This window comes from Actinoallomurus sp. NPDC050550 (assembly GCF_040655075.1).
Lineage (GTDB): Bacteria > Actinomycetota > Actinomycetes > Streptosporangiales > Streptosporangiaceae > Actinoallomurus.
Genome location: NZ_JBFAJC010000001.1, coordinates 56,965 through 283,842, shown reverse-complemented (window position 1 = coordinate 283,842; position 226,878 = coordinate 56,965). Strand labels below are relative to the sequence as shown.

The 226,878-nt window shown below is 70.9% G+C and carries 211 protein-coding genes, 3 pseudogenes and 2 riboswitches (2 of these 216 cut by a window edge); of the genes and pseudogenes, 108 read left to right on the top strand and 106 right to left on the bottom strand.

All coding sequences use genetic code 11. The features are described from left to right. Both AB0I04_RS01340 and AB0I04_RS01335 read left to right on the top strand, forming a co-directional pair. A protein-coding gene (locus tag AB0I04_RS01340) for a hypothetical protein (protein WP_360877081.1) crosses the window boundary here: on the top strand, positions 1-1,683 show its 3' portion. The gene continues 1,191 nt to the left of window position 1, outside the view; 1,683 of the gene's 2,874 nt are visible here — the last part of the coding sequence; the start codon falls outside the window, past its left edge; it ends in the stop codon at positions 1,681-1,683. Next, positions 1,680-2,204: a hypothetical protein gene (locus tag AB0I04_RS01335; RefSeq protein ID WP_360877078.1), complete on the top strand. Its 525-nt coding sequence runs from the start codon at positions 1,680-1,682 to the stop codon at positions 2,202-2,204. The genes AB0I04_RS01340 and AB0I04_RS01335 overlap by 4 nt, the downstream gene beginning before the upstream one ends. A gap of 78 nt (positions 2,205-2,282) precedes the next feature. Here AB0I04_RS01335 and AB0I04_RS01330 read toward each other — a convergent pair whose 3' ends face one another. The 3 genes from AB0I04_RS01330 to AB0I04_RS01320 form a co-directional block, all read right to left on the bottom strand. After that, a complete protein-coding gene (locus tag AB0I04_RS01330; RefSeq protein ID WP_360877075.1) occupies positions 2,283-2,924 on the bottom strand; it encodes a pentapeptide repeat-containing protein in 642 nt (213 codons plus the stop codon). A 189-nt stretch (positions 2,925-3,113) separates the two neighbouring features. Next, the gene (locus tag AB0I04_RS01325; RefSeq protein WP_360877073.1) at positions 3,114-5,090 is read right to left on the bottom strand and encodes a sigma-70 family RNA polymerase sigma factor; all 1,977 of its coding nucleotides are present in this window, start codon (positions 5,088-5,090) and stop codon (positions 3,114-3,116) included. Positions 5,091-5,246: 156 nt separating this feature from the next. After that, complete coding sequence (locus AB0I04_RS01320) at positions 5,247-5,690, bottom strand: helix-turn-helix domain-containing protein (protein WP_360877070.1); 444 nt, start codon at positions 5,688-5,690, stop codon at positions 5,247-5,249. A gap of 148 nt (positions 5,691-5,838) precedes the next feature. Here AB0I04_RS01320 and AB0I04_RS01315 point away from each other — a divergent pair, with 148 nt between their 5' ends. Next, complete coding sequence (locus AB0I04_RS01315; RefSeq protein ID WP_360877067.1) at positions 5,839-6,693, top strand: SDR family oxidoreductase; 855 nt, start codon at positions 5,839-5,841, stop codon at positions 6,691-6,693. Positions 6,694-6,907: 214 nt separating this feature from the next. Here the strand turns inward: AB0I04_RS01315 and AB0I04_RS01310 are convergent, their stop codons facing one another. Next, on the bottom strand, positions 6,908-7,036 hold the full coding sequence (locus tag AB0I04_RS01310) for a hypothetical protein (RefSeq protein ID WP_360877064.1): 129 nt from the start codon (positions 7,034-7,036) through the stop codon (positions 6,908-6,910). Positions 7,037-7,449: 413 nt separating this feature from the next. Between AB0I04_RS01310 and AB0I04_RS01305 the strand changes: the two genes are divergently transcribed. The 5 genes from AB0I04_RS01305 to AB0I04_RS01285 all read left to right on the top strand — a co-directional run bounded on the left by AB0I04_RS01305 (position 7,450) and on the right by AB0I04_RS01285 (position 14,749). Beyond that, positions 7,450-10,281, top strand: coding sequence for a sugar-binding domain-containing protein (locus AB0I04_RS01305; protein WP_360877061.1), 2,832 nt, complete (start codon positions 7,450-7,452; stop codon positions 10,279-10,281). A gap of 342 nt (positions 10,282-10,623) precedes the next feature. Continuing rightward, complete coding sequence (locus AB0I04_RS01300) at positions 10,624-11,835, top strand: M23 family metallopeptidase (RefSeq protein WP_360877058.1); 1,212 nt, start codon at positions 10,624-10,626, stop codon at positions 11,833-11,835. Further along, the gene (locus AB0I04_RS01295) at positions 11,822-12,733 is read left to right on the top strand and encodes a hypothetical protein (RefSeq protein WP_360877056.1); all 912 of its coding nucleotides are present in this window, start codon (positions 11,822-11,824) and stop codon (positions 12,731-12,733) included. The genes AB0I04_RS01300 and AB0I04_RS01295 overlap by 14 nt, the downstream gene beginning before the upstream one ends. Continuing rightward, entirely contained in the window at positions 12,730-14,205 is a 1,476-nt protein-coding gene (locus AB0I04_RS01290) for an NADH-ubiquinone oxidoreductase-F iron-sulfur binding region domain-containing protein (protein ID WP_360877053.1), read from the top strand. Before AB0I04_RS01295 ends, AB0I04_RS01290 begins: the two co-directional genes overlap by 4 nt. A 79-nt stretch (positions 14,206-14,284) precedes the next feature. Beyond that, positions 14,285-14,749, top strand: a complete 465-nt coding sequence (locus AB0I04_RS01285) for a helix-turn-helix transcriptional regulator (RefSeq protein WP_360877050.1) — start codon at positions 14,285-14,287, stop codon at positions 14,747-14,749. Positions 14,750-14,839: 90 nt separating this feature from the next. Here the strand turns inward: AB0I04_RS01285 and AB0I04_RS01280 are convergent, their stop codons facing one another. Beyond that, complete coding sequence (locus AB0I04_RS01280) at positions 14,840-15,313, bottom strand: MarR family transcriptional regulator (RefSeq protein ID WP_360877047.1); 474 nt, start codon at positions 15,311-15,313, stop codon at positions 14,840-14,842. 90 nt (positions 15,314-15,403) lie between these two features. Here AB0I04_RS01280 and AB0I04_RS01275 point away from each other — a divergent pair, with 90 nt between their 5' ends. Beyond that, the gene (locus AB0I04_RS01275; RefSeq protein WP_360877044.1) at positions 15,404-15,841 is read left to right on the top strand and encodes a DoxX family protein; all 438 of its coding nucleotides are present in this window, start codon (positions 15,404-15,406) and stop codon (positions 15,839-15,841) included. Between the two features lie 48 nt (positions 15,842-15,889). On the opposite strand, the gene AB0I04_RS01270 is transcribed toward AB0I04_RS01275, so the two are convergent. The 3 genes from AB0I04_RS01270 to AB0I04_RS01260 all read right to left on the bottom strand — a co-directional run bounded on the left by AB0I04_RS01270 (position 15,890) and on the right by AB0I04_RS01260 (position 20,984). After that, positions 15,890-16,906, bottom strand: coding sequence for an ROK family protein (locus AB0I04_RS01270; RefSeq protein WP_360877041.1), 1,017 nt, complete (start codon positions 16,904-16,906; stop codon positions 15,890-15,892). A gap of 106 nt (positions 16,907-17,012) precedes the next feature. After that, entirely contained in the window at positions 17,013-17,900 is an 888-nt protein-coding gene (locus AB0I04_RS01265) for an SAM-dependent methyltransferase (RefSeq protein WP_360877038.1), read from the bottom strand. 102 nt (positions 17,901-18,002) lie between these two features. Further along, on the bottom strand, positions 18,003-20,984 hold the full coding sequence (locus AB0I04_RS01260) for an FHA domain-containing protein (protein WP_360877036.1): 2,982 nt from the start codon (positions 20,982-20,984) through the stop codon (positions 18,003-18,005). A gap of 278 nt (positions 20,985-21,262) precedes the next feature. On the opposite strand from AB0I04_RS01260, the gene AB0I04_RS01255 reads away from it, so the two are divergent. The 4 genes from AB0I04_RS01255 (at position 21,263) to AB0I04_RS01240 (ending at position 25,275) form a co-directional block, all read left to right on the top strand. Next, positions 21,263-22,876 carry an MFS transporter gene (locus AB0I04_RS01255; protein ID WP_360877033.1) on the top strand — a complete coding sequence of 538 codons (1,614 nt, stop codon included), beginning with the start codon at positions 21,263-21,265 and terminating at the stop codon, positions 22,874-22,876. A gap of 111 nt (positions 22,877-22,987) precedes the next feature. Beyond that, complete coding sequence (locus AB0I04_RS01250; protein WP_360877030.1) at positions 22,988-23,605, top strand: DUF402 domain-containing protein; 618 nt, start codon at positions 22,988-22,990, stop codon at positions 23,603-23,605. 107 nt (positions 23,606-23,712) lie between these two features. Next, positions 23,713-24,207: a hypothetical protein gene (locus AB0I04_RS01245; RefSeq protein WP_360877027.1), complete on the top strand. Its 495-nt coding sequence runs from the start codon at positions 23,713-23,715 to the stop codon at positions 24,205-24,207. A gap of 57 nt (positions 24,208-24,264) precedes the next feature. Continuing rightward, entirely contained in the window at positions 24,265-25,275 is a 1,011-nt protein-coding gene (locus AB0I04_RS01240; RefSeq protein ID WP_360877025.1) for a hypothetical protein, read from the top strand. 162 nt (positions 25,276-25,437) lie between these two features. Here the strand turns inward: AB0I04_RS01240 and AB0I04_RS01235 are convergent, their stop codons facing one another. Genes AB0I04_RS01235 through AB0I04_RS01225 form a run of 3 tightly spaced genes read right to left on the bottom strand, consistent with a single transcriptional unit; the run spans position 25,438 to position 28,237 of the window. After that, the gene (locus tag AB0I04_RS01235; protein WP_360877022.1) at positions 25,438-26,571 is read right to left on the bottom strand and encodes an alpha/beta hydrolase-fold protein; all 1,134 of its coding nucleotides are present in this window, start codon (positions 26,569-26,571) and stop codon (positions 25,438-25,440) included. A gap of 5 nt (positions 26,572-26,576) precedes the next feature. Then, positions 26,577-27,653, bottom strand: a complete 1,077-nt coding sequence (locus AB0I04_RS01230; protein ID WP_360877019.1) for an alpha/beta hydrolase-fold protein — start codon at positions 27,651-27,653, stop codon at positions 26,577-26,579. Next, entirely contained in the window at positions 27,653-28,237 is a 585-nt protein-coding gene (locus AB0I04_RS01225; RefSeq protein WP_360877017.1) for a hypothetical protein, read from the bottom strand. Before AB0I04_RS01225 ends, AB0I04_RS01230 begins: the two co-directional genes overlap by 1 nt. A gap of 208 nt (positions 28,238-28,445) precedes the next feature. Here AB0I04_RS01225 and AB0I04_RS01220 point away from each other — a divergent pair, with 208 nt between their 5' ends. Both AB0I04_RS01220 and AB0I04_RS01215 read left to right on the top strand, forming a co-directional pair. Further along, positions 28,446-29,969, top strand: coding sequence for a hypothetical protein (locus AB0I04_RS01220; RefSeq protein ID WP_360877014.1), 1,524 nt, complete (start codon positions 28,446-28,448; stop codon positions 29,967-29,969). A gap of 212 nt (positions 29,970-30,181) precedes the next feature. Next, positions 30,182-31,294 carry a lysylphosphatidylglycerol synthase domain-containing protein gene (locus AB0I04_RS01215; RefSeq protein WP_360877011.1) on the top strand — a complete coding sequence of 371 codons (1,113 nt, stop codon included), beginning with the start codon at positions 30,182-30,184 and terminating at the stop codon, positions 31,292-31,294. Positions 31,295-31,299: 5 nt separating this feature from the next. On the opposite strand, the gene AB0I04_RS01210 is transcribed toward AB0I04_RS01215, so the two are convergent. Then, positions 31,300-31,938, bottom strand: coding sequence for a response regulator transcription factor (locus tag AB0I04_RS01210; RefSeq protein ID WP_360877008.1), 639 nt, complete (start codon positions 31,936-31,938; stop codon positions 31,300-31,302). A 118-nt stretch (positions 31,939-32,056) separates the two neighbouring features. Beyond that, positions 32,057-33,256 carry a histidine kinase gene (locus AB0I04_RS01205; RefSeq protein WP_360877005.1) on the bottom strand — a complete coding sequence of 400 codons (1,200 nt, stop codon included), beginning with the start codon at positions 33,254-33,256 and terminating at the stop codon, positions 32,057-32,059. Positions 33,257-33,387: 131 nt separating this feature from the next. Between AB0I04_RS01205 and AB0I04_RS01200 the strand changes: the two genes are divergently transcribed. Together AB0I04_RS01200 and AB0I04_RS01195 are read left to right on the top strand one after the other, a co-directional pair. Continuing rightward, a complete protein-coding gene (locus AB0I04_RS01200) occupies positions 33,388-33,768 on the top strand; it encodes a hypothetical protein (protein WP_360877003.1) in 381 nt (126 codons plus the stop codon). Positions 33,769-33,843: 75 nt separating this feature from the next. After that, positions 33,844-34,083: pseudogene (locus AB0I04_RS01195) on the top strand (hypothetical protein); the annotation flags it as partial. Here AB0I04_RS01195 and AB0I04_RS01190 read toward each other — a convergent pair. Further along, positions 33,980-34,807: a helix-turn-helix transcriptional regulator gene (locus AB0I04_RS01190; protein ID WP_360877000.1), complete on the bottom strand. Its 828-nt coding sequence runs from the start codon at positions 34,805-34,807 to the stop codon at positions 33,980-33,982. The pseudogene AB0I04_RS01195 and the gene AB0I04_RS01190 sit on opposite strands and share 104 nt — an antisense overlap. 166 nt (positions 34,808-34,973) lie before the next feature. On the opposite strand from AB0I04_RS01190, the gene AB0I04_RS01185 reads away from it, so the two are divergent. Then, positions 34,974-35,720, top strand: coding sequence for an NAD(P)-binding domain-containing protein (locus AB0I04_RS01185; RefSeq protein WP_360876997.1), 747 nt, complete (start codon positions 34,974-34,976; stop codon positions 35,718-35,720). A 68-nt stretch (positions 35,721-35,788) separates the two neighbouring features. Here AB0I04_RS01185 and AB0I04_RS01180 read toward each other — a convergent pair whose 3' ends face one another. From AB0I04_RS01180 to AB0I04_RS01145, 8 genes are all read right to left on the bottom strand, one after another. Continuing rightward, positions 35,789-36,220 (bottom strand): hypothetical protein, encoded by a 432-nt coding sequence (locus AB0I04_RS01180; RefSeq protein ID WP_360876994.1) that lies wholly within the window; start codon positions 36,218-36,220, stop codon positions 35,789-35,791. Then, entirely contained in the window at positions 36,213-36,572 is a 360-nt protein-coding gene (locus tag AB0I04_RS01175; RefSeq protein ID WP_360876991.1) for a hypothetical protein, read from the bottom strand. The genes AB0I04_RS01180 and AB0I04_RS01175 overlap by 8 nt, the downstream gene beginning before the upstream one ends. Positions 36,573-36,698: 126 nt before the next feature. Further along, positions 36,699-37,508, bottom strand: coding sequence for a YceI family protein (locus tag AB0I04_RS01170; RefSeq protein ID WP_360876989.1), 810 nt, complete (start codon positions 37,506-37,508; stop codon positions 36,699-36,701). A 13-nt stretch (positions 37,509-37,521) separates the two neighbouring features. Next, positions 37,522-38,298, bottom strand: coding sequence for a carboxypeptidase regulatory-like domain-containing protein (locus tag AB0I04_RS01165; RefSeq protein ID WP_360876986.1), 777 nt, complete (start codon positions 38,296-38,298; stop codon positions 37,522-37,524). After that, positions 38,291-38,857, bottom strand: a complete 567-nt coding sequence (locus AB0I04_RS01160; RefSeq protein ID WP_360876983.1) for a MarR family transcriptional regulator — start codon at positions 38,855-38,857, stop codon at positions 38,291-38,293. Before AB0I04_RS01160 ends, AB0I04_RS01165 begins: the two co-directional genes overlap by 8 nt. 2 nt (positions 38,858-38,859) lie before the next feature. After that, entirely contained in the window at positions 38,860-41,211 is a 2,352-nt protein-coding gene (locus tag AB0I04_RS01155; RefSeq protein ID WP_360876981.1) for an MFS transporter, read from the bottom strand. Between the two features lie 131 nt (positions 41,212-41,342). Next, complete coding sequence (locus AB0I04_RS01150) at positions 41,343-42,242, bottom strand: SDR family oxidoreductase (RefSeq protein WP_360876978.1); 900 nt, start codon at positions 42,240-42,242, stop codon at positions 41,343-41,345. A 54-nt stretch (positions 42,243-42,296) separates the two neighbouring features. Next, the gene (locus AB0I04_RS01145; RefSeq protein ID WP_360876975.1) at positions 42,297-43,055 is read right to left on the bottom strand and encodes an SDR family oxidoreductase; all 759 of its coding nucleotides are present in this window, start codon (positions 43,053-43,055) and stop codon (positions 42,297-42,299) included. 61 nt (positions 43,056-43,116) lie between these two features. Here AB0I04_RS01145 and AB0I04_RS01140 point away from each other — a divergent pair, with 61 nt between their 5' ends. From AB0I04_RS01140 to AB0I04_RS01115, 6 genes are all read left to right on the top strand, one after another. Continuing rightward, on the top strand, positions 43,117-43,881 hold the full coding sequence (locus AB0I04_RS01140) for an enoyl-CoA hydratase family protein (protein ID WP_360876972.1): 765 nt from the start codon (positions 43,117-43,119) through the stop codon (positions 43,879-43,881). Between the two features lie 5 nt (positions 43,882-43,886). Further along, entirely contained in the window at positions 43,887-44,738 is an 852-nt protein-coding gene (locus tag AB0I04_RS01135) for a CoA-transferase (RefSeq protein WP_360876970.1), read from the top strand. Positions 44,739-44,880: 142 nt separating this feature from the next. After that, positions 44,881-45,621, top strand: a complete 741-nt coding sequence (locus tag AB0I04_RS01130) for a CoA-transferase (protein ID WP_360876968.1) — start codon at positions 44,881-44,883, stop codon at positions 45,619-45,621. 25 nt (positions 45,622-45,646) lie between these two features. Next, a complete protein-coding gene (locus tag AB0I04_RS01125; protein ID WP_360876965.1) occupies positions 45,647-46,696 on the top strand; it encodes a nitronate monooxygenase in 1,050 nt (349 codons plus the stop codon). 316 nt (positions 46,697-47,012) lie between these two features. Then, complete coding sequence (locus AB0I04_RS01120) at positions 47,013-47,543, top strand: DUF5565 family protein (RefSeq protein ID WP_360876962.1); 531 nt, start codon at positions 47,013-47,015, stop codon at positions 47,541-47,543. A gap of 96 nt (positions 47,544-47,639) precedes the next feature. Beyond that, the gene (locus tag AB0I04_RS01115; protein ID WP_360876959.1) at positions 47,640-47,861 is read left to right on the top strand and encodes a hypothetical protein; all 222 of its coding nucleotides are present in this window, start codon (positions 47,640-47,642) and stop codon (positions 47,859-47,861) included. 28 nt (positions 47,862-47,889) lie between these two features. Here the strand turns inward: AB0I04_RS01115 and AB0I04_RS01110 are convergent, their stop codons facing one another. Both AB0I04_RS01110 and AB0I04_RS01105 read right to left on the bottom strand, forming a co-directional pair. Beyond that, positions 47,890-48,222, bottom strand: a complete 333-nt coding sequence (locus AB0I04_RS01110) for a hypothetical protein (protein WP_360876956.1) — start codon at positions 48,220-48,222, stop codon at positions 47,890-47,892. Then, entirely contained in the window at positions 48,219-48,617 is a 399-nt protein-coding gene (locus AB0I04_RS01105; protein ID WP_360876953.1) for an ACT domain-containing protein, read from the bottom strand. Before AB0I04_RS01105 ends, AB0I04_RS01110 begins: the two co-directional genes overlap by 4 nt. 274 nt (positions 48,618-48,891) lie before the next feature. Between AB0I04_RS01105 and AB0I04_RS01100 the strand changes: the two genes are divergently transcribed. Then, positions 48,892-50,148 carry an MFS transporter gene (locus tag AB0I04_RS01100; RefSeq protein ID WP_360876950.1) on the top strand — a complete coding sequence of 419 codons (1,257 nt, stop codon included), beginning with the start codon at positions 48,892-48,894 and terminating at the stop codon, positions 50,146-50,148. Between the two features lie 93 nt (positions 50,149-50,241). Here AB0I04_RS01100 and AB0I04_RS01095 read toward each other — a convergent pair whose 3' ends face one another. Next, a complete protein-coding gene (locus tag AB0I04_RS01095; RefSeq protein WP_360876947.1) occupies positions 50,242-51,219 on the bottom strand; it encodes an acyl-CoA dehydrogenase family protein in 978 nt (325 codons plus the stop codon). A 28-nt stretch (positions 51,220-51,247) separates the two neighbouring features. Beyond that, on the bottom strand, positions 51,248-52,378 hold the full coding sequence (locus tag AB0I04_RS01090) for an acyl-CoA dehydrogenase family protein (protein ID WP_360876944.1): 1,131 nt from the start codon (positions 52,376-52,378) through the stop codon (positions 51,248-51,250). A 49-nt stretch (positions 52,379-52,427) separates the two neighbouring features. Between AB0I04_RS01090 and AB0I04_RS01085 the strand changes: the two genes are divergently transcribed. The 4 genes from AB0I04_RS01085 to AB0I04_RS01070 all read left to right on the top strand — a co-directional run bounded on the left by AB0I04_RS01085 (position 52,428) and on the right by AB0I04_RS01070 (position 56,333). Next, positions 52,428-53,240 (top strand): SDR family oxidoreductase, encoded by an 813-nt coding sequence (locus AB0I04_RS01085; protein WP_360876941.1) that lies wholly within the window; start codon positions 52,428-52,430, stop codon positions 53,238-53,240. Positions 53,241-53,255: 15 nt separating this feature from the next. After that, complete coding sequence (locus AB0I04_RS01080; protein WP_360876938.1) at positions 53,256-53,873, top strand: TetR/AcrR family transcriptional regulator; 618 nt, start codon at positions 53,256-53,258, stop codon at positions 53,871-53,873. Between the two features lie 10 nt (positions 53,874-53,883). Further along, on the top strand, positions 53,884-55,035 hold the full coding sequence (locus tag AB0I04_RS01075) for an acetyl-CoA C-acetyltransferase (RefSeq protein ID WP_360876935.1): 1,152 nt from the start codon (positions 53,884-53,886) through the stop codon (positions 55,033-55,035). A gap of 452 nt (positions 55,036-55,487) precedes the next feature. After that, complete coding sequence (locus tag AB0I04_RS01070) at positions 55,488-56,333, top strand: fused MFS/spermidine synthase (protein ID WP_360876932.1); 846 nt, start codon at positions 55,488-55,490, stop codon at positions 56,331-56,333. 18 nt (positions 56,334-56,351) lie between these two features. Here AB0I04_RS01070 and AB0I04_RS01065 read toward each other — a convergent pair whose 3' ends face one another. The 11 genes from AB0I04_RS01065 to AB0I04_RS01015 form a co-directional block, all read right to left on the bottom strand. Then, positions 56,352-56,990, bottom strand: coding sequence for a LysE family translocator (locus tag AB0I04_RS01065; protein ID WP_360876929.1), 639 nt, complete (start codon positions 56,988-56,990; stop codon positions 56,352-56,354). Between the two features lie 48 nt (positions 56,991-57,038). Then, positions 57,039-58,202 (bottom strand): 4-hydroxybenzoate 3-monooxygenase, encoded by a 1,164-nt coding sequence (locus tag AB0I04_RS01060; RefSeq protein WP_360876926.1) that lies wholly within the window; start codon positions 58,200-58,202, stop codon positions 57,039-57,041. 53 nt (positions 58,203-58,255) lie between these two features. Then, the gene (locus tag AB0I04_RS01055) at positions 58,256-59,038 is read right to left on the bottom strand and encodes an IclR family transcriptional regulator (RefSeq protein WP_360876923.1); all 783 of its coding nucleotides are present in this window, start codon (positions 59,036-59,038) and stop codon (positions 58,256-58,258) included. An 84-nt stretch (positions 59,039-59,122) separates the two neighbouring features. Beyond that, complete coding sequence (locus AB0I04_RS01050; protein ID WP_360876920.1) at positions 59,123-59,569, bottom strand: hypothetical protein; 447 nt, start codon at positions 59,567-59,569, stop codon at positions 59,123-59,125. Positions 59,570-59,684: 115 nt separating this feature from the next. Beyond that, the gene (pcaC, locus tag AB0I04_RS01045; RefSeq protein WP_360876917.1) at positions 59,685-60,062 is read right to left on the bottom strand and encodes a 4-carboxymuconolactone decarboxylase; all 378 of its coding nucleotides are present in this window, start codon (positions 60,060-60,062) and stop codon (positions 59,685-59,687) included. Between the two features lie 68 nt (positions 60,063-60,130). Continuing rightward, positions 60,131-60,877, bottom strand: a complete 747-nt coding sequence (pcaD, locus tag AB0I04_RS01040) for a 3-oxoadipate enol-lactonase (protein ID WP_360876915.1) — start codon at positions 60,875-60,877, stop codon at positions 60,131-60,133. Beyond that, positions 60,871-62,169 carry a 3-carboxy-cis,cis-muconate cycloisomerase gene (gene pcaB / locus AB0I04_RS01035; protein WP_360876912.1) on the bottom strand — a complete coding sequence of 433 codons (1,299 nt, stop codon included), beginning with the start codon at positions 62,167-62,169 and terminating at the stop codon, positions 60,871-60,873. The genes pcaD and pcaB overlap by 7 nt, the downstream gene beginning before the upstream one ends. A 199-nt stretch (positions 62,170-62,368) precedes the next feature. After that, positions 62,369-62,908, bottom strand: a complete 540-nt coding sequence (gene pcaG / locus AB0I04_RS01030) for a protocatechuate 3,4-dioxygenase subunit alpha (protein ID WP_360876909.1) — start codon at positions 62,906-62,908, stop codon at positions 62,369-62,371. Next, a complete protein-coding gene (pcaH, locus tag AB0I04_RS01025; protein ID WP_360876906.1) occupies positions 62,908-63,579 on the bottom strand; it encodes a protocatechuate 3,4-dioxygenase subunit beta in 672 nt (223 codons plus the stop codon). Before pcaH ends, pcaG begins: the two co-directional genes overlap by 1 nt. Continuing rightward, positions 63,576-64,211, bottom strand: coding sequence for a CoA transferase subunit B (locus AB0I04_RS01020; RefSeq protein WP_360876903.1), 636 nt, complete (start codon positions 64,209-64,211; stop codon positions 63,576-63,578). The genes pcaH and AB0I04_RS01020 overlap by 4 nt, the downstream gene beginning before the upstream one ends. Next, entirely contained in the window at positions 64,208-64,984 is a 777-nt protein-coding gene (locus AB0I04_RS01015; protein ID WP_360876901.1) for a CoA transferase subunit A, read from the bottom strand. The genes AB0I04_RS01020 and AB0I04_RS01015 overlap by 4 nt, the downstream gene beginning before the upstream one ends. A 209-nt stretch (positions 64,985-65,193) precedes the next feature. Here AB0I04_RS01015 and AB0I04_RS01010 point away from each other — a divergent pair, with 209 nt between their 5' ends. The 3 genes from AB0I04_RS01010 to hrpA all read left to right on the top strand — a co-directional run bounded on the left by AB0I04_RS01010 (position 65,194) and on the right by hrpA (position 71,264). Then, positions 65,194-66,225, top strand: coding sequence for an NAD-dependent epimerase/dehydratase family protein (locus AB0I04_RS01010; RefSeq protein ID WP_360876898.1), 1,032 nt, complete (start codon positions 65,194-65,196; stop codon positions 66,223-66,225). Between the two features lie 251 nt (positions 66,226-66,476). Further along, positions 66,477-67,187, top strand: a complete 711-nt coding sequence (gene pgeF, locus AB0I04_RS01005) for a peptidoglycan editing factor PgeF (protein ID WP_360876895.1) — start codon at positions 66,477-66,479, stop codon at positions 67,185-67,187. A gap of 210 nt (positions 67,188-67,397) precedes the next feature. Further along, positions 67,398-71,264 (top strand): ATP-dependent RNA helicase HrpA, encoded by a 3,867-nt coding sequence (gene hrpA, locus AB0I04_RS01000; protein WP_360876892.1) that lies wholly within the window; start codon positions 67,398-67,400, stop codon positions 71,262-71,264. A gap of 126 nt (positions 71,265-71,390) precedes the next feature. Here the strand turns inward: hrpA and AB0I04_RS00995 are convergent, their stop codons facing one another. Then, positions 71,391-72,566, bottom strand: a complete 1,176-nt coding sequence (locus tag AB0I04_RS00995; RefSeq protein WP_360876889.1) for a winged helix DNA-binding domain-containing protein — start codon at positions 72,564-72,566, stop codon at positions 71,391-71,393. 181 nt (positions 72,567-72,747) lie between these two features. On the opposite strand from AB0I04_RS00995, the gene AB0I04_RS00990 reads away from it, so the two are divergent. The 5 genes from AB0I04_RS00990 to AB0I04_RS00970 all read left to right on the top strand — a co-directional run bounded on the left by AB0I04_RS00990 (position 72,748) and on the right by AB0I04_RS00970 (position 77,376). Next, positions 72,748-74,103: a cytochrome ubiquinol oxidase subunit I gene (locus AB0I04_RS00990; RefSeq protein WP_360876886.1), complete on the top strand. Its 1,356-nt coding sequence runs from the start codon at positions 72,748-72,750 to the stop codon at positions 74,101-74,103. Beyond that, a complete protein-coding gene (locus tag AB0I04_RS00985; RefSeq protein WP_360876883.1) occupies positions 74,100-75,107 on the top strand; it encodes a cytochrome d ubiquinol oxidase subunit II in 1,008 nt (335 codons plus the stop codon). The genes AB0I04_RS00990 and AB0I04_RS00985 overlap by 4 nt, the downstream gene beginning before the upstream one ends. Before the next feature lie 305 nt (positions 75,108-75,412). Then, entirely contained in the window at positions 75,413-75,697 is a 285-nt protein-coding gene (locus tag AB0I04_RS00980; RefSeq protein ID WP_360876880.1) for a hypothetical protein, read from the top strand. A gap of 188 nt (positions 75,698-75,885) precedes the next feature. Next, entirely contained in the window at positions 75,886-76,473 is a 588-nt protein-coding gene (locus tag AB0I04_RS00975) for an RNA methyltransferase (protein WP_360877600.1), read from the top strand. 48 nt (positions 76,474-76,521) lie between these two features. Continuing rightward, positions 76,522-77,376 carry a nuclear transport factor 2 family protein gene (locus tag AB0I04_RS00970; protein WP_360877597.1) on the top strand — a complete coding sequence of 285 codons (855 nt, stop codon included), beginning with the start codon at positions 76,522-76,524 and terminating at the stop codon, positions 77,374-77,376. Positions 77,377-78,017: 641 nt separating this feature from the next. Here the strand turns inward: AB0I04_RS00970 and AB0I04_RS00965 are convergent. Beyond that, a complete protein-coding gene (locus tag AB0I04_RS00965; RefSeq protein WP_360876877.1) occupies positions 78,018-78,617 on the bottom strand; it encodes a dihydrofolate reductase family protein in 600 nt (199 codons plus the stop codon). Between the two features lie 75 nt (positions 78,618-78,692). Continuing rightward, positions 78,693-78,992 carry a hypothetical protein gene (locus AB0I04_RS00960; RefSeq protein WP_360876875.1) on the bottom strand — a complete coding sequence of 100 codons (300 nt, stop codon included), beginning with the start codon at positions 78,990-78,992 and terminating at the stop codon, positions 78,693-78,695. Positions 78,993-79,179: 187 nt separating this feature from the next. Between AB0I04_RS00960 and AB0I04_RS00955 the strand changes: the two genes are divergently transcribed. Further along, complete coding sequence (locus tag AB0I04_RS00955) at positions 79,180-80,250, top strand: sigma-70 family RNA polymerase sigma factor (protein ID WP_360876872.1); 1,071 nt, start codon at positions 79,180-79,182, stop codon at positions 80,248-80,250. A 359-nt stretch (positions 80,251-80,609) separates the two neighbouring features. Here the strand turns inward: AB0I04_RS00955 and AB0I04_RS00950 are convergent, their stop codons facing one another. After that, entirely contained in the window at positions 80,610-80,846 is a 237-nt protein-coding gene (locus AB0I04_RS00950) for a sigma factor (protein ID WP_360876869.1), read from the bottom strand. 318 nt (positions 80,847-81,164) lie between these two features. Between AB0I04_RS00950 and AB0I04_RS00945 the strand changes: the two genes are divergently transcribed. From AB0I04_RS00945 to AB0I04_RS00935, 3 genes are all read left to right on the top strand, one after another. Further along, positions 81,165-81,713: a dihydrofolate reductase family protein gene (locus AB0I04_RS00945; protein ID WP_360876866.1), complete on the top strand. Its 549-nt coding sequence runs from the start codon at positions 81,165-81,167 to the stop codon at positions 81,711-81,713. Between the two features lie 111 nt (positions 81,714-81,824). Continuing rightward, the gene (locus tag AB0I04_RS00940; RefSeq protein ID WP_360876863.1) at positions 81,825-82,592 is read left to right on the top strand and encodes an alpha/beta fold hydrolase; all 768 of its coding nucleotides are present in this window, start codon (positions 81,825-81,827) and stop codon (positions 82,590-82,592) included. 683 nt (positions 82,593-83,275) lie between these two features. Continuing rightward, complete coding sequence (locus AB0I04_RS00935) at positions 83,276-83,536, top strand: hypothetical protein (protein ID WP_360876860.1); 261 nt, start codon at positions 83,276-83,278, stop codon at positions 83,534-83,536. A 22-nt stretch (positions 83,537-83,558) separates the two neighbouring features. On the opposite strand, the gene AB0I04_RS00930 is transcribed toward AB0I04_RS00935, so the two are convergent. Next, positions 83,559-83,816 carry a DUF3761 domain-containing protein gene (locus AB0I04_RS00930; RefSeq protein WP_360876857.1) on the bottom strand — a complete coding sequence of 86 codons (258 nt, stop codon included), beginning with the start codon at positions 83,814-83,816 and terminating at the stop codon, positions 83,559-83,561. 212 nt (positions 83,817-84,028) lie between these two features. Between AB0I04_RS00930 and AB0I04_RS00925 the strand changes: the two genes are divergently transcribed. Further along, positions 84,029-84,613, top strand: coding sequence for a hypothetical protein (locus AB0I04_RS00925; RefSeq protein WP_360876854.1), 585 nt, complete (start codon positions 84,029-84,031; stop codon positions 84,611-84,613). Positions 84,614-84,634: 21 nt separating this feature from the next. Here the strand turns inward: AB0I04_RS00925 and AB0I04_RS00920 are convergent, their stop codons facing one another. Next, positions 84,635-86,644, bottom strand: coding sequence for an ABC transporter ATP-binding protein (locus tag AB0I04_RS00920; RefSeq protein WP_360876851.1), 2,010 nt, complete (start codon positions 86,642-86,644; stop codon positions 84,635-84,637). A gap of 112 nt (positions 86,645-86,756) precedes the next feature. On the opposite strand from AB0I04_RS00920, the gene AB0I04_RS00915 reads away from it, so the two are divergent. Next, the gene (locus AB0I04_RS00915) at positions 86,757-87,188 is read left to right on the top strand and encodes a nuclear transport factor 2 family protein (protein ID WP_360876848.1); all 432 of its coding nucleotides are present in this window, start codon (positions 86,757-86,759) and stop codon (positions 87,186-87,188) included. Between the two features lie 21 nt (positions 87,189-87,209). Here the strand turns inward: AB0I04_RS00915 and AB0I04_RS00910 are convergent. Continuing rightward, positions 87,210-87,647: pseudogene (locus tag AB0I04_RS00910) on the bottom strand (Uma2 family endonuclease); the annotation flags it as partial. A 219-nt stretch (positions 87,648-87,866) separates the two neighbouring features. After that, complete coding sequence (locus tag AB0I04_RS00905) at positions 87,867-88,484, bottom strand: TetR/AcrR family transcriptional regulator (RefSeq protein ID WP_360876845.1); 618 nt, start codon at positions 88,482-88,484, stop codon at positions 87,867-87,869. Between the two features lie 91 nt (positions 88,485-88,575). Between AB0I04_RS00905 and AB0I04_RS00900 the strand changes: the two genes are divergently transcribed. Continuing rightward, positions 88,576-90,027 carry an NAD(P)/FAD-dependent oxidoreductase gene (locus AB0I04_RS00900; protein WP_360876842.1) on the top strand — a complete coding sequence of 484 codons (1,452 nt, stop codon included), beginning with the start codon at positions 88,576-88,578 and terminating at the stop codon, positions 90,025-90,027. Between the two features lie 80 nt (positions 90,028-90,107). Here the strand turns inward: AB0I04_RS00900 and AB0I04_RS00895 are convergent, their stop codons facing one another. Beyond that, complete coding sequence (locus AB0I04_RS00895; protein ID WP_360876839.1) at positions 90,108-91,394, bottom strand: alkaline phosphatase family protein; 1,287 nt, start codon at positions 91,392-91,394, stop codon at positions 90,108-90,110. Between the two features lie 322 nt (positions 91,395-91,716). Here AB0I04_RS00895 and AB0I04_RS00890 point away from each other — a divergent pair, with 322 nt between their 5' ends. The 9 genes from AB0I04_RS00890 to AB0I04_RS00850 all read left to right on the top strand — a co-directional run bounded on the left by AB0I04_RS00890 (position 91,717) and on the right by AB0I04_RS00850 (position 102,595). Next, the gene (locus AB0I04_RS00890; RefSeq protein WP_360876836.1) at positions 91,717-93,408 is read left to right on the top strand and encodes a cholesterol oxidase substrate-binding domain-containing protein; all 1,692 of its coding nucleotides are present in this window, start codon (positions 91,717-91,719) and stop codon (positions 93,406-93,408) included. A gap of 250 nt (positions 93,409-93,658) precedes the next feature. Further along, the gene (locus AB0I04_RS00885; protein ID WP_360876833.1) at positions 93,659-94,540 is read left to right on the top strand and encodes an NAD(P)-dependent oxidoreductase; all 882 of its coding nucleotides are present in this window, start codon (positions 93,659-93,661) and stop codon (positions 94,538-94,540) included. Positions 94,541-94,569: 29 nt separating this feature from the next. Then, on the top strand, positions 94,570-97,566 hold the full coding sequence (locus tag AB0I04_RS00880) for a TIR domain-containing protein (RefSeq protein ID WP_360876830.1): 2,997 nt from the start codon (positions 94,570-94,572) through the stop codon (positions 97,564-97,566). Next, positions 97,563-98,414, top strand: a complete 852-nt coding sequence (locus tag AB0I04_RS00875) for a hypothetical protein (protein WP_360876827.1) — start codon at positions 97,563-97,565, stop codon at positions 98,412-98,414. The genes AB0I04_RS00880 and AB0I04_RS00875 overlap by 4 nt, the downstream gene beginning before the upstream one ends. 61 nt (positions 98,415-98,475) lie before the next feature. Then, positions 98,476-99,459: a hypothetical protein gene (locus AB0I04_RS00870; RefSeq protein ID WP_360876824.1), complete on the top strand. Its 984-nt coding sequence runs from the start codon at positions 98,476-98,478 to the stop codon at positions 99,457-99,459. Further along, positions 99,437-100,105 carry a hypothetical protein gene (locus AB0I04_RS00865; RefSeq protein WP_360876822.1) on the top strand — a complete coding sequence of 223 codons (669 nt, stop codon included), beginning with the start codon at positions 99,437-99,439 and terminating at the stop codon, positions 100,103-100,105. The genes AB0I04_RS00870 and AB0I04_RS00865 overlap by 23 nt, the downstream gene beginning before the upstream one ends. A 14-nt stretch (positions 100,106-100,119) precedes the next feature. Then, complete coding sequence (locus AB0I04_RS00860) at positions 100,120-101,001, top strand: inositol monophosphatase (protein WP_360876819.1); 882 nt, start codon at positions 100,120-100,122, stop codon at positions 100,999-101,001. Between the two features lie 5 nt (positions 101,002-101,006). Continuing rightward, the gene (locus tag AB0I04_RS00855; RefSeq protein WP_360876816.1) at positions 101,007-101,828 is read left to right on the top strand and encodes a sugar phosphate isomerase/epimerase family protein; all 822 of its coding nucleotides are present in this window, start codon (positions 101,007-101,009) and stop codon (positions 101,826-101,828) included. Continuing rightward, a complete protein-coding gene (locus tag AB0I04_RS00850; protein ID WP_360876813.1) occupies positions 101,825-102,595 on the top strand; it encodes an isocitrate lyase/PEP mutase family protein in 771 nt (256 codons plus the stop codon). The genes AB0I04_RS00855 and AB0I04_RS00850 overlap by 4 nt, the downstream gene beginning before the upstream one ends. Before the next feature lie 23 nt (positions 102,596-102,618). Here the strand turns inward: AB0I04_RS00850 and AB0I04_RS00845 are convergent, their stop codons facing one another. The 3 genes from AB0I04_RS00845 to AB0I04_RS00835 form a co-directional block, all read right to left on the bottom strand. Continuing rightward, positions 102,619-103,707, bottom strand: a complete 1,089-nt coding sequence (locus AB0I04_RS00845; protein WP_360876810.1) for a hypothetical protein — start codon at positions 103,705-103,707, stop codon at positions 102,619-102,621. A 251-nt stretch (positions 103,708-103,958) separates the two neighbouring features. Further along, positions 103,959-104,372, bottom strand: a complete 414-nt coding sequence (locus AB0I04_RS00840) for a hypothetical protein (protein WP_360876807.1) — start codon at positions 104,370-104,372, stop codon at positions 103,959-103,961. Between the two features lie 67 nt (positions 104,373-104,439). Next, positions 104,440-105,351, bottom strand: coding sequence for a GNAT family N-acetyltransferase (locus tag AB0I04_RS00835; protein ID WP_360876804.1), 912 nt, complete (start codon positions 105,349-105,351; stop codon positions 104,440-104,442). Between the two features lie 214 nt (positions 105,352-105,565). Between AB0I04_RS00835 and AB0I04_RS00830 the strand changes: the two genes are divergently transcribed. Both AB0I04_RS00830 and AB0I04_RS00825 read left to right on the top strand, forming a co-directional pair. After that, positions 105,566-106,435 carry a MoxR family ATPase gene (locus AB0I04_RS00830; protein WP_360876801.1) on the top strand — a complete coding sequence of 290 codons (870 nt, stop codon included), beginning with the start codon at positions 105,566-105,568 and terminating at the stop codon, positions 106,433-106,435. Next, the gene (locus AB0I04_RS00825; RefSeq protein ID WP_360876798.1) at positions 106,419-107,816 is read left to right on the top strand and encodes a VWA domain-containing protein; all 1,398 of its coding nucleotides are present in this window, start codon (positions 106,419-106,421) and stop codon (positions 107,814-107,816) included. Before AB0I04_RS00830 ends, AB0I04_RS00825 begins: the two co-directional genes overlap by 17 nt. Before the next feature lie 102 nt (positions 107,817-107,918). Here the strand turns inward: AB0I04_RS00825 and AB0I04_RS00820 are convergent, their stop codons facing one another. After that, the gene (locus tag AB0I04_RS00820; RefSeq protein ID WP_360876795.1) at positions 107,919-108,839 is read right to left on the bottom strand and encodes a LysR family transcriptional regulator; all 921 of its coding nucleotides are present in this window, start codon (positions 108,837-108,839) and stop codon (positions 107,919-107,921) included. 206 nt (positions 108,840-109,045) lie between these two features. On the opposite strand from AB0I04_RS00820, the gene AB0I04_RS00815 reads away from it, so the two are divergent. The 3 genes from AB0I04_RS00815 (at position 109,046) to AB0I04_RS00805 (ending at position 111,595) form a co-directional block, all read left to right on the top strand. Further along, entirely contained in the window at positions 109,046-109,906 is an 861-nt protein-coding gene (locus tag AB0I04_RS00815; RefSeq protein WP_360876792.1) for an aldo/keto reductase, read from the top strand. A gap of 76 nt (positions 109,907-109,982) precedes the next feature. Beyond that, positions 109,983-110,987, top strand: a complete 1,005-nt coding sequence (locus AB0I04_RS00810; protein ID WP_360876789.1) for an aldo/keto reductase — start codon at positions 109,983-109,985, stop codon at positions 110,985-110,987. 86 nt (positions 110,988-111,073) lie between these two features. Continuing rightward, positions 111,074-111,595 carry a GNAT family protein gene (locus tag AB0I04_RS00805; protein ID WP_360876786.1) on the top strand — a complete coding sequence of 174 codons (522 nt, stop codon included), beginning with the start codon at positions 111,074-111,076 and terminating at the stop codon, positions 111,593-111,595. A 111-nt stretch (positions 111,596-111,706) separates the two neighbouring features. Here the strand turns inward: AB0I04_RS00805 and AB0I04_RS00800 are convergent, their stop codons facing one another. The 7 genes from AB0I04_RS00800 to AB0I04_RS00770 form a co-directional block, all read right to left on the bottom strand. Beyond that, complete coding sequence (locus AB0I04_RS00800; protein WP_360876783.1) at positions 111,707-113,137, bottom strand: gamma-aminobutyraldehyde dehydrogenase; 1,431 nt, start codon at positions 113,135-113,137, stop codon at positions 111,707-111,709. A 105-nt stretch (positions 113,138-113,242) separates the two neighbouring features. After that, on the bottom strand, positions 113,243-114,049 hold the full coding sequence (locus AB0I04_RS00795) for an ABC transporter permease (RefSeq protein WP_360876780.1): 807 nt from the start codon (positions 114,047-114,049) through the stop codon (positions 113,243-113,245). Positions 114,050-114,125: 76 nt separating this feature from the next. Continuing rightward, positions 114,126-115,016 carry an ABC transporter permease gene (locus tag AB0I04_RS00790; RefSeq protein ID WP_360876777.1) on the bottom strand — a complete coding sequence of 297 codons (891 nt, stop codon included), beginning with the start codon at positions 115,014-115,016 and terminating at the stop codon, positions 114,126-114,128. Then, complete coding sequence (locus tag AB0I04_RS00785) at positions 115,016-116,224, bottom strand: ABC transporter substrate-binding protein (RefSeq protein ID WP_360876774.1); 1,209 nt, start codon at positions 116,222-116,224, stop codon at positions 115,016-115,018. The genes AB0I04_RS00790 and AB0I04_RS00785 overlap by 1 nt, the downstream gene beginning before the upstream one ends. A gap of 89 nt (positions 116,225-116,313) precedes the next feature. Then, positions 116,314-117,369 (bottom strand): ABC transporter ATP-binding protein, encoded by a 1,056-nt coding sequence (locus AB0I04_RS00780; protein ID WP_360876771.1) that lies wholly within the window; start codon positions 117,367-117,369, stop codon positions 116,314-116,316. Between the two features lie 26 nt (positions 117,370-117,395). Then, entirely contained in the window at positions 117,396-118,589 is a 1,194-nt protein-coding gene (locus tag AB0I04_RS00775; RefSeq protein WP_360876768.1) for an extracellular solute-binding protein, read from the bottom strand. A 61-nt stretch (positions 118,590-118,650) separates the two neighbouring features. Beyond that, a complete protein-coding gene (locus AB0I04_RS00770) occupies positions 118,651-119,463 on the bottom strand; it encodes a hypothetical protein (RefSeq protein ID WP_360876765.1) in 813 nt (270 codons plus the stop codon). 394 nt (positions 119,464-119,857) lie between these two features. Between AB0I04_RS00770 and AB0I04_RS00765 the strand changes: the two genes are divergently transcribed. The 4 genes from AB0I04_RS00765 (at position 119,858) to AB0I04_RS00750 (ending at position 124,132) form a co-directional block, all read left to right on the top strand. Continuing rightward, a complete protein-coding gene (locus AB0I04_RS00765; protein ID WP_360876762.1) occupies positions 119,858-122,683 on the top strand; it encodes a nitrate- and nitrite sensing domain-containing protein in 2,826 nt (941 codons plus the stop codon). Continuing rightward, entirely contained in the window at positions 122,683-123,087 is a 405-nt protein-coding gene (locus tag AB0I04_RS00760) for a roadblock/LC7 domain-containing protein (RefSeq protein ID WP_360876759.1), read from the top strand. The genes AB0I04_RS00765 and AB0I04_RS00760 overlap by 1 nt, the downstream gene beginning before the upstream one ends. A gap of 84 nt (positions 123,088-123,171) precedes the next feature. Then, positions 123,172-123,534: a DUF742 domain-containing protein gene (locus tag AB0I04_RS00755; protein WP_360876756.1), complete on the top strand. Its 363-nt coding sequence runs from the start codon at positions 123,172-123,174 to the stop codon at positions 123,532-123,534. Beyond that, a complete protein-coding gene (locus AB0I04_RS00750) occupies positions 123,515-124,132 on the top strand; it encodes an ATP/GTP-binding protein (protein ID WP_360876753.1) in 618 nt (205 codons plus the stop codon). Before AB0I04_RS00755 ends, AB0I04_RS00750 begins: the two co-directional genes overlap by 20 nt. 80 nt (positions 124,133-124,212) lie before the next feature. On the opposite strand, the gene AB0I04_RS00745 is transcribed toward AB0I04_RS00750, so the two are convergent. Next, a complete protein-coding gene (locus AB0I04_RS00745) occupies positions 124,213-125,643 on the bottom strand; it encodes a wax ester/triacylglycerol synthase family O-acyltransferase (RefSeq protein ID WP_360876750.1) in 1,431 nt (476 codons plus the stop codon). Between the two features lie 334 nt (positions 125,644-125,977). On the opposite strand from AB0I04_RS00745, the gene grpE reads away from it, so the two are divergent. The 10 genes from grpE (at position 125,978) to AB0I04_RS00695 (ending at position 139,986) form a co-directional block, all read left to right on the top strand. Next, entirely contained in the window at positions 125,978-126,574 is a 597-nt protein-coding gene (gene grpE / locus AB0I04_RS00740; RefSeq protein ID WP_360876747.1) for a nucleotide exchange factor GrpE, read from the top strand. 1 nt (position 126,575) lies between these two features. Next, on the top strand, positions 126,576-128,162 hold the full coding sequence (locus tag AB0I04_RS00735; protein ID WP_360876744.1) for an Hsp70 family protein: 1,587 nt from the start codon (positions 126,576-126,578) through the stop codon (positions 128,160-128,162). Between the two features lie 16 nt (positions 128,163-128,178). After that, positions 128,179-130,701 (top strand): hypothetical protein, encoded by a 2,523-nt coding sequence (locus tag AB0I04_RS00730; RefSeq protein WP_360876741.1) that lies wholly within the window; start codon positions 128,179-128,181, stop codon positions 130,699-130,701. Between the two features lie 195 nt (positions 130,702-130,896). Beyond that, entirely contained in the window at positions 130,897-132,051 is a 1,155-nt protein-coding gene (locus tag AB0I04_RS00725) for a GTPase (RefSeq protein WP_360876738.1), read from the top strand. Between the two features lie 64 nt (positions 132,052-132,115). Next, positions 132,116-134,572 (top strand): hypothetical protein, encoded by a 2,457-nt coding sequence (locus AB0I04_RS00720; RefSeq protein WP_360876735.1) that lies wholly within the window; start codon positions 132,116-132,118, stop codon positions 134,570-134,572. 4 nt (positions 134,573-134,576) lie between these two features. Beyond that, positions 134,577-136,541, top strand: a complete 1,965-nt coding sequence (locus tag AB0I04_RS00715; RefSeq protein ID WP_360876732.1) for a hypothetical protein — start codon at positions 134,577-134,579, stop codon at positions 136,539-136,541. Between the two features lie 109 nt (positions 136,542-136,650). Beyond that, positions 136,651-137,220: an RNA polymerase sigma factor gene (locus AB0I04_RS00710; RefSeq protein WP_360876730.1), complete on the top strand. Its 570-nt coding sequence runs from the start codon at positions 136,651-136,653 to the stop codon at positions 137,218-137,220. Further along, a complete protein-coding gene (locus AB0I04_RS00705; RefSeq protein WP_360876727.1) occupies positions 137,217-138,317 on the top strand; it encodes a CU044_5270 family protein in 1,101 nt (366 codons plus the stop codon). The genes AB0I04_RS00710 and AB0I04_RS00705 overlap by 4 nt, the downstream gene beginning before the upstream one ends. A gap of 39 nt (positions 138,318-138,356) precedes the next feature. Next, positions 138,357-139,283: an NADP-dependent oxidoreductase gene (locus tag AB0I04_RS00700; protein ID WP_360876724.1), complete on the top strand. Its 927-nt coding sequence runs from the start codon at positions 138,357-138,359 to the stop codon at positions 139,281-139,283. 49 nt (positions 139,284-139,332) lie between these two features. Further along, positions 139,333-139,986: an NAD(P)H-binding protein gene (locus tag AB0I04_RS00695; RefSeq protein WP_360876721.1), complete on the top strand. Its 654-nt coding sequence runs from the start codon at positions 139,333-139,335 to the stop codon at positions 139,984-139,986. A gap of 7 nt (positions 139,987-139,993) precedes the next feature. Here AB0I04_RS00695 and AB0I04_RS00690 read toward each other — a convergent pair whose 3' ends face one another. The 6 genes from AB0I04_RS00690 to AB0I04_RS00665 form a co-directional block, all read right to left on the bottom strand. Continuing rightward, a complete protein-coding gene (locus AB0I04_RS00690) occupies positions 139,994-141,031 on the bottom strand; it encodes a sugar kinase (RefSeq protein WP_360876718.1) in 1,038 nt (345 codons plus the stop codon). A gap of 229 nt (positions 141,032-141,260) precedes the next feature. After that, positions 141,261-141,917, bottom strand: a complete 657-nt coding sequence (locus AB0I04_RS00685; RefSeq protein WP_360876715.1) for a bifunctional 4-hydroxy-2-oxoglutarate aldolase/2-dehydro-3-deoxy-phosphogluconate aldolase — start codon at positions 141,915-141,917, stop codon at positions 141,261-141,263. A gap of 273 nt (positions 141,918-142,190) precedes the next feature. Continuing rightward, positions 142,191-143,336: a galactonate dehydratase gene (gene dgoD, locus AB0I04_RS00680; RefSeq protein ID WP_360876711.1), complete on the bottom strand. Its 1,146-nt coding sequence runs from the start codon at positions 143,334-143,336 to the stop codon at positions 142,191-142,193. Next, complete coding sequence (locus AB0I04_RS00675; RefSeq protein ID WP_360876708.1) at positions 143,333-144,100, bottom strand: FCD domain-containing protein; 768 nt, start codon at positions 144,098-144,100, stop codon at positions 143,333-143,335. The genes dgoD and AB0I04_RS00675 overlap by 4 nt, the downstream gene beginning before the upstream one ends. Positions 144,101-144,304: 204 nt before the next feature. Next, the gene (locus AB0I04_RS00670) at positions 144,305-145,069 is read right to left on the bottom strand and encodes an SDR family NAD(P)-dependent oxidoreductase (protein ID WP_360876705.1); all 765 of its coding nucleotides are present in this window, start codon (positions 145,067-145,069) and stop codon (positions 144,305-144,307) included. Positions 145,070-145,428: 359 nt separating this feature from the next. Next, entirely contained in the window at positions 145,429-146,619 is a 1,191-nt protein-coding gene (locus AB0I04_RS00665) for a glycoside hydrolase family 64 protein (protein ID WP_360876702.1), read from the bottom strand. Positions 146,620-146,907: 288 nt separating this feature from the next. Here AB0I04_RS00665 and AB0I04_RS00660 point away from each other — a divergent pair, with 288 nt between their 5' ends. From AB0I04_RS00660 to AB0I04_RS00650, 3 genes are all read left to right on the top strand, one after another. Continuing rightward, on the top strand, positions 146,908-148,284 hold the full coding sequence (locus tag AB0I04_RS00660) for a hypothetical protein (RefSeq protein ID WP_360876700.1): 1,377 nt from the start codon (positions 146,908-146,910) through the stop codon (positions 148,282-148,284). Between the two features lie 274 nt (positions 148,285-148,558). Continuing rightward, positions 148,559-148,708: riboswitch (cyclic di-AMP (ydaO/yuaA leader) on the top strand. Further along, entirely contained in the window at positions 148,707-149,693 is a 987-nt protein-coding gene (locus AB0I04_RS00655; protein ID WP_360876697.1) for a CHAP domain-containing protein, read from the top strand. It overlaps the preceding riboswitch by 2 nt. A 230-nt stretch (positions 149,694-149,923) precedes the next feature. Further along, positions 149,924-150,089, top strand: a riboswitch (cyclic di-AMP (ydaO/yuaA leader). A gap of 4 nt (positions 150,090-150,093) precedes the next feature. Continuing rightward, positions 150,094-151,221: an NlpC/P60 family protein gene (locus AB0I04_RS00650; protein ID WP_360876694.1), complete on the top strand. Its 1,128-nt coding sequence runs from the start codon at positions 150,094-150,096 to the stop codon at positions 151,219-151,221. 271 nt (positions 151,222-151,492) lie between these two features. Here the strand turns inward: AB0I04_RS00650 and AB0I04_RS00645 are convergent, their stop codons facing one another. Then, on the bottom strand, positions 151,493-152,833 hold the full coding sequence (locus AB0I04_RS00645; RefSeq protein ID WP_360876691.1) for a class II 3-deoxy-7-phosphoheptulonate synthase: 1,341 nt from the start codon (positions 152,831-152,833) through the stop codon (positions 151,493-151,495). A 176-nt stretch (positions 152,834-153,009) separates the two neighbouring features. Between AB0I04_RS00645 and AB0I04_RS00640 the strand changes: the two genes are divergently transcribed. Then, the gene (locus AB0I04_RS00640; protein ID WP_360876688.1) at positions 153,010-154,338 is read left to right on the top strand and encodes a hypothetical protein; all 1,329 of its coding nucleotides are present in this window, start codon (positions 153,010-153,012) and stop codon (positions 154,336-154,338) included. A gap of 139 nt (positions 154,339-154,477) precedes the next feature. Here AB0I04_RS00640 and tnpA read toward each other — a convergent pair. Both tnpA and AB0I04_RS00630 read right to left on the bottom strand, forming a co-directional pair. Then, a pseudogene (gene tnpA / locus AB0I04_RS00635) lies at positions 154,478-154,715 on the bottom strand (IS200/IS605 family transposase); the annotation flags it as partial. Positions 154,716-155,236: 521 nt separating this feature from the next. Next, positions 155,237-156,361: a DegT/DnrJ/EryC1/StrS family aminotransferase gene (locus AB0I04_RS00630; protein WP_360876685.1), complete on the bottom strand. Its 1,125-nt coding sequence runs from the start codon at positions 156,359-156,361 to the stop codon at positions 155,237-155,239. Positions 156,362-156,488: 127 nt separating this feature from the next. On the opposite strand from AB0I04_RS00630, the gene AB0I04_RS00625 reads away from it, so the two are divergent. Beyond that, a complete protein-coding gene (locus AB0I04_RS00625; RefSeq protein ID WP_360876682.1) occupies positions 156,489-157,226 on the top strand; it encodes a M50 family metallopeptidase in 738 nt (245 codons plus the stop codon). Positions 157,227-157,229: 3 nt separating this feature from the next. On the opposite strand, the gene AB0I04_RS00620 is transcribed toward AB0I04_RS00625, so the two are convergent. Together AB0I04_RS00620 and AB0I04_RS00615 are read right to left on the bottom strand one after the other, a co-directional pair. Beyond that, positions 157,230-157,901, bottom strand: a complete 672-nt coding sequence (locus AB0I04_RS00620; RefSeq protein WP_360876679.1) for a hypothetical protein — start codon at positions 157,899-157,901, stop codon at positions 157,230-157,232. Positions 157,902-158,186: 285 nt separating this feature from the next. Continuing rightward, positions 158,187-159,116 carry a hypothetical protein gene (locus AB0I04_RS00615; RefSeq protein WP_360876676.1) on the bottom strand — a complete coding sequence of 310 codons (930 nt, stop codon included), beginning with the start codon at positions 159,114-159,116 and terminating at the stop codon, positions 158,187-158,189. Positions 159,117-159,343: 227 nt separating this feature from the next. Between AB0I04_RS00615 and AB0I04_RS00610 the strand changes: the two genes are divergently transcribed. The 4 genes from AB0I04_RS00610 (at position 159,344) to AB0I04_RS00595 (ending at position 164,807) form a co-directional block, all read left to right on the top strand. Next, positions 159,344-161,047 (top strand): ABC transporter substrate-binding protein, encoded by a 1,704-nt coding sequence (locus AB0I04_RS00610; protein ID WP_360876673.1) that lies wholly within the window; start codon positions 159,344-159,346, stop codon positions 161,045-161,047. A gap of 67 nt (positions 161,048-161,114) precedes the next feature. After that, positions 161,115-162,074 (top strand): ABC transporter permease, encoded by a 960-nt coding sequence (locus tag AB0I04_RS00605; RefSeq protein ID WP_360876670.1) that lies wholly within the window; start codon positions 161,115-161,117, stop codon positions 162,072-162,074. Next, entirely contained in the window at positions 162,071-163,060 is a 990-nt protein-coding gene (locus tag AB0I04_RS00600) for an ABC transporter permease (protein ID WP_360876667.1), read from the top strand. Before AB0I04_RS00605 ends, AB0I04_RS00600 begins: the two co-directional genes overlap by 4 nt. Positions 163,061-163,181: 121 nt before the next feature. Next, complete coding sequence (locus AB0I04_RS00595; RefSeq protein ID WP_360876664.1) at positions 163,182-164,807, top strand: ABC transporter ATP-binding protein; 1,626 nt, start codon at positions 163,182-163,184, stop codon at positions 164,805-164,807. Positions 164,808-165,003: 196 nt separating this feature from the next. On the opposite strand, the gene AB0I04_RS00590 is transcribed toward AB0I04_RS00595, so the two are convergent. Then, entirely contained in the window at positions 165,004-165,372 is a 369-nt protein-coding gene (locus AB0I04_RS00590; protein WP_360876661.1) for a hypothetical protein, read from the bottom strand. A 286-nt stretch (positions 165,373-165,658) separates the two neighbouring features. Next, positions 165,659-166,840, bottom strand: a complete 1,182-nt coding sequence (locus tag AB0I04_RS00585) for a homogentisate 1,2-dioxygenase domain-containing protein (protein ID WP_360876658.1) — start codon at positions 166,838-166,840, stop codon at positions 165,659-165,661. A gap of 208 nt (positions 166,841-167,048) precedes the next feature. Between AB0I04_RS00585 and AB0I04_RS00580 the strand changes: the two genes are divergently transcribed. Both AB0I04_RS00580 and AB0I04_RS00575 read left to right on the top strand, forming a co-directional pair. Further along, complete coding sequence (locus AB0I04_RS00580; RefSeq protein ID WP_360876656.1) at positions 167,049-167,462, top strand: hypothetical protein; 414 nt, start codon at positions 167,049-167,051, stop codon at positions 167,460-167,462. 44 nt (positions 167,463-167,506) lie between these two features. Further along, positions 167,507-168,202, top strand: coding sequence for a maleylpyruvate isomerase family mycothiol-dependent enzyme (locus AB0I04_RS00575; protein ID WP_360876653.1), 696 nt, complete (start codon positions 167,507-167,509; stop codon positions 168,200-168,202). Between the two features lie 224 nt (positions 168,203-168,426). Here the strand turns inward: AB0I04_RS00575 and AB0I04_RS00570 are convergent, their stop codons facing one another. Continuing rightward, the gene (locus AB0I04_RS00570) at positions 168,427-171,054 is read right to left on the bottom strand and encodes a fibronectin type III domain-containing protein (protein WP_360876651.1); all 2,628 of its coding nucleotides are present in this window, start codon (positions 171,052-171,054) and stop codon (positions 168,427-168,429) included. 117 nt (positions 171,055-171,171) lie between these two features. Then, positions 171,172-173,475 carry a hypothetical protein gene (locus AB0I04_RS00565; protein ID WP_360876648.1) on the bottom strand — a complete coding sequence of 768 codons (2,304 nt, stop codon included), beginning with the start codon at positions 173,473-173,475 and terminating at the stop codon, positions 171,172-171,174. Between the two features lie 170 nt (positions 173,476-173,645). Here AB0I04_RS00565 and AB0I04_RS00560 point away from each other — a divergent pair, with 170 nt between their 5' ends. From AB0I04_RS00560 to AB0I04_RS00545, 4 genes are all read left to right on the top strand, one after another. Then, positions 173,646-174,341 (top strand): response regulator transcription factor, encoded by a 696-nt coding sequence (locus tag AB0I04_RS00560; protein ID WP_360876645.1) that lies wholly within the window; start codon positions 173,646-173,648, stop codon positions 174,339-174,341. Beyond that, on the top strand, positions 174,338-175,816 hold the full coding sequence (locus AB0I04_RS00555) for a HAMP domain-containing sensor histidine kinase (RefSeq protein WP_360876642.1): 1,479 nt from the start codon (positions 174,338-174,340) through the stop codon (positions 175,814-175,816). Before AB0I04_RS00560 ends, AB0I04_RS00555 begins: the two co-directional genes overlap by 4 nt. A 34-nt stretch (positions 175,817-175,850) precedes the next feature. Then, positions 175,851-176,585 (top strand): SDR family NAD(P)-dependent oxidoreductase, encoded by a 735-nt coding sequence (locus AB0I04_RS00550; RefSeq protein WP_360876640.1) that lies wholly within the window; start codon positions 175,851-175,853, stop codon positions 176,583-176,585. 223 nt (positions 176,586-176,808) lie between these two features. Further along, the gene (locus tag AB0I04_RS00545) at positions 176,809-177,582 is read left to right on the top strand and encodes a serine protease (RefSeq protein WP_360876637.1); all 774 of its coding nucleotides are present in this window, start codon (positions 176,809-176,811) and stop codon (positions 177,580-177,582) included. A 10-nt stretch (positions 177,583-177,592) separates the two neighbouring features. Here AB0I04_RS00545 and AB0I04_RS00540 read toward each other — a convergent pair whose 3' ends face one another. From AB0I04_RS00540 to AB0I04_RS00520, 5 genes are all read right to left on the bottom strand, one after another. Then, on the bottom strand, positions 177,593-177,913 hold the full coding sequence (locus AB0I04_RS00540) for a co-chaperone GroES (protein ID WP_360876634.1): 321 nt from the start codon (positions 177,911-177,913) through the stop codon (positions 177,593-177,595). Positions 177,914-178,115: 202 nt separating this feature from the next. Next, positions 178,116-178,925 carry a hypothetical protein gene (locus AB0I04_RS00535; RefSeq protein ID WP_360876631.1) on the bottom strand — a complete coding sequence of 270 codons (810 nt, stop codon included), beginning with the start codon at positions 178,923-178,925 and terminating at the stop codon, positions 178,116-178,118. 222 nt (positions 178,926-179,147) lie between these two features. Further along, entirely contained in the window at positions 179,148-179,381 is a 234-nt protein-coding gene (locus AB0I04_RS00530; RefSeq protein WP_360876629.1) for a hypothetical protein, read from the bottom strand. 235 nt (positions 179,382-179,616) lie between these two features. Further along, on the bottom strand, positions 179,617-180,675 hold the full coding sequence (pdhA, locus tag AB0I04_RS00525) for a pyruvate dehydrogenase (acetyl-transferring) E1 component subunit alpha (protein ID WP_360876626.1): 1,059 nt from the start codon (positions 180,673-180,675) through the stop codon (positions 179,617-179,619). Positions 180,676-180,751: 76 nt separating this feature from the next. Next, on the bottom strand, positions 180,752-181,774 hold the full coding sequence (locus AB0I04_RS00520) for a CHAP domain-containing protein (protein WP_360876623.1): 1,023 nt from the start codon (positions 181,772-181,774) through the stop codon (positions 180,752-180,754). Between the two features lie 167 nt (positions 181,775-181,941). Here AB0I04_RS00520 and AB0I04_RS00515 point away from each other — a divergent pair, with 167 nt between their 5' ends. Both AB0I04_RS00515 and AB0I04_RS00510 read left to right on the top strand, forming a co-directional pair. Further along, positions 181,942-183,339, top strand: a complete 1,398-nt coding sequence (locus tag AB0I04_RS00515; protein WP_360876620.1) for a selenium-binding family protein — start codon at positions 181,942-181,944, stop codon at positions 183,337-183,339. A 2-nt stretch (positions 183,340-183,341) separates the two neighbouring features. Continuing rightward, a complete protein-coding gene (locus tag AB0I04_RS00510) occupies positions 183,342-183,980 on the top strand; it encodes a hypothetical protein (RefSeq protein WP_360877595.1) in 639 nt (212 codons plus the stop codon). Positions 183,981-183,984: 4 nt separating this feature from the next. On the opposite strand, the gene mgrA is transcribed toward AB0I04_RS00510, so the two are convergent. Continuing rightward, positions 183,985-185,010, bottom strand: coding sequence for an L-glyceraldehyde 3-phosphate reductase (gene mgrA, locus AB0I04_RS00505; RefSeq protein WP_360876617.1), 1,026 nt, complete (start codon positions 185,008-185,010; stop codon positions 183,985-183,987). 68 nt (positions 185,011-185,078) lie between these two features. On the opposite strand from mgrA, the gene AB0I04_RS00500 reads away from it, so the two are divergent. Continuing rightward, a complete protein-coding gene (locus AB0I04_RS00500) occupies positions 185,079-185,705 on the top strand; it encodes a Uma2 family endonuclease (protein ID WP_360876614.1) in 627 nt (208 codons plus the stop codon). Here the strand turns inward: AB0I04_RS00500 and AB0I04_RS00495 are convergent. Continuing rightward, on the bottom strand, positions 185,635-186,135 hold the full coding sequence (locus AB0I04_RS00495) for an Lrp/AsnC family transcriptional regulator (RefSeq protein ID WP_360876611.1): 501 nt from the start codon (positions 186,133-186,135) through the stop codon (positions 185,635-185,637). The genes AB0I04_RS00500 and AB0I04_RS00495 overlap by 71 nt on opposite strands. 78 nt (positions 186,136-186,213) lie before the next feature. Between AB0I04_RS00495 and AB0I04_RS00490 the strand changes: the two genes are divergently transcribed. After that, positions 186,214-186,759, top strand: coding sequence for an alpha/beta fold hydrolase (locus AB0I04_RS00490; RefSeq protein WP_360876608.1), 546 nt, complete (start codon positions 186,214-186,216; stop codon positions 186,757-186,759). A gap of 230 nt (positions 186,760-186,989) precedes the next feature. Here AB0I04_RS00490 and AB0I04_RS00485 read toward each other — a convergent pair whose 3' ends face one another. Both AB0I04_RS00485 and AB0I04_RS00480 read right to left on the bottom strand, forming a co-directional pair. Then, a complete protein-coding gene (locus AB0I04_RS00485; RefSeq protein WP_360876605.1) occupies positions 186,990-187,196 on the bottom strand; it encodes a hypothetical protein in 207 nt (68 codons plus the stop codon). Positions 187,197-187,213: 17 nt separating this feature from the next. Further along, positions 187,214-188,179 carry a LacI family DNA-binding transcriptional regulator gene (locus AB0I04_RS00480; protein ID WP_360876602.1) on the bottom strand — a complete coding sequence of 322 codons (966 nt, stop codon included), beginning with the start codon at positions 188,177-188,179 and terminating at the stop codon, positions 187,214-187,216. A 77-nt stretch (positions 188,180-188,256) separates the two neighbouring features. Here AB0I04_RS00480 and AB0I04_RS00475 point away from each other — a divergent pair, with 77 nt between their 5' ends. The 6 genes from AB0I04_RS00475 (at position 188,257) to AB0I04_RS00450 (ending at position 192,993) form a co-directional block, all read left to right on the top strand. After that, positions 188,257-188,730 (top strand): MFS transporter, encoded by a 474-nt coding sequence (locus tag AB0I04_RS00475; RefSeq protein WP_360876599.1) that lies wholly within the window; start codon positions 188,257-188,259, stop codon positions 188,728-188,730. Next, the gene (locus AB0I04_RS00470) at positions 188,727-189,470 is read left to right on the top strand and encodes an MFS transporter (RefSeq protein WP_360876596.1); all 744 of its coding nucleotides are present in this window, start codon (positions 188,727-188,729) and stop codon (positions 189,468-189,470) included. The genes AB0I04_RS00475 and AB0I04_RS00470 overlap by 4 nt, the downstream gene beginning before the upstream one ends. A 139-nt stretch (positions 189,471-189,609) precedes the next feature. After that, positions 189,610-191,031, top strand: a complete 1,422-nt coding sequence (locus AB0I04_RS00465; RefSeq protein WP_360876593.1) for a glycoside hydrolase family 47 protein — start codon at positions 189,610-189,612, stop codon at positions 191,029-191,031. Positions 191,032-191,043: 12 nt separating this feature from the next. Continuing rightward, positions 191,044-191,574, top strand: a complete 531-nt coding sequence (locus tag AB0I04_RS00460; RefSeq protein ID WP_360876591.1) for a GNAT family N-acetyltransferase — start codon at positions 191,044-191,046, stop codon at positions 191,572-191,574. Between the two features lie 126 nt (positions 191,575-191,700). Next, positions 191,701-191,913 (top strand): hypothetical protein, encoded by a 213-nt coding sequence (locus AB0I04_RS00455; protein ID WP_360876588.1) that lies wholly within the window; start codon positions 191,701-191,703, stop codon positions 191,911-191,913. Positions 191,914-192,021: 108 nt separating this feature from the next. Further along, a complete protein-coding gene (locus AB0I04_RS00450; RefSeq protein ID WP_360876585.1) occupies positions 192,022-192,993 on the top strand; it encodes a zinc-binding dehydrogenase in 972 nt (323 codons plus the stop codon). 214 nt (positions 192,994-193,207) lie between these two features. Here AB0I04_RS00450 and AB0I04_RS00445 read toward each other — a convergent pair whose 3' ends face one another. The 5 genes from AB0I04_RS00445 to AB0I04_RS00425 all read right to left on the bottom strand — a co-directional run bounded on the left by AB0I04_RS00445 (position 193,208) and on the right by AB0I04_RS00425 (position 198,363). After that, complete coding sequence (locus AB0I04_RS00445) at positions 193,208-194,482, bottom strand: hypothetical protein (protein ID WP_360876582.1); 1,275 nt, start codon at positions 194,480-194,482, stop codon at positions 193,208-193,210. Between the two features lie 38 nt (positions 194,483-194,520). Beyond that, positions 194,521-195,789: a HAMP domain-containing sensor histidine kinase gene (locus tag AB0I04_RS00440; protein ID WP_360876579.1), complete on the bottom strand. Its 1,269-nt coding sequence runs from the start codon at positions 195,787-195,789 to the stop codon at positions 194,521-194,523. Then, a complete protein-coding gene (locus AB0I04_RS00435; RefSeq protein ID WP_360876576.1) occupies positions 195,780-196,433 on the bottom strand; it encodes a response regulator transcription factor in 654 nt (217 codons plus the stop codon). Before AB0I04_RS00435 ends, AB0I04_RS00440 begins: the two co-directional genes overlap by 10 nt. A 273-nt stretch (positions 196,434-196,706) precedes the next feature. Then, positions 196,707-197,624: a DUF1963 domain-containing protein gene (locus AB0I04_RS00430; protein WP_360876573.1), complete on the bottom strand. Its 918-nt coding sequence runs from the start codon at positions 197,622-197,624 to the stop codon at positions 196,707-196,709. A gap of 73 nt (positions 197,625-197,697) precedes the next feature. Further along, positions 197,698-198,363 (bottom strand): TetR/AcrR family transcriptional regulator C-terminal domain-containing protein, encoded by a 666-nt coding sequence (locus AB0I04_RS00425; RefSeq protein WP_360876570.1) that lies wholly within the window; start codon positions 198,361-198,363, stop codon positions 197,698-197,700. Between the two features lie 95 nt (positions 198,364-198,458). On the opposite strand from AB0I04_RS00425, the gene AB0I04_RS00420 reads away from it, so the two are divergent. After that, positions 198,459-200,012: an FAD-dependent monooxygenase gene (locus AB0I04_RS00420; RefSeq protein ID WP_360876567.1), complete on the top strand. Its 1,554-nt coding sequence runs from the start codon at positions 198,459-198,461 to the stop codon at positions 200,010-200,012. A gap of 35 nt (positions 200,013-200,047) precedes the next feature. On the opposite strand, the gene AB0I04_RS00415 is transcribed toward AB0I04_RS00420, so the two are convergent. Beyond that, entirely contained in the window at positions 200,048-200,920 is an 873-nt protein-coding gene (locus tag AB0I04_RS00415) for an SDR family NAD(P)-dependent oxidoreductase (protein ID WP_360876564.1), read from the bottom strand. Positions 200,921-201,016: 96 nt separating this feature from the next. On the opposite strand from AB0I04_RS00415, the gene AB0I04_RS00410 reads away from it, so the two are divergent. Continuing rightward, a complete protein-coding gene (locus tag AB0I04_RS00410) occupies positions 201,017-201,607 on the top strand; it encodes a TetR family transcriptional regulator (RefSeq protein WP_360876561.1) in 591 nt (196 codons plus the stop codon). Between the two features lie 135 nt (positions 201,608-201,742). Here AB0I04_RS00410 and AB0I04_RS00405 read toward each other — a convergent pair whose 3' ends face one another. Together AB0I04_RS00405 and AB0I04_RS00400 are read right to left on the bottom strand one after the other, a co-directional pair. After that, positions 201,743-202,552, bottom strand: a complete 810-nt coding sequence (locus AB0I04_RS00405; protein WP_360876558.1) for an MBL fold metallo-hydrolase — start codon at positions 202,550-202,552, stop codon at positions 201,743-201,745. 105 nt (positions 202,553-202,657) lie between these two features. Continuing rightward, positions 202,658-203,644: a YafY family protein gene (locus AB0I04_RS00400; RefSeq protein ID WP_360876555.1), complete on the bottom strand. Its 987-nt coding sequence runs from the start codon at positions 203,642-203,644 to the stop codon at positions 202,658-202,660. A 92-nt stretch (positions 203,645-203,736) separates the two neighbouring features. On the opposite strand from AB0I04_RS00400, the gene AB0I04_RS00395 reads away from it, so the two are divergent. Both AB0I04_RS00395 and AB0I04_RS00390 read left to right on the top strand, forming a co-directional pair. Continuing rightward, complete coding sequence (locus AB0I04_RS00395; RefSeq protein WP_360876552.1) at positions 203,737-204,135, top strand: VOC family protein; 399 nt, start codon at positions 203,737-203,739, stop codon at positions 204,133-204,135. A 79-nt stretch (positions 204,136-204,214) separates the two neighbouring features. Next, positions 204,215-204,757 (top strand): hypothetical protein, encoded by a 543-nt coding sequence (locus AB0I04_RS00390; protein WP_360876549.1) that lies wholly within the window; start codon positions 204,215-204,217, stop codon positions 204,755-204,757. Here the strand turns inward: AB0I04_RS00390 and AB0I04_RS00385 are convergent. Together AB0I04_RS00385 and AB0I04_RS00380 are read right to left on the bottom strand one after the other, a co-directional pair. Continuing rightward, entirely contained in the window at positions 204,754-204,837 is an 84-nt protein-coding gene (locus AB0I04_RS00385; protein ID WP_360877592.1) for a DUF397 domain-containing protein, read from the bottom strand. The two genes, AB0I04_RS00390 and AB0I04_RS00385, sit on opposite strands and share 4 nt — an antisense overlap. After that, positions 204,834-205,622 (bottom strand): helix-turn-helix transcriptional regulator, encoded by a 789-nt coding sequence (locus AB0I04_RS00380; RefSeq protein WP_360876546.1) that lies wholly within the window; start codon positions 205,620-205,622, stop codon positions 204,834-204,836. The genes AB0I04_RS00385 and AB0I04_RS00380 overlap by 4 nt, the downstream gene beginning before the upstream one ends. Positions 205,623-206,057: 435 nt before the next feature. Here AB0I04_RS00380 and AB0I04_RS00375 point away from each other — a divergent pair, with 435 nt between their 5' ends. After that, positions 206,058-206,258 carry a hypothetical protein gene (locus tag AB0I04_RS00375; RefSeq protein ID WP_360876544.1) on the top strand — a complete coding sequence of 67 codons (201 nt, stop codon included), beginning with the start codon at positions 206,058-206,060 and terminating at the stop codon, positions 206,256-206,258. A gap of 99 nt (positions 206,259-206,357) precedes the next feature. Here AB0I04_RS00375 and AB0I04_RS00370 read toward each other — a convergent pair whose 3' ends face one another. Together AB0I04_RS00370 and AB0I04_RS00365 are read right to left on the bottom strand one after the other, a co-directional pair. Then, positions 206,358-208,346, bottom strand: a complete 1,989-nt coding sequence (locus AB0I04_RS00370) for an acetoacetate--CoA ligase (RefSeq protein WP_360877589.1) — start codon at positions 208,344-208,346, stop codon at positions 206,358-206,360. Further along, the gene (locus tag AB0I04_RS00365; RefSeq protein WP_360876541.1) at positions 208,343-209,185 is read right to left on the bottom strand and encodes an SMP-30/gluconolactonase/LRE family protein; all 843 of its coding nucleotides are present in this window, start codon (positions 209,183-209,185) and stop codon (positions 208,343-208,345) included. Before AB0I04_RS00365 ends, AB0I04_RS00370 begins: the two co-directional genes overlap by 4 nt. Before the next feature lie 92 nt (positions 209,186-209,277). Here AB0I04_RS00365 and AB0I04_RS00360 point away from each other — a divergent pair, with 92 nt between their 5' ends. Further along, on the top strand, positions 209,278-210,468 hold the full coding sequence (locus AB0I04_RS00360) for a transposase (protein ID WP_360876538.1): 1,191 nt from the start codon (positions 209,278-209,280) through the stop codon (positions 210,466-210,468). A 40-nt stretch (positions 210,469-210,508) separates the two neighbouring features. Here AB0I04_RS00360 and AB0I04_RS00355 read toward each other — a convergent pair whose 3' ends face one another. From AB0I04_RS00355 to AB0I04_RS00340, 4 genes are read right to left on the bottom strand one after another with little or no spacing between them, the layout of a single operon-like run. Beyond that, complete coding sequence (locus AB0I04_RS00355; protein ID WP_360876536.1) at positions 210,509-212,011, bottom strand: bifunctional 3-(3-hydroxy-phenyl)propionate/3-hydroxycinnamic acid hydroxylase; 1,503 nt, start codon at positions 212,009-212,011, stop codon at positions 210,509-210,511. Continuing rightward, the gene (locus AB0I04_RS00350; RefSeq protein ID WP_360876532.1) at positions 212,008-213,252 is read right to left on the bottom strand and encodes an MFS transporter; all 1,245 of its coding nucleotides are present in this window, start codon (positions 213,250-213,252) and stop codon (positions 212,008-212,010) included. Before AB0I04_RS00350 ends, AB0I04_RS00355 begins: the two co-directional genes overlap by 4 nt. 41 nt (positions 213,253-213,293) lie before the next feature. Further along, positions 213,294-214,220, bottom strand: coding sequence for a VOC family protein (locus AB0I04_RS00345; protein ID WP_360876529.1), 927 nt, complete (start codon positions 214,218-214,220; stop codon positions 213,294-213,296). Positions 214,221-214,224: 4 nt separating this feature from the next. Continuing rightward, positions 214,225-215,067 carry a fumarylacetoacetate hydrolase family protein gene (locus tag AB0I04_RS00340; protein WP_360876526.1) on the bottom strand — a complete coding sequence of 281 codons (843 nt, stop codon included), beginning with the start codon at positions 215,065-215,067 and terminating at the stop codon, positions 214,225-214,227. A 117-nt stretch (positions 215,068-215,184) separates the two neighbouring features. Here AB0I04_RS00340 and AB0I04_RS00335 point away from each other — a divergent pair, with 117 nt between their 5' ends. After that, positions 215,185-215,889 carry a GntR family transcriptional regulator gene (locus AB0I04_RS00335; RefSeq protein ID WP_360876523.1) on the top strand — a complete coding sequence of 235 codons (705 nt, stop codon included), beginning with the start codon at positions 215,185-215,187 and terminating at the stop codon, positions 215,887-215,889. Positions 215,890-215,961: 72 nt separating this feature from the next. On the opposite strand, the gene AB0I04_RS00330 is transcribed toward AB0I04_RS00335, so the two are convergent. From AB0I04_RS00330 to AB0I04_RS00315, 4 genes are all read right to left on the bottom strand, one after another. Then, positions 215,962-216,792 (bottom strand): hypothetical protein, encoded by an 831-nt coding sequence (locus tag AB0I04_RS00330; RefSeq protein WP_360876520.1) that lies wholly within the window; start codon positions 216,790-216,792, stop codon positions 215,962-215,964. A gap of 183 nt (positions 216,793-216,975) precedes the next feature. Continuing rightward, entirely contained in the window at positions 216,976-217,971 is a 996-nt protein-coding gene (locus AB0I04_RS00325; protein ID WP_360876517.1) for an amidohydrolase family protein, read from the bottom strand. After that, positions 217,968-218,720: a glucose 1-dehydrogenase gene (locus AB0I04_RS00320; RefSeq protein ID WP_360876514.1), complete on the bottom strand. Its 753-nt coding sequence runs from the start codon at positions 218,718-218,720 to the stop codon at positions 217,968-217,970. Before AB0I04_RS00320 ends, AB0I04_RS00325 begins: the two co-directional genes overlap by 4 nt. Then, positions 218,717-219,034, bottom strand: coding sequence for a hypothetical protein (locus AB0I04_RS00315; protein ID WP_360876511.1), 318 nt, complete (start codon positions 219,032-219,034; stop codon positions 218,717-218,719). Before AB0I04_RS00315 ends, AB0I04_RS00320 begins: the two co-directional genes overlap by 4 nt. A gap of 70 nt (positions 219,035-219,104) precedes the next feature. On the opposite strand from AB0I04_RS00315, the gene AB0I04_RS00310 reads away from it, so the two are divergent. Next, the gene (locus AB0I04_RS00310; RefSeq protein ID WP_360876509.1) at positions 219,105-220,007 is read left to right on the top strand and encodes a LysR family transcriptional regulator; all 903 of its coding nucleotides are present in this window, start codon (positions 219,105-219,107) and stop codon (positions 220,005-220,007) included. Between the two features lie 31 nt (positions 220,008-220,038). Here AB0I04_RS00310 and AB0I04_RS00305 read toward each other — a convergent pair whose 3' ends face one another. Then, complete coding sequence (locus tag AB0I04_RS00305) at positions 220,039-220,545, bottom strand: GNAT family N-acetyltransferase (protein WP_360876506.1); 507 nt, start codon at positions 220,543-220,545, stop codon at positions 220,039-220,041. A gap of 97 nt (positions 220,546-220,642) precedes the next feature. Beyond that, positions 220,643-220,768, bottom strand: a complete 126-nt coding sequence (locus AB0I04_RS00300; RefSeq protein ID WP_360876503.1) for a VOC family protein — start codon at positions 220,766-220,768, stop codon at positions 220,643-220,645. Positions 220,769-220,918: 150 nt separating this feature from the next. On the opposite strand from AB0I04_RS00300, the gene AB0I04_RS00295 reads away from it, so the two are divergent. From AB0I04_RS00295 to AB0I04_RS00285, 3 genes are all read left to right on the top strand, one after another. Beyond that, complete coding sequence (locus tag AB0I04_RS00295) at positions 220,919-221,512, top strand: TetR family transcriptional regulator (RefSeq protein ID WP_360876500.1); 594 nt, start codon at positions 220,919-220,921, stop codon at positions 221,510-221,512. Next, positions 221,509-222,714, top strand: a complete 1,206-nt coding sequence (locus AB0I04_RS00290; protein ID WP_360876497.1) for an FAD-dependent monooxygenase — start codon at positions 221,509-221,511, stop codon at positions 222,712-222,714. Before AB0I04_RS00295 ends, AB0I04_RS00290 begins: the two co-directional genes overlap by 4 nt. 180 nt (positions 222,715-222,894) lie before the next feature. Next, positions 222,895-223,254, top strand: a complete 360-nt coding sequence (locus tag AB0I04_RS00285; protein WP_360876494.1) for a hypothetical protein — start codon at positions 222,895-222,897, stop codon at positions 223,252-223,254. 21 nt (positions 223,255-223,275) lie between these two features. Here the strand turns inward: AB0I04_RS00285 and AB0I04_RS00280 are convergent, their stop codons facing one another. After that, positions 223,276-226,254, bottom strand: coding sequence for an SMC family ATPase (locus AB0I04_RS00280; protein WP_360876491.1), 2,979 nt, complete (start codon positions 226,252-226,254; stop codon positions 223,276-223,278). Further along, on the bottom strand, positions 226,251-226,878 hold the 3' portion of the coding sequence (locus tag AB0I04_RS00275) for an exonuclease SbcCD subunit D (RefSeq protein ID WP_360876488.1). 506 nt of this gene lie beyond the right edge of the window; only the last 628 of its 1,134 coding nucleotides appear in the window; its start codon lies beyond the right edge, outside the window; it ends in the stop codon at positions 226,251-226,253. Before AB0I04_RS00275 ends, AB0I04_RS00280 begins: the two co-directional genes overlap by 4 nt.

Here is a 226,878-nt window from a genome sequence, read left to right as displayed (position 1 = left end):
CGCCGCGAGACACTGCGCCCCTGGGCCAGGGCGGACCTACGGAGCTGGCGCGAAGGCGCCGGCTACGGCTCCGCCCGGCCGCCGGACGAATGGGGCGGCATCCCACCCTGGACGGGTCCCCTACTGGGCGACGAGGAGCAGCTGTTCCGGAGGCTCGCCGCTGCGCCGGAAGCATCCCCCGCCGACGTGGAGGTGGTCGGCGACCTGCTGTGGTACGCCGAACTGATCGACGCTCTGGCCGCGCTGTACGGGCACGACGCTGCGCGGGCCACGCCCGGCACCGGCGCTCCGTGGTTCGACCATGATCCGCCTCCGCCGGAGCCCGAGCCGTTGTCACCGCGGCTGGACTCCATCAGGCTGGCCGTCTCCAGTGCCGCGCAGCTCGTCGCCCTCGGCGGCACGCCGCCCAAAGGCGTCCGGACCTGGACCGACTTCACCACGGGCCTGATGGCCGCCACCGCGATCACGGAGGCTCTCACCGGTGAGTTCGCCGTCCCGGCGGCACTGGCGGCCCTGGACGGGACGATCGTGCCGGGCACCGGAGCCCGCTTCCGGGTGGCGAGGAACGCCCGCACGCTGGCCGAGTGGTCGGACTACATGGGGAACTGCATCGCCGGGCCGTACTACCGCGACAACGCGCAGGCCGGCTGGTGCGTCCTCGCGGGTCTGTACGACAAGGACGGGATCCTGCTCCTCAACGCCGAGCTGAGCCCGCGCCGGCCCGCCGTACGAGGATGGCAGGTCACGGAGATCGCGGCGAGGTTCAACGCGACTCCGGAGTGGACCCTGGAACGGCGATTCCGCGACTGGGTCGCCACGCTTCCCGGCGTGATCGCCGCAACGGCCGAGGAACCACAGGACGAGAGCCCGCCCGAGCCTTCCGGCCGGCGGCGCCCCCGGCCCCGCCTGGTCGAGGAGGTCGGACCGGCCCTCGAGACGCTCGCCGAACGGGCCTGGCGGGACGGGGTCGACGCGGAGGTGATCGGGGTGTTCGCCGCCCTCGCGCGGACCCCACCGGACGCCGCCCTCGTCCGGCTGCGGCGTATGGGACCGGATCAGCTGGCCGACGCCTGCCGACGCGCGCTGGACGACGGTGCCGTCGACCTCGATCGCCTGTGGGCCGCCACCGGGGTTCGCCCGCTCAGAACCGCGATCGAGTCCCCGGATCCGGCCTTGCGGCAGCACGTCGATCGGCTCGCGCCGTTGCTCGGTGACCCGCCCTTCCCCAAGTCGCTGCACAGGCTGGTCAAGCGGCCGGCGATCGCCGACGCCCACGCACTCGACCTGATGGCCCGCCGTACGCGCCGGGCGATCGGGCTCCTGGCGAGCCGGGACGACGCGGTGATCGCCCGCGCCGTCTCCCGCCGGGCGACCGAGCCGCTGCTCTGCGCCCTCACGGTCACGATCACCTGCCGCTCACCGGCGATCGCGCTCACCCCCGTCGCGCCGCCGCGTACCGTCACCGTGCCCGGCCACCCCGCCACCGACCTGTCCGACGAGAACGGCCCGTGGCAGCATGCCCTGCCCATCGCCCGTGAGCTGGGCGCCGACACCGAGGCGTTCTGGGACCGGATCGCCGAACACGGCCTGCGCGTGCCCGCCTCCTGGCTCGGCCCGGGCGGCTGGACGGCTCTTTGGTCGCGCGCGCGCCGGCCCGCACCTCGGCGCAGAATGGGGGAATGAGCGAGTCATCGACCGCGCACGGGGACAACACGACGCTGCCGGCGCTGCGGCGGCACTTCGAGGACCTTCGTGACGGCACCCACGGCGGCGTGGTGACGCGGGAGGAGAAGGAGGAACGGTTCGCCGACACGGTCGTGCTGCTCCGCCACTATGCCCGGCGGGTGCTGGAGGAGGTCGACCGGGACCTGCTGCGAGGCACGGGCGAGGTCGACGAGAGTGGGCTGACGCGGACGGAGGACGGCGGTCTGACCGCCTCCTGGACGCTGTCCTGGCCGGAGCAGCGCGCCGCAGGCGTCTCGCCGATCACCCTGGAGGCCCACTTCGAACGGAGCACCCACCATCCGCACCTGCGCGGCGCGACCGTGGGCGAGTGGCCCCTCAACGTCTTCGACGACAGGCAGGCCGCCGCCGAGGTGCCCACGCTGCGGGCGATCGCAGCCGCCGACCTGCACAACTTCGTCTTCCAGCGCGACTACCGGATCGTGCCCTCGATCACCCGGCAGGACGCGGCCGACGGCTGAGACTCACCTCACCGTGACGCCGCGCCTTCGACAGCTGGAGCTTCGCTTCACCGCGCCGGTCGTAGACGACGGCTGAGCTCACTTCACCGTGATGCCGAGTGACTCGGCGAGAGCGGGCGCGAGGTCGATGAGCTGCGCGGCGCTGATCGTGGCGCCCCGCAGGCACTCCGCGCCGCCGGACAGGCCGAGCTCGGCGCCGCGCAGGTCGACCTTCTCCAGCGTGACGCGCGAGAAGTCCACGCCGGTGAGCCGCGAGCCGGGGAAGGTGACGCGGCGAAGCCTGGCGCCGCCGAAGTCGACGTCGCGCAGGAGACAGTCGTCGAACCGCACGTCGGTCAGCCGGGCGTCGCGGAAGTTCAACGAATCGAGCTTGCAGCCCTGGAACACGACGCGCGACAGTTCGGCGCCGAACAGCGCGGGCCCGGCGAGCACGCCACCGAGGAAAGTCACGTCCTGCCAGCTGCTCTCGGCGAAGTCGGCGCCGACGATCCGGGTCTCCTGGAACCACGTGTCGATGAGCCGCGCCCGTCGGAACCGACCGCCTTCGAAGGTCGTCCGGGTGACCGCGCACTCGATGAAGCGAGCGCCGGAGACGTCGGCCTCCGGCACCGTCAGCCCGTCGACGTGGACGGTGTCGTACTCGTCCTCGTGCCAGGACCCGTCGTAGGCGGACAGGGCCTCGGCGTACGGCAGGTCGACGAGCTCCTGAGGCGGCGTCATCCGCACCACACTAGGGCCTGCCGTCGTCGATGGCGTCCAGGAGGGCGGGATCGAGGCCGCGCAACGCGGCGAGGATGAAGCGGGTGGCGAGCTCGCCGGCGGTGAGCGGGTCGAGGTGGTCGTCGTGGAGGATCTGCTCGGCCGGGCGGCTCAGGAGTCGCTCGGGCGGCGGAATCCGAGCCGGGAGGCTCAGGTCAGCCGGGAGCGCTGCGGCACGTCGGGGCCGACGACGTCCTCCCGGGTGGCGTACTGCGGAACCGGCGCGTCGTCGCGGCCAGTGTCGCGGACGAGCCCGAAGCGTACGATGCCGTGCGCCGGGTCGGGCGCGTGGCCGATGTCGGCCGCCACGTCCGCCCTGCTCACGGGCGTGATCCCCAGGTTGTAGTCCGCCCCGCGCTCATGCTGGCGGAGGGTGACCTCGCCGTCGATGTAGTAGAACTCGTTCTGCCACATCTGCTGGGCGCCCTGCGGCAGGGTGATGTAGCCCTTGTCCGGGCGGCCCATCCACGTATGGGGCCGGTCCGTGGCGCCGGGCACGGCGTCGTCCATGCGGCGGCCGCCTCCGGACGCGACGTGGAAGATCTTGCCCTTGAGGCCGGTCCAGGTGGGCATGACGAGCACGCCCGGCCGGTTGAAGTAGGCGATCTCCCAGCGGACCTGGAAGTACCCGCGCCCCCGGATCGTCAGATGATCGTCGCGGTAGAACATGAGGTACCGGCCGCCCAGCGAGCCGCGGAAGGGCTGCTCCCACTTGCCGGAGAAGACCAGCGGCCGCCCTTCGGCACGGACCGGCAGCCGGCCCGGGGGCGCGTTCTTCGCCGGGGCACGGTCCACCGCGTCGACGTTGCTGCCGTACACCGGCCCGGGCTTCGCGCGCCGCCTCGTGGGCCGCGCGCTCCGCGTGCGCGCGGGTGTGCGCACGGCGGACGGAATCGGCTGCGGTCCGGCTGTGAGCGGGCGTTCGGCCGTCGGGGGGCGCTCGGTGGTCGGGGCGTTCCCGGTGTAGGCGGCCGCGGTGATGGCGGTCCCCCCGGCGACCACCGCCGCCCCCGCCGCCACGGCGACCTGTTTGGCCGTGAGGTGACCCATCGCACGGCCGAGCCGCCCGGCCCGCACCACGGCACCGTGAACGCCGGTGCCGCCCTGTCCCCCCGCCGACGTCGAGCCCGACGCCGATCCGCCCGCCGCGTGTTCCCCGGACACGGCATGCCCGCCCGCAGGCGGGACGTGGCCGCCGGCCGTCGCGGGATGCCCCGCACCCGACCCGGCGTGCGCTCCAGTAGACCCGGCATGACCGCCGCCCGATCCGGCGTGGCCTCCACCGGACCCGGCCTGGCTCCCGCCCGGCCCGGCGTGGCCGCCGGGGAACGCCGCCCCGTACAGGGCGAAGCCGGCCGGAAGGGGCACGAGGGCCAGGCCGGTCAGCAGCCGCTCCGCCGGGACGAGCCCCGACCAGCCCGCGCCGCAGGCGGTGCAGTCGCGGGAGTGCCGGGCCAACCGCTTGCGCCAGACCGGATCCGGCACGCCGTCCCAGCCCGCGGTGAGCTCGGCGAGACCGGGACAGCGGGGCACCGCGGCCAGCGCGCGCACGACGGCGCGAGCCGTCTCCAGCTGCGCCTTCATCCGCTGTACGCGGACGGCCGCATGCGCGGGCGGCAGGTCGAGCGCCGCGGCGAGCTCAGCCCTCGTGAGCTCGCCGGCGGCTTCGAGCCACCACAGCGACAGGAGTTCCCGGTCTTCCGGGCCGAGCCAGCGGGTGGCCTCGGCGACCTCCCGGCGCTGCCCCGACAGGCCGAGCCGCAGGATGGTCAGGTCCGCGAAGTCGGCGCCCGGGTCGGCGACGTCGTCCATTCCGTCCAGGCCGCCCGCGGGCGCGGTCCGGTCCCGGCGCCAGTGGTCGCGGACCTGACGCATCGCGATCGCGACGAGCCAGGAGCGGAAGCTGTCCGGATCACGGAGCCCTTCCAGGCCGTGGACGACGCGCAACATCGTCTCCTGGACGACGTCGTCCACGTCCGCGTGCCCGTCCAGCGCGCGACCGACGATGTTGTAGACCAGCGGCAGGTAACCGGCGATCAGCCGGTCCAGCGCGGCCTGGTCACCGTGCCGAGCCGCCACGACCGTCTCGGGGCCCGGCCGTACGTCCCCATCCATCTCGCTCCTCATCTCCCCTCGTCCACGAAGGCACGCTCTGTACGGGAGACGTGGATCAGACTCCGCGATAACGGAAAAGACGAGCGCAGGGTGAGATCGTCACCGAGCGGCCTGGTCGTACCGGGCCCGAGCCGTCATGACCACGGAAAAGAGCCCGAAGCAGGACCGTCACCGGGCGGACTTCGCCTGGTCGTAGCGGGCCCGGGCGGCCATGACCTCGGGCATGTTGGCCTCGAGCCACTCGATGACGTTCAGGAGGCGCTCGGCGGCCTCGCGGCCGAGCGGGGTGAGGCTGTACTCGACCCTGGGCGGGATGGTGGGCTCGGCCTTGCGGAGGACGAAGCCGTCGCGTTCGAGTGCCTGGAGGGTCTGCGCGAGCATCTTCTCGCTCACTCCGTCCACGCGGCGGCGCAACGCGTTGAAGCGGTACGTCCCCTCGCTGAGGGCGCCGAGCGCGAGGATCCCCCACCGCCCGGTGATGTGCCCCAGCGCCTCCCGGGAGGTGCACCGGCCCGCGAACACGTCGAAGAGGACACCGGCGAAGCCGTCGTCGGATCCCGGCCCGCCGGTGTCACCGTCGGCCGGCGGGGTATCGGTCGCGTGGCTGCCCATGGCGCACAGCATACTTCTCGACTGCACTGAGCGAATCGACAGTGCTGTCCTAGCGGATTGCACTTTCAAAAAGTTAGCACTATCGTACTGCGCGTACTTTGACCTGGGCGGTAACGTCCACCCGATCGATGAAGCGAGTGAGATTCGTATGATCATCGTTACCGGCGCCACCGGACAGCTCGGCCAGTTGGTGATCGACGGCCTGCTGGAGAAGGTGCCCGCGGACCAGGTGGTGGCCGCCGTGCGCAGCCCGGAGAAGGCCGCCGACCTCGCGGCCCGCGGCGTGCACGTGCGGGAGGCCGACTACGACCGTCCCGAGACTCTGCGCCCGGCCTTCGAGGGAGGCACCCGGCTCCTGCTGATCTCCGGCAGCGAGGTCGGCCGCCGCGTTCCGCAGCACGCCGCCGCCGTGCAGGCCGCGCAGGGCGCGGGCATCGGGCACATCGTCTACACGAGCGCGCCGCACGCGGACACGACCGTCCTCGGCCTGGCCGCCGAGCACAAGGCCACCGAGGAGATCATCCGCGAGACGGGGCTGACCTACACGCTCCTGCGCAACAACTGGTACAGCGAGATCTACGTCCCGTCGATCGCCCAGGCCGTCGAGACCGGCGCCGTCATCGGCAGCGCCGGCGAGGGGCGGATCGCCAGCGCCACCCGCGCGGACTACGCGGCCGCCGCGGTGGCCGTGCTCACCGGGACCGGCCACGACAACCGGGTGTACGAGCTGGCCGGCGACGTCTCCTGGACCCTCGACGATCTCGCCGGCGAGATCTCCCGGGTCTCGGGCAAGCAGGTCGCCTACCGGAACCTCTCCTCCGAGGAGCACCGCGCCGCGCTGATCGGGGCGGGCATGCCCGACGCGGTCGCCGACCTGCTCGTCGGCATCGACCGCGGCATCGCGGCGGGCGCCCTGGCCGACACCCCGGGTGACCTGAAGTCGCTCATCGGCCGCCCGACCACGCCGATCTCCGAGACCATCACCGCCACGCTCGGCGCCTGACGTCGCGGATCCCGGAAACGCGGCCTCGAGGGCGCGCGGGGCCGGTCGCCGATGGCACTCCTCTGAGGCGTGCCGGCCGCGGTTGAGGCGTGCCGGCCGCGGTTCCGCGACGCGGACCGGGCCGGTCCTCGCGAAGGCTCGTTCCGTCCCATGACACTCCTCCGGGGCGCGCGGGCCGGTCCCTCCTGACCGTCACCGGCCCGCGCGGGTCCTCTCAAGAGGTGGACCGCAGGTGGTCCCGGAGACCGGCGCCGTACGCGGTGGCGGTGCCGGTGACGAGGCCGATTCCGCAGACGCCGAGCAGCAGGGCGAGCAGAGAGGAGAGCACGCGTCGAGGTCGCATTGACGGCTCCATGGACGGGTTACCGGGAGACTCTGGACATGGGAGCGCTCCCATGCGCCACCCGACCGTAAGCCCGGAGCCGGTGCACGGAAAAGACGCTTTCATCGCCGTTCACGCGTCGCGACCCTCGTCTCCGCGCACTCGCCGCCCGATCGCCGGCTCGTCCGACGTTGCTCAACCGGCAGGTACGCTGGCAGGACATCGAACGGCACCACCGGACCCCGGACGCGGCCCGCGCCCGCGGCACAGGCGGTGACCACGCGGCCGGGACGCCCACTCGGGGGCCGGACCGCCCGGAGCGACATCCGCGGATCCAGACCGCTGTCCGTTTCCGGCCATTGTTAATGAGATTGACGATCACCCCTCGCCGGGGACTTAACCGGATGCGATTCAAAAGATCTTCAGGAGGTGCCGTGTCCAGGCTGAGCTCGCAGCCGATCGTCCTGGCGGCATGCGCGATGCTCGCCGCGGCCGCGCCGGCCTCGGCGGCCGCCCGTACCGGAGCCGCGCCGCCCCAGCCCGTCACCGTGGCGCAGAGCGCGACGTCGGCCGCGCCCTCGTCGGACGGCGAGCTGAACTCCGGCTGGAAGATCCAGTCCTCCGCCGTCGCGGGGGGCTCCGGGGCGACGATCTCCCGGCCCGACTACGCGGCCGGCGGCTGGCTGTCGATCAGCCGGCCGGAGACGGTGATGGCCGGGCTGCTCGAGAACGGGCGCTACCCGAACATCTTCTACTCCGACAACCTGGCGAAGGTCCCCGCCGACCAGTTCAACGTGAACTGGTGGTACCGCGAGCAGCTGACCGTCCACCCGCGACGCGACGGCCGCACGTTCCTGATCATGAACGGCGTCCTCGGCACGGCGGACCTGTGGGTCAACGGCACCAAGGTCGCCGACCGGTCGCAGCTCCAGGGCGCCTACTCCCGGCTGGAGTACGACATCACCCCGTACGTCCGGGACGGCCAGAACGCCATCGCGCTCGACGTCGCCAAGAACGACAAGAAGACGTACCTGACCGACAGCCAGCTCGACTGGAACCCGGCCGCGCCGGACCAGAACACGGGTCTGCGATTCGCGCCGCGGCTCGCCCAGGCCGGCCCGGTCTCACTGCGGAACGTCCACGTCGTCCAGCACAACGCCGCGAACCTCAGCAGCTCCGACCTCACGGTAAAGGCCGACCTGCGCAACGACACCGACGCGGAGCGGAAGACGCGGCTGGACGCGACGATCAGCCACGGCGCGACCCGCGTCGCCGTGGCGGCGAACGTCACGGTGCCCGCCAAGTCGACCCGGACGGTGACGCTGACGCCGGCGGACCACCGGTCGCTGCACCTGGCGCACCCCGCCGTCTGGTGGCCGTACCAGCTCGGCGCGCAGCCGCTGTACCACCTGACGGCTCGCGCGAGCGTCGACGGGCGGGCCTCCGACCGTACCGACGAGGACTTCGGCATCCGTACCGTCACGTCGTCGCTGACGCCGGTGACCGCCGGCACGCACGCGTCGCACGGCTCGCGGCAATTCGTCGTCAACGGCGTCCCCCTGGTGATCCGCGGCGGCGGCTGGTCGCCGGACATGTTCATGCGGTACGACCCGCGGAACATCCACGACCAGCTCTCCTACGTCAAGAACCTCGGGCTGAACACCCTGCGCTTCGAGGGGAACCTGCCGCCGGACGACATGTTCGCCCAGATGGACCGCGAGGGCATCCTGGCCATGCCCGGCTGGCAGTGCTGCGACCGGTGGGAGGACTCCTCCTCCAAGTGGCCGGACGCGCTCAAGGCCAACGCCGGCAACCAGGCCACGCACGTCGCGGAGTGGCTGCGCGACCACCCGAGCGTCTTCACGTTCTTCCAGGGCAGCGACGAGGCGCCCGACGCGGCCAAGGAGGCGATCTACCTGGCGGCGTTCGCGGCGGCGGACTGGCCGACGCCCCAGGTATCGGCCGCGGAGTACAAGTCGTCGCCGAAGCTCGGCTCCTCGGGTTCGAAGGAGGGCCCGTACAACTACGTCCCGCCGGGCTACTGGTGGGCGAACGGGCCCGAGACGGCGAACCAGAAGGACCCGACCTACACCAACGCGGGCAGTGCCTGGGCGTACGACACCGAGACCAGCGCCGGCAACACCGTGCCGACCCAGGACTCGCTCAACCGGTTCCTGACGGCGGCGGACCAGCAGAAGGTGTGGGATCCGAGCACGGCGGGCGGGCCGGGCTCCGGCCCGGACATCTATCACGTCTTTCCGAAGTACAACGGCTATACCAAGACCGCCCGGATGGGGCAGTACAACACTCCGTTGTGGAATCGCTACGGACATTGGTCCGACATGGCGTCCTACCAGAAGATCGCCCAGATGGGCGGGTACGAGGTCACGCGGGCGCAGTTCGAGGCATACCTCGGGCATTCGAAGGACCCGGTCAATCCCAGCACCGGCGTCATCTACTGGATGCTCAACAAGGCCTGGCCGTCGCTGCACTGGAACCTGTACAACTACGACTTCGACCAGCCGGGCGTGTATTTCGGCGCCAAGAAGGCCGGCGAACCGGTGCACGTAATGTACGACTACGCGGGCAAGTCGATCAAGGTGGCGAACCTGACCAACGCGGCGCAGTCCGGCCTGACCGCGACCGCGCGGTTCATCGATCTCGACGGCACCGTACGGGCGACGGCCCGGCAGGCCGTTCCGAGCCTCGCGAGCCAGGACGTGCGGACCGTACTGGCTCCGAAGGTCCCGGCGGGGATCTCCAAGACGTACTTCCTGGAGCTGACGCTGACCCGACCTGGCACGACGGTGAGCCGGAACGTCTACTGGCTGTCGACGAAGGCGGACGAGATCGACTGGTCCAAGACGCTCGGCGAGGGCAGCGGAGCGGTGTTCGCGCCGGGCGGCTACGCGGACCTGACGGGGCTGCAGAGCCTGCCCGCCGCGAAGATCCAGGCGTCCGCGTCGACCCGGCGGAACGGCGAAGAGGCGACCACCACGGTCACGATCCGCAACGTGGGGAGCAAGCCGGTGCCCACGGTGTTCACGCGTGCCGACGTGCGCCGGGGCAGGTCCGACGGCCACGCGCTGGGCGGTGACGACCAGGTCCTGCCGATCCAGTGGAGCGACAACGACGTCACCCTCTGGCCGGGCCAGAGCGTCACCCTGACCGCGCGGTACCGCGTCGCGGACCTCCGGGGCGCGACGCCCGTCGTCGGGCTCACCGGCTGGAACCTCGCCGGCCTGACCGTCCCCGCACGAGGCTGACCACCGTCCGCAACGTATTTCCTACTGCCCGGAAAGCTGGCCGGATCCGGACATAGGCACCGCCCGGTGCGACCTTACGAGGGAATGGACGGCTCTCTCAGCCGCCCATCGGCTCGAATGGAACCATCGGGCGGTTCGCGGTCCACTTCCGTGAAATGGCCCGATGCCGGAAACGAGGCTGATTCGGGAGCGCGGTGTGACGATCTCATTCCGCTCCGCAAAGCCGACCTTCTCTGTGATGATTTTTCACGTTTTCCACGCTCGAAAAGGTCACAGAAGCCCTACACTCCTCTCGCAATCCGGTTTCGATCACTAACGATCGTCCTCTGGAGAGGCAGGTCGATGCCGAGGACTCACCGAAGGCACGGACGGCTCGGCCCCCCACGGCGCCGGAGGCCGGCGGCGTCGCTGGGCGACCGGGTCTCCGCCCTGGGCAGCGTGGTCGTCATCGCGGTGGGACTGATGCTCGCCGCGATCGTCGAGCAGGTCGTCATGCCGCCGTCCGCCCGGCACCCGGTCGCCGAAAGACGCCACGTCCACGCGACGCCCACGCGCACACACCGTCCGGTCTCCGCCCATCCCTCACCGTCCCGGATCCCGGTCAGCCCGGCCACTCAGCTGAGCCGGAAGGTGGAGAAGGTGGCACTCGCCGAACGCAGCCCCGTGGTCCGGCGCAACTACGGCGTCGGGACCCTGAACACCCCCATCGTGCGGCTGAGCAGGATGGACCGCCGTGACGACTGGGCGTTCGGCACCGAGACGATCCCCCCGCCATCGGATATGACGGTCATGCCGGAGTCGTCCGTCTTTCTCGCGCAGATGACGGGGACCGGCTGGGAGGTCGCCCTCGCCGGGACCCCGGAGTTCGCCGCCCTGCTGAAGAAGGCGCCGGCCTCCGTCGTGTCGGACGCCGAGCGGCCTGTGCTGGCGAAGTTCAGCGCGGCGGCCGACACACCGCTCGACACGGGCCTCATGCTGCCGTGGGGCATCGGGCAGTCCTGGTCCCTCCTCGCCTCGGACCAGGGCGTGTCGGGCTTCGACGGCGGGGACGGGCGCGTCCTCGCCCCCGGCGACGGCCGGATCTACCGGCTGTGCTCCTCCACGCCCGGCCACGGACTCGTGCTCCTGATCCACCCGAACGGGCTGGCGAGCGAGTACTACCAGCTCAGCGACGTCACGCGGGTAAGCGACGGCAGCCTCGTGAAGCGCGGCGACTACCTCGGCCGCACCGGCACCGAGCAGCCGTGCGGAGGCGGGGAGGCACCGCAACGGATGGTCCGGTTCGCGCTCAGCGACGCGGACGGCCCGATGCGCCTGGACCGGCTCCAGCTCGGCGGCTGGACCCTGCGAGAGACGGCGGCGGCGACCTTCGCCGAGCGGGCCGGTGTCCGCGTCGACGCGGGCAACCCGCTGCTCAACTTCGGCGTGATGCCGACCTCACCGCCCGTACCGTCCGGGAGCCCCTCCCCCTCCGGCACGCCGAAGTCCGGTTCACCGAGCGTGCGGGTCCCGAACCTCCCCCTGCCCGGTGGGAGCCCCAATGGCAGCCTCTGAGCGGGTCTCCGGCCCGCGGCACGCACCCCGGGAGAGCGGGGCGCGGCGCCGCCGGGTGCGGGACCGTCCCCCCCGAAGACCCGGCCGCGCCCGGGCGACGCTGGTCACGCTGCTGCTCCTCGCCTTCGTGCTGGTGGTCGGCCGGACGTCGCAGGGCGCCGCCCTGGTCGTACGGCTCCGGGCGTTCCTTGAGTTCTACGTCGGCGTGTTCGCGCTCCTGGCGGCGACCGCCGCGGTCGTCGCCGGTGTGGCCGCCGCGCAGCGGACCCTGCCGATCGGCCTGCGCATCCTCGCCCAGGGCGCCCACCGCGCGACCGCGGTGATGGCCGTCGGCTTCCTCGCCACGCACATCGTCTTGAAGGTCATGGAGGCGCACGCGAGCGTCCTGGACGCGTTCCTGCCCTTCACCGGCCACGGGCGCCGAGCGGTCCTGGTCGGCCTGGGCACCATCGCGGGCGACCTGCTGGTCGTCATCCTCGGCACCGGGGTGCTGCGCGGCCGTTTCGTCGGCAACGCCCGGCCGTGGATGTGGCGCACCGTGCACGCGCTCGCGTACGTGATGTGGCCCTTGGCGATCGTCCACGGTCTGACGGCGGGCCGCCCGCCGAAGGCCTGGGTCACGTGGAGCTACATCGTCTGCGCCGTCCTGGTACTGATCGCGGCGACGGGCCGGCTGCCGCGCCTGGCCCGGGACCGGCGCATGCTCCGCACCCGCAAGGTCCGGGGCGATGGCCGGATGACGGGCGGCGGCGCCGGACCGCGCCACGACGGTGCCGATCCCCGTGACCGGGCCGGCGCGAACGCCAGGAGCTCCGCCGACAACGGCGACCTGCCCGACGAGGAGTTCTGGGCGGCGCTGCGCGCGGAGACCGCGCCGTGGCTGGGTGACCGCAAATGATGGACTACCGGTACGTGGGGCCGCCGCGCCTCGGCCGGGGACTCCACCGTCACCAGCGGATCGACCAGACCTCGCACCGGGAGATCCATGGGGAGTTCCGGCGCCGGAGCGTGCGCGAGCTGATCGCGCTGGCGGAGAAGGTCGACCTGCGCGGCCGAGGCGGCGCCGCCTTCCCGTTCGCCCGCAAGGTCAAGGCGGTGGTCTCGTCCGCCCGCCGCCAGGACGCCCAGACGGTGGTCCTCGTCAACGCCACCGAGGGCGAGCCCGCCAGCGCCAAGGACAAGCTGCTGATGGCCCGCACCCCGCACCTCATCCTGGACGGCGCGATGCTCGCCGCCCTCGCGCTCGGCGCCCGCGAGGTCGTCATCGGCGTGACCGACGGCGGCCGGGCCGGCCGGTCCATCCGCAGCGCGGTCGTGGAGAGCAACCTCGGCGGGTTCATCCGCGTCGTCCGGCTGCCGGAGCGCTTCGTCACCGGTGAGGGCGGCGCGCTCGTCAACGGCGTCAACGGCAATCCCGCGCTCCCGCCGGGCCGCAAGGTACGGGCCGCGGAGCGCGGCGTGGACGGACTGCCCACCCTGCTGTCCAACGCCGAGACGTTCGCCCAGCTCGCGCTGCTCTCCCAGCTCGGGCCGGACCTGTACGCGGCGATCGGGACCGCCGAGGAGCCCGGGACCGTCCTCATGACCGTCTGGGGAGCCGGCGGACGGCCGGTCGTCGTCGAGGCTCCCGCCGGCACCCCGCTGTTCCAGGTGCTCGACCTGTGCCGGGCGGACGTCGGCCAGGGTGTCCTGATGGGCGGCTACCACGGCGCGTGGCTCCCGCCCGCCGCCGCCAACCGGGCGCTGGTGTCGCGGGAGGACATCGCCAAGGCCGGCGCGAGCCTGGGCGCGGGCATCATCCTGCCGCTCGCCCCGGACGTGTGCCCGCTCGGCGAGGTCGCCCGGGTCGCCGCCTACATGGGCCTGGAGACCGCGGGGCAGTGCGGCCCCTGCCGCCTCGGGCTGCCCGCCCTCGCCCGGTCGCTGCGCGCGCTGGCGGAAGGCGACTCGCGATCCGACGCCCTGTCGGCTGTACGGCAGGGCATACAGGTCGTGAAGGGACGCGGGGCCTGCCATCACCCGGACGGCACGTCCCGCTTCATCGCCTCGGCCCTCGAGGTGTTCGCGGAGGACGTCGCGGTCCACCTGGCCGACGGGACCTGCGGCCGGCCGGTGCGCGGCCTGCTGCCGATCGACGGCGAAGAGGCGGCCTCGGAAGAGGTCGAGGACACCGGGCTGCGGCTGACGGTGGACTGGGCCCGCTGCGCCGGGCACGGCCTGTGCGGGCACCTCGTCCCCGACCTCGTGAGCCTGGACGAATTCGGCTTCCCGGTCGTCGAGAGCAAGACGGTGCCGCAGCGGCTGCTCCGGCAGGCCCACCAGGCGATCGACATGTGCCCCGCCCTCGCGCTGCGCCTCAAGAACCCGTGACGGTCACCGGGCCCATACCTCCTTGGCGTACGTTTCCAGGCTTCTGGGCGCGTTCCCGGTGAGCCGGTGAAGGTCGTCGGTGACGGTCGCGTACACGCTGGTGGACGCTCTCCTCGTGTACATGCTCCGCGCCTGGCTGCGTGAGTCCGACGGCGCCTCCGGGTGGTCCGCAGCGCTCGCCGACCCTGCGACCGCCCAGGCGCTCGCCGCCATGCACACCGAACCCGCGTACCTGTGGGCCATCGAGCGGCTCGGCGCCGTGGCCGGCCTATCCCGTGCCGCGTTCGCGCGCCGGTTCACCGCGCTCGCCGGGGAGGCGCCGCTGACGTACCTCACCCGCTGGCGGATGACCGTCGCCGCCCGGCTGCTGCGCGACACCGACCAGACCCTCGCGCAGATCGCCAAGGACGTCGGGTACGGCTCCGCGTTCGCCTTCGCGAAAGCCTTCCGCCGCGAATACGCCACCACGCCGGGCGGCTTCCGCACCTCGATCCGCACCGGCGCGGAACGAAGCGCTTCTGATCACTCCGGTCGACCGGAATGAGCGCGCGTGACCTTCCCGTGGGGACCTCGGGTCGTCGTGTCGGGCGCTGATCGGGTCCAGCCCGAGCCGTGTCTCGCACCGAGGGCCGGATCAGCCGGTCCGGCGTTCCCTTGAGGCGAGGTGGTCGGCGAGGGTCTGGCTGATGGCGCCGAGCCATTGAACCTGCTCTGGGTCGAGCGCGTCGAACAGCGCGCCTCGTACGGCCTCGACGTGTCCCGGCGCGGCGGCGGCCAGGGCGGCGAAACCCTCGTCGGTGAGGACGGCGAGCTGACCGCGCTTGTCGGTCGGGCAGTCCTCCCGGCGCACCCAGCCGCGCTCCTCCAGCCGCGCGATCGCGTGCGACAGCCGGCTCGCGGAGACGCGAAGACCGTCGGCGAGCACGGACATGCGCAACGCCCGGTCGGGGGTGTCCGAGAGCCGAACGAGGATCTCGTAGTAGGCGTGCGGCATGCCGGAGTCACGACGGAGCTGCGCGTCGACCGCGTCGAGCAGCAGCCGGTGGGCGTTCAGGTAGGCCCGCCAGGCCTTCTGCTCGTCGGGGCTCAGCCATCGTGTCTCGCTCATCAGCACGATTCTAGCGGATTTGTTGAGCGTTCAAGTAGCTGCTAACGTCCTTGAACATTCAAGAAACCGGCATTCAGGAGGACCTCGCTCATGTCCCGCCGAATCCCGCCGCCCGTGGTCGATGTGGCCCTGCTCGTCGCCCGTGTCGCGATCGGCGTCGTCTTCGTCGCCCACGGCTGGCAGAAGTTCCACACCAACGGCCTGACCGCGACCGGGCACGCGTTCAAGGCGATGGGCGTCCCCGCCCCGACCCTCTCCGCCTACTACGCCACGTTCGTCGAGCTCGGCGCCGGGATCCTGCTGATCCTCGGGCTGCTCACGCCCATCGCCGGAGTGCTGCTCTTCCTCGACATGGTCGGCGCGTTCCTCACCGTGCACGTCGACAAGGGCCTGTTCGTCGACAAGGGCGGCTACGAGCTCGTCCTCACCCTCGCGGCCGTCACCCTGGCCCTCGCGGTCGTCGGGGCGGGCCGCGTCAGCGCCGACGGCCTGTTCTTCGGCAGGCGCGCCTCCGCGGACGCCGCCTGACCGGTCTTCCCGGCCGCCCACCGCTTCGTCGCGGTGGGCGGCCGCGTGTTAGTCCTGCAGGGTGTCGCGGGCCGCGATGGCGGCGCCGCGGGCGCCGGCCATGTCGAGGTCGGGAACGAGCGCGAACTCCGTGACACGCTCCTGTTCCTCCCGCAGCACCGTGTGCTCGCGGACCTTGTCCAGGAACCACTGGCGGAACCTCGGCCCGGTCTCGACCACGCCCCCGCCGACGAAGTACGCGCTCGGGTCGGTGAAGTTGGCCGCGATCGTGAACAGCCGGCCGAGCGCGATGGCCTGCTGCTCGAAGATCTTGAGGGCGAGGGGGTCCTCCTTCTCGCCGTATCCGCGCACGAGCTTCGCCGCCTTGCCGAGCGGCTCGGCGCTCAGCGGGTGGTCCGGGAACCGGGCCAGCCAGTACGGCAGCAGGTTGTTGGTGATCCCGGTAAGCGAGGCGACGCTCTCGGCGTCGGCGGAGAAGCCGCAATTGCAGGCGGGCAGCGGCTGGGCGTCCTGCAGGAGCCCCTCCATCGGGATGTTCACGTGCCCGAGCTCGCCGGCCATCCCGGCGGTGCCCTTGACGACCTTCCCCGCCTCGATCACACCGCCGCCCAGACCGGTGCCCACGATCGCCGAGATGGACGAGTGCCCGAACGCGTCGGCGCCGAAGTGGGCGTGGTGGGCGTACAGCGCCGCCGCGTTGCCGTCGTTGTTGTAGACGACGGGCAGGCCCAGGCGCTCCTCGAGGGCGGCGCGGATGTCGAAGCCCCACCACTCGGGCTGCGGGAAGTTGGTGGCGCCCTTGCTCGAGATCACGCCGGTCGCGCTCGCCGGTCCAGGGGTGTCCAGGCCGACCGCGCGCACCTGCGCCCGATCGACGCCCGTCACCTCGAGGACTCCGGTCAGGGCCGCAGCGAGGGCCTCGACGGCCACTTCCGGCCCTTCAAGCACCTGGCTGGGTGTTTCCACGAGCCGGTCGACGAGAAACTTCCCTGCGGCGTCCAGCACTGTCGCGTTGTTGCTGGTCCCGCCGTTGTCGAGACCGACAACCACCCACGTCTCCGGCATTCCACATCCCCTTTCGGCCCCATGATGGTACGGCTCCACGGACGGCTCGCACACCATGGACGGGTCTGCCGTTCCGGCAGCGGACCGCAGGCGGCTCCCGCCCAGGTCAGCGACCGGCGCCCTCGCCCGGTCCGGTGAGCGGTTTCACGGCGACGGCGCCGTATCCCCAGATGTTCTTGATGCTCTGCTCCAGGATCTCCATGGGCTCGTCGTCGGGATTCCACCGGCCGGTCAGGCCCGGCTCGACGAATTCGAGCCCGTCGAAGAAACGCTGGATCTCGTCGAAGGTCCGCATGTTCATCGTGGACGAGGCGTTGGCCCAGCCCGTCGAGGCCTTGTGGCCGGTCTCCGGATCCGGATCCATCGTCGCGTGCGTCAGCATGAGCATGCTGCCGGGCGCCAGCCCGTCGCACAGCCGCTTCACCAGGCCGTACGGGTCCTCGTCGTCGCGGATGAAGTGCAGGACGGCCACCAGCATCAGGGCGACCGGCCGGTCGAAGTCGATGATCTCCCGCACCTCGGGATTCGCGAGGATCGTCTCCGGCTCGCGCAGGTCGCACAGGACGATCGTGACCCGTCCCTGCTCCTCGTCGGACAGCAGCGCCCGGGCGTGGGTCAGCACGATCGGGTCGTGGTCGACATACGCGACGCGGGCCTCGGGCGACATCTCCTGGGCGACCTCGTGCACGTTGCCGGCGGTCGGGATCCCGGTGCCGACGTCGAGGAACTGGGTGATACCGCGCCACGCCGCGTAGCGGACCGCGCGGCGCAGGAACAGCCGGCTGAGCCGGATGCTCTGCGGCATGTCCGGCATAACGGCGAGCACCTTCTCCACGGCCGCCCGGTCGACGGCGAAGTTGTCCTTGCCGCCCAGCAGATAGTCGTACATGCGGGCCGTGTGCGGCACGGACGTATCGAGCGTCAGGGGCCGCTGGACCTGCGCGTCGTCGTCGGCGGGCGACGACACCCAGGGTTCCCTCGATTCGGACGCCATGGCACCTCCAGGTTCGAGCCGCCGGCGGGCGTGGTGATCAACGATACCGAGGGGGGACACCGGGTGAACCGCCCGCTGTTCCCCCCTCTCACGCGTGGAACGCTACTTGCGCATGACCTCGGGCTCCTGGCGGCGGAGCATCCGCGTGACCAGGAATGTCAGGACGACCACCTGGACGAGCATGATCCCCATGTCGTACGCCCACGTGCCGGTGTCCTGTTTCCACAGCGGGTCCGGCGCGTCGCCCCGGCTGGGGATCAGCACACCGGCGTTGAGCGTGCCGGCCATCGCGGCGAGCGCCCACCGGGCCGGGACCAGCCAGGAGACCTGCTCCAGCCCCGGCTTGCCGTCGAGGTGCACGAGGGCGCCGCAGAACACGACCTGGACCAGCGTGGTCATCACCAGGAGCGGCATCGTCATCTCGCTGGTCTTGACCAACGCGGAGATCAGCAGGCCCATGGTCATCGCGGTGAAGGACAGCAGGGCGATCGCGAGCACCAGCTCGATCAACGGAGTCGTGATCACGCCCTTGTCGTGCGTCTTGACGCCGAGCATGGCCACCAGGGTCAGCACGACGCCCTGCGCGATGGTGACCAGGCCGAGTACGAGCAGTTTCGAGGCGAGATACGCGGATCTGGACAGCCCGACCGCGCGTTCTCGCTGATAGATGGCTCTTTCCTTGACGAGTTCGCGCACCGCGTTGGCGGCGCCGGTGAGGCATCCGCCGATGCACAGGATGAGCAGGAGGTTCGCCGCCTGACTGTCATTGCCGGGAGGCGCCAGCAGGTTGCCGGTGGGCACCGCGCGGGCCAGCAGACCCATGATGATCGGTAGCAGCACGGTGATGCCGAGGAACATCGGGTCGGCCGCGATGCTGCGGCAGTAGCGGCGGATCAGCGTGCTCAGCTGCTCCGGCCAGCTCTGCGCCTTGGGCGGCTGCTCGAAGTTGCCGCCGCCGATCGGGCCCGTCTGCGCGACCGGCTGGACCAGCTCCGCCTGGACGTACCGCTGGTGCTCCTGAGACTGCAGGTAGCGGCCGCCCCAGTCGATGGACGGGTCGTCGAACGCCTGGAACACGTCCGCCCAGTCGTCGAACCCGAGGAACGGCAGCGCCTCCTTCGGCGGGCCGAAGTACGCGATCCGTCCGCCCGGTGCCATGACGAGCAGCCGGTCGCAGATGTCGAGGTTGGCGACGCTGTGGGTGACGACGGCGACCGTACGGCCGTCGTCGGCCAGGCCGCGCAGCATCTGCATGACCGACTTGTCCAGACCCGGGTCGAGGCCGGAGGTGGGCTCGTCGAGGAACAGCAGCGACGGTTTGGTGAGCAGTTCGAGGGCGACGCTGACGCGCTTGCGCTGGCCGCCGGACAGCGACGAGACCTTGTTGTCCCGGCGGTGGTCCAGGCCCAGCTCCTTGAGCACCTCGTCGACGCGCGCCTTGCGCTCGCTCTGCCGGGTGTCGTCCGGGAACCGCAGCTCGGCGGCGTAGATGAGCGCCCGGCGTACGGTGAGCTGCGTGTGCAGGATGTCGTCCTGCGGCACCAGCCCGATGCGGGAGCGCAACTCGGCGTAGTCGCGGTACAGGTCGCGCCCGTCGTACGAGACGACGCCCTGGTCGGCCGGGCGCAGGCCGGTGAGCGCGCGCAGCAGCGTCGACTTGCCCGAACCACTGGGGCCGATGACCGCGACCAGGCACTTCTCCCCGAGCGGGAAGGTGACGTGGTCGAGCAGCACCTTGCCCTTGTCGACGGTGACGGTGAGGTCGTGGGCGCTGAGCCGGACCGCTCCGGCGTCGACGTACTCCATGAGGACGTCGTCCACCAGATGGAACGTCGAGGGCCCGATGCCGATGATGTCCTGCGGGCCGATCGACGCGCGCTCGACCCGCCGGCCGTTGACGTAGGTGCCGCTTCGGCTGCCCAGGTCGACGATCTCGTACGTGCCGCCGGCGGAGCGCAGTTCGGCGTGCTGGCGGGAGACGCGGAGGTCGGCGACGACCATGTCGTTCTCGGGGCCGCGGCCGATGCGCACCACGTTCGAACCACCGAGGTTCCGGACGTGCGCGGGCTCGCGGTACTGACCGCTCATGGTCTGCACGATCGGCGACCGCGGGCGCGGGCCCTGCGCCGGGTTATGCGTCGGGGCGCTCTGCCAGGCGGGGACGCCTCCGGGTCCGGGCGGAGCCGGGTAGGGGCCGCTGCCGGAGCCTGACGGAGCCGGGTAGGGGCCGCTGCCGGAGCCTGACGGAACCTGCGTCGGGACGCCGCCGTATCCGGGCGCCTGCTGCGGCGCGGTCCCGTACGGGGAGGGCTGCTGCTGGGGCGGCACGGGCGTCCCAGGAGCCACGGTCGGCTGGCCCTGACCGGGGTACGCCGCCGCCGGCGGGTAGCCGTGCGGCGCCGTGCCGCCCGTCGCGGGCTGCCGGGGAACCTCTGGAGCGGGCGGGTACCCGTGCGGCCCGGTGCCGGCCGGGGACTGCTGAGGACCCTCTGGCGCCGGCGGGTAGCCGTACGGCGCGGTGCCACCGGCCGCGGGCTGCTGCGGAACCTCCGGAGCGGGCGGATGCCCGTATGGCCCGGTACCGCTTGCCGCCGCGGGCCGCTGAGGCGTCGGCGGAGGGTACTGTCCGGGGACGCCCGGCTGCGACGGCCCGGCGGGCGGGGAGCCCCAGGGAGAATCCTGCTGGTACGGCGGCCGGGGGCCGGGCGAGTCGGCCGGCGACTGCGGCCGCCCCGGAGCTGTGGCGGGCGCGCCCGCCGCGGGCGTCTGTCCGGGGCCGGGCGGCGCCCCTTGGCCCGCCCGGAAGGTCAGCGGAACGCCCTGCTCGGGATGGCCGAGCCGGATCTCGCTGCCGGGCGCGACCGCGACCCGCTGGATCCGGCGACCGCCCTCGAACGAGCCGTTCGCGCTGCCGTTGTCCTCCAGCACCCACTGACCGGATTCAAATCGAAGGGTCGCGTGCGACCGGGAGACGCCGTCGACGGCGACGACGATCTCCGACCCAGGGTCCCGGCCTACGCGGTAGGTACGTCGTGGATCGAGAGCCACCGACGTGCCGTTGCCCTCCACGACAAGCTGAGTCACGAAACAACCTTCCCGTCACTGCCCCGAAGGCCTGCTGGGTGGCGCGTCGGAGGCGCACATCCGCTGGTCCGACGGTAAACACTAGGGCTTGGTTCCCAGGCGCTGCAATGTTTCGGAAATTCGGTAAGGATCCCCCACGGCCGTTATGTCGGATGCGAGAGGTTCATGCCCCTCGGCGCGCCGGATTTGCCCCTGGCCCGCCCATCCTCGATCATTGACCGAATGTCCCCCGAGCCTCACGAGCCTCACCAGGCACATACGGGGAGTGCCGCCGGGCGATGACCACCACGCTACAGCCGGCACCTACCGCCGACGCTCCACGCACCCGACGGCCCGCCCACCGGCGATGGCTGTCGCATCCGATCGTGCTCGCGACCGCGACCGCCGCCATCCTCCACCTGTTGTGGGCCTCGTACGCCGCGACGGACGGCGGAGACCTCGCCGCACAGTATGCCTGGACGAAGTTCGCGTTCCGTCATCCCGGCTCCGCCTACGACTTCGCGTGGTACGGCGGCATGCACCCGGCTTCCTACAGCGTCCTCGCGCCGTACCTCATGGCACTGATCGGGGTGCGCACGGTCGCGGTGATCGCCGGCACTCTATCGGCCGCGCTGGTCGCCCTGCTACTCGTCCGCTCGGGGATCCGACGCCCCCTCGCCCCGGCGCTGTGGGGCGCGTTCTCCCTGTCCTGCAACGCCGTCTCCGGCCGTGTCACCTTCGCACTGGGCCTGCTGTTCGGGCTGGCCGCGGTGACCGTGGTGTTCGTCCCCCGGGGCCCCCGGCCGCTCCGCGCCGCCGCCGTCGTCGCCCTCGGGCTACTGGCCACCCTCGCCAGCCCCGTCGCCGGGCTGTTCCTGGAGGTCGTCGCCGCCGCGCTGTTCCTCACGCGACGCCGCACGGCGGCGTACGCCGTCGCCGCCGGCCCGCCCGTGGTCGTCGCGGGATCCGCTCTGTTCTTCCCCTTCAGCGGCGTCCAGCCGTTCGCCTGGTACCTCGTCGTCGCACCGATCATCGCCTCCCTGGCGCTCGCGAAGTACGCGCCCCGTGAGTGGCGGACCGTTCGCATGGGCGCGGTGGTGTACGCGATCGGGACCGTGCTCACCTTCATCATCCCGTCGCAGGTGGGCAGCAACGTCGACCGGATGGCCCTGTTGTTCGCGGGCCCGGTCCTGCTGGCCGCCGCGATGCGGCGGCGCATGGCGATCCTGTACGTCGCGTTCGCGGCCACGGTCATCTCCCAGGTGGTCCGGCCGGTCTTCGACCTCGTCAACACGGCCGCGAACGTCGGGCACACGACGAGCCTGGTGAACGAACTGCGCCGGGTCCGCGCCGACCGTGGACGGGTCGAGGTCGTCCCGGAGCGCACCCACCTGGAGGCCTCGGCACTGGCCTCGGAGGTCAACCTCGCCCGCGGCTGGAACCGCCAGGCCGACGTGCAGCGCAACGCCGTGTTCTACGACGGCACGCTCACCCCGGACACCTACCACGCGTGGCTACGCCGATGGGCCGTCGGGTACGTCGTCCTGCCATCGGCCCAACCCGACTGGCAGGCCGAAGAGGAGGCCCGCATCGTCGGCGCGGGCCAGCCCTGGCTGAAGCCGGTGTGGAAGAACCGGTACTGGCGCCTGTACCGCGTCACCGACGCCGTCCCCCTCGCCGACCCGCCGGCGACCGTGGACCGCGCCCTGGACAACGAACTCGACGTCACCGTCACCACCGCCGGATCGGTACTCATCCGCGTCCCCTGGTCACCCTGGCTGAAGGTCCTCGACGGCCGCCCAGGCTGCCTGGCCAAGGCGGGCGACTGGATCCGCCTGTACGCCCCCGAACCCGGCAAGTACCGCATCGCCGCCCCGTACCGCCTGCCCCGCGGCTCCAGCTGCCACGGCTGACGTCGCGGCATCCGTCTCTGACATCCGCCCTGCCGCTGGTATCGCCGTGGCAGGATCAAGACCGTGACGGTCGACGGGGCCGGGGCGCCGGCGTTCCCTCGAGGATCCACGGTGGTTCGCCGGGACGTGCTGCGGGGCAAAGTGTGGTCGGCGGCCCCCTTTCGAGTGATCCAGGGCACTGACACCGTGCTGATGCTCGGCTGCTGGCCGGGTGTCGAGATGCTCGCGCCGACCACCTGGATCCAGTGGCTGCGCACCGGCGATGATGCCGTGCGCAAGCAAGCCGTCCCCAACCTGGCCTCCGGCCGCTGGGAACTGGACCGGTGGGTCTGGCGGGACACCACCGTGCTCGTTCGGTACGAAGCCGGCCGGCACTTCAGCGTCAGCCGGTTCTTCGATGCCGAGGGCCGCTGTGGCGGCTGGTACGTCGACTTCGTCCGGCCCTTCCAGCGGACTGCCATCGGCATCGACACCTTCGACCTGCTGCTGGACCTGGTAGTGACGGCGGACCTGTCGACCTACCGCTGGAAAGACGAGGACGAATACGCCCACGCCCGCCGCCTCGGGCTGATCGACGACGCGCTCCACCGGCGCGTCGAGACCGCACGCCAACAGGTCGTCTCCCTGATCGAATCCCGCCAAGGCCCCTTCGCCGACGACTGGTCATCGTGGAAACGCGATCCGGCCTGGCCGGCGCCGACACTCCCCCTCGACGAACCCACCGGCTAAGTGAAGCTACCGAACGGCTGCGCTCTCCAGCTCCGTCCACGGTTGTCCAGGGCAGTTGTTACACGCCATCAGTCTGCGCTTAACGATCATGCTTTAGTGTCGGAAGCATGAGCGGCAGCCGTTCGGACGCTGTCCACGCACCACAAGACTGCGAGCCCCCTCACATGAACATGAGCACAGATCAGTCGACGACCACCGCCGCCTCCACCCTCTCCTCCGCCCGCAACACCGTATTCAGCGCCCTGGTGGGCATCTCCGCAGTCGCGGTCCTCCTCCAGGGCCTGTGGGCCGGAGTCTTTCTCGAACACGACGGACAGCGCGATGCCGCCGGCAGCTGGATCGACGTTCATGCCCGAGGTGCGGACGCAGCCATCGCTTTCGCGGTTCTGGGCACCGCCTACGCGCTCTGGAAGCGGCGCACGCGAAAGGACCTGTGGATCGGTGGCTTGGTCTTCACGGCCCTCCTCATCGCAGAGTCCTACATCGGCGGGCAGATCCGCGACGCGAGCAAGGACACCCTGACCGCGATCCATGTCCCCCTTGCGATGGCCATCATGGGGCTCGCCGTCTGGCTCCCTGTGCGCGCACGCCGCACTTCCTGAAACACCCGGAACGGTGAAGCGCGTACAGATGTGGATCTTGGACGGTATCTTCGCGACATGCGTACGCAAGCGGCGATGTCGAGCAGCGAAGTGCCCTCGGGGTCCCGGATCACGGACTTCACGGTGGTCGAGACCGCGACTGGGCCGCTCGTCGTCTGCGCCGACCTTCGGTACGGAGGAGTGTGGTCCTGGGATCCCCTGCGCGACGTCTGGCAGGACCGGCCCCTGGCCTTCGCCTGCGCCGGGGATCCGATGGCGGCGCAGTATCCCGATGCCGAGAACGACATCGATTCGGTGGCCGCCGTCGTGTCCGGCGGGCGCGTGGTCCTTGCGGCGGGAGGCGACGAACAGGGCATTGCCCTCTGGGATCTCGAGAGCGGCGAACTGATCCGGGGAGCGAGCTTCAACGACGACTACACCGCGGCCATCACCGAAGTGCGAGGCGAGGGACCGCCCCTGTTCGTGACCGCCACGCAGAACGCGGACGAGATCCTGGTGTGGAGGCCGTCCGCCGAGGAGCCTCCCACGGAACTCCCGAACGACGACATCCTGGGCATCGGCGGTGTCACGGCCGCATCCGGCCACGGCCTCGCGATGGCAGCAGCGGGCGGAGGTGACGGGGCGGTCACGGTGTGGGATCTCACGCGAGGCGAGAGCTTGGCGTCGTTCTACAGCGAGGCAGGGCATGTGGCGGCCGTCTCCCTGTCACGTCTCGCGGAAGGCCCGGTCGTGGCGGCGGCGGCCGAGAACGACATCTACGTGTGGGACTTGACCCGGGATCCCGAAGACGATCCGATTCACGACCCCTTGACGGGGCACGAGGAGACCATCCGTTCCCTGGACACCGTCACGTTCGACGACCGCTGCCTCGCGGTCACCGGGGGCGACGACGCGACGGTGCGGATCTGGGATCTGCGGACCGGCACGCAGGTAGGCGATCCGCTGTCCGGCCACAAGGGCAGCGTCGAGACGGTCCGGACGGCCGTGCTCGACGGGCGTCACGTCGCGCTGAGCGCGGGCCGGGACGGAAGGATCAACGTCTGGGACCTCCAGGCCCTGGCGCGGTAGCCGGTCGGCCGATCGCGGCGAGCGTGTCCAGATAGGCCGCGAGGCGCCTTCGTTGACGTTACAAAGCGCGCAAATAGGGCATCCGCCGGTCCACTGCGGCGTCAACACGACGACGCCGACCCGGCAGGGCCGTCGGCTCATCCGCGCTGCCAGACGAAAGCCTCACACGCCGAGGCGGCCGCTGAGCCAGCGCAAGGCAGGGGTGAGTTCGCGGCGCCAGACGCTGAAGTGGTGGCCGCCCGTGGGGAGGGTGATCGAGGAGACCTGCATCGGGGCGTGGACGAGCGCGACGAAGCGGCGCGTCGCGGCGTAGTCCTTCTCGCCCACCTTGCTGGTCGTGACCAGGACGTCGATGGGCGGGGCGGGGCGGTGCTGGAGGCGCCAGGCCAGGTCGTTCTCGTTCCGGTAGGCGGGGCTCCCGCCGTACAGGTCGCCGGTGGTGATGTCGCGCAGCGCCTTGTAGTAGCCCGACAGGGAGATCGCCGCGGCGAACCGGTCGGAGTGGCGCATGGCGAGCTTGAGCGCGCAGAATCCGCCGGTCGAGTCTCCCATCGCGCTCCAGCCGGTCGGACCGGGGACGGTGCGGTACGCGCCCTGGATCGCGGCGGGCAGGTCGCGGGCGAAGAACGTCTCGGCGAGCGGGCCTTTCGGGACGTCGGTGCACTCGGTGTCGCGAGGCGGGGTGAGCATCGGCCGCATCATGACGAAGATCATGGGCTTGAGGCGGCGGGCGGCGATCTCGCGGGCGGCGGTCTGCGGGAGTTGCAGGCGGGTGATGAGGTTCTGGGCGTTGCCGGGGTAGCCGGTGAGCGCGAGCGTCACCGGGAAGCGCCGGGTCTTGTCGCGGAAGTACTGCGGCGGCAGGTAGACGTAGGCCAGCCCGGTGATCCCCGAGTGGCTCCCGTGGATCGTCACCGCCTCCAGCCGGCCGTCCTTGGCGGGCACCTGGTGGCCGTCGATGAACGCGTCGTGCGTCGGGACGAGCGCCGGGTCCTGGCCGGCGGGCCCGCCGGCTCCCCCCGTCACGTGGCCGTTGTGGCTGCTGGGGTCGCCGGTGCCGCCTCCCCCTGACCCGCCGGGCATGCCGAGCAGGTCGCCCCAGGATCCGTAAAAGGCGAAGTACGCGTTGGCCACGGTGAGGAGGGCGGAGAGGAGGAGGACCTGGGAGACGAGCAGCAGGCCGACGCGCGCCGGGACCCGGCGCGCCGCGCGTGGGGCGACCCAGACGACGCCGACCAGCGCCGCCAGGGCGAGGAGGCAGAGGAGCAGAATGAAGGGAGTGCCCGTGAGGCCCATCGATATTAGTTCTCCGGACTCAGCCGGCCGCTGAGCCATTTCAGTACGGCAGGAAGGTCCCGCTGCCAGGTCGGGAGCGCGCCACCGCCGGTGACGGTGAGGGAGTCGGCCCGTACCGGCGGCTTCGCCACCGCGGTGAGCTGCCGCGCCGGTACGGTGGCGCCGCCCGCGGTGACGACGAGGAGGTGCGCCGGGGGCGGCGGGCGGTGGCTCAGCCTCCAGAGCAGGTCGTTCTCGGACCGGATCGCCGCGCTGCGCCCGTACAGCTCTCCGGGCGGGGCGCCGTACGAGGCGGCGGCGCTGACCGCCGCCGTGAACCGGTCGCCGGCCTCCAGGGCGAGCTTGGCCGCGCAGTAGCCGCCGTCCGCGTCGCCGATCACCCCCCATCCGGGGCCGTCGTGGGCGACACGGTAGGACGCCGCGACCGCCATCGGCACGTCCTCGGCGAAGAACGTGTCGGCCTGCTGCCCGCCGGGCGCGTCGACGCAGGCACCGACCGGACGCATCAGGACGTACACCGTCGGCTGCACGGTGCGGCCGGCGATCTGACCGGCCGCGACGGACGGCAGGCGCAGGTGGGTGATCGCGGCGTGCACGTCGGCCGTCAGGACCAGCACGACGGGCAGGCGCCGATGCTTGTAGGCGTGCTCGGAGTACTGCGGAGGCAGGTACACGTAGGCCGGGGCGGTGACGCCGGAGCGGGGTCCGTGGAAGACGACCGCGTCCAGGCGTCCCTCCTTTGGGGGCAGGCTCCGCGACAACGCGTCGGACGAGGGCCGCAGGGACGGCTGCGACGCCGCGGCGGGCGACGAGGTCGGATCCGCGCCGCCGACGACGTGCACCTTGCTCTTGTCCGTGCCCAGCATGTCGGCCCACGAGCCGAAGAAGCCGAACGAGGAGTTCACCGCCACGAGAATCGCGAAGACGACGAGAAGCTGGGCGCCCACAACGAGGCCCGCCCGCGACGCCACCTGGCGCGGGCCGCCACCCGCGACGCGGGGCAGCAGGATGACGCATGCCACGAACGCGGCCAGCCCGAGGATGCCGAGCAGTACGACGAAGGGGCCGTCGGTCAGGCCCATCAAGACGCCTTTCCTGTTCGGACGCCTGTTGTGACGCCCGGTCTGACGCCTGTTGTGACGCCTGGTCCGATGAGGGGACGCAGCCACGTCCGGCGGATCCGTGCGACGAGGCGCCGCACCGGTCCCTCGAACAGCACGAAGCCGATCAGCGTGACCGTCACTCCGACGACGCCGCCCCCGGCGAGGTCCTCCAGTGGAACTCCCCCGATCGCGAAGGCCAGTGCCATGAGCACCGCGGCCCCGCCGGCCACCAGCCCGAGCCACCGGCTGACGAGCAGCAGGCCGACGGCGGTCGCGAACGCGACCGCCATGTGGTCGCTCGGCTCGGGAAGGGCCGCGGTGCGCGCCGCCCCGTAGATCGGCAGTCGTACCGTCGGTGTCTGCTCGAGCGGCTGGTTGACCAGCACGGCGGCGATGACACCGACCGGCGCCCAGATCGCGGCGGCCATGGCCGCGGCGCGCCGGTGACGCGCCATCCACCATCCGGTTCCGAGCAGGGCGGCGAACAGAATCGGCCCGAACGTCACCCAGCCGGCCAGCGCCACATGCGACCAGTGACCGCCGACCAGTTGAGCATCGAGCATGTGTATGTTTTTCCGCGGGTGCACGGATCCCCTCAGTATGCGAAATCGCTGGCCGCCAGCGTAGGAACCCCTGGGTCAGCAACGGTTCAACGCATGGTTAGCGCCACGCTCACCTTTCCCCCTCCCGGAGGATCCGGCCACCCACATGTCGTGGTCTCCCGGCGCGGTTCAGAGGATTCCCACAGCCTCGGTGTCTACCCTGACCTGCGTGATCAGGTCTTGGCGGGCGCCGATGCCCGCCGTGCGTCCCGCCGCTCCGCTGATGATCGTCGCCGTCGCGTACGGTATCGCCCAACTCGCCGGTGCGGCCGCGCACATGCGGCTCGGCTGGGACGAGACCGTCTACGTCAGCCAGGTCAGCCCGCACGTGCCCGCAGCGTACTTCAGCGCGCCTCGGGCCCGGGGGATCACGCTGCTGGCCGCTCCGGTCGTGGCGGTGACGTCGTCGCTCACCGCCCTGCGGTGGTACATGACCGTGCTGTCGTCCGTCGGTCTGGTCGTCGCGTACTGGCCGTGGACCCGGCTCCTGCGCCCGGTCACGGTCGGGATCGCCGCGCTGCTCCTGACGAGCCTGTGGATGGTGCGGTTCTACGGCAACGAGGTCATGCCGAACCTGTACGTGGCGTACGGGGCGGTCGCGGCGGCCGGCTGGTTCACGCACGTGGCCGCGCCGCGCGGGGAGATCGCAGCGGTCGGCGGCGGCGTGCCGGATCCCGGGAACGTCGCGCCCCGGCGGGCGTGCGCGTGGCTCGCCGCCGCCGTGGCGTGCACCGCACTGCTGCGGCCGGGTGACGCGGTGTGGCTCGTGCTCCCGCTCGCGGCGGCGGCCGTCGTCATGGGCCGGCACCGGATCGGTCTCCTGGCCGGCATCGCCCTGGGCATGGCCGGGGGCCTCCTGCCGTGGATGGTGGAGGCCTACGTCCGGTTCGGCGATCCGCTTCGGCGGCTGCGCGACTCCAGCAGGGTGGAGGGCGGCCTGGGCTGGCATCCCGACGGCGTCCTGATGAATCTGCGGACCCTGAACGAGTTCGTCCTGTGCCGGCCGTGCGGCACCACGATCTCCCATGTCCCGACGCTCGCGCTGTGGTGGCCGGCGATCCCTCCGCTCGTCGTGGCGGGGCTGGTCCTGGCCGCCCGGCACGGCCGGCTGCGCCTGCTCGCGCCGGCCGCTGCCTGCGGAGCCGTGCTGGCGGCCGTGTACCTGCTGTTCGTCGGGTACGCCGCGCCGCGCTTCCTCATCCCCGCCTACGCGCTGCTGGCCCTGCCGGTCGCCGAACTCGCCGTCGGCCTGGTGGTCCTGACCAGGGGACGGTGGCGCGGGGCGGTCGCCGGCGCCGTCGCGACCGGGCTGGTCCTCCTCGCCGCCGGCCAGCAGGTCGTACTCGGGCGCGTGAGCGGGTTCGAGGCCGGGTCGCGCCGGGACTACTCCTCGCTCGCGGCGAGCCTGCGCGACCTCGGCCTCCACCGGCCGTGCACGCTGTCGGGGGAACAGGCGCAGCCGCTGGCCTTCTACGCGGGCTGCCGATCCGTGGAGGTCAGCGGGAACAACGCCTCCACCACGACCGCTGGCCTCCTGCGCGAGGCCCGGACGACGCGGTTCGCGGACCTCGAACTCACCGGGGCCCGCCCACGGTACACGCGCGGCTGGCGCCGATACGTCCTCACCACCCCGGCCGGGGACCATTGGCGCGTCTACGTCCCACCGGGCACCGCGTACGCCCCGCGGGGATAGTCTCTGCCCGTGAGCCCCTCAGGCACCGGGCTCCACGCGACGCATGATCACCCGCAGCATGCTCGTTGTACTATTCAGGTAGTGAGACGCCCACGGCGACCCCATGGTCGGTGACGGCACCGCCCGCCGACGGACCTGGAGGAACCCATCACGTCAGCCGCCCCTCATCCCGTGTTTCACCATTGCTCCATCCGGCGGGGAAGGTTGAGGCCATGAGCCGACGCATCCTCACTCGCCAGCGGGCGCCCGAGCCTCTCGTCGAGCGGCAGCCTCTCGTGGACGTGGAGCGGATCGACGGGTCGGCCGTGGCCCGGTTCCCGGCGCGCAACTGGGTGGTCGCCGGATTCCTCGCCGCCACGCTCTGCGGGGTGGCCGTCGGCGCCCGCCTGGCCGACATCGACGTGGTCGACGACGTCGACGTGGGCGGCTGGGCAGGGGCGGTGTCCTCCGGCGCGAGCCGGATCCAATGGGGGTTCGTGCCGGCGATCGCCGCGCTGACCACGCTGCACTATCTCGCGTCGGCACTCGGCGTACGCGCCGCCGCCGACGGCGTCTCCGGCCGGCGGCTCGGGCTGTGGGAGGTCACGGCGGCGCAGTTCGCGGGTGCGGCGGCGAACCGGCTCGCCCCGAGCGGGCTCGGCTCGGCGGCCGTCAACTGCCGGTACCTCACCCGGCGCGGCCTGCCGATGTGCGAGGCGACGGCGGCGATGGCCGCGGCCAGCCTGGTACGCGGCGTGACGAAGCTCGGTCTCGTCGCCGTGGCCGTCGGCGTGTGGAACGGTCTCGGCGACCCGGCGGCACCGACCATCCGCCTCGACCGGATCGTCGCCCGGCACGCCGGGCTGATCGTGCCGGTCCTGGTCTCGGTCGGGGGCGTGGTGCTCCTGGCGGCCCTGATCGTGCTCTGCTGGCCACGGGGCCGGGCCTGGACGCGCGCCGCGATCACCGATGTCGGCCGGTCGCTGCGGCACCTCCTCCACCGGCCCCGCTGCCTGCTGGCGACGATCGTCGCATCGACCGGCGCGCACGCCGCGCTCGCGGTCGCGTTCGCGGCCAGCCTGCTCGCCATCCCCGGAACGGACGGCCGGGACTTCGGCGTGTTCCTCGCCGTCTACCTGATCGGCGCCACGGCCGGCGCCGCGATCCCGACACCGGCCGGCGTCGGGTCGACCGAGGCGGCGCTGATCGCCGCGCTGGCGGCCGCGCACATCCCGACCGGCCAGGCGGCCGAGGGCGTGCTGCTGTTCCGGGCCATGACCTTCTGGGCCCCTGTGCCGGTGGGCGTCATCAGCACCCGGCGCCTCCGCCGCACCCACGGCCTGTAGCCCGGTCAGGTCAGGCCGTTGCGGGCGGCGAAGACCGCCAGGCGCACGCGGTTCGCGCAGCCGGTCTTGGTCATGAGGCCGGCCACGTGCGTCTTGACCGTCGTGACGCCGATGTGCAGCCGTCCGGCGATCTCCGCGTTGGACAGCCCGTCCGCGACGAGGGTGAGGACGGTGCGCTCACGGCCGGTCAGGTCCAGATCGGGAACGGCGGGCTCCTCCTGGCGAGCGCCGACCGCCTGGGCGACGAGCCGCCGCAGCACCGGCGTGCTGAACGGACTGTCCCCGTCCGCGGCGCGCCGGATCGCGTCGACGAGCGTCTCGGGCGCGACGTCCTTGGCGAGGAAACCGCACGCTCCCGCCGCGAGCGCCGGATAGAGATGATCGTCGTCGTCGAACGTCGTCAGGACGACGACGCGCGTCGCGGGCCGCTCACCGAGGATCCGCGTCGTCGCGGCGATGCCGTCGATGCCCGGCATGCGCAGGTCCATGATGACCACGTCCGGCGCGAGACTCGCCGCGAGGCGTACGGCCTCGGCCCCGCCGGTGGCCTCGCCCGCCACCTCGATGTCCTCGGTCGACTCGCACAGCATCCGCAGGCCCGCGCGTACCAGATGCTGGTCGTCCACGATCAGCACCCGGATCACGCCACGACTCCCACCGGCTCGACGAGAGGCCCGCCGCCCATCACGCCACCTCTCCCCTGCGCATGAGACGCCGGCCCTCGAGGATCAGCGCCCCAGAGCACGCCGTCCTCGCCCGTCCTCATGACCGCCCCTGAGGCAGCAGGGCGGACAAGCGCCAACCGTCGGTGGTGGGGCCGACCTGGAGGCTACCGCCGACCAGGTCCACGCGTTCGCGCATGCCGAGCAGGCCGTGCCCGGTGCCGCCGATGGCCGGGGATCCGCCGGCCGCGTCGTTGCTGATCTCCAGGCTGACCGCGCCGTCCCCCGTCATCGCCGCGGCGAGCCGTACGGACGCCTGGCTCCCGGCGTGCTTGACGACGTTCGTGAGCCCTTCCTGGACGAGGCGCAGCAGCGTCAGGCCGCGTACGGCGTCGAGCTCGGCGAGTTCGGGGGCGATCGAGGAGTCGACGCTCAGGCCGGCCTGCCGTGCCCTCTCCACGAGCCCGTCCAGGGCGACCGGCAGGTCCGTCGGCTCGGTGAGCAGGCGGCCCGGGTCGTCCGGGTCGCGCAGCGCGGTGAGCAGGCGGCGCAGGTCGGCGAGGGCGCTGGACGCGCTGGCGTGCACGTCGTCCAGGACCTCCGTCACCCTTGGGTCGGTACGCGGGATGACGTGGCGGGCGACGCCGACGCGGAGTGCCATCGAGGCCATGTGGTGGGCGACCATGTCGTGCAGCTCGCGGGCGATGGCGGTCCGCTCGCTCATGCGGGCGGCCCGTTCGGCCTCGGCCGCCCGCGCCTGGGCGCTGCGCGCGACCTCCTCCAGGGAGCGGACGTACGCCGCCAGCAGGACGGGGCCGCCCACGACGGCGGCCACCTTGTACAGCAGGGCGGGGACGTCGCCCGGCAGGCCCATCGCGGCATAGACCCCGGTGAGCGCCATCGCCGGGAGCACCGCCGGAACGCCCCACCGGCGGAGCGCGACCTCGAACAGCGCGACACTCGCCATGATCTTGATACCGATCGGCGGCGCGTCGCCGAACGCCTCGGCGAGGGCGAGCAGGACCGGCTGGCCGAGCGCCACGGCGAGCGGGAACCGCCCACCGGTGGCCCCCAAGACAAGAGAGCACAGCGCGAACGCCCAGTCGATCCGGGTGGCGGGAGTGCCGGACCGGTGCAGGAGAAGGTAGCCGAGCGCACAGGCGAGCAGCACGGCCCGCATCGGGCCGAACCCGCGCCCGAGCAGCACGGCCCGCATCGGGCCGAACCCGCGACTGAGCAGGACAGTCCGGATCTGACCGCGTCCTCGCCCGAGCAGGCGGCGGAACCGGAGGATCTCCACGCCGCCGAGCGTACGGCCTGGCCGGGCCCGGCCCGTTCCTCCTCCGGGAGGAGGAGGCCTCCTCCGACCGGCCGCCGGGTCGGGCCGCCCGGCCGAGGCGGGCGGCCGTGCCGCGGCGAAAGGTTGGCGGCATGACGACACACATCGCCCATCGGGACGGCGCCGCCGCGGCGTTCGTCTTCCTCGGCGGGGCCCTCGCCGTCGGGGTTTGGACCGTGCTGCTCGGCTTCTACGCCTCCGCCGACGTCCGTCCCCTCTGGATCGGTTTCGACCTGTTGCTCACCGCCGGCATGGCGCTGACCGGGTGGCTGGCCCGGCGGCGGGACGGGCGGGCCGCCCTGACCGCCGCCGGTCTGGCCGCGCTGATGCTCGCCGACGTCTGGTTCGACGTGATGACGGCCCGGCCCGGCTACCGGCCGACCTCCATCGTGATGGGCCTCACGCTGGAGCTCCCGTTCGCCGCCGTCTGCGCCGTCTTCGCGCTGCGCGTGCGGGCCCGCGGGTGGAGGTGACCGTGTTCGCGGCACTGGGCAGGTTCGCGGCCGTACGGCGCCGGTGGGTGGTGGCCGCCGCCCTCGCGTTCTGACGTCGGCGTGGGCCTGGTCATCGCGGTCGTCGTCGACGCGACCGTCGTACGCGGGCTGCTCGTCCCCGCCACGATGCGCCTGCCCGGCGCGCGCGCCTGGTGGGCACCCCGGCCGCTCTCCCGCTGGTGGCGTCGGCTCACCGGCTCCCGAGCTCCCGCAGGGCCTGCTCGGACGCCGAGCCCGGCTCGGCGGCGAACAGGTCCAGCCCGCTGCACGATGGCTCGTCGGGCAGCGCAATGAGCTCACCGTGCATGGTCAGCTCGCCCACGACCGGGTGGTGCAGCACGTACGTCCGGGACCGGACCCGCGCGACCGGGTGCTCAGCCCACATCCGCGCGAAGTCCGCGCTCAGGTCGCGCATGTGGTCGATGTGCGCCGCGAGTCCGGAGTCCCCGCGATACCGCCCGAGCAGAACGCGCAGATGACCCACGTGCTCGCGCGCCGCCCGCTCCCAACCGGTGCGGTGCAGCTCGCGCAGGTAGGGCTCGGTGAACAGCAGGTGCGAGAACGTGCGGCGGTTCTGCGGCAGCGCGGGGAAGTCGCCGAACACCGCCACGGCGAGCCGATTCCAGCCGACGATCTGGGTGTGCCGGCCGACCACGAGTGCCGGCGTCATCACGAACGACTCCAGCAGGTGGCGAAAGCCTGCGGACACCTCCGAGACTGTGGCCCCCGTGCATGGCATCGGGCGCCGTGCGATCCGGTGCAGGTAGGCGAGTTCGTCGGCGTCCAGGCGCAGTGCCGCGCCGACGGCGTCCAGGACCTCGTCCGAGACGCTGTCGCCCTTGCCCTGTTCCAGACGCGTGTAGTGGGCGACGCTCACACCCGCCAGCCGGGCCAGTTCCTCACGCCTCAGGCCTTCGACCCGGCGCGCTCCGCCGTAGTCGCGCAGCCCGACATCCTCCGGGCGCAGCCGGGCACGGCGTGACTTGAGGAACCCGCTCAGCTCGGTCCGGTCGTCCACGTGACAACCCTACGTCTGCGTTCGCCGCGCGTGATCACGCCGTGAGTACGCAGAACACGGGCCTGGTCGTGCGGTCGCGGCGGTTCCACGCTGTCAGGCGAGCCACTCGCGCGCGACCGGCGCGGGCGGCTCTCATCGCGGCATCCATCCAACGAACGGAGAAAACGTGTCCCGAACGCTCGGACTCATCGGCAGCGGAATGATCGGTTCTGCCGTCGCCCGTCTGGCCGTCGCGGCCGGCCTTGAGGTCGTCCTCAGTAATTCGCGAGGACCTGAGACACTCGCCGACCTCGTCGCCGAGCTGGGCGGGCGTGCCCGAGCGGCCACACCGGCAGAAGCGGCACTCGCCGCGGACCTGGTGGTGGCCGCCATCCCGCTGAAGGCCTACGAACACCTCCCCGCCGAAGCCCTGGCCGGCAAGACCGTGCTGGACACGGCGAACTACTACCCCGAGCGGGACGGCCACCTGACCGAACTGGATGCGGGCGAACTGACCTCCAGCGCCCTGATGCAGCGTCACCTCGCGGCCTCCCAGGTGGTCAAGGCGTTCAACAACATCACCCCGCACCAGTTGTTCACTCTCGCCCGGCCCACGGGCGCGCCGGACCGCAGTGCCCTGCCCATCGCCGGCGACGACGCGGCGGCCAAGACGGAGGCCACCCGCCTGCTGGACGTCCTCGGTCATGACGCGGTGGACATCGGCACGCTCGCCGACAGCTGGCGCAGTGAACCGGACACACCGGTGTACATCAGGCCCTATCTCGGCGAGATCCCCGCCATGAGCGTCGAGGCATTCCTTCGCTGGACTCTCCGGACTCCCGGAGTCGTCGTTCCCGCAGGGCAGGTCGGCAAGCTCGTCGAGACCGCGGTTCGCCGGCCGGCGGGCGAGGCCAGGCTCCCCAGCGACGACTGACTCGAGAACGCCGCCGGCGCCTGCGCGTTCGAGTCGCGTTCACCAGACCGGCGACGGTCGCCCGCCGCTCAGCGCGGTGCGGTGCGGCGCAGCCACAGCAGCCCGAGCACCGGGAGCACGAGCGGCACGAAGCCGTACCCGCTGCCGTAGCCGGACCACACGGTCGCGTCGGGGAAGGCGGCGCGGTCGGTGAGGCTGTAGGTGCCGACGGCGAGCACGCCGATCAGCTCGATCGTGCAGGAGGCGACGGCGACGCGATGCGACGTACGGCCCGAGCGGGCGATCGTCACGGTGGCCAGGATGTACACGACGGCGGCGAACGCCGACAGGAGGTAGGCGACCGGCGCCTCGTGGAACCGCGTGGCGATCTGCACGCCGGCCCGCGACGTGGCGGCGAGGGCGAACACGCCGTACACGGCGATCAGTACTCGTCCCGGCCCGGACCGACGCGCGGGCCGCTCGGCGTCTGCCACGGGGCGGCCGTCCTCACGCTCAGCCATGCCACACCTGCTGCATGCGGACGATCAGGACGGCGGTCACCAGAAAGCCGGCGGCCACCACGACCGGACCCCAGCGGCTGCGCTCCCCCAGCCCCCAGAGGGCGGCGATGGGCAGGATCACCAGCGATCCGGCGAGGTAGCCGAGGAAGACCGCCATTCCCCCGGTCGGCCGCGCGCCGCCGGCGAGCCAAACGATCGCCCAGATCACCTGGACGAGCAGGCCGGCCTCTCCCACGGCGGCCGCGCCGAGCAGCAGCACGCCGACCCGGCGGTTCAGGGCGGCGGTCACGAACGCGAGACCGGCGAGCACGAGCGCGCCGATGATCAGTGACACCGCCAGGGCGTGGACCACGCGTCAGCCTTTCTCGTTCTGCCTTCGGACGAAGACAGTACTACGCCCTGTAGTACAAGCGGTCGGCGGCCGGTCGCCCGCTCGGCACTCGACCGTGGCACAGGCCTCCGGCGGACGGTCGTCCGCTCAGCGTTGGACGATCTCGATGTCGAGCTCGACCTGCAGGGTGCCGCCGACCGCGGCGATCCCGACCCGTACCGCCTGGTTCCAGTCGACGGCGAACTCGTCGCGGTTGAGCTCCGTCACCGCGTGGAAGCCGCAGCGCACGCCGCCCCACTGGTCCGGCCCCATGCCGAGGTACGTGGTGTCCAGCGTGATCGGGCGGGTGACGCCGCGGATGGTCAGCTCGCCGTCCATCGCCCACCGGTCGTCGGCCAGCTGCCGCAACCCCTTGCTCCGGAAGACGATGTCGGGGAACGCCTCGGCGTGCAGGAAGTCCTTGCTGCGCAGGTGCGTGTCACGGTCGGCGTTGCCGGTGTCGACGCTGGCGGCCCGCAGGGTGACCTCCACGGTGGAGTTCTCCACGGGATCGGTGACGACCGCGTGACCGCTGAAGTCGGCGATCCGCCCGCGGACGCTGGCCAGGCCGAGGTGGCGGGCGCGCACCTGAACGGACGAGTGCACGGGGTCGATGTCCCAGACGCCCGGGTCGGGGAGCCGGCGCCCGCCCGCCCCGGTGAGCTCGATGTCGCCGACGTCCAGGCCGTTCGGGCCGACGACCGCGGTACGGGCCTCCGGCTGGTGGCCCGCGGCCGAGACGATCAGCGTGTAGGCGCCCGGCGCGACGCCCTCGATGACGGCGCGGCCGGTCGTGTCGACCGCGGTGCGGGCCGCCTGCCGGCCGGTGGCGTCGGTCAGGGTGAGTATCGCGTGCTCGACCGGCCAGCCTCCGGGGGCGACGATCCGGGCCGTGACGGCGACGTTCGCGGGATTCACGGAGCAGCCCCTTTCAGGCGGTCAGCGTGACGTCGGACTCGACGGACCGGCCGCCGGTAATCTGGACGGGGACGGCGGCGGGGCCGTGGCCCGCGGCGACGAGCGTGTACGTCCCCGGGTCGAGGTCACCGAAGGAGAACTCACCGTTCATGCCGCTCACAGCCGTTCCCACGATGCTCCCGGCCTCGTCCATCAGGGTGAGGCGCGCCCCGTCGTACGGCCGGTCGTGCAGCCACACCTCGCCGTTCAGTGTGCCCCGCGCCAGCAGTTCGAGGTCCCGCCGGGTCTGTGTGCCCTGCCGGACCGTCACGGCGGCGGCCACCGGCCGCTGCCCGGGGGCCGAGGCGACGAGGGTGTAGCTGCCTTCGGGGAGGCTGATGAAGGAGAAGCCGCCGCCGTCGGTGCTGCGCGCCGTTCCGACCACGTCTCCCTGGACATCGGTGACGGTGATCGTGGCGTCGGCGACCGCCTCGCGGGTGCCGGAGATCCGGACGATGCCGATGAGCCCGCCGACGCCGGCGATCGTCATGTCGTGGCGGACGGTGCCCTCCCCGACCGCGACCAGCGAGGCGATCGGCTCGTGACCGGGCGCCGAGGCGATGATCAGGTAGGTGCCGCCCTTGGTGACGTTGAGGCGGTACTCCCCGTCCATCCCGGTGTACGCGGAACCGATCTTGCGACCGGCCATGTCGGCGAGGGTGACCACCGCGTCGGCGACCGGTGGTCCCTCCGTCCGCCGTACCGTGCCGAAGACGGTGAGCGTCTCGCTGAGCGCCGTGTTCTCAGTCATCCCTGTCTTCTTTCGTGGGTCGCTCGGACCGGTCGTGGGGTGCCGGCACCCAGGGGTGCCGGGTGTGACCGACCATTCCTTCGCTGCGCGGCCGGTCCGGTGCGGCGGCCAAGGTCTCCAGGGCGGGCAGGGCCGCGGCGAGGTTCACCCGCTGGTCGGCCGGCAGCCGCCGGATCCGATCGGCGAGGAACCCCGTGGTGCGCCGGCCGAGTTCGTCGAGCAGTTCGTCGCCGGCGTCGCTGACGATCAGCCGGCACACCCGGCGATCCCGCGGATCGGGCCGGCGGGTGATCAGCTGGAGCTTCACCAGCGCGTCGACGATGTGCGAGACGGTGGGCGTGCTGACCGCCATCCGCCGGGCGAGCTCCCCCACGGGGAGCGGGCCGCTCGTGGCGATGGTGGTGAGCGCGGACAGGCGGCTCGGGGTGAGCTGGGCCGGCCAGTCCTTGCGCAGCCCGCGGTTGAGGTCGACGAGGGCGAGGCGAAGCCGCCCCGCCATCGCGGCGGAGTCGTCCACGACGTCGTCCCCCTCCGCTCGTTCCGTCTCACCGGCGTCCATGGTCAGTCGCCCAACGTCACACGCACGGTGATCGGGGCGCCCGGCGCGACCTCGACCGTGTGCGTCACCGGCCGGTGGCCGGCCGCGACCAGCGTGTAGTTCCCGTCGACCAGGCCGGTGATCCGGTATGCCCCGTTCTCGTCGGTGACCGTGGTCGCCACCACCTCGCCGTTCTCGTCGGTGACGGTGGTGGTGATCCCGCTGATGGGGAAGCCGTGCGGGGATCGCACGACGCCGGCCATCTCCCCGGACGGGGGGACCGTGTCGGGGACGAGCGGGAAGTCCCGGACGACCGAGGCCTCGGCCACCAGGACGGTCGCGGCCTGCGGGATGCGGCCGGTCGCGGTGACGATGACGAGGTGGTCGCCGGCGGTGACCGCGATGGCGTACCGGCCGTCCGGCCCGGTGGCGGCCCGGCCCAGCTGGTGCCCGTCGGGGCCGGTGACCGTGACGGCGGCACCCTCGACGGGTGCGCCGGCCCCGTCGTGGACGAATCCCGCGATGACCGGCCCGGTCCGGCCGTTCAACACGGCCCGCTCGGCGGCGGGCCGCGCGTGCGCCGTCCGGACCATCTGCGGGACCGTGGGCTCGCTGAGCGCCACGCCGGCCTCTCCGGTCACGCCGGCCAGCTCCGAGCCGAGCGACTCGTGCTCGGCCGCCTTCCGGGCGCGCCTCCTCCCCTGGGTCAGCAGGGACGCGATCGCCGCGACGACACAGGCCGCGATCGCGAACCAGAAGGCGATCGTCAGGCCGTCATGGAACGGCTGGGTGATCAGGTGCGGGAAGAAGCTGCGGCCCGTGAGGTAGGACGCGTGGTCGGCGGGCAGCCGGTTCAGCTCGGGGCCGAGCAACTGCCGCATCGGGTTGTAGCCGAGGAACGCCGCGAACAGCACCGCGATCGGCGGCAGGTGCGAGATGGCCTGGGCCGACTGGTCCGGAACGCCCTGCGCGGTCAGGCCGCTCTGCAGCGCGGACGGCAGGCTGTGGGACAGCCCGGCGACCATGAGGCTGAAGAAGATGCCGATGGACAGCACGGACGCGGCGTTCTGGAAGGTCGCGATCATGCCCGCCCCGACGCCCCGCTGGTCGGCCGGGACGGCGTTCATGATTTCGGCACGGTTCGGGGAGGCGAACATGCCGGAGCCGATGCCGTTGACCACCAGCAGGACGGCGAACACCCAGTACGAGAAGTTCACCGGGATGGTGAGCAGCAGCAGGAAGCTCACCCCGGTGACGAGGGCGCCGCCCGCGGTGAACGCCCGGACGCCGACCCGGTCCGACAGCAGGCCGGACAGCGGCGCCGACACCAGGAAGCCGACGGTCAGCGGGATCATGTAGATGCCCGCCCACAGCGGCGTGTCCTCGAAGCTGTAGCCGTGCTGGGGCAGCCAGATGCCCTGCAGCCAGATGATCAGCATGAACTGCAGGCCGCCGCGGCCGAGCGCGGTGAGCAGGCTCGCCAGGTTGCCCGCCATGAACGTGCGGTTCCGGAACAGCGACAGGTTGAACAGCGGCTCGGAGATCTTCGTCTCGATGAAGACGAAGACGCACAGCACGAGCGCGCCGCCGATCAGTGCGGTGAGAACCCACGGGTTGGTCCATCCCATGGTGTGATCTTTGTACGGCTGGATCCCGTATGTGATGCCAACGAGAACAGAAATCAGGCCGATCGCAAAAGTCAGGTTGCCCCACCAGTCGATCCGGGCCTTCTTGCGCACCCCCGCGTCGTGCAGCTTGATGAAGGCCCAGAAGGTCCCGAAGACGCCGAACGGCACCGACACCAGGAAGATGTAGTGCCAGTTCACCGGCCCAAGGACGCCGCCGAGGACGAGTCCGATGAACGATCCGGCGATGGCCGCGATCGCGTTGATGCCGAGGGCCATGCCGCGCCGGGTGGCCGGGAAGGCGTCGGTGATGATGGCGGTGGAGTTGGCGAACAGCAGTGCGCCGCCGATGCCCTGGACGATCCGCCAGCCGATGAGCCACAGCGCCGCGGCGGACCCGTGCATCCAGCTGACCGACAGCAGGATCGAGCAGACGGTGAAGACCGCGAAGCCGAGGTTGTACATGCGGACCCGGCCGTACATGTCGCCGAGCCGGCCGAAGGACACCACCAGCACCGCGGTGACGACCATGAACCCCATCATCATCCACAGCAGGTAGCTGGTGTTTCCGGGGTCGAGGGGGTTGAGGCCGATGCCGTCGAAGATGTTCGGCAGCGCGATGAGCACGATCGACTGATTGATCATGACCATCAGCACGCCGAGCGTGGTGTTCGACAGCGCGATCCACTTGTACCCGGACCCGAGGGCGCGGTGCTCTGCCCGGCCCGTCGCGTGGGCGCCCGTTGTCATCGGGAGTGCGCTCCTATTGCTTCGTCAGCACAAATGTTGCTTAGCGCTAACTAACTATAGGACAGTCGTGTTTCGCTCCGGTGACGTACAGGCTGTGAAAAAGCCCTCACTCTCGCGAGAAGTCCGGCAAATCAGGCACCGTACACGGGTTCCGGCGGCGCGGCACCGGCCAGCAGGCCGTGGACGACGGGCCCGAGCTCGGCGGGATCCCAGCGCGCCCCCTTGTCGGCGGCGGGGCCGTGCCGGAAGCCCTCCATCACGCAGACGCGACCGCCCTCGACCTCGAACACCCGGCCGGTGACGTCGCAGCCCGCCGACCCGAGCCAGACGACGAGCGGCGAGACGTTCTCCGGGGCCATCGCGTCGAAGCCGCCGTCCCCCGGAGCGGCCATCGTCGCGGCGAACACCTGCTCGGTCATGCGCGTACGGGCCGCGGGCGCGATCGCGTTGACCAGTACGCCATAGCGTCCCAACTCGGCCGCGGCCACCAGCGTCAGCCCGACGATGCCCGCCTTCGCCGCCGCGTAGTTGCCCTGACCGACGCTGCCGAGCAGCCCGGCGCCCGAGGAGGTCGTGACGACCCGGCCGGTCACCGGACGGCCCGCCTTGGCCTCCGCCCGCCAGTGCAGGCCCGCGTGCTTCAGCGGCAGGAAGTGCCCTTTGAGGTGCACCCGCGCGACGGCGTCCCACTCCTCCTCCGACAGGTTGACGAGCATGCGGTCGCGCAGGAACCCGGCGTTGCAGACGATCGTGTCCAGCCGGCCGAACGCGTCGAGGGCGGTCCGCACGAGCGCCTCCGCGCCGCTTGACGTCGCGATGTCGTACGGCGCGGCGACCGCCTCCCCGCCCAGCGCCCGGATCTCGGCGACGACCTCGTCCGCCGGGCCCGAGGAGCCGCCCGACCCGTCGAGGCCGACCCCGATGTCGTTCACCACCACCGCGGCCCCCTGCCGGGCGAACTCCAGGGTGTGGGCGCGGCCGAGCCCGCGTCCGGCGCCGGTGACGATGACGACACGGTCCTTACAGATCATCTGTTCTCCCGGTTCACGTTGGCCGAGTCGACGACGGCGGGGCGCCCTTACAGATCATCTGTTCTCCCGGTTCGCGTTGGCCGCGTCGAGGAAGGCGGGGCGCTCTCCACCGCCGTGCACCAGCAGGCCGGCGCCGCTCACGTAGCCCGCCAGGTCCGAGGCGAGGAAGACGCACGCCGCCCCGGCGTCGTACGGGTCGGCCAGCCGGCCGAGGGGCACGGTCCGCTCGACGGCGGCGATCCCCGCCTCGTCGCCGTAGTGCAGGTCGGATCTCTCGGTGCGGACCATCCCGAGGGTCACCGCGTTGACGCGCACCTTCGGCGCCCACTCGACGGCCAGGCTGCGAGTGAGGTTGTCCAGGCCCGCCTTCGCCGCGCCGTACGCCGCCGTGCCGGGCGACGGGCGCGCGCCGCTGACGCTGCCGATCATGATGATCGATCCGCCGTCGCCGCGCTGCATGACGGCGTTGGCCGCGCGGGCGACGAGCAGCGGCGCGATCAGGTTCAGCTCGATGATCTTGGCGTGCGTGCGGAGGTCGCCGTCGGCGGCGGGCAGGTAGGGCGTGCCGCCCGCGTTGTTGACGACGACGTCGAGCCGGTCGAGGCCCTCGGCGAAGTCCCGGACGGCGGCGGCGTCGCGCACGTCGAGGGAGGCGAAGCCCAGGCCCGGCGGCAGCTCGTCCGGCCTGCGGCGCGCGACGGCGACGACCTCGGCGCCCGCGTCGAGGAACGCCCGGCTGATGCCCAGGCCGACCCCGCGCACTCCCCCGGTGACGACGGCGACCTTGCCGCTGAGATCGAGTGTGTGCGGCATCGCACCCCCTTCCTCGCTCTGCTACGTTACTTCTAACAAATGTTTGGTGGAAAGGTAGCGCATGGGCATCTCCACCACGGTTCACGACCCGGGCGTCGTCGAGATCGTCATGGACGTTCCGCCCGTCAACGCGCTGACCGTCCAGGGCTGGCACGACCTCGCCGACGCGGTCCTGGCCGCCGGCCGCGACCCGGACGTCCGCGCCGTCGTGCTCCGCGCCGAAGGACGAGGGTTCAACGCGGGCGTCGACATCAAGGAGATGCAGGCCACCGAGGGACACACCGCGCTGCTCGGCGCCAACCGCGGCTGCTACGCGGCGTTCGCCGCCGTGTACGAGTGCGCGGTGCCCGTCATCGCGGCCGTGCACGGTTTCTGCCTCGGCGGCGGCATCGGCCTGGCCGGCAACGCCGACATCGTCATGGCCTCCGAGGACGCCTACTTCGGCCTCCCCGAGGTCGACCGCGGCGCGCTCGGGGCGGCCACCCACCTGGCCCGGCTGGTGCCGCAGCACCTCGTGCGGGCGATGGTCTACACGTGCCGCACCGTCACGGCCGACGAACTGCACCGGCACGGGTCGGTGCTCGAGGTCGTGCCCGTGACCGGACTGCGCGAGAGGGCCCTGGAGGTCGCCGGCGACATCGCCGCCAAGGACCCGTACGTCATCCGCCGGGCCAAGGAGTCGCTCAACGGCATCGACCCGGTGGATCCGAAGCGCAGCTACCGGTTCGAGCAGGGCTTCACCTTCGAGCTCAACCTGGCGGGCGCCGGTGATCGGCACCGCGCCGCCTTCGTCTCGGCCTCGGACGAGAAGGGACGGCGGCAGTGAAGGAGATGACGATCGAGGAGGTCGTCGGCGCCCTCGAACCGGGCATGACCGTCGGCATCGGCGGATGGGGGTCGCGGCGCAAGCCGATGGCGCTGGTCCGCGCGATCTGCCGGTCGGACCTCACCGACCTGACCGTCGTCTCGTACGCCGGCCCCGACGTCGGCCTGCTCTGCGCGTACGGCAAGGTCCGCCGCGTCATCGCCCCGTTCGCGACCCTCGACTCGATCCCCCTCGAACCGCACTTCCGGCAGGCCCGCCAGCGCGGCGCCATCGCGTTCACCGAGTACGACGAGGGCATGTTCATGTTCGGCCTGTACGCCGCCGCGCACCAGCTGCCGTTCCTGCCCACCCGCGCCGGGCTCGGGTCCGACGTCATGCGAGTGAACCCGGAGCTCAAGACGGTCCGCTCCCCGTATGAGGACGGCGAGGAGCTGGTCGCGGTGCCCGCGCCGGCCATGGACGTCGCCCTGGTCCACCTGAATCGCGCCGACCGCCGCGGCAACGGGCAGTACCTCGGCCCCGACCCGTACTTCGACGACCTGTACGCCAAGGCGGCGACCCGGACGTACGTCTCCTGCGAACGCCTCGTCGAGACCGCCGACCTGCTCAAGGAGGGCCCGGTGCAGAGCCTGCTGGTCAGCCGGTCCCACGTGACCGGCGTCGTCGAGACCCCGAACGGCGCGCACTTCACCACATGCGAACCCGACCACGGACGCGACGAGGCGTTCCAGAAGGCGTACGTCCAGGCGGCCGGCGACCCGGCCGCCTGGACGGCGTTCCGCGAACGGTTCCTGGCCGGCGACGAGGCCGCCTACCAGGCCGCCGTCCGTGCCTGGCGCGAGGAGGAGGGCCGGTGACGGAGCCGACGAGAGCGGACGTGACGGCCGTACGCGGAGAAGGTGTCCGTGGAGGCGTGCGCGGGGAGCCGCTTACGGGCGGCGGCGAAGGTGTGCGCGGAAGGCTCGCGATGGTGGCGACGAGGACGGAGGTGCGCGCCCGATGAGCGCGACCAGGGCGGAGGTGTGCGTGACGGCGTGCGCGGAGGCGTTCCGCGGCGACGGTGAGATCCTCGCGGCGGGCATCGGGGGCGCCATCACGGTCCTGGGCGCCCGGCTGGCACGGCTGACGTTCGAGTCCGGCCTGCTCACCCATGACGGCGTGTGCCTGCTGACCGGCGACGTCCCCGCGCTCGGCGAGACGCCGCAGGAGATCGAGGGCTGGCTGCCGTTCCGCGAGCACCTGTGGCTGGTGCTGAACGGGCGCCGCCACGTCATGCTGGGCGCGAGCCAGATCGACCGGTTCGGCAACACCAACATCTCCTGCATCGGCGACTGGGAGCGCCCGAAGGCGCAGTTGCTCGGGGTGCGCGGCGCGCCGGGCAACACCCGCTGCGACACGACCAGCTACTGGATCCCCCGGCACTCCCCCCGGGTGTTCGTCGAGACTGTCGACATGGTCAGCGGCATCGGGTACGACCGGGGCGCCCACGAGATCCGCGTCGTCGTCACCGACCTGGCCGTCCTCGACTTCGCGACGCCGGACCGCCGGATGCGGCTGAGGTCGGTCCACCCCGGCGTGAGCGTCGACCAGGTGACCGCGGCCACCGGGTTCGAGCTCGCCGTCCCGCCGTACGTCGGCACGACCCGGGCACCGGACGCCGAGCAGCTGCGGATCATCCGCGAGGTCCTGGACCCGAACGGCCTGCGCGACCGGGAGGTCCCGGAAGGCACCCGGCGGTGACGGCCTGCGGAAGGGGCGTGGGAGCGTGCGGACGGCGCTGACCGAGCTGACCGGTGTCCGGCACCCGGTCGTACAGACCGGCATGGGCTGGGTGGCGGGCCCCCGCCTGGTGTCGGCGGTCGCGAACGCGGGCGGCCTGGGCATCCTCGCCTCGGCCACGATGACGCTGGACGGGCTCGCCACCGCGATCCGCGAAGTGAAGGAGCGCACCGACGCCCCCTTCGGGGTGAACCTCCGGGCCGACGCCACCGACGCCCTCGAGCGGATCGACCTGATCGTCAGGGAGGGCGTACGGGTCGCGTCCTTCGCGCTCGCTCCTAAACCGGAACTGATCGCCCGGCTGAAGGACGCCGGCGTCGTGGTCATCCCGTCCGTGGGGGCGCGCCGGCACGCCGAGAAGGTCGCCGCGTGGGGCGCCGACGCCGTCCTCGTCCAGGGCGGCGAGGGCGGCGGGCACACCGGCCCGGTCGCCACCACCCTGCTGCTCCCCCAGGTCGTCGATGCCGTCGACATTCCGGTCATCGCGGCGGGCGGGTTCTTCGACGGCCGGGGCCTGGCCGCCGCGCTCGCGTACGGCGCGGCCGGTGTGGCGATGGGCACCCGTTTCCTGCTGACCTCCGACAGCTCGGTCCCGGACGCCGTGAAGCGGGTCTACCTCGGCATGGCCGAGACCGTCGTCACCCGGCAGGTCGACGGCCTGCCGCACCGCGTCCTGCGCACCGACCTGGTCAACGCCCTGGAACACTCCGGCCGCGTCACCGGCCTGGTCCGCGCCCTGCGCAACGCCGCCCGGTTCAAGCGGGTGTCCGGGATGCCGTGGCGGGCGATGGTCCGCGACGGCCTGGCGATGCGGCACGGCAAGGACCTGTCCTGGTCCCAGGTGCTGATGGCCGCCAACACCCCGATGCTGCTGAAGGCCGCCATGGTCGACGGCCGCCCCGACCTCGGCGTCATGGCCTCCGGCCAGGCCGTCGCCGTCATCGACGACCTCCCGTCCTGCCGGGAGCTCATCGACGGCATCGTCGCCCAGGCCACCGGGGCCATGGCCCGCCTCGGCGGCCTCGCGACCGGCTGAGCCCGTCGATAACCGTTCGACCGGCCCGCTTCCGTTCGTGCAATATCTGCTCTGGACCCGAGCGGAAGGAAGCAGGGCCTTGACGTCCTCTCCCGCCTGAAGGCGAGAGATTCCGGCCGCTCACGAAGGAGAGGCCAGTGGTTCGCGGTTCACAGCCCCGCCCAACGGCTGGAAGGCTCCCCGCGCTGTCACGGCCCGCCCGGCCGCGAATCCGCTTGGCTATCGCAGACTCACGCACCGTAGAAGAAAGGAGGGAGCGGCGCTTCCTCTCCGGCCTCAAGGCCGGAGTTTCCGCGCCGCGAACGCGATGAAGAAGATGCCGACAGTCTTCCTTCGTGACTGGGACGGGGATCGGCGGTACGTGACCCGCACTCCGCACCCGGACTGTGGCTGGGTGTTCGCCGGGGAGGGCCGGCCGACGCGCAAGTACGACGGCACCTGTGTCCAGTACGACGGCGAGCGCTGGTGGGCGCGCCGCGAGATCAAGGCGGCCCGGAAAGAGCCGCCCGGGTACCTCGCGATCATGCGGGACGAGCGGACGGGCACGGCCGTCGGCTGGGAGCCCGCCGAGCAGTCCGGCTACCACCGGTACCTCGACGAGGCCGTCGGCACCGGCCACTGGGAGCCCGGCACGTACGAGCTGATCGGCCCGCGGATCAACGGCAACCCGGAGGACGTCGACCGGCACACGCTGGTGCGCCACGGCGCCGAGGAACTGCCCGACGTGCCCCGCGACTACGCGGGCCTGGCCGCGTGGCTGCGCGCCTGCCCCTGGGAGGGCATCGTGTGGCACCACCCGGACGGCCGCATGGCCAAGCTCAAGCGCCGCGACTTCCCTCCGGCCTAAAGCCCCGACCGCCGAGGATCGCGGAGGCCGAGCCGCACCCACGATCCTCGGCGGCACCGCGGGGAACCGAATCGCGATCATGGTCATCTATGGTGGATGAGATCGCTCGAGGCGATCGCGAAGGCACGGAGGTACGGCAAGGTCATCGCTGTCATCGTGGGGCTGGTCGTCGCAACGGCCGTCGGCCTCCTGGTGCTCCGCGCCCGGATCGGGAAGACCGCGTCACTTGCCACGGACCCGCGTACGCATTCCCGCGACAGCGCGGACCCGGCCCGCGCAGTCGACCAGCTGCGCAGCCAGGGGAACGGAGCGCTGTAGCAGCGCCGCGGCGTCCGGCGACTCGGCCTCAGCACTCGAGCCAGCGGCCGTCCTCGTACTCGGGCGGGACCTCGTCCTCCCACGGGTCGATGCCCTTGCGTTCGAGCTCGTCGAACCAGCGGTCCCGCTGCGACTCCGGAAGCCGGGTCCCGCACCACGGGCAGTAGCCGATGCCGATGTACGAGCTGCCGCCATCGTGGATGATCAGCCCGTACTCACGGAACTTCACGACGTACACGAGGACGGCGTCCGCGCAGTCGTACGGGTCGGCGTGCCGATGACAGTGCCAGTCCAGCTGTCGCCGCATGGTGTCGCAGCAGTGCTGGGCGGTCTCCGCCGATCCGGGTTCGGGCGCGCTCATCCGGCCAGGCTTCGGAGCACTCCGACCGCGTCCCGCGCGCGGTCGGGCGGGACGAAGAGGTGGTCGTGGTAGAACGCCGCGACGGTGTTGCAGCTGATGCCGGCCTCCGCCAGGGCCGTGGTGATGGCCGCCATCATCCCGACGGCCTCCAGCGACGAATGGATGCGCAGGGTGATCCAGGCGCTGGGGAAGACGCCGTCCAGTCCGGCCTCTTCGGCCTCGGCCCGCGTCAGGACAAGGGTGCGACCTTCGTCCTCCTCGAAGACGAACACGGGCCGGGTCCCCGGCGGCGTTTCACGGTCCGGCAGTGTCACGAACACGTACTCCCCGTCGTGCAGTAGCGGATCCAGCCCGGCCAGCAGCCGCCTCAGATCGGTCTCCCCGGTCACCGGCATGGCCGTCAACCTACCCGGCCTGACCTGCTTTGGTCGCCTGTACGCCGCCCGCGCACCGCGGCGACATACCGCGATGGTCTTAGGAATCGGGAGCGGAACAGGGCGACTCTCTTCTAAAACTAATCCTCATTAGTGATAGATTGCGGCCCTCGGACGAAAGGAGGTGCGCGATGACCCGCAGGATCACCGAGTGGCCGTGATTAACGGATGAGTAGCAGCGGCCGGCCCTCGGCTTCGCTGGGGTCGGCCGCCTTTGATGCGCTGCGGAGATTGAATGAGTTGCCCGACTGACGAGGACCGGCCGGCGACATATCGAGGTTTGTTCGCCCTGGTGGAGTACCGCGCGGTCTTCACGGCGAGCGTGCTTTCCTGGTGCGGGGACTATCTGTGCAAGGCTGCTGTGGCTTTGCTCGTGTTCGATCGCACCGGGTCGGCGCTGGCTTCGGCGGCGACCTTCGCCCTGGGATTTCTGCCGTGGCTCACCGTGGGTCCGTTGCTCGCGGCGATGGCCGAACGGTATCCCTCACGCTCGGTGATGATCTCCTGCGATCTGGCCAGGATGGTACTGATCGGGCTGATTGCGATCCCGGGTGTGCCGATTCCCATCATGCTCGTGCTGCTGTTCGCCGGCGGGCTGCTCGGCCCGCCGTTCGAGGCCGCCCGGTCCGCGCAGCTTCCGCAGATCCTGACGGGTGACCACTACTCGCTCGGCATCGCTTTCAACAGCACCATCTTCAACCTCGCCCAGGTGGTCGGGTATGCCGCCGGAGGGATCGTCGCCGGATACCGCCCGCACGTCGCGCTGCTGCTGAACGCCGTCACCTTCGCCGCTTCGGCGTTCCTGCTGCGCCGTCACGTCAAGCTTCGCCCTGCGACGCTCACGGCCGCCCGCCGCACCAGCCTGTGGCGGGAGACCCGGCAGGGATACACCCTCGTATTCGGTCACCCGTTGATGCGCACGATCGCCTTCGTCATTTTCGGCGTCGCCTCCTTCGTGGTCGTTCCGGAGGGCCTCGCCGCCGCCTGGGCGGCCGAACTCGATGGCGGTGGCTCCGCCCAGGGCCTCATCATGGCCGCCAACCCGGTCGGCGTCGCCATCGGAGGCCTGGTACTGACACGGCTGCTACGGCCAGGGATCCGGACCCGGCTGATCCGCCCACTCGCGGTCCTCGCTCCCCTCACCCTCGTCCCCGCCCTGTTCGACCCCCCGCTCGCCGGAGTACTGCCCCTGGCCACCGCCTCCGGTATGGCCATGTCGCTGCTGCTGCCCGCCGCGCAGGGGTTGTTCCAGCAGGTACTCCCGCATGAATACCGGGCCCGGGCGTTCGGCGTGATGAGCGGCGGGCTTCAGCTCGCCCAGGGCGGCGCCATCCTGGTCACCGGTGCGCTCAGCGAGCGCTTCTCAGCCTCGACGGTCATCGGGGCGTGGTGCGCCGCCGGAGTCCTCCTGATGCTCCTCGCCACGTTCCATCCGCTGACCGCTCCCGAGACACCGACCGCCGCCATGGTTCCAGCCGAGGAGGCACGATGAACCGTCCCCCGGTCCGCTCCGGTGATGCCGTGGCGGACTGGCCGGGCGGGGCCGTCGACGGCTGAACCCGGCATGCCGCGCATCGTCGCCTGCTCAGTGTGAGCACGCGTCCAGCACGCGGCCGCGGTGTTCGGCGGGAGTTCCCCAGGCGGAGCGGAGCGCCCGGACCTTGCGGATCCACAGGGACGGGTCGTACTCGTCGGTGTAGCCGATCGCGCCGTGCACCTGCAGTGCGATGCGGGCCGTGGCGTACGCGGCGTCGGAGGCCGCGACCTTGGCCGCCGACACGTCACGGGGGAAGTCCGGCGAGCCGAAGGACAGGGCGGCGCCGTACGCGAGCGGGCGGGCGAACTCCAGCCCGGTCAGGGCGTCGGCCAGGTGGTGCTTGACCGCCTGGAACTCCCCGATCGAACGGCCGAACTGCCGCCGCGTCCGCGCGTACTCCACGGTCGTGTCGAGCAGCGCCCGGCCCAGGCCGAGCAACTGCGCGGAGCACGCCAGCACGCCCAGGTCGTACGCTGCCGCGGCGGCCCGGGCCACGGCCGGCCCGGCCGCCAGGCGCTCGCATGCGGCCACCGGGAACAGCCGCCGCGCGGGATCGAGGGACCACAGGACCGCTCCGTCGGGGGCGGCGGACCACAGTTCCTCGTCGCCGGCCAGCAGGATCAGGTCGGCGGCGTCCGCGTCGAGGGCCCGGCGGGGGCCCGGCGCGAGCGAGACGACCGCTTCTCCGGCGGCGATCCTCGGCAGCCATTCGGCGCTCAGCGCCTCGTCACCGGCCGTGTCGATGAGCGCTGCCGCGGCGAGCGTCTCGACGATCGGGCCGGGGACCGCGTGGCGGCCGAGTTCGTGCATCGCGACGACGAGTTCGACCGGGAGCGGTCCGGCGCCGTCGTGGCGTTCAGGCACTGCCAGGGCGAACACGCCGGCCTCGGCGAGCGCGGACCAGAGCGTACGGTCGGGGTCGCCGGCCGCCCACCGGCGGATCAGGGCCGGGGTGCCGACCTCGGTGAGGAGCTTGTGCAGGGTCTCGCCGAACAGTCGCTGCTCGGCGTCGAGGACGAACTTCATCCCGATCCTCTCTTCCCAGCAGGCCGTCTCATCGGCCGCCACGCCCCTCCCGGGGCAGGCCGAGGACGCGTTCGGCGATGACGTTGCGCTGGATCTCGTTGGTGCCGGCGTAGATCGGGCCGGCGAGGGAGAAGACGTAGCCCTCTAGCCAGTCGCCCTCCAGCTCACCGTCCGCGCCGAGGATGTCCAGCGCGGTCTCGTGGAGCGCGACGTCGAGTTCGGACCAGAAGACCTTGTTGACGCTCGCCTCGGCGCCGATGTCGTCGGCGCGGGAGATCGTCTCGAACCCCTTCAGCCGGTAGGCGCGGGCCTTGATCCAGACGTCCGCGACGCGGTCGCGCAGCAACGGGTCGGCGCCGTTCTCCCGCCAGAGGGCGACGAGGCGGTCCGCGGCGGCGAGGAACCGGCCGGGGCTGCGCAGGGTCAGGCCGCGTTCGTTGCCGGCCGTGCTCATCGCCACCGGCCAGCCCTGACCGGGCTCGCCGATGACGTCCCGGTCGGGTACGAACACGTCGTCGAGGAAGAGTTCGGCGAAGGCCGGTTTGCCGTCCAGCCGCCCGATCGGGCGCACGGTCACGCCGTCGGCGTCGAGGGGGAACATCAGGTACGTCAGGCCGCGGTGGCGTTCGGCCGCCGGGTCGGAGCGGAACAGGCCGAACGCCCGGTCGGCGAAGGCCGCCCGCGAGCTCCACGTCTTCTGCCCGTTCAGCCGCCAGCCGCCGTCGACGCGGGTGGCGGTCGCCCGCAGCGCGGCCAGGTCGCTGCCGGCGCCCGGCTCCGACCACGCCTGGGCCCAAATCACCTCCCCGGCGGCCATGGGCGGCAGGACGCGTTCGAGCTGCTCGGGCGTGCCGTGCGCGAAGAGGGTGGGGGCGAGCAGGTTGATGCCGTTCTGGCTCACCCGGCCGGGGGCGCCGGCCGCGTAGTACTCCTCTTCGAAGACCAGCCATTCGAGCGGTGACGCGTCCCGCCCGCCGTACGCCTCGGGCCAGGACACCACCGACAGCCGGTCCGCGGCCAGCGCCCGCTCCCATGCGCGGTGGGCGGCGAAGCCCGCCTCGGTCTCCAGGGACGGCAGCGGCGCCGCCGGAACGTTGCGGCGCAGCCAGTCGCGCACCTCGGCCCGGAAGGGCTCCACCGCCGACAGATCAAGGTCCATGGCACCCGCCTCGCATTCTTTCTAACAACTGTTTGGTAGAGTAGCGCAGGTGAGCGAGAGCGGCATTCCCTCCACGCGGGCCTCCACCCGGGCGACGCCCGTCCCCGGTCACGGGCTCCTGCGCGACCGCGTCGTCGTCGTGACGGCCGCCGCCGGAGCGGGCATCGGCGGGGCGACCGCCCGGCGCTGCCTGGAGGAGGGGGCGCGGGTGATGATCAGCGACGCCCACGAGCGACGGCTCGGCCAGTCGCTGGCGGAGCTGACCGAGGAGTTCGGCGACGCGGCGGTGGCCGCCCTGCCGTGTGACGTCACCTCCGAGGACCAGGTACGGGGGCTGTTCGCCGCCACCGCCGAGCACTTCGGCCGGATCGACGTCGCGGTCAACAACGCGGGCCTCGGCGGCACGGCCGATCTCGTGGACATGACCGACGAGCAGTGGTCGCGGGTGCTCGACGTCACGCTGAACGGCACCATGCGCTGCACGCGGGCCGCCCTGCGGATCATGCGCGCCCAGGGGCACGGCGTGATCGTCAACAACGCGTCGGTGATCGGCTGGCGCGCGCAGCGCGGGCAGTCGCACTACGCGGCGGCCAAGGCCGGGGTGATGGCACTGACCCGCTGCACCGCGCTGGAGGCCGCGGAGTACGGCGTGCGGGTCAACGCGGTGGCGCCCAGCCTCGCCATGCACCCGCACCTGGTCAAGGTGACGAGCGAGGAGCTGCTGACGGAGCTGACGCTCCGGGAGGCGTACGGCCGGTACGCGGAGCCGTGGGAGGTGGCCAACGTTATCGTCTTCCTGGCCTCCGGCTACTCGTCGTACCTGACGGGCGAGGTCGTCTCCGTCTCCAGTCAGCACCCGTAAGGAATCCAGGAATCCATGAGTCCACGACGGCGCGACGCCGAGGGCACCGCCGCCGCCCGAGCCGAGCGGCGGGCCGAGCTGCTCGCCACCGCGGCGGAGGTCTTCGCCACCCGCGGCTACGCCGCCACCACCGTCCGGGAGGTCGCGGACGCGGCCGGCATCCTCGGCGGCAGCCTCTACTACCACTTCGATTCCAAGGAGTCGATGGCCGACGAGATCCTGTCGACCTTCCTGAACGAGATGTGGGCGGCGTACGAGCGGGTGCTCGACGCGGGGCTCGGGGCGCGCGAGACCCTGACGGCCCTCATCGCCGAGTCGTTCGGCTGCATCGACCGGCATCGTCCGGCCGTCGTGATGTACCAGAACGAGTCGCGGCACCTGGCGACGAGCCCCCGCTTCGCGTACCTCATCGAGTCGCGGCGGCGGTTCGAGGAGATGTGGATGTCCCTGCTGGAGCGCGGCGCCCGCGAGGGCGCGTTCCGCTCCGACCTCGACACCGCCCTGGTCTACCGCTTCATCCGCGACACCGTGTGGGTGGCGGCGACCTGGTACCAGCGCGGCGGGCGGCTCACCGCCGACCAGATCGCCGAGCAGTACCTCGCCATGGTCCTCGGGGGGATCCAGCACGAGTAGGAGGCATTTGATGGCGGAGGCCTACATCGTCGAGGCGGTCCGTACGCCCGTCGGGCGGCGGAACGGCGGGCTGGCCGAGGTCCACCCGGCCGACCTCGGCGCGCACGTCCTGACGGCGCTGGTCGAACGGTCCGGCGTCGACCCGGCGGCGGTCGAGGACGTGATCTTCGGCTGCGTGGACACGGTCGGCCCGCAGGCCGGCGACGTCGCCCGTACGTGCTGGCTGGCGGCCGGGCTCCCGGAGGAGGTGCCGGGCGTCACCGTCGACCGGCAGTGCGGATCGTCGCAGCAGGCCGTGCACTTCGCCGCCCAGGCCGTGCTCAGCGGCACCGCCGACCTCGTCGTCGCGGGCGGCGTGCAGAACATGTCGAAGATCCCGATCGCCTACGCCATGATCGCCGGGGTGCAACTCGGCTTCGCCGGCCCGTTCGCCGGCTCGCGGGGCTGGGAGGCGCGCTACGGCGACCAGGAGGTCTCGCAGTTCCGGGGCGCCGAGATGATCGCCGAGCGGTGGGACATCACCAGGGAACAGATGGAGGCGTTCGCCCTGGAGTCCCACCGGCGCGCGATCCGCGCCATCGACGAGGGCCGGTTCGACCGCGAGATCGCCCCGTACGGCGACGTCACGACCGACGAGGGACCCCGCCGCGACACGTCACTGGAGAAGATGGCGGGCCTGAAGACCCTCGTCGACGGCGGCCGGCTCACCGCCGCCCTGTCGTCGCAGATCTCCGACGGGTCCGCCGCCATGCTCATCGCCTCCGAGCGCGCCGTACGCGACCACGGCCTCATCCCGCGCGCCCGCGTCCACCACCTGTCCGTACGCGGCGAGGACCCGATCCGGATGCTGTCCGCGCCGATCCCCGCCACGGCGTACGCGCTGAAGAAGGCCGGGATGACCATCGGCGACATCGACGTCGTCGAGATCAACGAGGCGTTCGCGCCGGTCGTGCTGGCCTGGCTGAAGGAGACCGGCGCCGACCCGGCCATCACCAACCCCAATGGCGGCGCGATCGCGCTCGGCCACCCGCTCGGCGCCACCGGCGCCCGGCTGATGACGACGCTGCTGCACGAACTCGAACGCACCGGCGGCCGGTACGGCCTGCAGACCATGTGCGAGGGCGGCGGCCAGGCCAACGTCACCATCGTCGAACGCCTGTAGAAATTCGGTGGGGTCCGGGAGCTTGTCCATCTCCCGGACCCCGGCTTGCGTTCATGCCCGGGAGGAATCGCCTCTTTGGACCCCGGACAGCGCAGTGGTCCGGTAGTCTCCTCACATCCGTTCGTGAGCCTGTAAGGCACGAACCGGCTTGCCGGGGATACGGCTCAGATGGTGCTGACCGGACGGATGTCGCCGGGATTCCCCGGCGTGGGGCCCTGTCAACGGTCCCGCGCTGCACACATGTGGCGGATGTGACTCCGGACACAGCAGCCGGCCGCGCCGGAGAGCATGAATCGGTGTGGCCGACCGAGCCGACAAGCTCGGTCGTTCACGGCCGAGAAGTTGACCTTGCGCTCCTTGCTCTCCCCCGCGCGAAGCGGGGGAGACTGCGTCTGGCAGCACGCACCGTATCGCGATCTTCGGTGGACGCGCAGGTCGATTAATGTGGGCCGATGGCACACCGGCAGCGCGCCCACCGGGTGGAGGAGAAGGTCGACTCCGGCACCGCGGAGCTGGTCCGCGACCCGGACCGCCCGCGCGCCTGGACGCTGCTGCTCGACGGCGCGCCGCAGTCCCACGTGGACCTCGACGACCCCGCCTACCTCGACTTCGAGTACGTGCGGCGGCTCGGTCACGTCGTCGACCTGGCGGCTCCGCCGGGGCGGCCGCTGCGGGTGCTGCACCTGGGCGGCGGGGCCCTGACCCTGCCGCGCTACGTCGCCGCGACCCGGCCGCGCTCGACCCAGCAGGTGGTCGAGGTCGACGCGGCGCTCATCGACCTCGTCCGCCGCGAACTGCCGCTCGAGCGCGGCTCGCGGATCCGCATCCGGCACGGCGACGCCCGGGACGTCCTGGCGCGAGTGCCGGAGGGCTCCTTCGACCTGGTGATCGGCGACGCGTACGCGGGCAGCCGGTCGCCCGCGCACCTGACGTCCGTGGAGTTCGCGGCGGCGGTGGCGCGAGTGCTGCGCCCGGGCGGGTGGTACGCCGCGAACGTGGCCGACGGCGCGCCGCTGTCCTTCGCCCGGGGCCAGGTGGCGACGCTGCGGTCGGTGCTGCCGGAGATCTGTCTCATCGCCGACCCGGCCGTGCTGCGCGGCCGCCGGTTCGGCAACCTCGTCGTGGTCGCCGGCTCCACGCCGCCATCCGTCGCGGAGCTGACGAGGAAGGCGGCCGGAGATCCCTTCCCCGCCCGGGTACTGGACGGCGATGAGCTCACCAGGTTCACGGCCGGGGCGGCACCGGTCACCGACGCGACCGCCCGCCCATCGCCGCCCCCGCCCAAGGGCGTCTTCTGACCGCTCCCTCGCGGGCGTTCAGTCCTTGCGGCCGGTGACCGCGACGCCGATCCCCAGGCCGATCATGGCGAGACCACCGGCGCCGCCGACCAGCCGCAGCCGCCGAGGCGAGCGGCCGAACCAATTCCGGGCCGAGCCGGCGACGATGCTCCAGACCGAGTCGGCGGCCAGCGCGACGAGCATGAAAATCAGGCCGAGCGCAAACATCTGGGCGGGCACGTGGCCGCGCGCCGGGTCGACGAACTGCGGCAGCACTGCGGCGAAGAACACCACATTCTTAGGATTCGTCACCCCGACCAGGAACCCGTCCAGGCACGCGCGCCATCCTCCGCGCGTGTCGCCGGAGGCGCCCGCGAGCTCACCGTGTCCGCCCCGGCGCAGGAACGCCCGCACGCCGAGGAAGACCAGGTAGGCGGCACCGGCCAGCTTCACGGCGTTGAAGATCAACACGGACCGTTCCACGATCGAGCCGATACCGAGCGCCACCGCTCCGGCCAGAACCAGCCCGCCGAGCTCATTGCCGACGACGGAGACGAGCGCGGTGCGCCGCCCGTACGCCAGCGCACGGCCGACGATGAACAGCACGCTCGGGCCCGGGATAACGATGATGAGGAACGAGGCGAGGCCGAAGGACAGCGCCTGGGAGAGCGAGATCATGAGCCGCACGCTAAGCGGCGGGCGCGGCACCGCGCAACCGTCCCCTGGTCACAGGGTGGGGGCGGCCCCGACGTAGTTCTCGGCGAGCGTGGTCGCGGCCGCCTTCGACGCCGCCACGTACTCCAGGTGCGACAGCTGCAGACGGTGGCCGAAGGCGTCTTGGCGGGGGTCCTTGTGCAGCAAGGTCGTCATCCAGTACGAGAAGTGCTCCGCCCGCCAGATCCGCCGGAGACAGGTGGCGGAGTAGTCGTCGAGGAGCTCGGTCGTGCCGGAGTCGTACCAGGCGCCCAGCGCCTCGGCGAGGGCGGTGACGTCGGAGATCGCGAGGTTCAGGCCCTTCGCGCCGGTGGGCGGGACGATGTGCGCGGCGTCCCCGGCGAGGAACAGACGGTCGTGGCGCATCGGCTCGGTCACGAAGCTGCGCATCGGGGTGATCGCCTTTTCGAGGACCGGCCCGTCCCGCAGTTCCCAGCCGTCGCCGGTGGCGAACCGCGCCCGCAGCTCGGCCCAGATCCGTTCGTCGGGCCACGCGGCGGCGTCGTCCGACGGATCCACCTGGAGGTACAGCCTGCTGAGCTTCGGCGAGCGCAGGCTGTGCAGGGCGAACCCGCGCTCGCTGTACGCGTAGATGAGCTCGTCGGTAGAGGGCGGGACGTCGGCGAGGATGCCGAGCCACGCGAAGGGATACTCCCGCTCGTAGACCGTGGCGTCGGGCACGGCCGCGCGGCAGACGCCGTGGAAGCCGTCGCAACCGGCGATGACGTCGCACTCCAGCGTCTGGACCCGGCCCTCCTGCCGGTAGGTCACGGACGGCGCGCCCGGGTCGACCGACAGGACCTCGGCCTCGAAGCGGATGTCGCCGCCGGCCGCCAGCCGCGCAGCGATCAGATCCTTGACGATCTCGGTCTGCGCGTAGATCGTGACCGTCCGACCGCCCGTCAGGTCGGACAGCGGGATCCGGTGACCGGCTCCGCCGAAGCGCAGCTCGAGACCGTGATGGGTGAGGCCCTCCCGGTCGAGCCGCTCCCCCACGCCGCTGCCGCGCAGGACGTCCACGGTGCCCTGCTCCAGCATCCCCGCCCGCTGCCGCTTCTCCACGTACGCGCGGTCGCGGCTCTCCAGAACCACCGAGTCGATGCCGCGCAGGCGCAGCAGGTGGGAGAGCAGCAGCCCGGCCGGTCCGGCCCCGGCGATCGCCACTTGGGTACGCATGGATGACTCTCTTTCGACGTCCTCAACACGATCCTCCTGCCGATGACGCGGCGTCAGGCCCAGTCCTTCCACTCAGCGGAACCGCCGTGGGCGTCGACGTCTCGGGACAGGGCGTTCGCCGCGGCGAGGACCGCGGGCACGACCCGCCGCAGATCCACGCCGCTCCGCCGGGTGACGAGCGACAGTGCCGCGAACACGTCCCCGTCGGCGTCCCGGACGGGCGCGGCCACCGAACACGTGCCGAGGGACATCTCCTCCCGGGTCACGGCGTACCCGGACCGCCGGACGTCGGCGAGGCAGGCTCGCAGCCGGTCGGCGTCGGTGACCGTGTGCCGGGTGTACGCCCGAAGCCCCCGCGCGATGACCTTCTCCGCGAGGTCGTCGCCGGCGAACGCGAGCAGAACCTTGCCCACCCCCGTCGCGTGCAGCGGCAGCTCGGCCGCGACCCGCGTCACGATCGGCACCGACCGCGGCCCGCGCAGGCGTTCGAGGTACAGCGCCTGGTCGCCGCTGAGCACCGCGAGCTGGACGTTCTCGTGGGTGGCGGCGTACAGCTCCTCCATGTGGGGGAGGGCGAGCTCGCGCAGGGTCGTCGCCGCCGAGGCCTGTGCGCCGATGCGCCACAGGCGCGTGCCGATGCGGTACGAGCCGTCGGGCAGTCGCTCGAGAAAGCCGCCGCCGGTGAGCTCGCGGACGAGCCGGTGCCCTGTGGCGAGCGGCAGGCCCGCGCGGCCGCAGATCTCGGTGAGGGTCAGCCGCACGCCGCCGGGCGCGAAGGACTCGAGGATCGCCATCACCTTGCCCGCCACGGTAGGCGGGCGCTCGACACCCGGCATCGCTCCCGCTTCCTCGGCCCGCATCCTTCACGATAGGCAACGCCCCGCGACCCGGCATCGGGTCGCGGGGCGCCGAGAGCCCGATCAGTTGGGGCGGATGTTCAGCGCCTCGATGATCAGGTCGAGCTTCCGGCCCTGCTCGTCGAGCTTCGCGTCGTGCTCGTCGAACCGCCCGTCCATCTTCGCGAGCCGCTCGTCGATCTGCCCGAAGCGCTGATCGATCTGCCCGAACCGGTCGTCGATCTGCCCGAACCGGTCGTCGATCTGCCCGAACCGGTCGTCGATCTGGCCGAACCGGCCCTCGAATCCGCCGACCTTCTCGGTCAGCACCGCGAGTGCGCTGTCGAGATGGTTCAGCCGCTCGCCGTGCTCCTGCTGCGAGGTCCAGATGCGGCTGACCGTGTTGCTGAGCGACGTCAGCTGACGGCCATGCGTGTTCTGAGTCATCTGGACGGTCGTCAGCTGGTCGTAGATCGCGTAGACGTCGTTGCGGACCTGGTTGATCCGTCGTTCGGTGTCGGCCACGTCCATGACCCTACCTCCCGTACTTCGCGTTCCCTGGGGGGATCGGGGAACTCGATCACGCCCCGCCATTGCGGAGCGTGGGCGACAGATTACGCTCTGCGCGAACACGAAGTGAAATCGATCACTCACGTTCCGCGATCAGGCCGTCCTCTACGAGGACCCGCTGAGCCACGGCGAAGGCCGCGTTGGCCGCGGGGACTCCACAATATACCGCGGTCTGCAGCAGTACTTCCTTGATCTCGTCCGTGGTGAGACCGTTGCGCACGGCGGCGCGCACGTGCATGGCGAGCTCGTCCAGGTGGCCGCGGGCCACCAGGGCGGTCAGCGTGACGCAGCTGCGCGTGCGCCGGTCGAGGCCCGGCCGGGTCCAGATCTCCCCCCACGCGTACCGCGTGATGAAGTCCTGGAAGTCGGCGGTGAACTCCGTCGTGCGCGCCTGGGCGCGATCGACGTGCGCGTCGCCGAGGACCTCCCGGCGAACCCTCATCCCATCGCTCATGTCGTCCTCATCTTCCGTGGCGTGGAGGTTCCTGGTCGTTCGCGGGATCGGGGGACGCCGCGCGGCTCTCACGCCTTCGCCGTGTCCAGATGGCGGACCAACGCCTCGGTGACCGGCCGCGGGCACTCGAGGTTGGCCAGGTGGGCGCCGGGCACCACGACGAGTTCGGCGCCGGGGATGCCGTCGGCGAGGACCTCGGCGTGATCGAGCGGGGTCGCCACGTCCTCGGCGCCCGCGACGACGAGGGCGGGTGCGCGTACGTCGCCGAGCAGGTCCCGGACGTCGAAGCGGGCGAGCGCGTCGCAGCACGCGGCGTACCCCTCGGGGTCGACCCGTTTCAGCATGTCCCGTACGGCGTCGACGCCGGGCCCGGCGTAGCCCGTGGTGAACCAGCGGCCCAGGAACAGCTCGGTGAGCGGCTCGAGGCCCTCGGCGCGGACGCGCTCGGCCCGGTCACGCCAGGGACCGGGGTCGCCGAACCGGGCCGAGGTGCAGCACAGGGCGAGGCTCGTCAGCCGGTCGGGGTGGCGCAGCGCGAGGACGGTGCCGACGGCCCCGCCCAGCGAGACCCCGGCGTAGGCGACGCGTCCGATGCCGAGCCCGTCGAGCAGGTCGACGACCGCGTCCGCGAAGTCCGCGACCGTGCCGTGGATCCCCGGCGATCCGCCGTGGCCCGGCAGGTCGAAACGGAGGGTGCGCCAGGACGCGGTGAGGGCGGGGAGCTGCGGCTCCCACAGGTCGAGCGTCGTGCCGAGGGAGGGCCCCAGAACGAGGACCGGCGCGTCATCCGGGCCGTCGAAGCGATGGCTCAACATTCCGGTTCCTTTCCGGCGTACGCCGCGAGGGCGCGGTCCACCAGCCGGGGCGCGGGGCCGACGGCCTTCGTCAGGTCGATGCCGAAGGCCGCTCCGGGATCGTCCACGCGCTCCGCGCGGTCGTCGTCCGGGAGCAGGTCGGCCAGTGGGCGCCCCTCGCGGACCGCCTCCGCGACCGCGTCTTTCGCGGCCGCGCGGCCGTCGCGTTCGGCGAGCCGGGCGGCGACGTACTCGGCGAGGAGTTCCTCCCGCAGGTTGGCGCGCATCCGTTCGGGGAAGACCTCCAGCCCGGCGGTGAGTTCGGCCGTGGTCTCGGCCGCGCCGCCGACCAGCCGCAGGCAGTCGTTCAGCGGCTGCCATTCCGCGTGCCACTCCCCCATCGGCCGGTCGAGACCGGCGGTCTGCGCGGCGAACAGGATCTGCGCGTACGCCGGAACGCGCAGCGCGGCCGACCGGATCATCGTGGCGAGCACCGGGTTGCGCTTGTGCGGCATCGCCGAGGAGCCGCCGCGGCCGGGCGCGGCGGGCTCGGCCACCTCTCCGATCTCCGTCTGGGCGAGCAGCACGACGTCGGTGGCGATCTTGCCGAGGGCACCGGCGACGAGGGCGAGCGACGCTCCGAGTTCGGCGACGGGCCCGCGCAGCGTGTGCCAGGGCAGCACAGGTTCGGCCAGCCCGGTCTCCTCGGCGAACAGCGGCAGCAGCTCGGTGGTGCCGAGCGCCGCGAGGGTCCCGGCGGCCCCACCGAGCTGGGTGGGCAGCCGTACGGCCGCGAGCCGGTCCCGTGCCTCGGCCACCGCTGCCAGCCACCCCGCGGCCCGCAGCCCGAAGGTGGTGGGCACGGCCTGCTGCCCGAGGGTGCGCCCGGCCATCGGAGTGTCCCGGTGCCGCCGGGCCAGGTCGGCGGCGGCACCGGCCGTACGGTCGAGGTCCGCCAGGAGCGTCTCGCGGACGCGCGACGCCACGAGCATGGCGGCCGTGTCCATGATGTCCTGACTGGTCGCACCGGCGTGGACTTGATCGCCCGCCACCTTCCGCAGCGCCGCCACCAGCGGCACCACCGGATTCCCCGCGCCGCGCGCCCGTACCGCGAGCTCGGCGGGGTCGACCCGGGCGCCGGCGAGGGCCCGTGCGACGTCATCCGGGATCAACCCGAGGCGCGCCTGCGCGCGGGCCAGCGCCGCCTCCGCGTCGATCAGGGCGCGCACCCAAGCCTCATCGGACGTCGCGGCCTCCGCCGCCGTGCCTGCGGCGACCGGCGACAGCAACTCGGCGGACGAGGACCCGCTCAACGAGGACGCCTCCTGGTTCTGCTCACAGGTACGAATCGGATCGGTCGAGGAAGGCCCCTGGGAAGCCTCCCCTTCCCCCGCTCACAGCTACGCACCGGATCGGTCGAGGAAAACCTCTGGGAGGCCTCCTCCGCTCACGGGTGCGCGTCGGATCGGTCGGCGAAGAACCGCGCCCGGACACCGTCCCCCCCTCCGCGGATCAGCCGCCGAAGTACCGCTCGAAGAAGACCGTCTCCCGTTCCCCGCGCAGGTGCACGTCGAAACGGTAGGACCGGTCGCCCTCCCGTACCGCGACCAGCGTGTCACGACGGTCCGGCGGCACCGCGGACAGGACCGGGTCCGTGGCGTTGCCCGGCTCGTCGGGGAAGTAGACGCGGGTCGCCACCGGTTTGAGCAGGCCCCGGGCGAAGACCAGCATCGCGATGTGCGGGGCCGGGCCGCCCGGCTTCACCGTGGAGAACCAGTAGTTCCCGGCCGCGTCCGTCCCGCAGCGGCCGAACCCGGAGAAGTCGTTACCGGCCCGCCGCAGCGCGCCGCCGCCGCGCGGCACGTCGCCGTCGGCGTCGGCCTGCCAGATCTCCACCAACCCATCCGGCAGCGGCTCGCCGGCGCCGTCCAGGATCCGGCCGCGGATCCGGATCGCGCCCGGGTGCCACTCCGGGACGACGTACGGGCCATCGGCGTACGGGAGGGCGTAGCCGAAGAACGGGCCGACGGTCTGCGACGGGGTGGTGGTCATTACGCCTCCATCGGGGTCGCGCCGAGGACGATGTCCCACTGGTAGCCCAGGGCCCACTCCGGCACGGTCGTGTCCATGTCGAGCCGGGAGATCAGGCGCTCCCGGTCCTTCTCGCCGGGGATCGACTGGAAGATCGGGTCGTAGGCGAAGAGCGGGTCGCCGGGGAAGTACATCTGGGTGATCAGCCGCTGGGTGAACGCCGTACCGAACACCGAGAAGTGGATGTGCGCGGGTCGCCAGGCGTTGTGGTGGTTCCGCCACGGGTAGGCACCCGGCTTGATCGTGACGAAGCGGTACCGGCCGTCGGCGTCGGTGAGGCAGCGGCCCGCGCCGGTGAAGTTCGGGTCGAGCGGCGCCGGGTGCTGGTCGCGGAGGTGGACGTACCGGCCGGCGGCGTTGGTCTGCCAGATCTCCACCAGCGCACCCGGCACCGGACGTCCGCCGGAGTCGAGGACCCGGCCGGTCACGATGATCCGCTCCCCCAGCGGCTCGCCGGAGTGCTGCTTGGTCAGGTCGTCGTCGAGGAGGCCGAACTCCTCATGGCCGAAGACCGGGCCGGCCAGCTCGATGGCGTCGGGTCCGTACTTCGGCATCACCAGTGGCCGCGCCGGCGCCCGCAGCGGCGTGCTCCCGTACGGCGGGTAAAGGTACGGCGGGTTCGGGTCGGTCATCGGGGCGCTCCGATCGGTGGTTCGGTCCGGGCGCGGATCTCCTGCTCGCTCACGCCCGGTGCGGTCTCGACCAGGACCAGTCCTTCAGGGGTGACGTCCAGGACGCCGAGGTCGGTGATGATCCGTTGCACGCATGCCGCACCCGTCAGCGGCAGCGAGCACTCCTTGACGACCTTGGGGCTGCCGTCCTTGGCGGTGTGCTCCATCACCACGATCACCCGGCGGGCGCCGTGGACCAGGTCCATCGCGCCGCCCATCCCCTTGATCATTTTCCCGGGGACGGCCCAGTTGGCCAGGTCGCCGCGCGCGGACACCTGCATGGCGCCGAGCACGGCCACGTCCACGTGTCCGCCGCGGATCATCCCGAACGACAACGCCGAGTCGAAGAAGGAGGCCCCGGGCCGGACCGTCACGGTCTCCTTGCCCGCGTTGATCAGGTCGGGGTCGACCGCGTCCTCGGCCGGGTACGGCCCGACGCCCAGAACGCCGTTCTCCGAGTGGACGACGACGTCGATGCCCGCGGGCAGATGCCCGGGGATGAGCGTCGGCAGCCCGATGCCCAGATTGACGTACATCCCGTCGGTCAGCTCCGCCGCCGCCCGAACGGCGATCTCATCCCTGCTCCAGCTCAACGTCGACTCCTGCTCAATCGTCGCTCGGCGGTGACCGTGCGCTTCTCGATCGGTTTGTCGGCCGCCTGTTCGGGGGTCAGCGCGACGACGCGCCGGACGAAGATGCCCGGCAGGTGCACCTCGTCCGGGTCGAGGAAGTCGACCAGCTCCTCGACCTCGGCGATCGCGGTCGTGGCGGCCATGGCGCACAGCGGATTGAAGTTGCGGGCGGCCTTGTCGAACACCAGGTTGCCGTGGCGATCCCCGCGGGTGGCACGGACGAGGGCGAAGTCGGTGCGGACGCTCTCCTCCAGGACGTACTCGCGGCCGCCGAACTCACGGACCTCCTTCGGCGGGGAGGCCACCACGACCTCGCCGTCCGGTCCGTACCGCCACGGCAGTCCGCCTTCCGCGACGAGCGTGCCCACGCCCGCCGGGGTGTAGAACGCCGGGATCCCGCACCCGCCCGCGCGCAGCCGCTCGGACAGTGTGCCCTGCGGCACCAGTTCGAGTTCGATCTGCCCGGTCAGGTACCGGCGGGCCAGTTCCTTGTTCTCTCCGATGTACGAGCCCATCGTCCGCGTGATCCGGCCGGCGTCCAGCAGACGCCCCAGACCGCGCCCGATGGTGCCGCAGTTGTTCGAGACGATCGACAGCCCCGAGCTCCCCCGCTCGAGCAGCGCGTCGATCAAGACGAGCGGAACGCCGCACAGCCCGAATCCGCCGACCGCGATCGACGCGCCGTCGCCGATGTCCGCGACCGCCTCCGCCGCCGTGGGAAGCACCTTGTCCATGTCCCTACCCTGCCAATCGCCACCGGCACGGCCGCGACCGGCCTTCCGCTCAGCGGAAGCCCGAGATCCACGGACGCCGTCCGCTCCCGAAGAGGCACCTCCGGGAACGAGCCCCGTGGATCCCCGGACACCTTTCGCCCGCAGCGAATTCCGTCCGCCCCGGGAGAACATCGCACCGACGCGCCGTCAACGGCCGACAGGATTCGATCATGCGACTTCTCCTACTCGGCGGTTCGGTGTTTCTGGGCCGCGCGTTCGTTTCGGAGGCGCTCCGGCGAGGTGATCGGGTGACCACCTTCAACCGCGGGCGGAGCGGTACCGACGTGCCGGGCGCCGAGATCGTCCGAGGCGACCGGGAGAACGACGACGACCTGCGCCGGCTGGTCGAGGGGCGGCGCTGGGACGCCGTCATCGACACCTGCGGGTACGTCCCTCAGGTCGTCGGGCGATCGGCGAGAGCCCTGTCGGGCCACGCTGACGCCTACCTGTTCGTCTCGTCCGTCCACGCCTACGCCGACTGGCCGGAGCGCCGGGTGGACGAGGGCTCCGCGCTGCGCCCCTGCCAGCCCGGCGCCGGTCCGGACGCCGATGTCCCGTACAACGCGCTCAAGGCCGGCTCTGAACGCGCCGTCGAGACCGGCTTCGACGGCCGGGTCCTCATCCTCAACCCCGGCCTGATCACGGGGCCGCGTGAACAGGTGCCGCGGCTGACCTGGTGGCTGACGCGGATCGCTTCCGGCGGACCCGTCCTCGCGCCCGGCGACCCCGGCCGGGCGATGCAGCTGATCGACGCCCGCGACATCGCGGCGTTCGGCCTGGACCGGCTGGCGTCCGGAACGACCGGCCGTTTCCTGGTGAGCGGGGTTCCCGGCAACACCTCCTTCGGCGCGCTGCTGGACGAGTGCGTCCGCGTCACCGGCGCGGACGCCGCACCGGTCTGGGTGGACGACGCGTTCCTGCTCGAGCAGGGCGTGGCGGAATGGACCGAGCTGCCGATGTGGGCGCCGCACGGCCCCGAAATGGCGGGCGTCTGGCTACCGTCCTCGGACAAGGCGCTCCGGGCCGGGCTGCGCTGCCGCCCGGTCGCCGAGACCGTCCGCGACACGTGGGCCTGGATCCGGGACGAGAACGTCACCGCCGACCGGGCCGCCGAGCGCGGCCAGGGCGTCGACCGCGAGAAGGAGCGCCGGATCCTCACCGTCTGGGCGGCGGCACGCGGATCCGGCGCAGGCACCGGCTGAGGCACCACCTCGACCTGTACGACCTGTGGGGCCGCTATCCACAGGTCTTCGTGTCCGGGGAGCAGATCTTGACCTCGGGGAAGCCCGGCGACGGCTTGTCCAGCAGCGGTTGCGACCGGTGGCGCAGGTGCAGGTCGAAGAAGGCGCCGACGGAGGTACGGGCGATCTGCAGGGCTTCAACGCATGCCGGAGCGCGGCCGAGGGGATGAGCCGCTTGGTACCGTCGGACCGGCAGTGAGGAGGAGCGCCTGATGCAGCTGGCCGACGGTGTGGGTGCCGTCATCACCGACCGGTCCGGCGGGACGAGTTCCGCGCCGTACGACTCGCGCAACCTGGGCGGCGCGGCCGGGGACGATCCCGCCGCGGTCCGGGAGAACCGCGCCAAGACCGCCGCCGAGCTCGGCGTCGAGCAGGTCGTCTACATGCGCCAGGTGCACAGCCCCGACGTCCGGTACGTCACCGGGCCGTTCGGGGACGATCCGCCCGGTCTCGACGGCGTCTGCACGGACGTGCCGGGCCTGGCGCTGGCGGTGCTCGTCGCCGACTGCGCGCCGGTGGTCGTGGCCGACCCGGGGGCGCGGCTGGTCGGCGGCGCCCACGCCGGGCGCGCCGGCACGGCCGCCGGGGTCGTTCCCGCGCTGGTCGAGGCGATGGCGGCGCGGGGCGCCGATCCGGCCCGGATGGTGGCGCTGATCGGCCCGAACGCCTGCGGTGCCTGCTACGAGGTGTCGGCCGAGCTGCGCGACGAGGTCGCCGCCGTGCTGCCCGCCGCCTGGTCGACCACCCGCCAGGGCACCCCCGCGCTCGACATCAGGGCGGGGATCACCGCCCAGCTCACCGCGGCCGGTGTGACCGACGTGCGCCACGACGACCGGTGCACCATCGAGAGCCCCGAGCTGTACTCCTACCGCCGGGAGGGCCGTACCGGCCGGTTCGCCGCCTTCGTCTGGCTTGAAGCGTGAGCCCCGGGTTGTACCGATTCGTCTGGCCGGAGGCCTGAGGCCACGTCCGCTCGGCGAACCGGAACAGATCATGACGAGTCAGCGTTGGAACGGTCGCGCTCGTCCGCCGGTCTGAGGCCACGGAAATCGAGTGGCGCCGGGCCCGACGATCGGGCACGGTGGACGCCGGTGGGTGGCCTGTCCGACCGCCTGCCTATCCTTCCGCTTGCGATGGGATCTTCGATTACCGACCTGCATACCCGCCTGCCCGAGCTGATGCTGCGTGACCGGCATCGGCTGCGTCGTCGTCTCGACGGGCTGCGCAAGGTGCGCGCCGCCGAGGCCCGCGAGAAGATCCTCACGGAGGTCGCCGCGGAGATCGAGGCGGCCGAGAGGCGTGTCGCGCGGCGCCGCGAGGCGCTGCCGCAGGTGACCTATCCCGAGGCGCTGCCGGTCAGCCGGAAGAAGGACGAGATCCTCAAGGCGATCGCGGAGCACCAGGTGGTCATCGTCGCCGGTGAGACCGGGTCGGGCAAGACGACCCAGCTGCCGAAGATCTGCCTGGAGCTCGGCCGGGGCGTCAAGGGCCTGATCGGGCACACCCAGCCACGCCGGCTGGCCGCCCGTACGGTGGCCGACCGGATCGCCGAGGAGCTGGGCACGGAGCTGGGCGAGACCGTCGGCTATCAGGTGCGTTTCACCGACCACTCCGGTGAGGACACCCTGGTCAAGCTGATGACCGACGGCATCCTGCTGACGGAGCTCGCCCGGGACCGGATGCTGCGCCGCTACGACACGCTGATCATCGACGAGGCGCACGAGCGCAGCCTGAACATCGACTTCATCCTCGGCTATCTGAAACACCTGCTGCCCAGGCGCCCCGACCTCAAGGTGATCATCACCTCGGCGACGATCGACCCGGAGCGCTTCTCGAAGCACTTCGACGAGGCGCCGATCATCGAGGTGTCCGGCCGCACCTACCCGGTCGAGGTGCGCTACCGCCCGATGGAGGAGGACGACGACCAGGTCCAGGCGATCCTCGACGCCGTGGACGAGCTGGCCCTCGAGTCGCCGGGTGACGTCCTGGTGTTCCTGTCGGGCGAACGGGAGATCCGCGACACCGCCGACGCCCTGGAGAAGCGGAAGCTGAAGAACACCGAGGTGCTGCCGCTGTTCGCCCGGTTGTCGACGGCCGAGCAGCACCGGGTCTTCCAGTCGCACCGCGGCCGGCGCATCGTCCTGTCCACCAACGTCGCGGAGACGTCGCTGACCGTCCCGGGCATCAAGTACGTCATCGACCCGGGCACCGCCCGCATCTCCCGGTACAGCCACCGTACGAAGGTGCAGCGGTTGCCGATCGAGCCGATCTCGCAGGCGTCGGCCAACCAGCGCAAGGGCCGCTGCGGGCGCGTCTCCGAGGGCATCTGTATCCGGCTGTACTCCGAGGAGGACTTCCTCGCCCGCCCGGAGTTCACCGACGCGGAGATCCTGCGCACCAACCTCGCCTCGGTCATCCTGCAGATGACCGACCTCGGCCTCGGGGACATCCAGGAATTCCCCTTCATCGACCCGCCGGACCGCCGCAACGTCAAGGACGGCGTGAACCTCCTGCAGGAGCTCGGCGCGCTGGACGGCGACCGGCTGACGCAGATGGGCCGCAAACTGGCACAGCTCCCGGTCGACCCGCGGCTGGCCCGCATGGTCCTGGAGGCCGACCGGAACGGCTGCGCGCACGAGGTCATGGTGATCGCGGCCGCCCTGTCCATCCAGGACCCGCGCGAGCGCCCGGCGGAGAACCGGGCCGCCGCCGACCAGCAGCACGCCCGGTTCGCCGACAAGGAGTCGGACTTCCTGGCGTACGTCAACCTGTGGAACTACCTGCGGGACCGGCAGAAGGAGCTGTCCGGCAACCAGTTCCGCAGGTTGTGCAAGCAGGAGTACCTCCACTACCTGCGCATCCGCGAGTGGCAGGACATCCACGGCCAGCTGCGGCAGGTCGGCAAGGACCTCGGCGTCACGCTGAACACCACGCCCGCCGATCCGCAGCGCGTGCACATCTCGCTGCTGGCGGGTCTGCTGTCGCACATCGGCCTGCTCGACACCGAGAAGAAGACCGGCGGCAAGGACGACGCCCGGCGCGGTCCCCGCGAATACCTCGGCGCCCGCAATGCCCGGTTCGCCGTCTTCCCCGGTTCGGCGCTGGCCAAGCGGCCGCCGCGCTGGGTGATGGCCGCGGAGCTGGTCGAGACCTCCCGGCTGTGGGCGCGCATCGCCGCCAAGATCGAACCGGAGTGGGTCGAGCCGCTCGCCGGCCACCTCGTCAAGCTCACTCACAGCGAGCCGCACTGGGAGAAGAACCAGGGCGCCGTGATGGCGTACGAGAAGGTGACGCTGTACGGCGTGCCGATCGTGGCGCAGCGGAAAGTGAACTACGCGAAGATCGACCCGGAGCTGTGCCGGGAGTTGTTCATCCGCCACGCCCTGGTCGAGGGCGACTGGGACACCCACCACCGGTTCCTGCGCGACAACCGCCGGCTGCTCGACGAGGTCGAGGAGCTCGAGCACCGGGCACGGCGCCGGGACATCGTCGTCGACGACGAGACGCTGTTCGAGTTCTACGACGAGCGCGTCCCGTCCGACGTGGTCTCGGCCCGGCACTTCGACGGCTGGTGGAAGAAGGCCCGCCACGACGATCCCGAACTGCTGAACTTCTCCACCTCGATGCTGGTCAACGACGCCGCCGGCGAGGTGACCCAGGAGGACTATCCCGACGCCTGGCAGGCCGACGGACACCGGTTCCGGCTGTCGTACCAGTTCGAGCCGGGCACGGACGCCGACGGCGTGACCGTGCACATCCCGCTGCCGGTGCTCAACCAGGTCGGCGGCGAGGATTTCGCCTGGCAGATCCCCGGGCTGCGGCAGGACCTGGTGACCGAGCTCATCCGGTCACTGCCCAAGCAGCTGCGCGTCAACTTCGTCCCCGCGCCGAACGTCGCCCGCGAGGTCATCGCCCGGATCACGCCGGGGTCGGGCCCGCTGCTGGACGCGCTGGAGCGCGAGCTGCGCGCGATGACCGGCGTGGACGTCCCCCGCGAGGCGTGGGACCTGTCCCGCGTCCCGGACCACCTGAAGATCACCTACCGGGTGACGGACCGGAAACGCACCCTGGCGGAGGGCAAGGACCTCACCGAGCTGAAACGCCGGCTCGCGCCCAAGGTGTCGGCGACGCTGTCCAAGGCCGCCGACGACATCGAGCGCACGGGGCTGCGGACCTGGGACGTCGGCACGCTCCCGCGCGTATACGAGCAGGGCCGAGTCAAGGCGTACCCGGCGCTGACGGACGAGGGCGAGAGCGTGGCCGTGCGCACGTACGCCACCGAGGCCGAGCAGCAGCGGGCGATGTGGCGCGGCACCCGCCGGCTGGTCCTGCTGAACAGCCCCTCACCGGTGAAGTACCTGCAGAGCAAACTGAACAACCAGGCCAAACTGGTGCTCAGCCACAATCCGCACGGCAGCGTCGCGGCCCTGCTGGACGACTGCGTCGCCTGCGCCGCCGACCACCTGATCACCGACGGCGGCGGCCCGGCCTGGGACGAGGCGGGCTTCCGGCGGCTCACCGACCACGTACGGACCGACCTCACCGACACCGCCGCCGACGTGCTCGCCCACGTCCAGCGCATCCTGGCCACCGCACACGAGATCGAACGCCGGCTGAAGAGCACGAACAGCCCCACGCTGATCCCTGCGCTGACCGACGTACGGGCGCAGCTAAGCCGGCTGGTCTTCCCCGGCTTCGTCACCGCCACCGGCCGCCGGCGGCTGCCCGACGTCCTCCGCTACCTGCGGGCCGTCGAACGCCGCCTCGACAAGCTGCCCGACGACCCGTACGGCGACCGCCAGCGGATGCAGCGGATCCAGCAGGTCGAGGCCGCCTACATCCGGGCCCGCGACGCCCGGCCGGGCAACGCCGAGATCCGGCAGGTCCGCTGGATGCTCGAGGAACTACGGGTGAGCCTCTTCGCCCAGCAATTCGGCACCGCCTACCCCGTCTCGGAGAAGCGCATCCTCAAGGCCCTGGACCAGGCCGCCGGCGCATAACGCACCGGCTCGTGGAACGCGTCCGCACGGCCCTGGACCGGGCCACCGGCGCATAACGCACCGGATCGTGCGTCGGCGGAACGCGTCCGCTCGGCGCTGGACCGGGCCGCGTCATCGCCGCTCGGGTCAGGCGACCAGCTCGGCCTCCACCGGGGAGCGGCCCCGGGCGCGCGGCGCGATGCGGACCGGTCCCAGCCAGGAGGTGAGCCGGGCGGCCTCGGCCGCCACGGCGGAGGCCGCCTCCGTGCCGGTGTCCTCCAGGATCCGGTAGACGACCTCGCCGTCCGCGCGCTGCGCCCAGCCGCCGACGACCCGCCCGTCGCACCAGACCGTGGGGCCGGCGTTGCCGGTGCGGTCGAACAGCAGCGGGCCGTGCTCCCCGAGGTACCAGTCGCGCCCGGCCCAGCCCATGACCGTCGGGTCGAGGGCGGGCAGCAGGGCGACCCACGGCCCGGGGTCGTCGACCGGGTCCACGTCGTCGGCCAGGACGTATCCGTCCTCGCCGCCGAGATCGACCTTCTCGACGTCGATCCCTCCCAGGGCCTTCCTGACCTGGGTGAGGGTGAGGCCGGTCCACCATTTGAGGTCGGCGGCGGTGCCCGGCCCGTACGCGCCGAGCCACCGGCGGATCAGCTCCACCCGCGCCTCGTCCGTGGGGATGTCCGGCAGGCCGTCGGGCAGCCACGCCTCGATCGGCGACCAGCTGAACTGGCTGCTCGTCCATGACCCGCGCGGCCGGCCCCGGATGACCCGGCCCTCGGCGGCCAGGCCGAGCAGGACCCGGTTGGCGATGGTCGGCCGGGCCTCGTACGCCTTGCCCTCCCCGAGCAGGATCCGTTCCTTGAGCCGCGGCACGTCGGCGGACAGGTCGGCGGTGAACGCCTCGCCACGGGCCCGCAGCGCCGCGATGGTGGCCTCCTCCACCTCGCGGAGCCAGGCGTCGTCCCCCAGCCCCACCTGCTCGATGAACTGAACCGTCTTCCTGCGCTCGCGCCGGGCCACGTCATTGGAGCACGCCGCCTGGACGACCGGGGCCAGCTCGGCCTGGACGGTGAAGACGGTCCGCCGCATGGCGAGCATCCGCAGCAGCAGGCGATCGTCGTACAGCGCCTTCTCGACGGGGCCGACGTCGGGAACGCGCATCCGGGCCGCCGCCGCGAGGTGCACCGACGCCGGGTCGGTCCCGTGCAGAGCCACCAGCGCACGGGTGACGTCGATGATGGTGTCCGCCGGATCCGCCAGATGGTGCCGTGCCCCGAGGCGCGCCCGGCGCTCCTCGGCCTTGATCGCCCGTATGGTCACCCGCCGATTATGACCGAATCCGGAATCCACCGGGAACCCGTGAGAACGTGCGTGGGACCCCTCTGCCTGGGTAAACGAAGCGGATGTCGCGTCCGTACGCGCCGACGCTCGATCGGCGCCGGTCCGTGTGGCCGACCCGGGGGGTCGGCGATGAACAGAGACACCAGGTGAGGAGCCGCTCATGCTCGCACTGCCGGCGGTCGCGGCGACCCCGGGCGATCTGATGGCGGCCCGGGAGCAGATGGCGTTCTCCCTCGGCTGGCACATCATCCTCGCCTGCTTCGGGGTGGGCATGCCCGCGTTCACCGTGTTCGCCGAGTGGCGGGGGCGCCGTACGGGCAACGAGGACTACATCCGGCTCGCGCACCGCTGGGCGAAGGTCATGGGCGTGCTGTTCGCCGTCGGCGCCGTCTCCGGGACGATCCTCTCCTTCGAGATGGGCCTGCTGTGGCCCGGCCTGATGAGCACGTACGGCCAGGTGCTGGGCCTACCGTTCGCCCTGGAGGGGTTCGCGTTCTTCATCGAGGCGATCTTCGTCGGCATCTACCTGTACGCGTGGGACCGGCTGCCGCCGCGCGCGCACGTGCTGGCCGGCCTGCCGGTCTGCGTGGCGGGGGTGCTGTCGGCGGTCTTCGTCGTGTCGGCGAACGCCTGGATGAACCAGCCGCGCGGCTTCGACCTGGCGGACGGGAAGGTCACCCACGTACGGCCGTGGGCGGCGATGTTCAATCCCGCCATGCCGCGGCAGGTCCTCCACATGGTCCTGGCCGCCTTCATGGTCGCCGGCTTCGGCATCGCGAGCGTGTACGCCGTCGGGCTGCTGCGCGGCCGGCGGGATCGTTATCACCGCATCGGTTTCCTGCTGCCGTTCACCGCCGCCGCGATCGTCGCGCCCGTGCAGGTGGTGGTCGGTGACTCGATGGCGAGGTTCCTGGCGACCAACCAGAAGCCCAAGCTCGCCGCGATCGAGGGCCTGAACCACACCGGATCGCACGTCCCCCTGTCGATCGGCGGCGCGTACGTCGATGGGGAGATGCGGTACGCCATCCGTGTCCCGGACGCGCTGTCCCTCCTCGTCGGCTACCGGCCCGGCACGGTCGTCCAGGGCCTGGACAAGGTGCCGGTCGCCGACCGGCCGCCGGTCAACCCGGTCCACCTCGGTTTCCAGGCGATGGTGGCGATCGGGTTCGGGCTGGTCCTGCTCGGCGCCTGGCTGGCGTTCACGTGGTGGCGGCGCCGGGACCTGCCGCGTTCCCGCTGGTTCCTGCGGTTTTCGGCGATCTCGGGGGTGGCGGCGGTCGTCGCGCTGGAGGCCGGCTGGGTCACGACCGAGGTGGGCCGGCAGCCCTGGATCGTCTGGCAGCACCAGCGCACCGCGGACGCCGTCAACCCGGCGCCGGGGCTCTGGGTCGGGCTGGTCGCGGTGCTCGCCGTCTACGCCGTGCTGACGGTGGCGGCCGTCTACGTCCTGAACCGGCTGCGGGTGCAGCCGGTCACCGCGCCCCAGGAGGGCTGGGCCGAGGAGTACACCCCGTGACCGCCGCGCAGGCCCTGCTCGTCCTGGCCTGGGCGGGGATCACGATGTACGCGCTGCTGGGCGGCGCCGACTTCGGCGGGGGCTTCTGGGACGCCCTGGCGGGCGGGCCGCGGCACGGCTTCGCCCAGCGCCGCCTCATCGAGCACGCGATCGGACCGGTCTGGGAGGCCAACCACGTATGGCTGGTCTTCGTCATCGTGATGTTCTGGACCTGCTTCCCGACGGTCTTCGCGTCGGTGGCCTCCACGCTGTACATCCCGCTGACCCTGATCGCGTTCGGCATCATCGCGCGGGGATCGGCGTTCGCGTTCCGCAAGGCCAGCACGGAGCTGTGGCAACTGCGGCTGTTCGGCGGCGCCTTCGCGCTGTCCTCCGTCCTGACACCCTTCTTCCTCGGAACGGTCGCGGGCGCGGTGGCGTCCGGGCGCGTCCCGGTCGGCCTGGCCCGGGGAGACCTGATCGGCAGTTGGTGGAACCCGACCTCGATCCTCGGCGGCGTGCTGGCCGTCGGCGCCACGGCGTACCTCGCGGCGGTCTACCTCACCGGCGACGCCCGCCGGCACCGTGAGGAGGAACTCGCGGACGCCTTCCGCCGACGCGGGATCGTCACGGCGGTGGTCACCGGCTGCATCGCGATCGGCGGCATCTTCGTCCTCCGCCATGACGCACCCGGCCTGTACGACGGCCTGACCGGCCGGGCCCTCCCGGTGGTCGTCCTGTCCGCGGTCGCCGGCGTCGCGTCGCTGGCGCTGCTCGTCGCCCGGCGGTTCGCCGTCGCCCGTGTCACCGCCGCCACCGCCGTCGCCGCCGTGATCTGGGGCTGGCCGGTCGCGCAGTACCCCGTCCTCCTGCCGCCGCACGTCACCATTGCCGACGCCGCCGCCCAGCCCACCGTCCTGCACGCCACGCTGGCCTCGGTCCTCGTCGGGCTGGCGCTCCTGGTGCCGTCGCTGGTCTGGCTGTTCGCTCTCTTCCAGCAGGGCAGGGAGGCCGAGCCGGAGTGAGCCCCCGCCCCACGACCGCGTCGCGGGGACGGTCATGAACACACTCCATGGTCGGTGGGACGCGCGGTGGCCGCTCGATACGGAGTCATCCTCACGGGCACCGTCGCGACCGGCACGTCCGCCCTCGCCCAGCCGGCGGGGACGCCCGAGACGGCCGTAACCGTGGCTGCGACCGACGGAGCGAGCCCGGCCCCCTCGGCCGCGCGCCGACCGATGCACCCCTTCAAGTACAAGCACGTCAAAAACTCAGCAAGAAGTGCGGCACGAAGACCGTGGCCGAGGCACGTGGGAAAGGCCCCGTCACCTTGACCGTGACGGGGAGCCGGAGCATCAGTAACACCCATTCCTCCACGGTCGGCGTCGATGTCGAAGGTCTGTCGGCCGCCGTCGGGTTCGACGTGACCAGGACGAAGACGTGGATGGTGTCCGCTTCGTACGTCGTCCCGCGGGGCAAGTACGGCACCCTGCGGGCGCACCCGCTCTACAACAGGAAATCGTTCAAGGCTTACTGGAAGGTCGGCGGCGGGTACGCGGGCAAGGGCATCGCGTACCAGGTGATCGGCATCTGTTACACGCATTCCGCGAGGTAGCACCGTGCGGTCGCCCTTCCCGAGAATCTCCCTCGGCCAGGGCGGCCCCGCCGCGGCTCGGCGCATGGACCGAGCCGCGGCGGACGCCTTCTATGCTCGGCCTCATGACGTCTGAGGTCGTGACGCAGCCCGGCGTGGGCGCACAACCCGAGATCGAGCCGGAGACAGGAACGGGTCCCGAACCCGGGATGGGCCCGCATCCGCTGCCCTGGCCCGACGATCCCCGGTTCGACCCGGCGCTGCTTTCGGAAGGCGACCGCCGCAACGTCGTCGACGAATACCGCTACTGGAGCAACGAGGCGATCGTCGCCGACCTCGACGCCCGCCGGCACCCCTTCCACGTGGCGATCGAGAACTGGCAGCACGACTTCAACATCGGCGCGGTCGTCCGGAACGCCAACGCGTTCCTCGCCGCGGAGGTGCACATCGTCGGCCGCCGGCGCTGGAACCGCCGCGGCGCCATGGTCACCGACCGGTACCAGCACGTACGTCACCATCCGACGACGAGCGACCTGGTGACGTGGTGCGGGGAGCGCGATCTCCCGATCATCGGGATCGACAACCTGCCCGGGTCCCGGCCGATCCAGACCGCCGAGGTGCCCCGCGCGTGCCTCATGCTGTTCGGCCAGGAGGGCCCCGGCCTGTCAGAGGAGGCGCGGGAGGCCGCCGACGTGGTCCTGCACATCCCCCAGTTCGGCTCGACGCGCTCCATCAACGCGGGTGTGGCCAGCGGCGTCGCGATGTACGAGTGGATCCGGCGATACGCCACGCCCTGACGCGAGTCCAGGCTGTGACGATCGGCACTCTCACGAGAGGGAACGACACTGGACAGGGAACAGGCCGTCGCACTCCTGCACCGCCTGCACACGGCGCAGAACGCGTTCTACGGCGGAGGCGACGCCGCGGCGCTGCGGGAGATCCTCACGGAGGACATCGCCTGGCACGTGCCCGGGAACAACGCGATCGCCGGCGACCACCACGGCGTCGAGGCGGTGCTCGCCTACTTCCGCAGGCGCCGGGAGCTCGCCGATCGGAGCTTCCGGATGCACACCCGCGACGTGCTCAGCGGCGACGGCGAGTGGATCACCGCGCTCACCGACGGCACCGCGACGATCGCCGGGGAGGAGCACACCTGGTCGACCGTAGGCCTGTATCGCGTACGGGACGGCCGGATCGCCGGCTGCCGGATGCTCCCCCACGACCAGGCCGCCTTCGACGCGATCTGGGCGCACCGGAGCCCGCCCGCGGACGCCGGCGCGGTGCCGGTGTCGGTGTACCACGCCCGGATCCGTCCGCGGCACTGCGACGCCCAGGGAGTACTCCACGCCACCCGGTACTACGAGTACTTCGAGGACGCGTTCCTCGGCTGGCTCGACGACCATGTCGGTGGTTACCAGGCGCTTCGCGCGGCAGGCGCCGATCTCGTCGTGGTCGCCAGCGGCTGCGAGCACCGTCGTGGCCCCCAGCTGGACGACCCCGTCTCGATCGAGGTCCGCCCGACCGGCGCCGGGCGGAGCTCATTGGCCGTGTCGTTCGTTCTCCGGCGCGATGACGACGTGTCGGCGAGGGGCCACATCACCTACGTCGCCGTCTCCGATGGCGCCTCGGTGCCGCTGCCCGCCGGACTCCGCGCGATCGTACGGGCCGTGCCGCCCATCCGGCGGCGCCAGGAGCCCTGACGGAACCTCGGCCGCCGGCGCGGAAGACCACCGGTGCGTCGCGGCGGCTGGTACCTCCTCTCCGGGCCGTTGCGGCAATTCAGCTATGCGATTTTCGATACGCTCCCGATACACCCGATCCCCGGCATCAAAGAACTTGGGCGAGCCGGCAGTGGGATGGCCCCGCCGCCGATGATCGCGACAGCCCGGCTACAGCGACATGTTCACCCCGCCCCAACCGACTTCCCGCAGAAGCTCCGGGGTCAATACGCGTCGCCAAGCTGGCCGTACGCTCCTCCGCCCGTTCGGCGTCGGGAAGAACGGCCTCCTCTACCTCGACTGGATTCCTGCCCGGAAGCAACCAGGCGAGCCGTGGCCTCCGGGCTCATCGCACCGCTCCCATACGCGGGGAGGGCACGCGCTCAACCGCACCGCGGTCTTGGCCTCCGCGTTGTCCGTGCATGCCCTCGGCGAACTGCTGCACTGTACGGGAACGGTGCGGGCGATGGGCTCGACATCAACACCGAGTGGGTCTCGTTCTTGACCTACGATGGCTCCGCGATCCCATCAACCCGCCCGCCACCAAGCTTCTCCCCGAATTCCGTCAAACGGGGGACGCTACTTCATCACCGACGAACGCGAATTCGGCACGTCTACAGCCGTCAGCCTTGCACGAACTCGTAGGTGTAGAACACCAGACCGTCACCCATCTTTCGAGTGTCGACCAGGTGCAGCGGCTTCTTGTCGCTGGTCTCGTCGAAGATACGCAGCCCGGATCCCAGCACGACCGGGAAGACTGCCAGCCGCAGTTCATCAGCCAAGTTGTGTTCTATCAGTGTGCGCACGAGCTGATAGCTGCCGTAGACCAGGATTTCCCCGTCCACTTTCCGCTTCAGCTCCGAAACCTCTTTCACCGCATCGCCGCCCAGGACCGTGGCGTTGCTCCACTGAGGACCCTCGAGAGTCGACGACACGATGTACTTGGGGAGGCTTCTCACTCTGTTCGCCCATTCGGGGCTTACGCGGCCTTCCGCTTCATTGCGCGCAGTCATCCGGTCCGCGAACCACTCACTGGTCCGCCCGCCCAGCAGTAGCGCCTCGGCATCCAGCGCTTCCTGCGTCTCGCGGGCGACCCAGTCTTCGAGGTCGTTGGCCCCCACGTACTGGTGGAACCAGCCGCCCCGCTCGAAGCCCTCCTCGCCGTCCGGGTCCTGGACCACGCCATCGAGTGTGACATTCGAGGTGATGACGATCTTTCCCATTTCCGTACTCCTTTGACAATGTTGTCGGTCATTACCGGTCTCGACGGTGCGCCGTCGATGCGGTCATGGCGTCGCTCACGAGGCGGCGGTTTCCATCACGGGGCCGACCTCGACCCCACCGCCGACCCGCATCACCGGGCAGTCCTTGGCCAGCGCGAGCGCGGAGTCCATGTCCTCGGCGGACACCACCGAGTAGGCGACCATCCGGGAGCCGCTGCCGCCGACCTCGCCGATCGAGGCGTACTCGGTCACCGCGTTGCCGACGTCCACCAGGGCCGAGCCCAGCCCGCCGAACCAGGCCTGCCACTCGGCCGGCGTCCCGGCGTTGGGCCGGTAGTCAGAGGGCACACGGAAGGAGAAAACGTAGTTGGCCATGATCTGTGGTCCTGTTCTGTGTCCGGGGCCGCGCCCCGGGCTGGGACCGCCTCCAATCAGGTAGACGCCGGCGCGGCCATGAATTGGGCGCGCAGACACCGCCCAATCCGTGGGCCCGACGGCGTCAGTATCAGTAAGCAAGCCGAACGCGGCGCTGCGGAAAGAAGAAAAGCGAGGATGCATGCCGATGGAGATGCAGGCGACGGATCTGATCGCTCGAGCTCGAGCCGGCGACCACGACGCGTTCCGCGACCTGGTCCAAGGCCACTCCCACGAGTTGCAGGTGCACTGCTACCGCATCCTCGGGTCACTGCAGGACGCCGAGGACGCACTCCAGGAGACCCTCGTGTCCGCCTGGCGTAACCTCGGCGAGTTCGGCCAGCGGTCCACGCTGCGGACCTGGCTGTATCAGATCGCGACCAATCGGTGCCTGGACATGTTGCGCGCCAACAGCCGACGCCCCCGCATCGCCCCCACCCTGCCCGAAGCCACCCTGCCCGAACCCACCGGCGCCGGCGACGCCCCGCCCTGGCTGGAGCCCTACCCCGACGTCCTGCTCGACCACCTCGTCGACCAGCGCCCCGGACCGCAGACCCGCTACGAGACCACCGAAGCCATCTCCCTCGCCTTCATCACCGCCCTGCAACTGCTGCCCCCACGCCAACGCGCCGCGCTCGTCCTGCGCGACGTCCTGGGCTACCACGCCGCCGAAGTCGCCCAGATGCTCGGCACCACCCAGGAAGCCGTAAACAGCGCCCTCAAACGCGCCCGCGCCACCGTCGACAACCACCTCGCCGACGACGGCAGCACCGGCAGCCGCAGCGGCGGCAGCAGCGGCACCGGCAGCCGCAGGCCCGCACGCCAACCCGACACCGCCGCCGAACACCGGCTCGTCGCCCGCCTCACCGACGCCCTGGAACGCGCCGACCTGGACGCCCTGATCGACCTGCTCGTCACCGACGTGAGACTCTCCATGCCCCCCGCCATGCTGGAATACCGCGGCATCGAATCAGCCCAGCGCCTCTTCGCCGCCGTCGTCTTCCGCCCCGGCTGCACCTACCGCGTGATACCCACCCGCGCCAACGGCCAGCCCGCCTTCGGCCTGTACCTGGCAGACCCCCACACCGGCGTCTACCGCGCCTACACCCTCCTGGTCATCACCACCGCCGGCGACCACATCACCGCCATCACCGGCTTCCACAACACCAACGTCATGACGCGCTTCGGACTACCCCGAACCCTCCCCGAAACAGAGTGACAGACTTCTGGGGGGCGCCACGCCGTGGCGTCTGTTCACTGGGGTATCGATTGATCGGGTAGACACCCAGCCTTGCTCCGGCAGCGGCGCCACGGCTACGCCGCAGTCCTTCACCAGTCTGGTTGTCCGGACCGTACCGGCTTCGGCAGCGCTGCTTCCCGCCCTCCGCGGCGTCTCCCAGGTCAGACTGCGCCGCCTCTACCGGGCTGCAGCGACAGACCGGCGGCGAAGGTCTCTCACCCCCACTCGAAATCACAGCGCGTCACGACGCAAACGCAAAGCGGGCTAGATCCACCTTTCGTTTGCCGTCGACCCCACCGATGGTGCGGGCCGGGGCATGCAGATTTGCAGGAGGCGTATCAGATCGGGGTGCCCATGGCTGCGCGCAGGTCCGGTGGGGCGGAGACGTTAGGCACATCCCACTCCTTGACCGGGCGTCGGCTCGCTGAGCGACGCGCGTTGAGGCAGCGTCTGGTCGCTATCCGGTAGAGCCACGTGCGGATCGAGGCGCGCTCGTCGTACCCCGTGAGACCCTGCCAGGCGGCGAGCAGCGTTTCTTGCACTGCGTCCTCGGCGTCCTGAAACGATCCGAGCATGCGGTAACAGTGCACCTGCGACTCCCACCGATATTGCTCGGTCAACTCTCGGAACGCGTCGCTCTCGCCTGCACGTGCTCGGACCGTGAATTCGCCGTTCGCCACTACGCCTCCTGAACCTGAGTACCTGCCTTCTTCATGTATAGACACCGGCAGTGCCGAAAACCGGTCGGCCCGAGACGGCCAGTTTCCTGCGAACTCGGTGTCTATACATTCGCCACCGATTGGCGAGCAGTCAGTGTCGGGCACCGAACCCCGGCGCGGCCGCGATCCACCCCGCAATCGGCTACCCGGTTCGATCAAGGAAGGAGCGAGGTTATGCGGAAGGTGATCGAGTACGTTCTGGCCTCGGCGGATGGCGTCACCGAAGACCCCGTGGCTATGGGGGTCGGCAACTACCAGGATGAAGCCTACCTGCGGGATGGCCTCGGTCTACTCGAGTCGTGCGACGCCCTGTTGTTGGGCCGCAGCAGCTATGAAGCCTTCGCCAACCTGTACGGCGGCGGCGGTACTCACAAGCCGATGTGGGCCGACCGGCTCAACGAAATCCCGAAGTACGTGTTCAGTTCCACGCTGGACAAGGCCGACTGGGGCGACCCCACCATCATCCGAGGCGACGCCGTCGCCGAAGTGGCACAACTCAAGCAGCAGGACGGAAGAAACCTGCTCATTCTCGGCCACGGCCGGTTCGGAGAAGCATTGCTCCGCGAACGGCTAATCGACGTGATCGACCTCACTATCTATCCCTTGTTGGTAGGCAAAGGACAGCAGCACTACTTCCGCGCCGGGCAGGTCGCCGCATTGAAACTCACAGCTGTGAAGGCTTTCTCGCAGGTTGTCAAGCTGACCTACGAGGTGCAGCGATAACAGACCGGCAAGCCGCGATCTCCCACTGTGCCGGTTCCCACCAGCAGCATCAGCCTAATCGTGAACTCGGCTGCCAACCCCAACACTTCGACCAGAGAAAGAAAATCGACAATGACGACATCACCGGTTTCACCCGAGGTCTCGAAAAAGAGCGTGACTTTCGTGCTGGTACACGGAGCCTTTCAGACCGGAGCGACGTGGGATCACGTCGCAACCGTACTGCGCCGCCACGGGCACACGGTGCACACGCCTACGCTCGCCGGACACGGCCCTGGAGAGCCCATGAACCTCACCCACGCCGACGGGGTCGCTTCACTCGTGGGATATCTACGCGACCACACACTCGACGACGTTGTGCTGGTGGGCCACTCGATCGCAGGCAGTTTCATCGCCAAAGCCGCCGAACAACTCCCCGACCGAATCAAACGATTGGTATTTCTCAGTTCTCTCACCGTGTCCGACGGGAACTCACTGGCCGACGAGTTTCCGCCCGAAACGAGCGCCGCCTTCGGCATGGCAGACCCGACACAGGGGATCCTGCTCCCATTCGAGGTGATTCGGGAGCGCGCCTGCAACGACATGGAGTTGGCCGACGCGGAAGCGCTGTACGCCGCATTGACGCCGGTACCCGTCGCGTTCTTCACCGACAAGCTCGATCTCACCACCTTCTATCAGCTGCTCGGCAGCGGACAGATCAAGACCAGCTACGTCAATCCGGTCAATGACATCGCCTTTCCACCGGGGGAATACGGCTGGGAGAAAAGGGCAGAGCGGCTCGGCCCACTGTGCAGAATCCTCCAGACGCAGGGCGCTCATTACGCGATGACCACCCAGCCTGCCGAACTCGCAGACACCTTGGTCCAGGCCGGATGCGACTGAGAACACCGCCACGGGCATAGTACAAATGCCGCACAGCCCGGCCGGGCCATCCACCCAGGGCTTCGGCAAAGTCAGCTGAGCGGTGGTAGTGAGGGGAACGACTCGCCGGGCTGAGCTGGGGTGATGGTGATCAGCTGGGTGCGGGCACGGCCGTGAGGTGATCATGCGGTTTCCACACCAGCTTGATCGCTTCGAGGCACCATGCCCGCATTGTCATCTTCGCCAATCGATCCTGCGCTTGCCCACCTGGTCGGTGTTGCCGCCGCCGGCCCACCGATGGGCGAGTGTCGGGTGGGTGAGCTGCGGTCGGCGCTGGTCGGGGTGCCGGATCCGCGATCGCGGCGTGGCCAGCTGCGTCTTTAAGCCGTGGCTGAAAGACGGTGAAAAACGACTCGCGACGTAATGTTCTGGAGGCTCGATGGCCATTCGTCGAACGCGGGAGAAGGAAGCCCATGCTCAAGCCGCACCGTCTGACGTACATCGCCGCCGTCGTGGCCGGCTCCGCCGTCCTCCTTGTAGGCAGGGCTTCGGCCGACGCCCCGATCCACAAACCCGCAGCCCGTACAGAGGTGCCGAAAGCCGTTTCCCCAGCGACAGCGCGATGCTCGAAGGACGGCGACGCTTGGGACTGCCACAACGACCGGACAACGTGGGATCCGCAAGAGAGTAAATGGTCCACGCCAGTGTTCTGCCACGCGCGTGAGGACTGGAGCGATCTCTGCGGCTGGCTGGTCAGTGACCCGAGCTGGTTCTCCTACCGCTGCTACGGGGGGACGGTCACGAACGGCCCCGAGAGCGGAAGCTACTCGGCATGGCTTAACACCGAGGCGGACTACACGAAGGTCGGATCCAATGGCCCGTGGGGGTGGGTGAGCGACGCCTGGATCAGCGACGACACCACGAACGTTCCGGGCGAATGGCCGCAGTGTGACATCTACACATAGCCGACGGTCATTCGAACGTCGCTCACAGCCAGCGTGCGACGCCGCGATGGTGCGAGCAGGTTCCTTGGCGGTGCTGAGAGTAGGAGAGCGTGCCGTCGTTGCAGACGGCCGTAGCTCCTGAGGGGTTAGCGGGCGTATCAGTCGGTATTCCCGAGGTTCCGCCATTATTGACATTATTCACATACACGGTCACGGGGGTTTTTGCGTTCACAAAAGTCCCGATTTTGGGGCGGATCTCGGTGATGGTCCAGAGGTACGCCTCGTTAGCCGAGTCCTGCATGATGTCGTGCCCGTGCCCGTGCGAGTCGAGGGCGGCGAGAACGTTGAAGCAAAGCAGGTTCCCTGCGTCGTTGAGCGCCGAGTTGAGGTCTGAGCCGACTGCGTTCTTCGGGACCTCGGCTGGCCATTTGTGGTCACTGGGGTAAGGGCGGCTGGCTCGCCCTTACCCCCTCGCTCTTGGCAGTCGGCGGCGTTACCGCGGCTACGCTCCTGATGAAAGACGCCGGCGCCGGCGGTGATCCGAACTCCAAGATTTCCTCGTCGTCTACCGCTTCCACCCCCCGTGCCACCGCCTCGGCAAACGTTCCTCGTGGTGTCGGGCCCGCGACCGGTGTAGCCATCAATGCAGAGCCGTATTGCACGATCCAATCAAACTACACTGGCGGCTACCTTGGAGCCATCGCGGGTGGGGGCCTACTAACAGGTGCGCTACAACTCGGCACCCCGGTTCCCGACGCATGGGAGCGGTTCAAACTCGTTTCCGAGCCCACCGACGACCCGCCCGCCGTTTACTATGCAATTCAAACAGTAAACGGGAATTTCATCACAGTTGTCGGCGGCGACGCACCGGCTGGCGAAATGCACATCGACGGAACAGTCGCCTCCGGCTGGGAAGAGCTTGAATTTGTACCGGTCAACGAGAAAGGACTGTACGCAATCCGCACTCGGTACGGCTATTACCTGTCCGGCGTGAACGGCGGAGGCAGCCTCCCCGGCGATCCTGTCAGCACCACATCCAAGATCGACCCCCGAGGGGTCTGGCGCATCACCTGTGGCCTCTCAGAAGCACAGTCGTGATCGCTGCCCGAGCCACACCGCCTAGAACGGGGAGGCCTCGGCCGCCGGCGTGGGCGCCGGGACCGGTGGGCCGTCCTGCAGCCGGTAGGCCTGGGCCTGCAGGTCGTACAGTTCGCTGAAGATGCCGCCCGCCGCGAGGAGCTCCGCGGGCGGTCCCTCCTCGACGACCCGGCCGCGGTCGAGCACGTAGACCTGGTCGGCGTGGCGGACGCTGGCGAGCCGGTGGGTGATGAGCAGCACCGTACGGCCGTCGGCATGGCCGCGGATCCGGTCGAACAGGGCGTGTTCGGCGCGGGCGTCCAGGGCGGCGGTGGGCTCGTCGCAGATGAGGAGCGGAGCGTCCCGGTAGAACCCGCGCGCGACGGCGATGCGCTGCCACTGCCCACCCGACAGCTCGTGGCCGTCCTTGAAGCGCCGGTCGAGCAGCGTCCGGTATCCGTGGGAAAGCGGCTCGATGACCTCGTCCGCGCCGGCGGCCCGCGCCGCCTCGACGATGAGAGAGTCGTCGGGAACGCGGCCCATCGCGATGTTGTGCCGCGCCGTCATCGGCCAGTGCGTGTAATCCTGCGGGATCATCGCGATGCTCTCGCGCAGGCGTTCGAGGTCGACCTCGGACAGACGGGTCGCGTCCCAGCGCACCTCGCCGTCGTCCGGGTGGTACAGACCCGCGAGGATCTTCGCGAGCGTGGTCTTGCCCGAGCCGTTCTCGCCGACGAGGGCGACGACCTGGCCCGCGCGGATCCGCACCGAGATCCCGCGCAGGCTCGGCTCGTCGGCGCCCGGATAGGTGAACCAGACGTCCTCCGCGGTGATGACGTCGAAGGTCACCGGTGCCGCCACGTGACGTCCTTCGGGGACGCGGCGCTCGGCCTCGGCGCAGAAGTCGAGATAGTCGGCGAAGTAAAGGCCGGACTCGTAGCACTGGTTGACCGCGTACAGCAGCGAGGCAAGGGAGGTCTTACCGGTGCGGATCGCCAGGACCGCGGTGCCCGCGACGGCGAGGGGCACCGCTCCGGTGGCGAGCAGCGCGCCGAGGGCGACGTAGACCCCGCCGCTCGCGACGCCGCCGGCGATCTCCCCGAGCACCCGTGCGACCGTCTGGCGGCGGGCGAGCGCGACGTGGACCGCGCACTCGTCGGCGGCGAGGCGGTCGTGTTCGCGACCGAGGAAGCCACGCATCGTGAAGGCCCGGATCTCCGCCGCGGAGTCCCGGTCGGCCATCAGGTCCGCGAGCACCCACTTGCGGCGGCGGAGCGGGGACAGAGTGAAGATGGTCAGGTAGCGCATGCGGGCCACGCGCGCCGCGGCCCAGCCGTCGGGCACCGCCGTGAGCAGCAGCAAGGGCAGGAGCACCGGGTGGAGGACGCCGAGCGCGCCGGCCGCCGCCGTCAGTCCGACGACGCCGGTGAGGATGTCGATCGCCTCCTGGACCACCGCCGACGCCTCGTACAGGCCACGGTCGCGGGCCCGGTGCATCGCGTCGTGGAAGTCCGTGTCGTCGAACGCCGTCAGATCCACCCGCGTGGTGAGCTCGAACAGCCGGGTCTCGACCATGCGGTTGACCTTCGGCTTCAGCCGGGCCTGCGCCCATCCGGCCCCCGCCTGCAGCCCCGAGCGCAGCGCCGCCGCACCGGCGACGAGCGCCAGTGACGGCAGGGCCGCCCGCACTCGGTCGGGTGTCGCACCGCCGGCGAACAGGGCCGTCAGCACACCGGCCGTCGCCAGCAGGCCGTACGCGGTGAAGACCCCGGCGGCGAGGTTGAGCAGGACGGTCACGACCGTGTCGAACCGGCTCGCCCGCCAGGCGAGACGGATCGCCGCGCCGACCAGCGTGGGCAGGCGGCGGCTCATGCCCGCCAGGCTCGTGGCGGCCAGCTCTCCGATGTGCGCCTGCCAGGGCATCGCGGCCATCTCCCCGACGACGGCGCCTTCTTCCGGGCTCCCCTCCTCTCCGACGGTCGGGTCCTGCGGCTCGTCCGGGCCCCTTCCGGCGGGCTCACGGCCGATCGTCTTCGTCGTACGACGTCGCATCGCGCCTCCCCCAGTGAACGCCGACGGCAGTGTCCCTCTGCGCGTGGGTGATCACGGATCGTAGGGCGATTCCGGTATTGATCGTCCGTTTGGCGAGATGGATGATCCGGGGGTGGACGTTCAGGAGATCGCCGACCGGCTGGAGATCGGCGAGTTGCTCGCCCGCTATGTGCGCGCCGTGGACGGCGGCGAGTGGGCATTACTCGACTCGGTCTTCACCGAGGACGCGATCATCGACTTCTCCGCGTCGGGCGGCGTCCGCGGCGACCGGGAAGCGATCAAGCGCTGGCTCGCCGAGGTCCTTGCCGCCTGGCCCGGCCGTCAGCACCTGATCGGGGCGGTGACGATGTCGGTCGACGGCGATGAGGCGCGGGTCAGCGCGTCGTTCGCCGACACCCTGGCCCCGTCACGGTCGACGATCGCCGCGACCGAGCCCGGATTCATCCGTGGCGGAGGTTGGTACCACCACCGGCTGATCCGCACACCCGACGGCTGGCGCAGCCGCGAACTCATCCAGGAACAGTCCTGGCGCACGTTCGCCTGACGCTGCCGACAGGGTCGCCGATCAGGCGGTGAGCGCCGCGGTGTCGAGCGTGAGCTTCCACGGCTCCGGCAGATCGATCGGCCGGCCCAGGACGACATCGGTCTCCTGCTGGTAGCCGCCGTCGCTCGGCTGGGACAGGAGCCGGACCTTCCGCGCGAAGACGTCGACGACCAGGCAGAGCGGCACCCCGCCCGCGGCGTACCGCCGTGGCTTGACCTGGTGGTCGTCGGTCACGCTGCTCTCGGAGACGACCTCGACGACGAGGAGCACCTGGTCGGCGTGGATGTGATCTTTCGCCCACATCTTCGGCTCGGCGGGCACGACGGTCAGATCCGGCCGGTACCGATCGCGCTGCGGCCCGAGGAAGAGCGTGATGTCGTTCCAGATCCGCCAGCCCTGGCTCTGCATGACGGTGAAAAGCTGGACGGTCAGTCGGTAGACGATGTCGTTGTGCTGCCCGGTCGACCCCGGGACTCACAACGATCCGACCGTTGACGAGTTCCACCCGGTGCCGGGGCAGCATGGCGCAGACTGCCGGAAACGCGGTTGAAATGTCATGACCTCGGACCGTGGGTACTTCAAGGCCCTGTCCGGCCATCAACGCATCACCCGCCAAGCAATGGAAACGTAAAGTGCGTATTCAATGACTCAACGTAGCGCAACCGCGCAGTGGCCGACTCAGGAATTCGCCGCAGGGCTGGCGAGGCCGGTCCAGGTGAGGTCCATCAGGTGGTCGGCGGCCTCTTCGGGGGTGACCTCGGGGTTGCGGGCCAGCCAGAGGGCCGTGCGCTCGCAGGCGCCGATCATGCTCTCGGCGTAGGCCTCGAGGGCCCGGCGGGGGCGGTCCGGGAGGTGGGCGGCCAGGAGCCCGACCATCATCTCGCTCTGCTGCCGGCGTATCGCCTCGATCTCCTCGGCCGCGCTCCTCATGAGGACCGGCTCCTGCAGGAGGACGAGCCACGCCCGGCGATGGGCCCCGTTGAACCGGAAGTAGGCGATGTAGCCGCGCCGCATCACCTCCTCCGGCGAGCCTGCCGCACCGACCGCCTGCTCGGTGGTCTCCCGAAGCTCACCGCGGGCCCGCCGGATCACGCCGAGCAGCAGGCCCTCCTTGGAACCGAAGTACTCGTACAGCATCGGCTTGGACAGCCCGACGCGCTCGGCGATCTCCTCCATCGAGACGGCGCCGTAGCCGCGCTCGGCGAACACCTCCTCGGCGACGTCGAGCATCTGCTGCTCACGGTCGGCGCGGGACATCCTCGGGCGACGCGTCCGCACGGACTCGTTGGAGATCACGTGTGAACTCTATCTCACGACCTACCGTCGGTAAGCTACCGCTGGTAACTTACTACCGGTAGGTGAAGCGGGCGGCGCTCCGGGAGGATCAGTGAAAATCGCGATCATCGGCTCCGGGTTCGGCGGCCTCGGCATGGCCATCCAGCTCAAGCGGGCGGGCTTCCACGACTTCGTCATCCTGGAGAAGGCCGACGATCTCGGGGGCACCTGGCGCGACAACCAGTACCCGGGGTGCGCGTGCGACGTGCCGTCGCACATGTACTCCTTCTCCTTCGAGCTGAACCCCGACTGGTCGCGGATGTTCGCCCCGCAGGACGAGATCTGGGACTACCTGCGCCACTGCGTCGACAAGTACGACCTGGCCCCGCACCTGCGGTTCGGCTGCGCCGTCGAGGCCCTGGAGTGGGAGGAGGCGGCCGGCCACTGGACGGTCACGCTGGCCTCCGGCGAGGTGCTGACGCCGAAAGCCGTGGTCTCGGCGATCGGCGCCCTGCACGTGCCGTCCGTCCCCGAGATCCCCGGGGCGGAGCGGTTCCGGGGCACGGCGTTCCACTCCGCGCAGTGGGACCCGTCGGCCGACCTGACCGGCAAACGGGTCGCCGTGATCGGCACCGGCGCGTCGGCGATCCAGTTCGTTCCCCGGGTGGCCGACGAGGTGAGCCGGCTGCACGTGTTCCAGCGCACTCCCCCGTGGATCCAGCCCAAGCCCGACTTCGTGCTGTCCGACCGGGCGCGGCGCGTCTTCCGGCACGTGCCGGGGACGCAGCGCGCGTTCCGCCACGGCATCTACTGGCTGCTGGAGAGCCGGGCCGTCGGCTTCACCCTCGACCCGAGGCTGATGGGCCCGATGGAGCGGATGGCCCGCCGCCACATCGAGCGTCAGATCGACGACCCCGAACTGCGCGCGAAGGTCACCCCCGACTACACGATCGGATGCAAGCGCATCCTGCTGTCCTCGGACTACTACCCGGCGCTGACCCGCCCCCATGTCGACCTGGTCACCGAACGGATCACCGAGATCACCGAGACAGGACTGGTGACCGCCGACGGCGCAGAGCACGACGTCGACGTGATCATCTACGGCACCGGTTTCAAGGTCACCGAGGCGCTCGCCGAACAGCACATCGTCGGGCGGGACGGGTTGAAGATCCAGGACGCCTGGGCGGACGGCATCGAGGCCCACCACGGCGTGACGGTCGCCGGTTTCCCCAACTTCTTCATGCTGCTCGGGCCCAACACCGGCCTGGGCCACAACTCCGTCGTCTTCATGATCGAGTCACAGGTGCGGCACGTGCTGAGCTGCCTGCGCCTGCTCGCGGCGGAGCAGGCGGACGTGATCGAGGTCCGCGCCGACGCTCAGCGGCGGTTCAACGACCGCCTCCAGCGGAGGCTGCGCCGCGCGGTGTGGAACGAAGGCGGCTGCGTGAGCTGGTACCTCGACGAGCGCGGGGTGAACCGCACCCTGTGGCCCGGCTTCACGTTCGAGTACTGGGCGCGGACCCGCCACGCCCGCCGGGACGACTACGACATGTCGCGCGCCTAGGGCCTGGCTCAAAGCCCCGCCGTCCTACTGCGCGGCGCCCCCGCGCAGCCGGACGAATGTCCGCCGGACACGCCCTGAACTCAGCGGGTGGCGAAGCCGCGGCGACGGGCCAGGGAGACGAGGTCGGGCCAGTCCTCTCCGGCGTGGGCGTGATCGGGCAGGATGCAGCCGAAGGTGAGCGGGCGCGGGACGTCGTACCGCGGGACCTTCAGCCGCGGCCGCTGCTCGAAGTCCAGGACCTCGGCGAGGTTGCGCGCCGCGGCGTCGCGTACGGTCAAGGGCTCCAGGCCGAACCGCCACTCGATCATCTTCAGGATCGACGTGTGGTCGTAGAGCCGGTGCGCCACGTGGCCGCGCCGGGCCCGCGGTGAGACGACCACGCAGGGCACCCGGAAGCCGCGCAGGCCCGCGCCGAGGTCCGGGTTGGGATCGGGGCCCGCGGGCGGGGCGACGTGGTCGAAGAAGCCGCCCCACTCGTCGTACGTGATGACCAGCATCGTCCTGGCCCAGTTCGGGCTGCTCACGACCGCGTCGTGCACCTTGCCGAGGAAGTGCTGGCCGAGGCGGATGTCTGCGAGGGGGTGCTCGTCCTCGGACAGGCCGGGCACGGCCTCGCCGAGGAAGCCGGGCTCGACGAAGGAGACCGGCGGGAGCGTGCCGGTCGCGGCCGCCGCATAGAACTCGGCGATCGGGTGGCTGATGCCGAGATATCGCGTGCCCCACAGGGCGGTGTACGGCACGTCGCTGTAGTAGTAGCGGCCCTTGAGGCCCTTGGCGGCGAGCCGGTCCCAGATCGTCGGCATGGTGGCGAGCTTCTCGACGGACGTCGTACGCCGGTCGGTCTGCGCGGCGTGCAGGAAGAACCGGTTGGGGAACGTCGGTGCCATCATGGCGGCGAAGTAGCGGTCGCAGACGGTCCAGTCGCGCGCCGCGCGGCCGTAGAACGCCAGGTCCTCGGCGTGGAAGTAGCCGATGGACAGCAGGTCGTTCTGGCCGGCCCGCAGCCAGCCGTCGCACGCGCCGTTGTTGAACTCGACGCGTCCGCCCTCGTACGAGTGGTCCGGGTCGTGGAAACCGCAGCCGTGCGGCACGGTCAGGTGATGGGTCGGGTGCGCCGCGCCGTCGCGGTCGGTGTAGGTCGACCCGGCCTGCCGGCCGTCCGCGCCCGGCAGCCAGCCGAGATAGTGATCGAAGGAGCGGTTCTCCATCATCACCACGACGATGTGGTCGATGCCCGACCGCTCCGGCGCGGGCAGCCGTACGGCCGCGTCCGCCCGGCCCTCGGTGAGGGACTCGCCCGCGACGACGCCCGCCGCCACCGCGCCCGCCGTCCCGGCGATGAATCCCCGTCGGCTGACCTCGCCCACCGCCGCCTCCCAGCGTCGCGATCGGATGCCGAGCCGAGTATGACGGCTTCATCCGGCCGCGAACGGCCCACCGGGAGGCCGATTCCGGACATAACGGCGGGGACATTGGCGATGTGCACCGCACACGAGCACCAAGCAAGTGCTTGACCAAATAGCACGAAGCGCCGTATAACCAGCGCAAGCGTTGACGCTCGTGCGCACTGACGGCTCCGGCCGCGTCCGCGGCCAGTCACCACGGCGGGAGGCATTCGGCCGGCCCCCGTCGTCTTCGCCCTGCCACCGGCGGTCCCCGACCGGACCGCCGCTCCCCCTGGGAGCACCCATGGATTCCTCCTCCCACCTATCCCGCCGCGGCCTCCTCGCCGCCGCCGGGGCGGCCGCCCTCACCTGGGTCCCCGCCTTCCGGATCCCCGCTCGCGCCGACACCCTGCCCGGCTTCCCGCTGCCCCTCTACCGGCAGGCGTACCAGAACTGGTCCGAAGAGATCACCATCGAGAACGCCCTGACCTGCGCGCCGAACACCCCCGCCGAGGTGGTGTCCGTCGCGAACTGGGCCCAGCAGAACGGCTACCGCGTCCGCCCCAAGGGGATGGGGCACAACTGGTCCCCGATCCTCGTGCCGAACGGCGCCGACGTCAGCAAGGTCATCCTCGTCGACACGACCCAGCACCTGACGTCCGTCAGCATCGGCTCGTCGACGGTCACCGCGCAGACCGGGATCACGATGGACGCCCTGCTCGCCAAGCTCGAGGCCGCCGGCCTGGGTTTCGCCGCGATCCCCGCCCCCGGCGACATCACGCTCGGCGGCGTACTGGCGATCAACGCGCACGGTTCGGCGATCCCCGCCCAGGGCGAGAGCCGTCTCGCCGGGACCAGCTACGGCTCGCTGAGCAACCTCATCCGGTCCCTGACCGCCGTGGTCTGGAACGGAAGCGCGTTCACGCTGCAGACGTTCGGCCGGACCGACGCCGCGATGAAGGCGTTCCTGGCCCACCTCGGCCGGGCGTTCGTCACCGAGGTGACCCTCGAAGTGGGCGCCAACCAGCGCCTGAGGTGCCAGAGCCGGTACGACATCCAGGTGACGGACGTCTTCGCCGCCCCGTCCTCCGCCGGATCGAACTCCTTCGCGAGCCTGCTGAACGGGTGCGGGCGGATGGAGGTGATCTGGTTCCCGTTCACGACCGTCCCGTGGATCAAGCTGTGGTCGCTGAGCCCGACCAAGCCCATCCTCTCGAAACAGGTGGACAGCCCGTACAACTACACGTTCGCGAACTTCATCAACCAGCAGCAGTCCGACTACATCAAGCAGATCGTGGGCGGCGACGTCTCGGTCACCCCCTCGTTCGAGAACCTCGAGATGGCGATCGTCGGCTCGGGGCTGATCACCACCGGCACGTGGGACGTCTGGGGCTGGACGAAGAACACCCTGCTGTACGTGCAGCCGACCACGCTACGGATCGTCGAGGCCGGCTACGCCGTCCTCACCACCCGGTCCAACATCCAGCGCGTGGTCAGCGAGTTCTACAACCGGTACGTCTCGCGGATCAACGCCTACCAGGCGCAGGGTCAGTACCCGATGAACGGCCCGATCGAGATCCGTGTGACGGGCCTGGACCAGCCGTCCGAGTCCGGGGTGAGCGGCGCCGTCACCCCGCAGCTGTCGTCGGTACGCCCCCGCCCGGACCACCCCGAGTGGGACGTGTGCGTCTGGCTCGACATGGGCACCATCCCCGGCACTCCCCAGTGCAACGCGTTCTACCGCGAGATGGAGCAGTGGATCTTCTCCAACTACACCGGTTCGTACGCGACCGTACGGCCCGAGTGGTCCAAGGCCTGGGCGGTCACGACCGGCGGGGCCTGGACCGACACGACGATGCTGACCTCCACCATCCGCAACGCCGTCAACGCGGGTCAGGCCGCCGGCGACGGCTTCGACGCCGCGAGGGCCACGCTCAACGGCTACGACCCGTACCGGGTGTTCAGTAACACCTTCCTGGACACGCTGCTGCCCTGACCGACCGCACTCGTTAAGGAGGCCACCTATCACCTGAATTGGACAGATAGCACATATATATGCTTCGCTCGACCCGGCTCTCCCTCCCATGCCATTATGCAAGCACCAAAAAACTCAGCGATCGAATCACGAATACCGAGCGGGAGCGGAGAGTCGGATCATGCGGCCGCGTGCGCAATTTACCAGTGGGTTACAAGAAGACGAACGGCGTTCACGGGTCGAACGGGCATCCGTGTCCCTCGATGCCGATATGTCCGACGAACTGCGCCGTCGGCTGTCGGACGTCATCCGACGGCCGGTTCTCACCCCGGATGAGGCAGCGAGTGAGGGCCGACAGATCGTTCATATCGGTCCGAACGTGCCCGCCCGCCTCATGGACGACCTCCTGTGGTTCCACAGCACGAACGCCGGGGTCGACGCCGTGCTCCGTTCGACCTCATGGCCGACCGACGTCATCTTCACCCGCACCGTCGGCCGAATGGGGCGGCGCATCGCCGAATACGTGCTGGCCTGGATGCTGGAAGAACGCCAGCGTGCGTCGATCTACCATGCCCAACAGCGAATGCACCACTGGCAGCGGCAACAGGTCGACCTCATCGACGACGATCTGGCCATCGTGTTCGGCACCGGGCGAATCGGAAAGGCCGTCGCGCTTCTCCTGCGCGGTGTGGGCCTCCGCGTCATCGGCGTGGCCACCGCCGCCCGCCACGCACCGGAATTCGATCGTGTGCTGAGCACCTCCGACGCGGCGATTCACGTGCCCCAGGCACAGTGGCTGGTGTCCACCCTCCCGTTGACCGATGACACCCGGGGGTATTTCGGACGTGACCTCCTCGGCGTCGCGCGCGGCGCGTCCTTCATCAACGTCGGGCGCGGGGCGACCGTGCAGTATGACGCGTTGCGAGAGGCACTCGACGACGGGAGGCTACGGCGCGCCGTCCTCGACGTGCTCCCCGCCGAGCCGCCCGCCGCGGACGATCCATTGTGGGTCATGCCCCGGACCGTCATCACGCCGCACACCGCCGGAGTGACCGCCGACTCCGATGTCGTCGAAGACTTCCGTGCCTGTTGGGAGGCCCTGCGACGCGGCGAGCGCCCGCCACTTACGGTCGACCCGGAACGCGGCTACTAGGGCGTGTCCGGGGGTGTCGAGGGAGGTCCATGATGGCCGAGCAGAACCGCTGCTTCGACCGGCGGAGCGCGCTCGCCCGCTCCGAAGCGGTCTTGACCCGGATGGCCTGGTCCCCCTCCGGGGACCGGCTCGCCGTACCCGACCAGGCGGGCGTCGTCCGCGTCGTCACCTTCCCGGAGTTCGTCGTCACGGCCGAGTGCCGCATCGCGCACAACGTCCAGCTGATGGCGGAGGGCGCACCGCTCCGGCCCACCTGGTCGGGAAAGCCGTTATGGACCGCCGCCTGGTCCTCCGACGCCGCCCGGCTCGCGGTCGCGGGACGGGACAACACCGTGCACGTCTTCGACATGTCGTGCGGGGACGAGGTTCTGACGCTCGTCAGTCACATCGACGACGTCCATGCCATCGGCTGGAGCGACGATGACGCGCGGCTCATATCCGCCAGCTACGACGGTGCCCTGAAGGTCTGGGACACCCGGGACGGAGCGCTGATCCGCTCCATCCCCGCACATCATGGACGTATCGAGGACGCTTACTGGGAGCCCGGCGACTCCTACGCGCTGACCGGCGGCAGGGACGGACACATCCGCGTCTGGAACCTCGACTCCGGAGCATCCGTCGCCCAGGTGCGAGCGCACCGCGGCTTCGTGATCCGCCTGATCGGCGCCCGTTCGAGTGCCACGGTGATCAGCTCGTCCAGCGATGGCACCGTCCGCGTCTGGGACCGCCGTGACCTCCGCCTCCTGCACGTGATCGAGGGGTTCACCGGCACTCCGCACGACCTCTCGCTCTCACACGACGAGCGGCTGCTCGCGGTGAAGGACGACCAGCGCTCCATCCGGATCTACCGGACCGACACCTTCGAGCTCGTCGAGCTCATCGACGAGCCGGCCGAGCACCATCACTGGTACGCCAGTGCCCGTTTCCATCCGCACGCGCCCGCGCTCGTCACCACCGGCGACCGCGACCGCCAGGCGCTCCTGTGGTGGTACGACACCCGCCTCATCGACCAGCTCAGCGCGGAGTCGTCCGCCACCCGGTACGCGAACTGCCGGATCGGGCTGCTGGGCAACACGGGCGTCGGCAAGACCGCGCTCAGCAACGCACTCCGCGGCGAGGAGTTCCAGCCGACAGAGTCCACCCATGCCACGAAGGTCTCGATGCTGGACCGCAGCGTGGTCGTGCAGGGCGACGTTCAGGTCGTCCGGGAGACCTATCTGTGGGATTTCGCCGGCCAGCCGATCTACCGGCTGCTGCAACGCCTCGACGTCGAGGACCTGGCCGCCGCGGTCCTCGTGCTGGACAACCGGAACACCACCGACCCCCGCGCCGAGGTCCGTGAGTGGGAGACGCTGCTGCGCGCCGGAGGCACCCGGACCCCGCGGATCGTGGTGATCGCCCGCATCGACCGCGGGGGCCTGGCGGCCCCGATCTCGGACCTGCGGTGGGAGGAGGAGATCAGCGAGTTCGCCGGGCTGATCGAGACGAGTTCCAAGGACGGCACGAACATCGCCGCGCTGCGGCGGATGATCCTCGACGCGGTCGACTGGGCGGCCATACCGACGCTCACCTCCGGGGCCCAGTTCCAGCGGCTCCGGATGTTCGTGCTGGAGAGCGAGGCTCAGGGTCGTGTTCTCGAAGCCGTGCACACCCTGTACGCCGCGTTCGCCCGGCACTGCACCCGCCTGGGCATCGGCGACCCCTCGCTGGAGGAGTTCCGATCTCTCCTCGCCTTCCTGGACGCCGAGGGGCTGGTGCGGCGGCTCAGCTTCGGCAACCTCGTCCTGCTGGACCCGAGCCTCCTGCGCTCGTACGCCTCGATGATCCTCATTGCCGCCCAGCGGGCGGCGACCGGTGACGGCACGCTGCGGGAGGACGACGTGCTGGCGCCGACCATCCCGTTGCCGTCCGACGAGCGGGTCCCCGATCCGCGCCGTGAGCAGGATCTCCTGCACGCGGCCGTACAGGAGTTCGTGGGTGCCGGCGTGGTCATCCGCGAGGGCAAGGACGTCGTCCTGAGCTTCCCGAGCGCCGTCCGGACACCCGTTGACGAGGACCGCTGGGCGGGCCTCGAACCGGGCATCTCGCTGAGCCTCACCGGCCAGCGGGATCACGTGTACGCCACGCTCGTCGTGGCGTTGCACAACTCCGGGTTGTTCTCCGGGCGGGCTCTCTGGGCGTCGACCGCGCGCTTCACCTGGTCGAACGGCCACGGTTCCTGGGTCCGAGTGCGTCCGGACGACTCGGGGTCCCTGTGGGCGGAGACGCGGCACGAGACGGCCATCGCCGAGGTTCAGCGGTCGCTGTTCGATGAGATGTGCCGGGCCTTCCTCGGGCGCGTCGCGGTCGACGGCGTCCTGGTCCTGCGGACCTCGGTGGCCTGTGAGGCGTGCGGCACCGCGGTGGCGGAGCAACAGGTACGCCGGCGGGTCGAGCGCGGTCTCACCTGGATTCGGTGCAACGTCTGCGAGGCGAGCGTCGACATCGCCGTCCCGTCGGTCGATCGTCCGGAGCCGGCCGGGACAGCCGCGCTCGAGACGCGCGCCGACCGCGCTCTCGAGCGGGACGTCGTATCCGTCAACGTGGAGTTGAAGGCCAAGCGCTCCCTCTATGACGTTTTCATCTCCTACAGCCATGAAGACGAGGAAAGCGCACTCCATCTGGCCAAGAAGCTGATGGAACGCGGAATCCGGCCGTGGGTCGACATCTGGGACGCCTATCCGGGAAAACCGTGGCTCGAGGCGGTGCAGGAGCAGATCGATTCGATCTCATGCGCGGCGGTGCTCATCGGCGAGAGCGGCATCGGTCCGTGGCAACGTGATGAAGTGTGGTATTTCTTGCAGCAGTTCTTCGGCCGCCGGTGCCCGGTGATCCCGGTGCTTCTGGAGGGTGCGGTGAGACCACGTATTCCCAGCCTGCTGGAGAACATGCAGTGGGTCGACTTCCGGCGTACCTCACCAGACCCAATGGATCTGCTGGTCTGGGGGATCACCGGCGTCCGAAATGATGGAGAGGACCACCGATGACGCCACAGAAAGTCGCCTTGGTCACCGCGCCCACGCTGCCCGAGGGAATGGAGGACACCCGTGATCTGCTCACCGCGCTGCGCGAGGCGGGAGCCGCCGCCTCGCTGGTGATCTGGGACGACGAAAGCGCCTCATGGGACGACTTCGACGCGATCCTGCTGCACTCTCCGTGGGATTACAGCATGCGCCTTCAGGAGTTCACCGAGTGGCTGGCGAAGGTCGGCTGCGATGATCGGCTGCTCAACTCCCATCCGCTGATCACCTGGAACGTCGACAAGCGCTATCTGATCGAGCTGCGCGACCGCGGCATCGCGCTGCCGGAGACGCGCGTCGCCGAGCGCGGCGCCGACCTGGCCGCCGGTCATCTGTCGGGGATGGACGCCGGGCGGGTCGTGGTGAAGCCGGTGATCGGAGCGGGAGGCCGCCGCACCTGGCTGTGCTCTTCGTTGGACGAGGCGGTGTCCGTCGCCCGTGCCGAGCTCCGCGACGAGCCGGTCCTGATCCAGGAGTACGAGCCGGTCGTCGAGAGCGAGGGAGAGTATTCGGCGATCTATCTCGACGGCGTGCTCAGCCACCTCGTGCTGAAGGTTCCACGTCCGGGCGAGTTCCGCGTACAGAATCATTACGGGGGGCGCACCTATCCAGTGGCCGCCGAACCGTGGATGGACGCCTACGGCCGGCGCGTGCTCGCCGCCCTTCCGAATCAGCCGATTTACGGACGGATCGATTTCGTGATCGATGAATCGGGCGATCCGAAACTCATGGAAATCGAAGTCGTTGAACCCGATCTGTTCCTACGTTACCATCCGGAATCATATCGACGCTTCGCCCGAACGATGCTTCGTTAAGCAACTCTCGCGATAAATGCATCAATAGTCACATAGCTCGGTCAAGCACTGGAGGATGCCGATGAAGCGCATTCTGGTGTGGTTCTTGGCCGAGACGGACGCCGTGGTCGCGCTCGGCATCGCGATCGTCGCAGGCGTCCTCGGCCTGCTCGACGTCACCACGACCAAACTCGCCGACAACACGATCCTGCTCACACTCGCCGTGCTCTCCTTGGCGGTCCTCCGCGACCGGTGGCGCGGCATGAACGCCGAGCACGGCCTGACCACGGCGCTCAACGAGGTCTCCGGCCGACTCGGCGACCTGTCGGCGATGCGCACGACCCTCCTCCAGAGCGAGCGGGCGTTGCGTGAGATCGCCGCCGTCGGGCTGCTGACCGGTCCGAGGGAGGTCGCGCGCGCCCACGAGGAGGCACGCGAGCAGACCGGCCGCTGGGTGTTCAAAGGCGGCACCGGCACCTACATCCGCGCGGTCACCCTGCCCGAGTGCGTTCGGCTGGCGCGCCGCGACCGGCGCGCCCTCACCGTCAGGCTGGAGATCCTCGACCCCACCGACCTCGACGCCTGTGAGCGGTACGCCGTCTTCCGGCGATCGATGGCGGAGCTGACGGACGCGACCGGCGAGACCTGGACCTGCGATCGCACACGCGAGGAGGCGTACGCCACGGTCCTGGCCGCCTGCTGGCACAAGAAGCGGTACGACCTGCTCGACGTCCAGATCGGCCTGACCTCGACGATGACCACGTTCCGCTATGACATGGCCGACAACCGCCTGATCATCACCCAGGACGATCCGCGGATGCCGGCGCTGATGATCCCTCGAGAGAGTTTCCTCTACGCGAGCTTTCACACCGAGCTCGATCGGAGCCTCGCCCAGGCCAAGAAGGTCCCCCTCGAGCTGTCCTCGACCGTCGGGTTCGGCGACGAACCGACACCCGAGGAGGTGAGGGGGTTATTCGACGCGTTGCACCTTCCGTTGACTCTTCCGGATGACCACATTCCCCGCATCATCCAAAAGGCGATTCATGCCAGGAATCCTTACCCCTGACGAGCTGACGGAGCTTCGCGACCTGATCACGGCCCGTGGCCCCGGCTCCGTGCTCCGGCGGCACTTCCGCCGTCTCTTAGGCCGCGCGACGGCCGAAGGGATCTCCGGCGTCCGGCATCCGCTGGGCTTCCTCTGCGTGCCCATGCTCCGGTCCGCCGATGTCGGCGTGTGCATCCACCTGTGGACGGACACCGTGCGCTGTCCGCCGCTCACCACGTCGCCCGTTCACGCGCACAGCTGGAACCTGACGAGCTTCGTCCTGTTCGGCCAGGTACGCAACCATCTCTTCCACATCGAGGACACCGCCGATCGTCCGACACACCGCGTCCTCGCCGTGTACACCGACGGACTGGTCGACGAACTCCGGCCGACCCGCCGCCTCGTCACCTGTGAGGAGGCCGCTCGTCAGGTCATCGACAGCGACCGCACGTACCTCCTGTCGGCCGGCCGCTTCCACGCGACGTCCGTCCGCGGACCCGCGGCCACCATCGTCGTGGCGGACATCCGCCGCTCCGCTCCGGAGTACGCCCTCGGGCATCTCGGGCTGGGTAAACACCAGGTGCGCAGGCGCCGATGCACGGAAGGCGAGTTGCTGATGGCCGCCCGCGCCTTCGACCGGCTTCATGACCTTGATATGAGCCCCTGACAGAGGCGGGCAGCATGGATCTGTGGAAGGCCAGGATCGTCGCCATCGAGGCCGCCGAGGCGGCCGGAACCCTCCTCCGGCGCGGCGCGTGCGGGCGGTTCGACGTCCGTGAGAAGGGCGCAGCGGACGTGGTCACCAGCCTGGACATCGAGTCCGAACGCGTCATCGTCGAGCGGATCCGGGCCGGTTATCCCCGGCATCGCATCATCTCGGAGGAGCTCGGTGTGGTCGACGGTGACGACGCCTGGTCCTGGGTCATCGACCCTCTCGATGGAACGAACAACCTCGCCATCGGGCTGCCCGTCTACGGCATCGGCCTGGCCTTGTGCCATGAGGGAGTGCCGATGCTCGGGGTGATCCACGATCCCGTGTCGGACCGCACCTGGTCGGCCATCAGGGGACGCGGCGCGTGGATGTCGCGAAACCGGGCGCTGCTGCGCTCGGCCGACCGACGACGGCGGCGCCCGCTGCTCGCCTGGAGCCAGGGCTACGCCGTGAGCCCCGACGACCCGATGGCGAGCGCGCTGCGCATCCTCCTCGAGCGCATGGCGGGCCGGGTTCTCCAGCTCTGGGCGCCGCTGACCTACTGGGTGATGCTGGCCCGCGGTGACATCGACGGCATCGTCGGTTATCGGATCGGGGAAGTCGACCTGCATGCCGGAGTCGTCATCGCCCGTGAGGTCGGCATCGACATCCGTGATCTCTCCGGCGCCCCGTTCGAGGAGCGCCTAGGCGACATGTCCGAAACGCGCAGTCTGGTGGCCGGCCCCGCGGACGTCGTCGACCGTCTCCTGCGCCTCGGGCCACCGGCCGAACGCCTCCGTACCCGCCTAACCGATCTGTGGACGGCCGAGCGCGCTGTGGCCCACACCCCCGAACAACCCGATTGGCGGTGAGCATCATGCCTCTGACGCTTCCCTTCGCGTCGGGAATCGCTGCCCAGGAGTACCTCTCCGCGGAAGAAGGCGCCGCACGCGCCCACGAGCACGGCTGCACCCACTGGTACATCGATTTCAGCCTCGAAGCGGACCAGCCGCGTACGTGGTCGCCCGAGCGGGTCCGGGACCTGCGTGCGTTGACCGCACAGCTGCATGTCAGCCCCATCCTGCACGGCAACTTCCGGGCTCCGCTCGCCACCGAGATCCCCGAGGTGCGTGACGGTACGCTGCGGTATCTCTCGACCGAGCTCCACCTCGCCGAGCGCCTCGGCTGCCCGCTCGTGATCCACGGCGGTTGCGTCGTCGATCCCCGCCCGACCAGGTCGGCCAGGGACGCGGCGCTGACCAGGTTCCTCTCCGCGGTCGAGCTCATCCTCGAGGAGGCCGACCGGCGCGGCGTGGAGATCTGGGTGGAGAACCTCTCGCACTACCCCCGGCACCGGCCCTTCTCCTACGTCTTCACCGGGCATGACGACTTCGCGGCGGCCAAACGGCGGATACCGGAGCTGACCTTCGTCTTCGACATCGGGCACGCGAACGTCAACCAGGGATTCCCGGCCGCCATCCTGGACGACTTCGCCGGCGACATCCGGGCGCTGTCGGTCAGCAACAACGACGGTCGGGCCGACTCGCATCTCGGCCTGCACTCCGGGACCATCCCGCTCGATCAGGTCGTCGGCCTCCTCAAGAGGCGTTCCTGGCAGGGCACCGTCGTCTTCGAGACCCGCGGCACCCCGCTCGCGAGCGGTGTCGATCTGCTGCGATCCCTCTGGGAGCGGAATTGACGTCCCTGCGGCTGCTACCCGGGATCCACGACATGATCTCGGCGCTCACCGCCGCCGTCCACTTCGACGGGCTCTTCGTCTCCGGGTTCGGTTTCTCGGCGTCCCACTACGGGCTGCCCGACGTCGGCTTCATCGCCTGGCCCGACATGATCGAATTCGTCGGGAGGTTGAGGGCGGCGCTTCCTCGCCACGAGCTGCTCGTGGACGTCGACGACGGCTATGGCGGCCCCGAAATCGCCGGTCACGTCGTCCGGCGGCTCGCGTCGATGGGCGCGACCGGGGTCGTCCTGGAGGACCAGGCCAGGCCTCGCCGATTCGGGCACCTGGCGGGCAAGCGCCTGGTCCCGCTGTCCGACCAGCTCGAGAAGCTGAACGCCGTCCTGCGCGCACGTGACGGTCTCGCCGTGATCGCCCGTACGGACGCGGTGGAGGAACCCGAGATCGTCCGGCGGGTCGGCGCGTACATCGATGCGGGCGTCGACGGCGTGCTCGTGGCCGGCATCTCGAACACGCGTCTCATCGGCCTCACCCGTGACGCGATCGGAGCGCGCACGCTCGTCTTCGACCAGGTACCCGGCGGACGATCGCCCTGGCTGTCCCACGCCGAGCTCGCCGACTTAGGCGTCGACGTCGTGATCCACAGCACGACCTGCCTGCTGGCGGCGCGGGCTGCCATGGACAGCGCGCTGTACGCCATGAAGACCGGCCGCCGGGCGGAAGGCATCGCCGACGTCGCGGACTGCCTCGCCCTGCTCGACGATCCGTGATCCGGTCGTGGCCCCCTCGCCGCTCAGTCCGCGTACCGCAGCAGGGCCCCCGCACCGGACTCGGCGCGCAGCGACTCCGGTGGCAGGAGCACCAGTTCCCCATCGGTGCCCGCGAGCGCCCGGATGAGAGCGGCGTCGGCCAGGTCCGCGACGGGGTCGGCGACGCCGAGCTCCCGAAGGCGATCGGCGGACGTCCCCACATCGGTCGCCTGCGGCCCCGTCCACAGGGTGATCGACGAGTCTGGCCGGTCCTCCAGGAACAGGCAGGCGACCTGTCCCTTGCGCAGCGCGTCACTCACGCCCTCCATGCCCTCGACCGCGCGGCCGTGCTTGGTGAGCTGTTCGTCGAACCGGCTCACCAGGGAGGTGAGGTGTTCGGCCCGCTTGCGCTCGACGGCGCGGGTGATCTCCTCGTCCAGCGCCGGCCCGGCCCCGCCCGCGTCGACGACGCGCGACAGGACGGGTTCGGGCAGTTCCTCCTGGACGGCCGTACGGGCGCGAACGTCGCCGGCGAGGACCACGATGTCGGCGCCGCAGTCGTCGACCGCCCCGACCATCGCGTGGGCGACCTTCTTGGCGTTGATCCGCCAGACCTCCTCGGCGGCCCGCTGCTGCTTGTCCTGCCGGAACATGTCGCCGGCCTTGGTCTTGCGCACCGGGAAGTCCTCGTCGGGCTTGACCGTGATCGTACGGCGATCGCCGCCCCGCGCCACGCAGGTGATCTCCCCGCCGAGCCGGTCCACCGTGGCGACCAGGTAGGCGATCGGCTGCCCGCGCTGCGCCAGGAGCGGCTTGACGTGCGGCAACGGGGCATACCTGGCCAGTTCGGCGCGCGGTGTCCCGCGCAGTACCTCGGAGTGGACTGCCTCGCCGTCCGCCGCGAACACCGCGAGAGTGCCGGATTCGCGCTGGATGTTCTCCTCGGTCACAACCCGTTCGATCGCCTCGACGGTCGCGGCCGGCGTCCCCTGCTCGACCAGTTCGCGGTGCAGGGCCCGCCACCGCAGCTCGATGACCTTCGAAGCGTCCTCGGTGGCCCGTCGCATGTCGAGGTAGACGGAGGCGAACGGGCCGGGAATGTCGTACAGCGACTTGAGGAAGGTAACGTCCATGCTGCCCGCCTACCCGCCGAGGGCATCCCAAACCCCCCGATTCGGCCTACCGAACCAGGTCAGCGCCCCGGTGCAGCTCTCAGCCCCCGGCCGACCGTCGCAGCCGGGCGTAGACGAGCTGGAGCCAGTCGGCCCCCGCCACGGCGCTCATCGTCGCCCCGGCCAGCCTCGTCGCGTCGGGCGCAGCGGCCGCTCCTCGCCCTGGCTGTACTCCTGTTCCTCTGCTTTCACCGTGTCGATCACGGAATCCATCAGAACTCCCCCGGTAAGCGGATCCGGCGTAGCCGGCATGAGCGAACGTCGGCACCACAGCGTGCAAGCCTCCTCTCGGAGGGCCTACCCCCAGACCTCGTGGGCGGTCTCGACGATGAGGCGTTGCGGAAGTGGACCTTCAGCTTCTCCGAGGCCGGGTCGATGCCGCCGAGCCGGTAGATGAAGTCCATGTGCCAGGAGGCGCGGCGGAACTCCCCGTCGGTGGCGCTCTGCAGGCCCACGTCCTCCTGCATCTCCACCACTGTGCGGATCGCCTCGTCCTCGGCCGACCGCAACCGCTCTGCGGAGATCCGGCCGGCGGCGAAGTCGTCGCGGGCCCGGAGCAGCTCCGGTGGGCGTAGCAGGCTGCCGACGTGGTCGGCGCGGAATGGCGGCGTCATGCGAGCGGGCATCGCATCCTCCAGGGAGTTCGCCGGGCGGTGCACGAATCCTCACGTTCGCGCACCGCCCGGCGGAGGGTCAAGCGAAGAAGATCCGCTCCTGGGTGACGGGATAACCGGCCCGGGTGAAGGCGGCGGCCATCGGCGTGTTCGTCATGTCGGTGTCGGCCAGGATGCGATCGGCGCCCTGTTCGACCAGGAAATGGGTGCCCTCGGCGAGGAGGTCGTAGCCGTATCCGTGGCCGCGCTGTTCCGGCACGACCCCGATGAGGCCGATGACCGGTGCGGTGTGGTTGCGGGTCGGGGCGACGAACCCGGCGAGGTCACCGGCGGGCGTGTACGCCAGCCGCCACCAGTCGCGGGGAGCGGGGAACCGCCGCAGGATGTCCAGGTCCTCGCGCGCGGCGGCGTCCAGATCCCGTTCGGCGATGGCGCGGCGGGCGTGGGCGTCGAGGGTGCCGTGCTGGATCCGGCGTAGCACGTCGAGGATCACCGAGTCGTCGGGCTCGGGCCGGTAAGTGAGGCGGCCGGGGCGTTCGGGCAGCCCGCACGAGGTCGTCCACTCGTACCGGTAGCGGTCCACGAGCCAGGTCATCCCGGCGGCGACGGCCGCGTCGGCGCGGGCCCGTACGGCGGTGCGGACCTCGGGCCGCTCTCGTCCGTGCGGCGGGACGAACAGGCAGTACTCGGCTTTCCACGATTCCGCGCGGGCCGTCCGCAGGAGGGCGACGCCCGCGTCGGCATCGGTGAAATCGAACCAGTCGAGCGCGACCGGCTCGTCGTCGCCCGGTGTGCCCCACCAGGCGGCGCGGGCGAGGACCGTGTCGCCGCGCAGGGCGGCCCAGGTCCATTCGGGACGGTACTCGCCCGCGGCGGCCGTCGTGCGGTACGACCGGCCGAACGCGGCGACGCCCACCAGGGCGGGGTCGGACAGTTGCTCGAAGAGATGCTCCTCGCCGGGGGCGAGCGGGCGGATGACCAGATCGGTCATGAGAGTCCTTCCGGAAGATGCGGTGCGCTCCCGGTCAGACCCGCGACGCCCGGACGGGGCGGGAGCGCATGAACGTCGTGTCGTCCATCGCTCTCACCTCCTCCCGGTCCAGGGCGTTCCAGCACCATACCGGCGCCGCGCCCGGCGGTCGATCCGTTTTCCGCGGTGCATGGGATAGGTTCGAACGCGATTCGGTTCGTTTCCTGGAGCACAGATGACCTTCACCTCGCCCGCCGACGTCCGCGAACGTCTCGCGGCCGTGGACTACCTGGCCGACGACGCGATCGCGACGACCGTCTACCTCGCCGCCGTGCTGGGCAAGCCCCTGCTGGTCGAGGGCCCGGCCGGGGTGGGCAAGACGGAACTGGCCAAGGCCGTCGCCGCGATCACCGACGCCCGGCTCGTACGGCTCCAGTGCTACGAGGGCCTGGACGAGCCGCGCGCCCTGTACGAGTGGAACTACAAGAAGCAGCTGCTGCGCATCCAGGCCGCCGGTGATGAGTCGTGGAGCGCCACCCACGACGACATCTTCACCGAGGAGTTCCTGCTCGAACGCCCGCTGCTGACCGCCATCCGGCGCACCGACCCCACCGTCCTGCTGATCGACGAGACGGACAAGGCGGACGTCGAGGTCGAGGGCCTGCTGCTCGAGGTGCTGTCGGACTTCCAGGTGACGATCCCCGAGCTGGGCACGATCACGGCGGCGCGCCGGCCCTTCGTCGTCCTCACCTCCAACGCGACCCGGGAGCTGTCCGAGGCGCTCAAGCGGCGCTGCCTCTACCTGCACCTCGACTACCCGCCCCCGGAGCGCGAGCGCGACATCGTCCGGGCCCGGGTCCCCGGCATCGACGAGGCCCTGGCCGGCCGGCTCGCCCAGGTCGTGGCGGCCCTGCGCGAACTCGAGCTCAAGAAGGCACCGTCCATCGCCGAGACCATCGACTGGGCCCGTACGCTCCTCGCACTCGGCCTCGACCGGCTCGACGGGGACGTGATCGCCGCGACCCTCGGCGTCGTCCTCAAGCACCGCTCCGATCAGGACCGCGCGCTCAAGGAGGTCGTCCACGGCGATGCCGCCGCCCGATAGAACACCAGGTCTCCTGGACCGGCATCTGGACTTCCTCACGGCACTGCGCGAGGCGGGCCTGCCGGTGTCGCTCGCCGAAGGGCTGGACGCCGTGCACGCCCTGGTCGCCATCGACCTGGCCGATCGCGAGTCCCTGCGCGCGGCGTACGCGGCCACGCTCGTCAAGCGGCAGGCGCATCGGGCGGCGTTCGACACACTGTTCGACCTGTGGTTCCCGCCGGTGACCGGCAGTCCCGAGACGGCCCGCGAGCGCCCCGCGTACGACGATCCCGAACTGCGGCGGCTGCGCGACGAACTGAGCCGCCTCCTGCTGGAGGGAGACGACGCCGCCCTGCGCGACTTCGCCCGCAAGGCCGTCGGCGCGTACGGTCGTGGCTCCGGCGCGCCGGGCGGGAACGGCCGCGGCTCCGGCGGTCGCGGGCAGTGGTTCTCCTATCAGGCGCTGCGGGTCCTGTCCCCGGAGACGCTGATGGCCGGGCTGCTCGCCGCCGTGCTGACCGAACGCGGCGGCCTGGACGAGAAGGTCGCCCGCCGGACGTTCACCCGCCGCATCGAACGCTTCCAGAAGTTCGTCGCCGAGGACGTACGACGGCGGCTCGCCGAGGAGAACGGCCCGGAGAAGGTCGCGCGCAGCGCCGCCCGGCCGCCGCTGGAGCAGGTCGACTTCCTCCGCGCGACCCGCGCGGACCTGTCCGCGATCCGGCGGGAGGTTCAGCCGCTCGCCCGGAGACTGGCCGCCCGGCTCGCCCACCGGCGGCGGCACGGCAGGCGCGGACGGCTGGACTTCCGCAGGACGGTACGCGCGTCGCTGTCGACGGGCGGCGTCCCCCTGACCACGCACCACCGGCCGCCCCGCCCCCACAAACCGGAACTCGTCGTACTGTGCGACGCCAGCGACTCCGTCTCCTCCTTCGCGCACTTCACCCTGCTGCTGACCTATGCGCTGCGCGAGCAGTTCGCCCGGGTACGGGCGTTCGCGTTCATCGACGACATCGACGAGATCACCAGGTTCTTCGCCCCAGGCGCCGACGTGGTCGAGGCGATGACGACGATGACCCGCGAGGCACGCCTGGTCTGGATCAGCGGGCACAGCGACTACGGGCGCGCCTTCGGCGTCTTCGAGGACCGATACGGCGACGCGATCACGCCGAAGACCGCGCTGCTGATCCTCGGCGACGCTCGCAGCAACTACGGCGCGCTGAACCTGGAGGCGGTCCGGCGACTGGCGGGCCGGGCGCGGCACGCGTACTGGCTCAACCCCGAACCGGCCGCGGACTGGGATTCCGGCGACTCGGCCGCCTCGGCGTACGGCGCGGTCGTGCCGATGCACGAGTGCCGCAACCTCACCCAACTGGCAGAGTTCGTCGAGATGCTCGCCTGACGCCGTACTCCGAGAGGACGCGCGGCGCCGAGGCTCCATCGTGCTGGTCGTCGGCCGAGCGATTCTCGCGCACCGGCGGGGCGCTCGAACCGTCCGGCGACGTCACGCCGGGGCGGGGACCGGAGGTGCGACGTCGGGAACGGTCAGGGAGTCGCCGACGATGCCGAGGAGGGCCTGAGAGGCAGGGTTGTTCGTGGGGCCGTCCGTGGGCACGGCGACCGACACCCGCCAGGACGGCGGCGTCTCGCGGAGCGGCACGATACGGACGTTCTTCTTGCGCTTGTGGGCGATCGGCCGGGGCACCAGGGCCACGCCGAGATCGTGCTGGACGAAGTCGAGCAGGCTGTGCACGTCGTTGACCTCCAAGGCGACGTGCCGGTGCAGGCCGGCCGTCTCGAACGCCCGGTCGCTGATCTGGCGCGCTCCCCAGTCGGCGTGGAAGTCGACGAACACCTCGCCCGCCAGCTGCGACAGGCCGACCGCGTCGAACGCCGCCAGCCGATGGCCGGGATGGCAGACGAGCATCATCGGCTCGGTCGTCAGCGACGTCAGGGCGACGCCGGGAGGCGGGTCTCCCGAGACGGCCACGAAGGCCAGGTCCAGGCGCGCGGCGCGGACCTCTTCGACCAGGTGCGAGGAGCCCGCCTGGCGCAGCCGGATCTCCACGCCGGGGTGCAGGGATCGGAAACGCGCGAGGATCCCGGCGACGTCGACCACGCCGAGGCATTGCTCGGTGCCGACGCACAGCGTGCCGCGCAGGAGACCCTGGACGGCGGCGACGGCGTTGCGGGCCGCGGCGACGCTCGCGAGCGTACGCCGGGCCTCGGTCAGCAGGGCGCGGCCCGCTTCGGTCAGCTCGACGCGACGGGTGCTGCGGACGAAGAGCGGGGCTCCGAGCTCGCGTTCCAGCGCGCGGATCGACGCCGACAGGCCCGACTGGGCGAGGTGCAGGCGCTCGGCGGCGCGGGTGAAGTGCGCCTCCTCCGCCACGGCCACGAAGTACTCGAGATGCCGGAGTTCCACAATTGAGCACTCTAACTGCTTGATCTCATCGGTTTCTTCTGTTGGACACCTGGTCGCTCACCGAGCAGGCTGGAGACCGGTCAGCGGCCCGGCACGATCCCGCCGATCGCGGGTATGGGACCGGGCCGTCGTCCCTCGGCAACGCCGAGGGGGTCCGCGGCGCGCTGACCGTTCCGTTCTTCGGCAGGATTTCTCGGAGGTCCTTCATGCGTACTCGCCGGATCGGCGATGTCCAGGTCGGCGCGATCGGGCTGGGAGCCATGCCCATGTCGATCGAGGGACGGCCCGACGAGAGCCGTTCCGTCGCCACCGTCCACGCGGCCCTCGACGCGGGCGTGACCCTGATCGACACGGCCGACGCGTACCACATCGGCGCCGACGACGCGGGGCACAACGAGTCCCTCGTCGCCAAGGCCCTGGCCTCGTACGGCGGCGACACGTCCGACGTGCTGGTCGCGACCAAGGGCGGTCACGTACGCCCCGGCGACGGCTCGTGGACGCTCGACGGGTCCCCCGATCACCTGAAGCGGGCGTGCGAGGCGTCGCTCAAGCGGCTCGGCGTCGAGGCGATCGGCCTGTACCAGTTCCACCGGCCGGACCCCGCCGTCCCGTACGCCGAGTCCGTGGGCGCGATCCGCGACCTCCTGGACGCGGGGAAGATCCGGCTGGCCGGCATCTCCAACGCGAACCCGGACCAGATCCGCCAGGCACAGGAGATCCTCGGCGGCCGGCTCGCGTCGGTGCAGAACCAGTTCTCCCCCGCGTTCCGCAGCAGCGAGCCGGAGCTGCGGCTGTGCGACGAGCTGGGCATCGCCTTCCTGCCGTGGAGCCCGCTCGGCGGCATCTCCAAGGCCGGTGGCCTGGGCTCCGCCCACGGCGCGTTCGCGCGGATCGCGGAGGCGCACGGCGTGAGCCCGCAACGGGTCTGCCTCGCCTGGATGCTGGCCAAGTCGCCCGTCGTCATCCCGATCCCCGGGTCGAGCCGGCCGGAGACGATCCGCGACTCCGTCGCGGCGGCCGAGCTGGAGCTCACCCCTGAGGAGATCGCGGAGCTGGACGCCGTCTGACGGCCGGAGGCGCCCGAAGGGGCAAGAACCCCCGTACGAGATGCCGGCGACGAAGAGACGACGAGAGGGAACAGACGTGGCGCTTTCCACCCAACCGCTCGGCACGACCGGGATGGACATCAGCAGAGTCGGTTTCGGCGCGTGGGCGATCGGCGGCTCCGGCTGGAAGTTCGCGTGGGGGCCGCAGGACGACGCCGAGTCGGTCGCGGCGATCCGGTACGCCGTCGAGCAGGGCGTCAACTGGATCGACACCGCGGCGATCTACGGCCTGGGCCACTCGGAGGAGGTCGTCGGACGAGCGCTGAAGGAGATCCCCGAGGGCGACCGGCCGTACGTCTTCACCAAGTGCGGCAACGTCTGGGACCCGGCCGACCCCGGCGCCCAGGCCCGGAGGATCGGAGCGGCGGACAGCATCCGCCGCGAGGTCGACGACTCGCTGCGCCGGCTGGACGTCGAGCGCATCGACCTGTACCAGGTGCACTGGCCGGCGCAGGACGGGACTCCCCTCGAGGAGTACTGGCAGACCATGCTCGAGCTGAAGGCGGCGGGCAAGGTACGCGCCGTCGGACTGTCCAACCACGACGTCGGGCAGTTGGAGACCGCCGAGAAGCTCGGGCACGTGGACTCGCTCCAGCCGCCGTTCTCGGCGATCCACCGCTCCGCCGTGGCGGAGATCGAGTGGTGCGCCGCGCACGGCACCGGAGTGATCGTGTACTCGCCGATGCAGTCGGGCCTGCTGACCGGAGCGTTCTCCCGGGAACGGGTGGCCGGCCTCCCCGACGACGACTGGCGGAGGCGTCACCCCGACTTCACGACGAACCTGGACGCCAACCTGGCGCTCGCCGACGCGTTGGCGGCGGTCGCGGAGCGACGCGGCGCACCGATCGCCTCGGTCGCGGTGGCCTGGACCCTCGCCTGGCGCGGCGTGACCGGCGCGATCGTCGGGGCCCGGCGCCCGGACCAGATCGACGGCTGGCTGCCGGCCGCGTCCCTGGAACTGACCGCCGAGGATCTCGACGAGATCGCGGCGGCGATCGAGAGCACCGGCGCCGGAGAAGGGCCACTGAGCCCCCGCCGCTGACCAGAGGTGCCGTCCGGGCGGAAGGGTCTTCTCCGTGCGGACGGCACCATTGTTGCCGCTCGGCCGCGAGCTTAAGCTCTGCGGGCATGGGCGATGGCGAGCTGCGGTTGAGGCCTGCGAGCCGGGACGATCTGGCGGTGATCGAGAGGCTCACGGGTGACCCCGAGGCCACCGGCGAGCACGGCTGGCACGGCTGGTTCGAACAGTGGCACTTCCGGAGGCGCTGGGAGGAGAACGGTCTGCTGGAGGACGACCGCGGACTCCTCATCGCGCTGCGCGGCGACGAGCGGCTCGGGTTCGTCTCGTGGCGCAAGCAGGTCACGTCGCCCGGGTCGTACTGCTGGAACATCGGCGTCGCCATGCGGCCGGAGGCGCGCGGCCTCGGATACGGCACCGAGGCACAGCGGCTGCTCGTGCGGTACCTGTTCGCGCACACCACGGTGAACCGCATCGAGGCGATCACCGAGACCACGAACGCCGCCGAGCAGTGGGCCCTGCAGAAGGCCGGGTTCACCCGCGAGGGCGTACTGCGCGGGTACACGTTCCGCGGCGGCGCCTGGCGTGACGTGTTCGTCTACAGCATGCTGCGGCACGAGCTCAAGGAATAGGGACGCCGCCTTTACAATGTAGATCACTAGACGGCACGGATACGGCCTGTCCCACCGGCCTCACCCGAAGGTCCGATCGGCGGAACAGGCCGCAGTATCCGGTCCTGGCTCTCAGGACTCGATGTTGGACATCACGTGCTTGACGCGGGTGTAGTCCTCGAAGCCGTACATCGACAGGTCCTTGCCGTACCCGGAGTGCTTGAACCCGCCGTGCGGCATCTCGGCGACCAGCGGGATGTGCGTGTTGATCCAGACGCAGCCGAAGTCGAGCCGCCGCGACACGCGCATCGCCCGGCCGTGGTCCTTCGTCCAGACGGAGGAGGCCAGGCCGTACTTGACGCCGTTGGCCCAGCGGACGGCCTCGTCCTCGCCGGAGAAGCGCTGGACGGTGATGACCGGGCCGAAGATCTCGCTCTGCACGGCCTCGTCGTCCTGGCCGAGTCCGGACACGACGGTGGGCTGGTAGAAGAAGCCCTCCTCGCGGGCGCGGGACCCGCCGGTGGTCACGGACGCGTGGTCGGGCAGCCGGTCGATGAAGCCGGCGACCCGGTCGAGCTGGACGGCGTTGTTGAGCGGGCCGTACAGGACGTCCTCGTCGTCGGGCAGGCCGGTGCGGGTCTGCGCGGCCTGCTCGGTCAGCGCCGCGACGAAGTCGTCGTGGACGCCGGGGGCGGCCAGCACGCGGGTGGCGGCCGTGCAGTCCTGGCCGGCGTTGAAGTACCCGGCCTCGGCGATCGCCTGGGCCGCGGCCTCGACGTCGGCGTCGTCGAACACGATGACCGGCGCCTTGCCGCCCAGTTCCAGATGGACCCGCTTGAGGTCGGCGGCGGCCGACTGGGCGACCTCGCTGCCGGCCCGTACCGACCCGGTGATCGACACCATCTGCGGAACGGGGTGCTCGACGAGCAGGCGCCCGGTATCGCGGTCGCCGCAGACGACGTTGAACACGCCCGGCGGCAGGAACTCGGCGGCGATCTCGGCCATCAGCGCCGTCGTCACCGGGGTCGTGTCGGACGGCTTGAGCACCACCGTGTTGCCCGCGGCAATGGCCGGCGCGAACTTCCAGACCGCCATCATCATCGGGTAGTTCCACGGCGTGACCTGCGCGCACACACCGATCGGCTCGCGCCGGATCCAGGAGGTGTGCCCGGCCATGTACTCCCCTGCCGAGCGGCCCTCCAGGATCCGCGCGGCACCGGCGAAGAACCGGATCTGGTCGACCATCGGCGGGATCTCCTCCGACGCCGTCAGGCCGATCGGCTTGCCGGTGTTCTCCGACTCGAGCGCGACGAGTTCGTCGGCGCGGGCCTCGATGGCGTCGGCGATGCGCAGCAGCGCGAGCTGCCGTTCGGAGGGAGTGGTGTCGCGCCAGGTCTCGAACGCGCGGGCCGCGGCGTCGAACGCCGCGTCGACCTCGGCCTGTCCGGAGACCGGGGCCGTGCCGAACGCCTCGCCGGTGACGGGGCTGATCAGGTCCGCCGTACGGCCGTCGGCCGCGTCGGCCGGCGAGCCGTTCACGAAGTTACGGACGGTGCGCTTCACTGCGGTCGGTCCTTCCTGGTGTTCTGTGCTTGCCGGGGTGCCGCCTACAGGCGGTGCGCTTCACTGCGGCGGTCCTTCCTGGTGTTCTGCTCGCCGGGGTCTCGCCTACACGCCGCGGGTGTCCCCGGAGATGCGCTGGGCGAGGTACACCGGCACGACGGACAGCACGATCAGGGCCGCGGCCACGACGTTGACGATCGGTGCCTGGGTCGGCCGGAAGAGGTTGTTGAAGATCCAGATCGGCAGGGTCTGGACGCCCGCGCCGGCCGTGAACGTCGTCACGATGATCTCGTCGAACGACAGCGCGAACGACAGCAGCCCGCCGGCGAACAGCGCCGAGCGCAGCAGCGGGAACGTGACGTACCGGAACGTCTGGAACGTGTCGGCGCCCAGGTCGGCCGAGGCCTCCTCGACGCGGGTGCCGAGGCGGCGCAGCCGGGCCAGGACGTTGTTGTAGACGGTGACGACGCAGAACGTCGCGTGCCCGATGACGACGGTGAACAGCCCGAGCTGGATGCCCAGCGGGGACAGCACCGTGCGGAACGCGTTGTTCAGCGCGATGCCGGTGACGATGCCGGGCAGCGCGATCGGCAGGATGACCAGCAGCGACACCGTGTCGCGGCCGAAGAACCGGTAGCGCTGCACGGCGAACGCCGCCATGGTGCCCAGCACGAGGGCCACCGCGGTGGCGCCCAGGCCGGCCTTGACCGACGTCCACAGCGCCGACCGCACGCCGCCGTTGCCCCACGCCGCCGACCACCACTGGCCGGTGAAGTGCGCGGGCGGCCAGGCGAACGCCCGGTCGGCGTTGAACGAGTTGATGAGAACGACGAGCAGCGGCACGTAGATCACACCGAGCCCGAGGATCATCGCCACGCGCAGGCCGATGCGGGCTCCCCGCGAAAGCGTCATCCGGCTCGCGATGCCGCGTCTCCGGAATCCGGTCCGGAACGGAACACCGCTTCCCCCAATCTGGTGCTGCGGAGGGTCAGAGGTTGTCGAGGGCCCCGGTACGGCGCACGGCGATCAGGTAGATCACCATGATGACCACCGGGACGGTCGCGACGGCGGCGGCGAACGGCAGGTTGTTCGCCGCGCCGATGTTGTCGTAGACGACGTTGCCGATGAGCTGGCTCTTGCCGCCCACGATCTTCACCGTGATGTAGTCGCCGAGCGACAGCGAGAAGGTGAAGATCGATCCGGCGATCACCGCCGGGAACGCCACCGGCCACATCACCGTACGGAACGTCCGGAAGGTCCGGGCTCCGAGGTCACCGGCGGCGTCCAGCAGGGAGTTCGGCAGCCGCTCCAGGCCCGCGTAGATCGGCAGGATCATGTAGGGCAGCCAGAGGTACGCCAGGGTGACGATGGTCGCCGGCAGGCCGTACCCCGGGCCGTGGATCCCGAACGGGTCGAGGATCCAGCTCAGCACTCCGGAGCCGGAGAACATGATCCGCCAGGCGTACGCCTTGACGAGGTAGCTCGCCCACAGCGGTGTCAGCACCGCGATGACGAGCCAGCGCTGGGCGCGCGGCGAGGCGATCTTGGCCATGTAAAGGGCCATCGGGAAGGCGACCACGCCGTCGACGACGGTGACCGCCGCCGCGACGCCCACGCTGCGCAGCGTGATCGTCCGGTAGACGCCCTGGCTCCCCAGTTCCTGGAAGTTGCCCAGATTGAACTGTTTGACCACCTCGCCGGTGAAGTCGTCGATGGTCCAGAACGCGGCGGCGAACAGCGCCGCCAACGAGCCGAGGTAGGCCACGACGAGCCACAGCAGTGGCGCGGACAGCAGGCCGGCCAGCCGGAGGTACGGCCGGCGGTGAAGCAGCCCGGCGAGCCGGCGAACCGGCCCACCGGGCGTCGCGATGGTGCTCATCAGCCCTTGATCTGTGTCCAGGCCTGGGTCCACTTTGCGTAGTCCACGCACTTGACGTCCTTACGGCCGTCGAGGCACTGCGTGATCGGCGTGTTCCAGTAGTGAACCTTCGTCCAGTACGGCGCGTCCGCGGCGTGGTAGGTGTCGCAGAACTTCTTGTCGGCGGTCAGGGCGCACGCCTTGCTGTTGGACGGCGCCTCGCCCCAGCTCTCGGCGATCTGGGCGTTCACCTTCGGGGAGACCACCCAGTCGAGCCACTTGTAGGCGCAGTTGGGGTGCTGCGCCTTGGCCGACACCATCCACGTGTCGGACCAGCCGGTCGCGCCCTCCTTGGGCAGCACGGTCGCGACGGGGGCCTTCGCCGCCGTCAGACCGTTGGCGATCACCTGCCAGCTCGTGCCGAGGACCGTGTCGCCGCTCTGGAACGACTGCTGGGTCTTCGTGGCGTCCGACCAGTACTCGCCGACGATCTTCTTCTGCTCCTTGAGCAGGTTCACCGCGGCGTCGAACTGCTTCTGGTCGAGCGCGTACGGGTCCTTGATGCCGAGCGCCGGCTGCGTGGTGCTCAGGTAGAGCGCGGCGTCGGCGATGTAGATCGGCGAGTCGTAGGCGGTGATGTGGCCCTTGTACGGGGAGTTCGGGTCGAAGACCGCGCTCCAGGAGTCGGGAGCCGGCTTCACCTTGTCCGTCCGGTACATCAGCATGTTGGCGCCCCGGCCGTGGGGGATGCCGTACATCTTGCCGTCGACGGAGTTCCACGGCTTGTTCTTAAGATCCGGGAAGATGTCGGCGTAGTTCGGCACGAGGCTCGTGTTGACCGGGGCGACCGTGCCGGCGGCGATGAGCCGCAGCGAGGCGTCGCCCGAGGCGGACACCGCGTCGAACTGCCCGGTCTTCATCAGGCTGACCATCTCGTCCGACGTGCCGGCCACCTTGTTGTTGACCTTGCAGCCGGTCTGCTTCTCGAACGGGTGGACCCAGTCGAGCTCCGGTTTGTTCGAACCGTTCTCGACGTAGCCGGCCCAGGAGACCAGGTTGACCTGGCCCTCGCCCTGGCCGAGCGACGAGAGCGCGTTGATCTTGGGGGGCGTGAACCCTGCGGCATCGGTCCCGCCGTGGTGCGAGCCGCCGCTCTTACCGCCGCAGCCGGCGGCGAGGAGGGAGACGGCGGCCACCACGACGAGCGCGAGGCGCGTTGGGCGCAGCATGGAGACTCCGATCAGATGGAATTTTCTCGGGGAAGACCGCGGCGCACGCGCCGCGGCGAGACGGCCGGTCGGGCGGTGACCGGCCGGCATCACGTCGGACCGGGGATGGCGAACTCGTGCTCACGGCGCCACGCGAGCCTGACCCGGGCTTCGCGCAGCTTGAGCACGTCCATCGAGGAGGACTGCAGGTTCTGCTGCAGCGCCACCAGCCGGCCACCGGCGTCGAGGTCCACGACGAACCGGGTGGCCGCCCCCGCGTAGACGACCTCCGCCACCGTGCCGGTCGCGGAGTGCTCGCCTTCGGGCAGCTTCGCGTCGAGGTCCGTTTCGACGCGAAGCTTCTCCGGCCGGACGCTGTAGACGCCCGGCCGGCCGAGTATGGACTGGGCCGCCTCACCTTCGATGAGGTTGGAGGTGCCGACGAACCCGGCGACGAACGCCGAGGCCGGCTGCTCGTACACCTCCGCGGGAGTCCCCACCTGCTCGATCCGGCCCGCGTCGAACACCGCGATCCGGTCGGCCATGGTCAGCGCCTCCTCCTGGTCGTGCGTGACGAACAGGAAGGTGATGCCGACCTCCCGCTGGATGGCCTTGAGCTCGACCTGCATCTCCTCGCGGAGCTTCAGATCCAGGGCGCCGAGCGGCTCGTCGAGCAGCAGGACCTTCGGGCGGTTGACCAGCGCGCGGGCCAGCGCCACGCGCTGGCGCTGGCCGCCGGACAGCTGGCCGGGCTTGCGCTTGTCGAAGCCTTCGAGACGGACGGAGGCCAGGGCCTGCAGGGCGCGCTCGCGGCGCTCCGCCTTGCCGACCTTCTTGACCTTCAGGCCGTACTCGACGTTGGCCAGGACGTTCATGTGGGGGAACAACGCGTAGTCCTGGAAGACGGTGTTGACGTCCCGGTCGAAGGGCGCGAGCTTCGTGACGTCGCGGCCCCCGAGGAGGACCTGACCGGAGGTCGGCGTCTCGAAGCCCGCGATCATCCGCAGCACCGTCGTCTTACCCGATCCGGACGGCCCGAGCATCGCGAAGAACTCACCGTCGCGGATGTCCAGGTCAACGCCGTCCACGGCGGTGACCTCGCCGAAGGTCTTGCGTACCGCGCGGAGGGTGACCGCGGCGGAGACGCCGGGCTCTTCGGTGTTCATCTGTTCATCTATCCCTTGATCTGCGCCTATCCCTTGATCTGCGCCCAGATCTGCGTCCACTTGGAGTAGTCGACGCAATTCGCTCCGCGAGAATCACCACAGTCTGCGGCGGGAGTCTTCCAGAACGCAAGGCGCTTGTAGAAGTCGACGTCGCCCACGCGGAACTGCCCGCAGAAGCCCTTCGCGGCGTATTTGCAGGCCTTGGGGTTGGCCGGGGCCTCACCGAAGTACTGCGCCACCGCCGACTGCACCTTGGGGGATGTGATCCAGTTCATCCACTTGTACATGCAGTTCGGGTGCTGGGCCCGGGCGGCGACCATCCAGGTGTCCGACCACCCGGTGGCGCCCTCCATCGGGATGGTGGTCGCGATCTTCGCCTTCTCGGTCTTGGCGGTGTTGGCGGTCACCTGCCACGCGGTCCCGGCGTAGTTGTCGCCCGCCTTGAACGCCTCGACCTCGTCGAGGTAGTTCGACCAGTACTGGTTGACGTTGGTGCGCTGCTGCTTCAGCAGGTCGACGGCGGCGTCGAACTGCGTCTGCGTCAGCTCGTACACGTCGCCGATCTTCAGGTCGGGCCGGTGGGCCTTGAGGTAGAGCGCCGCGTCGGCGATGTAGATCGGCGAGTCGTACGCGACGACGTGGTCGGCCGCCACACTGTTCTTGTCCCACACGATGCTCCAGGACGCGGGCGTACCCGGGATCTTGTCCGTGCGGTACATGAGGTAGTTGGCGCCGTAGCCGTGCGGCGTGCCGTACATCTGGCCCTTGACGGAGTTGTACGGCTGGTTCTTCAGGTACGACGGGATGTCGCGGTAGTACGTGAGAAGGTTCGTGTTGACGGGCGCGACCAGGCCGCCGTACACGAGCCGCAGCGACGCGTCACCGGAGGCCGAGACGCCATCGTACTGCCCGGTCTTCATCAGCGCGACCATCGAGTCGGAGGTGTCGGCGACCTTCGCGTTGACCCTGCACCCGGTCTTCTTCTCGAAGGGGTGCACCCAGTCGACGGTCTTGTCGTTGGAACCGTTCTCGGCGTACCCGGCCCAGATGACCAGGTTCAGCCTGCCCTCGGTGGCGCCGATCTCCTGCTGGGCGCTCAGCCGCGGCACCTGCTGAGCGGCCTGCCCTCCGCTGGAGTCGCCGCTGCATCCCGCGGCCGTGAGAACGAGCGCCGCGGCGCAGGCGAGTCCGAGGAGTCGCTTGCGGGGCATGGACCTCATGTCAGCTCCTCGTCGAGTGCGGCCGTGCCGCACGAGGCGATCAGGCGTACGGGGCGGGCGCTCACGTCATCGCCTCGTCGAGGGCGACTTCATATCGCAGGTTCACCAGACGTACGACGGAGGTGTGCGCGCCGAGGGGGTCGGCGCAGCCCAGGCCGGCGTCCGTGGCGAGTTTGGCGAGACGCTCGAAGTCGATCTCGGGACCGATGATGTACGGGGCGATGGCGATGCGCTGTCCGCCCGAGTCGCGCAGTCGTCCCACCGCCTCGGCCACCGTCGGGCGGCCGTCGATCGACGCTGCGACCACGGGCACGGCGAGCCGCGCCGCCAGGAGCACCGCGGTCATGTCGGCCTCCACGGCGGCCTCGTCGCCGCCGACCGTGGCGACGATGACGCCGTCGACGGACGCGCCGATGCTGAACTGCCGGATGCGGTCGGCGCGCGCCAGGCCGCTGTCCGCGAGGCGCACGTGCAGCGCCTCGGCCAGCAGCGGGTGGGGGCCGAGCGGGTCGGTGACGGTCGCCCGGGCGCCGGCCTCCGCGACGGCGGCGTTGATGTCGTGGTACGTCCGCGGATGCGGGCCGGTGACCAGCGGTACCACGACGGCCGAGCGGCCTTCGGGCACTCCCCTCAGGACGTCCGTGAGCGCTGTGCCGGCGATGGGCGCGACCCGGATGTCGATGTCGGTCCGGGACGTGCGGATGAACGCCGCGATCTCGTTGCCGACATCCGGGACCGCGCCGGGAACCGCCAGGAGCAGGACCGGTGCGTCGGGGGGAAGATCGCCGCTGCCCGGCCGGCGGTGCCGGCCGCCGGGTAGCTGCGAGCGTCCACGTACGGGGAGCGTCTCCGGGGGCTGGTCGTCATGGATCACGATCGCGGATTCTATGGGTGCTCGGGGAGGATGCGGAGCCCTTGTCACCGATCGTCCGAAATCCGGTTCTCGGCCGGACCAGAGGTAGATGTCCGGAAAACCCGGCTTCTACCTGCGATTATTCACCCCATAGCGGGCGCGGTTCACCTTGAAGTTCCAAGGTGTTTGATGCCCGATATTTACAGACACAGCCAGTGTCCGCCTGGATGTCTAGTAGAGTCTCGCGCGTTCACACGGTGTTTCCCCCGCCTCACTGAAAGTCGAGCCTGTCGCGGTGCAATCAAAGGACCGACGAGTGGGATCAGATGTCAGCCGGCGGCCGTCCCGGTCAAGGGTCGGCCGCATCTTCCGGTCAGTCCGCTTCAAGATCAGCTTGCTGCTCATCGTCCCCCTGGTGTCACTGAGCACCCTGTGGGCGTTCGCTGCCAGCATCACCCTGGGCGATGGCCTGAACCTGCGGCACGTCAACACGATCCAGGACCACCTTGGCTATCCGTCCGGGGCCCTGGGCAGCGCCCTGCAGCAGGAACGCCGCCTGTCGATGGTCTACCTCGGCAGCAAGTCGGACGGCGACCGCGCGTCGATGGAGTCCGGCCGGCTGGTCACCGACCGGCAGGCCGACCTGTTCCGGCGGGAGGCCTCCGACCCCGGCGCGCAGAAGGTCGCCAGCGCCCAGGCCAAGCAGTGGACGCGCGAGGTGCTCGCGCACCTGGACGCCCTGCAGGCCAAGCGGCGGGCGATCGACAGCGGCTCCGTGAAGCGAAACCAGGTCTTCGCCGACTTCAGCGACAGCCTGGCCGACGTCAACGCCCTCCAGTCCTCGCTGTCGACGCTGAGCAACCCGAACATCACCAAGGACAACGAGAACCAGGTGGCCCTGGGCCGCGCGCGGGAGGTGCTGTCGCAGGAGGACGCCCTGCTGTCCGGCGCGCTCGCCGCCGGGCGCCTGACGTTCCCCGAGCACGTGGAGTTCACCAAGCTCGTCGGCACGCAGCGCAGCCTCTACGAGGAGATCCTCCCCAACCTGCGTCCCAGCGACCGCGCCTACTACCAGCGGATCGTCGCGACGCCCGAGTACTCCCGGCTGCAGCAGTTGGAGAACCGGTTCACCGACAACATGCCGCACCAGCCCAAGCCGAGCATGCCCGGGATGGTCAACAAGCCGGCGCCGAACCCGCTCGCCGGCATGGACGTGACGTGGAAGACCACCGTCTCCTCCATCATCACCCGGATGCGCGGCCTGGAGCTCTCGTCGACGGCGGCCGCTTCCAAGCGCGCCAAGCCGATCTCCGACGGGATCATCCTGCGGGTCGCGCTGGCCGGTGCCCTCGGTCTCGTCGCGGTCATCGCCTCGCTCGTCCTGTCCCTGTGGGTCGGCCGCTCGGTCATCCGTGAACTGACCGGGCTGCGGCGCGCCGCCCTCGACCTGGCCAACGAGCGGCTGCCCAGCGTCATCCGCCGGCTACGGCGCGGCGAGGACGTCGACGTCGCCGCCGAGGCGCCGCCGCTGCAGTTCGGCACCCAGGAGATCGACCAGGTCGGCCAGGCGTTCAACGCCGCCCGCCGGACCGCGATCCAGGGCGCGGTCGAGGAGGCCGGCCTGCGGCGCAGCATCAGCGAGGTCTTCCTCAACCTCGCGCGCCGCAACCAAGCGCTGCTGCACCGCCAGCTCAGCCTGCTGGACTCGATGGAGCGGCGGGTCACCGAGCCCGACGAGCTGGACGACCTGTTCCGCCTCGACCACCTGGCGACCCGCATGCGCCGTCACGCGGAAGGCCTGATCATTCTGTCCGGGCAGGCGCCCGGCCGTGGCTGGCGCAACCCGGTCCCGGCCGTCGACGTCGCCCGCGCCGCGGCCGCCGAGGTGGAGGACTACGCCCGCGTCACCGTCGCCACCATGCCGCGCGTGGCGATCGCCGGCCCCGCCGTCGCGGACCTCATCCACCTGCTCGCCGAGCTCATCGAGAACGCCACGCTGTTCTCCCCGCCGGACACCGCGGTCCAGGTGACCGGCCAGCTCGTGGCGCACGGCTTCGCCTTCGAGGTGGAGGACCGCGGGCTGAGCATGGACCAGCCCAGCATCGACCGCGCCAACGAGCGGCTGGCGAACCCGCCGGAGTTCGACCTGTCCAACAGCGCCCAGCTCGGCCTGTTCGTCGTCGGCCGGCTGGCCCAGCGGCACCGGGTGCAGGTCACGCTCCGCACCTCCCCGTACGGAGGGACGACCGCGATCGTGCTGCTGCCCGACGCGATCGTCGCCCGCGGGGACGATCGGCCCGAGCTGGAGTCGGGCCCGATCGCGGCCACCCGGCGTGGCGAGGACGCGCTCGTCCCGATCGGCGCCATCGGCGCGCCGAGCCGCCCGAGCCGCCCGGGCGGCCCGTCCGACTCCGGGCCGATCACGGGCCCCATCACCGGGCCGATGCAGGCGGTGCAGGGCGACCGACCGCCGCTGCCGCAGCGCCGCTCCGACACCGGCGGGCAGACGATCTATCCGACCGGCCCGTACGACGCGAAGCCGTACGGCGCCAACGGCTCCCGCGGCTCCGACGGGCGACCGCAGACCTCAGCGGGCCAGGGCGGCGACGCGACGGGGCCCGACACCGGATCGTTCAGCGTCGACGCCTACGGCACGGGGCCATCGCCGTACGCGGCAGATCTCGGCGGCCACGACGCAGCGCCGGGCTCGGCCTACGAGCCGCGCGGGGAAACGGACTCCTACGAATCCGGGTCGAGCGGCTACGCGGGAATGAGCGACTACGGAACCCAGTGGTCACCGCCCCCCACCGAAGGCAACGGCGACGACGACCGCCCGCCCCTGCCGACCCGCTTCGGCGGGACGACCGACGACCGCCCGCCGCTGCCGAGCCGCCACTCCGGGACGCCCGGGGGCGCCGCGGCTCCGCCGCCGCCGAGCCGGTCGCTGTTCGAGCCGGCCCAGGAGCCCGCGGAGCCCGCGCGGCCCGAGACCTCTGCCACGCCCGAGACGACCGCCGAACCCGCGGCTCCCGGCACAAAACCGTCGCTGCCGCAGCGGGTCCGGCAGGCCAACCTGGCCCCCCAGCTTCGCGAAGACGTCGAACCGCTGGACAATGCCCCGAGTAATGAGCGTTCGCCCGAGGAGCTCCGCACCATGCTGAGCTCCATCCAGAAGGGATGGCTGCGCGGCCGCTCGGACGCCGAGCAGACCGCCACCCATCACGAAGAGGAGGACATCTGATGTCAGCGGGTTCTGCGGGGGAACTCAACTGGCTGCTGGACAGCCTCGTCACTCGCGTCGCCCAGGTGCGTCAGGCGGTGGTGTTGTCCAGCGACGGCCTGCTGGTCGGCGCGTCCAACGGCCTCACGCGGGAGGACGCCGAGCACCTGTCGGCGGTCGCTGCGAGCTTCCAGAGCCTGGCCCGCAGCGCCGGACGCCAGTTCGGCGGCGGTGGAGTGCGCCAGACGATCGTCGAGATGGACCACGCGTTCCTGTTCGTCACGGCGGCCGGGTCCGGGGCCTGTCTCGCGGTGCTCGCGGGCGCCGACGCGGACGTCGGCATGATCGCCTACGAGATGGCGATGCTGGTCAAGCGCGTCGGTCAGCACATGTCGACTCTCCCCCGCTCGGCCGTGGAATCGTGAGGCCGCGTGACCGTGCGAGGAGTACGCGACGGGCACCTGATGGTGTCGCCCTCCCAGCGATGGCCCACGAGGCGGGACGGCTGAATGAGCGAATGGCTCGACGACGAGGCCGGGCCGGTGGTCCGGCCGTACGCACTGACACGCGGTCGCACGAGGTCCTCCCGGGAGGGCTTCGACCTGATCGCGATCATCGCGACGGCGGCGACGTCGACGTTCGCTCCGCCGAGCGCAGGGCCGGAGCACGTGGCCATTCTCGACCTCTGCGTGCGCCCGCTCTCGGTGGCGGAGATCTCGGCGAAGCTCAAGCTCCCCCTGGGAGTCGTCCGGGTCCTTCTGGGGGACCTGCTGGACCTTGGGCTGATCGCCGTACGCCGGCCTGAAACAGAGAACCGTCTTCCCAATGAACGGGTTTTGAAGGAAGTGCTCAATGGACTCCAGGCGCTCTGACCCCTCGCGGGGCGCTGCTCCCATGCCGCTCGCCGTGAAGATCCTTGTCGCGGGCGGATTCGGGGTGGGAAAGACGACCCTGGTGGGTGCGGTCAGCGAGATCAAGCCGCTGCGGACCGAGGAACAGCTGACGGACCGCAGCGTCGGCATCGACGACACCTCCGGTGTTGAGCGCAAGACCACGACGACGGTGGCGATGGACTTCGGTCGCATCACCATCCGCGACGGGCTCGTCCTGTACCTGTTCGGCACGCCCGGCCAGGACCGGTTCTGGTTCATGTGGGACGAGCTCGCGCTCGGCGCGCTGGGCGCGGTCGTGCTGGCCGACACCCGGCGGCTCGCCGACTCCTTCCCCTCCATCGACTATTTCGAACGGCGGCGGCTGCCCTTCATCGTGGGGGTCAACTGCTTCGACGGCGCGCTCCGGTACGACTCCGAGGAAATCCGCGGGGCTCTCGACCTGGACCCGCGCGTGCCGGTGATCCTCTGTGACGTGCGCCGGCGCGAGTCCGGCAAGCAGGTGCTGATCGCCCTCGTCGAGCACGTGCTCGCCGTGATGTCCGAGCGGCAGCGCCAGGCCGGCGCGGCGATCCGATAGGGCCGCGGACGTCGATCGCCTTCGCGGGCACGCGCCGCCCGCGGGGGCCATTCGCCGGCGAGTGATAGGGCTCACCGGGACTACAGGCCCTTCAGTTCCTCGAGCGCGTCGGCGAAGTAGCCGATCAGGCTCCACACGTCGGGGACCATCTCACGGCAGGCGGTGAGGCCGATGTCGAGGTTGCCGTTGTAGGAGAAGACGGTGATGTTCAGGCCGCCGCTCAGGTCGCTGACCACCGACAGCGGGTGGTAGGCGAGGACCTCGGCCCGGCACAGGTACAGCGGGAACTGCGGCCCGGCGACGTTGGAGATCACCAGGTTGATCGGCGGCACGGCGGACGGCGCGAGCCGGAACAGCGCCCAGGCCGTCAGGCCGCCGAACGCCGGGGGCACCACGGCGGTCAGCTCCTGCAGCCAGCGCTCCGGCGTGGCGACGAGACGCTGCTTGGCCGTCGTCATCGTGTCGCGCATCGCCTCGACCCGGGCCCGGGGATCGGCGAGGTGCGTGGGCAGCGGCGTGAACATCGCCGACACCTGGTTGCCGTGGGTGTCGTCGTCGAGGGCCCGGGTGGAGACGGGGACGGCGGCGACGAGTGGCCGGTCGGGCAGGGCGTCATGGTCGATCAGCCATCGCCGGAGGGCGCTCGCGCACAGCGCCATGACGACGTCGTTGACGCTGACGCCGAGAGCGTGGCGGACCTTCTTCACCTCGTTCAGCGGCAGGGAGCCGAACGCGACCCGCCGGTTCCGCGTGATCGGCCCGTTGAACGGCGTCCGCGGCGCGTTCAGATCCGCCTGAGGAGGGACCTGTCCCGTACGGGCGGCCGTGCGCAGCGCGCCGGTCACGGCGCCGATGCCGGGCACGCGCCCGACCACCGGGAAGGTGTCGAGGTACGGGACCGCCCGCAGCAGCCCGCCGGTGGTCCGCAGGGGGTGCACGGCGGCGCAGGCGGCAGCGCCGGCGAGCAGGCTCCAAGCGCTCGGCGGCCGCTCCGGGCGCCAGTCGTCGACGACCCCCGTTTCGCGGGGTTCGGGCTCCAGGTCCAGCAGGGCCGCGACGATCTGCGCGGCGGCGACGCCATCGATGAGGGCATGGTGGATCTTGGCGTAGAGGGCGATCCGGCCACCTTCGAGGCCCTGGACGAGGTACATCTCCCACAGGGGCCTGGCACGGTCCAGTGGCCGCTGGTGCAGCCGGGCCACCTGGTCGGCGAGCTGCCTGTCATCGCCCGGCCGCGGCAGGGCGATCTCGCGGACGTGGTACTCCAGGTCGAAGTCCGGGTCCTCGATCCAGTACGGATGGTCGAGCCCGAGGGGCACCTCGGCCAGCCGCCAGCGGAACTGCCGGATCATGGGGATGCGCCGGCGCATCAGTTCCATGAGGTCGTCCAGGGTGAGGCGGCCGCCCGGCGTTCCGGTCGGATCGAGGATCGCCAGGCCCGCGATGTGCGCGACCGTCCCCCGCGACTCGACGTTGAGGAACTGCGCGTCAAGAGCACTGAGCTGGCGCATCGACCGGCCTCTCTGCCTCGTCCTTCTGCCGTATCTCCTGTCGTATTTCGGAGGCCATGTGAAGTCAAACCCGCCCGAGAGCGGACGTGCCCGTCATTCCGCCGATCACCGAGCCGCCGGAGCCGCCTCCGCTGCGCTTTCACACGATATATCGCCTGTTGGCGTAAATATCACTCTCCGTAACGAAAGCAAGGTTGGACAGGAAATGCCAGGACCGGGATAGGGGAAAAGTGACGGGCGGAAACAACGAACTCCCCGGAAGGGTGGTGCCCGCTTCCGGTGATGGAGACAATGGGCTGACGTCCTTGCTCACTCAGAGTTATGGTTCCCGACCATGCCCGTTGACCCCGATCCCCCCACCGACGGGACCGGATCCCCGCCGACCGCCGACGAGCCCGGCTCCCGGTCGGCCGGTGAGTCCTGCCCACAGGCCGCGGCGTCCCTCGAGGACGTCCGCTCCCTGCTGGCCGGGCTGACCGAGACGGTCGGGCGGGAGCACGAGCGGGCGGCGCACCGCGAGCGCGTCATCGACCGGCTGCACGAGGACAACCAGCGGCTGCGCCACGGCGAGCTGCAGGCGGCGCTCGAGCCGGTGCGCGCGGCGCTGTACCGCCTGTACGACGTGGTCCGGCGGGAGGCCGAGCGCGAGACGGCGGACGCCGCGCACACGCCCCGGCTGCTGGCGGCGATCGCCGACGAGCTCGCCGAGGTGCTCGCCCGTACCGGGGTGGAGCGCATGCCCGTCGAGGCCGGTGAGGCGTTCGACCCGGCACGGCACCGCCCGGCGGGCACCGAGGACGTGGACGACACCGAGCTCGACGGCACCATCGCGAAGGTGCAGCGGGCCGGCTTCGTCCGTGGTGACCGGATCGCACGACGTGCCGAGGTGATCGTCGCCCGGGTGGCGGCCGACCCCGTCGGAGGAGATTGAGATGGCTGTCTACGGTATCGACCTGGGCACGACCCACTCGTGCATCGCGCGCGTCGACGACGTCGGGCGCCCGGCCGTGCTGCGCAACATGGAGGGCACCGACACCACGCCGTCGGTCGTCTACTTCGAGACGCCCGACAACGTCGTGGTGGGCGCCCCGGCGAAGGACACCGCGGTGCTGTTCCCCGATCTGGTGGTGAGCCTGATCAAGCGGGACATAGGCCATGAGGTGCCGCGCGAGCTGCACGGCCGCGACCACTCCCCCGAGGAGATCTCCGCCTTCGTCCTGCGCAAGCTGGCGGCCGACGCGGCGGCGACGACGGGCGAGGAGGTCCGCGACGTCGTCGTCACGGTGCCGGCCTACTTCGGGGCCGCCGAGCGCGACGCCACCCGCAAGGCGGGCCACATCGCCGGGCTCAACGTCATCGACATCATCTCCGAGCCGATCGCCGCCGCCATCACGTACGGCGTGCTCGGCGGCGACGCCGAGGACCGCACGATTCTCGTGTACGACCTCGGCGGCGGCACCTTCGACACCACGGTGATCACCCTGCGCGGCGGCGACATCGCCGTTGTCTGCACCGACGGCGACCACGAGCTCGGCGGCGCCGACTGGGACGCGCGGCTCGTGGAGTACCTCGCCGAGCGGTTCGCCGAGGAGCATCCCGACGTCGGCGACCCCCTCGACGACAAGCACACCGAGCAGCAGCTGCGGCACGACGCGGAGGAGGCCAAGAAGGCCCTGTCGCTGCGCACCCGGCACGTTGTGCGCGTCATGCACGAGGGCAGGGTGGCGACGGTCGAGCTCACCCGCGAGAAGTTCGAGGAGATCACCAAGGACCTGCTCGACCGCACCATCGAGATCACCGGCCGCACGCTCGCCACCGCGGCCGGGAAGGGCGTGTCCGACTACGACGACCTCGTCCTCGTCGGCGGCTCCACGAAGATGCCCGCCGTGCAGCAACGGCTGGCCGGCGAGCTGGCCCTGAGCCCCCGCCTGCAGGATCCCGACCTGGCGGTCGCCAAGGGCGCCGCGCTGTACGCCTTCGAGGAGACCTACCGGCAGCTGCTCGCCAAGGGCGAGACGGACCAGGCCCTGGACCTGGCGTCCCGGGCCGGCCTGTCGGAGGCCGAGCAGGAGGCGATGGCCGCCCGGCAGATCACGACGGTGGCCTCCCGCGCGTTCGGAGTGATCGCGCTGGACCCGGACACCGCACAGGAGCACGTCGTCCACCTCGTCCACGCCAACGATCCACTCCCGCGCGGCAAGATGCGGGAGTTCGGCACCGTGGACGAGGACCAGACGGTCGTCAAGATCATCGTGGTCGAGCAGGCGGGCAGCGCCGAGTCGACGGAGGTCGCCCACAACACCCCCATCGCCGACGGTGAGCTGAAGATCCCGCCGGGCAAGCCCGCCGGCTGGCCCATCGAGGTGACGTTCGCCCTCGACACCTCCGGGCTGCTGCACGTCACGGCGGTGGAGAAGGAGACCGCCGAGGAGCTGACGCTCGACGTGCGGGTCGGCGGCATGTCCGACGAAGAGGTGGCCCAGTCGCGCACCGACCTGGCCCACGTCCGCGTCGACTGACGGCCTTCGACGAGCAGTGGTCTTTGACGAGCGCCGGTATGTCCGGGAGGTGCTGGAGCCCGCGCGGGCGGCCGGTGACCAGCCGCCCGACGACCTGCGCCTGCGGTACGCCCTGCCGGACCCGATCGTCGCCCGCGAGGTGGCCGACCGGGTCAAGCAGGTGCGCACCTGCTGGCGCAAGGCCCGCGGCCAGCTGCGGTTCCGGCGGCTGGTCGACCGCCTGGAGGGCGACCATATGCGCCTCGCGCCGCTGTTCGAGCGGGCCGCGGTGGGCGACCTCGCGCCGTTGCGCGCCGAGATCGCCGCGGCGGGCGACCGGGCCGGCCGCCGCCGGGCCGAGCTGCGCGACCGGCTGCTCGACGCCGCCGGGGAGCTGCGGATGCTCTCCCCCTCCGACCTGCGGGAGATCGGGGGCGAGGCCGCGGACGTCGCCCGCGCGGCCGGCATCGAGATACAGGAGCCCGACCCGCTGCCGGACGGGCCGCCGTACGCCGGCTACGCCCGCGCCCGTGACGCGCTCGACGCGCTCGGCCTGCGGCACCTGCCCGAGTTCCTGACCGGCGAGCCGAAGGCCGGGCGCGTCCTCCACGAGGTTCCCGACCTGCGGCCCTCGGCGCGATGGGTCGGCGACCAGTGGAGCCGGCGACCGCACGACGGCAACCGCACCAACGCCGACACCGTCCTGGTCGCGGTCCGGCAGGTCGGCGACCGGCTCGCGGAGCTCGTCCGCTACGACGTGGTCGCCCGGCTGCGCGAACGCCACCAGCAGCGGGCCTCGGAGGCGGCGCTGCTGCGGTTCGCGGTCGAGGACCTCGGCGTGGACCCCGACGACGCGCGCCGCCTGGTGTTCGCGGTGCGGCAGGAGAGCGCCCCGGCGGGTGGACTCGCCGCGCGGCTGCGGGACCTCATCGACGCCGGTGAGGTACAGGCGGCCGCAGAGCTGGCCGCGATCGCCGGAGAGCAGTCCGGCGACGCGCAGGTCCTCGCGGACGAGGCACGACGGCGGGTCGCGGCGGCGACGGCGCTGCGCCAGGAGGCGGCCTCGCTCCTGCTGTCCGATCCCGACGGGGCCTGGCTGCGACTCGCCGACGCGCTCCGGCTGGTCGGCGACCTGCCGGGAGCGGCGGAGCTGCAGGCCGGGCTGCCGCCCCAGGCGCCGAGCCGGCTCGAGGCGGCCGTCGACGGCGTAGCCGTCGCGCTGTCCTGGTCGCCCTCGCCGTCCCGCGTCGGACAGATCGGGCACGTGGTCGTCCGCTGCCTCGGCCGGGTCCCGCGGCACCCCGGTGACGGCGAACGGCTCCCCGCCGAGGCGACGCACTCCGCCGACCCCGTGCCCCCGCTGAACGCCCCCGTCTACTACGCGGTCTTCGCCGCACGGGGGTCGGCCGCGTCGGCACCCGCCGTCGCCGGGCCGGTGCTCGTACGGCCGGAGCCCGCCGACGTCACGGTGACCGCCGCAGACGGCGTCGTCGCGGGACGCTGGTCCTGCCCGCCGGAGGCCGTGCGCGTCCTCGTCACCCGCGACGGCACGCCCGTCCCGGCGGCGCGCACCGGCTTCCGCGACGAGACGGCGCACAACGGGACGACCTACCACTACCGCATCGCCGCCGTGTATCTCGGCGCCGACGGCCGGGAGGCCGTCACCGCGGGCGTGCACGCCGCCGCTACTCCCGCGGCCCGGCCGGATCCCGTCGACGAGCTCGGCGTCGAACACGACGCGACTGGACGCCTCGTCGTCACCTTCGACCCGCCGGCCGACAGCGAGGTCGAGCTCGTCGCGATGGACGGACCGCCGCCCTGGCCGCTCGGCACGACACTTCCGCTGGACCAGGTGCGCCGCGCGGGGCGGATCCTGCGCGCCGAACCCGCCCCAGGTGGCCTCGCGGTCCAGACGGGCCCGGGCGTGCTGCTGGCCGTCTCGGTCGCCGGCGACGTCGCCACGGTCGGGGCCCACCGCGAACACGTGAGCCTGACACCCCCGCGCGAGCTCATCGCCGAACGCCGCGGCGAGGTCATCATGCTGGGGTTCGACTGGCCGCCGGACGTCACCGAGGTCGAGGTGGTCTGGCGGACCGGCGCCGACGAGCGGCGGCTGCCCGTCGGCCGGGCCGGCTACGACGCCCACGGCGGCGTCCGCCTCCCCGCTCCCCCGGACGACACGGTCACCATCGACGTCGCCGCCGCGGCGACCGCCCACGGACGGCGCGTCACCGGCACCCCCGTGACCACCGTGGTGCCGGGCCGTACCACCGTCGCCTACGAGGTACGCCGCCCCCGCCTGCGAGGTCCCCTCACCGTCACGCTGACCGCCGCGGCCCCCGTGCGCCTGCGGCGGCTCCTCCTCGTCACCCGGTCCGGCCCCATGCCGCAGCGGCCCGCCGACGGACGGACCGTAATGTCCTGGGAGGACCTGGACGTGCCCGCGCGCCTGGAGGTGACGCTGCCGCGCCTGCCCCGGCCGTTCTGGCTGCGCTGCTTCGCCGAAGACGACACAATCGACCTGCGCGACCCCCCGGTCCGCCACCTGAAGGTGGACTGATGGGAGACCCGCGACGCGACACCGGAAGGGGAGGCCTGATGCGAAGCGCGACCCGACCGGAGCGCGAGAGCTGATGGCGTCCCCCACCGTTCTCGTACGGACGGCACCCCGGTTGAAGCATGTGAGCCGGATGGCGTCCCGCAGCCGTCCATGCCGCCTCCCGCGACGGGCGGCCCGAGTGGAGCGCGAAGACTGATGGCGTCCCTCACCTGTCCCTACTGCTTCGCGCGGGTGGCCCGGGAGCGCGTCGCGTTCCGCTGTGCGGGCAGTCCCGGACGGGGTCCGGGCTGCGCGCCACGGCTCGACGAACGGCTCGCCGCCTACACCGGGTCCACGGCGACCGCGTCGCTGCCCCCGGTCTTCGCGCCGCCGGAACCGGCCCGCCTGCGGATCGGCCGGGCGCCGGCCCGGCGTGCCGACTGCCCCGAATGCGGCCAGACGACGGCCCGGCGTGCGTGCCCCGAGTGCCACAACCCACTGCCCGCGGCGTACTGCGAGACGCCCGGCAAGATCGTGGCGCTGGTGGGTGCGAAGAACTCCGGCAAGAGCACCTACATCGCCGTGCTGCTGCACGAGCTGTCCCACCGGATCGGCGCGGAGCTCGGCACCTCGCTCGTCGCCTGCGACGACCGGACGATCGAGCGCTACAAGCGCGACTTCCACCGCCCGCTGTTCGGGGAGCGGCGGCTGCTGGCCGCGACCGCCAGCGCGGTGACGGCGCCGCGCGACCCGCTGGTGTACCTCCTGACCCGTACCCGCCGCCGGCACCTGCGGCAGCGCGACATGTCCCTGACACTCGTGCTGTTCGACACGGCGGGCGAGGACCTGCGCAGCCGTGACGTCACCGACCTGCACCTGCGGTACCTCGCCGCGGCGGACGCCATCATCTTCCTCGTCGACCCCCTCGAGCTGAAGAGCGGGGAGGGCGACCCGGACGGCGATCCCGTCAACGTCATCGCCCGGGTCACCGAGCTGCTGCGCGCCGGGCGCGACGTTCCGCACGGCAGGCGGCTGCCGGTGCCCGCCGCCGTGGCCCTCACCAAGATCGACGCACTGCCGCTGGAAGGGTCGCTGGAGCGACAGCGCGACCGGTCCGACGTACTCGACCTGGACGACCGGGAGGCCGTGCACGAGCAGGTCCGGGCGCTGCTGCACGACTGGCAGGCCGGCGAGCTGGACCGCTACCTCGGCCACGAATACGCCGAGTACGGCCTGTTCGGCGTGTCCGCGCTCGGCGGCGTGCCACGCGACGGGGCCGTCGGTACGGGCGGCATCCGGCCGTACCGCGTCGAGGACCCGCTGCTCTGGCTGCTGTACCGATTCGGAATGCTCGACGGGGCACGCGGATGATCCGGCGGGTGACGTGTGGTCGCCCATTGGCGGGCGCGGTCGAGATACTCGACCGGGGGCGCGGATGATCTGGCGGCTGACCTACACGTCGGCCGCCCGGGGTCCGACCGGCCGGTCCGGGTTTCAGTTCGTCGCGATGAGTCCGGGCACGCCGCCGGACGTTGCCGGCGCCGTCACGCCGTACATGACGTACCGCCCGCCGCCGGGGGCCGCGTCCGCTCCCGGGCCCGACGAGCTGGCAGGCTTTCCCACCGCGCTCGCCTACGGGCGGGAGGGCACGTACGCCGTACTGACCCGCTGCCGCTATACCGGCCGGGACTACTCCGGCCGGTACGGCAACTTCCTCGGGCAGGCCATCGTCGCGACGCCGGAGGAGATGGCGGGCCTGCGGCCGATCGAGTTCTGGGACTCCCCCCTGTGGGACTCCCCCCTGTGGGACGCCCCGCTGGAGGACTCCCCCTGTCGGGACGCCCCGGACTCGTCCCCGCAGGACGCCCCTCTACGTGACGCCGCTCTGGGAGACTCCTCCCCGCGAGGCGTCTTTCTGCGGGATGCCTCGCTCGGTGGCCCGTTCCCGGAGGAGTCGGGCGGGGATGAAGCGTCGTCCTGGGATCCGTCGGCCGGGCTGCCGCCCGGCGCGGCGTTCGACCCCGAGTCACTGGTCGCGTGGCTGGACGGCGAACGCGCCCACGACCGCCTCGCCGCCGTCCTCGACGCCGTGACGACCGTGCTGGTCGCGGGGCACGGACGGGTGGTCCTCGTCGCCGGGGACGCCGAGCTGATCGCCCGCTGGATCGCGGTGGTGTCGTACTCGCTGCCCGCCGATCTGGCGGCCGGCCTGTCCTTCATCACCTACACCGCCGACCCGGAGGCCGCGCCGTACCTCGTCGTCGGCACCGTCCCGGCCGCCTGCCCGGATGGCGGCTTCCGCCTCGACGCACCCTTCGTACGCTCCGGCACGTCGCCGGGCCGATTCGCTCAGGTGATCGCGGACTGCTGGCGGACCGGCGACCTGGACGGCATCGACGCCGTCGCCGAACTCATCGGCGATGAGAACGGTCCGGGCAGCGTCTCTCCGGGTGACGGTACGACGGCACGGGTCCCCAGCGGCGCATACCGAGGAGGCGGCTCCGGCGATCCGGGCGCAGCCTTCCCAGAGATCCAACCGCTGGACGGCGCGGCGGCGAGGGCTCCTGGCGACTCGGGGCAGGCCTCAGTGCTGGACGGTGCGGCGGCGCTGCTGGCGTTGTGCCGGGGGGACACGTCCGTGTCGGCCGCGGAGCAGCAGGTGGCCGCGCGGCTCGTCCGTGGTCAGGGGGTGCCGGGCTGGGTGCGGTCGGCCGTGCCGCCGGTGCTGCCCGCGTTCGGCTTCGACCTGGCGGCGGCCCTCGCGGACGCCGTTCCGGAGGCCGCCGAGCACTGCGTGCGGCTGGCGCTGGCCGAGCCGGGGGCGCGGCGGCGGCTGCCCTCGGTACGGCTGCGCGGCGGCCTGCCGGAGGAGTTCCGGGCGGCGATCGCCGAGGCGCCCGATCTGGGGACGCTCGCCGGGGTCGTCGGGCTGGCGGATCGGGTCGGGGGCGCGATCGACACCGACGGCGTGGTCGCCGCGGCGGCCGCCTGCGCGCGCCGAGGTGACGGCGAGGTGGCCGCCGCGGTTCAGGCCACCCCCGGCGCCTGGCGAGAGGCGATGGTCGCGGGAGTCGTGACCGGGGCGGAGTCCGCTCCTGCGGCGGTGCGGCGGGCGATGCTGACGCCGGAGGCGTGTGTCGCCCTGGGCGATCGGGACTGGACCCGCGCTCCGCGCACCGGCGGGCTGGTCCTTTCCGCGTGCGCGGACCGCCTGACGGCGACCGCAGGCCTGATCGCGCTCGAAGTCCACGGCCTGCCGGACCTCGAAGAACTGCTCGGCGTGCTGTGGAGTGAGCCGCCGACGGTGCCCGAGTGCCGGTGGCTGGTCGAACGGCTCGCGCCGGTGCTACCGCGGTTCGCCGTCCTGCGCGGCCTGCCGCGCAGGGTGTTCGAGGTCGTACCGCTCGAGGCCGAGGAGGCGGTGCGGCTCGCGCGGCTGATCGACGAGCGGCTGCCCGACCTGGCCGACGCCGCGCGGATCGTCCTGGCGTACGGCGACGTGTTGCGGGCTGGTCCGGAAGAGGACGTCGCCCGGTTCCTCGCCGCCCTGCGGCCCGGCGAACCACCGGCCGAGCGCGCGCTGGCCGGTGTCGCACGGGTCCTCGCCGGTCGCACGCCCCTGGCGCGGGCGCGGGTGCTCATCGCGGCGCCGGGCGCCGTACGCGACGCTCTGATCCGGCACTGGCTCGCCGCCGGCCCGGACCGGCGTGCCCGCGCCGATCTGGCGGAGATCGGCGTACGCCTCGCGGACGCGAACGTCACCGCCGCGCCGCTGGAGAGGTGGGCGGACGGGCTCGGGCGGTTCGGCCGGCGGCAGATCGAGTCGGCGCTCGCCGACCGCGACCCCGGCCTGGCCGCGGCGTGGCGGGGGTCGCGGCGGCGGGGAGCGTGAGGTCATGCCCGTCGTCTACGCCGTGGCGTTCCTGCTGTGGGTGGGGCTGGTCTGGGCCGAGTTCGTGTTCGTCGTGCCGTTCGCGGTCCCCGCGGCGCTGGTCGCGGCGACGTGCGCCGGCGTCGGCCGGTTCTTCCTCGTCGCGTGGCGGGCTCTGACGGCCACCGCCGTCGACGGGCCCTCTCCGGCCCCCCGTCCGGCCGCCGGGCCCCGGGATCCGGCTTATCCGCAGTATCTGCTCGGTCAGGTGTGGCGGGACGCCCGCGCGGTGACGCTCGACACGGTCCCGTGGTGCCTCGAGCGGGCGCGCTGGGGCGTCACCACGCTGACCGCGCGGATGCTCGCCCTCCCTCAGGGACTCGCGCTGTTCCCACTCTGGCTGGCACTGTGCGCGGGCGTCCTGGCGGCGGCCCTGCCGCTCGCGGTCGCCGGCCTGGTGTTCGCCGCGGTGACCGTCCTGGTGGCGGGCGCCGGCCTCGTGGGCTGGTCGGTCTGCGTCGTCGTGCTCGGCGCGGTCGAACGCGTCTGGGCGGCCTACCGCCGGATTCTGCTGGCCTGCCCACATCCCGGCTGCTACCAGCGGCTGGCGCTGCCCGCGTACGCCTGCCCGCGCTGCGACGCACGGCACTTCCGGCTCATCCCGAACCGCTTGGGCGCGCTGCACCATGTGTGCCGCTGCGGCGCCCGGCTGCCCACGATGATCCTGCTCGGCCGGTTCCGGCTCAGCGCGTACTGCCCGCACTGCGAACGCCGGCTGCCCGGCCGGATCGGGCGGGCCCGCGTCGAGCCGCTGCCGTTCGTCGGCGGGCCGGCTGCGGGCAAGACCACGCTGATGTTCCTGGCCGTGCGCGCCCTGCGAGCCGGTGCCGCCGGAGCGGGCGGGCGGGCGGAGTTCGCCGAGGCCCGCGACGCCCGCGCCTACGCCGATGCCCTGGCCGAGCTCGACGGCGGCGGGCGACCGGCCAAGACCGGGCCCGAGCTGCCCGCGGCGACCATGCTGGACCTGGCCCTGCCCGCCGGGCACCGGATCCTCTACCTGTTCGACCCCGCCGGTGAGCTGCACACCGGCGCGACACGGGTCGAACGGCTGCGCTACCTCGACCACGGCGAGGCGCTGCTGTTCGTCATCGACCCGTTCGCCCTGCCCGAACTGCGCCCGGCGCTGTCCTGGGAGGAACGCCTGCTCGTGGAGGCGTCGACCGCGACCTCCGAGGAGGACCCCGCCGACACGCTGCAGCGCCTGCTGACCGACCTGCGCTCCCGCGACGACCAGGGCCGGCAGCGCCGCATCGCCGTGGTCGTCACCAAGGCCGACGTCCTGCGCAGGACGTCGGTCGGGCAGGGCGTCGATCAGGACGTACGCGGCTGGCTGGAGGGCGTCGGACTGGGCAACACGATCCGCACGCTCGAACACACGGCGGGCGAGGTCCGGTACCTCGCCTCCGGCCTCGACACTCCGCCGACCGCGCTGGCCGACCTGTTCGGCTGGGCGGCCGGGCTTCCGATCGGGGGGCAGCGTCAGGAGCCGGGGGGCCCGGTGCCCGCCGGTTCGACGTCCCCGGTCACCCCGACAGGTCCGGAGGAGGCCGGAGACCGGCATGCCGGCAACCGGTCCGGCTACGCCGGGCCTGCCGGGAATCCGCCTCCGGGCGCCCGGTCCGCCGGCGACAGACGCGCGGGCGGCCGGCCTGCCGATGGCGGCCGATCCGCAGACGACCGGTCTGCCGATGACGAGGGCGCGGACGATCGGCTTGCCGACGGCCTGCCTGCCGCCACCGAGCGTCGTGCAACGACCGAGCGTCCCGTCGCTGCCGATCCGAGTGGTCCCTGGCGTGGCGCTGGACGGCCGGAACGGCTCATCCCCCTCGGATATCAGCTCGGCCGCGGTGCCCTGCTCACCGCGCTGCTGGTGCTGGGCCCGGCGGCGCTGCTCCTGCTGGGGCTGGCCGGATACGCCCGGTTCCACTGACCGCACGCCGGGCCCGTCCTCTCGTCGAAAAGATCGGCCGTAACCACCTCCGGTGCGCCGGACCTAAGAGAGGGACGGCAACGGCGAATGCGAGGCGGAGATCTCATAGATGAGCGATGAAGACGATGCGGATCGGTTCACGGCGCTGTTCCGGCGATATCACGCCCGGATCCTCGCGTACGCCCTACGCCGGACCGAGGAGGGCCACGCGGAGGACGTCGTCGCGGAGACGTTCACCGCCGCGTGGCGGCACATCGGCCGGCTGCCGGACGACCCGCTGCCCTGGCTGTACCGGACGGCCCACAACTGCCTGGCCAACCAGCGACGAACTGTTCGGCGGCAGGTGCGTCTCGCCGGCCGCGTCGCGGGTCATCTCGCCGCAGGCCACCTGGAGGTCCCGGATCACGCCACCGGCGTCGTCGAGGACGTGCAGCTGCGCGCCGCGCTCGCCGAGCTGGCGCCGAGGGACCGGGAGACGCTGCTGCTGTTGAGCTGGGAGGGCCTCGACCATCGCAGCGCCGCGTACGTGACCGGGTGCTCGGTGACCGCGTTCAAGGTCCGGGCCCACCGCGCCCGCAAACGGCTGACCGCTCTCCTCGACGCCGCCGACACCACGCCGGTGAGGAGCGCCGCCGCTCCGGCCGCCGTACGGACCCAGCGCTCGGAGGAATCTCGATGAAGGACCTGCGTGACCGGCTGACGGCAGCCAACCCGATTCCGGAGAACGACCTCGGTGACACGGCCGCGTCGCCGCGGGCCGAAGCCCTGCTGCGGCGCATCCTCGAAGAGCCGGCACCACCGCGCTCACTTTCCCGGTCACCGCGGGCCCGTACGAGCCGGTGGGCGATCCCGGTGGTCGCACTCGCGGTGGTCGCCATGGTGCTGTGGGACCTCCTGGCCCCCGGCTCCATTCCCAAGCAGCGGTACGTCACGTCCGGACCGGCGCATGCCGTGCTGATGGCGGCGGCTCAGGAGGCGGAGGCAACGAACACCGGGCGGTTCTGGCACACGCAGGGGGAGGTCGGGCAGACCCTCTACCGCGACCATCGCGGTCATCGGTACACGCTGTTCGCCAGCTATCCCACGGAGAGCTGGTATCCGACGGACCGGCGGGACGGTGAAGGCGTCGTCTCCTATGACACGGGCGGGACCAGGCTCCGGCCGGTCTCCGCCGCCGACGCGGCCGCGTACCGGGCGGACGGATCTCCTCAGCCCAATGAGAACACCGACCCGGACTACGGCATCCAGGTCCCCGACATGCCCGACGGGCCGGAACTGGCGGGAAACACGATCTACGAGGGCGATCCGGCACGGCTGCCCACCGACCCGGCACGACTGCGCATGGCGATGCTGACGTGGATGCGCGACCACGACGCCATGCCGGCGCATCCGGACGTGTGGCTGTTCCGCGAGGGCGCCAAGCTGCTGAACGCCGACAGCCGGCCACTCGCGCCACCGGTGCGGGCCGCGGTCTACCGGATGCTCGCCGGTCTGCCGGGGGTGCGCAGCCTCGGCCGGGTACGCGACCCGATGGGCCGGCCCGCGCTCGGCGTCGCGATGACCGAGCACACCTCCACACTCGGAACCTTGGAGTGGCAGCTCCTCATCCGTCCGTCGAGTGACTTCCTCATGGCGACCCGCGTCGTGGTGATCCGGCACGGTGCGATGAATCCGAAGGCGACCCCGGGGACCATCCAGTACCTCGACCTCAAGCGGACCGCCGGCTGGACCGACACGCCCCCGGAACATCCGCTGCCGGGCGCGACACGGCACTGAGGAAGGTGTGAGCGGCGGGGCTCGGGTAACGCTGAGTGTGTGAAAGCGATAACGATGCAGCGATACGGCGGGCCTGAGGTGCTCGAACTCACCGACGTGCCCGAGCCCAAGGTCGGTCCGGACTCCGTACTCGTACGGGCGAAGGCGGCCGGGGTGAACCCGGTGGACTGGAAGATCCGGGAGGGGTACCTCGACGCCCTGTTCCCGACCCACTTCCCGGTCATCCCGGGATGGGATCTGGCGGGGGTGGTCGAGCGGGTCGGGCCGGCCGTCAGCGAGTTCTCACCCGGCGACGAGGTCATCGGCTACGTCCGCGAGGACCATCTGGAGCGCGGGACGTACGCCGAGCTGGTCTCGGCGCCGGTGCGCACGCTGGGCCGCAAGCCGAGGAGCCTGTCGTGGGCGGAGGCTGCCGGGCTGCCGCTCGCGGGGCTCACCGCGTACCAGGCGCTCACGAAGGCCCTGACGATCACGCCGGAGGACACGGTGCTCGTTCACGCCGCGTCCGGCGGCGTCGGCTCGTTCGCCGTGCAGATCGCCCGGGCCAAGGGCGCCCGCGTCATCGGCACGGCGAGCCCGCACAACCATGACCACCTGCGCGAGCTCGGGGCCGAGCCGGTCGCGTACGGGCCCGGCCTGGCCGACGAGGTGCGCCGCCTCGCGCCGGGCGGAGTGAGCGCCGCCCTCGACCTGGTCGGCGGCGCGGCGATCGACGTCACCCCCGATCTACTGACCGACAAGGGCCGCTGGGCGTCGATCATCGACCCGTCCGTCATCGACCGCGGCGGGCGGTACGTCTTCGTACGGCCGGACCCCACGGATCTCTCCGCACTCGCGGGCCTGGTCGACGACGGACGGCTGACCGTCACCGTCGCGAAGACCTTCCCGCTCGTCGAGGCGGGCGAGGCCCAGCGCCTGAACGCCGAGGGCCACACCCGAGGCAAGATCGTGCTGGAGATCGTGTGAACCGTCGTCCGAGGGAAGATCGTCACCGTCTGAGGGCGTTGTGAGGCGCATGAGAATCGTCATCGCGGGAGGGCACGGGAAGATCGCTCTCCATCTCGAAAGGCTGCTCGCGTCGCGTGGCGACGGCGTCGTCGGGCTGATCCGCAACCCGGACCACGCCGCCGACGTCACCGCCGCCGGAGCGGCCCCCGTCGTCTGTGACCTGGAGTCCGCGAGCCTGGAGGACGTCGCGGTCCACCTGGACCAGGCCGACGCGGTGGTGTTCGCGGCGGGTGCCGGGCCCGGCAGCGGCGCCGCCCGCAAGGACACCGTCGACCGGGCCGCGTCGGCACTGATGGCCGACGCGGCGCAGCGGGCCGGGGTCCGGAGGTTCCTGCAGATCTCCTCCATGGGCGCCGGCAAGTCCCCGGAGCCGAGCCGCGACGATGTGTGGGCCGCCTACATCAACGCCAAGACGGCCGCCGAAGAGGACCTGCGCGGGCGTGACCTCGACTGGACGATCCTGCGCCCCGGGCGGCTGACCGACGACGCGGCCACCGGCCGCGTGCTGCTGGCGGAGTCCGTGCCGCGCGGCGCGGTGACCCGCGCCGACGTGGCGGCGGTGATCGTCGCGCTGCTCGACAGCCCCGGCACGACCGGGCGGGCGCTCGAACTGGTCGGCGGCGACACGCCGATCGAGGACGCCGTCCGCGCCCACGCCTGAGCGGAGATCAGCGAAGGGTGGTGCCGTCCGGGGCGGCCAGCAGCGCGAGTTCGTCCCGGGTGGGCAGGCCCTCCCAGTCGCCGGCGGCGGCCACGGCGAAGGCCCCCACGGTGACGGCGCGGTCGAGCCGGTCCTCGATCGGCAGGCCGTCGAGGGTGCCGGACAGGTAACCGGCGGTGAAGGCGTCACCGGCGCCGACCGTGCCGGTCACCGGGACGGTGCGCGCGGGCAGCCGTACGGAGCCCGCGGCCGACCAGGCCCGCGCGCCCGCGCCGCCGTGCTTGACGACGACCTCGTCGATCCCGAGGGCGAGGAGCTGGCCGACCGCTCGCTCCTCGCCCGTCTCCCCGCCCGCCACCAGGGGGAGCTCGTCGTCGGAGGCGATGAGGATGTCGACGTACGGCAGGAGCTCGCCGAGCACCCGGGCGGCGAGGTCGGGCGCCCACAGGCGGGAGCGGTAGTTCACGTCGAGACACACCCGGGTGCCGGCCTCGCGGGCGCGGCGCACGGCGCGTTCGACGGTGACCCGGGGGTCCGGGCCGAGGGCGGGCGTGATGCCGGTGACGTGCAGGACGAGGGCCGGCTCGCCGCCGGTGAGCGCCGCCTCCGCGTCGTCGGCCCGCAAGGCCGATCCGGCCGATCCCGAGCGGTAGTAGTGCACGCGGGTGATGTGGGCCACCCGGTGCTCCTGCAGCAGCAGGCCGGTCGGTGCCGTGGGATCGGACCGGACCGTCGTCACGTCGACGCCCTCGGCCCGGAGCGTGCGCAGGACCAGCTCGCCGAGCTCGTCGGCGCCCACGACACCGGCCCAGCGGACACGATGCCCGAGACGCGCCAGGCCGATCGCGACATTCGTCTCCGCGCCGGCCATCGAGAGGGTGAGCGGACCGCCCAGCCGGAGCGGGCCGTCGCCGCGCAGGGCGGCCATCGTCTCACCGATCGTGACGACCTCGATCCTCCTGTCGTCGCCCATCCGGGTGCCTCCCCTGTCCTCGTCACCGCCGGTCGCCCGGCGGCGCCCGCCCACGGACCGTCGTCGCGTCACGCCGACACCCCTCCTCTGGATCCACCGCCGCCGGTCACCGGACCATCACCCCGGCCAGCGACCCTCCTCGCGTCCTGCATTCACCGCGGCCGGTCGCCCCGGCCAGGGACGCTCGTCGCGTCACGCCGACGCTCCTCCCCTGCTCTCACCACGGTCGATCGGCGACCGAGGCCTCCGGCCGTGGCCACGGCGATCCGTTGTGCCCTTCCTCGCGACGCGTCGCGGCACGTCACGTGGTCCAGGTTGCCACGGCGTCGCGGAAGCGGCGGGCGCGTTCGCGCAGGGCAGCGAGGTCGCCGCCGTGCGGCGCGTCACCGGCGAGCGGGGAGGCGACACCGACCGCGACGGCGCCGGCCGCGAGATACTCCTCCGCGTGCTCGGCGTCCACACCCCCCACGGGGATGAGAGGGACGTCCGGGAACGGGTCCCGCAGCGCACGGAGGTAACCCGGTCCGTGCTGGGCAGCCGGAAAGATCTTCACCGCCGTGGCCCCGAGCAGGTGCGCCTGCCACAGCTCCGTGGGCGTGAGCGCCCCGGCCAGGACCGGCATCCCCCGTTCGATCGCCCGGGTGACGCCCTCCCCCATCGCCGGGGTCACCGCGAACGCCGCGCCCGCGCCGGCCGCGGCGTCGGCGTCCTCCGCGCGCAGCACGGTGCCCGCCCCGAGCCGGAACTCCGGCCCCAGCTCCGCGCGGATCCGCGCGATCACGGCCAGGGCGTCCGCGCCGGTGAGCGACACCTCCAGCAGGTCGACGCCCTCCTCGGCAAGGGCGACGGCGGCCCGTACGGACGCGTCCGGGTCGCGGCCTCGGATGATCCCGAGGATCCGCCGGGCGCGCAACGCCGCGAGCAGTTCCGTCCCGTCGAGTCTCGTCGGCTCGGTCATGGAGATCACCGTCCTCCTGTCGCTGCCAGGTCACCGGCCCGTCGCACGTTCGCCAAGCCGGTCGCCCTTTCCCAACACCGCCGGTCCGACACCGCCCCAGGTTCGCGCTGCCGGTCACGACCGTCCCCAAGACCACCGGGAACACCGCACGGGCCCGTCCGGGGCTCCGCGATGCCGGTCATGCCCCCTACCCAGCGCTGCCTGGTCACGGGTCGGGCGGACGCCGTCGCGTCGGTCGCCGTCGCGTCGGTCACGGTCCCCATGGCCTTCCGATCACCACTCGGCCAGGGATCCGTCGTCGTGCCGCCATACCGGGTTGCGCCAGGCGTGGGGTCGCCGGTCGGCCTCGCGGACCGCGGCCTCGTCCACGGAGACGCCGAGGCCGGGCAGGTCGCTCCGCGCCGCGTACCCGTCGGTGAACGTGAACGGCGCCCGGTCGAGAACGTAGTCGAGCAGTTCGGCGTCCGTGTTGTAGTGGATGCCTGCGCTCTGTTCCTGGATCAGGAAGTTCGGCGTCGCGAGCGCGACCTGCAGGCTGGCGGCCAGCGCGATCGGCCCCAGGGGGCAGTGCGGCGCGAGCTGCACGTCGAACGTCTCGGCCAGCACGGCGATGCGCCGGGTCTCGGAGATGCCGCCGGCGTGCGAGAGGTCGGGCTGGGCGATCGACAGGCCCGCCTGGAGGGCGGGCAGGAAGTCGGCGCGGGAGTACAGGCGTTCGCCGAGCGCGAGCGGCACAGTGGTGCCGCTCGCCAGCTCACCGAGCCGGGAGAGGTACTCAGGGGCGACCGGTTCCTCCACGAACATGGGGTGAAGGGGCGCGACGGCGGCGATGATCCGCCGGGCGGCGGGCACCGTGGCGCGGCCGTGCGCGTCGAGGGCGAAGTCGCGCGAGGGGCCCAGCACGTCGCGGGCGATCTCGGCGCGTTCGACGATCCCGTGGATCTCCGCCGCGGTGGGCACGCGGGACAGGCGGCCGGAGACGTTCATCTTCACGGCGGTGAAGCCGGCCTCCACCTGCTCGGCGAGCGCGTCGCGGAGCCGGTTCGGCTCATCGCCGCCGACCCAGGCGTAGACGCGGATCCGGTCGCGGACCGGCCCGCCCAGCAGGGCGTGCACCGGTGCCCCGTAGTACCGGCCCGCGAGGTCCCACAGCGCCTGGTCGAGCCCGGCGACCGCGCTCGACAGCACGGGGCCGCCACGGTAGAAGCCGCCCTTGGTCAGCACCTGCCAGTGGTCCTCGATCCGCAGCGGGTCCTGGCCGATGAGGTACTCGGCGAGCACGTCGACGGCGGTGCGCACCACCTCGGCGCGGCCCTCGACGACGGGTTCGCCCCAGCCGACGAGGCCGTCGTCGGTCTCGACACGGCAGAACATCCAGCGCGGCGGGACAAGGAACGTCTCGATCCTGGCGATCTTCATTCCTGTTCTCTGCCCCGATCTTCCCGTTCCGTACGCGCGTTCACGCGGTGTTCGTCGCGGACCCGATGTTCGCCGCGGACCCGGTCCAGGTCGTGCCAGGACTGCAGGAGGAGTGCGCGCATGGCGTCCTCGGCGGCGCCCGCGTCTCCGGCGCGGATGGCCTCCAGCACCGCGCGGTGGCTCGGCACCGCGTCGGCGGTGCCGGCCGCGCTGTGCACGAGCGCGTCGCGGCTCGCCAGACCGGCGCCCATCATGACGTCCATCCGGATCAGCAGCTCGTTGCCGCTGGTGACGAGGAGCGCCCGGTGGAACTCCAGGTCGGCGGCTGTCGTGGCGTCGACGTTCCCGCGCGCCCGGTCCATCCGCTCCAGGGCCTTCTGCAGGGCCGCGAGCTGCGCGGCGTCGCGCCGTCGCGCCGCGAGCCCGGCGACACTCGGCTCGATGATGCATCGGATCTCGTGGAGGTCGTGGAGGAAGGCGTCGTCCGGCCCGGCGGCGAACTTCCACCGGATGACGTCGCCGTCCAGGAGGTTCCAGTCCGCCCGAGGCCGGACGAACGTGCCGCGCTTGGGCCGCGCGGAGATCAGTCCCTTGGCCGCGAGGACCTTCAGCGCCTCGCGCAGCGCCGTGGAGCTCACCCCGAGCCTGTCCTGCAGCCTGGCGATGTCGATGCAGTCCTCGTCGGAGAACTCCCCGGTGAAGATCATGTTGGCGACGGCCTCGACGGTCTGTCCGTGCAGCCCGCGGCCGCTGTAGGACGCCACGACGTCAGCCCCCGTCCCGTTCGGCGCGGCGCGTCACGCCGAGGGCCCTGTCACACCCAGGCCGCCATCCACGGCGCCCGGCCCGCCCGGACCTGCGCGTCATGCCGCCGCCATCCCCCAGCCGCCATCCACGGCGCCCGACCCGCCCGGAACCACACGCCACGCCCCCGTCATCCGCCGGCCGCGATCGCCCCGCGCCACGCGTCACGCCGAGTCCCTTGTAACGCTCCAGCCGCCGTCCACCGTCAGGGCGGTGCCGGTGACGTAGGAGGCGTCCGGCGAGGCGAGGTACGCGATCGCCGCGGCCACCTCGTCCGGTTCGCCGAACCGCTGGAGCACGGTGGCCTGGACGCTCTTCGCCCGGTCGGCCTCGGCCACGCGGTCCCAGGCGGCGGTCATGATCGGGCCGGGGATGACGCAGTTGACGCGCGCCGTGGGGCCGTACTCCACCGCGAGCTGCCGGGTCAGCGCGACGAGACCGCCCTTCGCCGCCGCGTACGCCGGATGGCCGGGCAGCCCAACGAGGGCGTGCACCGACGAGGTGATCACCATGGCGCCGCGGCGCTCGGCGATGCCGGGCAGGAGCCGTCGCGCGCCCAGGAACGCCGCCGTCAGGCACACGTCGATCTGGCGGCGCCAGGAGTCGGGCGACATGGCGTGCGCGGGCGCCACCTCGACGACGTACGCGTTGCTGACCAGGACGTCGACGGCGCCGAACGACTCCTCGGCCGTACGGGCGGCGCGCTCCCAGGTCTCCTCCCGGCTGACGTCGCCGGCGAGGAACGCCGCTCGGCCACCGGACTCCCGGACGCGGGCCGCGACGGCCTCGCCGGCCGGCGACACGTCGACGATCAGCACCGCCGCGCCCTCCGCCGCCAGGCGGAGGGCGGTCGCGGCGCCGATGCCGGACGCTCCTCCGGTCACCAGGCCGACCCGGCCGGCGTACCGCCCGGACGTCGTCTCGCTCATGCCCGTCGCCCCTCCCTCACCGGCCCGCTCGTCCCCCGTGATTCAACAGGAAGACGAACGGCCACTCGTCCGGGCTGACACGTACCCAGCGGGTAGGAGCGGGGAGCGGTGAGGCGGGACCGGGCGACCCTCGCACGACCGAGGACCGGGGCCGGGCTGACGCCGGGACAGGCGGCGCGGCCTGCGCCGACGTCGTGGCCCGTCGCCGTCGGCGGTCCGGGGCGCGGGCCGCCTCGGCGGCGGCTCCGTTCCCGGGCGCCCTCGCGGAGGATGGATCGGTCCACAGGGCACCGCTGACCGATTCCGGCCATAAAGTCCCGATAACTAACCATATTTTATTATTAATACCATGGCACGGCTCAGAACGGCGTAAGCGTCACGGTCGCCGAGGTAGGCTCGTTGTCCTGGATGTAGGAGGCGTGGCCGGCCACGTCGTCGAAGGCGAAGCCGTACGCCGCGCCGTCCCGGGACGCCGCGTGCATCGCCTGCGCGTAGTGGTTGATGGCCGATGCCCGGTAGAACCGGGCGGCGTCCGTGACCGGCTGGCTCGCGTCCGACAGCAGCGTCGACCGGTTGAACGCCGCGCCGAGGATCGCGGCGACCGGGCCCGTGACCCCGTCGTTGGGCGCCGCGAGCGCTCCGTCGCAGAAGAGGACGTCGCGGGTCGAGGGCCGGGCGATGGACGCGGGCGTCCGGCTTCCGCCGGTGAAGGACAGGCGGTCCCCGGCGACCTTCCCGGTGAACGTGCCCGCGTCGGTCCGGACCGTCAGCGGCGTCCCCCCGTACCTGGACCACACCGCGTCGATGTACGCGTCGTAGTAGTCCGCCGGGAACAGCCCGGCCTCGATGCCGTGACCCGGCGCGATGACGCGCATCCGGTCCCCGACGACCAGCCGGGCGAACTCCGGCTGCTTCGCCACCGCGGCGAAGATCTGGTCACGGCCGCCGTCGACGAGGGTGCCGGTGGTCTGCGTGCGCGCTCCCGCGAGCCGGATGGCGAGCGGGACGCTGAACATGTCGACCATCGTGGTGTTGCAGAACATGCCGGCGTCGTTGTAGGTGAACTCGATCCAGTCGTGCAGGATCCCGTAGTTCGGGTCGGTCTTCACCCAGCCCGCCGGATACTGCAGGGCCGGTTTGCCGTTGCCGTCGGCGACGACCTTCAGCCGCAGGCGGTCGCCGAGCGAGAAGTAGACCCGGCCGGACATCTTCGGGAGGGCGACCGTCGTGTCTCCCGAGCCCTGCAGCGGGATCGCGTAGTCGGTGTTGCCGCCGGACCCGTTGTCCGACGACGCGCACGGCACGAACCTGCCGTCCGCCGTCACGTGCCCCTGGGTCCCGGTCGCCGGGTCGACGCCGACGATGTACATGAAGATCGACCCGCTGGCGTACCGCCCCGTCCGGTTCACGACGGTCAGCGGCAGGCCGCCCGCCGTCGCCGAGGTCCGCCGGGCCCGGGTGGCGGGGGCACACCCCGTGGCAAGCGCCGCGGCGCCGAGGACTGCGCCGGACGCAAGAAACGACCTTCTGCCGATCATCCTGCTGTTCACGAATTCCCCTTCTTCGGTGACGACCGCGTCAGGTGTCCAGCGAAGCGGCCGGGGAACCGCGGCGACAGGCGCTTAAGGCCCGCTTCAGGATCGGTTAATGGTGCGATGAACGACCGCGCTCCGAGCGCGACGCGGATCGCCGTACGGCGACGATGAGCGAGACGTCCACCCGGCCGCGCACCTCACCGCCGAGCCCGGTGGCCGCGCCGAGCCCTTGATCCTCTTGACGGCGCTGTATAGCGTCCCGGTCGGATCATGCTCCTTCCCCACCCGGCCCCAAGGAGAGATGTGACAACCCTGCGCACCCTGTCCCTGTCCGTCCTGGCCGCGGCGACCGCCGTGGTCACGATGGCCGGCCCCGCCCTCGCCTGCCCACCCGGCGGCGACGACGAGAACCAGACGACCCAGCCCGCCGTCCAGCAGGACGTGATCGCACATCAGATCCACGCCGCCCCGCTGCCGCCCTCCAGCGCCGTGAAGGGAGTACGCCTCGCGGCCACCCTCCCCGACGCCAAGGGCGCGATCTCCCTCGGCTTCCTGACGTACGGGCACCGGAAGGTGATGTACGTCTCCGGGCAGTTCGGCCTGAAGACCTATGACGTCACCGACCCGGCCGCGCCGAAGGCGCTCGGGACGCTGTCCATGCCGGGCATGTGGGAGACGGAGGACACCGAGGCCGACCCGCACCGCAAGCTGGTCTTCATGGCGCGCGACCCGCGCGCCTTCAACGGCAACACGCACACCGGCGAGTCCGGCGTCTACATCGTGAGCCTGGCCGACCCCGCCAAGCCGGTACAGCTCGCGTACGAGAAGATCCCCGCCGGGCACACGACGAGCTGCGTCGACGACTGCCGGTACCTCTGGACGGGCGGCCCGGCCAAGGCCGACTGGATGCCCGCCGACTGGGGCGGCCGCCCGGTCTGGGTCACCGACGTACGGGACCCGCGGCATCCGCGCACGTTCCCCCAGCCGATCGAACTGGGCCGCAACGACGGGACCACGGACTACGTCCACGACATCCAGGTGGACGCGGCCGGGGTGACGTGGGCGTCCGGACGCGGCGGCGTGCGCGGCTACTGGACCGAGGGGCGGCACTGGGATCCCGTCCAGCGGACCGTACGCGTGGCCCGCGCCTGGGACCCGGTGCCGTACGCGGGCGGCGGCATCAGCGAGGCGGCGGCGCCGTCCAAGTTCATGCACAACTCGTTCCGGCCCGTCGGCTCGACCGCCCACGAGGCGCCGGGCGGCGGCGACCTCGTCTACGCCACCGAGGAGGCGTTCAACCCCGGCTGCGCCGACGACGGCCGGCTCGTGATCGCCTCGCTGCACGGCTCGTACGGAGGTGAGGGCTGGCGGTCGACTCCGGACAAGCCCTTCCGCCTGCGTACGGTCGGCACCTGGAGCGTGGCGGGCCAGGAGGGCAGCCGGACGGACACCGACGACTGCTCGGCCCACTACTTCTCCGTGCACCACGACGTCCTCGTCCAGTCCTTCTACTCGCAGGGCACCCGCTTCCTCGACGTGCGGGACCCGGCGCATCCGAAGCAGGTGGCCTACTTCCGGCCCGCGGACGCAATGTCGTGGGCGCCGTACTGGCACGACGGATACGTCTACGTCGCGGACAACACCCGCGGGATCGACATCCTGCACCCCGACTTCCACTGAGGAAGCGTCGGCCTGAGTGCCGTGTTCGTCACTTTTTCCGGGTGGCGAGCACGGCACTCGGCTTTTCTCGACGCCGTCGCACGGCGCCCTCGAATGGCTGCGCCGCACGTGAGAGCACCTTTTCAGGCGTTACCCGGTCGGCGGGCGGCACACGCAGCTACGCTCGGTGAGCAAGTGATGCCAGACTTTCGTTTCCGAACGCGTTGCCGTAGTTGCGAGAGTTCGGCTAGATTTCGCCGAGATCGGGCTGTGACCAACCTCCAACCAGGGGGTTGCAGGCCGACCGCCTAATCCCGTCGACGCAGCCAGCGGCGCGGGAGCCGGGGACCCATCTGTCCCTCGGGGTGAATCCGTCACGCACGGTAGGGCTCCTCTCTGGTCCGAACCCGTCAGCTAACCCGGTAGGCGGCCTAAGGGGAGATATGGATTCGATAGGTCAGAAACTGCTAGAGGTCGCCAAGAGCCAGCTCGGCTACCACGAGAAAGCCGACGGTTACACGAAGTTCGGCGACTGGTACGGCAAGCATGTCGACAAGGACTCCTCCTACACCGACGCTCCTTGGTGTGACATGTTCCTCGCGTGGGCGGCCAACAAGGCCGGCGTCGAGGACTGGACCGGGCAGTTCGCCTCCACTCCCGACCACGCCGAGTGGTTCAAGAAGCACCACGCCTGGGGCCACAAGGCCGAGCCCGGCGCGATCGTCTTCTTCTCCTGGTCGGGTGGCAAGAGCATCGGCGACATCGAGCACGTCGGCATCGTCGAGCGCGTCGACGGCCACACGCTGCACACGATCGAGGCCAACCACAACAACGCGCTGCTGCGCGCCACCCGGGACATCAGCCAGGTCGTCGGGTTCGGCTACCCCTCCAAGGTGAAGGTGAAGGCCGCCCCCGCGCAGACGGTCCAGACCGACCAGAAGTACGCTCCCAAGCACGCCGCGCCCACGCCCGCGGTCAAGGAGATCGGCCAGGACACCCCGGCCCAGGTCGACACGCACACGGTCGCGTCGCACGACCCGGCGCCCGCGCCGACCTCCCTGCCGGACCAGCAGGCCGCCCTCACCGGGCTGCTCGCCGTCGTCCTGTTCGGCACGGTGGCCCTGGCCGTCGGCAAGTCGAAGGTCAAGGTGCCCGTCGCGGCGCCGAACGTCCGGGTCCGCAAGCGCGGCAAGCACCACCGCATGCCGGTCGAGCTGCCCGCCGAGGTCAGCGTGGCCGACCTGGATGCCGCCGACGCCGGCACCATGGTCATGCCCGTCCTGTCCGCCGAGGCCGCCGCGATGGCCGAGGACAAGGAGTTCTGGGGCAAGATCTCCGAGCTGGAGGAGGACGTCGAGCTGGCGTTCTGGAACACCCTGCACGCGGCGGTGGCCCAGAACAGCTCCGAGTCCGAGTCCGTCCTCTCCTGAGCGAGCGCGTCCGAACGTCACGCCGGTCCCCGTTTCCTCCCGATCCGGAGGGGCGGGGACCGCGTGCGTCTAGGCGCAAAGGACCAGCCTCCGCATCACCCAGAGTGACCATCCTCCGATCCCCCGGGCCATCTCCGCATGTTCCCGTTGGCCGCCCCGTCACTATCCGTTAATCTCCAGCGAGTCGTCACCGGCCGAGAGACGGCCGGACCGCCGAATCGCCCGTCGCGTCAGCCGACGCGCCGGGGAACCGGGGACCCACTCGCGAAGCCACGGGGCAGCTCCGCGCCTTCGCATCCGGGGTGAATCCGCGCCCGTCACCGACGGTGCGCGGTAGGGCTTCTCTTCCGTCCGAACCCGTCAGCTAACCCGGTAGGCGGCTTGAGGAGAGGAGCACTGGATGGCGTCATCGCACCCTGCGGACAGTCGCGATCCCCATCATCCCGGGAAGGGCACGGCCCGCCGTACGGCCGCCGTGACCCCCACGCACGACCCTCAGAAGGCCACAGGCCGTCACACGGCCGCTGCGGCCTCCGCACCGGACCCGCGCCGCCCCTCGAAGACCACAGCCCGCCGTACGGCCGCCGCGGCCTTGGCCCTCGTCGTCGCCGGGTTCGCGTCGCCCGCACTGGCGGACACCGCCCGGCCCGATGCCCGCATCGACGCGCTCCGCCAGCGCGCCGACCAGCTGAACAACCAGCTGGAGCAGCTCACCGAGCAGTACAACGGCCTCAAGGTACGCCTGGGGCAGGCCCAGCGGGCGGCCGTCGTCGCCGGCCAGACCTCGGCCCGGGCCGCACAGGCGCTCAAGGCCATCCAGCACAAGGTCGGCCGGTTCGTCGCGATGCGCTACATGAGCGGCAGCAACGACGACACCCCCGCCCTCCTCGCCGCCTCCGACCCGCGCGCCGTCCTCGACCGGGCCGCCACCCTGCACTACTTCACGCAGCAGGACGACACCGAGATCCGGCAGCTGACCCAGGCCATCCAGAACGCCCAGTGGACCGGCCAGGACGCCCGGGAACGCGCCGCGCAGGCGGCCCGGCTCAGGGTCCAGCTCGCCCAGCAGCGCGCGGCCATCAAGCACGACCTGGAGAAGGTCCGCAAGCCGCTGCTGCGCGACGCCGTCGAGCGCGCCGGCAAGGGCGAGAAGGTGCCCCCCATCCCCGGCGGCCCCGGCAAGGCGGTCGGCGCCGTACGGGCCGCGCTGTCGCAGCTCGGCGTGCCGTACGTCTGGGGCGGCGCGGCGCCCGGCCGGGGATTCGACTGCTCCGGCCTGACCATGTGGGCCTACAAGCAGGTCGGCGTCAACCTGCCGCACTACGGCGGCGACCAGTGGAACGCCGGCGTCCACGTCTCCCGGGACCAGCTCGAGCCCGGCGACCTGGTGTTCTTCTACTCCGACATCCACCACATGGGGATGTACATCGGCGACGGGAAGTTCATCCACGCGCCGCACACCGGCGACCGCGTCCGCGTCGCGGACCTGTCGACCCGCCCGTTCGCCGGCGCCGTCCGCGTCGTATGACGGCCGCCGCCCCTCGGGGCGGGGCGCTCGCGTCTCAGGCGGTCACTTCCCGATGCGGTGGACCCGTGCGACCGTACGGCCCTGGACCGATCGCTTCCGCTACCTCGCGATGCGGAGGGTCGCTGGTGACCGTACGGCCCTGGACCGATCGCTCCCACTACCTCGCGATACGGAGGGTCGCTGGTGACCGTACGGCCCCGGACGGATCGCTTCCGCTACCTCGCGATGCGGAGGGTCTCGGCGGCCGTACGATCCGGGCGGATCAGTCGCGCTACTTCCCGATGCGGTACATCTCGGCGACCATGAACGCGAGGTCGAGCGCCTGGCCGCGGTTGAGCCGGGGGTCGCAGGCGGTCTCGTACCGCTGGTGGAGGTCGTCCTCGACGATGTCGTGGCCGCCGCCGACGCACTCGGTGACGTCGTCGCCGGTGAACTCGATGTGCACGCCGCCCGGGTGGGTGCCGAGCGCCCGGTGCACCTCGAAGAAGCCGGCGACCTCGTCCATCACGTCGTCGAACCGGCGGGTCTTGTACCCGCTCTCCGCCTCGAAGGTGTTGCCGTGCATCGGGTCGCAGATCCAGGCGACCTGGGCACCGCTCGCGGTGACCTTCTCCACCAGGGCGGGGAGGTGGTCGCGGATCCGTTCGGCGCCCATGCGGGTGACGAACGTGAGCCGCCCGGGCTCCCGGTCGGGGTCGAGCAGGTCGATGAGCGCGAGGGCGTCCTCGGCGGTCGTGGTCGGCCCGAGCTTCACGCCGATGGGGTTGCGGATGTGGCGCATGAAGTCCACGTGCGCGCCGTCGAGCTGCCGGGTGCGCTCGCCGATCCACAGGAAGTGCGCGGAGACGTCGTACGGCAGCCCGGACCGCGAGTCGATGCGGGTCAGGGCGCGTTCGTAGTCCAGCAGGAGCGCTTCGTGGCTGGAGTAGACCTCGACCCGGTGGAACTCCTCCGGGTCCGCTCCGCAGGCGTGCATGAACGCCAGTGCCCGGTCGATCTCCCCGGCCAGCCGTTCGTACCGCTGGCCGGCAGGGCTCTCGGCGACGAAGTCGTGGTTCCAGGCGTGGACCTGGCGCAGGTCGGCGTAGCCGCCCTGGGTGAAGGCGCGGGTGAGGTTCAGCGTCACGGCCGCGGCGTGGTAGGCGCGCAGGAGGCGCTCCGGGTTCGGCACCCGGGCCTCCGGGGTGAAGTCGAACCCGTTGACCATGTCGCCCCGGTAGGCGGGCAGCTCGACGCCGTCGCGCACCTCGACCGGCTTGGAACGCGGCTTGGCGAACTGGCCCGCCATCCGGCCGATCTTGACGACCGGGACGCTCCCGGCGTAGGTCAGCACGACGGCCATCTGCAGCAGGGTCTTCAGCTTGTTGCGCACGTCGTCGGCGGTCGCGCCGGAGAACGTCTCGGCACAGTCGCCGCCCTGCAGCACGAACGCCTCACCGCGCGCCACGGCACCCAGGTGTGCCTTGAGCTGATCGCACTCGCCCGCGAACACCAGCGGCGGGAGCTTGGACAGCTGGTCCGCGACGTCGCGGACGCGCGTGGAGTCGGGCCAGTCGGGCTGCTGCGCGGCCGGAAGATCGCGCCATGAATCGAGGAGGTCCACGAGACCCAAGGGTATCGAGCAGGCGACAAGCCCGGGTCATACAACCTGCGTATTCCCCCCTGCTTCGTCCATCTCTCCCCCACTATGACGAGCTCGGTGCCACGCGACCGCCGCGTCGGCCGCCACGAAACTCTGCGATGATGGGCCGATCCCGCAGATCGCCGACGACGCATGAGGTTCTGACAATGAGCACGAACAGCCGCGCCTATGACATCTGGCTCCGCAAGCCGGAGGAGGCCCAGCAGCTCCTCGAGCAGAAGCGAGCGGATCTCGACGGCGACGGTCTGTCCCTGCTGTCCTGGCTTGTCCTCACCAATGAGCGTGACGACCGGAAGGCCGAGCAGATCGCCGGGCAGGCCATCGCGGCCGGCGGTGACACGCGGTTCGCGACGGCGGCGCTGGCCGAGGTCTACAAGTGGCGTGGCGACTACGGCCGGGCCTCGCAGATCGTCCGGCAGGCGCGCGAGAAGTACCCGACGATCCCGTGGTACGCCCTGACGCTGGCCGACGTCCTCAAGGACGGCGGGTGGGTCGACGACGCCGAGACGCTCCTCGAGTCGGTGGTCAACGACTCCCAGCTGCGGCGGCACGCGCTCAAGCGCCTGTCGAAGTGGGCGGTGGACCGCGGTGACAAGCCGCGCGCGCTGAAGTACCAGACGGAGCTGATCGCGCTCGCCCCCGACTACCTGGTGTACGCCTCGGACTACACCCTTCTCGCCTCGCTCCGGCTGGAGGCCGGCGACCCGGCGGGCGCCCGCGACATCCTGCAGACCGGCGCGTCGATCTACGCGCGCAACCAGCAGATCCGGCAGATGCTGCACCAGCACTTCGGCGAGACGCCGCCGGAGAAGGCGCCGAACATCCCGCCGGTCGACGAGCGCGCGGTCGGCGCCCGCCGCGTCCCGATCAAGACCAAGATGATCACGCTGCGCACCGGCATCCTCCCGATCATCCAGGAGGCCACGCAGGGCATGCTGCAGCCGGACGACATCCTCGCGCTGTCGGAGAGCCCGGCGTCGGCCGGCCAGGGCCGCATGATCCCGCTGGAGCTGATCACGCCGGAGGGCATGGCCAAGCAGCTGAGCAAGTTCGTCGGCAAGATCGGCCCGCTGCACAGCCCGGCGGGCATGCAGGGCGCGATCCTCGAGGCGGGCCGGACGAAGGTCATCCTGGGCGCCGCCGCGGGCGCGGCCGGCAAGCTGGTGGGCAAGCGCGGCTGGTTCTACCGTGTCGCGGGCCCCGGCGCGGCGATGATCGACGACGTGGCGGCGGCGCTTCCGCCGCACGACCACCACCTGCTGTTCGGCCCGGGCCGCCCGGACAAGCTGTCCGAGGACCTGTCCGCGGCGCTCGGCTGCCACGTCTGCGTCGTCGACGCCAACCACCTCACCGGCGCGTGGGTCGTCGGGGCGTCCAAGGGCGTCGACCGCAAGTGGGTCGAGAACGTCCTGTCCGACAACCCGGCCGGCAACGAGGACGAGCAGACCCCGATCGTCCTCATCCGCAAGGGTTAGGTCAGAGATAGCAGGAATTGATGTACGGCCCCAGCACCTGCTGGTGCTGGGGCCTAAGCTCATCCGCAAGATGTCAACGACTCGGCCCTGAAGGAACCGGGGCTAGGGCGCGAGCGTGCTTTCCCCGCACGTGATCGCCTCAGGTGGGTCGCTGCTGGTTTTCGATGTATTGGCGGATGGCGGTGAGGGGTGCTCCTCCACAGCTGCCTGCGAAGTAGGAGCCGGGCCAGAAGTGGCCGTCCCACGGGTAGCGGCGGACGTGGGTGCTGTATTCCTTGCGGAGCAGTCGGGCGGAGACGCCTTTGAGGGAGGTGACCGGTTTGGACGGCTGGACTTTCGGGGCGGGAGTGCACGAGCAGGTGAACGTGGTCGCCTTCGCTGCCTCTCCCGGAAGATGTCCCCACGTGATGGTCTCCGGTCGGCAGATCGTCCGCGACGGCCGCCACCTCCTCATCGGCGACGTCCCCCGAGCCTTGACGGCCGCTATCAGCGGCCTGACCGACTGATCTCGCTCGGATTTTCGAATCATCGAGCAGAGCGTCGGCCACGATCGATACGCTCAGTACGCGTCTCGTCACGTAGCGGCAACTAGGGTGAGCGATCCAGTGGAGAAGCTGGAGAAGTGTCAGTTCGGGCATCGGGCCCGGCTGGCTCCCTCTCCCGCCCAGGAGCGTCTGTACCTCTACACGGCGGGCGCCCCGGAGTCCTCCTCGCTACTGAAGAACTTCATCGCCTTCCTGGGCAGCGCCAACGCGCGCGCCGAGCTCAGCATCCGGGGCTATCCCCCTGCATCGACCGGAACGGCAACCGCAACGCGCTGTGCATCCAGTGAGGAGCCGTCGGCCTACCGGTGGGCGGCGACGACTGCGCGTCCAGTCAACGTGCTGATACTCCCGGCCTACCGGTGGGCGGCGGCGATGGCCTCGCGGGCGGCGTGCGCGACCTGTTCCATGTGCCAGGTCGACAGGCCCTGGTGGACCGGGAGCGCGAGCATCTCGTGGCGCAGCGGCTCCAGCTCGGCGAACCGGTGGCGGTCCAGGAGCGGGTGCGGCACCGGCCAGATCTCGATGGAACGGACGCCGCGCTTCTGCAGCTCGGCGATGGTCCGGTCGCGCTGCGGGACGCGTACGGGGTAGTAGAGGGGCGCGACGCCGTCGGGCAGCCCGCGGAACCGCGGTGGGCAGACCTCGGGCAGGGCGTTCAGCAGGATCTGGTAGTTGCGGCGCCGGTGCTCCCGGATCTTCTCGCCGTCCGCGCCGTGCACGGCCCACTCGGTCATGCGGGTGGACTTGGAGGCGGCGACCTCCAGGTCGGCGACCTCGAGGTTCCACTCGCCGATGACCGTCTCGGTGAGGGTGCCCTCCTCCACCGCCTGCTCGGCCTTGCTGACCTTGCGGAACACCTTCGTGGCGGGGGCCCGCAGCACGCCGGCGCGGGACTGGGCCGCCCATCCCATGCCCTGGGAGGCGACCGAGCGGGCCATGCGCTTCCACGGCGGCCGGCCCTCGGCGTCGATGTGGCCACCCCGGATGAGCACCGCGCCGCCGTCCGGGACGCCCAGGGACTTGCGCGGGCAGAAGATGGCCGCGTCACCGCGCGAGCCGATGGCGGCGCCGCCGTCGTAGGAGAACAGCGCGTGCGCGGCGTCCTCGATGACGCGGGTGCCCTGCGGCATCGGCGGCATCGGGAAGCCGTAGTAGGAGATCAGGTAGGTGGCGTGGCACTGCTGCGCCACCTTGAACAGGTCCTCCACGTCCACCTCGAGCGTGGGCAGCACCCGGTAGAACACGACCTCGATGCCCGCCAGCCGGGCCGCCTCGACCTCCGAGCCGCAGTGGTAGGCGGGCATCGCCATCCGGTGGCCCGGCCCGAGGCCGAGGGCCTTCAGCGCCAGCCAGATCGCGCCGCGCCCGAGGTGGGTCAGCGTCAGCCCGGGCGAGTCGAACGGGAACTGCATGGACCGCCGGGTGACCAGCGCGGCCGGCTCCATCGGGGGATAAACGCTCATCAACGGGTCGCTCATAGATCCCCTACCCTACTGGGCACCCCGGAGGAGAATACGGGTTCGCCCGATTCGGAAACCCGGCCGCGGTGCGGCGCGTCGTACCCGGTACGGGCGGGTGAGCAGCCCATTGAGGAGAGGTGACGCATTGGACACGGCAACGATCGGTGGCGTGTGGCACGAGGTCGTCGGCACGCAGCCGCACCCGCCGTGGTGGCTGGTCGCCGTCACGGGCGGGGCGGCGCTCGTGGCGGTGTCCATCCGCTCGGTCTGGCACCTCCTCCGTAACGTCGTGACGATCGCGCACGAGGGCGGGCACGCGTTCGCCGCGCTGGTCACGGGCCGGCAGCTGCAGGGCATCCGGCTGCACTCCGACACCTCGGGCGTGACGGTGTCCCGCGGCAAGCCGCACGGACCGGGCATGATCGTCACCGCGTTCGCCGGGTACGTCACGCCACCGCTGCTCGGCCTGGGCGCGGCCGCCCTGCTGGCCGTGGGGCACATCACGGCCCTGCTGTGGGCGAGCATCGTCCTGCTCGCCGCGGTCCTCCTCATGGTCCGCAACGCGTACGGCGTGGTGTCCGTCGTCACGACCGGCGCGGTCGTCTTCGCCGTGTCGTGGTTCGGAACGGCCACCGTGCAGGCGGCGTTCGCCTACGCGTTCACCTGGTTCCTGCTGCTCGCGGGGGCGCGGCCCGTCGTGGAGCTGCAGAGCAAGCGCTCCCGGGGCCGCGCGCCCGACTCGGACGCCGACCAGTTGGCCCGCCTGACCGGGATGCCCGGCCTGTTGTGGGTGTTCGGCTTCGGCGTGGTCGCCGTGGCCGCGCTCCTGGCCGGCGGGTCCTGGCTGCTGCCGGACACGATGCCGCAGCTGCCGAGCTGGTGACGGTTACTTCCGGGTGATCGGGTCGCCGGTCGTGGCGTTGATGACGTACCACGGCGCGCCGTACGACGTGACGCCCTGGCCCTTCATGTCGCCCGGTGCCTTGTCCTGGTCGTAGTAGTACAGCGGCCAGCCGTTGTAGACGAGCTGCTTGGAACCGTCGGGCCGGGTCGCCGTCGACAACTTGGACGCGTCGACGCCGGGTCCCGCGCTGGGCGATCCACCGGGTGACGCGGCCGGCGATCCGGTCGGCGATTCGCCGGGCGACGCGCCGGGCGATCCGCCGGGCGACGCGGCCGCGCCGCCCGCGACGAACGGCGGCCATTCCTTGGCGCAGGCGCCCGTGCACTGGGACTTGCCGCCCTGCCCCTTGTCCTTTTCGAACATGTAGAGCGTCTTGCCCGTACCGTCGACCAGGATCGTGCCCAGGCTGGTCTTCTTGGAGTTCACGACCGCGGCGCCGGCGGGTGCGGATGGCATCGCCGTTGGCGACTCGGTCGGGGACGCCGCCGGGGACTCCGTTGGGGACGCCCCAGGAGGAGAGGCCGCCGGGCTGGTCGGCTGGGCGTACGGTCCCCCTCCGCCCTGCGATTCCGGCGTGGTCTTGCTGCCCTCGCCACAGGCCGAGCCGAGCAGGCCCAAGGCCAGCACTCCGGCGGCAATGACTCCGTTACGCATTGTCCGTTCCTTTCCCCCGGTGACGTAGGAGGGCACGTACGGACGCACGCGTGGTTCGCCGTCATGCCCTGCGTCCGCGAGCCGGGAACGTCTTCTCCCGAGGCCGCCCAATGTGCCCCGGCAATTCGGTTACCCGTCGCGACGGCCCGTGAAGTGGAAGCGGCGGTTTTCTTTAACCGGCAAAGCGGATGCTTGACCGGACATGCCGATGTCCGGACGCGATGATGACGCGTTCCAGGGACTTACGGGGCCGACGCGTCGAACCCGGACAAAACACAGGACGGGTCAGTCCGCCAGCGCGTCGAGGCCCTGACGGAAGAAGCCGAGCACCGCGGCGCGCTGGTCGTCGGCGGTCAGGAGCGCGGCGTACGGGAGGGACGCGCCGCCGAACGCGTCGTCGTTCCAGAACGCGCCCGTCCGCTTCGTCCAGGGGGCGACGTAAAGGTACGGCTCCGGATGCTCGCCGTCGCCGGGGGACGCGCCGAACGAGGCCCGCCGTCCGGCGGCCTCGTCGCCGGCGTCGAGGGCGGCGTCGAAGTGCTCCGGCCACAGCTGCACGCGGCTCGGGTCGTGCGGGCGGACGTCGAGGCGCAGCTGCTCCAGCACCGACCAGGCGAAGCCGTACCACGCGCCGAGCGCGCCGGCGGCGGGCGGGCTCACCGTGAGCGGCAGGTCGGGGTCGGCCGGCGTCTGGGGCGTGTAGACGTCCGCGGGCATCCCCAGCGGGATCCCGGCCAGGCCGGCGGCCTCGCCGAGGGTCTTCGGGGCGTGCGAGGCGTCGTCGACGACCAGCCGGCCGGCCTCCACGCGGACCTGCCGGTCGGCGCCGAAGAACGGGGTGCCGAAGCCGCCCCGGGTGAACCGCAGGCCGATCTTGCCGTTGGCGGCGTACCGGGCCGCGGCCACGACGTGCTCGCCGAGGGCGTGCAGCGTCCGGCGGGTCGCGGCGAACTCCCGGGGCAGCGGGGCCAGCCGGCGCCAGGCGCCCAGCCAGCGGTCCGCGCAGAAGACCGCCAGCTCGGGGCGCTCCCGGGCCAGGTCGTCCCAGGTGCGGCCGAGCCCGGACACGGGGGTGACCAGCTTGGCGCCGTACGGGCCTTCGAGGGGATCGTCGGCGTACCAGGGCGGTGTCGCCACGGTGGGCGGGGACGGCTCCAGCACGCGGACGTCGTACTCACCGTCCAGCAGGTCCCAGGCCTCCCACCGCGGATTCATCGCGCTCCATTCGCCGACGTCACCCTGATCGCCGGGTGCGCGCGTGCCGGTCGCGCTCGAGGCGATCCGGCACGCCCCTAGTTGACCATGGATCGGACCGCGACGGAACATGGTTGTCAGGCTTCGCCATGGCAAGAATCTTCATATTTCCTACCCAGAAAGTATATATTGCTCCAGGCCCGCCCACCCCAGGCGGCGTCGCCGCTCCCCCGGAATGAGAACCCCCGATGATGCGAAAAGTCCCCGTCCTGCTCACCGCCGCCGCCGTTCTGGCCGCCGTGTCGGCGTGCTCGTCCAGCGGCTCGACCTCGTCCTCCGGCGGCGCGGCGTTCGACCCGAAGAACTGCCAGGGCGGGACGCTGTACATCCTCGACCAGGACTCGGCGACGGACGAGCACTTCGACCCGGCGCGGATCTACACCTCCGGCGGCGGCGCGGTCCCCTCCCTCGTCTTCCGCACGCTGACCACCCGCAAGCGGGTGCCCGGCCAGGCGGGCACCACCGTGACCCCCGACCTCGCCACCGACACCGGCAAGCCCAGCGACGACGCCAAGACCTGGACCTACCACCTCCGGGACGGCCTGAAGTTCGAGGACGGGACGCCCATCACCTCGAAGGACGTCAAGTGGGGCGTGGAGCGCTCCTTCGCGCCCGAGCTGACGGGCGGCATCCCGTACCTGCGCGACTGGCTGGTCGGCGGCGCCGACTACCAGGGCCCGTACAAGGGCAAGGAGCTCGACTCGATCCAGACGCCCGACGACAAGACGATCATCTTCAAGCTGCGCAAACCCGAGGGCGACTTCCCCTATGTCGCGACGGCCACGCAGTTCGCCCCGGTCCCGAAGGCCAAGGACGGCGGCACCGCGTTCGAGAAGCACCCGATCTCCAGCGGTCCGTACAAGGTGCAGACCCACGTGCAGGACAAGAACCTGACGCTCGTCCGCAACCCCAACTGGTCGCGGACCGCCGACGACCAGCGGCTCGCCTGCCCCGACCGGATCGAGGCGACGTACGGTCTCAGCTCGGCGGTGATCAACCAGCGGCTCAGCACGAGCGCCGGCAAGGACGCGAACGCGATCACCACGGACACCGACCTGAGCCCGGCCGAGCTGGCCCGCATCTCCAGTGACCCGAACCTGAAGAAGCGCACCGTGCGCGGCCAGTTCGGCTACACGAACTACATCGCGTTCAACACGAAGATCAAACCGTTCGACGACGTCCGCGTGCGGCAGGCGATCTCCTACGCCGTCAACCGGCAGGCGGCCGTCAACGCGGTCGGCGGCAGCTCGCTCGCCGCATCAGCGACGACGTTCCTGCCCGACCAGGAGGCCTTCGGCTATCAGGCGTACGACGCCTTCCCCGCCGGGCCCACGGGTAACCCGGCGAAGGCGAAGGAGCTGCTGGCCCAGGCGGGGCAGCCGAACCTGACGATCACGCTGGCGCATCGCAACAGCGACTCCCACCAGGACGGGCCCGCCGTGGCCACGGCGGTGCAGGAGGCCCTCAAGCAGGCGGGCATCACGGTGAAGCTGAAGGCGTACGACCAGGCGAGCTACCGCTCCGTCCAGACCAAGCCGGCCACCGAGCCGGGCATCTTCCTGTCCGGCTGGGGCGCGGACTGGCCGACCGGCGGGCCGTTCCTCGCCCCGATCTTCGACGGGCGGCAGATCCTCACGGACGGCGGCAACTTCAACTTCGCGCAGTACGACGACCCCAAGGTGAACGCCGAGTTCGACGCGATCAACAAGATCTCCGACCCGGTCCAGGCCCGGCCCCGCTGGGGCGCCCTCGACGCCGAGCTGGGGAGGCAGGCGCTCACCGTGCCGCTGTTCCACCCGATCTACCTGCGGCTCTACGGCAAGAACGTCAAGAACACCTACCTCGATCAGTGGCGCGGCTCGTACGACCCGGCCATGGTGTCCGTCAAATGACAGGCCACCGTAGGACGCGGTCGGGCACGCCGCCGTCGCCGTCGTCTCGCCGCGGCCGGGCAGCGGCGTGACCGAGCTCGTCACGGACATCGGCGGTCCGGACGTCGCCGCGTCCGGGCCGCCGACGCGCGCCCGTCAAATGCTGCGGCGACTGCGGTCGGACCGGCCCGCCATGGCCGGCCTCGTCGTCACGGTCGTCCTCATCCTGGCCGCCGTCTTCGCCCCGCTGCTGGCCGCGCTGGAGGGCCAGGACACGACGACGTTCCATCCCCAGCTGCTGGACTCCGCGCGCGGCGGCGTGCCGCACGGCGCCCTGGGCGGCGTCGGCGCGGACCACTGGCTGGGCGTGGAGCCGACCACCGGCCGCGACCTGTTCGCGCGCACGCTGTACGGCGCCCGGATCTCCTTCACCGTCGCCTTCGGGACGCTGGGCGTGCAGCTGCTGCTCGGGGTGGCGATCGGGCTGGCCGCAGGGTTCGGCGGGCGGATCGCCGACGCCACGCTGGGCCGGCTGATCGACCTGTCCATCTCGTTCCCGCAGCTGATGTTCGCGATCGCGCTGCTGGCGATCGTGCCGCAGTCGTTCCCCCGGCCGGCATTGCTGATGCTGGTCATCGGCCTGTTCAACTGGGGCGGCACGGCCCGGCTGACCCGCGGGCAGGTGCTGTCCCTCAAGACCCGCGACTACGTCGCCGCCGCCCGATTGTCGGGCGCGTCGCCGGCGCGGATCGCCCGGCGCGAGATCCTGCCCGGCGCGCTGCCGCAGGTCCTCACGTACGCGGCGATCCTCCTGCCGGCGAACATGGTCTCCGAGGCGGGGCTGTCCTTCCTCGGCGTGGGCGTGCACCCGCCGACCTCCTCGTGGGGGCAGATGCTGTCGACCGCCACCACCTGGTTCCGGGCCGATCCGATGTACGTGCTGGTGCCGGGCCTGTCGCTGCTGACGGCCGTGCTGGCGTTCACGCTGCTCGCCGACGGGATACGCGCCGCCCTGGATCCGAAGGCGTCACTGCGAGGCGGCCGATGACCATCTATCTGCTGCGCCGCCTCGGCAGCCTCCTGGTGCTGCTGGTCGTGATGACGGCGGTCGTCTACGGCATCTTCTACGCCATCCCCGCCGATCCGGCGGTCCTCGTCTGCGGGAAGGGCTGCGACGGCGCTCAGCTCGCCGTCGTCCACCACAAGCTCGGCCTCGACGAGCCGATCACCGCCCAGTACTGGCACTTCCTGGAGGGCCTGGTCGTCGGCCGGGACTACAGCTCCGGGCCGGACGTCACCCACTGCGCGGCGCCCTGCCTGGGGTACTCGTTCCAGACCGACCTGCCCGTCCTGTCGCTGATCGCCCAGCGGCTCCCGGTCTCGCTGTCGCTGACCGCGGGCGCCATCGTGCTCTGGACGATCACCGGAGTGTCTCTCGGGCTGGTGTCGGCCCTGCGGGAGAAGCGGCTCACCGACCGGCTGATCACCGTCTTCGTGCTCGGCGGCCTCGGCACTCCGGTGTTCGTGAGCGGCCTGCTGCTCCTCATGGTGTTCTGCGGCTGGCTGCAGTGGCTGGACTTCCCGGTGTACGTGCCGCTGACCGACGACCCGATCGCCTGGGCGCAGAACCTGATCCTGCCGTGGCTGACGCTCACCATCCTGCAGTCCGCGATCTTCACGCGGCTGACGCGTACCGGCATGCTCGAGACCCTGTCGGAGGACCACATCCGCACCTTCCGCGCGTACGGGCTGCCCGAACGCCGCGTCGTCGGGCGGCACGCGCTGCGCGGCGCGCTGACCCCGTTGATCTCGATCAACGCGGTGGAGTTCGGCGTCGTCCTGGTGAACGCCATGCTCACTGAGACGCTGTTCGGGCTGCCCGGCATCGGCCAGCTGATCGTCCAGTCGTCGAACAACGTCGACCTGCCGGTCGTGGCGGGCCTGACGCTGACCGCCGGCCTGGCCGTCGTCCTGGCCAACACCGTCGCCGACCTGCTGTACGCGGCGGTCGATCGAAGGGTGGTCCTGGCGTGACCGGCGAAGGGCGCGGGGACGTACGGCGGGGTCAACGGCAGACGGCCCTGGCGTGGCCGGCGAGGGCAGTGGGGACGTCGACCCTGCCGTACGCCGGGGTCAGCGGCAGGATGGTCCTGTCGTGACCGGTGAGGGCAGTGGGGGCGTCGTCCTGTCGGTGCGCGATCTGACCGTCGAGTTCCCTTCGGGCGATGGCGTGCTCCGCGCCGTCGACGGGGTGTCCTTCGACCTGGCCGCCGGCGGCGCGCTGGGCGTCGTCGGAGAGTCCGGGTCGGGCAAAAGCACGACGGCGCTCGCCCTCCTGGGCCTGCATCGGCGCACCGGGGCGCGGGTCACCGGCCGGATCCTCCTGGGCGGAGACGGTCCGGAGCCCGTGGACGTGAACGTGCTCGATGATGAAGGGCTCCGTGGGGTGCGGGGGCGCCGCATCGCGATGATCTTCCAGGATCCGATGTCTGCGCTGGACCCGTACTACCGGATCGGCGACCAGATCGCCGAGGTGTACCGCGCCCACGCTGGCGCGGGCCGGAAGGCCGCGTGGGCGCGGGCGGTGGAGGTGCTCGACCGGGTCGGCATCCCGGACGCCGCGCGGCGGGCCCGGGCGCGACCGCACGAGTTCTCCGGCGGCATGCGGCAGCGGGCCCTCATCGCGATGGCGCTCGCCTGCGAACCGGAGATCCTGGTCGCCGACGAACCGACCAGCGCGCTGGACGTCACCGTGCAGGCGCAGATCCTCGACCTGCTCGACGAGCTGCGGGCCGACACGGGCATGGCGCTGCTGCTCGTCACGCACGACCTCGGCGTCGTGTCGCGGTCGGCCGACGAGGTGCTGGTCATGCACCGGGGCCGGGCGGTCGAGCGCGGCCCGGTGCACGACGTGCTGCGCGCCCCGGCGCAGCCGTACACCCGTGGCCTGCTGGAGGCCGTCCCCCGCCTCGACGCGCCCCGGGCCGCCCGCCGCGAGCCCGGCGAGCCCCTGCTGACCGTCACGGACCTCACGCGGGAGTTCCGCCGGCCGGGCCGGGGGCTGCGCCGCGACGTCGCGCGCGCCGTCGACGAGGTGTCCCTGGACGTCCGGCGCGGCGAGACGCTCGGCGTCGTCGGGGAGAGCGGCTGTGGCAAGACGACGCTCGTGCGGATGATGGTCGGGCTGCTCGCCCCGACCTCGGGCCGGATCGTGTTCGACGGCCAGGAGATCACCGGGCTGCCCGAGAAGCGGCTGCGCCCCGTCCGGCGCGACCTGCAGATGGTGTTCCAGGACCCGATGTCCTCGCTGAACCCCCGGCACACGGTCGGCGACAGCATCGCCGACCCGCTCCGGGTGCGGGGCGTCCTCGACGGGGAGGCCCGCCGGACGGCGCGGGAGCTGATGGAGCGCGTCGGCCTGGATGCCGCGCGGCACGACCGGTACCCGCATGAGTTCTCCGGCGGGCAGCGCCAGCGGATGGGGATCGCGCGGGCGCTGTCCCTGCGGCCCACGCTGCTGGTCTGCGACGAACCCGTCTCCGCGCTCGACGTCTCGACGCAGGCGCAGATCCTCGAACTGCTCCGGGACGTGCAGGAGGACTACGGCCTGACCATCGTCTTCGTGTCCCACGACCTGGCGGTGATCCGCCAGGTGAGCGACCGGGTCGCGGTGCTGCGCGACGGCACGCTGGTCGAGCTGGCCGACGTGGACGAGCTGTACGAGTCGCCGCAGCACGAGTACACCCGGACACTGCTCGCGGCGGTGCCCGTCCTGACCTGAGGAGTTCTTCGAACGGAAGCGCCGGCCGCCCGGGAAACGGGCGGCCGGCGCCGGATTTCACGCGGATCGTGGGCCTCTCGATTTGGGGACGCGAGATTGCGAGCGCCGGCCACCCGGGAACGGGCGGCCGGCGCCGCGCCTTACGCGGATCCCGGCGGTTCACCGCGTCGTGAAAGGCCGGAGATCCGCGGCGAGCTCAGGAGGCGCAGATCGCGTAGACGCTGATCCCGACCGTCGAGTAGCCGTTCTGCCGGCCGAGGGCGATCCAGCCACGGCCGTCGTCGGTCGGGAAGCTGCCGACGAGGATCGCGTCGTTGCCCCGCGCCTCGGCGCCGCCGCCGAGGACGCGCTTGCCGGCCGGGCAGAAGAGCACACGCCGCTGGAAGTTCGGGACGTTCGCGTTGGGAAGGGCGACGATCTGGTACCCGGCGGGCAGGGCCGCCGTCTTGCTGTGGGCGGCGGGCGCCGGAGCGGGAGCGCCCTTGTCCGCGTGGGCCGCGAGGCCGGTGGCGACCACTGCCGCGAGAGCCATCGTTCCCGTTCCGAGCGCGTACATCTTCCGCATGCAGATCTCCGTTTCCGAGGTAGCAGGAACTGCGTCGCGCGAATCCTTGGAAGCGCCTTTATCGGCGGCCCGTTGGATCCATTGCGTCTACTACCCGGAAGATCTGCGATCACACTCGGTAATTATGCGATCACCGCGTGCGGCCGGGTAACTCCAGCCGTTACTCCCGAGATATTCGATAAACAGTTTTAGCGACGGCGACCGGAAATGCCGAGAAGGCCGCCAATGGCCGGTTCGGGCCGCGACCGCCTCGGCATCTCCGGCGATCCTCCAGGGATCGGGCGGATCAGCGCGCCCAGGTCCAGGCGTAATCGGACGCCTCGACGGACAGGGCCTCACCGCCGATGTTCAGCGGCCGGAACGTGTCGATCATCACGGCCGTTTCGGTGGTGGTCTTATGGCCTTTTCGGACCGCCTCGATTACGCCTTCGACGGAGCCCGGCGCCGGCCCGTGCGTGAACCCGGACGGGTGCAGGCTTATCGACCCGATGTCGATTCCCGAGCCACGGCGCGCGGTGTAATCCCCGCCCACGTAGAACATCATCTCGTCGGAGTCGACGTTGTGATGGTTATACGGAATGGGGATGGCCGCGTCGTCGAAATCGAGCGGCCGCGGGCAGAACGAGCAGATGACGAAGTTCGGACCCTCGAACGTCTGGTGCACCGGCGGTGGAGCGTGCGTGCGCTTCACGATCGGCTCGAAGTCGGCGATGTTGAAGACGAACGGGTAGAGGCAGCCGTCCCAGCCCACGACGTCGAGCGGATGGTGCCGGTAGGTCAGGCGCGACAGGCCGGCGCGGGTACGGACGAGCACGGGCACGTCCTCGCCCTCCTGGACCAGCGGCTCGACCGGTCCCCGCAGGTCGCGCTCGCTGTACGGCGCGTGCTCCAGGAACTGGCCGTACTGCGACAGGTAGCGCTTCGGCGGCCGGATGTGCCCCGACGCCTCGAAGACCATCAGACGCAGCGGTGCGGCCGGCTCGGTGCGCACGAAGCGATGGATCGTCCCGGTCGGGATGACGACGTAGTCGCCGGGTCCGACGTCGAGGGCCCCGTACGTCGACTCGAGCCGCGCCCGGCCCGCCTCGACGTACACGCACTCGTCCCCGACCGAGTTGCGGTACAGCTCGCCGTCCGTATCGGCGGCCACGTACGAGATGCGGACGTCGTCGTTGCCCACCAGCAGCCGCCGCCCGAGCACCGGATCGCCGCCGGTCTTGATCTCGTGCGCCTTGAAATGCCGTGGCAGCAGCGGATGGTTCGGCCTCACACCCGTGGCGTGGGCCGGAACGTCCACGCCCTCGCTCTTGACGATGGCGGTGGGCGGATGCACGTGATAGAGCAGCGAGGAGTCCGAGGAGAACCCCTCCTCCCCCATCAACTCCTCGGCGTACAGCCCGCCGTCAGGTCTGCGGAACTGGATGTGCCGTTTGCGGGGGATCTCCCCGACGGCTCGGTAGTAGGGCATCTCCACTCCGGATCTCGGAAAAGCGTCGATCACCTTCACTGCCGACTGTAGGCGGTGGCCCGGACCGCCGCCAGACGCCTCCGCGCTGGTCGCGGGCGGGTACGAGCGGAACGCTCCCCTGCGCCGGCCGCGGGCGGGCACGGGCGGACGGTCCACGGGACCCTCCGGCGGCGACTAAGGTTTTGCCGTCGTTCAACGAGGAGGAAGAATGCGCGGAGGCGTACGCCTTCCGGCTCTGATCGTCGCGGTCGGGCTGCTGGCGGGCTGCAGCGACCCGGCCGGCGCGGCGCGGCGCGAGCAGGGCGCCGCCCGGAAGAAGTCTCCGTCCCCGCACGCCACCGCGTCCCAGAAGGCCGCCAAGCGGCACACCAAGGCGGCGTCGTGGTGGCAGGCGGTCGGCACGGCCAAGACGGCGGGCGGCCTCCGAGTGAAGACCGGCGCGCTCAAGGCCGGGCGGGTGAAGGTGGTCGTGACCGACGTCACCGGCCACGCCGAGCGCAGGTTCACGGCGTCGGAGACCCCGCAGTCCATCACGGTCGGAGGCTTCACCCTCACCGCCGTCAAGGTGAGCAGGTCCACCAAGATTGGAAAGTACGGCGTCGGCTTCCACTACCACCGCTGAGGCACCGTGGAATGTTCCGCCGTCGCCGGGGCAGGAGGACGGGCGTGACCGCACTCGATGATCTCGACCCGTTCGCCGTCTTCGACACCGAGGCCGAGCGCCTCGACCGCTACTTCAGCGGCCTGAGCGACGAGGAGTGGATGCGGCCGTCCCGCTGCGAGGGATGGACGGTCCGCGACGTCCTCGCCCACCTGGCGGGCGGGGAGGACTACAACCACGCCTGCCTCGACGACGGCCTCGACGCGCTCTGGTCCCGGCTGGAGAAGAACGGCGTCGCCGGGTTGGTGGACTTCAACGACTGGACGGTCCGCACCCGGCGCGATCTCCCCATCGCCGAGGTGCTGGACGAGTGGCGCACCCGGAACGGCGACACCCGCCGACGGATGCGCGCGCTGGGGCGCGACGCGACGCTGGCCACGATGGCCGGGGCGTACCCCGTCGGCCTGCAGGCCTTCCACTACGCGTCCGAGTACGCCACGCACGGCGACGACGTCGGCGTGCCGGTCGAGGACGCCCGGGAGCGTACGGCCTGGCGCGTCGCGGTCGGCCGGTTCGCCCTGGAGGAGCAGGAGGCCGACGTCGAGGTCGAGGAGGACGACGACGGCGACCTCGTCGTGCGCACACCCCGCGGCCTGGGCCGGCTGACCCCGGCCGAGTTCGTCGAGGCCACCGTGGGCCGCCTCCCCGACGGCCACCCCCTCGACGCGGACCTCCGCGACGCCCTGCGCTGCCTCGCCTGAGCGAGGCGCGAGCCTGGGAGCAGCGCGAACGGGGCGGGCCGACCGGCCCGCGGTCGCCGACAAAACCGTGCTCCACATCGGCGTCTCACCGACGGAGTCGAAAAAGGACTACAAGGGCGACGCCTGCATGATCGTGCGCAAGTAGACTGCGGCCTCACGCCTTCCGAGGGCCGCCCCCCTTTCCCCGGGGGGCGGCCCTCGTGGCTTGTGGTCGCCTCGCTGCCTCAGCCGGTCGGCGTCGTCGCCGTGACCGACGCGGGCGCACCGGTGCCGGTGGCCGTGACGGCGGCGATGGTGAAGGTGTACTTCGTGCCCGGCTGCAGGCCGTTCACCACCCGGAGCAGTGCCTTGGCCGTCGGCTGGCTGATCAGCGTGTCGCGGCCCTGCACCGCGACCGTACGGCCGTCGGAGACGCTCACCGTGTAGCCGATCACCGGTGTGTCACCGATGACGGTCGGCGGGGTCCACTGCAGCGCGACCGCGTCGGCGCTCGCCCGCGCCTTGAGGCTCGTCGGAGCGGCGGCGAGCGTACCCGCGCCCGGCCCGGGCGTGACGGCGGCGGACGGCAGCGAGGGGACGCTGACGCCCGAGGCGCCCCGGGCGGTGACGGTCACCGTGTACGGCGTGCCGTTCGTCAGCCCGTCGATGACGGCGTAGCCGGTGCGCCGGAAGTCGGCGGCACCGATCGTGACGCTCTTCCCGCCTGACGCGGTCGCCGTGTACGAGGTGGGCGCCGCGCCGTCGGAGGCGGGGTTCCACGCGACGTACACCTTGCCGTCGGCGGCGAAGGTGGCGACGCGTCCCGGGGCCTCGGGCGCGGTCGGCACCCGGACGCCGAGGATCCCGCGGTACTTCGGCTCCAGGCCCGCGTTGGTCACGATGTCGGCCGGAGCCTTCGACGGGTCGGACAGGATGTGGTTGCCCTGGGTGACCAGGCCCTTGTTGTCGCTGTCCGGGTCGCCCTGCTGCCAGTAGTTGCCCTTGACGAGTGTCGGGTCGTTGTTGCCGAGGGCGTCGCGGTAGTCGGTGTGCCGGCTGGCGACGTTCGCGTACGCCGCGTTGTACAGCACGTTCCCTTCGATCGTCTCGTACGTGCAGCCGTTGTCGGTGTAGACGTTCTTGCCGAGGCCCCACTGGTCGTGGATGACGTTCCCGGTGACCTTCTCGCCGTCCGCGATGGACGTGCCGGTGATGCCCTGGGTGTAGATGCCGCCGCCGTCGTCGAGCAGCTGCATGTAATTGAAGATGAGGTTGTCGCGGACGGCGTTGTCGTGGGAGACGTTGGGCGTGGCCGGCTTGCTGATCTTGTCGGGCCAGCCGCCCCAGCCCATCGATATCGCCGAGTACGCGACGTCGTCGATCTGGTTGTGCGCGATCGTGTCGTTCTGGCTGTAGCCGTTGATGATGGCCACGCCGCCGTGGAACTCACGCGGCAGCCCGTACAGGTGGTTGTCCTCCACCGTGTTGCCGCGGGTGGTGCCGGCGTCGTCGGCCTGCGGCTTGTCGACCCCGCCGATCTCGACGCCGTTGCCGGAGATGTCGGTGAAGACGTTCCCGCGGACGACCGCGTCCTTGGCGCCGGTGCCGAACTCCAGACCGGCCGCGCCGAGGTGGGTGAAGACGCTGTCGCTGAACTCCACGCGCTCCCCGGTGACCGAGATGTTGCCCGGCTCCTTGGTCCAGGAGGCGTACGGGCAGGTGCCGCCGGCGACGAACTGGCACAGGCCCTGCGTGGCGTACCCGGTCTTCCCCGTGACGGTGTAGCCGGCCTGGATCTCGGAGAAGCCCTCCGGGCTCGACGGCGTCAGCCAGGTCGCGTAGGAGAACTGGAGGCCGCGGAAGGCCACGTCGTGGACGCCGTTCGCGTCGATCAGCTTCTCGATCGCCGGGACCTCGACGTCCGCGCGGCGCAGGTCCTGCCCGGCCCGGGGCTTGTAGTAGACGCGGTGCCGGCTGCGGTCGAGGTACCACTCCCCCGGCTGGTCGAGCAGTTCGAGGGTGTTCTCGGCGTACGCGGGCAGGCTGCCGTTGGTGAGCGTGCCGGGCCCGACCATGTTGACCGTACGGCCGGGGATGTCGGGGAAGATGACCCGCTTCATCGAGTTGTCCCAGCACGGCTGGGCCATCGTGATCGTCGTGCCGGAGGCGGAGGCGATCGGGCAGCGCGGCTCGGTCCACTGGCCGAGGCCGTAGCGCTCGGCGTTCCAGAGCTTCTCGCCGGCGGTGTAGACGAACTCGACGTCCCCTGGATTCCGCCACTTCGCGAGCGTGTCGGCCGACGCCGTGTACCCGGTGTCGGTCGCCGTGAGGGTGACCGGGACCTTTCCGCCGGCGCGCTGCGCGCGGACGCCGTTGACGTACAGCTGCCGGGTGTTGCCGAGCCCGCCCGGGGCGGGCGCGGACCAGACGCCGTTCGGGCCGGGCTGCCAGCCGGTGACCCGGCGTCCGCCGCTGATCACGGTGCCGGGCGAGCCCTGCCAGATGATCCGGTGGCCGTCCCGGCCGGAGTCTCCGGCGTCGAGTTCGAGGGGCCGGGACAGCCGGTGGACGCCGGGCGCGAGGTGCACGGTCAGGTCCCCGGCCAGGTGCCGGGACCGGGCCAGGTCACGAGCGCGTTCGAGGGTCCGGACGGGGCGTACGGCCGTGCCCGGAGCGTGGTCGGAGCCTGCCGGGGAGACGTACACGTCCTGGGACGCCGCCTGTGCTGCGGGCACCCCGGCCTGCAGCGCTCCGGCGGTCGCGAGGGCGGTCAGTGCGGCGGTGAGGAACAGTACGCCCGGGGCCCGGGATCGCGGCGGCTCGGCGGCGACGACCCGGGACCCGGGCGTACGAAGGCGGAAGAAACGGGGCATCGGCCCTCCAGGGTCAAGAGACGCCCTAAAGGTAGGACCAATTATCCCGCCGATCAATACTTCTATCCCAAAATGACTGGTTCTGCGAGTATTGATCGGATCACTTACCCCTTCCGATCAGCCGACCTGGCGAAGCAGCGCCGGGGTGAGCGGCATGCTGTAGACGCCACGGCCGAACGTCGCCGCGTACAGCCTCCCGGCCTTGAACTCGATGTCGGTGACCGCGGCCAGCGGCAGGCTGCCGAGCCGGATCCAGCGCTTCCCGAGGCCCGCGAAGACGCCGGCGTCCGTGGCGACGACCAGTACGCCGCGCGGACCGATGATCACGTCGTTGACCGGGGCCGTCGGCAGGTTGCCGGTGATGTCGCTCCACGTACGGCCGCCGTCGGACGACGTGAGCACGTTGCCGCCGCCGGTGCCGGCGCGGTAGCCGGACAGGGTGACGACGATGCGCGCCCCGTCGAACCGGACGCGGGTCACCCACTGCTTCCCGGCCAGCAGCGGCGTCCACGTCCGCCCGGCGTCGCCGGTCAGCTGCACGCGGCCGTCGTCGGTGCCGGCCAGGATCCGGTCGCCGGTGGCCTGCACCGAGGTCAGCGTCCCGAACGGGTAGACCGGGTCGTCGCCGGGCCCGCCGGTCAGGTCGGGGCTGATCGGCGTGAAGTGCAGGCCGTCCGTCGACCGGAAGAGCCGGTTCCCGCCGAGGTAGGTGACGTCGGGGTCGTCGGTGGCGAACTCCAGCGGGCTGAACCAGTTGAACCGATCGTCGTCGGCCGTCGCGACCGTGAGATCGGTGGTGTGGTCGCCGCCGTCGAGGGAGCGGGCGCAGTTACCGTACTGGTAGCAGGCATAGACGCGGTTCTGGTTCCGCGGGTCGATGAGGTTCTGCTCGCCGTCGCCGTCGTACCAGGAGTTCCAGCGGTCACCGCCCCAGGTGCGGTTCGATCCGTTGTCCTGGGCGCCGCCGGTGATGCGCGTCGGGTCCTGCGCGCTCACCGCGACGCTGTAGAACTGCGTCCACGGCTCGTACGCCGCGTGCGTCCAGCTGCCGGCCGCCGCGTTCGCGTCCGAGCGGTAGACGCCGCCGTCGTTGCCCTCGTAGACCCGGCCCGGCTTGGTCGGGTCCCAGGCGATCGCGTGGTGGTCGACGTGCGTGCCGGTGTCGTTGGTCCACGTCTTGCCGCCGTCCTTGGACTCCCGGAGGAACTCCCCGGGGACGAGGAGGTGGTCCCGGTTCGCCGGGTCGACCCAGACCTCGCCGCCCCACCAGCCGAGCGCGGCCTCGGGCGCGCCGCCCGTGGTGAAGGAGTTCCCGCCGTCGTCGGAGACGTAGAAGCCCTTCTCGTCGCCGTACGCGCCCCACGTCGCGGTGCGGACGTACACCCGACCGCCGGGCGCGGCGGCCACCCCGGAGCGGCTGAAGCTCGGGTCGGGTTTCAGGCCGGTCGTATCGCCGGGGGTGAGCTTGGTGACGTTCTCCAGCCGCGTCCAGTGCGCGCCGCCGTCGGTGGAGCGGTACAGCCCCGAACCCGGCCCGCCGTACCGGCGCAGGCTCGGCGTGCGCTGCCGGTCCCAGAGGGTCGCGTACACGGTGTCCGGCCGGTCCGGCGCGATCGCCAGGTCGACCGCGCCGGTCCAGGCGTTCGCCCCGGCGAGCACCCGCTGCCACGTACGGCCGCCGTCGGTGGTCCGGTAGACGCCGCGCTCCCCGCCCGGGCGGAACAGCGACCCGGTGGCCGCCACGAAGATCCGCTTCGGGTTCGTCGGGTCGACGGCGATCCGCCCGATCGTGGCCGAGTGACGCAGGCCGAGGTTCTTCCAGGTACGGCCGCCGTCCGTGGTCCGGTAGATCCCATCGCCCTCGTAGGTGAGCGAGCCGCCGCCGGGGTTCGCCTCGCCGGTGCCGACGTAGACGGACCCGTCCGGAGCGGCGACCGTGGCGCCGGTGGCCTGCGGGTAGTCGTCCGGCCACACCGACCGGAACGTCGTGGCCCGGTCGGTGCTCTTCCAGACGCCGCCGCTGGCCGCCGTGATGAAGACCGCCCCCGTACGGTCGACGGAGACGCCCGTGACCCGCCCGCCGATGTTCGTGGGCCCCTCGGAGGTCCAGTGCCCGACGGACCGGATCCGGCGGGCCTGGCCGGCCGCCGTCAGCAGGGCCTGCTCCGGCAGCCCGGCACCGCCGGACAGGTCCTGGCGCGCCTTCCACTCGCCCGGGGCGAGCGGCCCGCACTCCTCCGGTTCCTCATCCTTCAGAACTCTGGTCGTCGCGGCCTTGGCCGCCTTCACCGCGGGCTCTTCACAGTCCTCGCCGGTCGCCTTCGCCGTCGGCGCCGCATGCGCCGGGGCGGTGAGGCCGGCGACGAGGACGAACGCCGGGATCACCGCCCACCGGGCCCATGGCCGGATCCTGTCGCGCACGGTCATCTCCCATCTCAGGAGTTGTCAGAACGCGCGCACTGTCACACCGGCCGAGCATCGGATCAAGGTGATGGGCCGGTTCCGGCCAGGGGCGCGACCCCGTACGGGATCTCAGGCGGGTCTCATGTTCGCTTCATGGTCGGATCACGGCGACTGCCCAGGCTGTCCGCATGGTGGCTTCCGCACGGATCCTGGTGGCCGACGACGACCCCGCGGTGCGCTCCGCTCTGGAGCGTGTGCTGCGGTTCAACGGCTGTGAGGTCGAGCTCGCCGAGGACGGCATCGGCGCCCTCGAGGCGGTCGACGCCGCCCGGCCCGACGTCCTGATCCTCGACGTGAGGATGCCGAACCTCGACGGGCTGGGCGCCTGCCGGATGTTGCGGCGGCGCGGAGACGACATCCCGATCCTGATGCTCACCGCCCGCGTCGACCTCGACGACCGCGTGACCGGCCTGGACGCGGGCGCCGACGACTACCTCACCAAGCCCTTCGAGCTGGAGGAACTCCTGGCCCGCCTGCGCGCGCTGCTGCGGCGGTCGCGCGGATTCGACGACGGCGACGGACCCCGCGAGGAGGTCCTGCGCTTCGGCGACCTCACCATGAACCTGACCACCCGGGAGACCTGCCGTGGCGAACGGCCGCTCGAACTCACGCGGACGGAGTTCGACCTCCTCGAGCTGATGATGCGCAACCCTCGGCACGTGCTGGAACGCTCCCGGATCCTGGAGGAGGTCTGGGGGTACGACTTCGGGCGTTCGTCCAACTCCCTCGACGTCTACATCGGCTATCTACGGCGCAAGACCGAAGAGCACGGCGCGCCCCGGGTGATCCACACCGTCCGGGGAGTCGGGTACGCCCTCCGATGAGACTCCCGTCCCCGCGCCGGCTGTCGCTGCGGTCCCGCGTGGCCCTGCTGGCGGCCGGCGCCGTCATCCTGGCGATCGTCATCGTGGCGTTCGCCGCCGACACGCTGCTGCAGAACGAACTGCGCAACCAGATCGACCAGACCCTCACCACCCAGGCCCAGTCGTTCGCCCACTCGCCGGACGACCGGCCGGGCGACCGGCACGACGGCCGCCTGCTCGCCTCGATGGGGATCAGCGTCGCGATCGTCCATCCCGACGGCTCGGTCATGACGCCGCCGGGCACGACGCTCCGCGTGCCCGTCGACTCCGCCGACGTGCGCGCGGTGTCGGCGGGCCCCGGGCCTCAGGTCCGGCTGCGCAGCGACTACTCCGGCGACGTGCACGTACGAGTCGTGACGACGCGGGCCCCGGACGGCAACGTCATCGTGCTGGCCCGCTCCCTGGCCGACGTCGACCGCACCGTCCTGCGGCTCCAGCTCGGGACCGTCATCTTCGGCTTCGGCGCGGTGACCCTCGCCGCCACCGCCGGCTTCGCCGTCGCCGGAGCCGGGCTGCGGCCCATCCGCAACCTCACCCGGGCGGCCGGGCGGATCGCCCGGACGCAGGACCTGGACCCCACGCCGATCGAGGTGACCGGCGGCGGGGAGATCGCCGAGCTCGCGCACAGCTTCAACGCCATGCTCGCCGCGCTCAACCGGTCCCGCGAACGGCAGCGGCAGCTGGTCTCCGACGCCGGTCACGAGCTGCGCACCCCGCTCACGAGCCTGCGCACCAACATCGACCTGCTGATCCAGATCCAGCGACACCCCGAGCGGCCACTGCCCCAGGGCACCCACGACCGGCTGCTCGCCGACGTCAAGGCCCAGCTCATGGAGCTGACCACCCTGGTCGGGGACCTGGTCGAGCTGGCGCGCGACGACGAGACGCCGCGCCGGCGCGAGCCCGTACGGCTCGACGAGGTCGTCCACCATGCCGTCGAGCGGGTGCGCCTGCGCGCCCCCGCGACGGTGTTCTCGGTGAACCTGGAACCATGGGCCGTGGAGGGGGCGGAGCCGGAGCTGGCGCGGGCGGTCACGAACCTCCTCGACAACGCCGTGAAGTTCGGCCCGCCGGACGGCACCGTGTGGGTCGTGCTCCGTGACGGCGAACTCGTCGTCGCCGACGAGGGCCCCGGCATCGAGCCCAGCGACCTGCCGTACGTCTTCGAGCGCTTCTACCGGTCGGCGGCGGCACGCGCGGTCAGCGGGTCCGGCCTGGGCCTGGCGATCGTCCGGAACGCCGCCGACCACCATGCCGGCGAGGTGATCGCGGAGAATCGGCCCGGAGGCGGCGCGCTGATGCGTCTCCGGCTGCCCGGCGTCCCCGGCCCCGGCGGCACGCCCCCGCCGGAGGCCGGGTCCGCGGTCCCGACCGGGTCGAGGCCCCGATCTCGCGGGCGACGCTCAGCGAGCGCGGACCAGCCGGTCCAGCGCTGACGCCCCGCAAGGGAGCGGAAGTTAGCCTTGGATCATGCCTACGGCCCTCATCACCGGCGCCACCGCGGGGATCGGCGCGGCGTTCGCCCGCCGGCTCGCCGCCGACGGCTTCCACCTGATCCTGCTGGCCCGCGACGCCGAGCGGCTGGCCCACGCCGCCGAGGAGTACGGCGACGCCGAGGTCGTCGTCGCCGACCTGGCCACCGACGAGGGCCTCGCCAAGGGCGAGGAGGCCGCTCGCCGCGCCGACCTGGTCGTCAACAACGCCGGGTTCGGGAGCGGGGGACGGTTCCTCCAGGTGCCCCTCGAGGAGGAACTGACGATGCTGCGGGTCCACTGCGAGGCGGTGCTGCGGCTGACGTACGCCGCTCTGCCGGGGATGCGCGAGCGCGGCCACGGCGGCGTCATCAACGTCGCATCGGTGGCGGCGTTCCTCGCGCGCAGCACGTACGGGGCGTCGAAGGCGTGGGTGGTCTCGTTCAGCGAGGGCGCCGCGCAGGACGTCCCGGGCGTGCGGGTCATGGCCCTGTGCCCGGGCTTCGTGCACACCGAGTTCCACGAGCGGGCCGGGATCAACGTGTCCGGCGTCCCCGAGTCGTTCTGGCTGGACGCCGACCGGGTCGTGGCCGACGCGCTGCGCGACTTCCGGCGCGGCATGACCGTCAGCGTCCCCGGCGCGCAGTACAAGACCCTCGTCGGGCTCGGCAAGCTCGTCCCGCGCAAGCTCGTGGGACGCATCTCCGCGCGCACCAGCCGCAGGTACGACTAGCCTTCCGGCGGCCACGGAGCGATCTCGCCAGGGCGCATCTCATCGCGCACCAGCCGCGAATTCCGCCAGACCGAACCCGGCCTCCGCTGGGCGGTCACGGATCGCGCCGCCCGCGGCGATCGCGCCGTGCCGGTCCGGGCCGCACTCCCGATCGCCCGACCCCCCTCGCGCGGCGGGGCCCGATGCCGTTAGGTTTTACGGCACCGGACGGAGGTGTTCCCCCATGCCCCTGTTCCCGCGCCGCTTGGCGGCGGTGGTCCTGTCGGCGCTCGCCCTGTGCGCCGGCCTGGTGACCCCCTCGGCGAACGCGGTCGTCGGCGGCTCGCTCGCCACCCCACCGTCGTGGCTGGCGGCGATCGGCACGCCGGCCTTCCTCATCCGGCCCTCCGGGCAGTTCTGCGGTGGCGTGCTCGTCGCGTCCGACAAGGTCGTGACGGCGGCGCACTGCGTGAGCTTCCTGCGTCAGGTCCCGACCCTGCTGAGCGCCGTGTTCGGCCGCGCCGACCTGTCGAAGAAGGACGGCGAGGCGGTGCGGATCACGAAGATCTGGGTGCACCCCGACTTCCGTGAGACGTCCTTCCAGGGCGAGACGGTCGAGCACAACGACGTGGCCGTGCTCACGCTCGCCCGGCCGGTGAACCGCCTGCCGCTGCCGCTCATCGGCCGGTACGGCACCTACCCGCCCGGCACGGACGCGCGGGTGCTCGGCTGGGGCACGACCTCGGAGCGGGACCTGTTCAACGTACGGCTCCGCGAGGCCGCCATCCCCATCGCCTCGGACAAGCGGTGCACGGCGGCGTACGGCCGCGACACGTTCAGCGCGAAGGACATGGTGTGCGCGGGTTCACCGAAGGCCGACACCTGTGAGTTCGACAGCGGCGGACCGCTCATCCTCCAGGGCCGGCTCGCCGGGCTGACCTCCTGGGCGTACGGCTGCGCCCGCCCGGGCTATCCGGGCGTCTACACCCGCCTCTCGGCGTTCACCCTGCCGCTGTGAGGCCGGCGGGTCACAGGTAGAGGCCGGTGCCGTACTCGGGGCGCTCGTTGGCGACGGCGTGCAGGTCGCGCTCTCGCATCACGAGGTACAACTCGCCCTGCACCTCGACCTGGAACTGATCCTCGTCGTGGTACAGGACCATGTCACCGACCTTGACGGTGCGGACGTTGTGGCCGACGCCGCAGACCTCGCCCCAGACGAGGCGGTTGCTCTGCTCCGCCGTCGCCGGGATCACGATGCCCCCGCTGCTGCGGCGCTCTCCCGACTCCTTCTCCGGGCGCACCATGATGCGATCGTGCAGCATTTGGATCTCGAACTTCGGGTCGGCCACAGTCGGGATTCTACCGAGATCGCCCCTGTATTACGGTCCGACGGCGGCGGTGGCCCCGATACCGGGATACCGGAGGCCGCCGAGCAGGGAGTCCGCGCTCGGTTCAAGCCTCCCGTCCTGGCCGAATACGGTGACCAGGCCTCGTGCGGCACGACGGGCCTGGCGGACGCTCTGCGGCCAGGTGAGGACCTCGCCGAGCGCCCTACCCGGCGGTCTTGGGTCCGGGATTCAGTACGTAGGCCACAGCGATACCGGCGAGGACTTGAATGCACGCAGGGATCGCACTGAGACCGTACTGCGTGTTGTAAACGGCGATCGCCCAGGCGAGCCAGATGACGATCGACCCGGTCACCACCCACCAGCGGCTGGACATCGCGGCGAGGATCGGCGGTACCGAGGCCAGGATGCCGAGGAATACCACTAGCAGCTCCATCGGGCTGGTGGCGTGGACCGGCGCGTGTGCAGGACGCTTGGGCCCGCCAACGATCAAGAGGGGGATCAGCAAGAGCATGGGCACGACCCCGAGGGCCCGTACGAAGTCCGGCGCCCCAGCGGTCTTGGGCCCGATCCCGGCCAACCGCCGGAGCAGGGGCGGCCCTACGAAAAGGACGAACGCGAGCCCCACCCCCATCACCGGAATCGAGACGGCATAAGGCGGCAGCGGTTCGTCGGAGCTGTTGACGCCTCCCCGCAGCCGACCCAGTACGGAACTCGCCGCGACAAAGAAGACGATCAACACCAAGACGAACCCGATCGTCCCCAGGCAACCCGGCAACGACATCCCAGACGACTCCCCATCCGACTTCGCCTTGGTCTGCGCCCGCTCCTTGCGCCGCGGCGGCGTGGCCCGTTCCACCTCTTTGACCAGCTTCCGGCAGGTCTTCCTGTCGGCCCCGGTCTTGGCCTGCAAGAACCCGATGGCCTCCACCCGCTTGCCCTGGACCAGAAGCCGCCGCACCACGGCCTTGTGGTGCTCACTCAGCCGAGGCGCCTCACCGCCCATCTTCCGCATGCCGAAATGATGGCCCACGCACCTCTGTCGCGCGACCGTCCGAACGAGCCGCACCCAACTCGGTTACCGTTCTGCGGTGAGTAAGAACGGCGATCCCGACGATCCAACGCTGCTGGCGCAGCACGACCGGATGGACCCGTCATCGCCCGCGCATACGACCGTTACAGCACGCTTCGCCGCCGCGAGAGCGAGCGCGGCCGCGTCAGCCGGGTGACATGCGGGTCAGCGGTGGCCTGCCGCGAGCTGGTCCAGGAGCTCGATCGCCGCACGCCGTACGTCCTCGGGCACGAGACCGCCCAGGACGGTGCGGGCCTGCTCGAAGTCACGAGTGGTCGCGCAGGTCACGGCGACGGACCCGGCGGCGGCCTTCTCGAGCGACCCGGCCGGCGCCTGGTCGGCCAGATCCCGCGCGCTCTCGGCGAGATCCAGGTTGTCTTTGGTACTCGGGCTGCTCAACGATTCTCCTTGGAGTGCCGGTGGTGCGGGCCGCTGTCGGCCGGATTCACCACCGCGGATGCCGAGACCCTGAAATCGTAGACGAACGCCGGCCGTGGGTCGGCGTCGCCCCTCCCGGAGCCGCCATGTCGATCGGTGAAGCGGCCTCCGGCCTGAGGTCGGCATTCCCCTACCAGAGCCGCCACGTCGATCGATGAAGCGACTCCAGCTTAGGTCGTCCTCTCCATCATGGCGGTCAGTCGGCGAATGTGTCGAGGTAGGCCAGGAACGCGTCCCGCTCCTCGGCCAGTTGCTCGTGCGCGCCCGCGTAGACGTAGTCGAACATCGAGCGGGGGTCCGGGTCGGGCAGGGCCCGGCATTCGTCGCGGACGCGGCGGCCGAGCTCGTCGGCCTCGGCGTCCAGGGCTTCGAAGAAGGCGTCGTCGGCCAGTTCGTTCTTGGTGAGGTACGCCCGGAGCCGCTCAATCGGGTCCTTCAGCCGCCACTCCTCCAGCTCCGCGTCGGCCCGGTAGCGCCGCGGGTCGTCGGAGCTCGTGTGGGCGCTCATCCGGTAGGTGTAGGCCTCGATGAGCGTCGGCCCCTCGCCGTTCCGCGCCCGCTCCAGGGCCGTACGGGCCACGGCCAGGCTGGCGAACACGTCGTTGCCGTCCACCCGTACGCCGGGGAACCCGAAGCCGGCCGCGCGGCGGTAGAGCGGCACGCGGGCCTGCGTCTCCAGCGGTGCGGAGATCGCCCACTGGTTGTTCTGGCAGAGGAACACCACGGGGGCGTTCTGCGCGCCGGCCCAGACGAACGCCTCGTTGACGTCGCCCTGGCTGGTCGCGCCGTCGCCGAAGCAGGCCAGCACGGCCTCCGAGGCCCCGTCGCGCTGCACGCCCATGGCGTAGCCGACGGCCTGCAGTGTCTGCGCGCCGATCACCAGCGCGTACCCGGCCATCCGGTGGTCTTCGGCGTTCCAGCCGCCGTAGGAGACGCACCGCCACAGCTCCAGGAGGTTCGCCGGCGGCACCCCGCGGACGTACGCGATGCCGTGCTCGCGGTAGCTCGGGAAGACGAAGTCCTCCGGGCGCAGCGCGCGGGCCGTGCCGATCTGCGCGGCCTCCTGCCCGAGCAGCGGCGCCCACAGGCCGAGCTCGCCCTGCCGCTGCAGCGCCATCGCCTCGACGTCGATCCGGCGGACGAGCGTCATGTCGCGGAAGAGGCCCCGGGCCTCCTCCCCGCTGATCTCGAAGGGATACCCGGGATGGTCGATCCGCTCCCCCTCCGGGGTGAGCAGCTGCACGAGGTCGGTCACGCGAGCTGATTGTGCCAGCATCGGAGGTACGGGTTCGTCACCCGGGTGCCCGCTCACCTCATCGGCCTCATGCGGTCTAGTACCTCAAGAACGCCACTTTGGCCAGCACGGAGGCGACGGTGACCGGGTAGGCGTTGTGGTTGTAGACCCGCAGCCGCAGGCGGGTGTCCTTGTCGAAACCGACCTGGCCGCCGAGCTGCGCCCGCAGGCTCCCGTCCGGCGCGGCGCGGAACGGCGTGCGCCAGGCGTCGTCCAGCACCGTCCAGGGGTCGCCGGCCTTGGCGGGCGGCTTCATCCGGGACCAGGCGATGTCGACCGCATCGTTCGCCCGCAGGCCGGTCACCTGGACGATCGCGTCACAGACCGCCCACATCGTCGCGCCGGTGGTGATCGAGAAGCCGTCCGGGGAGTGGTGGCCGTGGCTGTCGGAGTACTCCTTGTGGAACTGGATCGAGATGTCCTTGGACGCCGGCACCTGCTGCTGCGCGCCGGCGCCGAGGCTGACCACTTCGGCCATGTCGTCCTCCAGGGATCGGTAGTCGGGGGAGCCGTAACCGACGACGATGCCCGCGGGGGTGCGGACGCGCCGCCTCACGGCGTCGCTCGTGTTGAACTCGATCGTCACGATCCGCCCGTCGGTCCGTACCGACTCGACGAGGCCGACATGGTCGATGCCGGAGATCGAGTGGCCGCCGTCCCAGTCGTAGAAGACCAGGTCGCCGACGTGCGGCCGGGTGCCCCAGTGCTTGTGGTCCGCGAACCACTGGGCGTGCCAGGGGGTGTAGGCGTACTCGCCGACGACGGAACCCGCGCCGATCTGCGCCGCGCACCAGGACAGGCCCATGTCGCACCAGTTGGCGTCGGCGAACGAGGGGTCGTGGTGCCGGTCGGCGTACCACTGGCCGTACTTCGTGTGGCCGTTGGCGGCCTCGTGGTAACCGAGCTGGGAACGGGCCTCCTCGATCATCTTCTTCGCGGCCGGGGGGACGCTCGCATCGATGGAGACCGAGCCGGGCTCCTGCGACACGTCCTGCGGCCCGTCTTCGGGCCGCGGTCCGGCGCCGCCGGGAACCTGGGGTGGGAGAGGTTCCGGTGCCATGGGGTTCACGGTTGCACACTTACGGAACAGTTGTCCGAGAGTCAGGACAAATCGTGGTTTATGGCGGCACCGGATTCCCCATTGAGTCGATAGGGATTTTCGGGCAGGATGGCGGGTAAGGACGCCTGCACGGTGCGTGACGACATCGTCGTCCGAAGGAGCGTGGAATGGCTCTGTGGAGACCGGATCCGACCTTCTACCCGTCCCCCCGCGAAGCGGTGAACGCTCCGCCCGAGACGCTCGCCTACATCGTCGCGTTCGACCGGTCCGCCGAGAGGCCCGACGCCCTCGCCGTGGTCGACGTCGATCCGGAGTCCACCTCGTACGGCAGCGTGGTCGGCTGGCGGGACCTGCCCTACACCGGTGACGAGCTGCACCACTTCGGGTGGAACGCCTGCAGCAGCGCCCTGTGCCCGAACGCCCCGCATCCCCACGTCGAGCGCCGCTACCTCATCGTTCCCGGCCTCCGCTCCTCCCGGCTCTACGTCATCGACGTCAAGGACGACCCGCTCAAGCCGTCGATCGTCAAGGTCATCGAGCCGGAGGAGCTGGCCGAGCGCGCCGGCTACTCCCGGCCGCACACCGTCCACTGCGGCCCCGACGGGCTGTACGTCTCCGCGCTGGGCGGCGCGGACGGCAGTGATGGGCCTGGTGGCGTCGCGGTGCTCGACCACACCTCCTTCGAGGTGCTGGGGGCGTGGGAGGCCGACCGGGGGCCGCAGCACCTCGCGTACGACTTCTGGTGGCACATCGCGCACGACGTCATGATCACCTCCGAGTGGGGCACGCCCTCGATGATCGAGGACGGCGTCAACGCCGAGCTGCTGCTCGGCCGCAAGTACGGCCACCGCCTGCACTTCTGGGACCTGCGCAAACGCCGCCACGTCCAGACCGTCGACCTCGGCGACGAGCACCAGATGGTCCTCGAGCTACGGCCCGCCCACGACCCGACCAAGACGTACGGCTTCGCCGGCGTCGTCGTCAGCGTCGAGGACCTGTCCGCCTCGGTCTGGCTCTGGTACCGCGAGGACGGCGAGTTCAAGGCCCGCAAGGTCATCACGATCCCGGCCGAGCCTGCTGATTCAGGAGACCTGCCGCCGGTGATCGCGCCGTTCGGGGCCGTGCCGCCGCTCGTCACCGACATCGACCTGTCGGTGGACGACCGCCACCTGTACGTCTCGTGCTGGGGCACCGGCGAGCTCAAGCGCTACGACGTGTCCGACCCGTTCAACCCGGTGGAGGCCGGGTCGGTGCGCATCGGCGGGATCACGCGCCGCACCCCGCACCCGGCGGCACCGGACCGGCCGCTCGCCGGCGGCCCGCAGATGGTCGAGGTCAGCCGCGACGGCAAGCGCGTGTACGTCACGAACTCGCTGTACGGCTCGTGGGACGACCAGTTCTACCCCGACGGCGTCGGCGCGTGGGCGGCCAAGCTCGACTCGGGCGCGGAGTTCACCTTCGACGAGCGGTTCTTTCCGCACGGCGACGACTTCCGCGGGCTGCGCCCGCACCAGGTCCGTCTCCAGGGCGGCGACGCGTCCTCCGACTCCTACTGCTACCCATGACGATGAAGGACGGGTCGCTCGTGGCTCTGGTCGCCCTCGGCGCCTTCCACGGGCTGAACCCCGGCATGGGCTGGCTGTTCGCCGTCGCCCGGGGCCTGCAGGAGCGGTCCCGGGCGCTCGTGCTGCAGTCGCTGCCCGCGATCGCCGCCGGGCACGCCGCGTCGGTGTTCCTGGTCGCGGCCGTCGTCGAGCTCACCGGATCGGTGGTGACCTCCCGGATCCTGTCGATCGGCGGCGGCGTGCTGCTGGTCGGGTTCGGCCTGTGGCGGCTGCTGTCCAGCCGCCACTTCCGCTGGGTGGGCATGCGGCTGACGCTCTGGCAGCTGGCCTGCTGGTCCTTCCTCATGTCCTCGGCGCACGGGGCCGGGCTCATGCTGCTGCCCGTGCTGACCCACGGCGCCGTGACCGTACCCGGGCACTCCCACGGCATGACCTCCGGCGCGGGCAACGCCGTCATGGCGGCGATCTTCGTGACGGGCGTGCACACGCTCGCCATGTTCGTCGTCGCGGGCACCATCGCCGTCATCGTGTACGAGGTCGTGGGGCTGGCCATCCTGCGCCGCGCCTGGTTCAACCTCGACCGGGTGTGGGCGGCCGCGCTCATCGGCGCGGGCGCGGCCACCCTGCTCATCACCGCATAGGGCGTCAGTGGGCGCTGGAGGCGGCCCAGATGTTGATGCCCGCCTCGACCGCGTAGCGGTCGATGGTGGCCAGTTCGTCGTCACTGAAGTCGAGTCGCTTCAGCGCGCCCAGGCTGTCCTCCAGCTGCGCCACGCTGCTCGCCCCGATCAGCGCCGACGTGACCCGCTGATCCCGCAGCGTCCAGGCGATGGCCATCTGCGCCAGCGACTGGCCGCGCTTCTCGGCCATCTCGTTGAGCGAACGGATGTGGCTGAGGGCCTCGTCGGTGAGCAGGTCCGGGGACAGCGACTTGCCCTGGCCGGCCCGTGAACCCTCGGGGATGCCGTTCAGGTACTTGTCGGTCAGCATGCCCTGCGCCAGCGGCGAGAACGCGATGCAGCCGACCCCCTCCTGATCCAGGGTGTCCAGGAGGGGACCCTCGATCCAGCGGTTGAGCATGGAGTACGACGGCTGGTGGATGAGCAGCGGCGTGCCCATGTCGCGCAGGATCGCGGCGGCCTCGGCGGTGCGCTCCGCCGAGTACGACGAGATGCCGGCGTACAGCGCCCTGCCCGAGCGCACCGCGTGGTCCAGCGCGCCCATCGTCTCTTCGAGGGGCGTCTCCGGGTCGAACCGGTGGCTGTAGAAGACGTCGACGTACTCCACGCCCATCCGCTTCAGCGACTGGTCGAGGCTGGCCAGCAGGTACTTCCGCGACCCCCACTCACCGTACGGGCCGGGCCACATGTCGTAGCCGGCCTTGGTCGACAGCACGATCTCATCGCGGTACGGCCGGAAGTCCTCCCGGAAGATCCGCCCGAAGTTGGTCTCCGCCGAGCCGTACGGAGGACCGTAGTTGTTGGCGAGGTCGAAGTGGGTCACGCCCAGGTCGAACGCCCGGCGCAGGATGGCCCGCTGCGTGTTGAGGGGCTTGTCGTCCCCGAAGTTGTGCCACAGCCCCAGCGACACGGCGGGCAGCTTCAGCCCGCTGCGCCCCGTCCGGCGGTAGGGGATGCTCTCGTACCTGTTCTCGGCGGCCTCATACGTCATGTCCGCCAGTCTGCCGCGCCGCCCCGATCCGCCTGACGACAGCCCCTCCCATCACGGAGAATATTCGCATGAACCCGGAAAGTCGCCAGCGCATCCGCGACGCGCTCGAGCACCCCCCGTCTCCGCCACCATGGGGATGGACCGCCGATGACATGGACCGGCTGCCCTCCGACGGCCCGAACGGCGAACCCGGTTTCTTCGAGCAGCTTGAGCTCATCGATGGGGCCCTCATCTTCGCGGCGCCCCAGAGTCGATTCCACGAGCGAACGCTTCACGGGCTGGTGACCGAAATCAGCGGTCAGGCGCCGGACGCCACGTGCGCCGTGGGGCGGATGGACGTCAAGCTCGGGCACCGCACGCGGCCCTGCCCCGACGTCCTCGTCATCGACGACGCTGCGGCAGATGATCTCAACCGGACCTTCTATGCGCCCGATGAGGTGCATCTGGTCGTCGAGGTGGTCTCCCCCGAGTCGGAGGAGCGCGACCGGAAGCTGAAGCCGCCGCGATACGCGGAGGCGGGGATCGCGCACTTCTGGAGGGTCGAGGAGAACGACGGGCGCCCAGTGGTTTACGTCTGCGCCGATGTCGAGCGGCCGCCGCGATGTCCGGGACCGACCGCACGGGTCAAGACGTCGTTGCCGTGGCGTCGGTCAGCGACCTCGGGGGGTAGGCGCGGAGCACGAGGGATGTGGTGACAGGACCGTAACGGGCAAGTGCGTCGACGACTTCTTCGAGTCGTCCCGCCTGCGGGCAGTGCACGTCGAAGATGAGGCAGTCCTCCCCGGTGACTCTCAAGGTGGAGGCGACCTCCGGGATCCGGGAAGCCAAATCCAGGGCTCGGGAGAGCTGGGCATGCGTGGTGCGCAGCCGGATGACCGCGTGAATGTTCAGACCGAGCGCCGCGGGATCGATCACGGCTCGGTAGCCGGTGATGACGCCCTTCTTCTCCAGCCGTTGGATGCGCGCGCTGGCCGCAGGCTGCGAGAGTCCAACGCGGCGCCCTATCTCGGCACCGGTCAACCGGCCTTCGGCATGGAGCAAGGCGAGGATGTCCCGGTCGATCCGGTCGAGTGATTCCATCGTTGTGCGCACCATCTTCTTTGAGATCACTTGGGCCGCGGCCACCGTTCTGATGCTTCCAACAGAATGTGAGCGAGGCGTCCCCATGGTCGCAGGGGTCGACGAGTGAAACGGTGGTGGGCAGTGGCCGCGTACGTCATAATCCCGGGTATCGACGGCTCGGATGGGCAGCACTGGCAGACCTTGTGGGAGCGGCAGTGGGGCACCTCAGCGGTGAGGATCTCCCCCACCTCTTGGTCCGCGCCCGAGCTGGATGACTGGGTCAATGCCGTGGAGGAGGCCTACGACGAGGCTTCTCAGCATGACGGCCACGTTGTGTTGGTCGCCCACAGCCTGGGCTGCTGGGCGGCGTCCACCTGGCTGGGCAAGAACCCATCGAGCCCGGTGGACGGCGCATTCCTGGTCGCACCGCCCGACCCACAGGGACCGGCGTTCCCACGCCAGGCGGCCTCGACGTTCATCGAGGTGTCCGCACAACCACTGCCGTGCCCGGCCCTGGTGGTGGGCAGCGCCAACGACCCGTACTGCACCCCCGAGGCAGCCATCGACTTCGCGGCGCGGTGGGAGGCGCGATGGCACCTGGCGGGCGCGTACGGACACATCAACTCCGCCAGCGGCTTGGGCCAGTGGCCGCACGGCCGTGAACTCCTGGACTCGCTGCCCCTGTGACTCCGAATGCAGGGCCGTGCGCTTCCTTGGTGAGATCACCCGGGGTCCGGCCCGGGCGGCCTCGCCGGCGGACGGATCAGTTACTGCAGGCCGTAATTCGTGTTGCCCGAATGCTTCCACAGGGACAGGCCCTTTTGGCAGCGGATGTGCGACTTCTTGCCGACCTTTGTTAGCGGCCCGTTCTTTATCTTCGTCTTTCCGGTGCCATTCTTCGCACACCACATCCAGACCTAATACTTCTTCGCGCCAGCGCTCTTGCCGCAGTAACCGGTGACGCCCTTACGGTCCTTGTCGACCTTGATCTTGCTGCAGCCTTTCAGCGCCGCCGCAGGCGCCGCGGCCGAAGCGGTGGCGACAGGGCCGGCCAGCGCGAGCGGGACGACGAGAGCGAGCATGACGCCCGCTTTGTAAATAGCGCGCGTATTGCCAGATTTCATGGCGAGAAACGTAGCAGTCAGCGCGGCGGAGCGGTGGAGGAACGGATGACCAGTTGTCCGGGGAGTGAGGTGTCGGCGGGACGGCGGCCGTCGAGGAGTTCGAGGAGGGCGGTCATGGCGGTCGCGCCCAGTTGCTCGGCGGGCAGCCGGACCGTGGTCAGCTCGGGTTCGAGGGCGGTGGCGAGGAGGACGTCGTCGAAGCCGGTGACGGACAGGTCGCCGGGGATGTCCAGGCCCAGGGCACGGGCCGCCTTGTACGCGCCGGCGGCGATGACGTCGTCGTCGCAGACGATTGCGGACGGGCGGTCGGGTCGGTCGAGCATCTCGAGGGCGGCCTGGCGCGCGGCGGCCACGTCGATTGGCGTGCCGTGACGGGCGAGTGAGCCGGGGAAGGCGTCCGCGAGCGCCGCGCCCCGTTCGTGGAAGGTCCAGGCGTCGACGGCGGCGGCGAGGTGGCCGATCCGGCGGTGCCCGAGCCCGGCCAGGTGCCCGGCGATGGCGCGCATGCCGCCCGCGACGTCGAAGTTGATGGTGGGTGCCGGGTCGGCGGGGTCGCTGTCCATCACGACGACGGGCAGGTCGTCGAAGTCGGTGAGGCCGCCGACGATGGAGGAGGCGAGGACGCCCTCGATGGCCTGCGTGTCGACCTGGCTGCGCGCCGGGCCGGCGTCGTCGGGCCAGGGGTGGACGACCAGGCCGAAGCCGCGCGCGGCGGCGACCTCGGCCGCGCCGGCGTAGATGGGGCCGAACACGGGGCCGGTCAGCGTGGGGACGACGAGCAGCACCGTACGGGTGCGGCCGAGGCGCAGGTTGCGGGCGGCGAGGTTGGGGCGGTAGCCGAGCCGCCGTGCGGCGTCGTGCACCGCCTGCCGGGTCTCGGGCTTGACCCGGCCCTCGGCCTTTCCGGCCAGCACGATCGAGACGGTGGACTGGGAGACTCCGGCGGCCCGGGCCACGTCTCGGCTGGTCGGTCTCTTGGGCACGACAAAAGATTAGACCTGCGCGCGGATCGGTGATACGTATGACCGGACAGGTTAGTAATACGTATGACGAGGGTTCGATGCGCTCCTATCTCGACTTCCTGCGGAAGCCGTACGCGGCTCGCCTGCTGGGCGGCACCCTCCTCGGCCGGCTGCCGAACGGCATGGGGCCGCTGGCGATCGTGCTGTTCGCCCGGGCCCACGGCGGCGGGTACACGCTGGCCGGCGTGCTGTCGGCGGTGTACGGCCTGGCCATGGCGGCGGGTCAGCCCGTGCTCGGGCGCGCGATGGACCGGTACGGTCAGCCGCGCATCCTCGCCTCCGCGGCGATGGCCGCCGCGGCGGGCTTCGCGCTGCTCACGGTGTTCGGCGTACGGTCGCCGGCGGTCGCGACGGCCGCGGTCGTCCTGGCCGGCTTCGCCACGCCGCCCCTCGAGGCCGGGCTCCGGGCGCTGTGGCCGTCCGTCCTGAACGGCCCCGCCGAGGTCCAGGCCGCGTACGCGCTGGACGCGGCGGCACAGGGCTGCTGTTCACGGTCGGCCCCCTCCTCGTGATCGCCGCCACCGCCGTCTCGACCGGGGCGGCGCTGCTGCTGACCGGCGCGCTCGGGGTGGCGGGCACGCTCGTGATCACCACGTCCCGGCCCTCGCGGGCGTGGACAGGTGAGCCGGGCGGCGGGCACTGGGCGGGCCCGCTGCGCTCCTCCGGGATACGGGTCCTGATCATCGCGCTGACGTGCGTCGGCGTGTCACTGGGGGTGATCAGCGTGGCGGCGGTCGCCTACGCCGACGCGCGCCACGCCTCGTACGCCTCCGGACTCCTGCTCACGCTCATGTCCGCCGGGGCGCTGATCGGCGGGATCCTGTACGGGCTGCGGCCCCGGACCGGCCCGGCGTACCGGCGGCTGGTCCTGCTGATGGCGGGGCTCGCGGCCGGTTACCTGCCCCTGGCGTGGGCGCCCGGGATGCCGGTGATGCCGGTGCTGGCGGTGACCAGCGGGGTGTTCCTCGCCCCGGTGCTGGCCTGCTCGTTCACGCTGGTGGACGACCTCGCGCCGCGCGGCACGGTGACGGAGGCGTTCGCGTGGCTCGTGACGGCGTTCGGGGTCGGCGGCTCGGCGGGCGCGGCGCTGGCCGGGCTGGCGAGCGACGCGGGCGGCGTCCGCGCGGCGTTCGCGGTGGCCGGCGCGGGCGGCGTCCTCGCCTTCCTCGTCATCCTCGTCGCCGGGTCGATCGGCGCCTCTTCCGGGGCCGCCGTCGGGTCCCCGGGAGTCGCCGATCCGGTCACCCGCTGAGCGGCCGCCGCCGGAGAGCCGACCGCCGCCGAATCACCGCCGCCCGTACACCTCAAAGGCCGACATCGGTCACAGAGGTCGTCACACGCCTCACGGGGTGATAGGACGACAACGTTGTCATCCCTCAAGGTGGTGAACGATGAGAGCCCCCAGCCCCCTCTCCCGCAGAACCTTCCTCGGCACCCTCACACTCGGCGGCCTGGCCGCGACGGCCCTTCCCGGCGGTGTCGCGAGCGCCGCCACGCCCGCGCGCCCCTCCCGGAACTGGCATCCCGTCGCGGACGACGTCCGCAGCGAACTCCGGCACGCCTGGCAGTCCTACCGGCGCTACGCCTGGGGCCATGACCAGCTGCTGCCCGTCAGCGGCGGGTACAGCGAGTTCTTCGACAAGAACCACCCGGTCGGCCTCTCGATCGTCGAGGGCCTCGGCACCCTCTACCTCATGGGCCTGGACGACGAGCTCACCGACGGCATCGGATGGATCAGGGACAACCTCGACTTCGCCGGCGTCAACGCGGACGTCCAGGTCTTCGAGACCAACATCCGCATGGTCGGCGGCCTGCTGTCGGGCTACCTGGCCACCGGCGAGAAGACCCTCCTCGACAACGCCAAGAAGATCGCCGACATCCTGCTCCCCTGCTTCACGACGTCACCCACCGGCATGCCGTACCGGCTGGTCAACCCGCACACCGGCAAGGTCAGCGGCAACGTCAACGTGCTCGCCGAGATCGGCACGATCATCGCCGAGTTCGGTACCCTCTCCCGCCTCGTCCACGACGACCGCTACTACAACGCCGCGAAGAAGGCGCTGAAGGCGGTGTACGACCGGCGTTCGCCGCTGGACCTGGTCGGCAGCGGCCTCAACATCGAGACGGGCGCCTGGACCGACACCTCCTCCCGGGTCGACCCGCCGGTCGACTCGTTCTTCGAGTACCTGTGGGACGGCTGGGACCTGTTCCGCGACCGCGATCTCAAGCTCTGGTACGACACGCTCACCGCCGCGATCCTGCGCCACGAGAAGGAGCAGTACGGCGGTCACCTGTGGTTCCACAAGGCGGACATGACGACCGGTGCGTCCCTCGGCCGCGAGACCTCCGAGCTCACCGCCTTCTACGCCGGCCTGCTGGGCCAGAGCGGCCACCTGCGCGACGGCGAGGCGTATTTTGACGCGTGGACGTCGGCGCTGAAGACCTATCCGCTGCTGCCCGAGGGCTACGACTACGGCACCGGTACGGCCACGGACAAGGGCAACCAGCTACGCCCGGAGTACGTCGACTCGGCGTTCAACCTCTGGCTGATCACCGGCAAGGAGATGTACCGGGAGCGCGCCTACGACTACTACCTCACCCAGAAGCGCTACTCCCGCGTCGCGAACGGCTGGACCATCGTCGCGGACGTCACGACGACGCCCCCGAAGCTCGGCGACCTGACCTCCGGCTACTGGTGGTCGGAACAGATGAAGTACTGGTACCTGATGTTCTCCGACTGCCCACGTTTCAACTACCGCGACAACTACCTGTCCACCGAAGGCGACGTCTTCAAGGGATTCATCCGGCACTGACGATCGGAGAACATGACCGAACTATTCGAGCCGCCGCGCCTGGTCTCGCCGACGACGGCCGTACGTGAGTCGTTCCTAGTGGGTGAACGAGCCGACTGCTCGGCGGAAAAAAGATCCACCGAGTGGCTCGATCCTGCCTTCGACGATTTCGACGCCTTCGTCGACGGGCGGCGCGGCGTGCACATCCGCTGGGGCGTACCATCCACGACCTTCTGGTACGTCTCCGGAGAGCACTACCTCGGCACGCTCATCGTCCGGCATGAGCTGACATCTGAACTGACCGAGGCCGGCGGCCACATCGGCTATCACATCGTCACTCCATGGCGTCGGCGTGGACACGCGACGCGAATGCTCGCGGCCGGGCTGGCGGAGTGCGGGAAACTCGGCCTCGGCCGAGTCCTCCTCACCTGCGCCCACGACAATGAGGCGTCCCGCCGCGTAATTCTCGCCAACGGCGGTGTACCCGACCGTCCATGCCGCGACGAAGATCGCTTCTGGATCATCCTCCATGACCGCCGCCCTAAGGACGGATCCGGCGCCTAGGTGCGTTTGCGCGTCGGTCCGAGCAGATGAAGTACCACTTCTTGATGTTCGGCGACTGCCCCCGCTTCGACTATCGCGACAACTACCTGTCCACCGAGGGCAACGTCTTAGGGAGTCCGCTACATCATGCTCGCTCCCCAGCCCACCGAGTTCGCACGTCGCACCGCAGAGATCATCGTCTCGTTCGAGATCAGCGAAGACGACTCGGATGAGGACGACGAAGATTGGGGCGCGTCCACCTACTCCAGCCTCGAGGTGAGCGACCCACGCTATCTGGAGCACCTCGCGCAGAACGCGGGGTTCCAAACGGCCTTCACCGGCCACCTTCCCTTCGCGTAGATTGGATCGCCCCCGTGTTCAATCCGTGACGGCTTGTGGTTGACCTCAATGGTGGTTGAGGTTGCATGCTCTGAGTGTCCGCGTTGGTAACACTCAGGAGCGAGCGGTATGCGGGTGGTTCGGGTGACACGATTCGGGGGTCCCGAGGTTCTGGTGCCGGGTCAGGCGCCGGATCCGGTGGCCGGGCCAGGCCAGGTCGTGGTCGAGGTGGCGGTCGCGGGCGTGACGTTCGTCGAGACGCAGATCCGGCGAGGCACCGACAAATGGCATGCCAGGCCAGAGGTGCCCTACGTTCCGGGCGGTCTGGTGGCGGGCCGTGTGAGCTCAGTCGGATCCCAGGTGGATCCGACGTGGTCGGGGCGGCGTGTCATCGCAGGCACAGGTGAGACCGGTGGTTTTGCCGAACGAGCAGTGGCCGCGGTTGAGGACCTGTTTCCGGTGCCGGACGGGCTCGGCCTGCCGGAGGCCACCGCGCTGCACAGCGATGGCAGTACCGCGCTGGGACTGACCGAGAGGGCCAAGGTCCGTCCCGGTGAATGGGTGCTGGTAGAAGCGGCGGCCGGTGGAGTCGGCAGCCTGCTGGTGCAGCTGGCCCTTTCGGCAGGCGCGCGGGTCGTCGGAGCCGCCCGCGGATCGCGCAAGCTCGGCCTGATCCGGGATCTGGGCGCCGATGCCGTGATCGACTACTCCGAACCAGGCTGGACAAAGCGCGTACTCGAAGCGACCGGTGGCGCGGGACCGGACGTGGTGTTCGATGGCGTCGGAGGGGAGATCGGGCGGGCCGCGTTCGAGGTGACGGCCCATGGCGGCCGTTTCTCAGTGCACGGCGCTTCCAGCGGCGAGGCCACGATCATCGATCCCGCCGTGGCACGCCACAAGAACGTGGAAGTGATAGGCATCGAGCAGCTCTTCGATTTCGGGCCACATGTGGTCCGGCGGGCTGAGCAGATGATGTCAAAAGCGGCTGCGGGGCTCATCCGGCCGATCATCGGGCAGACCTTCCCTCTGGAACGCGCCGCCGACGCACACGCCGCGATCGAAGACCGCACTGCCGTGGGAAAGACCCTCCTGCTGGTCTGAGGGCAACGGTCCGTACGGTTTCAGGCGCCTTCGGACCTCGGTTCAGATGGCTGGGCCCGTGCGGCGGGCCCAGCCAGTCGGCGTTTCCATGGCGGCTAGTGCTTTGACCGCATAGGTTGACCGGTTTGGTCAGGCTGCCGCGGCGAGAGGGCGTCCGCAGCCCGGCACGCTGAGCCCGTCGGCCGGGTGGGGTGGCTGGGCGCTGTGCGGTCTGTCAGCCCAGGTCCGCCAGGAGGGCGTTCAGTTCGCTCTCCTGCTGCGCCGGCGGCATCGGCGGGTTCGGGTGGTCGATGCCGAAGGTCTTGAGCATTTTGTCCATCTGGGCGTCGATGGAGGTCCAGCCGGTTTCGTCCAGCGGCTGCAGCGAGGCCTGGTCGGCATCCCACAGGTCACGTAGCGACTGGGCGGCCGCGTGGGCCCCGGTCGCGTCCCCCGAGCGTGCGTCCGTGAGCGAGGTCGATGCGAGGGTCCGCAGTGCGGCGACCTTCGCGGGCGGGAAGTTCTTCACCGCCTGGCCGGGAGGCAGCTGGACGGTGGAGGTGGTATCGGCCTCCGGCGCCGGGCCGACGTGCGGCTGACCGTGGGCCCAGACCAGCAGGGCCGCGGTGGCGACGGCCAGCAATCCGAAGCCGGGCAGCGCGATGCGCTCCTTGCGCGGGTTGCTGGTGACCTGTATGGCGTGGGTCGCCTCGTACGTCTCGGTCACATCCGAGCGCGTCGCCGTCAGGTAGACCACCGTCGCCAGGATCAGGCCGAGGAAGATCAGGCTGGTGGTGAACGTGCCCAGCGCGAGACCGGTCGGGTCGCCTGGGTTCTGGGCGACCTTGGGGGAGGCGAGCCAGTCGCCGATGTTCGCGCCCAGCGGGCGGGTCAGGATGTAGGCGAGCCAGAAGGACAGCACCGGGTTCGCGCCGAACCTCCACAGCGCCGTGATCGCCGCGATGAGGCCGAGCGGCAGCAGCACTGAGACGCCCGGGCTCCAGCCGGTCAGTTCCAGAGTCCAGTCGCCGGTCGCGGTGCCGAGCGCGAAGGTGACTAGGACGGTCAGCCAGTAGAACGACTCCCGCGAGAGCGTGGTGACCGAGTGGATCGACAGCGTGCGCTCGCGCAGCCACCACACGCCGAAGACCACCGCGAGCAGCACCGAGAAGACCGCGGAGCTGATCCACAGCGGCACGTTCAGCTGGTCGGTCAGGATGTCGGTGTACAAGGTGCCCGTGACGCTGACAACGACCACGGTCAGCCAGTAGGCGAATGGTACGTACCGCTTGAGTCGCAGCTGGACGGCCAGGACCACCACGAGGACCGCGGTGAAGATCCAGGCCGTGTTCACCAGGCCGACGCCCAGCTGGGTGTTGATCCAGTCGGCGAAGCTCTCACCGACCGTCGTGCACAGGACCTTGATCACCCAGAACCAGATGGTGACCTCGGGGACCTTGTTGAGCATGAGCCGCCCGCTGCGCGTGCGTGCTTCGGTTGTCGTGGTCATGCAGGGAGGTTCGCGGGGGGAACCTGCAAGCAACCTGACTACGTGGCCGCATGCGCGGCCGGGAGCATCACCTCGACGTGACCGCGGCCGTCCGCGATCGCGCGGACCTCCACCCCGGCCAAGGCGGCGATGCGCCGGACCACCGGCAGCCCCAGGCCGTACCCCTCACCGCTGGTCACACCCGCTTCAAAGACCCGGTCGACCTCAGCGGGATCGAACCCGGGGCCGTCGTCCAGGACATCGACCACGATTGCCTCACCCTGGATGCGCGCGTTGATCCACACGCGCGACCGCGCATGCCGCAGGCCGTTCTCCAGCAGGGGAGACAGTAGCGACACGGCGACGTCGGCCGCCACGGCGACCTCGACCTTCGCGGGAAAGGCGACCTCGACCGCGCGGCCGGCGATCGCCTGCCGCGCGGCAGAGCGCAGGTCGCACCGGGTCCCGGTGTCTGTCCGTGCGCGCGCGGCGCGCAGAATCGTCGAGATCGCCGCATTGAGGCGGTCGACCTCGCTCAGCACCGCCTCCGGCGCCACAGGCTCGCCGGACAGCTGCGCCAGCTGCGCCTCGCCCCGCAGGACCGTGAGCGGTGTCCGCAGCTCGTGGGCGATCTCATCGGTGAGCCGGCGCTCGTCCGCCAGCGCGTTGTCGACGCGCTCCAGGAGGTGGTCCAGGGTCCGCCCCAGTTCCCCGAACTCGTCGCGGGGGACTCCGAGGTTGAAGCGGCGCCCGGGTTCGTGATGGCCCCAGTCGTCGGCGAGGGCGGCCATCTCGTGCACGACCCGCAGCGCGCGGCGCACCACGAGGTGCGCGACACCGCCGGCGAGGAGGATTGCGATGCCGCCCAATATCAGCGACAAGGTCAGGCTGTGCTGCTCGGATGTCTCGTAGGGCGTGAGGTTCACCCGGACGATCACCATGACGTGGTGGCCGTCGATCGGGACCTCCTGCGCGTACAGGAGGTAGTTGTCGACGGCGGCGGTCTGCGATCGCCGTGAGCCTGCCAGCGCCTCGACGCGCTCGACCACGCTTGCCGGTACGTTCCCGTCGATCAGGCGGCCGTCGGCATACACCCAGGCGACCTCGTCCAGCGCCTCGCTGCTGTTCTCGGTCAGCACGACACGGCCGCCCATGGTGGTGACGTTCGCCGCGACCGCCTCGGCTCGGGTACGCGCCAGATCGTGCGCGTCGGCGTCCGTCACCCGGCTCAGCAACACGTGCGAGACCACGACCAGTATCGCGACCACGGCGGTGGCGATCAGCACAGTGAGCGCGACGACCCTCCCGTGGAATCTCGTCACTGCCATCGGTAGCCCACGCCGCGGACGGTCGCCAGACGCTCGGCCACACCCAGCGGACCGAGCTTGGTCCGCAGCCGGCGCACGAAGGAGTCGAGGGTGTTGTCGCTGACCTGCGCTCCGTGCGGCCAGCCGGCAGCGATGAGGGCGTGGCGGCGTACCGCGTCGCCCTGCGAGGCGATCAGGCGGCCCAGTAGCCGGAACTCGGTCGGGGTCAGGCTCTTGCTCACCGAGTCGTAGGTCACCACGTGCTTCGCCGGATCGAGGACGACCTCGCGCGGTGCGGGCGCCACGGTGGCCCGGCGCAGCAGCGCTCGGACGCGGACCAGCAGTTCCGGGATGTCGAAGGGTTTGGTCATGTAGTCGTCGGCGCCGGCCTCGAAGCCGCCCACCTTGTGATGCAGGCCGTCCAAGGCGGTGAGCATCAACACCGGCGCGTCGACGCCGCGAGCCCGGAGGGCCAGGCAGACGTCGCGGCCGTCGGCGTCCGGGAGCCCGAGATCCAGGACGACCAGATGGGGTGCCGGTGCGAGCTGCCGCAGCAGGCTGTCGGCTGTGGCGGCGACGGAGATGGTGTGGCCGTCGTGCTCCAGGGCGCGCTTGAGGACGCCGCGGACCGCCGCGTCGTCTTCGCACACCATGATGAAAGCCACGTGCTGACCCTAGATACTCCCGCCCCAGTTCTCCAATCTGCCCTGATCAGCCGCCTGACGGCCGGGAGCGGGCCGCTGGTGCCGCTCGCCCTTGCCCTGCCATGAAGCCGCGGCGGTCGGGCGCGACCGGCCGAGCCGCAGCAGCGGGGGTTCGCCGGAGGACCACAATGGGTTGCATCGACTCTGTGCAGGAGTACGTCGACGCTCCGTTGGAGCGGACGCCCTCTCCCCGCGGCAGCCTGACCAAACCGGTCAACCTATGCAGTCAAAGCACTAGAAACCTTCGTACAGGGCGACGACCTGCTCGTAGTCTCCGTCACGGAGCGCGTTGGCCGGGAGGACGAAATGCAGGTAGCCGCCGTCGCCCAGGTCATAGTGTCCGATGGTGATGATGTGGCGGTAGGGCTCGTCTTTCGACATCTCATCCAGTAGCGCGAAGCCGTTCTCCAGGTGCGGCCAGCCGAACGCCTGGTCGGGCGAGAAGTACACGTCCTCGTATTTGTAAAGGCCCTGCTTCTTCTCGCAGAACTCGATCCAGGCATCACCGAAGCGGTCGGAGACCAGCCAGCCCGGCATCGACCCGTAGTAAATGGACCCTTCCGTCTCCCCGCCGTAGTCCAGTGTGTCGAGAATCCGGTCGTAGCTGACGCCGCGTGCTGACGGAAGCGTCACGACCGGCACCGCGTAGAACGGCTCAGGGTCGTGGATCGACGCCGGTGCGGGCGCCTCCACCTCGGTCGCCCGTGCGGGGTCCGCGGGGATGATCCGGCAGTACGGCGGATCCTCGAGGCCGAGGAGAGGAGCCTCCTCAAGCCGGTATCCGCGCTCGATGTCCGGATCGCAGTAGAAGACGTTGAGGAGCCCGTCGCCGGCGGGTGGGCGCTCGTCGCCGAGCCAGGGGCCGAGGGCGTCGACGTCCAGGACCGCGAACAGGCTCAGCGGAACGCCCTCGCACTCCGGCCACGGCGTGCCGGGATTCAGCAACGCCGGGCCGCCCCACCGGCTGTGTCCTGCGGCCGCGATGCCGGGCTTCACCGGACGCAGCCCGAACGCCGGCTTCGCGAGCGCCGCCACCTGCGTTCCGATGTGCTCGCCCAGGTGCTCGACGCACAGCTCCCGCGCTCTCGCGCATGCTTCCGCGTAGCTCGCGTGAAGTGGCGCTGCGGGGGGCGTCTGGTCGGGCGGCGTCATGATCATGATTATGACCGGCGGAGCGATGCCGGGTGCGGCGATCCGAACCGCACGGACGTCGACCGGCCGGGCGTCACCCCGAGGCGCCGCCGGGCGCTGCCGCGATGAGGCCCGTGATGAGGACGTCCAAGGCGCGCTCGAAGTCCGCCTGAGGGTCGGCCGCCGGCAGGGTCGTCAGCAGACGGCTGAAGTGGGGAAGGCGGGCCGGATCGATCCGCCGGGCGAACAGATCGACCTGCGTGCCACCGGCCTCGGCGGGGAAGTCGTCGACCGTGAACCCGCCGGTGGACAGCAGGAGCGACCCGAAGATCGCGCTGTTGACGGCGGTGAGCATCCGGCGGACGTCGTCGTCGGGAAAGCCGGCTTCGAACAGGGCGCCGACGAGGGCGTCGATCGGCCGCAGCGCCGTCTCGGACGTCGGGTTGGCCTGGTCGGTGGCCAGCGCGAGGGGGATGACGGGGTGACGGCTGAACGCGCGGTACATGCTCAGCGCGAGGGCGCGCACCCTGTCCGGCCACGGCAGGGCGGGGTCGGGGCAGTCGATCTCGCCGAACACCCGCTCGGCGATGCCGTCGAGGATGTCGGCCTTGTTGGAGACGTGGTTGTAGAGCGACATCGCCTCGATGCCCAGGGACTTGGCCAGCTTCCGCATGGACAGCCCGTCCAAGCCCTCCTCGGCGGCCAGGGCCAGGGCGGCGTCCAGGATCTTCTCGCGGTTCAGCGGGTCGCGTCGTGCCATCCGGTTCCTGGTCCTCCTCGTTCGGCTTGACAGAACTTACACCGTACGTGCTCTACTTACGCCGTAAGCATACGCCGTAAGTAGAGAGGGTCGTCATGACCGATGTCCTCATGGCCGACGTCATCGTGGTCGGTGGCGGACCGACGGGCCTGTTGCTGGCCGCGGAGCTGAAACTGGCGGGCGTCGACCCGCTCGTCCTGGAGGCTGCGGACGGCGCCGAACGCCGGACCCGCAGCCTCGGACTGCGGTCGATCAACACCCGCAGTAGCCAGACGCTGGGGCTGCGCGGGCTGACCGAACCGCTGCTCGCGGCCCAATGGGGGATGTTCGACCGGCTGGCGGCCGACGGCCGACCGGACCACGCCGACCTCGTCGCCCTCCTGGTGAGCGCCGTCCGGCAAGGTCGTACGCGGGGGCACTTCAGCGGTCTGCCGTTGCTGGAGGACACGACGGGAGACCCGGCCGGCTACATCATGCTCCGGCAGCATGTGCTCGAGCAGATCCTCGCCGACCACGCCACCGCGCTCGGCGTACGGATCCGGACCGGCCGGCAGGTGGTCGACGTCACCGACGACGGCACTGGCGTACGCGCCATGCTGGCCGACGGCACGGCCCTCAGCGCGGCGTACCTGGTCGGGTGCGACGGCGGCCGCAGCACGGTGCGCAAGCGGTCCGGCATCGCGTTCCCCGGCACCTCTCCGACGATGACCGGACGCACCGCGGTCGCCGAACTCGCCGACCCCGACGCCCTCACCTCGTCCTTCCGGAGCCCCGGCGGACTGCTGAACCTGTCACTGGTGCCCGGTGAGATCGCCACGATCGAGTTCGACGGCGGCCCCGGCGACCGGGACACGCCGATGACCGCGGAAGAGATGCAGGCCAGCATCTGCCGGGTGAGCGGTGAAGAGGCGACCGTCACCCGGCTGGAGACCGGAATCCGGTACAGCGACAACACCCGCCACGCGCAGACCTACCGGCACGGCCGCATCCTGCTCGCCGGCGACGCCGCACACGTCCACTCCCCCATCGGCGGCCAGGGCCTCAACCTCGGCCTCCAGGACGCGGTCAACCTCGGCTGGAAGCTCGCGCTGGTCGTCCGCGGCCACGCGCCGGAACGGCTGCTCGACACCTACACCGCCGAACGGCACCCCGTCGCGGCACGCGTGCTGCGCAACACCCGCGCCCAGGTGGCCCTGATGCGCCCCGGCCCGCAGACGGACGCCCTGCGCGAGGTGATGTCCGATGTGCTGACGATGCCGACCGCCAAGCGACACTTCGTCGAGATGGCCAACGGCCTGGACATCGACTACGCCCCGGAGTCGGCGCATCCCCTGGTCGGGCGGTTCATGCCCGCCCTGGACCCGGACGACGCGGGCCCGGCTCAGGCCCTCCTGCGTGAGGGCCGAGGAGTGCTGCTCGACCTGGCCGACTCCACCTGGACGCACCCGACCGCCGACGGATACGCCGATCGGGTACGGGTCGTCCGCGCGCGTGGCGGCTCGTCTCATGACCCGGCCGCAGTGCTCGTACGCCCCGACGGATACGTCGCCTGGGCGGCATCGCACGACGACCCGGCCGACCGTACGGGTCTCGCGAACGCGCTCGCGGCCTGGTTCGGGTCACCGGCGGACGTCACGACCACCGCCTGACGGCCGGCACGTGGGGCCGGGGAGGCTCCCGGGTTTCACGCCGGGCTCAGGCCGCTGAGGCGTTCGCACAGCGACCACACCGCTTCCTGCCCTCGCGCGTCGAGCGCACCCGCCGGCCAGGACGCTCGGCGCGTACGGGCGTCGAAGTACGCACCCGTGATCCCCTCCACCTCGGGGCTGGACGCCAGATGAATGCTGGAGCGCGCGGCCCTGGTCAGGTCCGACAGCAGCAGCGGCCCCAGCAGCCTGACCAGCGGGGCGACGGGCCGGTAGAGATAGGGGAACGCCCGCATCGGGATGGCTCGGTTGCCGGGCGTGGAGGCGTGCCCCGGGTAGGCGACGTTGACGGTCACCTCCTCCCCCAGCAGGGAGGCGAACCGGTGACTCATCGCCATCAGCGCCGTCTTGGTGTGGTTGTACTGCGTGAACGTCCAGCCGAGGAACGTCTTCTCGCCCTGCAGATTGTCCGGGTCGATCGCCCCGTCGGGCAGGCCGCCGGTCAGGTTGACCACCCGCCCCCCGTCCGCCGTACGCAGCAGCGGCAGCAGCAGGCACGTGAGGGCGTACGGAGCGAGGACGTTGACCGCGAACGTGGCCTCGACGCCGTCCCGGGTGAGCCGCCGCTCGGCGTTCACGCCGCCGGCGTTGTTGACCAGGACGTCGAGGCGGCCGTACCGCCCGGCGACCTGCTCGGCGAGACGCCGCAGCCCGGCCAGGTCCGCAAGGTCCGCGGGGAGCACCGTGACCTCGCCGTCCGCCTCCTGCGAGAGCTCGTCGGCGGCGTTCCTCGCTCGATCGGGGTTTCGTCCGACGAGGATCACGGTGGCGCCGAGCCGGGCCAGGCCTCGCGCGGTCTCCTTGCCGATCCCCGCCGTGCCGCCGGTCACCAGAACGGTCTTGCCGCGCATGGGCCCTCTCCTCACATCCGCGCTCACGATGACAGGACCACTGTATGGCACTCAGTGCCACAATAGTCTCGTGATGCCATAACCTATCCTCAGTGCATGACACGTGCGGAGACGACGGGGCTGCGGGAACGGACACGACGCGCGGTGCGGGCCGAGCTGGCCGAGCTGGCGCTGGGACTGTTCGTCGAACGCGGCTATGAGCGGACCACGGTGGAGGACATCGCCGCCGCCGCGGGCGTGTCCAGACGCAGCTTCTTCCGCTACTTCCCAACCAAGGAGGACGTACTGTTCGGCGACGTCGACGAGCTCGCCGAACAGATCGCCGAGGACATCCGCGCGCGGCCCGGCGACGAGGACGCGTGGGCGTGCCTGCACGCCGTGCTGCGCGACTGGGAGCCGCGCATCCATGCCGCCCAGCGGGAGCTGACCGGCCTGCGCCTCATCGAGACGACCCCGGCGCTGCGCGCCCGTCTGCACCAGAAACGCGACGAACTACGCGACCGGATCTCCGCCGCGCTGTGCGAACGCCCCAGCCCGCTCCTCGACGCCTTCACCGCCGACCTGCTCACCGCCGCAGCCGGCGCCGCCCTGGACGCGGTCGCCCGCGAGTGGCTGCGCTCAGACGGCACCGCCGACCGCGCCGCCCTCATCGACCATGCCTTCACGCTCCTGACCCCACGCCCCTGAGACGGCGATCCCACCGGGTCACGACCGAGCGGTCAGCCGAGGCGGGCGGTGCCGTCGCGCCCGGCGCGGCCCCCAGGCCGTTCCGTGAAGGGCATGCTCGACGGCTGCAGCGCAGCCGCCGCTCTCATCGATCCGTCAGCCGCGGCGCAGGGGCGTCCAAGAGCCGTGCTCGGTGGCGTTGAGCAGGGAGGAAAGGCCTGCCTCGTGGAAGGCCAGTTCGAGGTCGTCGCGCCCTTCGGAGAAGTGAGTCCAGCCGTCGTAGTGGGCGGGGACGACCACGTCGACGCCGAGGACGGCTGCGGCGGCCGCGGCGCGGCGGCCGTCCATCGACAGGGGGCGCCCGCCGAACTTCGCGGCCACCCGGGCGGCTCCGGCGTGCAACACGGCGGCATCGATGGCCGGTACGCGGCGGGCGACCTCGGCCACGGTACGGATCGAGGCGTTGTCGCCGCTGAGGTAGACGGTGGGCAAGCCTTGCCCCGACAGGACGAACCCGATGACCTCGCAGTTGACGTTGCCGTCGGCGTCGCGTTCGCCGTCCTCAGGGCCATGGACGGCCGGGACCGCGAGCACGGTCAGCTCACCGCCGCCGTCTGGGCGAGGCAGGGAGCGGCTGGTCCAGGGGGCCAGGCCGACGGCCGACGAGCCGAGTGCGTCGGCGGAGCGGGGACCGGCCAGGACCAGCGGGGCGGACAGCGCGAAGGCCCGACCGCGGTCGTCGAGATTGTCCGGGTGGGCCTCGTGGCTGACCAGAACGAGGTCGACGGCGCCGACCTGCTCCTCCGTCGCGACCGGCCCGGCGGTCTTGGTGAGGTACCCGTGAGGACCGGGCGGGTCGAACGTCGGGTCGCTGACGATCCGCAGGCCGCCGAGGTCGATGACGACGGTCGGGCCGCCGAGAACGGTCGCGGCGCACTCCTGTCGGATCAGTGGGTTGGTCGTCATCGCGGTCGTGGCTCCTTGGTCGCGCTCCGCACGGAGCGATCGGACGCCCTCGTGGGTACGGAATCGATGCTAGTTGCGCCATCTCATGACATTGGTTCCTCGCTGTCAGGCTTGGCGGGCGAAGGACGCGAGGCGATCGGCGAGCGCGATGACGAGATCGCGCAGTTCATCGGGGCGCTCGATGACGAACGGCCGGTCGAGTGAGGCGAGTACCGGAGGCAACCAGTCGAGCCGCTCTACCCGTAGCTCGACGCGCAGCCAGCGCTCGGCCGCTGGGTCCTGGCCTGCCGCGGGCTCGTGCTCCTCCAGGCTCGCGATGCTGGCGGGAAGGCGGGCGCGGATCTGCTCAACCGCCCCGTAGATGCGCAAGGTCACCTCATGCTGGTATTCAGCCGTGGCGAATCCCGACAACACGCGTTGTGCCGGACCGGGACCGACGGGCGCTTCGAATGAGCCGGGCAGGGTCCTCGCGTCTGCGATGCGATCGAGCCGGAATGTTCGGTCCTCGCCGATCCGGGCGTCCTTGCCCGTGACGTACCACCGGCCTGAATGGGCGACGATCCCGTACGCGTGCAGCGTGCGTTCGCTGCGCCGGCCGTCGCGGTCGGTGTAGCGGATCGAGACCGGTCGGCGGTGGCGCACCGCATCGGTGATGGTGAGCAGGACCCCGGTGTCCGGGGTGTCGAGCTCACCGGGCTGGTCCGTGAAGGCGAGAGATTCCAGGAGTGCGTCGAGCCGTTGGGCGGTGTGCTTGGGCAGCACTCGCCGGATCTTGGCCGATGCCGTCTCGCTTGCCGTGTGCTCCGTCGTCAACCCTGCTCGGCGGCCGGCGATCAGGCCGAGCAGCACGGCCAGCGCCTCGTCGTCGCTGAGCATGAGCGGAGGCAGTCGGTATCCGGGGGCGAGCCGGTACCCGCCGTAGCGGCCGCGCACCGATTCCACCGGCACGTCGAGGTCGATCAGCTGGTCCACGTACCGCCGTACGGTGCGCCCTTCGACGCCGAGCCGGTCGGCGAGTTCCGCCATAGTCCGGGTGCCGCCCGACTGCAGCAGCTCCAGGAGTGTCAGCACGCGTCCGGCGGGTCGAGGCATGTGCACAACTTAACGCGAATACTGGACCGATTCTGTCCACTATTTTGCCTAGTCTGCGGAGTGCAGCGATTCCAGCAGTCAAGGAGATCCCCATGGACTTCGTCTCGATCCGCATCATCACCAGCGACGTCGCGCGCCTCGTCGAGTTCTACGAGCGAGCCACAGGGGTGCAGGCGACCTGGGCCACCGAAGACTTCGCCGAACTCAGGACCCCCAACGCCACCCTCGCGATCGCCAGCACCCGCACCGTCCCGCTGTTCGCCCCGGGCTCTGCCCGCCCGGCGGACAACCACAGCGTGATCACCGAATTCCTCGTCGACGACGTGGACCGCGTGCACCAGAACCTGACCGGCTTCGTCACCGACTTCGTCAACGGGCCCACCACGATGCCCTGGGGCAATCGGTCGCTGCTGTTCCGCGACCCCGACGGCAACCTCGTCAACTTCTTCACACCCGTCACCCCGGCGGCCATCGAAAAGTTCGCACGTTAGGGGGCACCGGAACGCACCGCTGCCCCCCGAAGGACGTCTGCGCAGGGGTTGGGTCCTCGAGATCGGTATGGTCGGCGGCGTGACCGAATCGCCTGCGCCCGCGAAGTCCCGGCACCTCGTCCTCCACGACTATGGGATGGGCGGACTCTGGTGGTGGATCCGGGCCTCGTCGGCGCAGCAGATCGTGGACACGTTCGCCGAGGTCGAGGTGGTCGCCGACCCGGACGCAGTGGCACGGGCGGAGGCGTGGTCGCTCGACGAGGTCGACATCGACGCGCCGTCGCTCGATTCGGCGCTCACCGCGCTACGGGACCAGAGGAACGGCTACCGGGACCAGCCCGGTTATGGTGCCCTGGTCGGCCGGGACCGCGTCTACCTCGACATGCCGGATGAAGAGGGCGAGGACGCCAGATACCTGGTGGAGTTCGGCCCCGACGGGCGCTGGCTCCGACAAGTGGCCCTCACCAGCGACGGTCCCGGCACCAAGTCGGAGTCCGGCGACTGGCCGATCAACCCACCCCTCGACCTCTACGACCCGAAATACGCCGCCATGGAGATCGACGCCGGCGAATTCGAGGAGGAGTGGGGTCGAGCATTGCCCGACCCCGAAAATCCGCGTTAGCTGGTCGTTACCGCGACCTCGACACACTGACTCCCCGTGTCGTTGCTACGGCTGGACTTGCGCCATTCCAGATCGCTCACGTACTCCAGAGCTCCTCGGCTATTTTGCGGATCAGGTCTCTCGACATGTCCGCGGGCAGGGCTTCGGTCCGGATCGATTCCCACGATGACACCACCGTAGCTAGATCTTCCGGCCGTGTGGAGACCGCTCCGCCGAACGCATTGTCCGCCTGCGCGGTCTCGCTTCCGTCCTCCGAGGTGCCTACGGCGAATGGCCCGCGAACGCCACGGTGGGCTCGGCTCGGAACGACCTGGATGCTGACGTTCTCCCGTTCGCTGGCCTTAAGGAGGTGCTGAAGTTGCTCGTACATCACTTTGGCACCGCCGACGTTTCGTCGTAGCGCGCTCTCGTCGAGGACGCAATAGAGCGCCGGTGGAGGCGGGTCCGCTCTGGTGAGGACGCTCTGGCGCAGTAGACGCGCCTCGACGGCCGCTTCGTCTCCGCCCAGGAGTGCGCAGGCGTAGTCGGGCGTCTGGAGTAGTCCGTGTATGAGGTCGATCTCGAAGACGCGGAGTTGGACGGCCCCGTCTTCGACCGGGATCCAGTCGACGAACCACGCCGGGTAGGCGGGGGCACCCTTGCGCCAGTCGAGGGTGCGAGACAGCGTGCCTCCGGTATTGAGGGCTTCATCGGCGTCTTTGGCGAACTCGGGGGTCGCCGGGGCCTGGCCGGTTTCGATGGAGCTGATCAGGGACTCCGAGCAGAAGATCTTCGCTGCCAGCTGGGCCTGGGTGAAGGAGGCGGCCTTGCGGTAGTGGCGTAGTTCGCGGCCCCATATGGCTTGTGAAGTGTAGTACTGGTTCATTCGAGTTATCTCCTTTGCCCGAATTCAGGATCGCTTCAGCGCGACCCCAGAGATCACCGCGTCGTCTTCGGATTCCGGAATGGCGACCGGAACGCTTCCACAGCGTAAACGGCGCACGTCAATCTGGGTGGGTAATTCCGGCAACGCGAAAGGGCGATCATGATGGCGGCAAAGGGTCAGGAAGACGTCTACGAGTTGTGCCGGCGCCTCTCAATGGCGTGCGGCGCGGCGGGTCTCACAGCGGAGGAGATAGCCCCGACGCGGATCCGCGTCGGCTTTCCGGGCGCCGGGATGCTCGCGGAGATCATTCGGTGCATGCCGGACGCGTCGGAGCAACTGCACTGGTGGTGGTCGTGGGGCGATCCCATCTGCCCGGCCGAGGAGATCGACAAGGCCGTCACGATGATCGTCCACGTCGTCAGGCCGGAGTGAACGATGGCCGACGACGCCGCACCGGACGCCATTCCTCGACTGATGCGTTCGGTCGAGGAGTTCTACGCCGCCTTGCGCTCATCACCGTACGGCGGCGTGTCGTACATCGCCGAGTTGGCGCGGCTCAACGTACTGATTCAAAAGTATCCCGACGAGGCACGCCGAATGATCGACGGCACCAGCCAGGAAAAGCCACCCCAGTGAATCCGGCGAATCAGACTCGCCAGGGGTGCCCACGGTTTAAGGTCCGTCTACTCAGGCGAGAATTTTCTCACCTGAGTAGACGACCCAAAACGACAACCCTCAACCCGAGGGTGTCTCCGACTCCCACAGCGACGTCGATGCCTTGGCGCGGTGCGCAGTGCCGATTTCGCGATACCAGCCGACGAGGCCGGGTTGGTCGATGCTGCCGGGGTCGACCGCTGTGGTCGGGTCGTCGCCGCGGAGCAGTCGTTTGATCGGGACTTCCAGCTTCTTCCCCGTTCGGGTGTGTGGGATACCGGGTGCTGAGATGATCTCGTCGGGTACGTGCCGCGGCGAAGCGTAACGGCGAATTGCCTCAGTGATGCGCTGTCGCAATGCCTCGTCGAGGTCGACTCCGTCGACCGTGGTCACGAACAGCGGCATCCAGTAACTCCCGTCGCCCTGTTCGACGCCGACGACGAGGGCCTCCTCGACCTCGTCGAGTTCCTCGACAGGTCCGTAGATATCGCTGCTTCCCATGCGCACGCCGTGGCGGTTCAGGGTCGCGTCCGACCGGCCGTGGATGATCACCGAATCGTGGTCGGTGATGGTGATCCAGTCGCCGTGGCGCCACACACCCGGAAAAGCGTCGAAGTATGCCTCGCGGTAGCGGGCCCTGTCAGGGTCGTTCCAGAACCGCACCGGCATGGACGGCATCGGACGTCGCACGGCCAACTCGCCGACTGTGTTCCGCACGGGCTGCCCGTCAGGTCCCAGCGAGTCAAGAGCCACCCCGAGGCAGGGTGCCGACAGTTCGCCCGCCCACACCGGTGTGGTGGGCGCCGCGCCGACGAAGGCCGTGACCACGTCGGTCCCGCCGCTGCTGGAGACCACTTGTACCCAGTGCCCGATTTCGTCAGCGACCCAGCGGTGCAGATCGGCTGGGAGCGGCGATCCGGTGACTCCGAGCCGCGCCAGCGACTGCAGGTCGTGCTGCCGAAGTCGGACACCGGCCTTGCGGCATGATGCCAGGTAGCCGGGACTGGTGCCGAGGACTGTGACGCGCAGGCGGGCTGCCAGTTGCCACAACGCGTCCGGATGGCGGAACGCGGGGCTGCCGTCGTAGCACACGACAGTCGCTCCTGCCAGGAGAGCGCCGACGAGGGAGTTCCACATCATCCAGCTCGGCGTGGTGTACCAGAGGATGCGGTCTCCCGAATACAGATCCAGGTGGAACGCGGATTGTTTCAGGTGCTCGAGCACGACGCCGCCATGGCCGTGCACCAGTCCTTTGGGACGTCCAGTGGTCCCTGACGAGAACAAGACCCACAGCGGATGATCGAAAGGGACCTGCACAGGTACCAGTTCGGCGTCACCGCCGGCGACCGACGACCATGAAATCGCTCCGGGCACCGAGGCCACATCATCGATGACGACCGTCGAGGCCAAGGTCGGCAGCGCGGCGCGCAAGCCTGCTACGTCGTCGCCGCGATCAATGAGGCGGCCGCCGTGCACCGACCGGGTCGCGGTGATCAGTACGGTCGGCTCGAGCTGCGCGAACCGCGCCTGTGCGGCTGAGCCGACGTAGTCCATACCGCACACGGCCCAGATCGCCCCAAGGCTCGCGGTGGCCAGAAACGCCACCACCGCCTCCGCCGAGTTCGGTAGGTATCCCACCACCCGGTCGCCGGGCCGCACGCCCAGATCGGTCAGGGACGCCCCGACCGAGGCGACCTGGCGGCGCAACTCGCCCCAGCTCACCTCGACGGGAGCGCCGTTCTCGGCGACCGCGACCACTGCGGTGTCAGCATCGTTTCGACCGCGGAACACTTCGGTCGCGTAGTTCAGCGTGCTTCCCGGAAACCACACGCTGCCCGGCATCGCCTCGGTCGCCAGCGCGGGTTGCCCCACCGGGCGGGCGGGCAATCCGAAGTAGCCCCACACCGCTGACCAGAAGCCGTCGATGTCCTGCACCGACCACTCCCACAGCGTCCGGTACCCGCCCGTCACATCGCGGCCCACGCGTGCCGACGCGTATCGCGCGAAATCGGTGATCCGCGCCTTCTCGACCTGAGCCGGGGACGGGACCCACAACGGTTGCTCAGTCACGGCGTCTCCTCCGCCGTGGTCAGCTCGACCACCGCGACCGTGGTCTCGACGGCCTTGGCCGCAAGGGCTTCGAACAGTGGTCGTCCGCCGGTGTCGGCGAGGGTGACGAACAGCCTGTTCTCGCCGTCGCTGCAGCACGCGATGGGAAATGCGGAATCGGTGTCGATCGCGGTGATCAGCGTGTTGTCCCGTACCAGGGCGACAGCATGTCCGGCCGTGGTCGCCACCCAAACCCCGTGGGGCGTCGCCCAGATTCCGTCAGGGCGAGCGTCGGCGCCCACCAGGCCGGCGATATCGGCGTAAAGACGCCGGTCGCCGAGCATGCCGTCCGAATCGACGGTGAAGGCCGTCAACCGTTGAGCGGCGGTTTCGGCGAGGACCAGTGTGCGGCCATTGTCGATGAATGCGAGACCGTTGGGGAACTCGACGTCCTCGGCAACGACGGTTGCCGAGCCGTCGGTGGCAACGCGTAGCAGGCGGCCTGGTCGGGGTGGTTCGCCGGCGTGCGCGGCGAAGCCGACGTCGTCGACGTACAGATTGCCCTGGGGGTCACCGACGAGGTCCCCGAGCGGGCCGGTCGCCAGGGCACTGAGGTCCGCGTAGGTGGTGAACCGCTCACCAGTCCATGCACCGATGCGTTTCTCGTGCACCATGGCTGCGGTGAGCCGGCCGTCGGGCAGGAACCACAACCCGTTGGACGGGGAGTCCAGCTCCGTGGCCTTCCAGCTTCCGTCGTGGTCCGTCCACAGCCGGCCGCCCTGCGTGTCGGACAGCCACAACGCCCCGTGGTGCCAGCGTGGTCCTTCACCCCAGGCCATCCCGGTGGCGTACTGCTTCATCTGCTTCGCGGCGTGGAGACCCCGGCCGTCAGGCCGGGGAGGAAACGCCGCTTCCTCCTCGGAGTGTCGGTGGTGGTGGTTAGTGTGCGGGCATGCGGTTCCGGCTTGCGCCCACGCCCGCCCAAGAGCAGGCGCTGCTGGAGCACTGCTCCCACGCCCGATATGTGTGGAATCTCGCGGTTGAGCAGCATCAGCACTGGCGGCCGGGCCGGGCCGGTGCACCCGGCTATGGCGAGCAGGCCCGCCAGTTGACCGAAGCCAGGAAGGCGTTCGCGTGGCTGGCGGCGGGTTCTCAGACGGTGCAGCAGCAGGCGTTGCGTGACTTCGCCCAGGCCATGGCGGGCTTCTTCGCCGGCACGCACCGGCGGCCCGCCTGGCGGAAAGCGGGCGTGCACGAGGGATTCCGGATCGTCGGCAAACGCGGCCAGCACTGGAACGTGCGGCGCCTGTCCCGCAAGGTCGGTGAGGCGTGGATCCCCAAGGCGGGCTGGGTCCGGTTCCGCTGGTCCCGCCAGGTCCCCGAATCGGCGAAGTCGTTCCGGGTGAGGCGGGACCGGGCGGGCCGCTGGCACGTGTGCTTCGCCGTGATCCCGCGACCTGTCAACGGCCCCGGCACCGGGCAGGTCGTCGGGGTGGACCGTGGCGTGGCCATCTCGGCCGCCCTGTCCACCGGCGAAAAGCTGTCCGTGCCCGGCCTGCGCGACACCGAGACCCAACGGCTGCTGCGTCTGCAGCGCAGGCTCGCGCGCGCGAAACCGGGGTCGAAGCGGCGCGCGCGGGTCAAGACCGCGATCGCCCGGATCAAAGCACGTGAAACCGACCGGCGCAAGGACTGGGTGGAAAAGACCTCCACCCGCCTGGCCGCCGAGTACGACGTCATCCGGGTCGAGGACCTGAAGATCCGCAACATGGTGCGGTCCGCGCGCGGCACCCTCACCGCGCCCGGCAGCAACGTGCGGGCCAAAGCCGGCCTCAACCGCTCCATCCACGCGGCCGGCTTGGGCCATCTGGTGACCCGCCTGGAACACAAGGCACCAGGCCGGGTCGAAAAGATCAACCCTGCGTACACCTCCCAGACCTGTCATGCCTGTGGGCACCGCGCAGCGGAGAACCGTGAGAGCCAAGCGGTCTTTCGCTGTCGCGCCTGCGGGCATACCGATCACGCGGACGTGAACGCGGCCAAGAACATCGCGGCAGGACGTGCCGTGACAGCGCGGGGAGCCCTCCAGCCACCGGGCGGGGCCGTGAACCGCGAACCTCAATCCGTTCTCACCTCCGGGTAGAGCCGGTTGGAATCCCCCGCCTTCCAGGCGGGGGAGGACGTCAAGAGCTCACTTTCTGGGTCACGGTCCGAGCCAGTTCCTTCGTCGCCGCCTCCAGCTCCGTCGTGTCGCCGGCGAGGGCGAACGTGTAGCGGTCTGGGCGGATGACGGCCGCGGTCGCCGAGTTCGTGGCCAACCAGGTGTCGACGGACGGGCCGGTGTCAGTGACGACCACGACGCCGAGTCGCTGCCACAGTTCCGCGACCTCGGCCGATACGGCTGCGGTCACGGCTTGCCGGCCGACGACGACGAAGTTGTATCCGGTGGCATCATCGAGTCTCGCGCCGTCAGCGGCACGGGGTTGGGGGCTCAGCCGGCCGACAGCCCCGCCCGGTTGCTCGACGAGCCCGGGCCCCAGCGGGGGCCGATACGGCTCGAGGGTTTGGGGTTCCGCCAGTTCCGGGTGGTTCTCGCCGGTTCCGAAGGACTCGATGAGGTTGGATTGCCGCGCGGATTCGACGATGTAAGGGCGGACGTGCGCGGCGCGCTCGCTTTCGTAGGTGTCGAGCAGGCCATCGGGGCTGGTTCCCTGGACGACAGCGGCGAGTTTCCAGGCCAGGTTCGCCGCGTCTCGGAGTCCGGAGCACATGCCTTGTCCGAGCATCGGTGGCATCTCGTGCGCGGCGTCGCCGGCGAGAAGCAGTCTTCCTGATCGCCAGCCGTGCACGATCCGGGCGTGCCACTCGTAAGTGTCGGTTCGCATGATGCGGTAGCTGCCCGGTTCGATCCAGCGGCTGAGCTCGTCGTACACCGACTGGGGGCGTTCGAGTTCGACGGGATCGTCCCCGGCGAGCAGCATGAATTCGAACCGCAGCATTGGGGGAAAGATCGGCACGTACGTAACGGGACGCTGTTCCCGGCACAGAATGAAGCCGGTTGTCGGAGAAAGCGCTGAGGGACGCTGGAACGGATGGATGTCGATGATGAGCGAACGTTGCGTGCCCTGCAGGTCCTCGATTTCGGCGCCCATCACCTGCCTGACGAACGAGTTCGCACCGTCGGAACCCACGGCGTAGGCCGCTTTCAGCGCCGTTACCCGGTTCGTCGTGCGGTCCATTACCGTGAGCTTCACCACGCTGGAGTCCTGGTCGATGGCGGTGACCGCCCAGCCGAACCAGAGGTCGACGTTCGGGTCACTCGCGAGCAGACCACGCAGCCGGGACTCGAAGTCAGGTTGGTGGAACTGGTAGTCGGTGCGCCAGCCCTGGCCGGATTCCTCGTCAGGCGTGGCGAACTCGAGGAACGGCGCGCCGTCCGGCCGGTGCAAAGTCCACCCGGTCTGACGCAGAAACCGCTGCTCCATATCGGCCGCGCCCAGGGTCTGCAGGGTGCGCATGGATTCGTCGTCGAGGTGGGTCGCCCGCGGATGGTGGCAGACGATCCGGTTCGGATCGATGGCGGCGACCCGAAGCCCCTTCATGCTCAGCAGCCGCGCGAGAGCCAGCCCGACCGGACCGCAGCCCACGACAGCGACGTCGTAAGTATCCATGATCGTCTCTCTCATTGCACCGATTCAGCCGGCTCTTCAGCCGGCCGCATGACAGGGCTCTCACCCGCATGCTGCGGGATGTTCTTCGATCCGATGGCAAGAGTGAGAATCGCGCCGAGGAGCGCCGGCATCGCGAACAGCACGAAGTTCCACCGCGGCGCGAAATCAGCGGCGAGTATCCAGCCGCCCAGAGTCGGGCCGGCGATCGCGCCGATCCGGCCTATTCCCAGCGTGACGCCCACCGCACTGGCCCGGGCGTACACCGGGTAGGTGCGTGCGATGTACACGTTGATAAGCCCTTGCACGCCGAGCGCACCCGCGCCGCCGATCATCACTGTCGCGTAGAGGATCGCCGACGATGACTTGATGCTCAGGCCCACGATGGCGCCTGCCGCGACCACGAAACACGCGATGATGAGCCCTTTCGACCCAGCCCGGTCGGCGAGTATCGCGATCGCGAGTCCCCCGACCGTCGCACCAAGATTGAGAAGTGCGAGGAAGGTCAACGAGGAACCCAGTGGGTAATGCGCCGCCTGCATCAACTGCGGCAACCATGTGTTCATCCCGAAGATGAGAACGAACGAACAGGCCACCATGCCACAGAACAGCGCTGTCGTTCCCACATACGGCGGCCGCAGCACAAGACCCATTCCGCCGTCTCGAGGCGCGCTCTGTGTGCCATGGGATTTCCGCTGGTATGCCGGTGATTCGGGCAGCCAGCGGTAAGTCATCGGCAACAGCAGCAGCCCGATGCCACCGCCGACGAGGTACTCCAGTCGGAAATCTTGTCCGTGCAGGAAAACGTTGGCCACCATGGCGGCCAGCGATCCACCTATCGTGATGCCGCACTGAACGATCGCCGAGAACAGGTTCTTTCGCGTCGCCGGTGCGAGCTCGAAGATCAACGGTGCCATGGCGGGGTAGACCGCTCCGACACCCAGCCCGACGACGAATCGGCTGGCGCCGAACATCTGTGGATTGAGGGCGGACGCGGACGCGAACATTCCCAGCGAGACGAGCACAAGGCTGACCAACGTCGTTCGTCGTCGCCCGTATCGATCAGTGAGCTGCCCGACCAGTAGGGCGCCGAACAACATTCCAACGGGCGTGAGACTGCCCAACACGCCCAGTGCTGAAAGAGAAAGGCCCCACGGCTGGTATCGGTGCAACAACGGCGTCGTCGCACCGAAGGCGACGAGATCGTAGCCTTCCAGGGCCATGACGGCCATCCCGATCACTACGGCCTTGAGGCGCAATGAACTTGCCCTTCTGCCAGCGCCACACATATCGGCGGCCCTCAGTGGCCTTCTGCATGCGCGCCTGTCATGTGCGCAGCCAGATCTTCAGGGTTGATGAACGACGGCGGGGGCGGCGGCCCCCATTCGTAGAGCGCCCGGACGCCCTCGAACGACCGCGGGGTCCAGACCTGGTCATCGACAATGGCGTCCATATCGGAGTAGTACTCGGAGAAGTTCCCGGCGGGATCCTTGAGGTACCAGAAGAAGTTCGACCCGATGTGGTGCCGGCCCAATCCCCACACGTGGCGTTCCGGGTGCTCGGCAAGCATGCTCATGGCCCCACGACCGACATCGTCCACATCTGCGACCTGCCAGGAGGTGTGGTGCAGGAAATTGATCGGCGCCTGCTGCACCAACACGTTGTGGTGATCGGTGGAACACCGCATGAACGCGGCCCTGCCTGGAACGACGTCGCTGACCTTGAGCCCGATTCCGGCGGTGAAGAACCGCTGGGTCGACTCCTGTTCGACGGTCCCGATCACGACGTGTCCCAGCGCGAGGGGCCTCACGGGGTAGGTTCGGGACAGCGCAGGCGCCCGGGCGTCGGGCCGGTCCAGCCGGCCGGGACCGTTGTAGGCGGTCGCCGGTACCGGTGTGCGCACCGACCGGGGCTCGACGGTGGCTTCGACCACGATGTCCGCGACCGGCTCTCTTGCGCGCAGGGCGGCCGCGTCCCACTGCACGGGCACGTCCAGCCGCTTCAGATTCACGGCGATGCGGCCGAGGTCATCGGTGTCGTCGACGGCGATCGTCATACCCAGCAAGCGGCGGACCGGCGAGGGCCTGAGTACGAACTGCTCGCCCCCCTCGACCGTGGCGAACCTGCCCGGCGCGAGCCGTTCCAGCCCGAAATCGACGTAGTAGTCGGCTGTCCGAGCGACGTCGGGCACGCCGACCGTCAGCGACTTCAGCCTGTGCAGTGCCATGGAGCTACTCCTCTCGTCCGGCGACGCACGTCTGCCGAAGCTGCCCGATGCCCTCGATCCGGGTGACCACCTGGTCGCCTGGGCGGAGGTAACGCCGCGGAGTACGGGCGTGCCCGACGCCCGCCGGGGTGCCGGTGAAGATCAAGTCGCCGGGGAGCAGCGGGCACACCGCCGACAGGCGGGCGATCAGCTCGGGGACCGGGAAGACCATGGACGACGTGCGTGATTTCTGCACACTCTCGTCGTTGATCAGGCACTCGATCGCGAGATCGTCAGGGTCGGCGAACTCATCCGCGGTCACCAGGACCGGCCCGGTCGGGGCGAAACCTGGGAATGACTTGCCCAGCGAGAACTGTGGGACCGGCCCCACGGACTGCACGACTCGCTCGGAGAAGTCCTGGCCTACGGTCAATCCCGCCACATGACGCCAAGCGTCCTCGGCCGCGGTCTTGTCCGCCCGGCGGCCGATCACGGCCACGAGCTCCGCTTCCCAGTCGACGAACGTGCTGGGCAGCCTCAGCCGGGTGTCCGGGCCCGTGATGGAGGTGACGAACTTGGTGAAAGTGGCCGGCGACTCCGGGAGCTCAAGGCCGGCTTCTTCTGCGTGATCACGGTAGTTCAGCCCGATGGCGAACACCTGCCGCGGTGTCGGCGACGGGCTCCCGGCAGGACCTGCGGGTGCGGCCGGCCCGTCGGGTGCCACCTCCGCCCACTCCACGAACTCGGCCCAGCGCTCGAAGACCGCGAGCGGATCGGCCGGGAACCTGCCGGCACTCGCCTGCTCGACATCGATCACGCTGCCGCCCGACACCAGACACATCCGGCCCGACCGCGTCGTCGTTCTCATTCTCGGTGTCCGTTCCTCGTCTTCCGATGTACCTGAGCAGTGAACCTCGCAAATCTCGACAAGTCAATGAAATCTCGAGATTTTATGGCGAACGCGAGATCAGGTACGATCCACGGCATGACTGGTGCTCGCAGCACGACCCGCGTCGAGGACGTCTACCAGCGTCTTCGCGCCGATATCCTCAACGGTCGTCACGAACCCGGATCGCGGCTACGCGTTGAAGCACTCAAAGACCACTACGGCGCAAGCAGCGGCGTGCTGCGCGAAGCACTTCCCCGACTCGTGGGCCAGGGGCTCGCCACCTTCGCGCCGCAGCAGGGGTTCCGGGTCGTCGAAGTCTCCCCCACCGCCTTGCGGGACCTGACCGAAGCGCGTGTGGTCATCGAAACGCACGTGGTGCGCGAATCCCTTACGCACGGGAGCATCGAGTGGGAGTCCGACCTACTCGCGGCCCACCACAATCTGGCGCGCACGACGTTCACCGACAGTGAGGGCGCGATCAATGAACGGTGGCTGAGCGCACACGCCCGCTTCCACCAGGCCCTCCTGGAGGGTTGTCCCAACCGTCAGCTGCGGGAGATGGCGACCCAGCTGCGTGAATCCGCCGAGGTCTACCGGTGTTGGGCCCGTGAACCAGCCGAACACAGCGGCCGAGATGTCGCCGCAGAACACAAACTCATCTGCGAACGCGCCATTGAGCGAGATGTCCCGGGCACGGTCGACGCACTTCGCGACCACATCGAGCTCACCACGAAATTGATGCTCGATGAGCACGGGCACGCCGGCGGCAGCAGTCCGGATGACACCGCCATGCCACGTTGACCACCGTACGCGGAACGCCGGCGCCATCGCGCGGCCGTTCCCACCACACGCCGCCAACACCATGATGGGCTCCTACCGCGAGCCGTCCGTCCCGGTGGGGCGGCCGGCGTCGGAGCGAAGATCGGGGGTTCGGTCGGCTCCGCGCATCGTCAGCAGTCCGAGCAGCGCGACGATGGCGACCGTCGCGCCGAGACTGATCCATCCGGTACCCAGACCCAGGCCGTCCTGGCGAGATGAGGACAGCCAGTCGGTGATCGACGCACCGAGCGGGCGGGTGATGATGTAGGCGGACCAGAACGCGGAGACGGTGCCCAGACCCGCCCAGCGGTGCGCGGCCGCCGGGACGGCAATGGCGATGGCGAACAGCACGATCGAACCCAGGTACCCCAGGTGCAGCCAGTTGGCTGTCAGATCGCCGGCGACGGTGCCGAGCGCGAAGGTGGTCATCACCATCGTCCAGTAGAAGCGTTCGCGGCGCCGGGTGGTGATGCTGTGCACTGACAGGGTCTTCTCCCGGGCGTACCACCAGACGAAGATCGCGGCCAGCACGATCGACAACCCCACCGTCGTGACCAGGTACGGAAGGCCGACCACGAAGTCGAGGAGGTCGGCGATCATGGTGCCGAAGATGGCCACCATGACCACGGCCGACCAGTAGATCCAGAGGCGGTAGCGGTCGCTGCGGAATTGTGCGATCAGCGCGGCCGTCAACGCGATCGCGGCACCGCCCAAGGCGAGTCCCGGATTGACGTGGGTGACCAGGAAATCCGAGAAGGTCTCGCCCATTCCGGTAGTAAGGATCTTGATGATCCAAAATAGTGCGGTGATTTCGGGGACCTTGACGGCGAGCCGCCGCGCGGATGCGGCGGCAGGTGGCTGAGCACCGAGTACGGCGATACGCATGATGATCCGCTCTTTCCATGAATCGTCGGCAAGAGGTGCGAACAGGCGGACGACAATGTGGGGGGCGTCCAGGAGCCACCGCGGGATGAGCACCGCCTGGGCCCAGAGGCCGAGCGAACGACGACCGGCGCGGGTGCCGCGTCGTACACGCTCGGCCTCCGGCGGCTCCGGCCGTGGTTCGCGCTAGGCGATGCCGAACACGCGCTCGGCCGTGCGGTGGCCGATCGCCGTCCGCTGATCGTCGGTCAGCGGCGCGTCCCGCAGGAAGGCGACGGCGGCTGCGGGGTCCTCGTACGGGTAGTCGATCGCGAACATGATTCTGTCCTCGCCGACCGCGCGCAGGGCCAGTCCGAGCACGTCCGGATCGTCGATGCCGCTCGTGGTGATTGCGAAGTTGCGCCGGAAGTACTCGCTCGGTGTGAGCGACAGGCGCGGCATCGGCGTGGCCGCGCCGGTTGTCCGCGTCGCGAACGCGTACCGGTTGTCGATCCGCCGCAGCCAGTACGGGATGCCTTCGCCGAGGTGCCCGAGCACGACGGTCAGCCCGGGGTGGCGGTCCAGCGTGCCGCTGAGGATGAGCCGCATGGCGTGCAGCCCGGCCTCGGCCTGGTATCCCCAGATCGCCCCGGGCAGCCCGTAGTCGCGGTAGGCGGCGAGCATGCTCGGCGCCCGCGGGTGCAGGTAGATCGGCGCCCGGTTCGCCTCGGCCGCCTCCAGCAGCGGCGCGAACTCCGGCTCGTCCAGGTACCGCCCGCCGGTGTGCGAGTAGATCATGATGCCGTTGAGCCCGAGCGGCCCCATGACCCTCTCGATCTCGGCGGCCGCGGCGACCGGATCCTGCGGCGCCACGGTGGCCAGCCCGCCGAACCGGCCCGGGTGCCGCCGTACGATCGTGGCCAGCGCGTCGTTGAACTCCCGGGCCAGCGGCACCGCGTCGGCCGCCGGATAGGGCTGGACCCCGGGCGGATTGAGGCTGAGCACCGCCATGTCCTGTCCGAGCGCGTCCATCTCCCGCAGCCGGGAATCGAGATCGACGAGCCGAGCGCGAAGACCACGAGGGTTCTCCACCGTACGCATCAGATCCATCTCGGTCTCGTCGCCCGGCACGACGTCCAGGCCGTGCGCGACGCGCAGGAACGCCTCGGTGGACATGTGCTCCTCGACCGCGATGACCCTCATGCCCGCCGTCCGCCGTCGACCGACATCGCGATCCCGGTGACGAAGGCCGCGGCGTCCGAGCAGAGCCAGACCGCCGCCGCCGCGGCCTCCTCCGGCGTGGCCAGCCGGCCGAGCGGCGTGATCGCCGCCTGCCGCGCGATCATGTCGGTGCCGGCCGCCACCCTTTCGAACCCGGGAGTGAGGGTCGGGCCGGGGCAGACGGCGTTGACCCGGATGTCGTCCGGTGCGTAGTCGACCGCGGCGACCTTGGTGAGCCCGACGATGCCGTGTTTGGCGGCCACGTAGGCGGGGGCGGTCGGGATCGCGTACAGGCCGCCGTTGGAGGCGATGTTGACGATCGCACCGCCGCCGCGCCGTCGCAGCACGGGCAGTTCGTACTTCATGCACAGGAAGGTCCCGGCCAGGTTGACGTGGACCACGCGCTCGAACTCGTCCAGGGTCATCTGGTCGAGCTGCCGGTGGTGCGAGGCCAGGCCGGCGTTGTTCACGGCGAAGTCGAGGCCGCCGTACGCCGTGACCGTGCGCTCGACGGCCGCCTCCACGGAGCGTTCGTCGGCGATGTCGACGGCAACGGTCAGTGCTTCCCCGCCCTCTTTCCTGATCATTTCGGTGGTCTCGGCCGCCGTGCTCTCGTCGATGTCGAGCACGGCGACCGCGGCACCACTGCGGGCGAACTCCAGCGCCGCCGCGCGGCCGATCCCACTGCCGGCGCCGGTGACCAGTCCCACCTTTCGGGAAACGTCGCTCATATCAGTGCCTCGTGGTTCGCCCAGGCGACCTTGTACGGGTGCCGCGACTGCCAGCGGTCGATGACCTCGTGCAGGCCGGGCGCGCTGAACCCCTTCGCCAGCGCGTCGATGTCGGCCACGGTGATCTGCACGATCGCGGTCGCGATGAGCGCCGGAATGGCCTCCTCGCCGGGGACGGGGATGTGACGCCGGGCCACGACCGACTGCACGAAACCGGCGTCGAGCATGACCCGTTCGATGTCCGCGAGATATTGGTCGAGCTCGGTATCGGGCAGCGGCTGATCGAAGGAAACGATCATCGTGTGATTGATCATGCATCGATTCTTGAGGGCGTACGCCGCTGATGTCCAAGACCGGTTGGATCTTCAGCGATAACCTGGAGGCATGGTTGAACTGGAGACCCGCGAGCTCGAGTACTTCATCGCGGTCGCCGACGAACTGCACTTCGGCCGGGCCGCCGTCCGGCTCTCGATCGCCCAGCCGGCGCTCTCGAAGGCGATCCGGCGGATCGAGACCCGGCTCGGTGTCCCGCTGTTCATCCGCTCAAGCCGGCACGTCGAGCTCACCCCGGCAGGGGAGGCGTTGCAGGAACACGGGCGGCACGCGCTCAACGCGGTCAGCGCCGCCGTTCGGAACGCCCGGCGCGCCGGCGACACCCAGGCCCACCTGCGGCTCGTACTCAAGCCCGGCGGCGACGCCGGCCTGCTGTCCGGGATCCTGGCCGAGTACGCCCACCAGCCCGACGCCCGCCAGGTGGACGTCCTGTTCAGCGGCCCCGCCGACCGCACCGACTTCCTGCGCGACGGCCGGGCCGACGTCGGCCTGCTCTACGCGCCGTTCGACGATCTGGGCGGCCTGGCCCACGAGACGCTGGTCACCGAGGACCGCGTGGTCATCGTCCCGTCTGGGCACCGGCTGGCCAGGCAGGCTCCGGTGCGAATGTCCGATCTGGAGGGTGAGACGCTGCCGCGCTGGAAAGGGATCCCTGGGGGCGACGGCACCGGTCCCGAGGTCGCCGACGTGATCCAGCTACTCCACATGATCACGATGAGCCGGATGATCGGGGTGCTGCCCCGCTCCCTGGTCGAACCGGCCCCGGACGGCCTGGTCCTCATCCCGATCATCGACGCGCCGCCCAGCCGCCTCGTGCTCGCCTGGAACGAACAGGACCGCCGACCGCTGGTCGCGTCGTTCGTGGCCGCCGCGCTCAGGCCACACCGACACGACGAACCTGAATCGCCGCCCGGTTCGGACGACGAGCGGCTCGTGCCGGAGGAAGTTCGGTGACCGAGGCGTCCCATCAGCAGGCGCCGGCGTGTTACGTCTGCGAGCCCTCAGCGAGGTCGCGCTGATACCAGGTGCCGGGTTTCCCGCCGAGATGCGCCGGGTCCGCCGGGCCGATCGGGACGAACCCTGCCTTGGTCAGCACCTTCTGGGACGCGGCATTCCCGCTGGCGGTGGCCGCCCTGAGCGTGCGCAGCCCGTGCCGCGCCGCCGCCACCCGGCACAGCTCCTGGACGGTCGCGGTCGCCACGCCACGGCCGGCGACGTGCTGCGCGACCCGGTAGCCGAGTTCGGCGGTGCCGTCCTCGAAGCGGTACAGGTTGAACCGGCCCAGCACCGAGCCGTCCTCGGCGACGAGCACGTAGAAGGCGCCGACGCCGGCCTCCTGCTCGGTCAGCAAGGTGCTGTACCGATCGGTGAACTGGTCGTAGAACTCGTCGCCGCGGTCGGAGATCGAGGCGGCGAAGTAGGCGCGGTTCGCCAGTTCGAAGGCCAGGACCGCCGGGCCATGGCGGGCATGCAGCCGCTGCAGCTCAGGCACTGCCCGACCCTACCCCGGTGGTGTGCCGAGGCCACCTGAGTTTCCGCCGGCGGCGGACGGCCCACGACCAGGGACATGACGCTCTGCGGCTGGAGTGTCAACCCGGGTAAACGGTGCCTTCCTCGACGAAGCAGAGCGGGTTGCCCCACGGGTCCTGAGCGTAGAACGAGCGCTCGCCCCACGGGCGTACGGCGATCGCGCCGACGGGGGCGTCGTGCACCATCTCGGTCGACAGGCACCCCAGCGTCTCTGACGTCCCCGGATGCTCCGATCGATGCCATGTCGTTGCCCTCCTGATGGTCTGGCCATGCTACCGTTCTGGACGATCGTCCAGAACGAACGCTCAGGGCGTTCAACCAAGGAGCGCGATGCGATGGGTACGACGGCGGATCGAGGCCGCGAGGTGCGTCAGCGGCTGCTGAAGGCGGCGGCCGAGTTGATCGCCGAGCGGGGCTGGGCGGCGGTCAGTACCCGCGTGCTGGCCGAGCGGGCCGGTGTCGCCTCTGGCGTGGTGCATTACCACTTCTCATCGGTCCAGGCGCTGCTGGCCGAGGCGGCCCTCACCGTGATGCGCGGTCTGCTCGAGCAGGCGGGCGCGGCCCTGGAAGGGGCGCGGAGTCCGGACGAGGCGCTCGGCATGATGGTGAGCTTCCTCGAGGACTACGACGGCCGGGATCCGACGTCGCTGCTGTTCGCCGAGGCGTACCTGGCCGCCGGCCGCGACGAGGAGCTGTGCCGATCGCTGGGCGAGATCGTCATCGAGTTCCGGCGGCAGTTCGCAGGCCGGCTGGCCGAGCACAAGGTGGCCTCGCCAGAGGCGACCGCCGCGGTGCTGGCCGCCGCGATCGACGGCATCATGCTGCACCGCGCGCTCCTCCCAGGCCCGGACGCCGCGGACCTGACGGCCGTGCTGCGCCGCCTCGTCGCGCCCACCGAGTTCGCACGAGAGGACAGGGAGATCTCATGAAGGTGGTCATCTGCGGAGCCGGAATCGCGGGGCTGGCCCTCGCCCAGCGTCTCGATGCGTTCGGGGCGGAGGTCGTGGTCGTGGAGAAGGCGTCCGGCCCTCGCCCCCAGGGCTACATGATCGACTTCTTCGGGCCCGGCTACGACGCGGCCGAGGCCATGGGCGTGCTGCCCCGCATCCGGGACCTGGGACACCACGTCGAGGAAATGACCTACCGGGACGAGCACGGACGTCCGCGCTCCCGGATGCGCTTCGCGCAGTTCGCCAAGATCGTGAACGGCCGGCTGGTCAGCATCATGCGCCCCGACCTGGAACGCGCGCTGCGCGAACACGTCCCCGACCGGGTCGACGTACGGTACGGCACCACGCTCACCCGCATCGACAACCGTGCCGACGGCGTCACGGTCGGCCTCGCCGACGGCGGCACGATCGAAGCAGACCTGCTGGTGGGCGCCGACGGCATCCACTCCACCGTCCGCCGCCAGGTCTTCGGAGCCGAACGGGACTTCGTGCGGTACCTGGGGTTCCACACCGCCGCGTACTCGTTCGACGACGCGGACATCCACGACCAGGTGGCCGGGCAGTTCTGCCTGACCGACACCATCGACCGGCAGATGGGCTTCTACGGGCTGCACGACCGGCGCGTGGCGGTGTTCGCCGTGCATCGCACCGCCGATCCGGCACTGCCGGCCGATCCACGCGCGGCGATCCGCCGCGAGTACGGGACGCTCGGCTGGCTGGTGCCGCGCACCCTGGCCGCCTGCCCGCCGCCGGAACACGTCTACTACGACCAGGTCGCCCAGATCGAGATGCCGGCCTGGAGCCGGGACCGTGTCGTGCTGGTGGGCGACGCCGCGTACGCCGTGTCCCTGCTGGCCGGCCAGGGGGCCTCGTTGGGCATCACCGGCGCGTACGTCCTGGCCGAGCACCTGTCGCGCGCCGACGCGGTCGAGACCGCGCTGGAACGCTACGAACAGATGCTGCGGCCGGTGGTGACCGACAAGCAGCGGGTGGCCCGGAAGGGGACGCGCTGGTTCATCCCCGCCACGACCCGGCAGCTGCACATCCGGCGGGCGGCCCTCAGACTGTCCCGGCTCCCGGTCGTCGACCGGTACGTCGCCGCCGCTCTCTCTGGCAAGTCCACCGCCATCATCACCAACCTGCGCGCGACCGCCCCGCGATCCACCTCCAACGCCACCTGATCTCCCCCACGGCGGCCGTGCGGACGGTCTCCTCCCCCGCGACCTGCTCGGCACCGCAGGTCGGCGAGGCGCGCGGCGATCCGCTCCTGTGCAGAACGAAGTGCCGGCGGGGCCCGCCGTCGTGCCGTCCGGAGCTTTGCCGTCCCGACTCCGGTCATCGATCATGAGGGGGTGACATGGATGCCGGAGCTGAGCTCCGCCGCCATGGACGCCCTGAGCGAGGGCCGGCAGGCCGACGACCCCTCGATCAGGCTCTCGGGCACGGCATCGCGCGCGATGCATGACGCGATCGCCGAGATCCTGACCGTGGCCGGCTACGACGTGCTGAAGGACGCCAACGACATGACACCGTTCCAGCTCAAGGTGTTGGAACGACATCCCCGGGACTCGTGGCGGGACTGGCTGCACGCGCAGACGGCGCGACGTCAGGAGGTCCTCATGACGACGGCCCGCAAGCGCGAAGCCCACGGGCGAGCGGCCTGCGAGTGTGACGGCTGCGAGGTCGAGGACCGAGACGGCTCCGGCGCGCCTGAGGCGTGACCAGCAGAACGAACACCCTGGTCAGGCGCTGACGCCGGCCACGGCGAGGGCCGAGCCCGTACGGGCCTTGCGGACGCGGAGCTGTGCGGGGATGCGGGTGCGCAGCTCGGCGACGTGGCTGACGATGCCGACCGCGCGGCCGCCGTCGCGCAGGCCGTCGAGGACGTCCATCACCTCGTCGAGGGTCTCCTCGTCTAGAGTGCCGAACCCCTCGTCGACGAACAGTGTGCCGATCTCCGCGCCGCCCGCCTCGACGGTCACGACGTCGGCCAGGCCGAGGGCGAGGGCGAGCGAGGCGATGAAGGTCTCCCCACCCGACAGGGTGGCGGGGTCGCGACGCTGCCCGGTCCAGGTGTCGATGACGCGCAGGCCGAGACCGCCGGTGCCGTGGCGGCTCTTCTCCCCCGCCACGCGCTCGACCGTGTGCTCGAGGATGTAGCGCGCCGAGGACATGCGGGCGAGCCGTTCGTTGGCGGCGGCCACGACCTGCTCCAGCCGGGCGGCCAGGACGTACGCCGACAGCCGCATCCGCGCGGTGTTCACCGCCGGGTCGCCGGAGGCGACGGCGGCGAGCCGGGCCACGACCTCGTGATGTCCGGCGACCGGTCGCCAGGCCGCGGACTGCTCCCGCAACTCGGCGGCCAGCGCGGTGAGACGGTCGCGGCGATGCCGGGCGCGGTCGCGCGCCGACGAGACCGCCTGGTGCGCCTGCTCGGCGTCGGCGAGCGCCGACTCGAGGGCGTCGAGGTCCGGCGGTGGCTCGGCGGCGGCCGCGGCGAGCTCGGCGTCGTTCAGCAGCGCGGCGACTCTGGCCTCTTCGTCGTCGTAGGCCTTCGCCTGCCGGGTCAGCTCGTCGCGCATGGCGTCGTCGACGACGGCGGAGCGTACGGCGTCGACCGTGGGGAAGCCCTCGGCCTCGGCGGCGTCGGCGGCCTCCCGCCACGCGGTGTCGGCGTCGTCCGCGGCGGCCCTCAGGTGTTCGATCGCGGTGGCGGTGCCGCGGAGCAGGTCGGCCTCGTCGCCGAGACGGCGGATGCGGGCCTCCAGGGTCGGATCGTCGCCGCGGGCCGCGTCGAGCCCGGTGCGGAGACGGAGCGCGTCGGCGGTCAGGGCGACGCGGCGCGCGCGGTTCTCCGCGAGCGCGGTCACGACCTCCTCCTGCCGGTCCCGCGCCTCCTCGTACTCGGCGTCGACCTGCCGGAGCTCCTCCTCGAGGCGTTCGGCGTCGGCCTCGGCGGCGGTGAGCGCGGTCAGCTCCTCCTGCGCGACGGCGAGGGCGGTGCGCAGGTCGTCGACGTCCTCGTCCCCGGCGTCCTTGGCCGCCGCGGACTGCTCGGCCCGCAACTCGGCGAGGCGCTCGGTGATCTCCTCGCGGCGCTCGCGGACCCTCTCGTACGCGGCTTCGGCGGCCGACTCGGCGTCGTCATCCGGGATCTCCCCGCCGTCGGTGGCGGGAACCGGATGCTCGGTGGAGCCGCAGACTCCGCAGCGCTCGCCGGGCCGCAGCTCGTGCGCGAGCCGGGCGGCCATGCCCTCCAGCCTCGCCTGGCGGATCTCCTGGAAGGCGTCGCGGGCCGCCTGGGCGGCGTCGGTCGCGGCACGGTGCTCCTCGTCCGCCTCCGCGAGCGCCCCCGCCAGCGCGTCGCGCCGCAGCGCGGCCTCCAGCCGCCGGTCGGCGGCCTCGACCGCGGCCTCCGCCACGGGCCGGGCGGCGAGCCGGGCGCGGGTCTGCTCCCGTTGCCCGGACAGGGTCTCGCGGTAGCGCGGGGAGTCGGTGAGGAACACGGTCAGCTCGGCCTCGCGCGCGTCGAGGTCCTGGCCCTCCGAATCCGCGTCCTTCAGATCCCGGCCGATCGCGGCCAGCCGGTGCTCGTCGCCGCGGCGCTGCTCGAGGACCGCGACCTCCTCGCGGCGCGTCCGCTCCTCCTTGCGCAGGACGTCGGCGTCGGCGGTGTCGGAGACCAGCCTGGCGACGACCTCCCGCCGCCGGGCGGCCACGGTCCCGGCCTCGGTACGGCGGGCGGCGCGGGCCTCGGCGCCGTGCAGCAGCGGCAGGACGCGGCGGGCGCGCTCGGCCGCGCGCAGCGCGTCGGCCACGGCGGCCCGGGCGGCGGCCCCGTCGGCCAGCGCCGCCGCCCGGGCGTGGGCATCGGCGTGGCGCCGCCTCCGGTCGGCGACGCCGCGCCCGTGCTCGGCGGCGGCCCGTGCCGCCGCCAGAACGCTCGTCGCGGCGGCCACCCGGTCCTCGGCGGCCGTACGGATGTCGTTCATGTGCGCCGACAGCTCGGCCGCCCACGCCGCGAGGGCGTCGGGGTCCAGGTCGGGGCGCTCGGCGCCGGCCGCCTCGGCGGCGCGGTCGGCGACGGACCCGGCGGCGGCGCGCAGCAGGTCGGACTCCCGGCCGGTCTCCTGCCGCTTGTCGCGAAGCCACCGCTCGACCTCGGTGAAGGCCTCGGTCGCGAAGAGCCGCTCGAGCACGCCGCGCCGCTTCTCGGCGTCGGCACGCAGGAACGCCGCGAAGTCGCCCTGCGGCAGCAACACCACCTGACAGAACTGCTCCGCCGACATACCGAGCAGGTCACCGATCTTCTGCCCCGCCTCCTCGAACCGGGTCGACAACGCCTCCCACTCGCCACCGCGCCGCTCCTGGAGCAGAACCTTGGCCTTCTCCTCCGTCGTGCCCGTGCCGCGCAGCTTCGGCCGGTCCCAGCGCGGCGACCGGGTGATGCGGAACCGCCGCCCGCGGATCGTCACCTCCAGCACGACCTCCGGCGAGCGGTCGGGCGGCGCGTGGTGGCTGCGGAGGTTCTTCGCGTCGTTGCGGACGCTCGGCACCCGGCCGTACAGCGCGAAGCAGACGGCGTCGAGCACGCTGGTCTTCCCGGCGCCGGTGGGGCCGTTGATGAGGAACAGGCCGGCCTCGGACAGCGCGTCGAAGTCGATCCGCTCGGTCCCGGGGAACGGCCCGAAGGCCGTGATCGTGAGGTGGTGAAGTCTCACCGGGCCGCCTCCGCGCGCCGGTGGTGCTCGAACGCCTCGTGCAGCAGCGCGCGCTCGGCCTCGTCCGGCGGCGTGCCGCGCACCTCCGCGACGAAGTCGGAGGCGATCTCGGTGTCGGCGCGACCCTGGACGCGCTCCGCCCAGGTCCGCTCGCCGGTGTCCGTCGTCTCCCCCGGCTCGAAGGCCAGGGCGAGGACGTGCGGGAAGCGGTGCCGCAGACGGTCCATCGCGCCCGTCGGGCGCTCGGCGTCGGTGAGCGTCACCTGCAGCCAGTGACCCTCGTACACCGCCCATCGCTCATTGGCGAGCAGATCGTCGATCGGGCCGCCGAGACGCTTGATCCGGCGGGGCACCGGCGCGTCGACGAACTCGGCGTGGACGGTCCCGCCGAGGTCGACCAGCCAGCTGCCCTTGACATGTCCGTCCTCGGAGAAGGAGTAGGCCAGCGGGGAGCCGGCGTAGCGCACCCGCTCGGAGAGGGGCTGTGCGCGGTGCAGGTGGCCGAGGGCGGCGTAGTCGACGCCGTCGAACACGCTCTTCGGCACGCTGGCGATCCCGCCGATCGCGATGTCGCGCTCGCTGTCGCTCGCCTCTCCCCCGGTGACGAAGGCGTGCGCGAGCACC

Bases quoted from the DNA above. Each gene is read 5' to 3' on its own strand.
- AB0I04_RS00695 (WP_360876721.1), top strand. From the start codon at position 139,333: ATGAGAATCGTCATCGCGGGAGGGCACGGGAAGATCGCTCTCCATCTC.
- AB0I04_RS01295 (WP_360877056.1), top strand. From the start codon at position 11,822: ATGGCAGCCTCTGAGCGGGTCTCCGGCCCGCGGCACGCACCCCGGGAG.
- AB0I04_RS00775 (WP_360876768.1), bottom strand. From the start codon at position 118,589: ATGAGGTCCATGCCCCGCAAGCGACTCCTCGGACTCGCCTGCGCCGCG.
- AB0I04_RS00790 (WP_360876777.1), bottom strand. From the start codon at position 115,016: ATGAGCACCATCGCGACGCCCGGTGGGCCGGTTCGCCGGCTCGCCGGG.
- AB0I04_RS00425 (WP_360876570.1), bottom strand. From the start codon at position 198,363: ATGGCACGACGCGACCCGCTGAACCGCGAGAAGATCCTGGACGCCGCC.
- AB0I04_RS01145 (WP_360876975.1), bottom strand. From the start codon at position 43,055: ATGCCGCACACACTCGATCTCAGCGGCAAGGTCGCCGTCGTCACCGGG.
- AB0I04_RS00570 (WP_360876651.1), bottom strand. From the start codon at position 171,054: ATGCCCCGTTTCTTCCGCCTTCGTACGCCCGGGTCCCGGGTCGTCGCC.
- AB0I04_RS00640 (WP_360876688.1), top strand. From the start codon at position 153,010: ATGAGCACGAACAGCCGCGCCTATGACATCTGGCTCCGCAAGCCGGAG.
- AB0I04_RS00920 (WP_360876851.1), bottom strand. From the start codon at position 86,644: ATGCGACGTCGTACGACGAAGACGATCGGCCGTGAGCCCGCCGGAAGG.
- AB0I04_RS00600 (WP_360876667.1), top strand. From the start codon at position 162,071: ATGACCATCTATCTGCTGCGCCGCCTCGGCAGCCTCCTGGTGCTGCTG.
- AB0I04_RS00330 (WP_360876520.1), bottom strand. From the start codon at position 216,792: ATGCGTATCGCCGTACTCGGTGCTCAGCCACCTGCCGCCGCATCCGCG.
- AB0I04_RS01065 (WP_360876929.1), bottom strand. From the start codon at position 56,990: ATGATCTCGCTCTCCCAGGCGCTGTCCTTCGGCCTCGCCTCGTTCCTC.
- AB0I04_RS01010 (WP_360876898.1), top strand. From the start codon at position 65,194: ATGCGACTTCTCCTACTCGGCGGTTCGGTGTTTCTGGGCCGCGCGTTC.
- AB0I04_RS00590 (WP_360876661.1), bottom strand. From the start codon at position 165,372: ATGCGGAAGATGTACGCGCTCGGAACGGGAACGATGGCTCTCGCGGCA.
- AB0I04_RS00885 (WP_360876833.1), top strand. From the start codon at position 93,659: ATGTCCGACGAACTGCGCCGTCGGCTGTCGGACGTCATCCGACGGCCG.
- AB0I04_RS01160 (WP_360876983.1), bottom strand. From the start codon at position 38,857: ATGGACGCCGGTGAGACGGAACGAGCGGAGGGGGACGACGTCGTGGAC.
- AB0I04_RS01120 (WP_360876962.1), top strand. From the start codon at position 47,013: ATGCCGACAGTCTTCCTTCGTGACTGGGACGGGGATCGGCGGTACGTG.
- AB0I04_RS01290 (WP_360877053.1), top strand. From the start codon at position 12,730: ATGATGGACTACCGGTACGTGGGGCCGCCGCGCCTCGGCCGGGGACTC.
- AB0I04_RS01050 (WP_360876920.1), bottom strand. From the start codon at position 59,569: ATGGACGTGGCCGACACCGAACGACGGATCAACCAGGTCCGCAACGAC.
- AB0I04_RS00405 (WP_360876558.1), bottom strand. From the start codon at position 202,552: ATGACGACCAACCCACTGATCCGACAGGAGTGCGCCGCGACCGTTCTC.
- AB0I04_RS00335 (WP_360876523.1), top strand. From the start codon at position 215,185: ATGACTGGTGCTCGCAGCACGACCCGCGTCGAGGACGTCTACCAGCGT.
- AB0I04_RS01200 (WP_360877003.1), top strand. From the start codon at position 33,388: ATGACGACACACATCGCCCATCGGGACGGCGCCGCCGCGGCGTTCGTC.
- AB0I04_RS00545 (WP_360876637.1), top strand. From the start codon at position 176,809: ATGCCCCTGTTCCCGCGCCGCTTGGCGGCGGTGGTCCTGTCGGCGCTC.
- AB0I04_RS00295 (WP_360876500.1), top strand. From the start codon at position 220,919: ATGGGTACGACGGCGGATCGAGGCCGCGAGGTGCGTCAGCGGCTGCTG.
- AB0I04_RS00340 (WP_360876526.1), bottom strand. From the start codon at position 215,067: ATGAGAACGACGACGCGGTCGGGCCGGATGTGTCTGGTGTCGGGCGGC.
- AB0I04_RS00725 (WP_360876738.1), top strand. From the start codon at position 130,897: ATGGCGTCCCTCACCTGTCCCTACTGCTTCGCGCGGGTGGCCCGGGAG.
- AB0I04_RS01080 (WP_360876938.1), top strand. From the start codon at position 53,256: ATGAGTCCACGACGGCGCGACGCCGAGGGCACCGCCGCCGCCCGAGCC.
- AB0I04_RS01265 (WP_360877038.1), bottom strand. From the start codon at position 17,900: ATGGCGTCCGAATCGAGGGAACCCTGGGTGTCGTCGCCCGCCGACGAC.
- AB0I04_RS00780 (WP_360876771.1), bottom strand. From the start codon at position 117,369: ATGAACACCGAAGAGCCCGGCGTCTCCGCCGCGGTCACCCTCCGCGCG.
- pcaH (WP_360876906.1), bottom strand. From the start codon at position 63,579: ATGACCGACCCGAACCCGCCGTACCTTTACCCGCCGTACGGGAGCACG.
- pgeF (WP_360876895.1), top strand. From the start codon at position 66,477: ATGCAGCTGGCCGACGGTGTGGGTGCCGTCATCACCGACCGGTCCGGC.
- AB0I04_RS00285 (WP_360876494.1), top strand. From the start codon at position 222,895: ATGCCGGAGCTGAGCTCCGCCGCCATGGACGCCCTGAGCGAGGGCCGG.
- AB0I04_RS01075 (WP_360876935.1), top strand. From the start codon at position 53,884: ATGGCGGAGGCCTACATCGTCGAGGCGGTCCGTACGCCCGTCGGGCGG.
- AB0I04_RS01320 (WP_360877070.1), bottom strand. From the start codon at position 5,690: ATGGGCAGCCACGCGACCGATACCCCGCCGGCCGACGGTGACACCGGC.
- AB0I04_RS00965 (WP_360876877.1), bottom strand. From the start codon at position 78,617: ATGGGAAAGATCGTCATCACCTCGAATGTCACACTCGATGGCGTGGTC.
- AB0I04_RS00485 (WP_360876605.1), bottom strand. From the start codon at position 187,196: ATGAAATCTGGCAATACGCGCGCTATTTACAAAGCGGGCGTCATGCTC.
- AB0I04_RS00290 (WP_360876497.1), top strand. From the start codon at position 221,509: ATGAAGGTGGTCATCTGCGGAGCCGGAATCGCGGGGCTGGCCCTCGCC.
- AB0I04_RS00745 (WP_360876750.1), bottom strand. From the start codon at position 125,643: ATGCGCCAGCTCAGTGCTCTTGACGCGCAGTTCCTCAACGTCGAGTCG.
- AB0I04_RS00380 (WP_360876546.1), bottom strand. From the start codon at position 205,622: ATGAACCAGTACTACACTTCACAAGCCATATGGGGCCGCGAACTACGC.
- dgoD (WP_360876711.1), bottom strand. From the start codon at position 143,336: ATGAAGATCGCCAGGATCGAGACGTTCCTTGTCCCGCCGCGCTGGATG.
- AB0I04_RS00310 (WP_360876509.1), top strand. From the start codon at position 219,105: ATGGTTGAACTGGAGACCCGCGAGCTCGAGTACTTCATCGCGGTCGCC.
- AB0I04_RS00880 (WP_360876830.1), top strand. From the start codon at position 94,570: ATGATGGCCGAGCAGAACCGCTGCTTCGACCGGCGGAGCGCGCTCGCC.
- AB0I04_RS00825 (WP_360876798.1), top strand. From the start codon at position 106,419: ATGCCGCCGCCCGATAGAACACCAGGTCTCCTGGACCGGCATCTGGAC.
- hrpA (WP_360876892.1), top strand. From the start codon at position 67,398: ATGGGATCTTCGATTACCGACCTGCATACCCGCCTGCCCGAGCTGATG.
- AB0I04_RS00925 (WP_360876854.1), top strand. From the start codon at position 84,029: ATGAAAGACGCCGGCGCCGGCGGTGATCCGAACTCCAAGATTTCCTCG.
- AB0I04_RS01095 (WP_360876947.1), bottom strand. From the start codon at position 51,219: ATGAAGTTCGTCCTCGACGCCGAGCAGCGACTGTTCGGCGAGACCCTG.
- AB0I04_RS00455 (WP_360876588.1), top strand. From the start codon at position 191,701: ATGCTCGCTCCCCAGCCCACCGAGTTCGCACGTCGCACCGCAGAGATC.
- AB0I04_RS01135 (WP_360876970.1), top strand. From the start codon at position 43,887: ATGACGATCGAGGAGGTCGTCGGCGCCCTCGAACCGGGCATGACCGTC.
- AB0I04_RS00710 (WP_360876730.1), top strand. From the start codon at position 136,651: ATGAGCGATGAAGACGATGCGGATCGGTTCACGGCGCTGTTCCGGCGA.
- AB0I04_RS01245 (WP_360877027.1), top strand. From the start codon at position 23,713: ATGAGCGGCAGCCGTTCGGACGCTGTCCACGCACCACAAGACTGCGAG.
- AB0I04_RS00315 (WP_360876511.1), bottom strand. From the start codon at position 219,034: ATGATCAATCACACGATGATCGTTTCCTTCGATCAGCCGCTGCCCGAT.
- AB0I04_RS00475 (WP_360876599.1), top strand. From the start codon at position 188,257: ATGCGCTCCTATCTCGACTTCCTGCGGAAGCCGTACGCGGCTCGCCTG.
- AB0I04_RS00750 (WP_360876753.1), top strand. From the start codon at position 123,515: ATGGACTCCAGGCGCTCTGACCCCTCGCGGGGCGCTGCTCCCATGCCG.
- AB0I04_RS00375 (WP_360876544.1), top strand. From the start codon at position 206,058: ATGGCCGACGACGCCGCACCGGACGCCATTCCTCGACTGATGCGTTCG.
- AB0I04_RS00450 (WP_360876585.1), top strand. From the start codon at position 192,022: ATGCGGGTGGTTCGGGTGACACGATTCGGGGGTCCCGAGGTTCTGGTG.
- AB0I04_RS01315 (WP_360877067.1), top strand. From the start codon at position 5,839: ATGATCATCGTTACCGGCGCCACCGGACAGCTCGGCCAGTTGGTGATC.
- AB0I04_RS00365 (WP_360876541.1), bottom strand. From the start codon at position 209,185: ATGAAGCAGTACGCCACCGGGATGGCCTGGGGTGAAGGACCACGCTGG.
- AB0I04_RS00845 (WP_360876810.1), bottom strand. From the start codon at position 103,707: ATGGACGTTACCTTCCTCAAGTCGCTGTACGACATTCCCGGCCCGTTC.
- AB0I04_RS00555 (WP_360876642.1), top strand. From the start codon at position 174,338: ATGAGACTCCCGTCCCCGCGCCGGCTGTCGCTGCGGTCCCGCGTGGCC.
- AB0I04_RS00650 (WP_360876694.1), top strand. From the start codon at position 150,094: ATGGCGTCATCGCACCCTGCGGACAGTCGCGATCCCCATCATCCCGGG.
- pcaC (WP_360876917.1), bottom strand. From the start codon at position 60,062: ATGAGCGATGGGATGAGGGTTCGCCGGGAGGTCCTCGGCGACGCGCAC.
- AB0I04_RS00560 (WP_360876645.1), top strand. From the start codon at position 173,646: ATGGTGGCTTCCGCACGGATCCTGGTGGCCGACGACGACCCCGCGGTG.
- AB0I04_RS00785 (WP_360876774.1), bottom strand. From the start codon at position 116,224: ATGCTGCGCCCAACGCGCCTCGCGCTCGTCGTGGTGGCCGCCGTCTCC.
- AB0I04_RS01235 (WP_360877022.1), bottom strand. From the start codon at position 26,571: ATGGGCCTCACGGGCACTCCCTTCATTCTGCTCCTCTGCCTCCTCGCC.
- AB0I04_RS01310 (WP_360877064.1), bottom strand. From the start codon at position 7,036: ATGCGACCTCGACGCGTGCTCTCCTCTCTGCTCGCCCTGCTGCTCGGC.
- pcaD (WP_360876915.1), bottom strand. From the start codon at position 60,877: ATGTTGAGCCATCGCTTCGACGGCCCGGATGACGCGCCGGTCCTCGTT.
- AB0I04_RS00685 (WP_360876715.1), bottom strand. From the start codon at position 141,917: ATGACCGAGCCGACGAGACTCGACGGGACGGAACTGCTCGCGGCGTTG.
- AB0I04_RS00840 (WP_360876807.1), bottom strand. From the start codon at position 104,372: ATGCCCGCTCGCATGACGCCGCCATTCCGCGCCGACCACGTCGGCAGC.
- AB0I04_RS01115 (WP_360876959.1), top strand. From the start codon at position 47,640: ATGAGATCGCTCGAGGCGATCGCGAAGGCACGGAGGTACGGCAAGGTC.
- AB0I04_RS01330 (WP_360877075.1), bottom strand. From the start codon at position 2,924: ATGACGCCGCCTCAGGAGCTCGTCGACCTGCCGTACGCCGAGGCCCTG.
- AB0I04_RS01165 (WP_360876986.1), bottom strand. From the start codon at position 38,298: ATGACTGAGAACACGGCGCTCAGCGAGACGCTCACCGTCTTCGGCACG.
- AB0I04_RS01325 (WP_360877073.1), bottom strand. From the start codon at position 5,090: ATGAGGAGCGAGATGGATGGGGACGTACGGCCGGGCCCCGAGACGGTC.
- AB0I04_RS00735 (WP_360876744.1), top strand. From the start codon at position 126,576: ATGGCTGTCTACGGTATCGACCTGGGCACGACCCACTCGTGCATCGCG.
- AB0I04_RS00500 (WP_360876614.1), top strand. From the start codon at position 185,079: ATGAACCCGGAAAGTCGCCAGCGCATCCGCGACGCGCTCGAGCACCCC.
- AB0I04_RS00955 (WP_360876872.1), top strand. From the start codon at position 79,180: ATGGAGATGCAGGCGACGGATCTGATCGCTCGAGCTCGAGCCGGCGAC.
- AB0I04_RS00460 (WP_360876591.1), top strand. From the start codon at position 191,044: ATGACCGAACTATTCGAGCCGCCGCGCCTGGTCTCGCCGACGACGGCC.
- AB0I04_RS00320 (WP_360876514.1), bottom strand. From the start codon at position 218,720: ATGAGCGACGTTTCCCGAAAGGTGGGACTGGTCACCGGCGCCGGCAGT.
- AB0I04_RS00975 (WP_360877600.1), top strand. From the start codon at position 75,886: ATGGGCCCGCATCCGCTGCCCTGGCCCGACGATCCCCGGTTCGACCCG.
- AB0I04_RS00705 (WP_360876727.1), top strand. From the start codon at position 137,217: ATGAAGGACCTGCGTGACCGGCTGACGGCAGCCAACCCGATTCCGGAG.
- AB0I04_RS00300 (WP_360876503.1), bottom strand. From the start codon at position 220,768: ATGGTGCACGACGCCCCCGTCGGCGCGATCGCCGTACGCCCGTGGGGC.
- AB0I04_RS00760 (WP_360876759.1), top strand. From the start codon at position 122,683: ATGTCAGCGGGTTCTGCGGGGGAACTCAACTGGCTGCTGGACAGCCTC.
- AB0I04_RS01140 (WP_360876972.1), top strand. From the start codon at position 43,117: ATGGGCATCTCCACCACGGTTCACGACCCGGGCGTCGTCGAGATCGTC.
- AB0I04_RS00755 (WP_360876756.1), top strand. From the start codon at position 123,172: ATGAGCGAATGGCTCGACGACGAGGCCGGGCCGGTGGTCCGGCCGTAC.
- AB0I04_RS00510 (WP_360877595.1), top strand. From the start codon at position 183,342: ATGAAGGACGGGTCGCTCGTGGCTCTGGTCGCCCTCGGCGCCTTCCAC.
- AB0I04_RS00400 (WP_360876555.1), bottom strand. From the start codon at position 203,644: ATGCCTCGACCCGCCGGACGCGTGCTGACACTCCTGGAGCTGCTGCAG.
- AB0I04_RS00395 (WP_360876552.1), top strand. From the start codon at position 203,737: ATGGACTTCGTCTCGATCCGCATCATCACCAGCGACGTCGCGCGCCTC.
- AB0I04_RS00515 (WP_360876620.1), top strand. From the start codon at position 181,942: ATGGCTCTGTGGAGACCGGATCCGACCTTCTACCCGTCCCCCCGCGAA.
- AB0I04_RS00815 (WP_360876792.1), top strand. From the start codon at position 109,046: ATGCGTACTCGCCGGATCGGCGATGTCCAGGTCGGCGCGATCGGGCTG.
- AB0I04_RS00610 (WP_360876673.1), top strand. From the start codon at position 159,344: ATGATGCGAAAAGTCCCCGTCCTGCTCACCGCCGCCGCCGTTCTGGCC.
- AB0I04_RS00950 (WP_360876869.1), bottom strand. From the start codon at position 80,846: ATGCTCGGATCGTTTCAGGACGCCGAGGACGCAGTGCAAGAAACGCTG.
- AB0I04_RS00890 (WP_360876836.1), top strand. From the start codon at position 91,717: ATGGATTCCTCCTCCCACCTATCCCGCCGCGGCCTCCTCGCCGCCGCC.
- AB0I04_RS01230 (WP_360877019.1), bottom strand. From the start codon at position 27,653: ATGGGCCTGACCGACGGCCCCTTCGTCGTACTGCTCGGCATCCTCGGG.
- AB0I04_RS01335 (WP_360877078.1), top strand. From the start codon at position 1,680: ATGAGCGAGTCATCGACCGCGCACGGGGACAACACGACGCTGCCGGCG.
- AB0I04_RS01130 (WP_360876968.1), top strand. From the start codon at position 44,881: ATGAGCGCGACCAGGGCGGAGGTGTGCGTGACGGCGTGCGCGGAGGCG.
- AB0I04_RS00835 (WP_360876804.1), bottom strand. From the start codon at position 105,351: ATGACCGATCTGGTCATCCGCCCGCTCGCCCCCGGCGAGGAGCATCTC.
- AB0I04_RS01280 (WP_360877047.1), bottom strand. From the start codon at position 15,313: ATGAGCGAGACACGATGGCTGAGCCCCGACGAGCAGAAGGCCTGGCGG.
- AB0I04_RS00580 (WP_360876656.1), top strand. From the start codon at position 167,049: ATGCGCGGAGGCGTACGCCTTCCGGCTCTGATCGTCGCGGTCGGGCTG.
- AB0I04_RS01070 (WP_360876932.1), top strand. From the start codon at position 55,488: ATGGCACACCGGCAGCGCGCCCACCGGGTGGAGGAGAAGGTCGACTCC.
- AB0I04_RS00830 (WP_360876801.1), top strand. From the start codon at position 105,566: ATGACCTTCACCTCGCCCGCCGACGTCCGCGAACGTCTCGCGGCCGTG.
- AB0I04_RS01225 (WP_360877017.1), bottom strand. From the start codon at position 28,237: ATGCTCGATGCTCAACTGGTCGGCGGTCACTGGTCGCATGTGGCGCTG.
- AB0I04_RS00355 (WP_360876536.1), bottom strand. From the start codon at position 212,011: ATGAGAGAGACGATCATGGATACTTACGACGTCGCTGTCGTGGGCTGC.
- AB0I04_RS01105 (WP_360876953.1), bottom strand. From the start codon at position 48,617: ATGCCGGTGACCGGGGAGACCGATCTGAGGCGGCTGCTGGCCGGGCTG.
- AB0I04_RS00550 (WP_360876640.1), top strand. From the start codon at position 175,851: ATGCCTACGGCCCTCATCACCGGCGCCACCGCGGGGATCGGCGCGGCG.
- AB0I04_RS00870 (WP_360876824.1), top strand. From the start codon at position 98,476: ATGAAGCGCATTCTGGTGTGGTTCTTGGCCGAGACGGACGCCGTGGTC.
- AB0I04_RS01055 (WP_360876923.1), bottom strand. From the start codon at position 59,038: ATGCCGGGTGTCGAGCGCCCGCCTACCGTGGCGGGCAAGGTGATGGCG.
- AB0I04_RS00520 (WP_360876623.1), bottom strand. From the start codon at position 181,774: ATGGCACCGGAACCTCTCCCACCCCAGGTTCCCGGCGGCGCCGGACCG.
- AB0I04_RS00345 (WP_360876529.1), bottom strand. From the start codon at position 214,220: ATGGCACTGCACAGGCTGAAGTCGCTGACGGTCGGCGTGCCCGACGTC.
- AB0I04_RS00445 (WP_360876582.1), bottom strand. From the start codon at position 194,482: ATGACCACGACAACCGAAGCACGCACGCGCAGCGGGCGGCTCATGCTC.
- AB0I04_RS00655 (WP_360876697.1), top strand. From the start codon at position 148,707: ATGGATTCGATAGGTCAGAAACTGCTAGAGGTCGCCAAGAGCCAGCTC.
- AB0I04_RS00615 (WP_360876676.1), bottom strand. From the start codon at position 159,116: ATGAATCCGCGGTGGGAGGCCTGGGACCTGCTGGACGGTGAGTACGAC.
- AB0I04_RS00930 (WP_360876857.1), bottom strand. From the start codon at position 83,816: ATGCAGGACTCGGCTAACGAGGCGTACCTCTGGACCATCACCGAGATC.
- AB0I04_RS01180 (WP_360876994.1), bottom strand. From the start codon at position 36,220: ATGGCTGAGCGTGAGGACGGCCGCCCCGTGGCAGACGCCGAGCGGCCC.
- AB0I04_RS00325 (WP_360876517.1), bottom strand. From the start codon at position 217,971: ATGAGGGTCATCGCGGTCGAGGAGCACATGTCCACCGAGGCGTTCCTG.
- AB0I04_RS00865 (WP_360876822.1), top strand. From the start codon at position 99,437: ATGCCAGGAATCCTTACCCCTGACGAGCTGACGGAGCTTCGCGACCTG.
- AB0I04_RS00875 (WP_360876827.1), top strand. From the start codon at position 97,563: ATGACGCCACAGAAAGTCGCCTTGGTCACCGCGCCCACGCTGCCCGAG.
- AB0I04_RS00585 (WP_360876658.1), bottom strand. From the start codon at position 166,840: ATGCCCTACTACCGAGCCGTCGGGGAGATCCCCCGCAAACGGCACATC.
- AB0I04_RS00860 (WP_360876819.1), top strand. From the start codon at position 100,120: ATGGATCTGTGGAAGGCCAGGATCGTCGCCATCGAGGCCGCCGAGGCG.
- AB0I04_RS00415 (WP_360876564.1), bottom strand. From the start codon at position 200,920: ATGCGCGGCAAGACCGTTCTGGTGACCGGCGGCACGGCGGGGATCGGC.
- AB0I04_RS00940 (WP_360876863.1), top strand. From the start codon at position 81,825: ATGACGACATCACCGGTTTCACCCGAGGTCTCGAAAAAGAGCGTGACT.
- AB0I04_RS01110 (WP_360876956.1), bottom strand. From the start codon at position 48,222: ATGAGCGCGCCCGAACCCGGATCGGCGGAGACCGCCCAGCACTGCTGC.
- AB0I04_RS01240 (WP_360877025.1), top strand. From the start codon at position 24,265: ATGCGTACGCAAGCGGCGATGTCGAGCAGCGAAGTGCCCTCGGGGTCC.
- AB0I04_RS00720 (WP_360876735.1), top strand. From the start codon at position 132,116: ATGATCTGGCGGCTGACCTACACGTCGGCCGCCCGGGGTCCGACCGGC.
- mgrA (WP_360876617.1), bottom strand. From the start codon at position 185,010: ATGACGTATGAGGCCGCCGAGAACAGGTACGAGAGCATCCCCTACCGC.
- AB0I04_RS00805 (WP_360876786.1), top strand. From the start codon at position 111,074: ATGGGCGATGGCGAGCTGCGGTTGAGGCCTGCGAGCCGGGACGATCTG.
- AB0I04_RS00630 (WP_360876685.1), bottom strand. From the start codon at position 156,361: ATGAGCGACCCGTTGATGAGCGTTTATCCCCCGATGGAGCCGGCCGCG.
- AB0I04_RS00465 (WP_360876593.1), top strand. From the start codon at position 189,610: ATGAGAGCCCCCAGCCCCCTCTCCCGCAGAACCTTCCTCGGCACCCTC.
- AB0I04_RS00620 (WP_360876679.1), bottom strand. From the start codon at position 157,901: ATGCGTAACGGAGTCATTGCCGCCGGAGTGCTGGCCTTGGGCCTGCTC.
- AB0I04_RS00430 (WP_360876573.1), bottom strand. From the start codon at position 197,624: ATGACGCCGCCCGACCAGACGCCCCCCGCAGCGCCACTTCACGCGAGC.
- AB0I04_RS01300 (WP_360877058.1), top strand. From the start codon at position 10,624: ATGCCGAGGACTCACCGAAGGCACGGACGGCTCGGCCCCCCACGGCGC.
- AB0I04_RS01215 (WP_360877011.1), top strand. From the start codon at position 30,182: ATGAGCCGACGCATCCTCACTCGCCAGCGGGCGCCCGAGCCTCTCGTC.
- AB0I04_RS01015 (WP_360876901.1), bottom strand. From the start codon at position 64,984: ATGGACAAGGTGCTTCCCACGGCGGCGGAGGCGGTCGCGGACATCGGC.
- AB0I04_RS01275 (WP_360877044.1), top strand. From the start codon at position 15,404: ATGTCCCGCCGAATCCCGCCGCCCGTGGTCGATGTGGCCCTGCTCGTC.
- AB0I04_RS00410 (WP_360876561.1), top strand. From the start codon at position 201,017: ATGACACGTGCGGAGACGACGGGGCTGCGGGAACGGACACGACGCGCG.
- AB0I04_RS01150 (WP_360876978.1), bottom strand. From the start codon at position 42,242: ATGATCTGTAAGGACCGTGTCGTCATCGTCACCGGCGCCGGACGCGGG.
- AB0I04_RS01255 (WP_360877033.1), top strand. From the start codon at position 21,263: ATGACCACCACGCTACAGCCGGCACCTACCGCCGACGCTCCACGCACC.
- AB0I04_RS01100 (WP_360876950.1), top strand. From the start codon at position 48,892: ATGAGTTGCCCGACTGACGAGGACCGGCCGGCGACATATCGAGGTTTG.
- AB0I04_RS00945 (WP_360876866.1), top strand. From the start codon at position 81,165: ATGCGGAAGGTGATCGAGTACGTTCTGGCCTCGGCGGATGGCGTCACC.
- AB0I04_RS01090 (WP_360876944.1), bottom strand. From the start codon at position 52,378: ATGGACCTTGATCTGTCGGCGGTGGAGCCCTTCCGGGCCGAGGTGCGC.
- AB0I04_RS00990 (WP_360876886.1), top strand. From the start codon at position 72,748: ATGCTCGCACTGCCGGCGGTCGCGGCGACCCCGGGCGATCTGATGGCG.
- AB0I04_RS00360 (WP_360876538.1), top strand. From the start codon at position 209,278: ATGCGGTTCCGGCTTGCGCCCACGCCCGCCCAAGAGCAGGCGCTGCTG.
- AB0I04_RS00855 (WP_360876816.1), top strand. From the start codon at position 101,007: ATGCCTCTGACGCTTCCCTTCGCGTCGGGAATCGCTGCCCAGGAGTAC.
- AB0I04_RS00670 (WP_360876705.1), bottom strand. From the start codon at position 145,069: ATGAGCGAGACGACGTCCGGGCGGTACGCCGGCCGGGTCGGCCTGGTG.
- AB0I04_RS00795 (WP_360876780.1), bottom strand. From the start codon at position 114,049: ATGACGCTTTCGCGGGGAGCCCGCATCGGCCTGCGCGTGGCGATGATC.
- AB0I04_RS00440 (WP_360876579.1), bottom strand. From the start codon at position 195,789: ATGGCAGTGACGAGATTCCACGGGAGGGTCGTCGCGCTCACTGTGCTG.
- grpE (WP_360876747.1), top strand. From the start codon at position 125,978: ATGCCCGTTGACCCCGATCCCCCCACCGACGGGACCGGATCCCCGCCG.
- AB0I04_RS00960 (WP_360876875.1), bottom strand. From the start codon at position 78,992: ATGGCCAACTACGTTTTCTCCTTCCGTGTGCCCTCTGACTACCGGCCC.
- AB0I04_RS01270 (WP_360877041.1), bottom strand. From the start codon at position 16,906: ATGCCGGAGACGTGGGTGGTTGTCGGTCTCGACAACGGCGGGACCAGC.
- AB0I04_RS01155 (WP_360876981.1), bottom strand. From the start codon at position 41,211: ATGACAACGGGCGCCCACGCGACGGGCCGGGCAGAGCACCGCGCCCTC.
- pcaG (WP_360876909.1), bottom strand. From the start codon at position 62,908: ATGACCACCACCCCGTCGCAGACCGTCGGCCCGTTCTTCGGCTACGCC.
- AB0I04_RS00715 (WP_360876732.1), top strand. From the start codon at position 134,577: ATGCCCGTCGTCTACGCCGTGGCGTTCCTGCTGTGGGTGGGGCTGGTC.
- AB0I04_RS00535 (WP_360876631.1), bottom strand. From the start codon at position 178,925: ATGCGGAAGATGGGCGGTGAGGCGCCTCGGCTGAGTGAGCACCACAAG.
- AB0I04_RS01060 (WP_360876926.1), bottom strand. From the start codon at position 58,202: ATGCGTACCCAAGTGGCGATCGCCGGGGCCGGACCGGCCGGGCTGCTG.
- AB0I04_RS00420 (WP_360876567.1), top strand. From the start codon at position 198,459: ATGACCGATGTCCTCATGGCCGACGTCATCGTGGTCGGTGGCGGACCG.